We start from the raw sequence: 227622 nt of genomic DNA, 5'->3' as shown, positions 1-227622 counted from the left end.
AGGTCTGGGTGGCTTTGCCTGCCTCGCATGAGCGCATCGAGCCGGAGTTTCACCACCATCCTGCGGCCGAGCTGCCAAAGGTGGAACGCGACGGCGCCCGGCTCGTGGTGATCGCAGGTGAGGCGTTCGGTGCGACGTCGCCCGTTCGCGTGTTTGCCCCCATGTTCTTCGTCGAGGCACGCCTCGAAGCCGGCGCGCGTCTCCCGATGCCCGAGCAGCACGCCGAATGGGGCGCGTATGTGGTGAAGGGTGCCGCGCGGTTTGGCGACGTGGAGCTGGGCGCCCTGGACATGGCGGTGGCGCATGACGGCGCACCCCCGGAGCTCGAAGCGAAGGAACCCTCGCTGATCATGCTGTTCGGTGGCGCGCCACTCGATGGCGAGCGACATCTGTGGTGGAATTTCGTCGCCAGCTCCCAGAATCTCATCGACGCCGCAAAGGCGGATTGGGCGGCGGGCCGGTTCCCGCTCGTTCCGGGCGATGAATACGAGCGGATTCCCTTGCCGGAGTGAGCGGGAGGTCGACGTGGAACGTTTCGCCAGCTTTCGCGAGTTCTATCCGTACTACCTTGGCGAGCACGCCGACCCGCGTTGCAGGCGATTGCATTTCGTCGGCAGCTGGGTCGTGCTCTTCGCGATCGCCATGCTCGTCTCGACCGGACAGTTTCTGTGGCTCGTGCTTGCGTTGGTGGGCGGCTATGGCTTTGCCTGGGTCGGTCACTTCGTCTTCGAGAAGAATCGGCCGGCGACGTTTCGCTATCCCGTTTACAGCCTGATGGGCGATTGGGTGATGTTCGCCGACATCCTGCGTGGTCGGGTGTCGCTGCGCTAGGGATGCTCCGAACAAGTTTGCGCTTGTGAGAACTTGTTCAGAGCATCCCTGGGTCGCCGGCCGTCTGGCTCACGCCACTTCCGCCGTTGCGAGTGCGCGCTCCGCGTCCCTCCTGGAACGGCGCGTCGCGCTCCACGCGTCCAGTTGCAGCTCGCTTCGTGCGGTCCGGCACACACTGATCAGGCGCTCGACATCATCGTCGCTCATGCCTGCGTTGAGAGTGAGGCGTAGGAGTGATCGATTGACCGTCGTTGCGGGTGCGCTGAATACGGACCCGAACACGCCGTGCCGTTCCATCACGTCGCGCACGTGCCCGGTCAGGATTTCCTGGCCAGCTTCGAACGCCACGATCTGTTCGGTACCGTCGCCGATCGGATAACCAAGCGTCGTGAGTTCCTCGCGCACGTAGCGCGTGACCTGGCGCAGGCGCTGCCGCCGCCAACCCTCGGTCTGGATGACCCGATGCGACGCCGACAGCCCAGCCAACTCGTGCGGCAGCAACGAGGAACTGAAGATCGCGGGCAAGGCTTCGCAGCCGAAGTAGTCCTTGAAGCGGGTCGTGCACGCGATGAAGCCTGCCCGTGAGCAGTACGCCTTGGCCAGGCTGGCCGTGATGAAATGCACGCGGTCGTTGAGGCCCATGCTGGCCACCAGCCCCTCCCCACGCGAACCGTGCGTACCGAGCGAGTGGGACTCGTCCACCACGAGCACGCAGCCTTGCGCCTGGGCGATGTCCGCGATGTCGACCAGCGGGGCCACGCTTCCGTTGGTGCTGTACACGGCATCGACGACGATCACTCCGGGGCCGTTGCGCAGTACCTGGCGCTCCAGGTGCGCCGGGTCGTTGTGCAGCACCGACACGGCCTTTGCCCCCGCGCTGCGGATGCCCTCCCACAGCGAGGCGTGCGCCAGCACGTCGATGTACACGGGCACGCGTTCAGCCGCGATGGATTGGATCAAGCCCACGTTGGCGGCGAAGCCCGATTGCGCGAGGATGCCGTCCTCGCTGCCGACCGCGCGTGCCAGCTCCGCTTCCACACGGTGCAACGGCTGCCCGTCGTCTTGCTGGAAGAGAGCGGACATCATCATGCCGAGGCCCCCTTCCGCGAGGGCGTCACGCTGGGCCTCCACGATCTCCGGGTGCCCCGCGATGGCGAGATAGTCGTTGCTTTGGAGCATGAGGGCGTCGGGTCCCGGCTGCCGCCCGCGCAAAATGTGACGGCCACCCCAATCGATGGCGATGCGTTCGTTGTGAAATCGATCGACCCTGCGTGCAACGAAATCCGGAAGTGCCGGCGCCTTGGCGATCGGGTGGAGGATGGAAACGTTTTCCATGGGATTCTCTCTCTGGTTGAGGGCGGGCGAAGTCCATACCTGCCACCAGAAAGCGAACAGGCACGCGCCGGCCTCGCCCAGGCAGGCGCGAAATCACAGGAAGAGGCGTTTACCGGAAGCCCTGTGAAGGGCGCCGCGCCTCAGGCCATTACCAGAGAGACGTATGACGGACCGTAGGGTCCGAACGAGACGATTTCCAGACGACCGACCGCGCTGCGTGGCGACGGTCGGAAAGGTGCTGCTGCCGTTGGCGCGGGAGGCGCCGGTCGTCTAGAGGAACCGCGAACGGCTGTCCGCGGCGAGGCTCAGGTCCTGTTCGCGCAGCCATGCACGGTACGACTTGACGTGTTGCAGGCGGAAGCGCTGCACCTCGTCGATCAGTGCGTAGTAGTACCACTGTTCGCCCGACACCGCCGTAGCGGGATGCAATTGCGATTCCGGATCGATCACGCCCTTGTGATAGAACCCGTCGCGCGAATTGAACCAGGGCAGGGCGGAACCGCGCTTCAACGCTTCGAGAACGGCGGTTGGCGCACCGAGATCTGCCGCAATTTCATAGTGCGTGCGCAGGTCTTCGTCGGTCTGGACCAGCAGGAACCGCCCGATGCCCCAGGCGTCGACCAGCAGAAGACCAGTAGGGTTGCAGTGCACGTAGCATTCCACCGGCTGGAAGGTGGCCGTGACCCCTTGCAGCACCTCGCGGAAGGCAGGATCGCGAAGGAAGCGGAAGTTGCCCAGGGCGAGGGTTTCCGCCACGAAGGCGCTGGCGCGCTCGAAGTAGCGATGCTGCAGCTCGGCGATGGCGGTCTGCAGCTTTTCGATCGCCGCAGGGTCGTTCTTGCGGATGAAACGATCGATCACGCCGGAGTTGAAGGCGTCGATGGCCGTCGCGTCATCGGCGCGGCCCGTGAGAAGAATCTTGCCAATATGCGGATTCGGCAAGCGCTTGCAGAAGGTGATGCCGTCCATTTCGGGCATCGCCTGATCCACCACGACCACCGAGATCTCCGCGAAGCGCTCCGGGTCGTATACGACGCGGTGGATGGAATCAATGTCCAGCGCGACCAGTTCCTGGGTCTCGGAGGGGCGGTCCTTCCAGCGATACAGCCAGCCGCCGCCGGGCACGGGACGGCTACCGTTGTTGCCCAGCGTGGCCAGCGCACTGCGCGGCGAACTGAAGGTGCGCACGCGCATCATCGGGTCGAGCAGCAGCGGCACGACCTCCAGGTACTCCTCGTGGTCGTCGACGAGTACGGTCGTGGTCGGGAAATGGAAGGGCTGGATATCGCCCTGAGAGTTCAACGTCATCACTGCCGGTCCCCGGTCTCCGGATGCGGGAAGGAGAGGGTGAACTCGGTGAATTCGCCCAGATTGGTACGGCATGCGATGCCACCGCCCATATGCTCCATCGCCGCGTGACAAAAAGCGAGCCCTATGCCGAGGCCAGTGACCGTGCCGGCCCCCGCGCTGTCGCTTCCATAGGAATAGAAACGGTTGAAGATGCGCGGGACGACGTCGGGCGGGATGCCGGGGCCGGTGTCGTAGATGCGGATGCGGTTGGCGATTTCGTCGGGTTCGATGAAGATTTGGATCTCACCCTTGCCGGCCCGGTCGGTATGGAACAGAGCGTTGCGCAGGAGATTGAACACCACGTGGACGACCAGTGCCTCTTCGCCCAGCAAGGTGAAGTCGCCCGTGGGTGAGAGGGTGATGCGGTCGCGCTCGGCCCGGGAGCCGTAGGGGAACCGTCGAAGCGCCTGCTCGACGCACTCGCGCGCCCCCAGCGTCGTCAGGGGTACCTCGCCGATCGGTCGTGCCGAAAGCAGGAGCATGTCGATGATGGTGTTCGCGTAGGTCACCTCGCGCTCCATCACGCCGATGCTGCGCTCCAGCGCATGCAGGTTCTGTGCTCGCATGTCCGGCACGGGAAGCCCCTCGCGCTCGGCCAGACGATGACTGCGAATGAGGTCGGGCATGAACCGCGCTACCGCCCGCGCGGCGATACGCAACGAGCCCAGGGGGGTGCGCAGCTCGTGGGCGATGTTGTTCGACGCAGCCGTCAGGGCATCGATGCGCGACTGTTCCGCCATGTTCGCCGAGACCGTGCAGGTGGCCCCGCCGACCATCGCGAACAGCAGGAGCGGGATGTATTCCAGCATCGTCCGCGTCTGCAGGTGGGCTTCCGGGGACAGGGCGAACACGAGTCCTGCGAGCATGCTGCCGATGGTGAAGACCACGAGGAAGCTCGCGATATCGAACAGCATCATGAGCAGCATGACGCAGGCAAGGTGCGTCATCAGCCATGCCGGCGTGGCGTTGCGCAGGGTCATGTAGCCGACGAAGAACGGCATCGCCACCGTCATGGCGAAATACCAATAGGTGGGCAGGTGCGCGCGCAGGCTGCGCGGCCACCAAGGCAGCAGGGCGAGCGGAATGAAGGTGGCGCTGCACAGCAGCCGCATCGGCAGGTTTTCGTAGGGCTGCGGGAAGAGGTAGGCCCAGACCGGGTAATACACGGCCAGGCAGAAGCTGCCCACCACCCCGATCGCGACCATCTTCGGCTGCGAATAGCGCGTGCGCAGGAACATCGTGTTTTCGAAGCGCGACATTACCCGTAGCAGCCAGAGCCGCAGGCGGAGGGCAGCGCTGGTTCGAGCCGGTTTGTCCGGGCTGGTGGACATGGGCGATAACGTGGACGTGAAAAGGTCGGAAGACACGCGGAGGCCCGGGTGTGCGGATGCCGCCAGCATAGCCCACGGTCGCGTTCCGTCGATATGAGACAATCGGCGGACCCTTTTCCTCCAGAGCATTCCGTGAGCACGGCACAGGCCGAACGTTTCGCCGGTATCGAACGCCTCTATGGGCGTGGCAGCCTGGACCGCCTCGGCGAGGCCCATGTCTGCGTCATCGGGGTCGGTGGCGTCGGTTCGTGGGCCGCTGAGGCCCTCGCTCGCAGCGGCATTGGCCGCCTGACCCTGATCGACGGGGACGATGTCTGCCTGTCCAACACCAATCGCCAGTTGCACGCGCTGGACGGCCAGTACGGCAAGCCCAAGGTCGGTGTCATCGCCGAGCGTGCCCATGCGATCAATCCCAGCTTGAGGCTCGAAGCCGTGGAGCGGTTCCTCACGCCCTCCACGCTCGACGAGCTGCTCGATCGCCACTACGACGTGGTGATCGACGCCTGCGATGCGCTCAAGGTGAAGCTCGAGACCATCGTCTGGTGCCGGCGGCGCAAGCTACCGCTGGTGACCGTGGGTGCGGCGGGCGGGCGCACCGACCCCACGCAGATCCGCGTTCGCGACCTGTCGCGCACCGAGCACGACGCCATGCTTAGCATGATCCGGAAGAAGCTCCGCCAGGAGCACGGTTTTCCCCGAAATCCGGATCGGTTCTTCGGCGTGTCCGCGGTGTACTCGCTGCAGAACGTGCGCTACCCGCAGGCAGACGGCAGTGTCTGCGGCGTGCGGCCGCCGGGCAGCGATGCCTTGAAACTCGATTGCGGTGGCGGTCTCGGCGCGGCTACGCACGTCACGGGTGCCTTTGCCTTCGCTGCCGTGGGCAAGGCGCTGGAAAAACTGACGGCGGCCAGTGCCAAGCGCTGAGTCAGAGCACCTGCGCGACGAGCCGCAACGCCTTTTCCAGCCGCGCGGGGTCCTCTTCGGCACCTAGCGCAAGGCGAATGCCCGCGGGTTGGCGATCGGCAGACACGAATCCGCGCGATGCGGCGATGCGTACGCCGTGCGCGAGCAGGCGTTCCTCCACCGCGACCGGATCGGCGAAAGGCAGCCAGGCATGCAGGCTCGATGCGTGGGTTACCAGCTCGGGACCAAGGATGCGACGTGCCGTCGCGTTGCGCTCGGCCATCGTCAGGGCCAGGGTTTCCAACAGCGCATCTGCCGTGCCGTCGTCCATCCAGCGGCTGACGACGGACGGCCAGAGGGTAGGTATGCCGTCATGTTCGCGCTGCATCGTGACGGCGGTGAGCGCGCAGGTCGGCGCATCGGGATGCAGCAGCCAGCCGACCCGGAGTCCCGGCCCGAGGATCTTGCCCACACCGCCCGCGTGCAAGGTGCGCTCGGGCGCCAGCACCGCAAACGGCGGCACGGCATCGCGGCCATGCCAGGCGAGCGGACCGTACACGTCGCCTTCGATCAGGGTGAGTCCGAGCGCTTCCGCCACGGCAGCGATGTCCATGCGCCGGGACAACGGCATCGTCGCGGTCGTGGGGTTGTGCAGCGTGGGCTGGACGTAGACGACGGTGGCACCGTTGCGCTCCGCTGCCAGGGCAAGCGCATCGGGGCGCATGCCCTGGCCGTCCATGCCCACGTCCACGCAGCGCAGCCCCATGGCATCGGCGAGCGCACGCACGCCCTGGTAGGTATGGTCTTCCACAAGCAGCACGCCGTTCGGCGCGCGCGCTTGCAGGAGCGCCAGGCGCAACGCTTGTCGGGCGCCGAGCGTCAATGCGATGCGTGACGGGTCGACCGCGCCGTGGCCGCCAACGCGCCGCAGCCAGCCAGCGATGGATCGGCGCACTGCCAACGCGCCTGCCGGATCGGGGTAGCCGAGGTCTTCCACGGCGATAGCGGTCTTGGCAACGGCGTTTCCGAGCGCTGCGGCGACGTCGGTTCGCAGCGGCAGATTCACGGCCAGATCGTAGGGGGGCGTCATGCCGACACTGTAGGAGGGCGACGAGGCCGCTGCCAGGGCCTAGACTTCGCGCATGTGGTGCGTCTATCTCATCGAATGCCGCAACGGCGCATGGTACGCCGGGATCACCAATGATCTCGACGCGCGTTACGCAGCGCACGTGGCGGGGAAGGGCGCTCGGTACACGCGTGCGAACCCGCCAGTCAGGCTGCTCGGTGCGCGCCCTTTCGCCGACCGTTCGGCCGCTTCGCGGGCGGAGTACGAGGTAAAGCGCCTGCCGAAAGCCAGGAAACTCGCCTGGCTGCTTTCTAACGACGACGCCTAGGGCGTGTTCCTAAGGCAGGCTGTAGTCGAGGTCGTAATGGTGCGTGCCGTCCTTGGCGATGTCGATCGACAGGCGGCCTGCGATGCCTTGCAACTGCCCTGTGCCGGAATCGGGAACGATGCCGATCGTGAGCTCACGGCCCGCGGAGGACATCACACCCCGGTGCACTAGGGCGAAGCTGCCTATCCGGCCACCGAGGGTGCCGGTGAAGCGCTCGACAGCGACATAGGCGGCGGAACCGGTCGTGCCGCTGCTGGATGCGGTGAGCATCGTGCCCTTGGAGGTGCCCTCCCACTCACCGTGGAACACCTTGGCGAGCGCCATCGAACCGAGCACGGAACCCTCGCCCTCGTCGGGCGCCCCAGCAGGTGTGATGGACACGTCGAACGTACCGTGTGCGTGGTGATCGGACATTGGGGTACCCCTATGCGTTGGACTGACTTAGGATGAATGCGACACGCACGCTCCGATGCCATGAATGCAGGATTCCTTCCGATCGGAGCCTCATGGCGAAAGGGAGTTCGATGAACGACAGAGGCCATGCCATGGGATCCCGCCTGCACACAAAGGTTACCGCGGACTGGCATCGCTGGCTCGCCGAGGCCGTCGCCGCGGGATACGCCGCGCCCGACCTGCTGACGACGATGAAGGAGAACGGCTTCGACGAGCGCGCCTCGCGCGATGCTATCGCCGACGCGCTGTTCGGCAGCCCGTCGCCGCCGTCGAACGCGCCGGAACCAAGTACCTTCCGCAGCCACCTGCGTGCCGGCCATGTGCTCGATGCGGGAGATCGCCAGGTCAGAGTGTTGGTTCGCGTGGCACGCCCCACGATCGCCGTGCTGGATGGCGTGCTCGATCCGTCCGAGTGCGAGGCCTTGCGCGCGCTCGCCACCACCCGCCTGGCGCGGTCCCAGGTGGTCAACCCGGGCACGGGTGTCGGTGTGGTGCAGGATATCCGCACCAGCGAGGGCGCCAACTTCGGCCGCGGCGAGACGCCACTGATTGCGCGGATCGACGCACGTGCCGCGGCGATCATGAACCTGGATCAGGAACACGGCGAAGGGCTGCAAGCCATGCGCTACGGCCCGGCCGCCGAGTATCTTCCGCATTTCGACTACTTCCCGCCGGACGACCCCGGTAGTCAGGCGCATCTTCGCAACGGCGGTCAGCGGGTCTCCACGTTGATCATGTATCTCAACGACGTGGATGCGGGCGGCGAGACCATCTTTCCGCGGATCGACTTCAGCTACGTACCCCGGCAAGGGCAGGCGCTGTATTTCGAGTACAACGCGCCGGACGGTTCGCTCGATCTGCTCTCGCTGCACGGTGGTGCACCCGTGCTCTCGGGAGAGAAGTGGATCCTCACCAAGTGGATGCGCGAGCGACCGTTCCCCGGCTGAATGCATGCGCGCCCTGGCGTGGCGGGGAAACGTGACCTTTGGCCTATATCGGCGCGCCGCCACGTCAACGCACTCTCATCGGCATCAAGGGGAGGATGCACCGATGCGCCGCAAGGCAGCCAGAATCGTTCGTTTCGTCGCGGCCAGCACGCTGCTTTTTGCGTATGGCAGCTCGGCGCAGGTAGCGTCGCCGCCGCCCTCGGTACCGGCCGCCGCGTCCTCCGCGGCAGCCCCTTCCACGACAGCACCTACCGCGGCAGCCGGCGAGATTCCCTTCGCCTCGCCGCGTGCGGCCTTCGTGCGCACACCCAGCGCGCCGACGGCATGGGGCGGCCCGCGTAGCGGCAGCGAAGCCACGCTGTCCGACCGCGTGGTGTCCTATCGGATCCAGGCGCGCCTTGACCCGGCCAAGCACACGGTGGACGGCCAGCAACAACTGACCTGGCGCAATCGCAGCGACCGGCCGGTGTCGGCCGTGTTTCTCCATCTCTATCTCAACGCGTTCGAAAGCGAGGGCAGTACGTTCTTCAGCGAGCGCCGCGTGCTCGCATCGCAAGGCGGCTCGCGCGGCATCGCCGAAGTGAAGAAGGGCGAGTGGGGCTACATCGACCTGGGCAACGTGGAGCAGGACGGCGCTGCGTTGAAGTGGCACTACGTGCATCCCGACGGCGGCCCCGCGACTGACCACACCGTGGTGCGCGTGGACCTGGCGCAGCCGGTGCCCGCGGGTGGCAGCGTCACCCTGGACATGAATTTTCACAGCCAGTTGCCGCGCGTCATCGAGCGCACGGGCTATGTGGGCTCGTTCCACCTCGTGGGGCAATGGTTTCCGAAGATCGGCGTGCTGGAACTGCCGGGTGAGCGCGGGGCGACGGAACCGCGCTGGAACGTGCATGAGTTCCACTTCAACAGCGAGTTCTACGCGGACTTCGGCGAGTTCGACGTCCGCATCACCGCACCGCACGACTATGTCATCGGTGCCGTCGGCGAACAGCAGGGCGAGCCGGCGCCGGAAGGCAACGAGCTGACCTGGCACTTCGTGCAGGCCGATGTGCATGACTTCGCCTGGATGGCCGCACCCGGATATCAGTCGATCGACGGCGAGTACACCGGTCCCGGCAGCCCTCGGGTCAAGGTACGCGTAATCTATCCCGCCGAGTACGCGGCAAGCGCCAAGCCGGTGTTGAAGGCATCGATCGATTCGCTGGCCTATTTCTCCTCGACGCTTGGTCCTTATCCGTACAAGACGCTCACTGCCGTGGTGCCGCCGTTCAACGCGGCCGAAGCGGGCGGCATGGAGTATCCAACCTTCTTCACCGCGGACAGCTACCGCGACGTTGAGCCGAAGACGACGAACGAGTACCTCCTGGACTTCGTCACCATCCACGAATTCGGTCACGGTTACTTCTATGGCCTGCTGGCCTCGAACGAATTCGAGGAACCGATGCTCGATGAGGGTCTGAACGAGTACTGGGACGATCGCATGCTGCGCGAGCGCAAGCAGGTGCTCTATCTGACCACGCCGTTCTGGAAATTTTTCGGCGTGGAGCCGCCGATGCCGTCCTTCATGCTCGAACGCATGACCGCTCGCCTGCGCAAGCCGTCGGACCCGCTCGGCGAAAACTCATGGGATCGCCTTTCGAGCGCCGACTACGCCACCGTGTACTCGCGAACGGCCACGGCGATGCACGATCTGGAAGAACGCCTCGGCAAGGACGTGATGGAGAAAGCCTTCCGTCATTACTATGACCTGTGGCATTTCCGTCATCCGTCCATCGCCGACCTTCAGGCAGCCGTGGCCGAATCCTCGGGCAAGCCGGAGATCGTGGCGCAGGTATTCGATCAATACGTATATGGCACCGCGCGCATCGACGACAGCGTGACCGACATCGTCAGCGAGGAAGTGCTGCCGCTGGCGGGCGTGTCGATGAAAGACGGTCGTCGGACAGAGGTGTCGTCCGACGACAACGACAAGGCCGTGGAAAAGCAGCGCGAAGCGTGGAAAAAAGCCCATCCAGATGCGGCGCCCGGCACAGGGCCATTCCCGTGGAAAACGACGGTCACGGTCTGGCGCGATGGCGCGTCGGTCCCGCAGACCCTCAAGGTGTCCTTCATGGACGGCTCGGTGGAAACCGTTCGCTGGAACGACGATCGTCGCTGGGCGCGCTTCGCCTTCACCAAGCCGGTGAAGGGGGCCTCCGCGGAGCTCGACCCCGACCGCAAGATCTACCTCGATGCCAACAAGCTCGACGACAGCCGTACCGTGGAAGCCAACCACGCTGCCTCGAAGCGCTGGACCGCCGACTTGGCCGCCGTGCTGCAAGGCCTCTTTTCGGTTCTGGGGACGCTATGAACGCTCATCAACGACGCTCGCCTTTCGCTGCACTCGGCACGGCCGCCGTGGGAGCGCTCCAGTGGCGACTCATGCTCCTGTGGATCGTTGTGACGCTGTTGCCGACTCTTGTTGTCGCCTTGCCCCTGTGGGGCCTGCTCGACAACCTGCTCGGGCACAGCGTGCATGCCGACTCGTGGGCGGCGCATTTCGACGGGCTCATGTTCGCCGACGTGATGGCAGCGTTGCGCGGCGGGAAGGGCTGGATCGGCATGGCCTTTGTCGCGGGCGTGCTGGTCACCCTGCTGACGGCACCGTTCCTGGCCGCCATGGTGGTCGCGAGCGGGCGGGCGCAGCGGGCCCTCGGTTTCGGCGGCCTGCTGCAAGGCGGCGCGGCTGAGTACGGGCGAATGCTTCGGCTCTCGATCCTTTCACTGATTCCCTATGGCATCTTCATCGCGCTCACGCATGGCGTGTCGTCCTTCGCGGATGACAAGGTCGACGCCGCTTTGAGTGTCGTACGTGCGGATACCTACCAGCATGCCGCGCTGGCCGTAACGTTGCTGATCTTCGTGATAGCCCAGGCGATCGTCGAATCGGCGCGTGCGCAATTCATGGCGGACAGCAGTCTTCGTTCCGCCTTCCGCGCCCTCGGCCGCGGTACTGTCGCTGCGCTGAGGCGACCGTTCGCCACGCTGTTCGTCTATGGCGTGATCACCCTGGTGGGCATGGTCCTGGCCGTGGCGATTGCGTCATGGCGCGGGCATACGACAGCCGTGGGCAGCGGCTGGCTGGCCGGCTTTCTGATCGTGCAGCTAGGGGTGGTTGTGCTGGCGTGGATGCGCACGGCGCGCCTGTTGGCGCTGGCGGGTTTGGTGGCGGTGAATCCGCGTCGGCGTCGCACCGACTTCGCCCCGGCGCTCTAGCGCCTGGCGAACGCGCGCCGGTCAACCGGCGCGGCGGACTTCGCGGTGCGGCGGGTAGTACGCGAACAGGTGTGTCGCGCCGCCGAGAAAATCGATGTTGTCGATGTGCTCGCCGCCAAGCCGCTCCGCGACGTGGTCGGACGCTTCGTTGCCAATGCGCACCATGCTGATCACGCGCTGCGCGTGCAGCTGGTTCCAGGCGAAATCGAGGATCGCTTCGCCGGCTTCGGTGGCATACCCGTGGTGGCGGTGTTCCGGCTTCAACATCCAACCGAGTTCCAGGTCGGGCCAGCCTTCGGGTTTCATCAGGCCGGCGCGGCCGATGAATTCGCCGGTGTCCTTCAGTTCGATGGCCCACATGCCGCAGCCACGCAGCGCCCAATGGCCCAGCAGCATCGCCATGGAACGCCACGCGTTCATCCGGTCGAGCGGTTGGCCGTCGCCGATCCAGCGCGTGCTCTCGGCGTCCGCGAGCATGGCCGCGTAATCGTCGAAGTGGCGTTCGGTGAGGGCTGTGAGCCGCAGGCGCGGCGTTTCCAGGACGGGAATGTCTGCAATTGCCATCGAAGTGACCAGGTGTCAGCCGAGCAGGCGGGCCAGGGCGCGGGTGCTTTGCGCGAGGCTCTCATGCCAGGACAAGCCGGTTATTTTCTCACCAGTCGCCGCGTCTTGGAAGCTCTCGTCCTGCCCAGGGGCGAGGAGATGACGGTAATCCACCGTAATTTCAGTGCCTTGCGGGAGGTCTTTCGCGGCGAAGATGAAGCCGAGGTGCCAGAGGCCGGTGGGCTCGAAGCTGTGGTTCACGTAGCACTCGTCCGGCCACTCCGGGGAGACCGTGTAGCGGTCCTCGAACCAGCGGGCGGCTGAGTACAGGTTGGCGGCGAGGGCGGGGGTGGCCTGGATCTCGTCCCAGCCATGCGTGCGATCGATCTGGTCGGGCGCCGTTACGACGCGCCCGGCGGCCACGAACTCGTCCACGAACAAGCCCTTGCCGGCCCCAGGAATGCCCGAAGCGGCGATGCGGTAACGCGGCAGGATCATTGCGACATCAAGCCCCTGTGACGTACGGGAGGGCGAGTGCCGACCCGACATGGGGCGCGAGTGTAGCGCGTTCGGCGGCCGGTGGCGGATCGCCGGGGCCGAACGCGCTAGGGGATCAATAACGGTGCGAGCGATCAGTCCTCGTCGTCACCGGCGCGGGGGCGCGCGGGCTTGGGCGCCTTGGCCTTCTTAGCCGTCTTGCCGCCGTCGACCTGGATCGCGTCGCGGTTGCGGTCCACCAGCGATGCGCCGATGCCTTTGACCTGCGCCAGCTGGTCGGCGTTTTCGAACGCGCCGTTCGCCTCGCGCCACGCGACGATCGCCTGTGCCTTCACGAGGCCCACGCCGTCGAGCGACTCCGCGAGCGCGGCGGCGTCCGCCGTGTTGATGTTCACCGGCGTCGAAGCGAGAGCGAGCGGCGAGAGCAGCAGCCCGGCCAGGGCAATGAGATAGCGTTTCAAGAGCGTCTCCTTTGGGGATGCGTCGAATGACGCCGGATCACTCTGCGGGTCCGCGGGTTGTCCGCGAACCGGCGCGCCGAGGGAAAGCACGTGCGACACCGCCGTGACGGCGCAACCGGCGGGGACCACATCGAAAGGGGCGTCGCTGTCGTCGCTGCTACAATCGGCCTTTGACCCGACGAGCCTTTTCCTCATGGATACCTCCCGCATCTCTTCCTTCGTCAGCGGCCTCTGGGACGCGGAAATCGTGCCGCAACTGGTCGAATACATCCGCATCCCGAACAAGTCGCCGATGTTCGACGCGCAGTGGCGGGAGCACGGTTACATGGATCAGGCCGTGGCGTTGATGGCGTCGTGGGCGCGCTCGAAACTCGGCGCCTTCGAAGGCGCGGCACTGGAAGTGGTGCAACTGGAAGGTCGCACGCCACTCATCTACATCGACATTCCCGCGCAGGGCGTGCAGGGGAAGGGCACCGACGAGACCGTGGTGCTTTACGGACACCTCGACAAGCAGCCGGAAATGTCCGGCTGGGCCGATGACCTCGGCCCGTGGACGCCCGTCATCAAGGGCGACAAGCTCTACGGCCGCGGCGGCGCGGACGACGGTTACGCCATCTTCGGCTCGCTCGCTGCGTTGCTCGCCCTTCGCGAACAGGGCGTGCCGCATGCGCGTTGCGTGATTCTCATCGAAGCGTGCGAGGAGTCCGGTAGCTACGACCTTCCGTACTACGTGGATCATCTGGCCGATCGCATCGGGCATCCGGCGCTCGTCGTTTGCCTCGATTCCGGCTGCGGCAACTACGATCAACTCTGGCTCACCACGTCCCTACGCGGCATGACCGGCGGCAATCTCACCGTGCAGGTGCTGGAAGAGGGCGTGCATTCGGGCGACGCCTCGGGCGTGGTGCCCTCCAGCTTCCGCATTCTTCGCGACCTCCTGAGCCGTCTCGAAGATCCGCACACCGGCACCATCGTGCCGAAGGAACTGTACGTCGACATTCCGGCGCAGCGCGTCGATCAGGCGCGTCGCTCCGCGGAGGTGCTGGGCACCGCTGTCTACGACAAGTTTCCGTTCGTCGAAGGCATGCAGCCGGTGACCGACGATCTCACCGAACTGGTGCTCAACCGGACCTGGCGCCCGCAGTTGGCCGTGACCGGCGTCGGCGGCATGCCGCCCCTGGACAGCGCGGGCAATGTCCTGCGCCCTCGTACATCGGTGAAGCTCAGCCTGCGCGTGCCGCCGACCCTGTCGGGCGCGGAAGCGGGCCGCTTCCTCAAGGAATTGCTTGAGAAGGATCCGCCGTACGGCGCAAAGGTCACGTTCGATCTCGAGAAGGACGGCAGCGGCTGGAACGCGCCGGCGCTGTCGCCGTGGCTGGAGCAGGCCGTTGCCGAAGCCTCGCAGCACTACTTCGGCGCACCGGCCGCCTACATGGGCGAAGGCGGCAGCATTCCGTTCATGGGCATGCTCGGCGAGAAGTTCCCGCGGGCGCAGTTCCTCATCACGGGCGTGCTCGGCCCGCATTCCAACGCGCACGGCCCGAACGAGTTCCTGCACATCCCCACCGGTAAGCGGGTGAGCATGGTCGTGGCTGATGTCGTCGCTCGGCACTTCCAGGAAGCGTCGAAGGCATGAGCGACGCCCCGGGCACGCTAGCGGGTCGCTTCGCCATCGTGCAGGCGTCGGTTGCCGATGCTTGCCTGCGTGCGGGGCGCGATCCTTCCGAGGTTGCTCTGCTGCCGGTAAGCAAGACTTTCGGTGCCGACACCGTCCGTGAAGCTATCGGCCTGGGCTGGCGACGCTTCGGTGAGAACAAGGTGCAGGAGATCCAGGCAAAAGCCGCGGCACTCGCCGACGAAGACGTGTCGTGGGTCGTCATCGGCCACCTGCAGACCAACAAGGCCAAGGCGGTCGCCGCCTTGGCCAGCGAGGTTCAGTCGCTCGATCGCCTGGACCTCGCCGTCGCTCTGGACAAGGCCTTGCAGGCGCAAGGCCGCAGCCTGGACGTGCTGGTACAGGTCAAGACCTCGCCCGAGGAAACCAAGCACGGACTGGCGCCCGACGACCTGCTTTCGTTCCTGGATCAACTGAAGGCGTTCCCCTCGCTGCGCCTCCGCGGGCTGATGACGCTGGCTGAGGCGTCCGAGGACGAAAGCCGCGTACGGGCCTGTTTCCAGCGCCTGTATCGCCTGCGTGACACCGCCCGCCAGGCTGGCCATTCGGCCGATCGTCTGTCCATGGGCATGAGTGGCGACTTTGCACTGGCGATTGCCGAGGGAAGTACCGAGGTGCGCATAGGCAGTGCGATCTTCGGGGCACGTTCGTACAAGGCGTGATGCCTTTCATTCGCTCCGAACAACGTCATCGGCCCTCACATTCGTGAAGGCAAGTGCCTAAGGTTGTTCATGTTTTCGGCCTCCAGCCCGCAGTTTCCTACGACTTCTATGAATGTTTCCTAGGAATGGCCGTTTTTAACTTTATGCCAACAACAAGGGTGACTCGGTTTGGTAACTTCACCCCTCGTTCACGGTCGTCTCACCTTCACGGCGGCTTAACTCCACGATGAATAGGCCTTTCCGCTCATGTATTTAAAGCGACTGACCGCTCTCGCGTTAGCCACTTGCTGTACCGCCGCCGTAACACCCGCTTTTGCCGATACGATCCAGGCTCCACAAGGTCTCGACCAGTCCGCCACGCTTCTCCTCACCGATCTTCCGGTGTTCGCGCCCGCCACGGCGCTGGCCCAATCAGCGGTTCCCGACGCCACCTCGCTGATCGCCGCTCCGAAGGCCGCTTCGAACGCCCCGCTCACGGCCGACACCGACGCCGACGCGGATGACGACGACAGCCTCGTCGCCGCCGCCACCGACAAACTCGCTGGTCACGTTGATGGCCATGCCCGCGAGGCGCTTCTCGCCTTCGCCATGAAGCTCCGTGACATCCGCTATCACCGCGGCGGCCGGGCTCCCTCCACCGGTTTCGATTGCAGCGGCTTCGTCCGCTACGTGTTCATGCACAGCATCGGCCTCGACCTTCCGACCAACTCGGCCAGCCAGTTCCTCGCAGGCCTCAAGGTCAAGCGCAACGAAATGAAGACGGGCGATCTGGTCTTCTTCCGCACCCGCGGTAAGGCCGTCTCGCACGTCGGCATCTACATCGACAACGGCCAGTTCATCCATTCGCCGTCGGCCGGCAAGACCGTACGCGTCGATAGCCTCAACGAGGCCTACTGGGCCAAGCACTTCGTGGGTGCCAAGCGCCCCGAAGGTATCGCCAAGATCTGACGGGCACCCTTCAACGTATATTTCCGAAACGGCATGCTCCGGCATGCCGTTTTTTTTGGTTTCCCGTGGGAGCCGCTATAGCGGCGAGAAACCAACGAAGCGGTGTAGCGACGAGGCAAGCTCCCATCGCCAGCAGGCTGGCTCCCACCGGCAAGATTCCCTCGCCGCCATGGTGGCTCCTACGAGAGCGCTGAGGCGGCTCCCGCAAGGGGCCGATTTGTCACGGTATCCGGGCGCGAGGGGCGCAGCCATAAGCCACACACGGCCGCGCAGCGGCCTCTCTACCCAAGCGACGGTGAAGCCGATGCGCCGAGAGCGGCGGCCGATGGCGTTTCCCTCAAAGCTCCTAGCGCTACACCGCTGGCGAAGCCGAGCGACGAGCGGCTTAGCCCCAGCCCGATCTCACCCGCGAAAGAACGGGTAGGGCGCGAGGAAGATGAGCCAAATCATCACCACAATGCCTGCGTACTTCAGCACCCGAAAGAGCTTCGGATTCGCCTTCTTGAAACGCCGCGTGCGCTCACGCCCACGCTGATTGAGCGCGAACATGCGATTGACGAAACCGACCTGCTCCTTGCCATCGTCGCTGTTCGGCGAGGCCGTGATCGACCCCATGAACGCGCCCACGCGCTTGTTGATCGCCGTCATGAGACCGCTCTTCAGCGGGCGCTCCACGTCCGCGAAGAGGATGACGCGCGTCTGGTCCGTGCGATTCTCCGCCCAATGCACATAGGTCTCGTCGAATACGACGTCCTTGCCGTCGCGCCAGGCATGCATCTCGCCGTCGACGAAGATGCGACAGTCGTCGGAGTTGGGCGTGATCAGGCCCAGGTGATAGCGCAACGAGCCAGCAAACGGATCGCGATGCGGGTTGAGTTTGCTGCCCGGCGGCAGCAACGCGAACATCGCCGCCTTCACGCTCGGGATCGCATTCAGCAGCTTCACAGTCTCCGGGCAGAGCGCTTCCGCAGACGCCAGCGGTTCGCCGTACCACTTCAGATAGAAGCGCTTCCAGCCTTGCTTGAAGAAGGAGTTGAACGAGGCATCGTTATGCTTCTCGGCCGAGCGGATAAATCCCTCGTCGAAGAGATGCAGGGCTTCTTCGCGGATTTTCTGCCAGTTGTTCTGCAGCAGGTCGAGCTGCGGAAACCCGCGGCGGTCGAGAATAGGGCGCGCCGGTACAGCGGAAAACGCGTACATCAACAAGTTGTACGGCGCGAAGATCGCCGAATGATCCACCAACTGGCGATCGAAGCGGAGGCGCGAGCGGCCGCGGAGGTGCACCAGCAACACGCACAGCGTGAACAGGATCAGCACATACAGAACGATGAAGCGAGGTCCGAGGAAATTCATGGAAGGGACTCGATGGGAACCTTTCGATGGCCGCACCCGCGCGCGGCCGTATCAACGGCCATAGGATACTCCTGGCCCACCGAGCCGGCACACCCGAGGCCGCTGTCCTCGCCAGCGGCCGACGATGTCCCAGGGCGCGGGCGGTGCGCCCGCGCCCCTTTGTTTACAGCGGTTACAGCGCTTCCGACGCGAAATCCGCCAGGCGCGACCGTTCGCCGCGCTTCAGCGTGATGTGTCCCGAATGCGCCCACATCTTGAAGCGGTCCACCGCATAGGTGAGGCCCGAGGTGGTCTCCGTGAGATACGGCGTGTCGATCTGTTCCACGTTGCCCAGGCAGATGATCTTCGTGCCTGGTCCGGCGCGGGTGATCAGGGTCTTCATCTGCTTGGGTGTGAGGTTCTGCGCTTCGTCGATGATGAGGTAGCGACTCAGGAACGTGCGCCCGCGCATGAAGTTCAGCGAACGGATCTTGACCCGCGATGCCAGCAGATCGTTGGTGGCCTGACGCCCCCACGAGCCGCCTTCCTCGGGATTGGCGAGCACTTCGAGGTTATCGGTCAGCGCGCCCATCCAAGGCGTCATTTTTTCCTCTTCCGTGCCCGGCAGGAAGCCGATGTCTTCGCCGACCGGCACGGTGGCGCGGGTCATGATGATCTCGCGGTAGCGCTGCTGGTCCATCACCTGGGCCAGGCCGGCGGCGAGCGCGAGCAGCGTCTTGCCCGTGCCCGCGGTGCCCAGCAGGGTCACGAAGTCGACGTCCGGATCCATCAGCAGGTTCAGGGCGAAATTCTGCTCGCGGTTGCGCGCGGCGATGCCCCATACGCTGTGGGCCGCATGCGTGTGGTCGTCGAGCAGAACGAGCCGGGCCTTGCGCGCATCTTCGTCGCCGAAGATTTGCAGCACGCGCAGTTCCACGTCGTTTTCGCCCGGCATGTACAGGCACTGGTTCGGGTACCACTGCTCGTCCTCGTGGACGTTCACCTCGTAGAACGTCCGACCGCGCTCGTTCCAGGAACGAAGCTCCGGATGCCGGCTCCAGAAGTCTTCCGGCAGCGCGTCCGACCCCGTGAAGAGCAGGGCGAAATCGTCCAGCGCGCGGTCGTTCTCGTAGTCTTCGGCGGTGATGCCGTAGATGGACGCCTTGATCCGGAGGTTGATGTCCTTGGTGACGAGGATCACCGGACGGTCCGGATGCTGGTCACGCAGGTCGATGACCGATGCCAGGATCTGGTTGTCGGCCTTGCCGTTACCGTGGCTTGCGCGCTGCTGGAAGAACAGGCGACCTACCGCGCCACGCTTGAGCTTGACGCCTTGGGGGTTGCTGAGTTCCAGGCCGTCGCGAAGGCCCTGGCCGCCACCGCGCTCGATCAGTTCGTTGATGAATCGGCTGACCTGGCGGCCGTTGCGCGAGACTTCCGAGCCACCTTTCTTCTTTTCGTCCAGTTCCTCCAGCACCGTCATCGGTATGAAGACGTCGTGCTCCTCGAAGCGGAACAACGACGTCGGATCGTGCAGCAGCACGTTGGTGTCGAGGGCGTAGATGCGCTTGCTTCCGGTCATGCGGAAGTGACCTCATGCGGAGGTTGCGGAACCCGGTCGCGCGGCGACGACCGGGAGGAGGGTGCCGCTTGACGCGGTAGCCGTCACGCGGCGGGGACACTCTCTAATACGGCCTGCGCGTGGCCGGGGATCTTGATGCCGCGCCATTCCGCGGCGAGCTTGCCGCGGGGATCGATCAGGAAGGTGCTGCGCACGACGCCCAGGTAGCGCTTTCCGTAGAGCACCTTCTCGTGGATGACATCGAACGCGCGGCACCAGGTTTCGTCGGCGTCGGAGACCAGAGGAAAGGGCAGCTCATGCTTTGTCGCGAAGTTGGCGTGCGAACGGACGGAGTCGCGGGACACGCCGACGACTTCGGCGTTACGCGCCTTGAACGCGGGGTAGAGATCGCGGAAATCGCGGGCCTCGTTGGTGCAGCCCGGCGTGTTGTCCTTGGGGTAGAAAAAGACGACGACCCACTGGCCCTGGAGCGAAGCCAGGGACAGCGTGGAGCCGTCGCCAAGCGTGCCTTCGAGTTTCGGTAGCTTCATGCTCTTGCCGGTCATGCGTACGTCCGCTGCTCCTCGCGGTTTTAGAACTTGACGGGATCCATGATGGCGTCGAGGTTGAGGCCATCGCACAGTTCGAGGAAATCGTCGCGCAGCGCGGCGATATGCGTTTCCGCGGGAATGCCGATCGTGATCTGCGCCTGGAACATCTCCGCGCCGGTCTGCATCGCCTGATAGCGCATCGACGAGAGTTGTTCGACGCTGATGTCCCGGCGCGAGAAGAACTCGATGATCTTCACCAGAATGCCCGGGCGATCCGCAGCGATCACCTCCACCAGATAAGGCAGCAGGTGCGCGGTGGGTTCGCGTGGCGTCGTGCGGTAGTGGACGATCTGCAGTTCTTCATCGCGACCGAGCTTGCCGAGCGACGTCTCCAGCTTCGCCACCGCATCCCATGCGCCGACGGCCAAAAGCATCACAGAGGTGTCGTTGCCGATGGTGGAAACTCGCGCGTCAGCGAGATTGCAGCCGGAGTCGGCGATCCGCTTGGCCAGCGCGAGGATCGGCGCGCGATGCGCCGGCGACAGCGTCGAAATGAGAAGTTGGTTATCGGTGGCGGCGTTGCGTGCTGCAGAACGATTCAAGGCGGGACTACCCATGGCGCATCCCGCGGGGCGCGGGACCAACGCTTTGGGGGCAGCTTACTTGGCCCCGTCGCACGCTAGCAAGACACGGCACGTCCGCCGGACGGGATGGGGCCGAATGGACTAGCCCGAAACGCCCCGGTAACATGCGAAGCGTTGATTGCACAACGGGTTTCACCTTGGATATCTCAGGCAGCATCACCGCGCTGGCGACGCCTTTCGCCGCCGACGGTTCCCTCGATCTGGACGCGTTCGGCCGGTTGCTGGACCAGCAACTGGAAGGCGGGACGCAGGCCGTCGTGGTGGCCGGCTCGACCGGCGAGTCGCACTTCCTGGAACATGACGAATACGACCGCCTGCTGGCGTTCGCGGTGCAGCGCGTCGGCGGGCGTGTTCCGGTCGTCGCCGGTACCGGCGAGGCGGGCACCGCAAAAACCATCGCCACCACGCGCCGCGCGGCTGCGCTGGGCGCAGATGCCGCGCTGGTCGTCGCGCCGTTCTATGTGCGCCCCACGCAGGAGGGCCTGCGCCGGCATTTTCTCGCTGTGGCCGATCAAGGTGGCCTGCCTGTCATTCTGTACAACGTGCCTCCGCGCACGGGCTGCGACATCTCTCCGGAGACCCTGGCTGTGCTGCGCGACCACCCCGGCATCATCGGCGTGAAGGAAGCCCGTGGCGACGCCGAGCGCATCCGCGCCGTCGCGGAACTTATCCGGCCGGATTTCGTCTACCTGAGCGGCGACGACGGTTCGGCTCCCGAGGCCATGCTGGCTGGCGCCGCGGGGACCATCTCGGTTGTGGCCAACCTGGTACCGAAGGCTTTTCGCGAGTTGTGCGACGCCGCCCGTTCGGGCGACGCGCAGCGCACGCGGCAGGCTGCGGAACGGCTGGCCCCGCTCATCGATGCCTTGAATTGCGCGCCGAATCCGATCCCGGTCAAGGCTGGCCTGGCCGCCCTGGGGCTCGGTTCCGCGGCTCCGCGGCTGCCCCTGGTCGAGCTGGAATCTGGCCCGGCGCTGGCGAGGCTGCACGAAACCCTCGCGGCTCTGGCACCATTGGCGTCTGCCGCCTGACGCTCACCTTCCCAACGGAACCCAAAGTTCATGAAGAAAACCTCGTACGCGCTGGTCGTCCCGGCACTGCTCCTGTCCGTCCTGGTCGTTTCCGGTTGCGGCGCGTTCCGCTCCACGAAGGAATGGCAGAAGGCCCAGCAGGAAGCTCCCCTGGAAATCCCGCCGGGCTTGGATACGCCCTCGACCAGCGCCGCCCTTGTGATTCCGGACGTGGGCGCCGGCGCCGACGCCAACGGGAACGCTTCGGCGGCGCCCGTCTCCGACGGTTTCGTGCTGACCGATGCCCCCGACGCTGCCTACCGCCGCATAGGTGAGCTGCTGAGCGTGGGCGACCTGGGCAAGGTCGTCGGCCACGACGACACTGCGCACAGCTATCAGATCGCTGTGAATCGCGGTAAGCCGGAAGGCCGCCCGGGCCTGTTTCGTCGCATGTTCGGTGGCGGCAAGAACGCCGATCAGGATGCGAAGGACGCTCCGTCGTCGCAGGGTGGCGCGCACAGTGTCGTGCTGTCCGTCATGCCGAGCGGCACCGGCAGCGAAGTTCGCGCGCAGGGCGATGCCGATGGCGTCCGTCGTGTCGTGGACGCGCTGAAGTCGCGGATGGGCAGCAAGTAACGCGATCTATCAATTGAGCATCACGCCCACGTAGATCGTGGGATGGCGAGATGCGACAAAGGCGGCCCTCGAAAGAGGGCCGCCTTTTTTGTCGTTGCGCTGCGCGATGAGGCGACCGGCTCGGGTGCGCACTAGAGCTTGACCGGGGCGAAACCACGCCGAGGGGTGCATCCGAGAGAAAGTCTTCGTGCATTGGATGCCTCGGCAGCTTGTGCCGGATATCGCCTGCGGTCGCCTACGACCGAGGGTCGATATCGGGCCGCTTCGCCCGGTGCCAGACTGCGGTTCACCGGAGATTGCATGCGGCTTACATGGAGGTAGGCGATGGACACGAGGATTGCTCGCTCGTTTCGGATCGTATCCCTTGCGACAGCGGTCGCCCTCTTTGCGGCATGTGCAGGCCACGAGGCTCGCCATTCAGGCGGAGTGACGGCGTTCCCTTCGGGGGGCGAGGTGGTAACGAACATGCTGGCGCGTTTCAGCAGCCTAAACATCCAGTGTGGAGGGGGCACCAAACCCAGGCTGACGTGCAGTGGCGTGTATATGCGTGCCACGAAGCGCGGAGAGGACTTTCATGTCTGGAATCCCAACCCGGAATCGCAAAATAAGAACTCGGTGTCGTTTTCCTGGCTGAACAAGTCAGGCTCTTTCGGTGGCCTCGTGTTCGGCTATGACAACGGGTTCACCCTCCTGCCCCCCGATCAGGCCTGGGAAGCAGGCTTCGACCCGATCAGTGCGCTCTGCCTTTTCCCCTATGACGCAGCGACATGGAATCGCAGCGACGATGGATGCGGTGCGTATCCGGGTATCCCTGACAGCGGACCTTGTCAGGCACAGGGCATTACCGAGGCCGATCAGTGGATCGCCCGCTACCGAGATCATGGCATGTACGGGCATCAGTGCAGTTTCGATACCCATCTGGTGTGGCCCGTCTATCAGGGATGGGAAGTCAGGTCCAAACTGCCAGACTTGCATAAGCTACACAACGAGGTCATGTTGCGCGCGTGGCGAAAGGATGATCCTGGCCTGCCGCTGGAATCCTTTTTCTATATCGGCGGAAGCGCGAAAGGGCGCGGTGAGGCCATGGCGAATCAGAGAGATTTCAAAGCGGTGATAGGGCGTTGGGTGCCGGTCGTCCAGATTGTTCTGCCGCAGAGTGAAGGGAGCGACGCGTACTTCCGCTACTTACCCGAAGACCAGGCGGTGCCGGAGACGCGGACCGCCTCAATACCTTCCGCCATGCACTGAGCATGTGCATGCTGGTGATGCGGTGCCGATGTAGATTGAGCGATCGTTTATTTGCAGGCCAACACAGGGAGGTGTTGGATGAAAGCTCGACTCATGCGTGCATGGCGCTCCCTTGGCGTCGCTGTCGCCGTCGTTCTTCTCGCGGCGTGTGCGGGGCAGGGGTATCGTTCGCATGGCCCGTACGGTTTTGCCTCCGGTGCGGACGTGGCGCGGCATCTCAAAGAGCGCTACGACGAAACCTTTGCCTCTTGCACGAAATACCCAGGGGATCCTGACCCGAAGCCCGTACTGCTTTGCTCCGGAATTCTGATGAGGGCGACCCAGCGCGGGCCCGGTTTCTATGTCTGGAATCCGAATCCTGCTTCGCCGATAAAAAAGGGCGTGTCGTTCTCCTGGCTTCGACGTGACGCGGGCTTAAGTAATCTGGTCTTTAACTACAAGAACGGCTTCATCATCCTGCCGCACTACTACGCCGATTCGCCTTCGGATGGCTTTACGCAGCTCTTTGTCCTTTGTGCGTATCCGTACGACGCCGCGACGGTGGGAAGGGCCACCGGAAAGTTGGACGGGTGCGGTGTGTACTCCGGCATCCCTGACAGTGGACCCTGCCAGGAGCAGAACATCCAGGGGGAGCCTGCCTGGACAGCGAAGTTCGGCAACCGGGGTTTTTACGGAAACCAGTGCGGGTTTGGGTTGCTTCCCGGCACCGCCAATGCGCACCTGGCGTTCCAGGCTATCGGGCAGATCCGGCTGAAACTGGGCAACTTTGGCTTGCAGAACGAGATCATGATCGGAGTCTGGCCACAGAATGATCCGAAGATTCCCCTCGAAGCATTTTTCTATCTCTCTGGGTCTGCGGATGGATTGAACCAGGCAAGGGCGAACCAGAGCGAGTTCGTGACATTGACGAGGCGTTGGGTTCCGGTCATTCAGGTGACCCTTCCGGGCGGTCCGGGCGGTCCGGCTTCGTTTCTGTTCCGAACCGCCGATCAAGCGGTCCCAGAGCCCAGCCGGCCACCCCGGCAGCGGCGTCATGCGTGACCTTGCTGCAAGCCATCACTAAGGAAGGCCAGATCCATCACCAGGAGCTCGGTCCCATGGTTAAAGGACAATCCCTGCGACGGCTCGCCATTGTCATGACGGCGGCCGCGTGGCTGTCGATTGGCGGCAGCGCGCTTTCCGATTCCCGAGACGCGCATCGCGACCACGATGCGGAAGGTATCGCCGTGGCCGCAACCATCCAGGCGCGTTACGACGACGAGCGGACAACCACGTGTGCGGGGTCCGACACTGCGCCCTCGTTCCTTTGTTCGGGCGTGATCCTGCGTAGCACGGTGTATCCGTCCACGGGTCACGTCTGGGATCCGAAGGGTGCGGCGAACCCGAAGCCCGGAGGCATATCGTTTTCCTGGATGCGCCGCGATGCCCAGTTCAACAAGGTGGCGCATCGTTATGCGCAAGGCTTCCTGTTGGTGCCGGTGCTGAAATACGGCGACAGGCCGTTTCGGAACATGGAAGTGCTGTGCGCATTTCCTATCGATGCGGCATCGGACGAGCGTGTCAATCGCGGGTGCGGAGCCCATCGCGATTACCCGACGCAGAGCAGGCCATGTCAGATGCAAGGCATTGTCACCGCGCCGTCGTGGGTGGCTCACTACAACGTCGTCTCGGACAAGTTCGAGCGGCGCAACCATCAGTGCGGCTTTACGGTGGTATCGGGTACGACCGGTTCGTCGGCGATCTTCGAGGCTGTCCTCGCTGCCATGCGCGCGATCAAGGATGAGTCGTTCGGCGAACAGAACGAACTGGTCATCGAGGAATGGGGCTTTGGCGAGGGGACGCGACTGCCCATCGAAGCGTTCTTCTACGTGGCAGGGCACGACGGCCCGATCGGCGCCATGGCCTATCAGCGCGACTTCTACGTCACGACGGGGCGCTGGGTGCCGGTGATACGCCTGACGATGGCGCGAAAGCCCGGCGATCGGGCGACGTTCGTCTACCGGCCGGAAGACCAGGCCATTCCTTGATCGATCGATACGTTCGCAGCCGCGGTGCTGGCAGGATCGGGATGTATCGGAGCGTTTGGGCTCAGCGCTGCAGCAGCTTGAGCTTGTCCGGTTTGCCTTCCCATTCCTTGGCGTCGGGCAGGCCGTCCTTGCGCTCGGTAATCACCGGCCAGTCCTTCGACAGATCGGCATTGAGCGCAACGAACGCCTCCTGACCCGCGGGAACGTCGTCCTCGGGGTAGATGGCGTTGATCGGGCATTCCGGCTCGCAAAGCGTGCAGTCGATGCACTCGTCCGGATTGATCACCAGGAAGTTCGGACCTTCATGGAAGGCGTCCACCGGGCAGACTTCGACGCAGTCCGTGTACTTGCACTTGATGCAGTTATCGGTGACGACAAAGGTCATGCGATGGGTTCGATGCCGGATAAAGTGGCGCTCCCTACGAGGTTCGAACTCGTGTTCCCGCCTTGAGAGGGCGGTGTCCTAGACCACTAGACGAAGGGAGCGGGTCGTACTGAGAGTACGAAGCGCGCTAGTATATCCAAATTCGTGCAGGCGGCAATGGGTTTCCGGGCCGCTCGTGGAATTGAGTCTAATTCGTTACATTTGACCCATTCATCCCGACACCGCTTGCCGGTGGGGGGCAGCCACTTGAACGGACGCCAGAGCGTCCGCCAGGACTTCGACCGCTTGAATCCCGATACCAGGAGTGACGTTCCGCCGGTAATGCGCATTATCCCGCGTGAACAGCATTCCATTTCCCGCAAGAACATCAGCAAGGCCGCGCTGCGCGTGCTTTATCGCCTGCACGACGCGGGTTTTGCCGCGTATCTCGTCGGCGGGGCGGTACGCGACCTGCTGCTGGGCGGGCATCCGAAGGACTTCGACGTCGCCACCGACGCCACGCCCGACGAGGTCAAGGGGCTGTTCCGCAATTGCCGCCTGATTGGTCGGCGCTTCCGGCTGGCTCATGTGGTGTTCGGCCCGGAGATCATCGAGGTCGCCACCTTCCGCGGCACGGGGGAGGAAGGCGGCGAGGGCGACCGCCACATCGTCGACGGGCGCATCGTCCGGGACAATATATGGGGCACGATCGAGGAGGATGCGGTTCGCCGCGACTTCCGTGTCAATGCCCTCTACTACGACATCTCCGATTTCAGCGTGCGCGACTACGTCGGCGGCATGCGCGACCTCGAAGACCGCAGCATGCGCCTGATCGGCGATCCCGAGCAGCGTTACCGCGAGGACCCGGTACGCATGCTTCGCGCGGCTCGCCTGGCGGCCAAGCTGGGCTTCACGATCGATCCCGCGACGGCGGCGCCTTTCGCCACCCTTGGGCACCTGCTGGGCGAAGCGGCCCCGGCACGCCTGTTCGACGAGTCGCTGAAGCTGTTCCTTGGCGGTCATGGCCTCAAGAGCTTCAAGATGCTCGAGGCCTGCGGTCTGCTCAAGTTCCTCTTTCCCGCCACCGCGCGTGCGCTCGAACGCGGCGACAACGCCTTGCGCGCGCTCGTGGAACAGGGCCTCGCCAATACCGATGCGCGCATCGCCGAGGGCAAGTCCGTCACGCCGGCCTTCCTGTACGCGGTGCTCCTGTGGGGCGAGGTTCGCGATCAGGCGCAGGGATGGATCGCCCAGGGCTACGACGCCAACGAGGCCTGGCAGCGCGCGGCGGTCCACGTGGTGGGCGAGCAGTGCCAGCGAGTCGCGATTCCGCGTCGTTTCACCTTCACGATGGAAGAAATCTGGGCGCTGCAGCCGCGTTTCGAGCAGATCCACCGCAAGCGTGTTTTCCGCTTGATGTCGCATCCCCGGTTCCGCGCTGCGTTCGACTTCCTGCTGCTGCGTGCGCACGAATCGCCGGGCATGCGCGAACTGGGCGAGTGGTGGGCGCATGCCCAGCAGTTGCCGCCCGAGATGCTCGCCGCCGCGCTGGGCGGCGGCGGGGTTCCCGCGCACGAAGCGACCGCCCCGGCTGCCGCAGTGCGCAAGCGTCGGCGTCGGCGCAAGCCTGCCGGGCGCGGCAAGGGCGATTCGGGCGGCGCGTGAGCGTTCGCGCCTTCATCGGCCTGGGGGGCAATCTCGGCGAGACCCGGCTGATCCTCGATGCAGCGATCGCTCGACTCGGCGAGCACTCGGGTATCCGGATCACGGGGCGCTCGCGGTTCTACCGCACGCCGCCCTGGGGCCCGGTGCCACAACCGGATTTCGTCAATGCGGCGATCCGGATCGAGACCGACCTCGCGCCGCACGCTCTGCTCGACGTACTGCTGGGCACCGAACGTGCCTTCGGCCGCGTGCGCGATGGCGAGCGTTGGGGGCCCCGTGTGCTCGATCTCGACCTGCTTTCCTACGGCGACGTCACGCTGCACGACGACCGCCTGCACGTGCCTCATCCGCGCATGGCCGAGCGCGCCTTCGTGCTGTTGCCTCTGGCGGATATCGACGAGGGATATGTCGTTGCCGGACAAGGCTCCGTGTCGGCGTTGCTGGAAACGCTTGGTACGCAGGGCTGCGAACCGCTTCCTTAGGCTCCCGCCACCGGCGTAGCATCGCTCCGACGCCAGGAAGGCGAGTGCAAGGAAGCGCATGGACGCAGCGGATCGCAAGACCCTTTTTGTGCAGATTCCCGCTTACCGGGATGCCGAACTGTTGCCCACGCTGGTCGATATGATCGAACGGGCGAGCAGCCCGCAGCGACTGCGCGTAAGCGTTTGCTGGCAGCACGATACCTTCGACGATCCCACGCGTTTCATGGATGGTGGCTTCAGCGTGACCCGCGACGTCTTCAAGGGACGTCTGCGGCATACGCTGCGTCGGCGGGGCGCAACGATCCAACTGTTCGACTACGCCATGGACGAATCGCGTGGCTGTGGTTGGGCACGGGCGATGGCCCAGCAAGGGTTCTGCGATGAGGATTATTCCCTGCAGCTCGATTCTCATCACCGCTTCGCCCGGCACTGGGATCGTGACCTGATCGAGATGCTCGAAGACCTGCGTTGTCCGGCCTATCCGCGCCCCGTGCTGGTCGGGCATCCGCCGGCCTATGTACCGGGCGAGCGTATGCCGGAACGCTGCGAGGAAAGCCATCAGATGGATTTCGTCGCCTTTGGTGGGCTTTGCGTCGTTCGCACCCGATCCACTCCCATCCACCCGCCAGCGACCCGGCCGGTGCGCGCGCGATTCTTCAGCGGCGGTTTCGCGTTTGCCGATGGCAGCATCGTGCGCGACGTGCCGGCCGATCCCGATCACTACTTCAATACCGAAGAGATCACGCTTGCCGTGCGTGCCTATACGCACGGCTACGACCTGTTTCATCCCCACCGTCACGTGCTCTGGCATTACTACGGACGCGAGGGTGCGCCGAAAGTCTGGGAGGACCAGTCACTGGCGCGCGCTCGCGGTGAAACCGCCCTGGACGGCGGTCAACTGGGTGTGCGCGCCATGGCCGCCGTGGAAGCGGCCTTCGGCATGGGCGAAAAGCCGCCTGTGCCCGTGCCGTGGCTGGGCACCCGGCGCACGCTCGCCCAGTACGAACGATACGCCGGTCTCTGCTTCGCCCGGCGCGCCGCGACCCCGGAAACGCTTGCCCGTCTCGCGCCGAGCGACGCGGACCAGGGGCTGGATGAAGCGGCCTGGGAGGCGCGCCTGCGCGCCGCGCCGTGGATTCCTTGAGATAGCGGCCGGGTAGGCGGACAATCCGTCTTTCTACCCATGAGGCGACAAGAGCGTGTACGTCGAAAAAACGAGTGCGCCGGCGCGCAAGCCGGTGACCGTGCCGGGCCTGAAAGCAATGAAAGCGGAAGGCCGGAAGATCGTGATGCTCACCGCCTACGATGCGAGTTTCGCCGCCCAACTGGATGCCGCCGGTGTCGACGTGGCGCTGGTGGGCGATTCGCTGGGCATGGTGGTGCAGGGCCGGTCGAGCACCTTGCCCGTGACGGTCGATGCCATGGTCTACCACACCGCCGCCGTGGCGCGAGGTCTGTCGTCCGCGCTGCTGGTGGCCGATCTCCCGTTCATGAGCGACCGCGACGTCCCGACCGCCATGGACGCCGCGACCCGCCTCGTTGCCGAGGGCGGCGCGGCGATGGTCAAGATCGAAGGCGCCGGGCGTATCTGCGAAGTGATCGCTGCGCTGGCCGAGCGCGACATTCCGGTCTGCGCGCATCTGGGCCTCACGCCGCAGTCCGTGAACAAGTTCGGCGGCTACAAGGTGCAGGGCAAGACCGAGCAAGCGGCTGCCGCGCTGCTGGCCGACGCCAAGGCGGTCGAGGCCGCCGGGGCGGATCTGCTCGTGCTCGAATGCGTGCCGGCCGCGCTGGCCGCGCGCATCACGGCCGAATTGTCCATTCCGACCATCGGCATCGGTGCAGGCGTGGATTGCGACGGCCAGGTGCTGGTGGTGTACGACCTGCTGGGCCTTACCCCGGGCAAGCGACCCCGTTTTTCCAAGGATTTCCTCGCTGGACGCGATTCCATCCAGGGCGCCATCGGCGCCTATGTTGCCGACGTGCGCGAAAAGCGCTTCCCCAGCGTCGAGCACAGCTTTACCTGAGGACATTCCAATGCAGACCGTGACCGATGCCGCCGCGCTGCGCGCCGCCATCAGGGGCTGGCGTACCGCCGGGCAGACCGTCGGCTTCGTACCGACCATGGGCAATCTCCACGCCGGCCACCATTCGTTGCTGAAACTGGCGCGTGCTCGCGCCGATCGCGTGGTCGCGAGCGTGTTCGTCAATCCTACCCAGTTCGGTCCGGGCGAGGATTTCGAGCGTTACCCGCGTACGCTGGCCCAAGATCAGGCAGGGCTCGCCGAAGCGGGCTGCGACATCCTCTTCGCTCCGGACGTCAGCACCATGTATCCGTTCGGTGCCGCGGCCAGCGTAAGCATCCATGTGCCGGTCATCACCGAGACACTGGAAGGCGCCCACCGACCGGGTCATTTCGATGGCGTGGCGACTGTGGTCGCCAAGCTCTTCAGCCTCGTCCAACCCGATCTCGCCGTGTTCGGCCAGAAGGATTTCCAGCAGTTGAAGGTGATCGAGCGGATGGTCCGCGACCTGTCGCTGCCGGTGAAGGTGATGTCCGCACCGACCCTGCGCGATGAGGACGGTCTGGCGATGAGCTCCCGCAACCAGTACCTGTCGACGGCTGAACGTGCCCGTGCGCCACAGATCCACGCCACGCTGGTCCAGATGCGCGAGCTGTTCCGTCAGGGGCATGCCTGGCAGGCCCTGGAGCAGGCCGCCCGGGCCCGCCTGGAGCGGGCCGGCTTCGTGCCGGATTACGTGGCGATCCGCCGGGCCGACGACCTGGCCGAGCCTGGCGAGGAGGATCGCGAGGGTCTGATCGCCTTGGTAGCCGCCCGACTGGGAGGCACCCGGCTCATCGACAACCTCTCGTTCGACTGAATCCCTTCACGGTCCGGGACTTGCGTTTCCGGGCCGTCTCCCCCATAAAGCGCACCGACAGAGGCAGCCCTCACGACGGACGGGCCACCCTCCGTTAGAATGGGCGTTTTTTTGCAACAACACCCCAGAGACCGCCATGCACCTCAACATGCTCAAGTGCAAGATCCACCGCGCCACGGTGACTCACGCCGAGCTGAACTACGAAGGGTCGATCGCCATCGACGGCATCCTGCTGGACGCCGCAGGTATTCGCGAATACGAACAGATCCACGCTTGGGACATCAGCAATGGCGAGCGCTTCGTGACCTACGCACTGCGCGCGGAAGAGGGCTCGGGCATCATCTCGGTGAATGGCAGTGCGGCCCGCCGTGTGTCGACCGGCGACCTGATCATCATTGCCGCTTTCGTCGGCCTGTCCGAAGCGGAGCTGGCCAAGTACCAGCCCGACCTCGTGTACGTCGATTCGAACAACATCATCACGCACACGAATCACGCGATTCCGAAGCAGGCGGCGTAAGTCGGCGGGCTGGGCCCTGCCTGTGAGTCGGCCGCTGCGCGGCCTGTAAATCGCGCTACGCGCAGTGAACAGTAAGCAGAGCGCGCGACGATCAGCTCTTACTTACGGTTCACAGGCCGCGCAACGGCCGACTTACAGGCGGCCCGTGGCCGCCGACTCCCGGAACATACAATCCGCTTACGCTGCACTGCGGTAAGATTCCGTCTTCCCTCCGTTGCAGCCAAGTGGAAGCCATGGAATCAAAGCACGTCCCGTTGCCCTCGTTCGAGGAACACGCCTCCCGTCTCGCCAAGACGCACCTCCGTGACCTCGTTCAAGACGAGGCCCGCGGAGAGCGCCTGCGCCGCCGCATGGGGCCCATCCTTCTCGACGTCTCTCGCCAGAAGCTCGACGTGGCCGCGCTGGATGCGGTTGGCGAGTACATCGAAAGCACCGGCTGGAAAGCCGCGCGCGATGCAATGTTCGAAGGCAAGCACATCAACACCTCGGAAGACCGCGCCGTGCTGCATACCGCACTTCGCGGTGGCGCATCGCGGCATCCTGCGGCACCGGCCGACGTTCGCAAGGACGTTGCGGACGCGCTCGACAAGATGGAAGCCCTCGTCAATGCCGTGCACAAGGGCGAAGGCCATTCGGTCGGCCTGATCGACGGCGTCACCGACGTGGTGAACATCGGCATCGGTGGATCCGACCTGGGCCCGCGCCTGGCCGTCCACGCGCTGGAACAGTTCCACGTGAAGGGCATTAGCAGCCACTTCCTCACGAACGTCGACGGTCAGGCCGCGACCGACCTGATGAAGAAGCTCGATCCCGCGCACACGCTGGTCATCCTCGTCTCCAAGAGCTTCAACACGCAGGAAACCCTGCTCAACGGTGGCGTTTTCCGTAACTGGATCCTCAAGGCCAACGACGGCGACGAAAAGAAGACCGCCAGGCATTTCATCGCAGTCAGCTCCAACGTCGAGGCGGTGCAGAAGTGGGGCGCGTCGCAGGTGCTCCCGATGTGGGACTACGTCGGCGGACGCTTCTCGCTGTGGTCCGCCGTGGGCGCCTCGATCGCATTCTCCATCGGCATGCAGGGCTTCCGCGAGCTTCTCGCCGGCGCTGCCGAGGCCGACGATCATTTCCGTACTGCGGCGTGGCAGGACAACCTTCCGGTGCTCCTCGCCATTGCGGAAGTCTGGAACCGCAACATCCTGGGCCGCAACAGCCGCGCGGTCGTGCCGTATGTCGATTCGCTGGCCGATCTTCCTTCCTACCTCCAGCAACTGGAGATGGAGAGCCTGGGCAAGCACGTGCATCCGGACGACGGCAGCGAGGTGCAGCAGCCCACGGTTCCCGTGGTGTGGGGCAGCATCGGCACCAATGCCCAGCACGCGTATTTCCAGGCGTTGCATCAGGGCACCGATACCGTGCCGCTGGAATTCATTGGCCTGGTGAAGCCGGCGCATCCGCTGCGCGAGAACCACGATGTGCTGCTATCGAACCTGCTTGCACAAGCCGCCGCGCTCTCGCTGGGCAAGACCTTCGACGAGGCGCTCGCCGAGGCGAAGACGGGTACCGAGGCCGAGCGCCGCGCACTGGCAGCACAGCGCACCTTCAAGGGCGATCGCCCGAGCACGGTGTTCATGCTCGACGCACTTACGCCGCACTCGTTGGGTGCATTGATCGCGTTGTATGAGCACAAGGTGTTCCTGTTGGGGCACCTGTGGGGCATCAACGCGTTCGACCAGTGGGGCGTGGAGTTGGGCAAGGTCATCGCGAAACAGATTTACCCGTCGCTGGCCAACGACAAGGACCCGGGCGACCTCGCTCAATTCGACGGCGCCACGCGCGCCTTGATAGGCGCCATTCGGGCGCGCCGCTGATCCACGAGAAACCCGGCTTCGGCCGGGTTTTTCTTTTTCCCTGCCGAAAAGGAAGCAGCAGCGCTTACAGCCGATGGCGTATCGCCCGGCCATTTCGTCTGCTGCACAATCGAGTTGGATTTTTCCCACGGATAGGGAAGACGGATCATGGAACGACATCGTTCCGCTCGTTCGCGATTGTCGCCTTGTCTTTGCTCGCGGGCTGCGCGCTGCAACGCACGCCGTCCATTGTGATAGCGCCCCCAACCGAATCGGGACCTAATGACGCAGCATCTGCAGGAGCGTTCGGTCAGAACGCCTTCTTTCAACACGCGCAGCGTTGGATGTCGGTGACTCGCTGGGCGCCGGTCAGTTAACCGTCGGGGTTCGCGACGCGCACCTGCGCCCCGGTCGATCAGGAAATCCAACCGAGCCGCAAACGCCGAGGCCAATCAAACGAAGTTTTCATCCGCATTGAGTGCGGACATTTCCAGGGACGGGGGTGCATATGAATACGCGATGGACGAGGCCGTTGGCCGCGCTGGCGTTTGTATGGGTGAGTTGCTTTCCCGATGCGCAGTCGACGGGATTTCAACAAGCGGATGTCGTGTCGCCGGCCTTGACCAAAGATTACTCGGGAAAGAAGGTGGCGGAGAACTTGCAGACACGCTTCAAGGACACTCGATACGATTGCGGGAAGAACAAGGCCGGGCACCCGCATCCCGCGTTCCTGTGTTCCGGCATCCTCATGCGTTCCACGAGTTCGTCGCCAAAGTATTTCTCCTGGACTCCGAGCCCTGACACGGCCGCGTGGGGCGTGTCGTTCTCGTGGCTGCGCCAGGATTCCAATTTCCCGGAGAACTATCCTTCGGCCAACGGGTTTATCGTCTATCCATGGTTTGACTACCCGTCGGGGAAAGGGTATGTCCAACTCATGGTGCGATGCATCTTCCCCCAGGACGCCTGGACGGGAGCGCCGGATCGGTGTGTCACCGATCGTACGATCCCCGTTGAGGGCAGGCCGAAATCCACAACGCAGAAAATCTGCCAGGACCAGGGCATCTATTCGGACAAGACGTGGATGGCGAAATTCACCAACGACGAGAACCAGTGTGCCTTCGGTGTCGAGGACTGGCGACAGACGAACACGGCCGAGGCATGGCAGCAGGCTGTGGACGTCCGCAAAAAGATGAATATCTTCGTGCGCAACGAGGTCGTCGTGACGGCATGGCCTAAGGATGTCGGCGCGCATATGCCCGTGGAAGCCTTCTTCTACCGGGACAATTGCTTCTACACGGATAAAGACTGCGGCAAAGTAACACCTGTCGCGGACCGGCTCTCGCGCAGCGACGCCATCCGCAAGCGTATAGGGGCCGCCAAGAGCGATCAGGAGGCTTTCGCGAAAGAGGCGAACCGCTGGGTGCCGATCATTCACTGGACGCCCGCAACTGAGATCGGCGGCCCAGCCACCTTCGAGTACATCAAGGACGATCAGGCCGTTCTGCAACCGCCGGACCCGCCGACACCGTGAGCGCTCAGACTTCCAAGGTCGCCAGATCGCCCTTGTCTTCCAGCCACTGCTTGCGGTCGCCCGCGCGCTTCTTCGCCAGGAGCATGTCCATCAGCTTCTGCGTGCCGTCGTCGGTGTCGACCGTGAGCTGCACGAGGCGGCGTGTGTCGGGATGGATGGTGGATTCGCGCAACTGCGCGGGATTCATCTCGCCGAGGCCTTTGAAACGGGTGACGCTGACGGCGCCCTTCATCTTCTCGCGCTCCACCTTTTCGAGCATGAGGCGCTTTTCTTCCTCGTCGAGGCAATAGAACACCTGCTTGCCCACGTCGACGCGGAACAGCGGCGGCATCGCCACGAACACGTGGCCCTCGCGGACGAGCGACGGGAAGTGGCGCAGGAACAGCGCGGAGAGCAGGGTGGCGATGTGCAGGCCATCCGAATCCGCGTCGGCGAGAATGACGACCTTGCCGTAGCGCAGGCCGGAGAGGTCGTCCTTGCCGGGGTCGCAGCCAATGGCGACGGCGAGGTCGTGCACTTCCTGCGATGCCAGCACGGCTCCGGATTCGACTTCCCACGTGTTGAGGATCTTGCCGCGCAGCGGGAGGATCGCCTGGAAGTCCTTGTCGCGTGCCTGCTTCGCCGAGCCACCGGCGGAATCGCCCTCGACCAGGAACAGCTCGGTGCGGGTCAGGTCGGTGGCAGCGCAGTCGGCCAGCTTGCCGGGCAGGGCAGGGCCTTGGGTGATCTTCTTGCGAACGACCTGCTTCGCGGCCTTCAAACGCGCGCTTGCGCGCTCGATCGCGAGCTGGGCGATCTTCTCGCCCAGGTCCACGTGCTGGTTGAGCCACAGGCTGAAAGCATCGTGCACCACGCCTTCGACGATGCCGGCGGCCTGGCGCGACGAGAGGCGCTCCTTCGTCTGCCCGGCGAACTGCGCGTCCTGCAGCTTGACGCTGAGCACGAAGGCGAGGCGCTCCCAGACGTCTTCGGGCGCCAGCTTCACGCCGCGCGGAAGCAGGTTGCGCAGGTCGCAGAATTCACGGATGGCGTTGGTCAGGCCGGAACGCAGACCGTTGACGTGCGTGCCGCCCTGCGCCGTGGGGATGAGGTTGACGTAGCTTTCCTGGACCAGTTCACCTTCGGGCAACCAGGCCAGGGCGACGTCGAGCGCGTCGGTATCGCGCGCGAAATGCTTCACGAACAGGTCCGACGGCAACGCCTCGGCGCCTTGCAGTTCGCCGCGGAGATAGTCGGACAGGCCGTCCTCGTAGTACCACTCGCTGGTCTCGCCGCCTTCCTCGGTCAAGCGCACGGTCAGGCCCGCGCAGAGCACCGCCTTGGCGCGCAGCAGATGCTTGAGCTTGGAGACGAGGATCTTCGGCGTATCGAAATACTTCGGGTCCGGCCAGAAGCGCAGCGTGGTGCCGGTCTTCTTCTTCGGCACGCTACCGATGACTTCCAGGTCGCTGGCGCGATCGCCATGCGCGAAGGCCATGCGGTATTCCTGGCCGTCGCGGCGGATCGTGACGTCGACGCGCGTGGAGAGCGCGTTGACCACGGACACGCCCACACCGTGCAAGCCGCCCGAGAAGGCGTAGTTCTTGTTGGAGAACTTGCCGCCCGCATGCAGGCGCGTGAGGATCAGCTCGACGCCGGGCACCTTCTCTTCCGGATGGATGTCCACCGGCATGCCGCGGCCATCGTCGCTCACTTCCACCGAGCCGTCGTTGAAGACGGTGACCTCGATCGTCTTGGCGTGACCGGCCAGCGCCTCGTCCACGGAGTTGTCGATGACTTCCTGGGCCAGATGGTTCGGCCGCGAGGTGTCGGTATACATGCCGGGGCGGCGCTTGACCGGGTCAAGGCCGCTGAGGACTTCGATGTCTGAGGCGTTGTAGCGAGTGTTCATCGGATGCGTTGCTCGTTCGTAGCCGGGCAGGATGGGGCGAGGGGCAAGGGCGGTCAAGTTTGCCTGGCCCCCATGTCACGCGGTGAGATCGGCCGGCACGAAATTGTGGGAGCCGCCATGGCGGCGAGAAGCCTACGAAGCGAGGGCAGGAGCCACCCTGGTGGCGAAGTCAGAGCATGGTGGGAGCCACCCTGGTGGCGAAAAGCCAACGGAGCGGTGTAGCGGCAAGGCAAGCTTCCATCGCCAGCAGGCTGGCTCCCACCGGCAAGCAGTCGCCACCTGCAATTTCCCTCGCTGCATGGCGGCTTTCGCCGCTGCGGCGCGTTTCAAGGGGATCACAGCGGCGCGCAGTGCCATTCGAGCCATTCGCGATCGGCGCCGTCGAGCAGTGGGGAAAGGGCGGCCCGCACCGTGGCGTGGTAGTCGTCCAGCCATGCGCGCTCGGACGGTTCCAGCAGGCGCGGTTCCAACGTGCGCCGATCGAACGGACACAGCGTCAGGGTCTCGAACGCGTAGAACTCGCCGAACTCGGTGCTGTCGGCCTGGGTCACCACGGCGAGGTTCTCGTGGCGGATGCCGTGACGGCCCGGTTTGTACAGTCCCGGCTCGATCGACGTGATCATGCCGGTTTCCAACGGCACCAGTGCGCCGCCCGCGACGGGTGGACGGATGCTATGCGGTCCCTCGTGTACGTTGAGGAAGTAGCCCACGCCATGGCCGGTGCCGTGGCCGAAATCCATACCGGCGGCCCACAGCGGCGCCCGTGCCAGGGCGTCCAGTTGCGGGCCGCTGGCACCTTTGGGGAAGCGAGCGCGGGACAGCGCGATCATGCCCTTCAGCACGAGAGTGGAGTCACGCCGCTGTTCGTCCGTCACCGGGCCCAGAGCCAGCATCCGCGTAATGTCGGTGGTGCCGCCCAGGTACTGGCCGCCCGAATCCACCAGCAGCAGCCCTTTCGCAGCGAGCGCGCTGAAGCCCGCTTCGGTGGCCCGGTAGTGCGGCAGCGCGCCGTTCGCTTCGTAGCCGGCGATGGTCGAAAAGCTTTCGCCCACGAACCCGGTCTGTGCCGCACGCGCCTCGCGGACGATGGTGTCCACGTCCAGTTCGGTCAGTGGCTCACCGGCGGCGAGGCCGGTCTCGATGCGGCGGAAGGCGCGCACGAGCGCGGCGCCATCGCGCCGCATCGCATCGCGGATGTGGTCCAGTTCTTCCGGGGTCTTACGCGCTTTCTGCGCCGTGGACGGATTCGCCGCCCGAACATGCTTGACGCTGGCCGGCACGCCTTCCAGCAGCGCGACGACGACGCGGGCCGGGTCGTATAGGAGCGTGGCCTCGTCCGGCAGAGCGGCGATCGCGGACGCGGCGGTGGCGTAGTCGGCCAGCGAGATGCCATCGGCCGCCAGCGCGGCTTTCACGTCGGCAGCTACCTTGGCCGCGTCGACGAACAAGGTGGCACCCGCATCGCCGATCAGCAGGTGTGCCAGGAACACCGGGTTGTACTCGACGTCGGCACCACGCAGGTTCGTTAGCCAGGCGATGTCGTCGAGGCTCGACAGCAGGTGATGCGTGGCGCCGGCCTTGCGCATCGCCGTGCGCACGTGGCGCAGCTTGTCCGCCCGCTCGACGGTGGCGAACGGGGCGCCGTGCGCGAACACGGGCGCCGACGGGCGGGCAGGGCGGTCGTCCCAGGCAGCGCCCGGCAGGTCGAGGTCGGTGCGCAGCGTGGCGCCGACGGCTTCCAGCTTTTTAGCGAGGTTCTCGGCGCCGGCCACCGAGAGGCTGTCGCCTGCCACGGCCACCATGTCGCCGGTCTCCAGGTGCTCGGCGAGCCAGGCCACGTGCTCTGGCGTGTGCGCCACGTTCAGCTTCATCAGCGGCAGGCCGCTTCCCGCCAGTTCGGCCTCGGCCTGGGAGAAATAGCGGGAGTCGGTCCAGAGGCCGCCCCCGGTCGCGGTGACGACCAGCGTGCCGGCCGACCCGGTGAAACCGGAATAGCGCTCGCGGGCCTGCCAGCGCGGCGGCAGGTACTCCGAAAGATGCGGGTCGGCCGAGGGGACGACGACGGCGGCGACACCTTCGCGGGCCATGGCGGCGCGAAGCGATTGGAGACGGGAGGCGATCGGGGATGCGTTCATCGCCCCATGGTAGCGAGAGAAACGCCGGTGGGAAGCGCGCGGGCGGCTGACTGGGCACCAGATCGAGCCGGCGAGCGCCCCGCGACGCATCGCCGCTGGCGGTATCGTTCAGGTGCCACTCGCGAGCGGCGCGCCGCTTAGGTAAAATACAAATTTCCAGCACTGGCTGCTCGCATGACTCCCCTGATTTTCGTGACCGGCGGTGTGGTGTCTTCCCTCGGGAAAGGCATCGCGGCGGCGTCGCTCGCCTCCATTCTCGAGGCGCGCGGTCTTTCCGTGACCATGATGAAGCTCGATCCTTACATCAACGTGGATCCGGGCACCATGAGTCCCTTCCAGCACGGTGAGGTCTATGTCACCGACGATGGCGCGGAGACGGACCTCGACCTGGGCCACTATGAGCGCTTCGTCCGCACGCGCCTGACCGGCAAGAACTCCATCACGGCCGGCAAGATCTACGAGTCGGTGATCCGCAAGGAGCGCCGCGGCGATTACCTCGGCGCCACCGTGCAGGTCATTCCGCACATCACCGACGAGATCAAGCACTCGATCCACGAAGCCACACGCGGCTTCGACGTGGCGCTGGTGGAAATCGGCGGCACCGTCGGCGACATCGAGTCGCTGCCGTTCCTGGAGGCCATCCGCCAGTTGCGCATCGAGCATGGTCCGGAGAAGTGCATGTTCGTGCACCTCACCCTGGTGCCGTATATCAAGGCGGCGGGCGAGATCAAGACCAAGCCGACCCAGCACTCGGTGAAGGAGCTGCGCTCGATCGGTATCCAGCCCGACGTGCTGCTCTGCCGCTGCGAAGAACCGCTGCCGGACGGCGAGCGTCACAAGATCGCGCTCTTCACCAACGTGCCGAAGAACGCCGTCATCAGCACGATCGACGTCGACATCATCTACAAGCTGCCCATGTGGTTGCACGAGCAGGGCCTCGACGAACTGGTCATCAAGCGTCTCGGCCTCGATGCCGGCCCGGCCGACCTGTCCAGTTGGGAGCGCACGGTGGAAGCCGTGGAGCACCCGCGTGACGAGATCACCGTTGCGATCGTCGGCAAGTACGTGGAGCACAAGGACGCCTATAAGTCGCTGGGCGAGGCGCTGCGCCACGGCGGCATCAAGCAATCCACGCGGGTCAACCTGCGCTGGGTCGATTCCGAAGACGTCGAGGCGCGTGGCGCCCGCACCGTGCTCGGCGACGCCGACGCGATCCTCGTACCGGGCGGCTTCGGCAAGCGCGGTTTCGAAGGCAAGATCCTCGCCGCGCAGTTCGCTCGCGAGGCGGGCGTGCCGTACTTCGGCATCTGCTACGGCATGCATGCCGCGGTGGTCGAGTTCGCGCGCAACACCGCGGGCCTGACTCAGGCCGATTCCAGCGAGAACGATCGCAACACGCCGGACCCCGTCATCGCGCTCATCACCGAGTGGACCACGGCCAGCGGCGAGACCGAAGTACGCACCGAGCGCTCCGACCTCGGCGGCACCATGCGTCTCGGCGCGCAGGAGTGCCGTCTCAAGGCCGGTACGCTCGCTCGCGAACTCTATGGCGAAGACGTGGTGCGCGAGCGCCATCGTCATCGCTACGAGTTCAACAATCGCTATCGCCAGTCGTTCGAGGATCTTGGCCTCGTGATCTCGGGCAAGTCGATGGACGACCTGCTGGTGGAGATCGTCGAGTTGCCGCGCCAGGTCCATCCGTGGTTCCTCGGTTGCCAGGCGCATCCGGAATTCACCTCCACGCCGCGCGAAGGGCATCCGCTGTTCATCGGATTCGTCCGTGCCGCGCGCGAATACAAGGCCGTCCGCGACGGCGAAAAACTGGCCGTCCGTTCCGAGGAGTCTGCCGCATGAAGCTTTGTGGTTTCGAAGCCGGTCTCGACCAGCCCCTGTTCGTGATTGCCGGCCCCTGCGTCATCGAGTCGATGCAACTGCAGCTCGACGTGGCCGGTAAGTTGAAGGAAATCACCGATCGGTTGGGCATCCACTTCATCTTCAAGTCGAGCTTCGACAAGGCCAACCGTTCGTCCGGGTCGAGCTTTCGCGGCCCGGGCCTGGAAGAAGGCCTCAAGGTGCTCGATGCGGTGAAGAAGCAGATCGGCGTGCCGGTCCTCACCGACGTGCACGAATACACGCCGATGAACGAAGTGGCGGCTGTTGTCGACGTTCTGCAGACGCCGGCCTTTCTCGCCCGACAGACCGACTTCATCCAGAACGTGGCGCGCGCCGGCAAGCCGGTGAACATCAAGAAGGGCCAGTTCCTCGCGCCGTGGGACATGAAGAACGTGGTGCAGAAGGCGTTCGACGTGGGCAACCACGACATCATGGTCTGCGAGCGCGGTGTCAGTTTCGGCTACAACAATCTGGTGTCGGACATGCGTTCGCTCGCCGTGATGCGTGAAACCGGTTGCCCGGTGGTCTTCGACGCCACCCACTCGGTGCAGTTGCCGGGCGGGCAGGGCACCAGCTCCGGCGGCCAGCGCGAATTCGTTCCCGTGCTGGCCCGCGCGGCAGTGGCCGTCGGCATCGCCGGGCTGTTCGCCGAAACCCACCCCGATCCGTCCAAGGCGCTGAGCGACGGCCCGAACGCCTGGCCGCTCGACCAGATGGAAGAGTTGCTCGAGACCCTGATGGAACTCGACCAGGCCGTAAAGCGTCGCGGGTTCGCCCATCACGCTTGATCGCTCCCGCGGGACGGTATGATTGACGGGATCCGGCGCCCTTCGCGCCGGCACCCAACGGTGGAGCCGCGAGGCTCCCGGGGAGACGGGCCGGATGACAGATGACAACGGGATCGACGACGTCGGCGCGTCGCGTCAACGTGCGGCACGCATGCCGCAGTCCGGTCACGGTATCGCGTCGTTCGCCATCGCCCTGGTCTCCGGCGCCGCGGTCTTCACGGGCATCGCCTTTTCCGCCCTGCTCGTCAGTGCCGGGGAAGCGGGGCAAAACCTCCTCGTCTTCGGGCTCATCGGCCTCGTGCTCTGTTTCTTTCTGGCGCTGTCGCTCGCTGGGTTGATCCTCGGCTTCATCGCCGTGCGCCGCCAGGACCGCCGTCGCACCTTCGGTGCGATCGGGCTCGGGCTCAATGCATTCATCCTCGTCGGTACCGCCGGTCTCGTGCTGGTCGGTACCTTCTTCAGTCATTCCAACTCGTAACGGGAAGCGCATGACCACGTCCATCACCACCATTCACGCCCGCGAAATCCTCGATTCCCGCGGCAATCCCACCCTCGAAGCCGAGGTCACCCTGGCCGACGGTTCGTTCGGCCGTGCCGCCGTACCCAGCGGCGCCTCCACGGGCACGCGCGAGGCGGTCGAGCTGCGCGACGGCGACAAGAGCCGCTACGGCGGCAAGGGCGTGAAGAACGCGGTGGCGAACGTCAACGCCACCATCGCCAAGGCACTCGACGGCTTCGACGCCGCCGACCAGAAGGGGCTCGATGCGAAGCTGATCGCCCTCGACGGCACCGACAACAAGGGCAAGCTCGGCGCCAACGCGCTGCTTGGCGTGTCCATGGCCGCGGCCCATGCCGTCGCAGCGTCGCGCAAGCAGCCGTTGTGGCAGTACCTGATGGTGGATGGTGGCGGTTCGCTGCCGGTGCCGATGATGAACATCATCAACGGCGGCGCGCATGCCGACAACAACGTCGACGTGCAGGAGTTCATGGTGCTGCCGGTGGGCGCGCCGAGCTTCGCCGAGGCGCTGCGTTACGGTGCGGAGATATTCCACGCGCTGAAGTCGGTGCTGAAAGGCCGCGGCCTCAACACGGCGGTGGGTGACGAAGGCGGTTTCGCCCCGAACCTCAAGTCCAACGTCGAAGCGCTCGACACGATCCTGGAAGCGGTGAACAAGGCAGGCTACAAGGTCGGCAGCGACATCCTGCTCGGCCTCGACGTCGCCAGCTCCGAGTTCTTCAAGGACGGCAAGTACGATCTCGAAGGCGAGGGCAAGGTGTTCACGCCGGAGCAATGGGTGGACACGCTGGCCTCGTGGTCGAAGCAGTACCCCATCGTCACGATCGAGGACGGCATGGCTGAAGGCGACTGGGCCGGCTGGGCACATCTCACCAAGGCCATCGGCGAAGGCATCCAGCTCGTCGGCGACGACCTGTTCGTGACCAACCCGAAGATCTTCGCCGAAGGCATCGAAAAGAAGATCGCCAACGCCATCCTGATCAAGGTCAACCAGATCGGCACGCTGTCCGAGACGCTGGAAGCCATTGCCATGGCGGATCGCGCGAAGTACGCGGCTATCGTCTCGCATCGCTCCGGTGAAACCGAAGACACCACGATCTCCGACATCGCCGTAGCGACCACCGCGACGCAGATCAAGACCGGTTCGCTGTGCCGCACCGATCGCGTGGCCAAGTACAACCAGCTTCTGCGCATCGAAGAAGCGCTGGGTGCCAAGGCCCGCTACGCCGGCCGTAACGCATTCCCCAGCCTTTCGAAGCTGCCCGGCTGAGTCGTGCCTTGAGCAACGCGGCACTCCTGCGCTGGATCGGCCTGATCCTCGTCATCGTCCTCATCGCGCTGCAGCTCAAGCTGTGGGTTGGCGGTGGGGGCATGGCCGAGGTCGATTCGCTGCGCGAGTCGGTCAAGAAACAGGCCGATGAAAACGCGTTGCTGCAGAAGCGCAATCAGGCCCTGGCGGCGGACGTCGAGGATCTGAAGCACGGCGAGCAGGCGACGGAAGCGCGTGCGCGCCAGGAACTGGGTCTCGTCAAGCCGGGCGAGACGTTCTACCAGGTGGTGGAGCCGGGGGCCGCGACCAGCGTGCCGCCGCCTCCGCCGCCCGTCGCTCCCGGCGGCCAGTGATGGATGCGCTGTGGTGCGTGTTGCCGGCGGCTGGCAAGGGCGTCCGGGCGGGCGGCGATCGGCCGAAGCAATACCAGCTGATCGACGGCCGGCCGATGCTCGATCACACGCTTGAACGGCTGTCCGCGCATCCGCGCATTGCCGGTTTCATGGTGGTGATCGCGGCGGACGACCGGCATTTTGGTGCCATGGATTCGATCGGCGGTAAGCCGCTCAAGACCGCCATAGGCGGCGGCGAGCGTAGCGACTCCGTGCTCGCCGGACTGATGGCCTTGCCGGCTTCCGTCGGAGACAACGACTTCGTGCTGGTGCATGACGCGGCGCGGCCGTGCGTGCGACTCGACGACATCACCCGCCTGATCGAACGTGCTGGCCCCGTTGGCGGCGGTCTGCTGGGTGCGCCTTTGCGGGATACGCTCAAGCGTGCCGATGCCGAGTGTCACAGCGTCGCCACGGAACCGCGCGAAGGTCGCTGGCGGGCGTTTACGCCGCAGATGTTCCGCCGGAGTGACCTGATGCGTGCACTTCGTCTTGCCGCGGAGGCCGGTATCGTACCGGGCGACGAGGCGATGGCGATGGAACGGGCAGGCGCATCGCCGCTGCTGGTGGAAGGATCGGAAGACAACATCAAGGTGACGACGCCCGCGGATTTCGCGTTGGCAGAGTTCCTGCTCAGGAGGACACGGTAGTGCGCATCGGCCAGGGATTCGACGTTCACGCTTTCGGCGAAGGCGACCACGTAATGCTGGGAGGCGTGCGCGTGCCGCACGCCAAGGGCGTGCTCGCTCACTCGGACGGCGACGTGGTGCTGCATGCGTTGTGCGATGCCTTGCTTGGCGCGCTGGCGCTGGGCGACATCGGTAAGCATTTCCCGCCGTCCGACGAGACCTGGCGCGGGGCGGACAGCCGCCAGTTCGTTCGCGCCGTCGCAGCGATGCTCGCCGAGCGCGGCTATGTGCTCGGCAATGCGGATATCACGGTGATCTGCGAAGCGCCGAAGGTCGGCCCGCATGCGCAGGCCATCCGTGAGGTGATTGCCACGGACCTCGGCGTTGAGCTTGACCGCATCAGCGTCAAGGCCACCACGACCGAGACGCTCGGCTTCACCGGGCGTCGCGAAGGTATCGCCGCGCTCGCCACGGTGCTGGTCGTGCACCCATGAGCGAGATCGAAGCGCGCGCTTCTACGCCCCGCCTGCACGACAGGCTGGAGACGATCACGGATCTGTTGCGTCGTCGCGAAGGCCTGCTTGCCTTCGCGGGCGCCGCGCCTGAGACCGACGATGCCGCGCTGAATGCCGCCGACGCAGAACTCCAGGCGCGTCTCGACGAGCTGCACCCGGCGGACCTCGCCGACGTGCTCGAATCCTTGCCATTGCAGGACCGCCTCGCCGTCTGGCAGCGCGTGCGTTCCGATCGCGACGGCGACATTCTTCTCGAGGTATCCGACTCCGTTCGCGAATCGCTGATCGCGGACATGGACGATCGCGAGATTCTCGCCGCCGTCGAGCCGCTCGACGCCGACGAACTCGCCGACCTCGTCGACGATCTGCCGACCGAGGTGCTGCCTGAGTTGATGGCGAGCCTCGACGCGCAGGAGCGCGAGCGCGTGCAGGCGGCCATGTCCTACGAGGACGACCAGGTCGGCGCGCTGATGGACTTCGACATGGTCACCATCCGCGAGGACATCAGCCTCGAGGTGGTGTTGCGCTACCTGCGCCGCTTTGACGAATTGCCCGCGCAGACCGACAAGTTGTTCGTCGTCAACGCCGATAACGTGCTGACCGGTGTCCTTCCGTTGCATTGGCTGCTGGTGAACTCGCCGGAGAAGATGGTCCGCGAGATCATGGCGCCGGACGTAAACACGTTCCATCCCGAAGACGACGCGTACGACGTGGCGCAGGCCTTCGAGCGCTACGACCTCGTTACCGCACCGGTCGTCGATGCGCACCAGCGTTTGATCGGCCGCATCGCCGTCGATGCCATGCTCGACTTCATCCGCGAGGAGAGCGAGACCGAGGCGCTGTCACGCGGCGGTCTGCGCGAGGAAGAGGACATCTTCGCCTCCGTGTGGAAATCCGTGCGCAACCGCTGGGCGTGGCTCGCGATCAATCTGGTCACGGCGTTCATTGCGTCGCGCGTGATCGGTCTCTTCGAGCATTCGATCGAGAAGCTGGTGGCGCTTGCGACACTGATGCCGATCGTCGCCGGCATCGGCGGCAACTCGGGCAACCAGACCATCACCATGATCGTGCGTGCCATGGCGCTGGAACAGATCGGCGTGGCGCAGGTGAAACGGCTCTGGCGCAAGGAATTGGGCGTGGCGCTGGTCAACGGCATCGTCTGGGGCGGTGCCATCGGTATCGTGGCGTGGATGCTCTACGGCAGCGCGTCGCTCGGGCTCGTGATGACCGCGGCGATGACCTTGAACCTTCTCCTCGCGGCGTTCATGGGCGTCGCCATTCCCATGCTGATGACCAAGATGGGGCGCGATCCGGCCCTGGGCTCCAGCGTGCTCATCACGGCGATGACCGACAGCGGCGGCTTCTTCATCTTCCTCGGCCTGGCCACGGTCTTCCTGCTTTAGAGACACCCTGAGTACCCCCATGACCGACAACGAACTCCCTTTCGCCTTTGGCGAGCCTCCGCTGCGCGCGCGCCTGCGTACTCAGCCCGAAGACTTCTTCGTGGAGGAGATCCTCGGCTACGAGGCCGACGGCGCAGGCGAGCACGCCTTTCTGCGCGTGGAAAAGCGCGGAGCGAACACCGACTGGGTGGCGCGCGAGCTGGCGAAGTTCGCCGGTACGGCTCCGATGAACGTCGGTTACGCCGGCATGAAGGATCGCCACGCGGTCACCCGCCAGGTGTTCACGGTGCAGTTGCCTGGGCGGGCCGATCCCGACTGGTCCGCGTTCCCGCATGCCGACGTGCGCGTGGAATCCCTCGGCCGGCATTCGCGCAAGATCAAGCGCGGCGCGCTGCGTGGCAATCGTTTCGTGCTCGTCTTGCGCGAACTCGACGGCGATCGCGCGGCGGCGGAAACGCGTCTGCGCCAGATCGCCGAACATGGTGTGCCGAACTACTTCGGCGAACAGCGCTTCGGATTGGGTGGCAACAACGTCGCGCAGGCAAGGGCGATGTTCGGTGGCCGTCGCGTCGATCGCGACAAGCGTTCGATCCTGCTTTCGGCCGCGCGCTCGCACATCTTCAACGGCGTGCTGGCCGAGCGCGTTATCTCGGGCACGTGGAATGCGCCGATGGATGGCGAGATCTGGTCGCTGGAAGGCTCGCGTTCCTGGTTCGGCCCCGAGCCGTTCACCGATACGCTGGCTGAGCGCTTGGCCCGTTTCGATATTCATCCGTCCGGCCCGCTGTGGGGGCGCGGCGAAACGCCCGCCGCCGACGCCGCGGGCGACTTGGAACGCGCCGTGGCCGCGCGCGACGAGGATCTTGCCAAGGGCCTCGCCGATGCGCGCATGGATCAGGAGCGCCGCGCGCTGCGCCTGCAACCGCGCGAGTTCACCTGGCGATGGCTCGACGGCGACGCGCTGGAGGTTTCCTTCGGCCTGCCAGCCGGCGCATACGCCACCACGGTCATCCGCGAACTGGCTACAACGTGATGCGCCGCGGGGCCGCCCTGTAGGAGCCGCTATAGCGGCGAGGGGAGTGTGCCTCACCGCTTCATCGCTTCGTAGGCTTCTCGCCGCCATGGCGGCTCCCACAATGCGATGTACCTCGCGGCTTCACTGCTTCGTTGGCTTCTCGCCGCTATAGCGGCTCCCACAAAGGTGCCGAGGCATCACGCCTTCAGCAGCACCACTACCGCGCCGGTGCCGCCTTGCATGGGGCGTGCGGACGCGAACGCCACCACGTCGTCGCGGCGGCGCAGGAGGCGATCGGTAAGTCCTTTCAACACCGGGCCGCCCGCTTTGGAGCGGAGTCCCTTGCCGTGGATGATGCGCACGCAGCGCACGCCATCGTGGCGGCATTCGGCGAGAAACTCCGCGATGGTGAGTTGGGCCGCGGCGGCGTTCATCTGGTGCAGGTCGACATCGGCCTGGATGCTGAACTGGCCGCGCTTGAGCTGCTTCAAGAGTTTTGGCGGGTAGCCGTCGCGCAGGTACGAGAGTTCTTCGCCCACCTCCAGATCGGCAGGGTCGTAGTCGAAGACCAGCAACTCACCGGGCACGGCCGCCTCGTCGGCATCGCGCATGTGCGGATGCGGTTCGGGGCGTGGCTTCTCCGGCACCGTTTCCGTGACGAGCATGGGGCGCACGTCGCCGATGGCCTCGCGAAAGAGACGGCTATCGTCCTCGTTGACCTTGGGCGGGCGTCGCGTCATGCCACCATCCTACGGGATGCCTTGCTGGATGTGGCGGCTTACGTGTGGCTGGTTGTGGGGCGTGTCCGGGTTCCGTGAATCCCGCTGCCCGGTCCGGTAGACTTGGCCGGTCGGGCGGCTCAATGACGATGGGGCCGCCGCACCCGATTTTCGATCTGGATCAGCATGCAAGTTCTGGTTAGCAACGACGACGGCGTGGAGGCTCCTGGCATCCAGGTGCTGGCCGAGCGCCTCGCCGAATTCGGCACGGTGACGGTCGTGGCACCGGACCGTGACCGTTCGGGCGCGAGCAACTCCCTCACTCTCGATTCGCCGATCCGGGTGAAGCGCCTCGATCCGAGCACGTACCGGGTCGCTGGCACGCCGACCGACTGCGTGCATCTGGCGCTGTCCGGTCTGCTGGCGCATGAGACCGACATCGTCGTTTCCGGCATCAACAACTGCGCCAACCTCGGCGACGACGTTATCTACTCCGGTACGGTCTCCGCCGCGATGGAAGGCCGCTTCCTCGGTCTGCCCGCGATAGCCGTGTCGCTCGTCACGCGCGACGACAGCGGTCGGCATTTCGACACCGCCGCGCATGCCGTGCTCATGCTGATGCGCCGCCTCATCGTCGATCCGCTGCCCGCCGACACCATTCTCAACGTGAACGTGCCGGATCTGCCTTGGGAGCGCGTGCGCGGTTTCGAAGTCACTCGCCTGGGCAAGCGCCACCGCTCGGCGCCCGCCGTTCGCGCACTGGACCCGCGCGGCCGCGAAATGTGGTGGATCGGCCCGCCGGGCGAGATCGACGACGACGGCCCCGGTACCGATTTCGATGCCGTGCGCCGCGGCTATGTTTCCGTGACGCCGATTCACACCGACCTCACACGCGTGCAGGCGCTGGAAAAGGTCAGCGGCTGGATGTTGCCGCTCTCGGCGGCAATGAATGGCGAGGAGGCGGCCTGACATGGTGAACATGCATGCGCTTCCGCCATCCGCTTTGCGCGGCGAGGGCATGACCTCGCAACGGGCGCGCGATCGGCTTGTGGCGAAGCTTGCAGAGGAGGGCATTCGCGACGAGCGCGTGCTCGAAGTGATCCGCCAGTTGCCGCGCCATCACTTCATCGACCAGGCGCTGCACTCGCGTGCCTACGAGAACACCGCGCTCCCGATCGGGCACGGACAGACCATTTCGCAGCCTTACATCGTGGCGCGGATGACCGAGGCGCTGATCGAGCATGGGGTGCCCGAGCGTGTCCTGGAAGTCGGTACCGGCTCGGGTTACCAGGCCGCGGTGCTCGCAGGCGTGGTGCCCACGGTCTACACCGTGGAGCGCATCGAAGAACTGCTGCGTCAGGCACGCCGTCGCTTCCGTCAGCTAGGCATCGAAAACCTGCGCTCGCGGCACGACGACGGCAAGCTCGGCTGGGAATCCGATGCCCCGTTCGACGGCATCATCCTTACGGCTGCCGGCGATCGCATTCCGACCCGGCTGCTGGATCAACTCAAGCCCGGCGGTGTTCTCGTTGCGCCAGTGGGCAGTCCGAGCCAGCAGGTGCTGGTGCGCCTGCGCAAGGACGAGCAGGGTGCGGTAACCCGCGAGGATCTCTGCGCGGTGAGCTTCGTGCCCTTGCTTGGCGGCATCGGCTGATGCCGCTGCACGTCTAGTCAACTCATCAAGGAAACCCGCCGCATGCGGATGTTCGCTTCGCTCTACGAGCGCGCCATCGTCTGGGCACGCCACCGTCACGCGGTCCGCTACCTGGCCGGGCTTTCCTTCGTGGAAGCCTTCATCTTCCCGGTCATGCCGGAGGTCATGCTGGCGCCGATGATGCTGGCGGAGCCGCGCAAGGCGTTCCGTTTCGCCAACTGGAGCCTGCTGTTCTCGTTGCTCGGTTCGCTGGTGGGCTATGCGCTGGGTCACTTCGCCTACGAGGCGCTGAAGCCGCTGCTCGAATCGCTGCACCTGCTGGCACCCATCCAGAAGGGCGTGGAGAACCTGCGCCAGGACATGCAGGCGCATTCGCTGGGCCTGTACATCGTGCTGGCGATGGCGGCGCTGCAGCCCGTGGTGCCGATGAAGTTCGTGACCTGGGCCTCGGGCATCGTCGGCGTGCCGTTCCTGCCGTTCCTCCTGTGCATGCTGATCGGCCGCGGCAAGCGGGTGTGGCTGCTTGCCTTGCTGATTCGAATCTTCGGTGAACGCGCGGAGCAGATGCTGCGTAAACACATCGAGTGGATAGGTTGGGCTGTTATCGTAGCGCTCGTCCTGCTTGCCGCCTGGTGGTTCTTGTTGCGATGAGTGACCGTGAAGGGAGATCCGCGATGCTCACGATCCGTCCGCTTGCCCTGATTGCCGTCGTGGCGGCTGCGGGTGTGCTTGCTGGATGCGACCTCACCCGTAGCTCGGTCGTCGTGACGCGCAGTCCGGGGAGCACATACACGACCACGCGCGCACCTTCGCCGCCGCCACCGCCCGGTGGCAGCTATCGGGTCACGAAGGGCGACACGCTCTACAGCATTGCGTTCCGCAACAAGGTGGACTTCCGCGACCTCGCGAGCTGGAACGGCATTGCCTCGCCCTACACGATCTGGCCGGGTCAGGATTTGCGCCTGTCGCCGCCGGGCCGCGATACGAAGGCCGCGCCTGCCACGACGCAGGTCGCACCAGTGGTCGCCGCTGCGGCGCCTGTGTCACCTGCCACGCATCCGGCCCCCTCGCCGGTCGTGCCGGTGAAGGAGCCTGCGTCGACCCCGTCACCGTCGACCGTGGCCATGGCGCCGGCCCCCGCGACGACGACCAATACCCCGGTCGTGGTGGCCGGCAAGCCGGGCGAGTCGCTCGTGCCGCCGCCTCCCGCGCCCAGCGCGCCGGCCACACAGCCGCCCGCACCGGTCGAAAACCCGCCGGCTTCGACGCCGATCGTCGCCAGTGGCGCCACCCGCAGTGCGGGCGGCATCACCTGGCGCTGGCCGGCAGACGGCGCGCTGCTCAAGAAGTTCTCATCGAGCGACGCCATTCCCGGCATCGAGGTAGGCGGCAAGGCGGGCGATCCCGTGCGCGCGGCCGCCGACGGCGTCGTCGTGTACAGCGGCAATGGCCTGGTGGGCTATGGCGAACTCGTCATCATCAAGCACAGCGACAGTTTCCTGTCGGCTTATGGCCACAACCGCAAGCGTCTGGTGAAGGAAGGCGAGAAGGTGAAGGCAGGGCAGACGGTGGCCGAGATGGGTTCCACGGGCGCGACCCGGGACGAGCTGCAATTCCAGATTCGCCGCGACGGCAATCCGGTCGATCCGTTGCAGTATCTGCCGTCGAAGTGATGCTGCGCGCCTAGGGCGCGCGTGACTCGCGGGCGCGGCGCACGTCGAACGCCTGCAGGTGCGCGAATGCCACCTCCAGCAGAGGCGCGGCAATACCGGCATCGCGCGCCCGCCTCAGCATGTCGCCGATGATGTGATCGGATTCGATCCGTTGCCCTGACTCGAGGTCGCGCAGCATGGACGCCGTGAGCGGCGAATCCTGCTGGGTCAGCGTTTTCCAGGCGAAGGCGCGTGCGTTGTCCGGCACCGCGTGCCCTGACGCCCGTGCGATGGCGAGGCATTCCTCATAAGTGCGTTCGATAAGCACGCGTCCGTCGTCTGTCGCGACGATGTCGCCGACGCTGGCCCGGAACAGACACGTGGTGGCCGCAAGCGTGGTGAGAAACGAGAACTTCGCCCAGAGATCCCGTTGGATATCGCTGGAATGCGTGTGGTCGAGTTTGGCGGCCGCGAACACGTCGGCGATGGCAGCGCAGCGGTCGTCGTGGAGTTGGCCGTCGCGTTCGCCGAACGTAACCGACGCGCCGTTGCCGAAGTGGATGATCTCGCCATGCGGCCCCTTCGCCGCACTGATGACGCACAGGCCGCCCAGCACGCGATCGGGACCGAAGCGTTTGTCGAGCACGGGGTAATGCGCCAGCCCATTGAGGATGGGCAGGATCACGGTGGTGTCGCCCACGGCGGGATCGATCGCTTCCATCGCGGCGTGCAGGTCATAGGCCTTGCATGACAGCAGCACGAGGTCGAACGCACCCGTCTCGGACACGGTGTCCGCTGTGACGTGCTTGACCTGCACCGTCGCATCGCCGAGGGGGCTCAGGATGACCAGTCCCTTGTCGTCCAGCACCTTGGCGCGCTCGGGGCGAACCAGAAAGGTGACGTCCAGGCCCGCCTGGGCCATCCGGCCGCCGAAGTAGCCGCCTGTGCCGCCGGCACCGAGAACGAGAATGCGCATGGATGCCCTCAGGGCAGGATGAACGCCGCCACGACGCGCCGGCCTTCCCCAGCCAGCAACGTATAAGTACGTGCCGCGGCACCGTTGGTCATGGCTTCGATGCCGATCCCACGGCGAAGAAAGGCCGCCATGACCTCGGCGGGCGGAAAGACCTGGCGCTGGCCGGTACCGAGCAGAACCAGCTCGGGCGCCAGCGCGACAATCGTCTCGATGTCGGCAAGGCCGAGCTGGGTCGCATCGGTAACGCCCCAGTCCTCCACCACCTTCTCGGGGGTCAGCAGGAGACTCTTGTGGAAGTCGCGATCGACGATGGTGATGGTGTCGGCGCCGACGCGGCGCACGAAGAGGTACTCACCGGGATGTTCGAACGAGAGTTCCATGGGGTTTACCGGGGCAGGGCGAGCTTCGGATCCTGCTCGTTACGGCGGAAGAGGACGACCACGTGGCCGATCTCCTGCACGGTTTCGGCGCCGGTCTGGCCCGTGAGAAAGGCGATCTGTTCCTGGCGCTCGTCCTTGTCGCCCCCGGAAAGCTTCACCTTGACCAGTTCGTGGATATCCAGGGCCTGGCCCAGTTCCTTGGCGACAGCCTCGGTGGCGCCCTTGTTGCCCAGAAGGATCACAGGGCGGAGGTCGTGGGCGAGGCTGCGCAGGTAGCGGCGCTGTGTAGGGGAAAGCGACATTGCGTTCAGGTTCGATGTGCGGCGGATAGGCGGCAAAGGGTATCATGCGTGGCCCTAACACTTCTCCCGCCGGTCGGACTCCGATGTCACGCAGCAAGAGCAGTTCCCGCTGGCTTCGGGAGCATTTCGACGACGTTTACGTCAAGCGTGCCCAGGCAGAGGGGCTGCGCTCCCGCGCGGTCTTCAAGCTCGAAGAGCTGATCGACCGCGACCGCCTGATCAAGCCGGGCATGACCATCGTCGATCTCGGCGCCGCGCCTGGCGGCTGGTCGCAGCTCGCCCGTCAGCGGCTCGGCGACACCGGCAAGGTCATCGCTCTCGACATTCTGCCCATGGCCGGGCTGGCCGGCGTGGATTTCATGCAGGGCGATTTCCGCGAGGAATCGGTGTTGCACGAGCTCGAGGCCAAGCTGGACGGTCAGAAAGTCGATCTTGTCCTGTCCGATATGGCCCCCAATATGTCCGGTGTGGCACTCGCCGACCAGATTCGCGCCATGGACCTTTGCGACCTCGCCCGGCAGTTCAGTCTCGATTGGCTGAAACCTGGGGGATCGTTCCTGGTAAAACTGTTCCAGGGCGCGGGATTCGACGAGTACCTCAAGAACTTGCGCGCGGACTTCAGTCGCGTGACGATGCGTAAACCGAAGGCCTCCCGCGCGCGTTCGCGAGAGGTCTATGCTCTGGCGACCGGCCTCAAGTCCGCGTCCCGGCAACCTGGCGAGAACCGCGCATGAATGAGATGGCAAAAAACCTGTTGCTCTGGCTGATCATCGCGGTGGTCTTGCTAACCGTGTTCCAGACCTTCAACCCGCACGCCGGGTCGTCGCAGGACATGTCCTACACGACCTTCGCGCAACAGGTGGACAACGGCAACGTCGCGAGCAGCACGATCACCTCGACGGCTCCCCCGACCATTACCGGCAAGCTGAAAGACGGCAGCGCCTACCGCACCGTGGTGCCGGTGGTTGGCCTGTCGACCAGCGACCTCGTGAAGCAGATGCGCGACAAGGGCGTCGAGCTCCGCCAGGAGCCCGCGGACAACGGCTTCTCGCTGCTCGGTCTGCTCTTCAACTGGCTGCCCATCATCATCTTCGTGGCCGTGTTGATCTGGTTCATGCGCCAGATGCAGGCAGGCTCCGGTGGTCGTGGTGCCATGAGCTTCGGGCGCTCGCGCGCCAAGCTGCAGGGCGAAGACCAGGTCAAGGTCAACTTCAGCGACGTCGCCGGTTGCGACGAAGCCAAGGAGGAAGTCGGCGAACTCGTCGAGTTCCTTCGTGATCCGGGCAAATTCCAGAAGTTGGGCGGCAAGATTCCGCGCGGCGTGCTGATGGTGGGTCCGCCCGGTACCGGCAAGACGCTGCTCGCCAAGGCGATTGCGGGCGAAGCCAAGGTGCCGTTCTTCTCGATCTCGGGTTCCGACTTCGTCGAAATGTTCGTCGGCGTCGGTGCCAGCCGCGTACGCGACATGTTCGAGCAAGCGAAGAAGCACGCCCCCTGCATCATCTTCATCGACGAAATCGACGCCGTCGGTCGCCATCGCGGCGCCGGCATGGGTGGCGGTCACGATGAGCGCGAGCAGACCCTGAACCAGTTGCTGGTGGAAATGGATGGCTTCGAGGGTACCGAGGGCATCATCGTCATTGCCGCCACCAACCGTCCGGACGTGCTCGACCCGGCGCTGCTGCGCCCGGGCCGCTTCGACCGCCAGGTGGTCGTAGGCCTGCCTGACGTCAAGGGTCGTGAGCAGATCCTCAAGGTGCACATGCGCAAGGTGCCTACGTCCTCGGACGTGGACGCCATGACCATCGCACGCGGCACACCGGGGTTCTCCGGTGCCGACCTCGCGAACCTCGTGAACGAGGCCGCGTTGTTCGCCGCGCGCGAGAACGCACGCGAAGTGCGCATGAGCCACATGGACCGCGCGCGCGACAAGATCCTCATGGGTGCCGAGCGCCGCTCCATGGCGATGAACGACGAAGAGAAGCGCCTGACCGCGTACCACGAAGCGGGCCACGCCATCATCGGCCGCCTCGTGCCGGAACACGATCCGGTCTACAAGGTCACCATCATCCCGCGCGGTCGCGCGCTGGGCGTGACGATGTACCTGCCGGAAGGCGACCGCTACAGCATGAACAAGGTGGCGATCGAATCGCAGCTCTGCTCGCTGTACGGCGGCCGTGTGGCGGAAGAGATCATCTTCGGTCACGACAAGGTCACCACCGGAGCCTCCAACGACATCGAGCGCGCTACGAAGATGGCGCGCAACATGGCGACGAAATGGGGTCTGTCCGACGAGCTCGGTCCGGTCACGTACGGCGAGGAAGAAGACGAGGTCTTCATCGGTCGCTCCGTTACGCAGCACAAGAGCGTCTCGAACGAGACCGCACGCAAGATCGACGAAGTGGTGCGCACCATCCTCGATCGCGCCTATGCGCGCAGCAAGGAACTGCTCACCACGAATATCGACAAGCTGCACGTGATGGCCGAGGCGCTGCTGCAGTACGAGACGATCGATGCACGCCAGATCGACGACATCATGAATGGTCGCGAGCCGGGTCCGCCGGCCGACTGGCAGAAGCCGGGTCCGACGCCGCCTCCGCCGCCGCGTGGCGACGCGGGCTCCGCACCGGACAAGGTCGGCAAGCCAGCGACGCAGCTTTAAGAGGGAAGGGCGGCCATGTGCCGCCCTTTTCTTTGTCCGCAAAGCCTCGGTGAAATCGCTGCACGCGTTCGCGTTCGGACGGCTATTTACCGTCGTGTTACCGATTCGCGAAAAAAAAGATGCAAAAAGTGTTGACGCACACGTCGGATATCTGAATAATTCCGCTTCTCGACACGGCGGCAACGCTTCACGGCGAAAGTCACCGAGTCAAAGGTTTAAAGTGTGCGCCCGTAGCTCAGTTGGATAGAGTACCAGGCTACGAACTTGGTGGTCGGGAGTTCGAATCTCTCCGGGCGCACCATCTTTAAGCAAGACCGATGCGCTAGCGCAAAGGTCGCGGTAGTTGAAAGTGTGGTGTGTTCATACGGATTGACGGGCTTGGCTTTGACCCGTAACATTTGAAAGCTTCACCCCAGCAGTATCGGGATGGTGCTTAAAGTTTCGGGGTATAGCTCAGTCTGGTAGAGCGCCAGCTTTGGGAGCTGGATGTCGGGGGTTCGAATCCCTCTGCCCCGACCAGTTGGCGTTCTACGTACAGTGCCTGCGCCTGTAGCTCAACCGGATAGAGCATCGGCCTTCTAAGCCGACGGTTGCAGGTTCGATTCCTGTCGGGCGCGCCAGATGGTGTTTTATGGTGGGCGTAGCTCAGCTGGTTAGAGTACCGGATTGTGATTCCGGATGTCGTGGGTTCGAGTCCCATCGTCCACCCCACTTACAACGCAAGTTTCAAACGGGCCGTTAGCTCAGTTGGTAGAGCAGTTGACTCTTAATCAATTGGTCGTAAGTTCGAATCTTACACGGCCCACCAATTCGAAAGGCCCGGAGAAATCCGGGTCTTTTTTTGTTTCGGATAAGGGAATTTGCATGTCGGCGTAAGGTCGGAGTGCACCGAATGCAAACGCGATTCTGGACCCCGTTCACCCCTGCGCCCTAGAATGACGACGCGCGAGAGTGGCGGAATTGGTAGACGCACCAGATTTAGGTTCTGACGCCGCAAGGCGTGCGGGTTCGAGTCCCGCCTCTCGCACCATCGTTCTAAGACGCCAACGTCATTGACGTTACGGCGTGCGCGTCTCACGCACGCGGCTCCGTCCGCCGCGCAACGATCGTACTCACCACGGCGAGCGCCACCGTAATGGCGAAGTTCGCAGCGAACGCAGCTGTCGCCGACACGTCGAGCAACACGCCGAACAACGACCCGCCGATGGCGAGCGTCGTCGCTACCATGAGCGATTCGCACAACTGCAGCGCGGAGCTGTTTGCGCCTTGCTCATGCTCGCTGGACATCGACAGGGCGAGCACGGCGACCGTGCCGTAGAGCATCCCCATGCCGAGCCCGGTGAGAAGCCAGCCCGCGACGGAAGCTGCGACCGGCATCCACGGGAAGGTGCTCATCGCGGCAGCGATCGAGCCGAACACCATCAAGACGGTGCCCCGGCGTAGCAGCGTCTGCCGCGAGACCTTCGCGTAGTGACCCTGATACCACGATCCCGAAAACCAGCCGATGGCGCCGACGCTGATCGCCAGACCGGCCCACATCGGTGACAGGTCATGCTCGCGGGAGAAGGCCAGCGGCAGGAAGGCCTCAGTGCCGAAGAAGGCGGAAGCGGCTACGCCGCGTAGCGCGACCACGGCCGGAAGGCCGCGCGCGGCGCGTAGCGTGCCGGGGGGCAACAGTCGCCTGCCGCAGACGAAGAGAAGAACCAGCGCCGGCACCAGCAGGGCGGCTACCGTCCAGCCGTGCTCCTGGCCGGCGACGAACAGCAGGCAGGCACCGAGCGACGCTCCGATGGCGTTGCCCATGCGGCTTGCCGTGCCCGATGCATGGCGATCCGTGGGGCCGAGGTTATGCATCGCACCGCGCAGGCCCGCGGCAGCGGGAATCGCCAGCAGTGGCACGGCGAGAAATACCCAGCGCCAGCCGAAATGCTCGACGACGAAACCGCTGAGCGCCGGGCCGATGAGAGCAGGTACCACCCACCCGGCGGAGAACGCCGCGAAGACTTTCGGGCGCAGCGCTTCGGGATAAAGCCGACCCACGATCACATACAGCGCCGGAGACAGGCAGCCGGCGCCCAGGCCCTGAACGAGCCGGCCCAGGAGGAGGGTAGGCATGTCGCGGGCAAATCCGGCGAGCAGCAGGCCGACCACGAAACCGGCAAGACCCGTCCACATGGCCGGGGCTGGACCGCGTCGATCGCTCCATCGGCCAGATAGCGCCATGCCGATGACGCTCGTGGCGAGCACGCCACCAAAGGCGAGCGCATAGGCCTTGAGACCGTTCAGCTCGCGCGCCACGGTCGGCATGGCGGTGGTGACTGCCAATGCCTCGAAGGCGATCAAGGAAATGAGGGCGACCATGCCCAGGGTGGCGGCCCGGTAGGGCGGCGCGAGAATCCCCTCGGCCCGGGATGTGGCGGGAGAGGCAAGGAGGTTGGGGTCGGATGTTCCCACGTTCATTCGTGTTCCTGGCGGGGCGGGGAGTGTCGCACGCTTGCGCGGGCGGTCAGGGCGATGCAGGATGCAACCTCAACCATTATTTAGGTCAAGCGATGCGGGAACTGACCGTGGGAGAAGCGGCGAAACGCTCGGGCCTCGCCGTGTCGGCGCTGCACTTCTACGAACGCAAGGGGCTCATCCGCAGCCTGCGTACGGCAGGCAACCAGCGCCGCTACGGAGCCGACGTGCTGCGGCGCCTCGCCATCATCCGGGTAGCCCAGCGGGTGGGTATGCCGCTGGAGGCGGTCCGTCGGGCCTTCGATACGCTGCCGCACGAACGCACCCCCACGCGCGAGGAGTGGGCGCAGATGTCCGCGGCGTGGCGCGACGAGCTGGAGGCGCGGATTGACCAATTGCTCAATCTCAAGGATCGGCTGACCGACTGCATTGGCTGCGGCTGCCTCTCTCTGACGGCCTGCAGCCTCGCCAATCCGGGCGACTCCCTGGCTGCGGAGGGAGCCGGCCCGAGGCGTTGGAGCGCCGGCTGAGGCAGGTTGCGGCGGCAGGAGGCCAAAACGTAGAATGGGCAGTCATTTGCGGGGTTTTTCGCCGCTGGGGAACAGGTCGCGGCGACCGGCCCGGTTTCGCGGTGGATCCCTTGGTTTCGGTTACGGCGACGGATGTTCGCCATCGCGCCACGTCCGTGGTGGTTTCAGGAGAGGTCATGCAGGTTTCGGTTGAGAATGTCGGCAAGCTCGGGCGCAAGCTCACAGTGAAGTTCCCGGCTGAGCGTCTGGAGACGCAGGTCAGCGAGCGCATCGCGGAAATGGGTCGCACGGTGCGTTTGAAGGGCTTCCGTCCCGGCAAGGTCCCGGCCAACGTGATCAAGCAGCGCTTCGGCGCGCAGGTCCGTGGCGAGGCGCTGTCGGAGCTCATCGGCAGCACGCTGCGCGACGCGTTCCAGCAGGAGAAGCTGCAGCCGATCGCCAACCCGTCGGTCGACACCACGGGCAACGCCGAAAACGGCGAGATCGCCTACACGGCCACCTTCGAAGTCATGCCGGAATTCCCGGCCATCGACGTCGCCTCGATCGAGATCGCCCGGCCGAAGGCCGAGGTGAAGGACGCCGACATCGACAAGATGATCGAGACCCTGCGCACCCAGCGTCGCAGCTTCGATGACGTGTCGCGTGCCTCGAAGGACGGCGATTTCGTGATGTTCGAATACGCCGCCGAAGCCGGCGACTACCGCTTCCCGGCCGAAGGCCTGGAGCGTGCTGGCAGCGTGCTCGGCTCCGGCACCCTGTTCAAGGCGCTCGACGAGGCCCTGACCGGCCGTAGCGCGGGCGAGGATCTGGTCCAGGACGTCGCCTTCCCGGCCGACTTCCGCAACCCCGATCTGGCCGGCAAGACCGCCAAGGTCACCTTCAAGATCGTGAAGGTGCAGGAGCCCAACCTGCCGACCGTGGACGCCGAGTTCGTGAAGATGTTCGGCGTCGCCGACGGCGACATCGAGACCTTCCGCAAGGAAGTCCGTGCCAACCTCGAGCGCGAGCTCAAGGCGACGCTCATGGCTCGCCTCAAGGCCGAAGTGGCCGAGAAGCTCGCCGCGGCCTACCCGGACCTCGATGTGCCGGAGCTGATGGCCAACGCCGAAGCCCGCAGTCTCGCCTCCGGTAACCTGCCGCGCGGCCAGGAGCCGAGCCCGCAGATGGTGGAAGAAGCCCTGCCGTTCGCCCGCAAGCGCGTCACCGCGGCGCTGCTCATGGGCGAAATCGCCCGCAAGAACGAGCTGCGCCTGGACCGCAAGCGCATGAACGAGATGCTGGCCGCCATCGCCTCCACGTACGAGGAGCCGGAAAAGGTCATTGAACTGTATAACGGTGACCCCCAACTGATGTCGGGACTGCAGAACCGCGTCATGGAAGATCAGGTGGCCGAGTGGGTGGCGGACAACGCCAAGACCACCGACCAGGAACTGAGCTTCGACGAGGTAATGCGGCCGATCGGCGCCTAAGCGCCGATCCATCGCAACAACCGGGCCCCATACGAAGGAGAGACCGCATGTCCATGGCTCCGATCCAGAACCTCAACTTGGTGCCCATCGTCGTCGAACAGACCTCTCGCGGAGAGCGTTCGTACGATATCTACTCGCGCCTGCTCAAGGAGCGCGTGATCTTCGCGGTCGGCCCGGTCGACGATTACATGGCCAATGTCATCGTCGCGCAGCTCCTGTTCCTTGAATCCGAAAACCCGGACAAGGACATCAGCCTGTACATCAACAGCCCGGGTGGCTCCGTTACCGCGGGCATGGCGATCTACGACACGATGCAGTTCGTGAAGCCGGACGTCAGCACGATGTGCATCGGCCAGGCCGCTTCGATGGGCGCGCTGCTGCTGGCCGCCGGTGCGGCGGGCAAGCGCTACTCGCTGCCGCACTCGCGCATCATGATCCACCAGCCGTGGGCGGGTGGTATCTCCGGCCAGGCCACGGACATCGAGATCCACGCGCGTGAAATCCTCACGATGCGTGAGCGCCTCAACGCGATCCTCGCCCACCACAGCGGCAAGACGGTGGAAGAGATCGCTCGCGACACCGAGCGCGATCGCTTCATGAGCGGCGCGGAAGCGCAGGCTTATGGCCTGATCGATTCGGTGCTCGACAAGCGCACGGTCGAGACTGTCCGTTCAGCTTGATTGTACTTTTCGCTTGTGAAAACCAGCACTCCGCCCCCGATTCCCGGGGCGGAGTGCTGTGCTATTCTCAAAGCGCACCTGGATTCTCAGTAGGGCCCAAAGCATGAGCGACGAGCGGCAGAGCCGTTCCAACGACGGCGGCAAGATTCTTTACTGCTCTTTCTGCGGCAAGAGCCAGCACGAAGTGCGCAAGCTGATCGCTGGCCCCAGCGTATTCATCTGCGATGAATGCGTCGAGCTGTGCAACGACATCATCCGCGAGGAATTGGAAGAGAAGGCGGCCTCTGGCCGGACCCAACTCCCCAAGCCGCGCGAGATCATGGAAGCGCTCGACCAGTACGTGGTCGGCCAGACGCGCGCCAAGAAGGCGCTGTCCGTCGCGGTCTACAACCACTACAAGCGTATGGAGTCGCGTCAGAAGAACGACGAGGTCGAGCTCGGCAAGTCGAACATCCTCCTGATCGGTCCGACCGGTTCGGGCAAGACGCTGCTGGCCGAAACGCTGGCGCGGCTGCTCAACGTGCCGTTCACCATCGCGGACGCCACCACGCTGACCGAAGCGGGCTATGTGGGTGAGGACGTCGAGAACATCATCCAGAAGCTCCTGCAGAAGTGCGACTACGACGTCGAGAAGGCGCAGAGCGGCATCGTCTACATCGACGAAATCGACAAGATCTCTCGCAAGAGCGAGAACCCGTCGATCACCCGCGACGTGTCCGGCGAAGGCGTGCAGCAGGCCCTGCTCAAGCTCATCGAAGGCACGCTTGCCTCGGTGCCGCCGCAGGGTGGTCGAAAGCATCCGCAGCAGGAGTTCCTGCAGGTCGACACGCGAAACATTCTCTTCATCTGCGGCGGCGCGTTCGCCGGCCTGGAGAAGGTGATTCAGCAGCGTTCCGAAACCACCGGCATCGGCTTCGGCGCCGAGGTTCGCTCCAAGGAGCGCACCGAGAACGTCGGCAAGATGCTTTCGGAAGTGGAGCCGGCGGACCTGGTTCGTTTCGGTCTGATTCCGGAATTCGTCGGTCGTCTGCCGGTCGTTGCCACGCTCGATGAGCTCGATGAGGCCGCGCTGGTACAGATCCTCACCGAGCCGAAGAACGCCGTCACCAAGCAGTTCCGCAAGCTGTTCGACATGGAAGGCGCGGAGTTGGAATTCCGCCCCGAGGCGTTGTCCGCCATTGCCCGTCGCGCGCTCAAGCGCAAGACCGGCGCACGCGGCCTCCGTACTATCCTCGAACAGGTGCTGCTCGACACGATGTTCGAACTGCCCTCGCTGGAGCACGTCAGCAAGGTCGTGGTCGATGACGCCGTGATCGACGGTCAGGCTGAGCCGTATCTGATCTACCGCGGCAACCTGCAGCAGCAGCGGATCGCGGGCGAGGGCGGCGACGCCGCCTGATTGCGTCCCGCAAGAGCGACTCCGGCGGCCCCGGCGTCTCATGACGCCGGGGCCGTTTTTTCTTGTGGGGATGCGCTCTTGATCGGTCCTTCGCGAACCACCACTTGACGTGTATGGCGGCTCCGGCGCAGTGTCGAGTCGCGCCCCATCCATCCGAGGGAAACCCCAAGCACATGGCGAAGAATCGCAGCCAAACCCCGATCGGATCCGAGCTGGACCTGTTGCCGGTCCTGCCTCTGCGAGACGTCGTCGTCTATCCGCACATGGTCATTCCGCTGTTCGTGGGGCGCGACAAGTCCATGCGCGCGCTGGAGCGGGCCATGGAAGGCGAGCGGCAGATCCTGCTCGTGGCGCAGAAGAGCCCCGACATCGACGATCCCACCATTGCCGACCTGCATAACGTGGGCACGCTGGCGGGTGTCCTGCAGTTGCTGAAGTTGCCCGATGGCACCGTGAAGGTGCTGGTCGAGGGGCAGTCGCGCGTGCAGGTCGACGCTTTCGAAGACGAAGCCGGCATGATGAGCGGCCGCGCACGCGTCATCGAACCGATCTACAGTAACAACGAACGCGAGCTGGACGTCGTGTCGCGCTCGCTCGTCTCGCTGTTCGAACAGCTGGTGAAGCAGAGCCGCAAGCTCCCGCCGGAAATCCTCGCCACGCTCTCGGGCATCGACGATCCGTCGCGGCTTGCCGACTCCATCGCCGCGCATCTTTCCGTGCGTATGGCGGACAAGCAGCGCGTGCTCGAAACCGCTGACGTCGGTCAGCGTCTCGAACTGCTGATCGGCCTCGTCGATGGCGAAATGGATCTCCAGCAGGTCGAGAAGCGCATCCGCGGTCGCGTCAAGTCGCAGATGGAGAAGAGCCAGCGCGAGTACTACCTCAACGAGCAGATGAAGGCCATCCAGAAGGAACTGGGTGAGGGTGAGGAAGGCGCGAACGAGATCGAGGAACTGCAGAAGAAGATCGATGCGGCCGGCATGCCCAAGGCCGTGCTCGCAAAGGCGCGCCAGGAATTCAACAAGCTCAAGCAGATGTCGCCGATGTCCGCGGAAGCGACGGTCGTGCGCAACTACCTCGACTGGGTCGTCGGTGTGCCCTGGAAAAAGCGCAGCAAGGTTCGTAAGGATCTCGCGCTGGCCCAGGAAACCCTCGACGCCGATCACTTTGGCCTGGAGAAGGTCAAGGAGCGCATTCTCGAATACCTCGCGGTCCAGCAGCGAGTGAACACGATGAAGGGTCCGATTCTGTGCCTCGTCGGTCCGCCTGGCGTGGGCAAGACGTCGCTCGGCCAGTCGATCGCGAAGGCGACCAATCGCAAGTTCGTCCGCATGAGCCTGGGCGGCGTCCGTGACGAAGCCGAAATCCGCGGTCATCGCCGTACCTACATCGGTTCGATGCCGGGCCGTATCGTGCAGAACCTTAACAAGGTCGGCACGAAGAACCCGCTGTTCGTGCTCGACGAGATCGACAAGATGTCGATGGACTTCCGCGGCGACCCGTCGTCCGCGTTGCTCGAGGTGCTCGATCCGGAGCAGAACAACGCGTTCAACGATCACTATCTCGAAGTGGATCTCGATCTCTCCGAGGTGATGTGGATCGCCACGGCGAACTCGCTGAACATTCCGGGGCCGCTGCTCGATCGCATGGAAGTCATTCGCATCCCCGGTTACACCGAGGACGAGAAGCTCAACATCGCGCAGAAGTACCTGCTGCCGAAGCAACTCAAGGCCAATGGCCTGAAGGCGGAAGAGCTGGCGATCGCGGAGGATGCGCTGCGTGACATCGTGCGCTACTACACGCGTGAATCCGGTGTGCGCAATCTCGAGCGCGAAATCTCGAAGATCTGCCGCAAGGTGGTGAAGGAGATCGCTCTCGGTACCGTGCCCGCACACGCGAAGGCGAAGGTTGCCAAGACGGCGCGCAAGGGTAAGGCGCTCGCGCCCGATCACGTTCGCGTCGATGGCGGCAATCTCGATCATTACCTCGGCGTACGCCGCTTCGACTTCGGTCGTGCGGAGCAGCAGAACGAGGTGGGTCTGGTCACCGGTCTCGCATGGACGCAGGTGGGCGGCGATCTGCTGAGCATCGAGGCATCGGTGGTGCCGGGTAAAGGCAGGCTGGTGCATACGGGCCAGTTGGGCGATGTGATGAAGGAATCGATCCAGGCGGCGCTCAGCGTCGTGCGCGCACGCGCAGCGGGCCTGGGTATCGAGCCGGACTTCCACGAGAAGCTCGACATCCACATCCACGTGCCCGAAGGCGCCACGCCGAAGGACGGTCCGAGCGCGGGTATCGCGATGTGCACGGCGCTCGTCTCCGCGCTCACCAAGGTGCCGGTGCGCTCCGAGGTGGCGATGACGGGTGAGATCACGCTGCGTGGTCGCGTGCTGCCGATCGGTGGTCTCAAGGAGAAACTGCTTGCGGCGCATCGCGGCGGCATCACTACGGTCATCATTCCGGAAGAAAACCGGAAAGATCTCGTGGACCTGCCGGAGAACATCACCAGCTCGCTCGACATCCACGCGGTGAAGTGGATCGACGAAGTGCTGGACCTCGCTCTCGAACGCCCGCTGGGCCCGAAGGCGGCGACCGATGGCGGCAGTGTCGTCGAGGTGCCGAAGGGGCAGGGCAAGCGCAAGGGCAAGGCCTCGCCGTCGCTCACGCACTGATCGTTCATCGTTCAACCACACGAACAAGGGCGCACTTGTGTGCGCCCTTTTCGTTTTCGTCGTCCTGTCACGGAGCATTCGCGATAATGCTTTTTCGGCATTCGTGCAAGCCTCCGAAGTCCATGCTTCAAGCTGAAAGCCTTGGTATTGCTTGTATTGCGATGGTTGGGGGGCACTGGTATAAAGGCCACACCGCCATCGCCCGCGCCGCAAGGGCGCCCTGGATCGCGGGGTTGCCTTGTTGTCCCCGGGCGGCATCAGCAGCCCGAAGTCTTCTCGTGAAGGATCGCCGTCCGGCGATTCGAATTACCTTTGAAGGGAGTTACGTAATGAACAAATCCGAGCTCATCGACGCCATCGCCGAAAAGGCCGAACTGTCGAAGGCCGACGCTGGCCGCGCTCTGCAGGGCCTCATCGAAGCGGTGAAGGATGCCCTCAAGAAGGGTGACGACGTCGCCGTCGTCGGCTTCGGTACGTTCAAGGTGCGCAGCCGCGCTGCCCGTACCGGCCGCAACCCGCGTACGAACGAAGAGATCAAGATCCCGGCGTCCAAGGTTCCGGCTTTCACGGCTGGCAAGGCGCTCAAGGATCACGTAAACTAACTGGTCTTACCGTAGGGGTGCTTAGCTCAGCGGTAGAGCGTCGCCTTTACACGGCGCTGGTCGGGGGTTCGATCCCCTCAGCACCCACCAACGGAAAGTGGAGTGGTAGTTCAGTCGGTTAGAATGCTGGCCTGTCACGCCGGAGGTCGCGGGTTCGAGTCCCGTCCACTCCGCCATTGGTCCGCAAAGGCGCCCGCGTGGCGCCTTTGCTTTGTCTAACGCCGGTAAGGAGTTTTACCGGCGCAACCCTGCGAGTCGCATCATGCTGCAAGCCCTGCGTAACAAGATCCACGGCTGGCCCGCCGCCATCGTGCTCGGCGTCTGCGTTTTCGCCGTCGCGTTCTTCGGCATCGAGTCGTACTTCGTATCGCGCGTCGATACGTACGTTGCGAAGGTGGGAGATCACGAGATCTCGCAGCAGGATTGGCAGCAACGCTTGAACGAATTGCGCCAGCAGGCCGCGCAGGATCCGCGTTCGCCGTTCACGGCCGCAGACCTCGAAAAGCCTGAGCTCAAGCAGCGCGTACTCGACGGCATGATCAGCCAGCAGTTGCTCCTGCAGGCGAACAGCGATCTGGGTCTCACCGTTTCCGATGCCAGCGTGCGTGCCGCCATCGGTGGCGATCCTGGCTTCCAGGTCAATGGGCAGTTCAGCCCGGAGGCCTACCGCGCCATCCTCTCGATGCAGGGCATGAGCCCCGCCATGTACGAGGCCAAGGTGCGCGCGTCGCTTGCCACGCAGCTCATTCCGAGCGCGATTTCCAACACCACGCTGGTGAGCGATGCCGACGTGGATACGTTCTTTCGCCTGCGCCTGCAGCAGCGCGACCTGCGGTTCGTAGAACTCCCGCGCCCGTCGCTCACCGATGCGAACGTGTCCGACGCGGACATCGATGCGTTCTACAAGTCGCACATCGCCGACTACACCACGCCCGAGCAGGTCTCGGTGCAGTACCTCGAAGTGAAGCAGTCGGACCTCAAGCTCGGCGAGCCGACCGACGCGCAGCTTCACGAGTTCTACGACAAGTTCAAGCAGCGCTACGCGCAGCCGGAGCAGCGCGAGGCTTCGCACATCCTCATCAACGTGCCGAAGAACGCCACGCCCGAGCAGCAGAAGGCTGCGCTCGACAAGGCCAAGAAGATCGCGGCGGAAGCCACGCCCGAGAACTTCGCCAAGCTCGCCGCCGAGAATTCGGACGACCTGGGTTCCAAGCGCGGTGGCGGCGATCTCGGCTGGCTGGAGAAAGGCGTGGCGAACCCGGCGTTCGATACCGCGCTGTTCGGCATGAAAAAGGGCGAAATCACCAAGGAACCCGTGCTGTCGCCGGAAGAGGGTTATCACATCATCTGGCTGCGCGATGCCCGCGAAGGCGACGCGAAGCCGTTCGACGAAGTGCGCAGCCAGCTCGCTGCCGATTGGGCGAAGAACGAAGGCGAGCGCCTGTACAACGAGCGCGCCGGTCAGCTCGGCGATCTTGCCGAACGTAACCCGGGCTCGCTCGAACCGGCTGCGAAGGAGCTTGGTCTCGAGATCAAGACCTCGCCGCTGTTCAGTCGTGACGGTGGTGCCGGCATTCCGGACGATCCGAAGTTCGTGCAGGCCGCGTTCGCCGACGACGTGCTTAACCAGGGAAACAACTCTTCGCTGGTTCAGATCGGCAAGGGCGATGCCGTGGTCATGCACCTCGCCAAACACAATCCGGCCGCGCCGAAGGCGCTGGCAGACGTCAAGGACAGCGTGCGCCAGCGCATCCTCGACGAGCGCGTGGATGCGCTGGCGAAGAAGCAGGCCGACGAACTCGTCGCGCAGCTCGCCAAGGGTGGTGACATCGCCAGCCTGACGAAGGCGCCGGTACGCAGCCTCACGGGTCTGGACCGCAACAAGATCGGCGCCATCACTGACGTCCCGCCGGCCATCCTGCAGCAGGCATTCACGCTGCCGCATCCGGTCGCCAACAAGCCGTCGTGGGCGACCGTGCCGACCGGCAACGGCACCTACGCGCTGGTGTCGGTGGACAAGGTCGTGGAAGGCGATCCGTCGAAGGTCGAGAAGGCTCAGCGCGACGCGCTGCGTGGCCAGATGATGGACGCCATGGCCCAGGCCGCCGCGCTCGAATACATCGACTCGTTGAAGGCTCGCGCGGACATCAAGATCGCGCAGGACCGCATGTAAGACCGTCTCGCTCGCAAAGGAACGACCCGTGATCATCCAGCCCAAGGTCCGTGGCTTCATCTGCACCACCGCTCATCCGGTGGGTTGCGCGAAGAACGTCGAAGAACAGATTGCCATCACGCGCGCCAGCGGCGCGTTTGCGGATGGCCCGAAGCGCGTGCTGGTGATCGGCGCGTCTACCGGCTACGGTCTGGCGTCACGCATCACCGCGGCGTTCGGCCACGGTGCTGCCACGCTCGGCGTGTTCTTCGAGAAGCCGTCCAGCGAAGCGAAGACGGGTACGGCAGGTTGGTACAACTCGGCGGCGTTCGATCGTCTTGCGCGCGAGCAGGGGCTGTTCAGCCGCTCGATCAACGGCGACGCGTTCGCCGACGAGACGCGCGCGAAGGCTATCGACATCATCCGCAATGAGATGGGCGGCAAGGTCGATCTCGTCGTCTATTCGCTGGCGTCGCCGGTGCGCAAGCTGCCGAAGACCGGCGAAGTCGTGCGTTCCGCGCTGAAGACCATCGGCGAGACGTTCACCGCGTCCTCCGTCGATACGAACAAGGACGCCGTGGTCATGGCCACGGTGGAGCCGGCGACGGAGCAGGAAATCAAGGACACCGTCACCGTCATGGGTGGCGAAGATTGGGCCCTGTGGATCGATGCGTTGTCCGAGGCGGGCGTGCTGGCAGACAACGCCACCACCATCGCGTACAGCTACGTCGGTACCGAGATCACCTGGCCGATCTACTGGCATGGCACGCTGGGCCAGGCCAAGCAGCACCTCGATCGTACAGCGAAGGAGCTGCGCGAGCGCCATGCGGCGAACGGTCTGCGCTCCTATGTCGGCGTGATGAAGTCGGTGGTCACCCAGGCCAGCTCCGCGATCCCGGTGATTCCGCTCTACGTGTCGATGGTTTTCAAGATCATGAAGGCCAAGGGCATCCACGAAGGCACGATCGAGCAGATCAACCGCCTGTTCCACGATCGCCTCTATCGCGCTGACGGCGCGGTACCCGAGACCGACGCCGAAGGCCGCCTGCGCCTCGACGACTGGGAGCTGCGCGAGGACGTACAGAGCGAATGCAAGGCGCTGTGGCCGAACGTCACCACCGAGAACCTTTGGGAAGTGACCGACTACGCGGGCTACAAGCACGACTTCATCAAGCTGTTCGGCTTCGAAGCGAACGGCGTGAACTACGAAGCGGACATCAGCCCGGACGTCCAATGGGACGTCGTGCAGCTTTGAGGCGACTCAGCGCGACGCCGTCAGCTTGAGAACCTGCCCAGGCTTCACCGCCTGGGTCTGCAGGTCGTTCCACTTCATCAATTGCTCGACGCTCACCTGATGACGGCGAGCGATCGACCACAACGATTCCCCGTTGTTGACCTTGTGGATGACGACTTTCGTGTCGTCTGCCTTCGTCTTGCTCGTCACCGGTGCCTTCGCGACATCGGCAGCCTTCGTGCGCGAAGGCGTCTTGCCGCTCTTGGCCGACTTAGCGGTCTTGCCGCGCTTGCCGGTCTTGGTCGGGACGTCGGCGTCTGCCTCGTCCACATCCGCATCTGCGACGTCAGCCACCGGATCGACAGGCCCCAGGCGATACTGATCGGCGGCCGACTTCGGTAACAGCAGGCTCGAACTGACGGTGCCCTTGGTGGTGCGATACGCAGGATTGAAATCGCGCAGGTCGTTCATCGACAGGCCCGACTGCTTCGCGGCTTGCGCGAGCGATTGCGGCCCCGAGACGGTCACGACCTGCAAGGTGTTTTCCCGATCCTGCCGCGGCAGGCTGACATTGAAGCGGGCGGGATCGCGCACGATGCACGCCATCGCCATCAGCTTCACCAGGTGTTCCTTCGTGCCGGCCTTCATGGGCACATCGGGCAGGCCGTCGTCGCCGCTGGGGCCGCCGTGCTTGTCGATGGTCTTCTTCAGCCCGAACTCGCCCGCGTTGTAGGCCACGTCGACCAGGCGCCAGTCGCCGAGGTCGTCGTAGTAGCGGCGCATCATGTTCATCACCGACTCGGTGGACTTGGTGATGTCCAGGCGCTCGTCGTAATTCTTGTCCACACGCAGGCCGAGCGTGCGCGCGGTCTGCGGCATGATCTGCCACATGCCGGCAGGGCGATTCTTGCCGCCCGGCACGTGCCGATATTGGCTTTCCACCCAGGGCAGCAGGGCGAACTCGCCTGCCACGCTGTGCTTCATCGCCGACTTGTGCGCGTAGACGATGAGCGGCAATACCTCGTTCACCTGCTGCTCGAAGCGATTCGGTTGCCGGGTATACATGCGAGCCCAGGCCAGAACCTGCGGGTCGGCTTCGCAGCCCGGCATGGCGAAGCTGTCGCGCATGTCGGCCCAGAAGTCCGCCGGCTGGTCGGGGCGCATCAGCTTCGGTGCCATCGCCACGTCCTCCACCGGCGCCACGGGCGCGACGGTGGGGGCTGCCGCCTGCGGTACCGGCTTCGGCACGCTGCCGGCACACGCCGTCAGAAACAAAGGAATGAGTGCAGGAAGCAGGCGGCGAGCGGGCAGGTTCATGCGGCGAATGTGTCCTTGGCCTTGCGCAGCGCGGCGAAGCGCGCGATGCGTGCGGCCTGATCGTGTCCTTGAAGATCGGCCCATTGAGCGACCGATGGGCTGTCCACGCGTAGGAAGGGATTGGTGGCGTATTCGTCGGCGAGGCGCGAGGGCACGCTGGGTGCTCCCGCTGCGCGCAGCTCGGCCACTTCGTCCCGGCGGCGCAGCAGGGCGTCGTTGTCGGGTTCCACGCTCAGCGCAAAGCGGATGTTGGACGTCGTGTACTCGTGCGCACAGCAGACCAGGGTGTCCGGCGGCAGGTCGGCAAATCGGTCCAGTGACGCGAGCATCTGCTCTGGCGTGCCTTCGAAGAGGCGACCGCAGCCGACGCTGAACAAGGTGTCGCCGCAGAACAGGAAGCCCTCGCCGTAATAAGCAATGTGCGAGGAGGTGTGCCCGGGCACACCGATGACCTTGAAGCTCGCGCGTGGCGCGTCCAGGGTGAATGTGTCGCCGTCGCCGACGATCTGGTTTTTCGGCTGGATGCGCGGATCGGCTGAGGCATAGACCTCGACGTCGTGGCGGCTCACCAGCTCGGACACGCCGCCGACGTGGTCGTTATGGTGGTGGGTCAGCAGAATCGCCGTCAGCCGCCAGCCGCGCTCGGCCAGCGCGGCTTCGACAGGGGCGGCTTCACCGGGATCCACGACGAAGGCATTGCCCTCGTCGTCGGCGACCAGCCAGATGTAGTTGTCGCTCAAGGCCGCGACGGGGACCCAATGCATCGGGCGAACTCCGTGACGTCGATGGGGCGCGAACACCCGTGGAATGGCCGCCGGGAAAGTGTGAAGACCGGGCGGGGCGCGCCGGACTATATCAGCCGGTTCTGGGCTGCTCGTTAGCTAGTCGTTAACGGTGCACCCCCCGTTCAACCCCACTACACTCGGCGGGCATGCCTCATTTCGCGCCCGACATTTACACCACGCCCCAGGTCGGCAAGCTGCTGGCGGATGAGGCGCGGGTGTTGGCGCCCTTGCTGTCTCGCTGTACGGGAGACCATGGCCTGCACCTCACGACCTCGTCCCCGGCCGAGCCACCGGCCATCCCGTTGCTCGGCCACTGGGCCACGGTGAGGGTGGCGGGCAAGGCGTTGGGCGGCGATGTGATCGCCAGCGGGCTGGAACCGCTCCCGTTCGTCGACGAGGCTTTCGGTGTGGTGCTGCTACGCCATGCGCTGGAAACCACATCGCGCCAGGACAACCTGCTGGACGAGGCGATCCGCGTGCTGGCGCCGGGCGGTATGCTGGCCATCACGGGCATCCACCCCGTGGGCCTGTGGTCGCCCTGGGTGGCGCGGCAGAGCCGGGGCCCGCGTCCGCGACTGACCTGGCCCTGGTGGTGGAGCCAGCGCCTCGTGCGCGACGAGTTCGATCTGTCGGTGCCGCGCCGCGTCGGCAGCGCCTGGCCGCGCACGGGCGGCACCGCGACCGGCGAATCCCTGTTCGGCGGCGGCTATCTGCTGGTGGCGCGCAAAAAACGCCCGGCAGCGGTACCCTTGCGCCCCCGCGCCGCGGTGGTGCCGTCGCCTATACCCGGCACGCTCGCCTCCGGCGCCCGCCGCAATGCCCGCGAAACTCTCTAGACGTACCCATGACCGATACCGTTGAAGCCTTTACCGATGGCGCCTGCCTGGGCAACCCTGGACCGGGTGGCTGGGCCGCGCTGCTGCGCGCCAAGGGCGTCGAAAAAATGATCGCCGGTGGCGAGCCCGATACCACCAACAACCGCATGGAAATGATGGCGGCCATCTCCGCCCTCGAAGCCTTGAACCGGCGCTGCAACGTGCACCTCATGACCGATTCCAAGTACGTGATGCAAGGCGTGCAGGAATGGGTGCCGAAGTGGCGCATGAACGGTTGGAAGACAGCGGACAAGAAGCCGGTCAAGAATCAGGATCTGTGGATACGGCTCGATGCCGCCGCCGCCGCGCACACCGTGACCTGGGAATGGGTGAAGGGTCACAACGGCCACGTGGAAAACGAGCGCGTGGACGTCGCCGCGCGTGACCAGGCCCTCGCGTACAAGGCAAAGGGGAGGGTGGCATGAGGCAGATCGTCCTCGATACGGAGACCACGGGTCTCGAGGCACACCTCGGCCATCGCCTGATCGAAATCGGTGCGGTGGAGATGATCGAGCGGCGCCCGACCGGTCGTACCTTCCACACGTATCTCAATCCCGAGCGTGCCATCGACGAAGGTGCGCGCGCCGTCACCGGCATCGAAGACGCGTTCCTGCTCGACAAACCGTTCTTCCGCGACAAGGTGGACGAGTTCCTCGAGTTCATTCGCGGTGCCGAACTCATCATCCACAACGCGGCATTCGACGTCGGCTTCCTCGATGCCGAACTGAAGATGGCAGGCCCGCAATACGGCCGCATTGCCGATCACGCCACCGTGCTCGACACGTTGCTGATGGCGCGCGCGATGTATCCGGGGCAGCGCAACAGCCTCGACGCGCTATGCAAGCGCCTGGGCGTGGACAACGCACACCGCGATCTGCACGGTGGCCTGCTCGATGCGCAGTTGCTGGCGGACGTCTATATCGCGATGACGTCGGGCCAGGTGGCTCTCGATTTCGCCTTCGATGCCGGTGCCGATGATCGCAACGCGAACGTGCTGGGCGACATCGTCATCACGCGGCGGCCGATCGTGCTGCGCGCCTCGAACGACGAACTCGAACGACACGCGCAACGTCTGGCTGCCATCGACAAGTCGGCAGGCGGGCAGAGCATCTGGCGAAAGCTGACGGCGGATGACGCCCGCGCTGCGGACGGCGAGATGGTGCGCTGAAACTCAGGCGGCGACGCGCAACAGGATCGCCGTGATGTTGTCGCGCGCGCTGCCAGCGAGTGCTTCCAGCAGCAGGTGATCCACGCACTCCTGCGCCGCGATGTCGCTGCGCGCGACGATCTCGCCGATGCGGTTGTCGTCCACCTCATCGGTCAAACCATCGGTACACAGCAGCAGACGCGCACCCGGTGCGAGTTCGCCACGAGCCAGACCGATGTGCAGTTGATCCGGCGCGGTGATTCCCAGCGCCTGGGTGAGCACGCTGCGCTGCGGATGGATGCGCGCCTGCGCTTCGGTCAGTTCGCCAGCCTCGACCAGCGCCTCGACGATGGAGTGGTCGTGCGAGAGCCGTTGCAGCGCACCGTCCCAACGATAGATCCGGCTGTCGCCGACCCAGGCCGCTTCGTAGCGGCGACCGGTCATGCGTACGGCGGCGATGGTCGTGCCCATAGGCCGCGCAGCTGCCTGACCGCTCGAACGGGCGATCAATGCCTCGTTGACCCGCTGCACCGCATCGACCAGCGACTGACCGGCGGTGACCTGAGCCACCACGCCATCGCGCGCTGTGGCCGACGCCACCTCGCCATGGCGATGCCCACCCATGCCGTCCACGACCAGGAACAACCCCAGGCCGGCATCGGCATAGTAGGTATCCTCGTTGCGCGTACGGCGAAGTCCCGTATGCGTGCCGTGTCCGAACTCGATCATGGTGGCCTTGCGAAACGCTGGAAGAGGGCGCCGTGGCGCCCGTGGCTCGGGCAGGATGCCCCATCGAAAGCCTGTTGTCACGGCACAGAAGACCCACTATCATTGCGGGCCCGGCAAGGCTAACCCCTCGCCGTCGACCGTTCCCGGAGAGGTGGCAGAGTGGTCGAATGTACCTGACTCGAAATCAGGCGTACGTGTAAGCGTACCGAGGGTTCGAATCCCTCCCTCTCCGCCAGTTTGCAAATGAGCCCGCTAACGCGGGCTTTTTTGTGCTCGGACAGGCGGTGAACTCCAAAAGCTAGTGATCCGAGAAAGACGGATGTCTAGCCACTAGGTGTAAAGTGGCGCCCACTTTGCCTCCTGTGGTTGTCACCTGACCGCAGGAGAACCAACGTCCTGCTGCATTTGCTCCTGCTGAAGCCCTTGCTGCAGCGACTGTGTCTGTTGCTGAGCGGCGTGATTCTGCAAATTCAAAGCCGTTTCCCGGCTGCTTTGCTCAAGCGGCGTCTGGATGGCCTGCATCACGTTGACTTCGGCGTGTTGTTTGAACGGTGACTGGAGATCTCCTTGCACTGCCCATCCCTTGCTCGCGTCGTCGCTCAGAACGACATGATCGATGCGGTTCAAGCCCGCTGCCGTGGCGGCTGACGTCAGGGAGCCCGCAAAGTTCTGTGTGTGCACCCCGGGCGTGCGGCCCTGGCTTTCATCAATGCGCGCTACGCAGGTATGTGCCTGCTCATAGATTCCATGAGCTGGGTGACGGGCATCAAGTAACGTCGGAACTGCTTGGTTATGTGCTTTTGCTTGATCTAGCGCTGCCACGGTCGCCGGACCAACTACGCCATCGGCTTTCAGGCCGTGAGCGGTCTGAAACGCCTCGACGGCTTCCTTCGTTTTCGGCCCGAAGTGCTGGTCGGCATGGATGGTGCTGCCGTCTTTTGCGGTAAAACCAAGAGCGGCAAGGTCGGCCTGCAGTTTACCGACGGCTGCACCCTTGTCGTTCTCGCGCAAAACCTCGGCGTGGCTGCCGCCATGTTCGTGCGCTTTCTCGCCGGTCGCCAACGCAATGCCGGCGCGCATGGTTGGGCCATTGGCTACGTTGATGATGGCGCGGGCGTAGTTCGGACCGGTTGCGTAGTGCGCCTTTTCCAGTGCCTCAGCCTCTTTTTCGAGGTTGCCCTTCACACCTTTGTCGAACAGTCCAGCCTTTGCATAGCGTGGTTGGTCTTCGAGGAATTTCTGACGGTCGCGGAGCGCGTCCTCGTACGAATCGTAGACGCGAAACTTCTCCTTGGACATGTACATCTTCTTGTTTTCGTCATATTCCGGAACGGTGAACTCCTTGGTCTTACCGTGCCAGGATGCATCCGCCTTGACGTTGAACAGGTTGTTCGTGCCTGGGAGTACCTTCTGTCCCCAGCCCGTTTCCTGCGCAGTCTGCGCCAGGATGAGTTCAAGAGATGTACCCGATTCGTCGGCGACCTTCTTGGCCGCGGGATAAATGTCGGCAATGAATTGCTGGGACGGGTTAGTCATCTCAATGGCCTCGCTTGCCGGCAGGAGACGGCGAAGCCGTAAACGGCGTCTCCTCCGCACGGTCGGGCAGCATCGTCCAGGTGCCGGTGACGACGGGCTGTCCGTTCTTTAATTCGAAATGGGATGCGTCCTTGTCCACCGACAAGGAAACCCTGCCGTGGACGCCGGGAGCGACAACGGGGGCGACGGATAGGAGGCGCCCGGTGGTCATGTCGAACGACGCCACGTCGACGAAGGTCTGGGCGGAGGACGCATCGGACGCCGTATCGGACTGGATGAGGGCCTGCACCTGCTTGCCATTCACCAGGCAGTGGGTGGCCTGGTTCTGGTACCAGCCCTTGGCAAGCGGGACCGGTGTTGCCCAACGGACCTTCTGGGTTTTTGCATCCTCAACCGCGACCCAAGCCCTTGCGTTCATTCCATCGGCGTCAGTGGCATTGCCGACGACGCACTGAAGACCGGAGGCCACATCGGCTTTTGCATTGACGTCGAAATGCGGCGGCAAGTTCGCGGCAAGGCTCGTATGGGCATAGCCGAACGTCAGGGCCAGGATGGCGGTAGCGAAAGGCCGACGGCGATGAATAAACGAAATGCGATGCGATGTGGGCATGGGAACTCCTTAGGGGACGCCGACGGGCCGATGTAGCGAAGCATCGTAGGCCACGACGCAGAGATTACCGTACCCAATCCACGGCGTTTCCTGAACATCGTCACGTCCGTGAGGGCATGGCGACGGGTCTCTGCCGACACTAGTGGAGCCCCCAGCCCGTGGGGAACCACCGCGCCGGCCCGGATCAACGACACTGCAGCTCAAGGAACGCCGAAGCCTCGTTCTGCGCCTCGGCTAGCTCGCTCACCGAAAGCTTCCCGGTGAGCGCAGCTTGCTCGCCAGATGCGATCAGTCCGACATACAACTCCAGCAGCTCGCGCTGGAGAACGTAGGCAGCGCGCAGGTCTTGCGCGAAGAGGGGGCCGCCTTTCAATCGTTGCCGGTATAGCGCAGCGATGGCGTCGACGTGGCATCGGTTCGCCAGGGAGTAGAGATGCTGTGCGGCACGTTGCTTGTCGTCCGTAGGCATGGAAGGGCGATGGGTATGTGTGGCATCGGGTGTCGAGAACGCAGTGCGTGTCGTAGCGAACACGAACATCGCCGCTTCATTGCCCTGGTCGGCGGCACGCATGAGCCATGAGCCGGCCTCTTTGACCTCATCGTCCGAGACGCCTCCGCAATAGGTGAACGCGAGGTCGGTCAATGGGTGCTCGCGCAGCGCGCGGCATTTCGCCAGACCTGCGTGGATGGCAGCCGAGGCGTTACCGTCTCCGGCTTCGGCATGCTCTTTCAGCTGGGAAAGCGCGATGTGCAAGGGACCTTCGGGCGCGGGAGGTTCGCGGTGGTGGGAGGCCTTTGTGTAGACAACGGGCGCCCTTACGGACGGTATTTGCTCGGGAAACGCGCCACCCGACGCGGTCGCCATCACCAGTAACGGAAGGATCGATGCCATGCCTAGCCCCTGCAAAAGGGCCTCATGATCGACGCGCGTTGGCACCCTGCGCTGTCGGCGACGTCGTCAATCCGGGCGAGCGCAGAAGGGCGCTTGGCGCCAGATGTGAGGATCGCCGTGACATCTTCGCGACGGTACGCAAAGGCCGGCGGGTCGAGCCTTTCCAGCGTGCCTCGTACGGGCACATCCGCCATTGGAGAAGCCATGACAACGCCGAACGTCAACGACGACCCTAAACACCGCGTGCAATCCGGCGATCGCAACAACAACTATGTCGCTGACAAGGATCGCCCCATTCACAAGGAACGCGACAAGAAAATCGAAGAGGGTGAGAAGAAAATGGACGACCTGAGCAAGCGCGACGAAGGCGTGCGATAGCACGCCTTCCCATCCTTAAAGCAGAACCTCCGCGCGAAGCGCCAGCGAGTGCCCGTCATCGCGTCCGATCATATTCCCGCTGCGGTTATTCGTTTCCCAACGGATGTAATTGAACATCAGACGCGACCAGTCGTTGAGGTACCAATTGAGTGCCATCGTGGCGCTTCGGCCGGTGCCGCCTCCGGGTGCGTCCGCGAAGTCGTAGTGATCGATGCGGCCGGCCACTTCGAAGGCGCCCGTGCCGCCGGACGATACGGGGTTGGCGACCTTCACGGCTTTCCAGCTTCCCGAGCGGCTGGAGAATCCGGGCGCTTCGCCAGTAATCATCCAGCCGGCCGCGACGCTCGTGCCTTGACGGTGGACGCGCCCGTTGTGCCGCGTATGGATGGTGCGCTTGCCGTGCTCTGCGATTGCCCAGGTACTGCGATGTACGCCGCCGAGTTCTAAGCCGGTGCCTCTGTTATGCGTTGGATCGACCACAGGGCCAGCGCTCACCATCAGCAGCTTGTTGAATGCGGTAAGCGGCATGGCGGTGTCGATGGAAGACACGCCGCCACCAAGACTTTCGTAGTAGTGCCATCCGCCCACGTGCACAAAGCCGTCCTTGGTCTTCCACGGGTTGACGTGCGCGCGCGTGAGATAGGTCACCGTCTCCGAATACTTGCCCGACGTGCCCGTCTTGGGGGCGTTGCCCGTGACGGATAGCGTGTAGTGCCAGCGGTCGCCGTACACGCGCACCTGCGTGCCCATGCCGAAGTAGCTGACGAACGGCCGCGCCACCGCGACGGCGGCGTTGCGCAGCAGGAACGGCACGCGGGCGAGATCGGACGATCCCTCGGTGCCCAGATCCTTGAGGAAGTTGCCCAAATAGAACGTCGCCTCGTTGCCGGCCACGGTGGTGTTATAGCTGAGGTAGGCGGGCTGCAGGGCGACGCTGTCATTGGCGAACTCCGCTTCGATGCGATAGCCCAGCGCGCCGATGGCACCTTCGCCACCGAGGCGGAGATTCGCGACCTCGGAGCCATGGAGGTTCCGTGTCGCGTGACTCGATCCGTGCGTGCGACTGAAATCCATGAGCAGCCGACCATGCGGCTTGAAGGTGCGTTGGCCGTCATCGCTGGCAAAGGTCGGCGCGGCGTCGCTGCGCTTCCAGCGCACGTTGCCGGCGAGGTCCTGGGACGCCTTCTTTGCGGGCGCGGAAGGTGACGGCGCAGCGGCCGCGGTCATGCCGCTATCCGAACGTGGGGCGCCGTTGGCTGACATCGACTTTTCCAGCTGTGCAAGCCGCGAGGTCAGTTCATCGATCTTCGCAGCCTGCTGTTCGATACGCGTCAGCAATTCAGCCGTTGGCGGATCGTCCGTCGCGAAACAGACCGGGGAGGCGCTGGCGAGTAGCGTCGCGGCAAGCGTGGCGCGGGGGCGGGATGTCCTTGTCGTCATGCAGTCCGTCTCGTCGTGGTCAGGGCGTGGCGTTGCCGTGGTTGAGGCTCGTGCCGTTGCCGGTTTGCGCGCCGTCGGTGCGGCCGGCGAGCGTCGCCGCAAGCGTTCCGCGATCGAGTGCGCCTTCCCAGCAAGCCACCACGATCGTCGCCACGGCATTGCCGATGAAGTTGGTCAGCGAACGGCATTCGCTCATGAAGCGGTCGATGCCGAGGATCAATGCCATGCCTGCCACGGGAAGCGAAGGCACCACCGAGAGCGTCGCCGCCAGGGTCACGAATCCGGCACCGGTGACGCCGGCCGCACCCTTGGAACTCACCATCGCCACCAGCAGAAGCGCGATCTGCTCGCCGAGCGACAACGGCGTGTTCGTGGCCTGCGCGATGAACAGCGCGGCGAGCGTCATGTAGATGTTGGTGCCGTCGAGATTGAACGAGTAGCCCGTGGGCACCACGAGACCGACCACGGACTTGTCGCAGCCCGCGCGTTCCATCTTCTCCATCAGCGAGGGTAGTGCTGCCTCCGACGAGGATGTGCCAAGCACCAGCAGCAGCTCCGACTTGAGGTAACGCAGCAGGCGGAAGATGGAAAACCCGGCGATGCGCGCCATGGTGCCGAGTACCACCACCACGAACAGCAGCGAGGTGAGATAGAAGGTGGCGACCAGATAGAGCAGGTTAGACAACGAACCGATGCCGTAACGGCCGATGGTGAAGGCGATGGCGCCGAAGGCGCCGATCGGCGCGGCCTTCATCAGCAGGTGGACCAGGCGGAACACAGGCGTGGTCAGTGCATCGAAGAAGTCCACCACGGGGCGCGCGCGCTCGCCTGCGAGGGTCAGCGAAATGCCGAACAACACGGCGAACAGCAGCACCTGCAGGATGTTGCCGGAGGTGAACGCGCCGACGACCGTATCGGGAATGATGTCGAGCAGGAAGCCCGTCAGCGTCATATCGTGCGCCTTGGAGGCGTAGCTGGCGATCTCCTTCGTGGAAAGCGTGGCGGCATCCACGTCCAATCCGGCGCCGGGCTGCACGACATTGGCGACGATGAGTCCCACCACCAGTGCCAGGGTGGAGAAGACGAGGAAATAGGCCATCGCCTTGAACACCACGCGACCCACCGCGTTGAGGTGGGGCATGCCGGCGATGCCGGTGACCACGGTGAGAAAGATCACCGGCGCGATGACCATCTTCACCAGCTTGATGAAGGCGTCACCGAGCGGCTTCAGCGATTCGGCGAAGGCGGGCGAGTAGTGGCCCAGCAGCGCGCCGAGCGCGATGGCGGCCAGTACCTGCACGTAGGTCTGGCGATAGAAGGGCGTCGAGGTTTCGGGGCGTGGGGAGGGCATGGCGGCACGTGGTGGTCGCCTCGAAGGCGGTGCCGTGTTGTAGCCCGCGACGCCTCCCTGGCCCATAACACATTCCGGCTAGAGGCCCATGGGGCTGTGCGACCATTGGCAGCCTGATGACGCGATTCTTCCGTATTCCCAAGCTCGCCCTGATCGCCGTGCTGGCGGCGACCATGCTCGCCACCTCGGCCGGGGCCGGCTGGTGGGCCTGGCATCGCGAACTGGCGGATATCGCGCATGCCTCGGCAGACCGTCTGCATCTGCGCGCGTCGGCGGTACGGCGCCTGATCGATCGCTTCACGGTCCTGCCTGACGTGCTGGCGCTGGACCCCGAGTTGCGCGGGGCGCTACGTGGCCCCTTGTCCCCGAGCACCGTCGCGGCGCTGAACGAGAAGCTGGCGCAGGCCAATGGCGCCGTGCACTCGTCCACGCTGACGCTGCTGGATCGCGAGGGCCGCGCGGTCGCGGCGAACAACTGGGACACGCCGGGTAGCAACGTCGGCCTCGATTACCGTTTTCGTCCCTATTTCCACAACGCCATGCGCGACGGTCGCGCCACGTTCTACGCCTTGGGCGTATCGACCCGCGTGCCCGGGTACTTCATCGCGCGTGCCGTCGACGACGAGATGGGACAGCATCTGGGCGTGGTCGTGGTGAAGATCACGCTCGACGAGGTACGCGAGGACTGGGCGCTCAGCGACGATACCGTCGCCCTCGCCGACGAGCACGGCGTCGTGTTCCTCGCCAACAGCGACGGTTGGCTCTATCGCGCACTGCGGCCACTGGCACCGCAGGACGTGGCCGCCATCGACACCACGCGGCAATACGGCAACCGTCCGCTGACGCCGGTCGCGCGACGCGTGCTTGGCACGGTGGGTGACGGTGCACTGCGCGTCACGGTGGACTCGCCGGCGGTACCGCACGAAGTCGTCTGGCGCAGCATGCCTCTGCCACGGCAGGGTTGGACCCTGCACTTGCTCGCCGATGCGCGGCCGGCATGGGACGCCGGGCGAAACGCCGCGCTCGTCGTGCTGGCCGGATGGTTGCCACTGATTCTTTTTGGCCTGTTCATTCAGCAGCGTATCGGTCTCGCGCGCCTGCGGCAGCGCAGCCGCGAGGAACTCGAACGCATGGTGGCGCACCATGCCGCCGCACTGCGTACCGCGCAGGACAGCGTCGTCGCTGCGGCACACGAGGCAAGCCAGGGCGGGCACAGCAATCTCGATCACCTTCCGCAAGGGGTCAGCGTCATCGACGGCGAACTGCGTCTGGTGGCCTGGAATTCCCGCTACCGCGAGATCTTCGGCTTTCCCGACGAACTGCTGAAGGTAGGGCAGCCCATCGAGGCGCTGTTTCGCTTCAATGCGCGTCGCGGTCTGTTGGGGCCGGGCGACGTCGAGGAGGCCATCCAGCGACGTCTCGATTACCTGCGTGCCGGCAGCCCGCACATGTACGAGCGCGAACGACCGGACGGCACCATCCTGGAAATTCGCGGCAATCCCTTGCCGGGTGGCGGGTTTGTCACGAGCTATGCCGACATCACGGCCTACAAAGCGGCTGCGCGTGAACTGCGCACCTTGGCGAGCACCCTCGAACAGCGCGTGGATGAGCGAACCCGCGATCTGCACGAGGCGAAGGCCGAAGCCGAGCGCGCGAGTCGCTCGAAGACCCGCTTCGTCGCCGCGGCCGTGCATGACTTGCTGCAACCGTTGAACGCCGCGCGCATGTTCATCGGAGCGCTGGCGGATGGCGCGCTGGCGCACGCGGAACGCCAACTGGTCGAACAGATCCGCTCGGCGCTGGATACGCAGGACGACATGCTCGCGAGCCTGCTCGATGTGTCGCGCCTGGAAGGCGGCGCGGTCGAAGCGCGTTTCAGTGCGGTGTTGCTCGGGCCGATGCTTGCGGAACTGGGGCGGCAGTTTGCCGTCCTCGGCAAGGCGCGCGGGCTGGACGTCCGCCAGGTCGAAACGACCGTGGTGGTGCGCAGCGATCCCTTGCTGCTGCGTCGCGTGCTGCAGAACTTTTTGTCGAATGCCGTGCATTACACGCCACGCGGGCGCGTGCTCATCGGCGTGCGGCGCCAGCACGGGCAGGCCAGGGTCGAGGTCTGGGACACCGGTATAGGCATTCCCGAGACCAAGACGCGGGCGATCTTCGACGAGTTCCTGCGCCTCGACAACGGTGTGGATCGCGAGCGCCGCGGCGCGGGGCTGGGCCTGTCGATCGTGGACCGGATCGCCCGTCTGCTCGGCGCGCCGGTAACGGTACGCTCTTGGCCTGGGCGGGGCAGTGTGTTCTCGATCACCTTGCCGCTCGCCCTCGAAGGCATCGGGCACGCTGACTCCGCCGACTACGGGGTGGACGATTCACCATTTCGCGGCAAGCGCGTGCTGCTTATCGATGGCGATGCGGCGGCGCGGCGGGTGACGTCTGCGTTGCTGTCGTCGTGGGGCTGCGACGTGGTCACCGTCGGCAGCGCCGAAGCCGCATTGCGCCATGCCGAGACCGACGAGGCTCCGGCCATCCTGTTGCAGGAAGATCCACTCGACGGTGCGAGCGGCGACGAACTGCGCGCGGCGCTGATCGCCCGCTGGGGACGCTCGCCACCGACGGTGTTGCTGTCGGTCGCGCCGTCCGCCGCGGCCATCGAACATGCGCGTGGCCTCGGGCTGCGCTATCTCATCAAGCCACTGGCCCCGGCGCGCCTGCGTGCGGTCATGAGTCGTCTGCTGATGACGTCCGACTAGCCAGGGTGCGAACCGTCGACGCCTTCGTCGACGTCGAGCGATTTCACCAGCACCGCGGCCTGCGTACGTGAGCGGCATTCGAGCTTGGACAGCACGGCGGTGACGTGAATCTTCACCGTGTTCTCCGCGAGCCCGAGTTCGGCCGCGATCTGTTTGTTGAGCAGCCCCTCGGCCATCAGCATGAGCACACGAAACTGCGCCGGCGTGAGCCGTGACAGACGTGCCGCCAGGCGAGCGTCCTCGTCGCTGCGTTCAGCACGGGCGGCCGTGAAGGCCGTGCCGCCGGCCATCACCTGGGCGACGGCTTCGCGCAACGCTTCGGCCGATGCGGACTTGGACACGAAACCTGCCGCGCCGAACTGTTGGGCGCGTCGTACGTTGCGTGGGTGGTCGTTGGATGTGACGACCAGCACGGGAATGTCCGGGTGTTCCCCGCGCAGCCACAGTAACGACGAGAACCCCATCGCCCCGGGCATGGTCAGGTCGAGCAGGACCAGATCGATTGGGTGGCCCTCGGCGAGCACCGCCTCCATCGCACTGTGGCTGGCCGCTTCCCGTGCCGTGCCGCCGCGCAGGGGCTCGGCGAGCGCATGCAGCAAGGCGGCGCGGAACATGGGGTGGTCGTCGGCGATCAGCAGGTTCAAGGCCATTGCGCCATTCTAGGGCCCACGCGATGCATTCGCTCCGGTTTCTTGCTCTCCCGTTCACATCCTGTGCGCTTCGTCTTTATCGGCTGCCCGCGATGGTGGTGGACTTGAGGAGAGACGAAATGAAGAAGGCCTTTGGTGCCGTCAAGCAAACGGTCGTATCGGCGGTTGACGGATTCAGCGACGACGAACTGATGACCCGCGCGGCGGCGCTGTCCTTCTACGCCGCGCTGTCGTTCGCGCCGTTGCTGCTTCTGCTGGTGTGGGTCGTCTCGATGCTGCATCCGGCCTGGCAGGACGAACTGTCCAAGGCGCTCGCGGGTGTCGTGGGCGACCGCGCTGCGGAGGCCCTGAACGGCGTGATCGCCAGCGCCAAGTCGCATCCTCGGCTGGGCGATCTGGCCGGCGTGATCGGCATTGGCGTGACGCTCTTCGGTGCATCTGCAGTATTCGCACAGTTGCAGGGCACCCTCGACCGCGTGTGGCGGGTGAAGGCCAAGCCGGGTGAGGCGGTGGGCGCATGGCTGCGTGCCCGCGCTAGGGCGTTCGCGCTGCTGGGCGGTATTGCCTTCATGTTGATCGTGTCGTTCGTCGTCAGTGCGGTCATCCACGCACTGTTCCGCGACGATGCGACGGTCTGGAGCGTCGCCGAATACGTCGTGTCGGTGCTGGTGTTCATCGCCGCCTTCGGTGCCATGTACAAGGTCCTACCGGACGCGCTGATCGACTGGAGCGAGGCGCTCATCGGTGCGGTGCTTACTACGGTGCTGTTCCTGGCGGGCAAGTACGCCATCGGCCTTTACATCCAATACTCGAACGTCGGCGGTGCGTACGGTCCGGCGGGAGCCTTCATCGTGCTGCTGACATGGACGTACTACTCATCGATCATCGTCCTCCTGGGTGCGGAGTTGACCCGGGGCGTGGCGGAAGCGCGCGGCAAGCCGATCCGCCCGAGCGAGCACGCGGTCAAGATCGAGGCCGCACCCGCGGAGCTGCCGCCGGAAGAGCCTCGGAAAAGTGCGTCCAGCCACGTAGGGCATCTGTAGTATGGTGACTCACAGTGGCGCGATCCCCGCCGCCACGGGGTGGTGAGCATGCTCCAGAAGGTCTCGCCGGAGCTTCCCGAAGAACCGGTCATGCGCGAGGTGCTCGACGGGCGCCGCCGTGGCTTCGCCGGTTTGCTGCCGTTCGCCGGGCCCGCCATGGTCGTATCGGTGGCATACATCGACCCTGGCAACTTCGCTACGAACATCCAGGCCGGCGCACGCTACGGGTACGCCTTGCTGTGGGTGGTGGTGCTCGCGAACCTCGTGGCGATGCTGTTCCAGAGCCTGTCTGCGCGGCTGGGTATCGTCACCGGATTCAACCTTGCCCAGCTATGCCGCGCCCATCTGCCCAGGCCGCTGGTCTACGTGATGTGGGTGGTGAGCGAACTCGCGGCCATGGCGACCGACCTCGCGGAATTTCTTGGTGGGGCGATCGGCCTCGCGCTGCTCTTTCACATGCCGCTGCTGGTCGGCATGGGTATCACCGCGGTGGTCACGTACGCCTTGCTGCTGCTGGAAGGCAAAGGCTATCGACGCCTCGAACTCACCATCGGTGCGCTGGTGGGCGTGGTGGGTTTGTCGTACCTCGCCGAGCTGTTCATTGCGCCCGTCGGTTGGGCATCGCTCGGTCAGCAGATCTTCGTGCCCCGTCTGCCGGATAGCGCCGCCATCGCGATCGCTGTCGGCATCATCGGTGCGACGGTCATGCCGCATGCCTTGTTCCTGCACTCGGGGCTGACCGAGCGGCGAGCGCGTCCGAAGACCCGCGACGAGCGTCAGCGGATCATCCGCCTGTCCAACCTCGAGGTGATTCTTGCGCTGTCCTTAGCGGGCCTCATCAACCTGGCGATGGTCGTCATGGCGGCCGGTGCGTTTCATGGAAGCCATCCGGATGTGGCGAAGATCGAGACGGCCTACCAGACCCTGGTGCCGTTGCTGGGCGGCGCCGCGGCGACCATCTTCCTCGTTTCGCTGATCGCCTCGGGCTTTTCCAGCTCCGTGGTCGGCACGATGGCGGGGCAGATGATCATGCAGGGCTTCGTCGAGTTCCACATCCCCCTGTGGCTGCGCCGATCGGTCACGATGCTGCCGAGCTTTGCCGTGGTGCTGATGGGCGTGGATGCTACGCGTGCCCTGGTACTGAGCCAGGTGGCGCTGAGCATCGCGTTGCCGTTCCCGATGATCGCTCTGGTCTGGTTCACCAGCCGGAGCGAACTGATGGGCCCGTTCCGCAACCGCCCCGCGGTGAGCATCGCTGCTGTCGCAGCCGCCCTGGTGGTGCTGGGGCTCAACATGGTCTTGCTGCTGGACGCGTTCGGCCTGATTTCGTTGGAGGCTTAGCGCGACGCCAGCCGCACGGCAAAGCTGGTAACCTCCGCCGCCTGACCGACCGGAGATCGACCATGAGCCTCATTCAGACCCCCGTTTCTTACGGCGAACTCATCGACAAGATGACGATCCTCCAGATCAAGCTGCAGGAAATCACGGATGAGGCCAAGCTTGCCAACGTGCGCAACGAGCTCGAATTGCTCGATGCCACCTGGAAGAACGACAAGGCCTCCGAAACCGATATCGCCGACGAGACGGCGCGGCTGCTCGCGGTGAACAAGCGCCTTTGGGATATCGAGGACCGCATCCGCCTGAAGGAAAAGGCACAGGCATTCGATAACGACTTCATCCAACTCGCGCGCTCGGTGTACTTCGAGAACGACGAGCGCGCGGCGATCAAGCGCGAGATCAACCTGAAACTGGGCTCCACGCTGGTCGAAGAGAAGTCGTACCAGGATTACCGCGCGCCGCAGGCCTGATCGTCGGCAGCGGCGCCGCGGTGGCGGTGCTGCTGTCGGTCAGCCGGCCAGGTGAAGGGCGAGGTGCGCCGCGCAGGCTTCGAAGCGCTCGATCATCTCGTCCACCCGCACCAGATCCATCACGCCGGGCTTCTCGATCTTCGTTCCCCAGGGAATCTCGGACGCGGGCTTGCCGAGGAACTTGCGGGCCGCTTCGTCGTATTTGTCCACACACCAGCGGCGGTCGGAGTATGGACCGGACCGGTGCGGATTGCTCGCCGCATGCAGGCCCAGCACCTTCACGCCGGCCGCGTTAGCCATGTGCATCGGGCCGGAGTCGGGCGTGAGGATCATGGCGCTGCGCGCCAGCAACGCCATGAAGCGCTTGAGCGTGTCCTTTCCGGTCAGGTCGATCGGCTTCTGGCGTACGGCCGCGAGTATCGCGTCGGCAAGGGCGCGTTCGCCCTCGGAAGGACCGCCGACCAGCGCCACGCGCATACCGCGCGCCGTCGCGTGATCGATCACGGCCGCGTAGCGCTCCACGCGCCAGTTGCGCACGGTATGGCTCGACATCGGGCTGACCAGCAAGGTCGGCGTCTCGCCCTGCAATTGCTCCGCGGCCCACGCGTGCGCCTCGTCAGGCACGGGAATGTTCCAGCGTACGGCCGTCTGTTTCAGGCCCAACGGTTCGATGAAGCTCGCCATCGCATCCAGTACGTGCTCGCCGCTGCGCGCTTCGATGCGCTCGTTGACGAACAGGCCGTGTAGATCCTTCGAGCGCGCCTTGTCGTAGCCGATCCGCCGATCCGCCTTGACCGCGAGGCTCAGCAGGTTCGAACGCAGCGCCACCTGCATATGCAGTAGGGCATCGAAGCGGCGACCCGCGAGCGCATCGCGCACGGCCTTCATACCTGCACGTCCCGCGGCCTTGTCGAAGGTCACGAATTCCACGCCGGGAAGGTCGCCGACGAGGCGGCGTTCGAGCTTGCCGACGATCCAAGTGAGCCGCGTTTCCGGCGCCTTTTCCTGCAAGGTGCGGATAAGCGGAACAACATGGGTCACGTCGCCGATAGCCGAAGTGCGCAGGATGCAGAGGCTGGAATCTCCCGGCGGGAGGGGGTGGCTTGTTAGACTGGGCACGATCGGGTTACCGGATGGGTGGCCGCGGAAGGCGGCCGGCAAATGACAGAGCAACGAGTGGAGGAGGGTGCGGGCGGAACGATTCTGTTCGACGCGGCCCGTGTACCTCAAGTCGACGCCAATTGGTTCTTGCCCCAGTACTGGCGCGAGCGCGATGCCTTGCGCTCGCAGCCGGGCGGTCGCGGCGGCGTGGCGATCATCGACACGCCGGCCGGCGAGGCCGTGCTTCGCCATTATCGCCGCGGCGGCATGGTCGCGCGCCTGCTGGGCGACCGTTATCTCTTCACGGGCGCGCGGCGTACCCGCAGCGCACGTGAATTCCGCCTGCTGGCCGAGCTGTGCCGGCGCGGCTTGCCCGTGCCGGCACCCCTGGCGTCGCGCTTCGTGCGCCATGGCCTGCGCTATTCGGCCGATCTCATCACCGCGCGCATTCCCAGCGCCGCCACGCTGGCCGAGCGCCTGGCCGATGGCGCGTTCAATGCGGTACTCGCGCGGCGGGTGGGCGAGCTGGTGGCGCGCTTTCACCGTGAAGGCGCGTGGCATGCCGATCTCAACGCGCATAACGTGCTGGTCAACGATAGCGGTCTGTACCTGATCGATTTCGATCGTGGTCGGCTGCGCACGCCCGCGGCGCGCTGGCGCCAGGCGAATCTGGCTCGCCTGAAGCGTTCGCTGATAAAGCTCGGCGCACGCGATGCCGCTGGCGACACCTTCGATGCGGAGTGGTGGCCGGCCCTGATGGAGCAGTACGAACGGAGCCTGCACGCATGAGCTGGGATCTGCGTTTCCTCGGCACCGGTGCCGCGCATGCCGTGGCGCTGGGTTCCTCCGCCGTGGTGCTGGAGCGCGACGGGTGCCCGCTGCTGCTGGTGGACTGCGGCCCCGATACCCTCGATCGATACACAGACACCTACGGTGCGCCACCCTCCGCGCTGTACATCACGCATACGCACATGGATCACGTCGCCGGCATGGAGCGGCTGTTCTTCCGGCTGTGGTTCGACGACGCACTGCGTGGGCGCACCAAGGTCTTTTTGCACGCGGGACTGCTGCCGTGGTTACAGGGCAGGGTGGCGGACTATCCCGGCGCGCTCGCCGAAGGCGGCGTCAATTACTGGGAGGCGTTCCGGCTCGTGCCGTGCACGCGCGGTTTCTGGCATGAAGACCTCTGGTTCGACGTGTTTCCCACGCGGCACCACGTGCAGGGCACGTCCTATGGTCTCGCCTTGCGCGGCAGCTTCGTCTTCACCGGCGACACGCGTCCCGTGCCCGAGGCGCTGGCCCTGCATGCCGTCAACGGGGAGCAGATCGCGCACGATTGCGGGCTGATCGGCAATCCGTCGCATACCGGCGTGGACGACCTGGAACGCGAATACCCGGCCGGGCTGCGCGAACGCATGACGCTTTACCACTACGGCAGCGCCGAGGACGGTGAGGCACTGGTCGCGCGTGGTTACCGTATCGCGCGCCCGGGAGACCGCGTCGCACTGCCGGAACCGAAGCCTCCGCGGCCCACCGCCGGCTGACGAAGCCGGTCTCGCGCCAGTCGCGACGCTTGTTTCACCTCGCCCGTCCCGTTATCCTTCCGCTTCTTTGCCGGACAGGATGCCGGGGAAGAGGAAGTACCAGTGCGGAGAGGTGTCCGAGTGGTTTAAGGAGCACGCCTGGAAAGTGTGTATACGTTAATAGCGTATCGCGGGTTCGAATCCCGCCCTCTCCGCCAGTTGCAAGATTGTGGTCATCCCGACGCTGCGGCTCCGTTTAACGAAGCCTCGACGTGGGGGCGGGATTTGAACCCGCGCGGTTCGACGAATTTGTATGGAACAAATTCGGTCGGCCGCAGGCCGACCCCGGAGGGGCGAGGGCAGGAAAGCCCGAGCAATCCCGCCCGGCGTGAACAAGTTAGGTAACCTGCTTTTCGCGATGCGAAGCGAGCAGTAAACAACGTTTTATGGTGACCCTGTCGGTCCCCCCGCGACGATAGTCCGTAAACTCCGCCAGGTCCGGAAGGAAGCAACGGTAGCGGACGATTCGGGTGCCGGGGTGTGGCTGGCAGGGTCATCGCCTTTTCGGGGCGTGCTTTCGCGACCCTTCGCTCCTTGGCACAATCGGCGGACAGACCCGGCCCTCAGCGACGAATGATGGGGTGACCTCTGGAAGGGCCGCCTGGATGCCCGCATCTCTTGGACAGAGAGCCCTTCTTCCCGGCGCGACGCAGACACCTTGGCGACCTTTGCGGGCGCCATGGCGCTTACGATAACGGGCCGGGGTTTCCTGGCCGTTCCAAGGTACAACGCATGTCCTATCAGGTCCTCGCACGCAAGTGGCGCCCGCGCAAGTTCGCAGAGCTCGTGGGCCAGGAACACGTGGTTCGAGCGCTCACCAATGCGCTCGACTCCGGGCGCATGCACCATGCCTATCTGTTCACTGGTACCCGTGGCGTCGGCAAGACCACCATCGCGCGCATCTTCGCCAAGTCGCTCAATTGCGAGCGTGGCGAATCGGCCGATCCGTGTGGCGAGTGCGCGGTCTGCACGGCGGTGGATGCCGGCCGTTTCGTCGACCTGCTCGAGATCGACGCGGCCAGCAACACCGGTGTGGACGACGTGCGGGAAGTGATCGAGAACGCGCAGTACGCACCATCGCGCGGGCGGTTCAAGGTCTACCTCGTCGACGAGGTGCATATGCTCTCCAAGCCGGCGTTCAATGCGCTGCTGAAGACGCTGGAAGAACCGCCGCCGCACGTGAAATTCCTGCTCGCGACCACCGACCCGCAGAAGCTGCCGGTGACGGTGCTTTCGCGTTGCCTCAAGTTCAATCTGAAGCGTCTGCTGCCCGAGCAGATCTCCGGGCAGATGCGGCACATTCTCGCGGCCGAAGGTATCGAGTACGAAGACGACGCCATCGGTGAACTTGCCCACGGCGCCGACGGCTCGCTGCGCGATGGCTTATCGCTGCTCGATCAGGCCATCGCCTATGGCGGTGGTACGCTGCGCGCGGCCGACGTGCGCGCCATGCTTGGTAGCGTGGAGCGCGGGCAGGTGCTCGGCGTGCTTGAAGCACTGGCGACCGGCGACGGTGCGGCGCTCATGGCGGAAGCCGATCGCATCGCTTCGTTCTCGCCCGACTTTGCCGGTGTGCTAGACGATCTCGCCACCGTGTTGCACCGTGTCCAGTTGCTCCAACTGGTGCCGGGTTATCGCGGCGAGGAAAGCGACGAAGGTCTCGCGTCCCTCGCCGAACGCTTGAGCCCCGAAGACGTGCAGTTGTACTACCAGATCGCCACCAACGGCCGCCGCGAACTGCCCATGGCGCCTGATGCGCGTATCGGCTTCGAGATGGTGCTGTTGCGCATGCACGCGTTCCGTCCCGCGGATGCAGCGCAGGGCACATCGGCCGTGCGTGAAAGCGCGCCGACGCCATCCGCTGCGCCGCGTGCCCGCCCGGCACCGCCGGTACCCGCTGCTGCGCCGGCTCCTCGCGCACCACCTGCGCCAGCGGCACCGGCGCCCGTGGCTGCGCCGACGCCCGCCCCGGCCCCGGCACCCGCCCCGCAGCGTCCCATCGCCATCGGTGCCGACGGCCTGCCCGATTGGCACGACATCGTCGAGCGAGCGAACCTGCGCGGCCCCATCGGGCAGCTGGCGCAGAACTGCTCGCTGCGTGAGATCGACGGCGAGAGCATGGTGCTCGCACTCACGCCCTCGCACATGCATCTGGCCGTGGAGCCCTTGACCAGCCAGATGGAAGAAAAGGTATCGCACGCCCTCGGGCGTCGCGTGCGTTTCCGCTTCGTTGCCGATCGCGGCAATCTCGGCACACCAGCGGAACGTCGCGCGCAGGCGCTCAGCGATGCGCAAGCCCATGCGGAGGCCTCGATGGAGACCGATCCGCTCGTACAGACGCTCAAGCGCGAATTCGACGCGCGCGTCATCCCGCAATCGATCAAACCCGTGGAGCCAGGAACGTGAAAGGTCAAATCGGTCAGCTCATGCAGCAGGCGCAGCGCATGCAGGACGAAATGAAGCGCGCGCAGGAAGAACTCGCCAAGGCGGAAATTACCGGCAGCGCCGGTGGCGGTCTGGTCACGGTCACCATGTCCGGCGGGCACGAAGTGCGTTCGGTGCATATCGATCGTCAGGCGTTCGCGGACGATCCGGAAATGGCCGAGGATCTCGTCGCCGCCGCCATCAACGACGCCGTCAACAAGATCGCCGAACTCAGCCGTAGCCGGCTGGGCGGCGTCACCGCCGGGCTCAATCTGCCGCCTGGCTTCAAGATGCCGTTCTGACGGAACGCCGCCCTCACCATGAGTAACGGCTCCCGCCTTCTTGGCGAACTGATCGACGCCCTGCGCTGCCTGCCGGGCGTCGGTGCGAAGAGCGCCCAGCGCATGGCCTTCCATCTGCTCGAGCGAGAGCGGCAGGGTGGCTTGCGTCTGGCCTCCGCGCTGGAATCCGCCATGCGCGACGTGGGCAACTGCACCCGCTGCCGCAACTTCAGCGAGACGCCGGTGTGCAGCCTCTGCGCCAGCACCAGCCGCGACGGCCACGTGCTCTGCGTCGTGGAGTCGCCGTCGGATCTCGCCGCGATCGAACAGGCTACGGGATACCGCGGCCACTACTTCGTACTGCTTGGCCGCCTCTCGCCGCTCGATGGTCTGGGCCCCGACGAACTGGGCCTGCCGCTCCTGGCGGAACGCCTGGGCGAGGGTGACGTGGAAGAAATGATCATCGCCACCAATCCCACCGTCGAAGGCGAAGCCACCGCGCATTACATCGGCCAGCTCGCCCGCGCCGCCGGCATCCGCGCTACGCGCCTCGCGCACGGCGTGCCGCTGGGCGGAGAACTGGAATTCGTCGACCGCGGCACGCTGGCGCATGCCTTCGGCAGCCGCCAATCCCTCTAGGACTCCGATGACCGACACCATCTTTTCCAAGATCGTCCGCCGTGAGATTCCCGCCGATGTGGTCTACGAAGACACCGAGGTGCTGGGTTTCCGCGACCTGAATCCGCAGGCGCCGGTGCATGTTTTGTTCATTCCGAAGCGACCGATCGCCACCCTGGACGATGCCGTTCCCGATGACGCGGAACTCCTCGGCAAATTGCTGCTCGCCGCTGCCGCTTATGCCCGTGCCGAAGGCTTCGAAAAGGACGGTTACCGCACCGTCATCAACACGCGCGATCACGGCGGCCAGACGGTGTTTCACATCCATGTACACCTTCTTGCTGGCCGCCAGATGAGTTGGCCTCCGGGCTGATTGTGAGGCCGAAACCATGTGGCTGTGAGGTGTGTTTCCTCGCCGCCATGGCGGCTCCTACAACGGTAGGGGCCGCAGACCTGTGGGAACCGCTATAGCGGCGAGAGGCCAACGAAGCGATGTAGCGGTGAGCAAAAAAAAAGCGCCCCTCGAACGAGGGGCGCTTTTGTTAGAACACCAGCATCGAAGTGCCGGATTTCCTTTACTTGCCCCGGGGCGGGGGCGGCGCGTGATAGACGGGCCGTGGCACCACGATCGTGCGCGGGCGGTACCAGAACGGGTCGCCCCACGGGCCGTAACCGTACGGACCCCAGCCCGGGCCCCAGAACGGGTCGTAGAAGCCTGGCGGGTAGCGGTTTACCGGTACGCGCTTGGGCCACAGGTAGACCACGTCCGCTTCCACGCGCGGGTAGGCATAGTCGAAATCGCCGACCTTCTGCGTGACGGCGCCGCGAAGGGTGCCGGTCACGGTGATTTCGCGACCTCGGGTAAAGACCTCCGGATCGTAGAAACCGTCACGGCAGGCCACGAAGCGGCCTTGGCTTTCGGTCTTGCCGGCGGTCGGCCGTGCTTCGCTGTCGAGCGGTTCGGACAAGACGAAGAAGCAGGTCTGCTGCGGACCTGGCTCCGTCTTGATGATCTCGCCGCCCCAGCGGACCTTGGCGCCCGGCGCGCCGCCCTGCTGGGCGCCCGCCGTGGATACATCGTTGAACTGGCCCTGCAGCGGCTGAGGCACGGTGGCGCAGGCGCCTAGTGCGAGGGTCGCCGCGGCGATGGCCAGCGGTTTGTACATCGACATGTCACGTCTCCTGGAGATACCGGGCATGGCCGGAGCCATGCGTCATTTGACCACGCCGCGCGTCTTTAATTCCTTCACTGCGCGTCCGAATTCAGTGACGAGTTCAGGCGGCGGTTCGTCATGCCCGTAGCGCAAACGCAAGTAAAGCTCGCTCAACCTTTCCAAGGCATTTCTTTGTCCGGGCAGCGCGCGGGCGGCACGGGCGAAGAAATGCTTCGGACCTTCGCCGCTGCGCCGCACCACGCCCGTCCGGGCCAGCTTCCGTTGCAGACGACGCATCCATGCGTCCAGTGCGTCGCCTTCGCGCCGCTGGAACAGCGCCCAGGCCAATGCGCCCGCCACCAGCAAGGCACAACCGATCGCAAAGACCAGCGCCAGGTCGGTGACCTCGGCATGGGCGATGCCGAACGGTTGCAGCAATCCTTGCTGACGGAGTGCATCGAAGCCGATAACGCCGCGGTTCCACCATTGGTTGACCACGTCCCAGCGGTCGCGCAGGTTGCGCAGCCAGGGCATGTCGAACAGACCGTCGCCGCCGCCGTGTCCGGCATTGGCCGCGCTGGCGCCCAAGTGCACGCGCTCCGGCCGCACCGCTGCGGTGGGATCGAAACGTACCCATCCGCGACCTTCGAGCCATACCTCTGACCATGCATGCGCGTCGGAGCGTCGCACCAGCAGGTATTTGCCCGTGGTGTTCCAGTAGCCGCCCTGATAGCCGGTAACCACACGGGCGGGCAGGCCGGCCGCACGCATGAGGAACGTGAAGGCGGACGCGTAGTGCTCGCAATAACCTTCGCGCGTGCCGAACAGGAAGTCGTCGATGCGGTCGCGGCCGAGCGGCGCGGGGGCGAGGGTGTAGGAGAAGTCGCCGTGAAACATCGAAAGCGCGGCGCGAATCACGGCCGACGGGTCGCCGGCATGTTGTTGCGACCAGGACGCGGCGAGCGCGCGCGCGCGCAGGCCGACGCCCATGGGCAATTGCAGATTGTCGCGCCGCACGCCGTCGTCGAGCGTAGGCTCGAAACGGTAGCTGGTGGCCGCCAGTGCCGAGAAGGTCATCACCTCGTCGATGCGCTTGTTCGCCAGTACCGTATGGTCCGGCCGCAGCACGGTATCGTTCGGCGCCATCGTCGCCAGGTCGAGCATGGGCACCACGCGGTCGTGCGTGGGCTCCAAGGACGCCTGGTAGCTCACGCGCTTGCCGTAGTCGGCGGTCGATGGCGGGCGCCGGGTGCTGCGCGAGCCGGGACTCCAGCCTTCGCCATCGAACCACTGCATCGTATAAGCGCGGAAATAACGTGCCTCGTTCGGCGGCGGCGGTCCGTCGAAGGTCAGACGCATGGCCGGCGTGTCGTCGGTCATGAGGTCGAGCATGGTGCCGGGGGAGAGGCGGTTCGACAGCCCGGTCATCGCCTGGCCGCTTTGTGGCGTGCCCCATAGCGGCGTGCTCAGCCGAGGAATGAACAGGAACGCGAACAAGGACAACGGCACGGCCGCGAGCAGCGCCAGCAGTATCGGCACGAAGCCTCGCTTCCACGACGTGGCCTGCGGATCGACCGCTTCCAGAGAGCGCAGCGTCGCCAGCGCGGGAACGATACCCAGGCTGACGAAGAGGCTGGCGACCAAGCCTTGATCGAACAGCAATGCGCTCATGAGCGCGAAGCAGGCGAAGGCGACACCCACCCGCGCATCGCGGCGATGTTCGCTTTCTAGCAGCTTGAGCACGAGCAGACCAACGGCGAATGCGCTGCCGGGCTCGCGTCCGAACAGCGTGCCGTTCTGGACGATCACCGCGCCGAGCAGCAAGCCGACCAGCGGCAGCTTGATCCAGAGCGGCGGCTTGCGGTGACCGAGGCGGCGCTGGCGCCAGCGTGCCGCTAGCACGACCGCCAGCGCACCCGTGAGCCAGAGGGGCAGATGGCTCGCATGCACCAGCAGTACGAAACCCATGGTGAGGCACAGCAGGTCGAATGTGCGGGGGGCCAGCACGGCCTCAACCGGACGATCGCGCAACGACGGGCGAACGCCGGTCATGGGCGTACCGCCAACGCGGTCATGCAGCGGTGATAGTGCTCGTCGCCTTGGGCCACGTCGAAATACCCGTCGGGCAAGCGGAGGCTCCAGCGGCGACCGGTCTCTCGCGCCTCATCGATCCAGCGTGCGAGCCGCGCGATGCGCGACTCGTCGTCCAGACCATGCATGCCGTCCCAATCGAGCCGCCAATCTTCCTGCGGTGCCGGTTGCTCCAGATCCTTTACGAGCAGACCGTGATGACGCGCGCTGAGCTTCCAGGCGATCTGTCGGCGCGGATCGCCCGGGCGGTATTCGCGCAGGGCGGCCAGTTCGTCGCCGGGGCGCGGGCGGCCGCGGTCCGCATCCCCCTGCGGTTCGAACGGATCCGGCCCGAAGGCTTCGGGACGCGGATAGACGAGCACGGCGCGGTCCGGGTGCAGCCAGCTCCATGCGCGGAAAAGACCCAGTGGCCAGCGGCTGTGCAGACGCATGCGCGGCAGGGGCAGCCAGCCGCGGAAGTCGGTAGGCAGATCGAACTCCACCGTGACGGTGCCGCCAGCAGGAACGACGAACACATGCTCGCGCTCGCCGACGTCGAGTCGTACCGCCATGCGCTCGCGCTGGCTGGCGCTGACGTCGAGCGCCACGTGGATCGGTTCGCCAGCGCGCGCGGTACCGGCGCGCAGGCCGCCGATGGTGAGTCCGTTGAGCACGCGAAACGCCACGAGCATGCTGCCCGCCGTGGCGGCACCCAACTGGCAGGTGAGCATCAGGGCCGCGTTGTTCGCATAGTTCAACGAGCCCACCAGCATGACCGCCAACAGCACCGAGAAACCCACGCCGAAACCGGTCGGCACGATATAGATGCGCCGCCGGTGCAGATGGATCGGCAGCGGTTCGCGCTGGCGCAGGCGCGTCAACGAAGGCAGTCGCCGCTCCGCCCAGGCGATGAGCCGCGTTGCCTGCGCCCGCATCAGGGCACCGGCGTCTCGGCAAGGATCGCCCGCGCGATCGCCTCGCGCTGGCTGCCGCGTGCGGGTACCAGGCGATGCGCGGCCGCAGGAACGAATACCGTTTGCAGGTCTTCCGGAATGACGTAATCGCGACCGCTGAGCAGGGCCCACGCACGCGATGCACTGAGCAGCGCAAGGCCGGCGCGCGGCGACAAGCCGACGCGCACCTCGCCGTGCTTGCGGCTGGCGGCGAGCAGCGCTTGCAGATAGTCGAGCAGGGCACCGCTCGTGCGAACGGCCTGGGCCGCGGCATGCAACTGGTCGATGGCTGCAATGTCGAGCCGAGGCGTGAGCGTCGCCATCATGTCGCGGCGATCCTCGCCGGTCAGCAGCGCGCGTTCGGCCGCGGGATCGGGGTAGTCGAGGCTCAGCCGGAGCATGAAGCGATCGAGCTGCGAGTCGGGCAGGGGAAACGTGCCCGCAAGATCCAGCGGGTTCTGCGTGGCGACGACGAAGAACGGCTTGGGCAATGCGCGCGTGACCCCGTCCACCGTGGTCTGGCCTTCGGCCATGGCCTCGAGCAGGGCGCTTTGCGACTTCGGTGTCGCGCGGTTGATCTCGTCGGCGAGAAGCAGGCTGGTGAAGATCGGGCCGGGATGGAAGCGGAACTCCCCGGTCTCGCGCTCGTACACGCTGACCCCGATAATGTCCGATGGCAGCAGGTCACTGGTGAACTGAATGCGCTGGAATTCGAGATCGAAAGTGGCCGCCAGCGCGTGGGCGAGGGTGGTCTTGCCGACGCCCGGTACGTCCTCCAGTAGGAGGTGTCCGCCTGCGATGAGGCAGGTAAAGGCCAGTTTCACCTGGCGTGGCTTACCCAGCAGCACACCGTTGACCTGGGCAAGCGCTGCATCGAGGCGATGCCGGAGCATTTCATCGTGGAGTGGATTCGTCGCAGACATGATCGATGCACCTGCCCCCTGGCCTGCCGATGAGTGAGCGTTCGAGTGTAGCCGTGCCTGCGCGATCCTGGCGAGGCGTCTTCTTCGGCGTGTTCGTCGTGTCCCTCGCGATCAAGCTCGTGATAGCTCGCACGTTGTCGCCTTTCGGTGACGAGGCGTTCTATTGGCAGGAGAGCCTTTCGCCCGCCTGGGGCTATAGCGATCTGCCGCCGCTGACCGCATGGCTGATCGCGTTGTCCGAGCGCTGCGTCGGCCACGGCCTGCTGGCCATGCGCCTGCCGTTCCTGGTCATCGGTGCACTGATCCCGTGGCAAGTCGGTGCCATCGCCAGGCGTTACGGCGGCGAGGTCGAACGCTGGCAGGCGGCCACGTTCGCGTCGCTCCTGCCGCTCGTCGGCAGCCTCGGCGTGCTGGCGCTGCCCGACGTGCCACTGACCTTCGCGATTCTGCTTGCCACGCAGGGACTGCTTGCGGCGCTGGACCGCGATCGCCTGTGCGATTGGGCGCTGCTGGGCACGGGCCTCGCGATCGCGTGGGCTACGCATTACCGCGCGGCGATGCCCATGCTGGCCGGCCTCGTGTTCCTGCTCGTCATGCCTCGCGGGCGTCTGCAATGGCGTCGACCGGGGCTCTGGCTGGCGATGGGTATCGCTGCGCTCGGCTTGCTGCCGATCGTGCTCTACAACGTCTCCGCCGGTGGCGCAGGCGTGGCGTTCCAACTGGTCGATCGCAATCCGTGGCAGTTTCATGCCGATGCGCTCGTGCAGCCGCTCGAACAGGCCATTGCCTGCACGCCGATCGCCTGGGTCGTGCTGCTGTGGGCGCTGTGGCGCGCATGGCGCGAGAAGGCGCAGCCACCCTTCGATGCAGTGGCTGCCATCGCCGGCACGTTCGTCGTGGGCTATTTCGCGCTTGGGCTGTTCGCCGACGACATCCGTTTCCGCGCGCACTGGCCGCTGCCAGGCTACGTGCTGCTCTGCGCGATCGTGCCGCATCTGCTGCCCAGTGCGGGACGTACGTGGCGGCGCATCGTTATGGGTGGTTTCGCGTTGGGCGGGGTGGGCCTAGCCACCGGCTTCGCCTATCTCGGTCTCGCCGCATCCGCGCACGGCGCGACCGTACTCAGCGACCTGAAGGCCTTCCCATCGCTCTTCACGGGCTGGCGCGAAAGCGCGGCGGCGGTACGGATGGCAGCCGGACCGGAGGATATCCTCGTTGCCGACAACTTCATGCTCGCGGCGGAACTGCGCTTCGAACTCGGTGGTTCGCGCGTGGTGTATTCGCTCGACAGTCCCTTGAATGTGAAACATGGTCGCGCCGCGCAGCTCGCGGCGTGGGGGCTCGACGAAGCGGGGCTCACGACGCATGCAGGCCAACGCGTGCTGCTGGTCGTGGACGAGACCGCGCTGCGCGAGCGTGAGGTCAAGGCATGGCTGGGTTCGGTCTGCGCGCGCGTGGGCGTGAGCCAACCGCTCGCGCGCGTGGAGGCTTTCGACGGGCGTCGTCGTTTTGCACTTTACGAGGCAACCGCCAGGAGCCATCGTGGCCCGATGGGAAATCCGGATGATTGCGTGGTCTGGACGAACGCCTATCGCACCATCCAGGCCCTCGACGCAGGCGCGCGCTGAGGCTCAGGGCAGCACGACGCCCGCCTGGCGCAGCAGGCGGGCCGTAGCGATGAGCGGGAGCCCGATCAACGCCGTCGGGTCTTCGTTGTCGATCCGCTCGAACAGCGCGATGCCGAGACCTTCGCACTTGAAGCTGCCCGCGCAGTCCAGCGGGCGTTCGCGTTCCACATAGCGCGTGATGTCTTCGGTGGAAAGCTCGCGGAAGCGCACCCGCGTCTCGTCCACATGCGTCGTTGCGTCGCCACGCAGGTCGACCACACAGACCGCGGTATGGAAGACCACCTCGCGCCCGGAACTGACGGCGAGCTGCTTGTGCGCCGCATGTACGGTCACGGGCTTGTCGAGCACCGTGCCCTCGAGATCGGCGACCTGGTCGGAACCGATCACCACGGCGCCGGGTCGCGTTGCCGCGACCGCACGTGCCTTCGCTTCGGCAAGCCGCGCGGCCCGCACAGCCGGTGCCTCGCGCTCGATAGCGAACTCGTCGGTGCCGGGCGCCGCCTGTTCGAAGTGCTCGAGCAGGCGGCGGAGCAGGGCGGCCCGGTAATGCGAGGTGGAAGCGAGAATGATGGTGGCCTGCGGTGACACGGTCAGAATTCCTTGTGGATGTGTTCGCGTACGGCGGTATCCAGCGCGGCTTGGGCGTCATCCAACGCGCGCAAGCGGGGTTCGAGCTGATGCCGCGCACGGACCAGGGCGTTTACTGCCTCATCCAGCTCACGCTGACTGGCATCCGGCGCGCGGTCGCGAATCCACAGCCGTTGCTGGAGCAGGGCGCGCAATCCCGAATCGACGGCCTGCTGGGCCTCCACCTCGCCCGTGGCGGGAAGGTCTGGGCTGACCGACATGACGGCGTGGGCCCGCTGCAGGCGGTCGCGGCAGTCCTTGAGATCGGTCTCGAGCCGATCGGCGTTGTCCATGAGATCCTGCAGCGCCCCGTGGCGTCGCCGTGACCGCTGGTGGCGGAGCAGCCACGCGCACAACACGACGGCTATGCAAGCCACCGCGGCAAGTCCATAATATGCAAAGGAAAACACCTGGCCTCTTCTCCGTCGTGGGCAGGTCGCCGCACCCCGGCCCTGTGCCTGCGAGTCTGCCCGAAAGTCGGCGCCCCGCGCAAAATGACCGCATCGGTGCCTTCACATGCCTAACCGGTTGACTTCAAGGGTGTTGATGCCTACCATTTCCCGATTATGTCCGTGACATTGCCATCGTCCGTGGACGCTTGGCGCGAGGTTCGTGCGCGGCGTTCGTTCCAGGGTCAACTCCCCGTGTCGGCGTTCTCGCGCCTGGGCGAGGTGATTGCGTCCACCGAAGGTGACGTAACCTACGCTCTGGATTTCGGTCGCGACGAATTCGGTATTGCCTATGTCGCTGTGCGCGCGAAGGCCGACCTGACGCTGATTTGCCAGCGTTCGCTCGAACCCTTCCAGATGCCGGTGGAAGTCGATGCCCGTCTCGGATTGATCGTCGAGGAAAGCGAAGAAGCGTCGCTGCCTCCCGGGTACGAAGCCTTGCTGGTCGAACAGGACGGCAAGCTCGATCCGGTCGCGACGATCGAGGATGAACTGCTGTTGGCGCTGCCCCTGGTTCCGGTCAATCCGGACTACGAGTTGCCCGACGACGTGAAAGGATCCGACGAGGAAGACACCGCCTCGCAGGAAAAGTCTGAAAACCCGTTCGCGGCACTCCGCGGACTCATAAAGTAATTTCGCTGGAGATTTGTCATGGCCGTTGCCAAGAGCCGCAAGACCCCGTCCACCCGCGGCATGCGTCGTTCGCACGATGCGCTGAAGACCGTGCAGCTGTCGACCGACCCGACGAGCGGCGAAGTCCACCTGCGTCACCACGTGACGAAGGACGGCTTCTACCGTGGCAAGAAGGTCATCGACACCCGCGGTGCGGTCGAAGTCGAAGACTGATCTCCCTCCCATAGGGACGATCACGACGCAGGCGGCGCGGTAACGCGCCGCTTTGCGTTTGTGGCCTCCCATGATTACGGCCCCGGGCCGGTTCACGCCGTCCGGGTGAATCCTCCCTAGCATGGGGATACGGTTCTGAAATACGCCCGCATCATTGGCACCGGCAGCGCGCTTCCCGAGAAAGTGCTGACGAACGCCGACCTCGAAAAGATCGTCGAAACCAGCGACGAATGGATCCGTACCCGCACGGGCATCACCGAACGCCACATCGCGGCGGAAGGTGAAACCACTGGCGATCTCGCGTTTCTCGCTGCGCAGCGCGCGCTGGAAGCGGCGGGTGTCAAAGCGACCGACATCGACCTCATCGTGCTTGGCACGACCACGCCCGATCTCATCTTTCCGTCCACCGCCTGTCTCGTGCAGCACCGCCTGGGTGCCAACGGCTGCGCGGCCTTCGACGTCAACGCCGCCTGCTCGGGCTTCGTCTACGCGCTCGGCGTCGCCAACGCGTTCATGCGCAGCGGACAGTCGAAGAAGGCGCTGGTGATCGGTGCCGAGACGCTCACGCGCATGGTCGACTGGACCGAGCGCGAGAGCTGCGTGCTGTTTGGCGACGGCGCCGGTGCCGTCGTGCTCGAAGCCTCCGACGAACCCGGCATCTACACCACGCGCATGCGCGCCGATGGCGGCTTCAAGCATCTGTTGTTCAATCCGGTGGGTGTGTCGGTGGGCTTCTCCGACGCCCCCAACCACGGCGTGCGCATCAGCATGCTTGGCCGCGAAGTATTCAAGGTCGCGGTGAAGACGCTCGACGCGCTGGTGGGCGAGACGCTCGAGGACGCCGGCATGACGGAAGACCAGATCGACTGGCTGATTCCGCATCAGGCGAACCTGCGCATCATCGAGGCAACGGCCAAGCGGCTGAACATGTCGATGGATCGGGTCATCGTCACGGTGGACAAGCACGCCAATACCTCGTCCGGCTCGGTGCCGCTGGCGCTCGACTATGCCGTGCGTTCGGGCAAGGTCCAGCGCGGGCAGAACCTGTTGCTGGAAGCCTTCGGCGGCGGTTTTACCTGGGCCTCGGCGCTGCTGCGCTACTAATTAATAAAAATGTGTGGGAGCCGCTATAGCGGCGAGAAGCCCACGGAGCAGTGAAGCGGCGAGGTAAAGTCCCCTCGCCGCTATAGCGGCTCCCACAGTTGCTCCGCCGCGCTACTGATTGCCTTGTCAGGTGGGAGCCAGCCTGCTGGCGATGGGTGCTCGCGGCAAGCACCCATCGCCAGCAGGCTGGCTCCCACCTCGGCACCTCGGCACCACCGGCACCACCGGCCACCGGCCACCGGCACCACCGGCGCCACCGGCGCCTCGGCACTAACGGCACTACCGGCATCACCCAGATCACCGGCACCACACGCCTGCGAATGGTGCATTAGCCCCCGGCTTGCTGGCACCATGCGCGGTTTGAAGTACCGGAATCGCCACGCATGACCTCAACCAGCGCTTCGCTTGCCTTCGTTTTTCCCGGTCAGGGTTCGCAGTCCGTCGGGATGCTCGCCGAATTGGCTGCCGTCCATTCGGAGGTGCGCGCTACCTTCGACGAAGCCTCGGAAGGGGCGGGTATCGATCTGTGGGACATCAGCCAGAACGGGCCCGAGGAAAAGCTCAACAGCACGGAAAACACGCAGCCCGCCCTTTTGGCGGCGAGCGTAGCCGTTTGGCGCGTGTGGACGAAGCAGGGCGGTCGCGTGCCGGCCCGGTTGTCGGGCCATAGCCTTGGCGAATACAGCGCGCTGGTCGCTGCGGGCGCCCTGTCGCTGAAGGATGCCGCCGGACTGGTTGCCGAGCGTGGGCGCCTCATGCAGGCGGCCGTGCCTCCTGGCGTCGGCGCCATGGCCGCGATCCTCGGCGGTGACGATGCACAGATCGCCCAGGTCTGCGAAGAGGTTGCGCAGGGCCAGGTCGTGGCGCCTGCCAACTACAACTCGCCCGGCCAGTTGGTTATCGCCGGTCATGCCGAAGCGGTGGATCGCGCGCTCGCACGCCTTGCCGAACTCGGTGTGAAGAAGGCCGTGAAGCTGGCCGTGTCCGTGCCCTCCCATTCCATGTTGATGCGTGACGCCGCGGACGCGCTCGGTGAGCGCATGGCCGCCATCGCCTGGCACCTGCCGACGATTCCCGTCGTGCAGAATGCCGACGCCAAGGTGCACGACTCGGTGGATGCGATTCGTGGTGCCTTGCAGCGTCAGCTCTACCTGCCGGTCCGCTGGACGGAATGCGTGCAAGTGCTCGCTGCCGACGGCATCACCCAGGCGCTCGAGTGCGGCCCGGGCAAGGTGCTCGCTGGCCTTATCAAGCGTATCGACAAGTCCATCGAGGCGAAGGCGATCGGTACGCCTGCCGAACTCGATGCTGCGTTGCAGGCCTGATTCCCCGCTCCCTCGCAAGGAACTCCCATGACTCATCCCCTGAAGGGCGAGATTGCCCTCGTCACCGGCGCAAGCCGGGGTATCGGCGCCGCCATCGCTGACAAGCTTGCCGCACTGGGCGCCACCGTGTTCGGTACCGCCACCAGCCAGGCCGGTGCCGATGCCATCGGCGAGCGTCTCGCCGCGCATGGCGGTCACGGCCGCGTGCTGGACGTGACGGACGCGTCGATGATCGAGGCTCTGGTCGACGACATCGCCAAACAAACGGGCGCCGTTTCCATTCTCGTGAATAATGCTGGCATCACGCGCGACCAGCTCTTGATGCGCATGAAGGAAGACGATTGGAGCGCCATCATGGAGACCAATCTCACCTCCGTGTTCCGTACGTCGAAGGCGGTGATGCGCGGCATGATAAAAGCGCGCAAGGGTCGCATCGTCAGCATCGCCTCGGTGGTCGGCGTCACCGGCAATCCGGGGCAGGCCAATTACGCGGCTGCCAAGGCCGGCATCATCGCGTTCTCGAAGTCGCTGGCCCGCGAGATCGGTTCCCGTGGCATCACCGTGAATGTGGTCGCCCCCGGATTCATCGATACCGACATGACCCGCGCTCTGCCCGAAGAGCAGCGTGCCGCGCTCCTGTCGGGCATTGCGCTGGGCCATCTGGGCGAAGCGAACGACATCGCCGAGGCCGTGGCTTTCCTGGCGTCCCCGGCGGCCAAATACATCACCGGCGAGACCCTGCACGTGAACGGCGGCATGTACATGCCCTGATCGGGACGGCCCCGGCGGCACGCTGGCAGTCGCCACCGGCCCGATTTTGAGAGACAATCGTCATTTCGCGCCCGGCTTTAAGAAAAACCGGGCGTCATCAACGTGGCGGTGTGTGTTGGCGGGCTCCGGTCTCAGCCACTACAATGCCGCCGGAATTTTCCCTCGGGAGGTAAAGGCAACATGAGCACCATCGAAGAACGCGTCAAGAAGATCGTCGTGGAACAGCTGGGCGTCAAGGAAGAGGAAGTCACCACCAACGCGTCGTTCGTTGACGATCTGGGCGCCGATTCGCTGGACACGGTCGAACTCGTGATGGCTCTCGAGGAAGAGTTCGAGTGCGAGATCCCGGACGAGGAAGCCGAGAAGATCACGACGGTCCAGCAGGCGATCGATTACGTCAAGGCCCACGTCAAGGCCTGATCGAGCGACTGGTTGTCGATCGGAGGCGCCGCCTCCCGTCGATCTCCGAGCGACACGGAAGCTGCGCCGTCATGGCGCAGTTTTTGTTTGCGTCTAACGCAACCTGCGCCCGCGTATGGTTGCGCGGAACAAGTGAAGGATGAGAACGCATGACTAAGCGACGTGTGGTAGTGACCGGCATGGGCATTGTCTCCCCGGTCGGCAACGATCTCGCCACCGCCTGGAAGAACGTCGTCGACGGCAACAGCGGCATCGGCCCTGTTACCGCTTTCGACGCCACCGCGTACGCCACGCGCATCGCCGGTGAGGTTCGTGACTTCGATCCGGTCGACGCCTATTTCGCCGGCACCGACACGCCGGATGACGAGCGTCGCTCCATCGCGAAGGACTTCAAGCGGATGGACCCGTTCATCCACTACGGCATCGTCGCGGGTACCCATGCGTTCCGGGCGTCCGGACTGGTGGTGACCGAGGAAAACGCGGGACGTATCGGCGTCGCCGCGGGCGCCGGCATCGGTGGTCTGCACACCATCGAGGCGACGGCGATCGAGTTGGCCGAGAAGGGGCCGCGCAAGGTGTCGCCGTTCTACGTGCCGAGTTCGATCATCAACATGGTCGCCGGCAACCTGTCGATTTATCACGGGATGAAGGGCCCGAACATCGCCCTCGTCTCGGCATGCACGACGGCGGCGCACAACATCGGCATGGCCATGCGCCTCATCCAGTACGGCGATGCCGACGCCATGCTCGCCGGCGGTGCCGAGTTCGCCACCACGCCGACGGCCATGGCGGGCTTCTGCTCGGCCAAGGCGATGTCCACGCGCAACGACGATCCCATTCATGCCAGCCGTCCGTGGGACGTGGGCCGCGACGGCTTCCTGCTCTCCAACGGCGCCGGCATGCTGATGCTCGAGGAATACGAATTCGCCAAGGCGCGCGGTGCCAACATCCTTGCCGAGATCGTCGGCTTCGGCATGAGCGGCGACGCGTACCACATCACCGCGCCGAGCGGCGATGGTGCGGAACTGGCCATGCGCAACGCGCTGCACGACGCCGGTTTGAACGCGTCCGACGTGCAGTACGTGAATGCGCACGGCACGTCCACGCCGGTGGGCGATCTCGGCGAAGCCAAGGCCATTCGCAGCGTGTTCGGCGACCATGCCACGCGCAAGGGCAGCTTCGCCGTCAGTTCGACCAAGTCCGTGACGGGTCATCTGCTCGGTGCGGCGGGCGGCGTGGAAGCGATCTTCTCGATCCTCGCGCTGCGCGACGGCATCATGCCGCCGACCATGAACCTGGAAGAGGTCGATCCGGAAGTAGCGGCCCTCGGCATGGATCTCGTGCCGAACAAGGCGGAAGAGGCGAAGATCGACGTCGTGTTCTCCAACTCGTTCGGTTTTGGCGGCACGAACGGCACGCTCGCTTTCCGTCGCGTCTGACGCGTTGGCCTTCGTCACGCGAACCCTGGCAGGCCGGCGCGATCTTCTCGCGCCGGCCGCGTCGTATCCGGATCGCTATGCCGCGCTGCTCGCCAGCACCGTCAACGGTACGCCGCAGAGCCGGTTCGACATCCTCTTCGCCGCTGGCGACGCGTCGCTCACGCTCTCGGCCGATGGCCTGACGCGCGACGAGAACAGCGTCTTACAGTCGGGTAGTTTCCTTGACGCGTTGGATCGCGCGTGGTCTTCGCGGCGCAAGGCTCGCGTGGCAGACGGCTTGCCTTTCCACGGCGGCTGGATCGTCTACCTTTCCTACGAACTTGTCGGGCAGATCGAGCCGAGTCTGCGTCTTCCCGTCGCGACGGGCAGTGCGCCCATGGCGTTCGCGCTGCGTGCGCCCGCGGCCGCCATCGTGGATCACCTGGAACAGCGCACCGTTCTCGTTGCCGAGGCGGGAGCGGAGCACTGGCTCGATGTGCTGGCTGCCGACCTCGACGCGTCGATGGCGGTGACGCCGCTCGCCGTGCCGTTGACGGTGGACGAAGACGAGCCGGCACGTTTCATCGAAGGCGTGCATCGTGTGCACGAGCATCTGCGCGCGGGTGACGTGTTCCAGGTGAACCTCTCGCGCCGCTGGACGGCGCGCTTCGCGGAGGCGCCGACGCCCGCTCAACTCATGCTGGCGCTTCGTGTGGCCAACCCGGCGCCGTTCGCCGGTCTTATCCAGCAGCCCGGCTGGGCGGTCGTCAGCTCGTCGCCGGAACGACTCGTGGCGTCGCGCGAGGGCATGCTGCAAACGCGTCCGATTGCTGGCACGCGGCCGCGCGTCGCGGGTGACGACGATGCGGCGCGCATTCGCGAACTCACCGCACACCCGAAGGAGCGGGCCGAGCACGTGATGCTGATCGACCTCGAGCGTAACGACCTCGGCCGGGTCTGCGTGCCGGGCACGGTGGAAGTCGATGAACTCATGGTCGTGGAGAGCTATGCCCACGTTCACCACATCGTTTCCAACGTGCGCGGACGCATGCGCGACGACGTGACGCCGGGGCAGGTCATTGCTGCGACCTTCCCGGGTGGCACGATCACCGGATGCCCGAAGGTGCGTTGCATGGAGATCATTGGCGCGCTGGAGGGCGAGGCGCGCGGTGCGTATACCGGTGCGCTCGGTTATCTCGACGACAGCGGCGACATGGACCTCAACATCCTCATTCGCAGTTTTGCCGTCGAAGGCAACGCGGTGTCCCTGCGCGCGGGGGCCGGCATCGTCACCGACTCCGTACCGGAGCGAGAACTGGACGAAACCCGCGCGAAGGCACGCGGTTTGCTGCGCGTGTTCGGCGTGGCATGAGCATCACGCGCACCTCGGTCGACTTCGTCGATGCGGATCGGGTGTCCGTTGCGGATCGTGGATTCACCTACGGCGACGGACTGTTCGAGACGCTGCGGATGGTCGGCGGGCGCGCGCCGTTGTGGTCGCGTCATGCGCAACGTCTTGCGGAGGGCTGTGCGCGATTGCGCATATCGCCGCCGGACATGGCCGCGATCCATGCAGAAGTGCTGCGCCTGGCCAACGGACTCGACGATGCCGTTGCTCGCGTGACCGTCACCCGCGGCGTCGGCGCGCGTGGCTACGCATTTTCTGACGACGCGCGCCCGACGGTCGCCGTGACGGTGTCGTCCCTCGTGCTCGATGCGAGCGCTTATGCCGAGGGAATCGTCGTTCGGCAATGTGCCATGCGACTCGCGGTGCAGCCCGCGCTGGCGGGCATGAAGCACCTGAATCGCCTCGAACAGGTGCTGGCCCGCGCCGAATGGAACACGCCGGACATCGCCGAGGGCCTGATGCTCGATATGGAGGGTCATGTCGTCTGTGCCACGGCGGCGAATCTCTTCGCCGTGGTCGCCGGCCGACTGGTCACGCCGTCGGTGGTTGGTTGCGGGGTGGCAGGCGTCGCCCGGGCCGAAGTGGGCGCCGTGCGCGAGGTTGCCGAGGTGCGCCTTTCGCTGGCAACGCTTGTCGAGGCCGACGAGGTCTTCCTCACGTCTGCCGTTCGCGGCATTCTCCCGGTTCGGGTTTTCGCGACCCGCTCGTGGCAGCCCGGCCCCGTCGCCCGTGCCCTCCAGGCGCATTGGGCTGAGATCGGACTGCCGTTGCCCACTGGTTCCAAGGATTCCGATCGATGAAAGTGCGCGGCATCGCCCTCTGGCGTGTCATCTTGCTGGTGCTGTTGCTTGCGGCGATCGCGGCGGGTTCCTGGCTGTGGTTCGACTGGGCGCGTTTCGCCCGGTCACCGCTGACAGTCGCTGGCACCGCGCAGAGCATTGACGTGGTGCGCGGCGCGTCCTTCAAGGACATCGTGCGCGACCTGCGCAACCGCAAAGCCTCGCAGGCCTCGCCGCTTTACTGGCGCCTGCTCGTGATGCAGATGCATGCCTCCGGTCGCCTGCACGCCGGCGAGTACGCGCTGCGCCCGGGCATGTCGCCGCGCGATCTCATCGCCGACATGGCCGCCGGCAAGGTCATGCAGCGCAACTTCACCATCGTGGACGGCTGGACGGTCGCCGATCTGCGCCGCGCGCTCGCCGCGGTAGACACGCTCACCCACGATACGGCGGATCTCGACGACGCCGCGCTGATGAAGCGCATGGGCGCCGAGGACGAGCACCCCGAAGGTCGCTTTCTGCCCGAGACCTATGCGTACGTGAAGGGCGATCCCGATTCAACCATTCTGAAGCGTGCGTATGTCGCGATGTCGCGCACGCTCGACGAGGCCTGGAAGAACCGCGCACCGGACCTGCCGCTCGCCACACCGTACGAGGCGCTGATCCTCGCGTCGATCGTGGAGAAGGAGACGGGCAGGGCGGACGAGCGTCCGCGCATCGCGGGCGTGTTCGTGCGTCGCCTGCAACAGCACATTCTTCTGCAGACCGACCCCACGGTGATCTACGGCATGGGTGCCGCCTATGCGGGCAACATCCACAAGAGCGATCTGACCGCCGACACGCCCTACAATACGTACACGCGCGCGGGCCTGCCGCCGACGCCGATCGCATTGCCTGGGCGCGCCGCGATCGAGGCGGCGCTGCATCCGGCAGCGGGCAGCGAGCTTTACTTCGTCGCCCGCGGTGACGGGAGCCACGTCTTCTCGTCCACCCTCGAAGAACACAACCGGGCCGTGGCCTGCTATCAGTTGAAGCGATGCAAGTGACCGACTCCCAGCGTGGCCGTTTCATCTCCCTCGAAGGCGGCGAAGGTGCCGGCAAGAGCACGTTGCTGCGCGGCCTGGAGGCGCACCTTCGCGCGCAGGGCGTGGATCTCGTGGTCACCCGCGAGCCGGGTGGTACGGCGGTAGGGGAGGCCGTGCGCGGCGTCGTGCTCGACGCGGCCAACAACGAACTGTGCGCGGAGTCGGAACTGTTGCTGATGTTCGCCTCGCGCGCGCAGTTGGTGCGCCAGGTCATCGAGCCCGCGCTGGCGGCCGGTGAGTGGGTGCTCTGCGATCGCTTCACCGACGCCAGCTACGCGTATCAGGGCGGCGGCCGTGGGCAGCCCGCCGAGCGCATTGCCGAACTGGAACGCTGGGCCGCAGCGGGCCTCAAGCCGGATGTCACGCTGCTGCTGGACCTGCCGGTCAGTACCGGGCGCGCGCGCGCCGCCGGGCGTGGCGAGGCCGATCGCATCGAAGTGGAAGGCGATGCCTTTTTCGAGCGCGTGCGCGGCATGTATCGCGCGCGCGCGGCGGCCGAACCCGCACGCTTCCGGCTGCTCGACGCCAGTGCCACGCCGGAGGATGTGCTGGGTCAGGCGATCGCGAGCCTCGCGCATCTTTTTGCGGGACACGCGCCATGACGCTGCGTCCGTGGCACGCCGATGCATGGGCGCGCCTGCAGGCGCGGCGTGAGCGCGACGCGCTGCCTCACGCCTTGCTGCTGGCCGGCCCGGCCGGGCTGGGCAAGCGCGATTTCCTCGCCGCCTTCGTCAAGGGGCTGCTCTGCCAGCGCCCCGTGGATGGCGTGGCCTGCGGCACCTGCCGTAGCTGCGAGCTCGTCGCAGCCGGCACACATCCGGACCTTATCGGTCTGTCGTTCGGCCTGCGCAAGGACGGCGTCACCCGCAGCGAGATCGTGGTGGACCAGATTCGCGACCTGTCGCAGCGCCTGTCGATGGCGAGCCAGTTCGGCGGTTGGCAGGTCGTCACCATCGACCCGGCGGACGCGATGAACGCGGCGGCAGCCAACGCCTTGTTGAAGACGCTCGAAGAGCCGACGCCCGCCACGCTGCTGGTCCTGCTGGCCGATGAGCCGGCGAGGCTGCCGGCGACCATTCGCAGCCGCTGCCAGCGCATCGATTTCCTGCCGCCCTCGCGCGCGGTGGCCCTGGACTGGCTGCGCGCCCAAGGCGTGACCGATGCGCCGGCTGCGCTCGACGCCGCGGGCGGCAATCCGGGTATGGCCCGTACCTGGGCGACCGACGGGGCGCTGAAGCAGCGCGGCGAGGTTCGCCACGACCTCAAGGCCTTGGCGGCGGGGCGGGGCGACGCGATGGAAGTGGTCAAGCGCTGGCAAGCCGCCGACCCGGCCCGTTATCTCTGGTTCGCTGCGCAGACCGCGGCCGATGAACTGCGGGCCCGCGCCTCGGGTCAGGCCCTCCCGCTGGACAGCCAGCTCGACGACGAGGGGCTGGACGGCTGGTACGCCAGGGCCAACCGCGCCCGCGACGCCTTGCGGGGACCGCTGCGCACGGACCTCGTTCTGCTGGAACTGCTTGCGGCGTGGCGTTGACGCATTTTTATCGCGCTATCGGTCTTAATCGAGTCGACGTCTCGATCTCCTAAGGAATCCACCGTGTCCCGCCATCCCGTCATCGACAGCAGCACCCGGCTGCTGGTCGTTGCGCCGCACCCCGACGACGAATCGCTCGCAGCCGGCATGTTGATCCAGCGCACGCTGGCCGCCGGTGGACGCGTCGACGTGCTCCTGCTCACGGATGGCGACGACAACCCGTGGCCGCAGCGCTGGCTGGAACGCCGCCTTGTTATCGATGCCGCTGCGCGCGCGCGCTGGGGCGCGCGTCGTCGGGGCGAGGTCGCCGCGGCCCTGGCCCGGCTGGGTGTCGGCCCCGACCATCTGCACGCACTGGGCTGGCACGACATGCAGGTGACCGATGCCCTGCGTCGGCGCCACGCCTCGGCGTTGGAGGCGTTCCGCCGCGTGCTGGAACGCACGCGACCCAATCTGGCGGTGATTCCCGACCTGGGCGACACGCACCCGGATCACGGCTCCGCGCATGTCCTCGCGCGCCTGGCGCTGGCCGCGGTGGGCTCCACGGCGGACGTGCTGACCTACATGGTCCACGGCATCGAGCGGTCCGCACAGGAGGACCTCCTCGTGCCGGACGCCGACCCCGAGCGGCAGGCCACGAAGTGCGAGGCCGTGCTGGAGCACCACACGCAGATGGCCTTGAGCCGCACGCGGATGCTCCGGATCGCCTCGCGCCCCGAACGCTTCGACCGTCCCCCGCTCGCTCCCGGGCAGGGCGTCCTTCGCCTGCCGTGGCGGCCGGGTCCGTTCGCTCGCTCGCGGGTGCGACTCGTCCTGGCGGATGGGCGTGGCGTGGCCGAGTGGCTTTGGCGCAAGGCGCCGGTCGAGCGGGCCGGCGACGACTGGTTGCTGCCGTTGCGCGATGCGCCGGGCCCCGCCTTCGTGAAGCTCACGGCCGACCTTTCCACCCCGTGGATCTACGACCGCTACGGGTGGGCCGGGCAGGAACCCGAGCCTGTCGGGCTTGTCGCACGGCCCGTGGGCTAGCTAGGATGCAATCTACCCAGGGAATCCGACGTCCATGACCGCCATCAGCTCATCGCCGCGACAGGGCATCCTTTCGCTGAAGATCAAGGACGTGAACTCCCTGTACATCTCGTACATGCCCTACCTGAAGACCGGCGGGCTGTTCGCGCCCACCGCGCAGCGCTACAGCCTGGGCGACGAAGTGGCGCTGCTGGTCACCCTCATCGACGAGAACGAGCGCGTCTCCGTGGCCGGCAAAGTGGTCTGGATCACGCCCGTGGGGGCCCAGGGCAACCGCACCGCCGGCGTCGGCGTGCAATTCAACGAATCGCCCGAGAGCGAAGCGGCGCGTCAGCGCATCGAGGGCCTGTTGGCCGGCACGCTGTCGTCGGAACGACCGACCCAGACCATGTGACCGTCGGACGCATCCGGCGTCGATCGTGAGCCGACGAGGCGACAAAGCCGCCGATTGCACCATGAGGATGCAGTTTTTCCCTCATTAAGGCTTGTCGTCATACCTGCACGCACTGGTACAATAGTTCGGTTCCCCAACGTGAGATTGTGGATATCCGGAGTCGTTGGCGTGCCTGCCGCGCCGACACGGGTCGGGCCGTTTGGATCGATTCGAAAAAAGCTTCGGCGACACTAGCCGGACCGCTCGTCCCCGCCGACGGTCACTGATGCGCCCAGCGAGGCGCGGAGGTACGCAGCATCGTGCTTGCCCAATACTGGCCCGTCCTGTTGTTCATCGCCGTCGCCATCGGCCTTGGCATCGTCCTCCTGGCGATCGGCATGCTTGCCGGTCCGAAGCGTCCCGACGCGGACAAGCTCGCACCGTACGAGTGCGGCTTCGAAGCCTTCGAGGATGCGCGCATGAAATTCGACGTGCGCTACTACCTCATCGCGATCCTCTTCATCATCTTCGACCTCGAAATCGCCTTCCTTTTCCCGTGGGCGGTGGTCTTCGCCAAGATCGGTGCCATCGCGCTGATCGAGATGGCGCTGTTCCTCGCGCTGCTCGTGGTCGGTTTCGCTTACGTCTGGAAGAAGGGAGCGCTCGAATGGGAGTGATGACCAGCATCGACCGGGTGATGCACAACCCGGAACCGCTCAACCTCGTCGACGACATCCTTCGTCCGAACGGCGATGCCCCGGTCGTCAACCGCGGTTTCGGCGTCACCAGCATCGACGCGCTGATGAACTGGGCACGCACCGGTTCCATGTGGCCGATGACCTTCGGTCTGGCCTGCTGCGCCGTGGAAATGATGCATGCGGGTGCGGCGCGCCTGGACCTCGATCGTTACGGCGTGATCTTCCGTCCCAGCCCGCGTCAGTCGGACGTCATGATCGTGGCCGGCACGCTGGTCAACAAGATGGCCCCGGCGCTGCGCAAGGTCTACGACCAGATGCCCGACCCGAAGTGGGTCATTTCGATGGGCTCGTGCGCCAACGGCGGCGGCTATTACCACTATTCCTATTCGGTCGTGCGCGGGTGCGATCGCATCGTTCCGGTCGACATCTATGTGCCGGGTTGCCCGCCGACGGCCGAAGCGCTGATCCACGGCATCCTGCAGTTGCAGAAGAAGATCCGCCGCACTCACACGATCGCGCGCTAACAGGGCCAGGGCATCATGAGCGTTACTAACGAGACCTCGCTGGTCGAACGGCTCGCCGCGCGCTTCGGCGACATGCTGAGCGTGAAGGTCGAGCGCAACGAAGTCACCGCCGAGGTGGCTTCGGGCGACCTTATTTCCGTTGCTACCGCCTTGCGCGATGAAGCCGGCTTCCGCTTCGGCACCATCATCGACGTCTGCGGTATCGATTACCTCGGTTACGGCAAGACCGAGTGGGACACCGACACGGCGCACGGCGAGAGCTTCTCGCGCGGCGTGGAAGGCCAGGCCGTGGGCCGCTTCACGTGGGAAGAGCGTCCGCGCCTCGTCGAGCAGCAGCGCCGCTTCGCCGCGGTGATCCACTTGCTGTCGATCGAACTGAATCAGCGCATCCGCCTGCGCGTTCCGTGCGAAGACGACACGTTTCCGGTCGTACCGTCCATCACGCCGATCTGGCCGGGCGCCGACTGGTTCGAGCGCGAGGCCTTCGATCTCTTCGGCATCATCTTCGACGGCCATCCCGACCTGCGCCGCATCCTCACGGATTACGGTTTCGTCGGCCATCCGTTCCGCAAGGATTTCCCGCTGATCGGCAACGTCGAGGTCCGCTACGACCCCGAGCAGAAGCGTGTGGTGTACGAACCGGTATCGATCGAGCCTCGCGTGCTGGTGCCTCGCACGATCCGCAACGACGCCGACCTCGATCAGGCCAGGGCGGAATCCGCCGACCACTGGCGGGAGAATTAAGCCGTGGAAGAAATTCGCAATTACACGATGAACTTCGGCCCGCAGCATCCTGCTGCGCACGGCGTGCTGCGCCTCGTGCTGGAGATGGACGGTGAAACCATCGTCCGCGCCGATCCGCACGTGGGTCTGCTGCACCGTGGTACGGAAAAGCTGGCCGAGTCGAAGCCGTTCAACCAGTCCATCGGCTACATGGATCGTCTCGACTACGTGTCGATGATGTGCAACGAGCACGCCTATGTGCGCGCCATCGAGAACCTGCTCGGTATCGAGGCGCCCATCCGTGCGCAGTACATCCGCACCATGTTCGACGAGATCACGCGCATCCTGAACCACCTCATGTGGGTGGGTTCGAACGCGCTCGATCTTGGCGCCATGGCCGTCTTCCTCTACGCGTTCCGTGAGCGCGAGGAATTGATGGACGTGTACGAGGCGGTGTCGGGCGCGCGCATGCACGCCACGTACTACCGCCCGGGTGGCGTGTACCGCGATCTGCCGGAGCAGATGTCGAAGTACCGCGAGTCGCCCTGGCACAAGGGTGGTGACCTGAAGCGCCTCAACGCCTGGCGCGAAGGCTCGATGCTGGACTACCTCACGGAGTTCACCAACGACTTCCCGGCGCGCGTGGACGAATACGAAGCGCTGCTCACCAACAACCGCATCTGGAAGCAGCGTACCGTCGGCATCGGCGTCGTTTCGCCGGAGCAGGCGCAGGCCTGGGGCATGACCGGCGCCATGCTGCGCGGTTCGGGTATCGCCTGGGATCTGCGCAAGAAGCAGCCGTACGCCATGTACGACAAGATGGACTTCGACATTCCGGTCGGCGTCAACGGCGACTGCTACGACCGTTACCTCGTGCGCATCGAAGAAATGCGCCAGTCCAATCGCATCATCCAGCAGTGCGTGGCATGGCTGAAGGCCAACCCGGGCCCGGTGATGGCGCGCAATTACAAGGTCGTGCCCCCCAGTCGTGAAGAGATGAAGAACGACATGGAAGCCCTGATTCACCACTTCAAGCTCTTTACCGAAGGCTACGGCGTGCCCCCGGGCGAAACCTATGCCGCGGTGGAAGCGCCGAAGGGTGAATTTGGCTGCTATCTCGTGTCCGACGGTGCGAACAAGCCGTTCCGCGTGCATCTGCGTGCACCGGGCTTCGCGCACCTGTCCTCGATCGACGCCATCGTGAGGGGCCACATGCTCGCCGACGTCGTCGCGATGATCGGCACCTACGATCTCGTCTTCGGCGAAGTCGACCGCTAAGTCGACGGAGTGAACTGAATCATGAAAGCCACCGGTCATTTCGAGCAGGTCAAGGACGTCGATCCTCTCGTCGTGCTCAACGATCACACCCGCGCCCACATCGACCACTGGGTCTCGAAGTTCCCGCCGGATCGCAAGCGCTCGGCGCTGATCCAGTCGCTGATGGGCGCGCAGGAACAGAACCAGGGTTACCTCACGGACGAACTGATCACGGCGGTCGCCAAGTATCTCGACCTGCCCGCGATCTGGGCCTACGAGGTCGCGAGCTTCTACTCGATGTTCGAGACGTCGCCCGTCGGACGCAACAACGTTGCCATCTGCACCAACATTTCCTGCTGGCTGAACGGTGCCGAGGGCATCGTGCGCCATTGCGAGAAGAAGCTCGGCATCCGCACCGGCGAAAGCACGGCGGACGGTCGCATCTATCTCAAGCAGGAAGAGGAATGCCTCGCTGCGTGCGCAGGCGCGCCGATGATGGTCGTCAACGGTCATTACCACGAGAAGCTGACGACCGAATCGGTCGACGCGATCCTCGACGGTCTGAAGTGAGGTAAGGGCAATGGCTAGCACCACTGGTCCGGTTGGACCCGCACCGCAGGAACACCAGGTCGTCTACACGACCCTGCATTTCGAGAAGCCCTGGGCGCTCGAGAGCTACGAGAAAGTGGATGGCTACAAGGCGTGGCGCAAGATTCTCGCCGAGAAGCCCGATCCGGCCGCGCTGATCGAAGAGATCAAGAAGAGCTCGCTGCGCGGTCGCGGCGGCGCCGGCTTCCCCACGGGTTTGAAGTGGTCGTTCATGCCGCGCAATGCGCCGGGGCAGAAGTACATCCTGTGCAACTCGGACGAATCCGAGCCGGGTACCTGCAAGGATCGCGACATCCTGCGCTTCAACCCGCACGCGGTGATCGAAGGTCTGGCCATCGCCTGCTATTGCACGGGCTCGACGGTCGCCTACAACTACCTGCGCGGCGAGTTCCACCACGAGCCGTTCGAGCACATCGAAGAAGCCCTGAAGGAAGCCTATGCGGCTGGCCTGCTCGGCAAGGACATCGGTGGCTCCGGCATCGACGTGGACATCTACAACGCCCTCGGCGCGGGTGCTTACATCTGCGGTGAGGAAACCGCGTTGATGGAGTCGCTCGAAGGCAAGAAGGGCCAGCCTCGCTTCAAGCCGCCGTTCCCGGCGGGCTTCGGTCTGTACGGCCGTCCGACCACCATCAACAACACCGAGACCTATGCCTCGGTGCCGGCCATCCTGCGCAACGGCGCGGAGTGGTTCCTCAACATCGGCAAGCCGAACAACGGCGGCCCGAAGATCTTCTCGGTCTCGGGTCACGTCAACAATCCCGGCAACTTCGAGATCAAGCTCGGCACGTCGTTTGCCGACCTGCTGCAGCTGGCCGGTGGCGTGCGCAACGGCAACAAGCTGAAGGCGGTCATCCCCGGCGGCTCCTCGATGAAGGTGTTGCCGGCCGACAAGATCATGGAATGCACCATGGATTACGACTCGCTGCAGAAGGCAGGTTCGGGTCTGGGTTCCGGTGCCGTGATCGTGATGGACGAGACCACCTGCATGGTGCGTGCCTGCCATCGCATCTCGCGCTTCTACAAGGCGGAATCGTGCGGCCAGTGCACCCCGTGCCGCGAAGGCACCGGCTGGATGTATCGCGTGCTGTCGCGCATCGTCGAGGGGCAGGGCACGCAGGATGACCTGCACCGCCTGAAGGCCGTCGCCGGTCAGATCGAAGGACACACCATCTGCGCGTTCGGCGAAGCCGCCGCGTGGCCGGTGCAGGGTTTCCTGTACCACTTCTGGCACGAATTCGAATACTACGTGCAGCACGGCCGTTCCATCGTGGACGGTCCCGCTGGCACGGTCACCACTGGAGTCGCTGCATGAGTGCGCAGCCCGTAGCCAATGCCGCGCCGGATCTCGTCAACATCGAGATCGACGGCGTTCCGGTGCAGGTAGCCAAGGGGTCGATGATCATCCAGGCGGCCGATGCCGTCGGTATTCCCATCCCGCGCTTCTGCTACCACCGCAAGCTCCCGATCGCCGCCAACTGCCGCATGTGCCTGGTGGAAATCGAGAAGATGCCGAAGCCGGCACCGGCATGCGCCACGCCGGTCGGCGAGGGCATGAAGGTCTTCACGCGTTCCGACAAGGCATTGAAGTCGCAGCGCAACGTGATGGAATTCCTGCTCATCAACCATCCGCTCGACTGCCCGATCTGCGATCAGGGCGGCGAGTGCGAACTGCAGGACGTGTCGCTCGGTTACGGCCGCTCGGTGTCGCGCTTCAACGAGCGCAAGCGCACCGTGGCCGACGAGAATCTGGGGCCGCTGGTCGCGACCGAGATGACCCGCTGCATCCAGTGCACGCGCTGCGTGCGCTTCACCAGCGAAATCGCGGGTACCTACGAACTCGGCGGCATGAGCCGCGGCGAGAACCTGGAGATCGGTACCTACATCGGCAAGACGATCGAGAGCGAACTGTCGGGCAACATCATCGACGTCTGCCCGGTCGGCGCGCTGACCAACAAGCCGTTCCAGTTCCAGGCCCGCGCGTGGGAGCTGATTGCGCGTCCGTCCATCGGTTACCACGATGCGCTCGGTTCCAACCTGTGGCTGCACACCCGCCGCGGCGAAGTGCTGCGCACGGTGCCGCGCGACAACGAAACGATCAATGAGTGCTGGCTGTCCGACCGTGACCGCTACAGCCATCAGGGCCTGTACGCCGCCGATCGCGTGAAGACCCCGATGGTCAAGCGCAATGGTCAGTGGGCTGCCACCACCTGGGATGACGCCCTTTCGGTCGCCCGCGAGGCGCTGAAGAGCGTTGCCGGTTCCGATCTCGGCTTCCTGGTTCACGGCGCCACCTCGAACGAGGAAGGCGAGCTGCTCGTTCGCCTCGCACGCGGCCTCGGCAGCGCGCACGTCGATCACCGTCTGCGTCAGCTCGACTTCGCCGACAATGCGTTTGCCAAGCCGTTCGCTTCGACCATCGCGTCGTTCCAGACGGTGAAGAGCGCGCTGCTGGTCGGTTCGGACCTGCGCCACGAAGTCCCGTTGCTCAATCACCGCCTCCGTCAGGCCGTGAAGAAGGGCGCGAAGGTCTACGCCGTCAATCCGGCGCACTTCAACTTCAATTACCCGCTTGCCGGTGAATCCGTCGCTGCGCCGCACGCGCTGGTGAACGAACTGCTGGTGCTGGCGAAGGCCGCCAGCGAAGGCGGTGCGTCGGTACCGGATACGCTCGCGGGCGCCTTTGCCGGTGTCGAGACCACGGACGATCACCGCGCCGCCTTCAAGGCGCTGTCTTCCGACGGTTCGGTGGTGGTGTTCGGTCAGGCCGCGGCGACCCATCCGGAAGCCTCCTGGCTGCGTGCCATCGCGCGCTTCATCGCGCAGGCCTCCGGTGCTGCCTTCAACGAGATCCCGGTCGGCGCCAACGCACTGGGCCTCTCCGCCGTCGGCGTGCTGCCGAGCGCGGGTGGCCTCGACGCGCGCGGCATGCTGGCACAGCCGCGCAAGGGCTACGTGCTCTACAACGTGGAGCCGCCGCACGATTTCGCCGACGGTGGTCTGGCGTTGCAGGCGATGCACTCGGCGCAGACCGTCGTGGCCTTTGCGGCCTACGCGAGCGACGCGTTGAAGGACTCGGCGGATGTGATCCTGCCGATCGGTCTTACGCCGGAAATCGATGCCACGCTCGTCAACGTCGAGGGCAATGCCCAGGCCGTCGTTGCCGGTGCGAAGGCACCGGGCGAAGCGCGTCCGGGTTGGAAGGTGCTGCGTGCCCTGGGTGGTTCGCTCGGCCTGCCGGGCTTCGAGTTCGACGATCTCGTCGGCCTCCGCGAAGGCATCACGGAGCGTGCGGCCGACAGTCGTCAGCAGCTCGGTTCGCGTGCGTCGGGTGTGTCCTTCTCCCGCCTCGCCACGCTGCCGATCTATCGTGCCGACGCCGTGCTTCGTCGCGCCGGCGCCTTGAACGCGCATCCGCTGAACCGCGCGCCGGCCATCCGCATCAATGCGGACGACGCCGGCAAGCTGGGTCTCGTCGAGGGCGGCAACGCCCGCATCGGCGACGCCGTGCTGCCGGTGGCGATCGATGCCGCCGTGCCGACGGGTGCGGCGTGGATCGAGGCTGCGCATTCCGAAACCGCCATGCTGCCTCCGTACGGCGCGGCCATCACTCTGAGCAAGGCATAAACCATGGGTCAGCAACTCTGGGACCACCTGTTGATGCCCGTGCTGTTCATCGTGGCGATCGTGCTGCCACTGATCATCGCGGTGGCCATGTTCGTGTACTGGGAACGCAAGGTCATCGGTTGGATGCACGTGCGCATGGGGCCGAACAAGATCGGTCCTCTCGGTCTGCTTCAGGCCTTCGCGGACGTCGTGAAGCTCCTGCTGAAGGAAGTGATCCTTCCGACCAACGCGAACAAGTTCCTCTATTACCTCGCACCGATGCTGGCCCTCGTGCCGGCGCTGGCGGCTTGGGCGGTGGTCCCGTTCGGTCCGGAAACCGTGCTCGCCAACCTCAATGCGGGCGTGCTCTACCTGCTCGCGATGACCTCGATGGGTGTGTACGGCATCATCCTCGCCGGCTGGTCGTCCAACTCGCGCTACGCGATGCTGGGTGCCATGCGCGCTGCGGCTCAGGTCATTTCGTACGAGCTGGCCATGGGCATGTCCATCGTGTGCGTGCTCGTGCTGACCGGTAGCCTGAACCTCACGGCCATCGTCAATGCGCAGAGCGGCAATTTCTTCGACTGGTTCTGGTTGCCGCTGCTGCCCGTCTTCGTCATCTACTTCGTCTCGGGCGTGGCTGAAACCAACCGCGCACCGTTCGACGTGGCGGAAGGCGAGTCGGAAATCGTGGCGGGCTTCCACGTCGAATACTCGGGCTCCGCATTCGCGATCTTCTTCCTCGCCGAATACGCCAACATGATCCTTGTGAGCTTCCTCACTTCGATCCTGTTCATGGGCGGCTGGCTGTCGCCGTTCCCGGAGTCCTGGGGCCTTGTCGGTCACGGCGGCTTCCACTGGCTGTTCATCAAGGCATTCCTCTTCGCCTTCCTGTTCCTGTGGTTCCGCGCCAGCTTCCCGCGCTACCGCTACGACCAGATCATGCGTCTCGGCTGGAAGGTCTTCATTCCCATCACGATCGTGTGGGTCCTCGTCGCCGGCTGCATGAAGTACTTCGGCTGGGTCCACATCGGTACGGGAGCCTAAAGAGTCATGTCCCGCGTAACCCACTATTTCAAGAGCCTTCTGCTCATCGAACTGTTCCAGGGCATGGCGCTGACCATGCGCTACATGTTCAAGCCGAAGTACACGATGCGCTACCCGATGGAGCACATCCCCAAGTCGAACCGCTTCCGCGGTCTGCATGCGCTTCGCCGTTATGCCAACGGCGAGGAACGCTGCATCGCGTGCAAGCTGTGCGAGGCGGTGTGCCCCGCGCTGGCGATCACGATCGACTCGGCACCGCGTCCGGAAGACGGCCAGCGTCGTACCACGCGCTACGACATCGACCTGTTCAAGTGCATCTTCTGCGGCTTCTGCGAAGAGAGCTGCCCTGTCGATTCGATCGTCGAGACGCACGTGCACGAGTACCACTTCGAGCACCGTGGCGAGAACGTGGTGACCAAGGGCCAGTTGCTGGCCATCGGTGACCGCTTCGAGCAGGACATCGCTGCCGCCCGCGCTCAGGACGCGGCTTACCGCTGAGCGCCCGGAGACCTATGCGATGAATAACGACCTGCTTCAACTCATCTGTTTCTACCTCTTCGGTGGCGTGGCCGTGATTGGCGCGCTTATGGTCATCACCGTAAAGAACTCGGTTCACGCCGTGCTCTCGCTGGTGCTGACCTTCTTCAGCATGGCCTGCGTCTGGCTGCTGGCGGAGGCCGAGTTCCTTGCCATCGCCCTCGTCGTGGTCTATGTCGGCGCGGTGATGGTGCTGTTCCTGTTCGTGGTCATGATGCTCGACATCAAGCAGGAGGCGGTCCGCGAGGGCTTCATCCGCTACCTGCCGGTGGGCATCGTCGTGGCCGTGGTTATGCTGGTGGAAATGCTGGCCATGATCGGCGTCCGCGCCATGCACGCTCACACGCTCGGCCCGAATCCGGCCGGTGATTCCAACGTCGCCTGGCTCGGCCAGGCGCTGTACACGGAATTCCTGCTGCCGTTCGAGATCGCCGCGCTCATCCTTACCGTGGGTATCGTCGCCGCCGTGGCCTTGACGCTCCGTCATCGTCCGGGCGTGCGCTACCAGACCGCCGCGCAGCAGGTGGCCGTCAACGCCGCCGACCGCGTCCGCGTGGTCAAGGTGGCCAGCGAGAAGATGGCTTCCGTCAGCCCGGCCCCGGTCGTCGTGCCGCCGCAGGAGAACGCTCCGTGATCACGCTTTCCCATTTCATCGTCCTCGGCGCGATCCTGTTCTGCATCGCCGTCGCCGGCCTGTTCATCAACCGCAAGAACGTGATCGTGCTGCTCATGGCGATCGAGTTGATGCTTCTGGCGGTGAACACCAACTTCGTGGCCTTCTCGCGCTTCTTCGGCGACGTGGGCGGCCAGGTGTTCGTGTTCTTCATTCTCACCGTGGCCGCGGCGGAATCCGCCATCGGCCTGGCGATCCTGGTCCTGCTGTTCCGCAATCGCAGCACGATCAACGTCGCCGAAATCGACAGCATGAAGGGTTGATCCGATGAGTCTCTCGCTTTCAATCCTGCTGACGATCGCCCTCGCACCGCTGGTGGGTTCGATCCTGGCCGGCCTGTTCGGCAAGGTGATCGGCCGGGCAGGGGCGCACACCGCGACCATCCTCGGCGTGGCGATCGCCTGCGGCCTGTCGTTCTACGTGCTTTACCAGCTGGTCTGGGGCGGCGCGCAGAACTTCAACCAGGACATCTACACCTGGTTCGAGATCGGCCGCTTCCACGCCTCCGTGGGCTTCATGGTCGATCGCCTCACTGCCATGATGATGGTGGTGGTGACCTTCGTGTCGCTGCTGGTGCATCTGTACACCATCGGCTACATGTCGGATGACCCGGGCTACCAGCGCTTCTTCAGCTACATCTCCCTGTTCACCTTCTCGATGTTGATGCTCGTCATGAGCAACAACTTCATGCAGCTGTTCTTCGGCTGGGAAGCGGTGGGCCTGGTGTCGTACCTGCTGATCGGCTTCTGGTACAAGCGCCCGACGGCGATCTTCGCCAACCTCAAGGCGTTCCTGGTCAACCGCGTGGGCGACTTCGGTTTCCTGCTCGGTATCTCGGCGATCCTGTACTTCCTCGGCACGCTCGACTATCAGACGGCGTTCGACCACGCGCCGGAGCTGGTCGGCAAGACCCTGCAGATCACCCAGAACCACGCGTGGGATGCCGCAACGGTCATCGGCGTCCTGCTTTTCATCGGTGCCATGGGTAAGTCCGCCCAGGTTCCGCTGCACGTGTGGTTGCCGGACTCGATGGAAGGTCCGACCCCGATCTCGGCACTGATCCATGCGGCGACGATGGTCACGGCCGGCATCTTCATGGTCGCGCGCATGTCGCCGATCTTCGAACTGACGGATGCGGCGCTGTCGTTCATCCTCGTGATCGGTTCGACTACCGCGCTGTTCACCGGCCTTATCGGCATCGTGCAGAACGACATCAAGCGCGTCATCGCGTACTCGACGCTCTCGCAGCTCGGCTACATGACGGTGGCGCTCGGCGTCTCCGCCTATAGCGGCGCCGTGTTCCACCTGATGACCCATGCCTTCTTCAAGGCGCTGCTGTTCCTCGGCGCGGGATCGGTCATCATCGGCATGCATCACGAGCAGGACATGCGCCACATGGGCGGCCTGCGCAAGTACATGCCGGTCACCTGGATCACGATGTGGATCGGTTCGCTCGCGCTCGCCGGTACGCCGTTCTTCTCGGGCTTCTATTCGAAGGACGCGATCATCGAAGCCGTCGGCGAATCGCATCGCTGGGGTGCCGGCTACGCGCACTTCTGCGTGCTGGCGGGCGTGTTCGTCACCTCGCTGTACAGCTTCCGCCTCCTCTACATGACCTTCCATGGCAAGGAGCGCTTCACGGTGGAGCACAAGGCGCATGGTCACGGCCATGACGCGCACGCCGACCACCATGACGACGACCACGGCCACGGTAAGCCGGGCGTGCTGGCGCACGCGCCGCACGAGTCGCCCTGGGTGGTGACCGTGCCGTTGGTGCTGCTGGCGATTCCGTCGGTGCTGATCGGCTTCTTCACCGTCGGTCCGATGCTGTTCGGCGACTGGTTCGGCAAGGCCATCCACGTCAACGAAGTGAACGACGTGCTTGCCGAAGTCGGCCACGAGTTCCACGGCGCCCTCGGCATGGCTCTGCACGGCTTCACCGCGGCACCGTTCTGGCTGGCGCTGGCGGGCTTCGTCGTCGCCACCTACGTGTACCTCTTCAACCCGTCCGTTGCCGACAAGGCGAAGAACGCGCTGAAGCCGGTGTACGAGCTGCTCAACCACAAGTACTGGATCGATGAACTCTACTTCGCGGTGTTCGCGAAGGGCGGGGTGAAGCTGGGCGAGGGTCTGTCGAAGGTGGGCGATACCGCCATCATCGACGGCGCCGTCGTCAACGGCTCGGCCCACCTGGTGCAGCGCATCGCCGGTGGCGCACGCCGCCTGCAGTCCGGATTCCTCTTCCACTACGCGTTCGCCATGATCCTCGGTCTTATCCTGCTCCTCGGCGGGTATTGGCTGATCGGGCAATAAGGGAAACGAGCTCTATGTCGAATCACTTGCTCAGCCTGCTGATCTGGCTCCCGGTCGTCGGCGCCATCCCGGTGCTGTTGGCCGGCAATGGCCGGCCCGGCGCCGCCCGATGGATCTCGCTGCTGGTGGCGGTTGCCACCTTCGCGGCCAGCCTCGCTCTCCTGCCGGCCTACGACGCCAGCACCGGTACGCTCCAGTTGACCGAATCCATGAGCTGGATTCCGTCGCTGGGGATCAACTACTCGCTGGCCGTCGACGGCATTTCCGTCGCCCTGATCATCCTCACCACGTTCGTCCAGATCCTCGTGATCGTGGGCGCGTGGGAAGTGGTGCAGAACAAGCCGCACCAGTACATGGCGGCCATGCTGATTCTCGAAGGCATGATGATCGGCGTGTTCTGCGCCACGGACGCGTTGCTGTTCTACGTGTTCTTCGAGGCGATGCTGATCCCGATGTTCATCCTCATCGGTATCTGGGGTGGACCGCGCCGTGTCTACGCCACGCTGAAGTTCTTCATCTACACGTTCTTCGGCTCGATCTTCATGCTGATCGGCCTGATCTACCTGTATCACAAGACCGGCGGCAGCTTCGCGATGTCGGACATGGCGAACGTGCACCTCACGCTGACCGAGCAGAGCTGGCTGTTCTTCGCCTTCCTGCTGGGCTTCGCGATCAAGGTGCCGATGGTGCCGGTGCATACCTGGCTGCCGGACGCCCACGTCGAAGCGCCCACCGGCGGTTCGGTGGTGCTGGCGGCGGTCATGCTGAAGATCGGTGGCTACGGCTTCCTTCGCTTCAGCCTGCCGATCACGCCGGATGCGTCGCATCAGTTCGCCTGGCTGGTGATCGTGCTCAGCTTGATCGCGGTCTGCTACATCGGCTACATCGCGCTGGTCCAGCAGGACATGAAGAAGCTGGTGGCGTACTCGTCCATCGCGCACATGGGTTTCGTGACCCTGGGCATCTTCATCGCCTTCCTGCTGGTGCGTGAGACCAACAATCCCGACGCCGCCCGCCTGGGCATGCAGGGTGCGATGGTGCAGATGATCTCGCACGGCTTCATTTCGGGCGCCATGTTCAGCTGCATCGGTGTGCTCTACGACCGCATGCATACGCGCCAGATCAAGGACTACGGCGGCGTCATCAACGTGATGCCGATCTTCGCCCCGTTCTACGTCCTGTTCGCCATGGCCAACAGCGGCCTGCCGGGTACCAGCGGTTTCGTCGGCGAGTTCATGGTCATCCTGGCCTCGTTCAGCGCCAACCCGTGGATCGCACTGTTCGCCGCGTTCACGCTCATCATCGGTGCTGCCTACACGCTGTGGATGGTGAAGCGCGTGCTGTGGGGTGACATCAAGAACAAGCACGTGGCGGAGCTGACGGACGTCAACGGTCGCGAGATCTTCATGCTGAGCGCGTTCGCCGCCGGTGTGCTGGTCCTCGGCATCTGGCCGGAGCCGCTGGTCCACCTGATGGATGCGTCGGTCGCTCGTATTGTCGAGCAACTGGCCATCACCAAAGTCTGAGCGGGAACTATCCATGCCGAGTATCAACGACATCCTGATCCTGCTCCCCGAGGTCTACCTCGTGGTCGCGGCTTGCGTGCTGCTCCTTCTGGATGCGTACCTCAAGCCCGGCCAGAAGGGCGCGGTCCATTGGCTCTCCATCCTCGTGCTGCTGGTCGGCGCTTTCCTGGTCGTGGACGGCCAGCCGGCGTCGTCCGTCACAGCGTTCAGCGGCATGTTCGTCCGCGACGGCGTGTCCGAGGTGCTGAAGCTGTTCTCGCTGCTGATTACCGCGGTGATCTTCGTCTACGCCCGGCCGTACCTCAAGGAACGGGCGATCCCGTTCGGCGAGTTCTACACGCTGACGATCTTCGCCACGGTCGGCATCATGTTTCTGGTTGCCGCGGGTAGCCTGGTCACGGTGTACCTGGGCCTCGAACTGCTGACCCTGTCGTCGTATGCGCTCGTGGCGTTGAACCGTGATTCGCGTCTGTCCTCCGAAGCCGCGATCAAGTACTTCGTCCTGGGCGCCCTGGCGTCGGGCATGCTGCTCTACGGCATGTCCATGATCTATGGCGCCACGCACAGCCTCGACCTGCATACGATCCACGCCGCGATCGTCGGTACCGAGTGGAAGACCCTGATGCTGTTCGGGCTGGTCTTCCTGATCGTGGGCATCGGCTTCAAGCTGGGCGCCGCGCCGTTCCACATGTGGATTCCGGACGTCTACCAGGGCTCGCCGACCGCCGTCACTGTGTTCATCGGTTCCGCGCAGAAGCTGGCCGCGTTCGGCATGGCCTATCGTCTGCTCTCGACCGGCATGGGCGACGTCGCGGGCGGTGCGTCGGGTCTGGCCCCGCAGTGGCAGCTGATGCTCGCCGTACTGGCCGTGCTGTCGCTGGCGATCGGTAACCTCGTCGCCATCGTGCAGACCAACCTCAAGCGCCTGCTGGCCTACTCGACCATCTCGCACATGGGTTACCTGCTGCTCGGCCTGGTCAACGCCGGTCCGGAAGGCTACTCGGCGTCGATGTTCTACGCCGTGAGCTACGCGCTCACCAGCGCAGCGGCGTTCGGCATGATTCTCGTGCTGTCGCGCTCGGGCTTCGAGTGCGAGGAGATCGACGATCTGCGCGGCCTCAACCAGCGTTCGCCGTGGTTCGCCTTCATGATGCTGCTGGTGATGTTCTCGCTCGCTGGCGTGCCGCCGCTGTTCGGCTTCTTCGGCAAGCTGCTGGTCCTCAAGGCCGCGATCGATGCCGGCATGATCTGGCTGGCTGTGGTTGGTGCCGTGTTCGCCATCGTCGGCCTGTACTACTACCTGCGCGTGGTCAAGGTGATGTACTTCGACCAGCCCGCCGAAGGCACGGACGTCCGCGCCACGGCCGATGCGCCGGCACGCTGGGTGTTGTCCATCAACGCACTCGCACTGCTGGTCCTCGGCTTCACCTGGGCGCCGCTGCTCGCCTGGTGCCAGAAAGCATTCGCGAGCTGATCGTCACGAGCCATGTGTGTTTGAAAAAGCGCCTGCCTTGCAGGCGCTTTTTTTTGGTTCTTCGCGAAACGATGAGTCACCAACGAAGCAAAGGTGGGAGCCACTCTAGTGGCGAAAAGCCAACGAAGCGGTGTAGCCGCGAGGCAAATCCCCATCGCCAGCAGGCTGGCTCCCACCGGCAACTTCCCATTGCCCAGATCGCCCAACCTCAAGGCAAGTTTTTCCTCGCCGCCATGGCGGCTCCTACAACAGCAAGGCGGTAGGAGCCGCTACAGCGGCGAGAAGCCAACGAAGCGATGAAGCCGAAACCCATGCCGCGGCTGTGGGAGCCGCCATGGCGGCGAGAAGCCAACGAAGCGATGAAGCCGAAACCCACATCGTCCAGCTCGAAAGCCTGCGTTATCCTGCCCGCATGTCGTCTCGTCCTCCTCGTTTCCCTGTCTCTCGTACGCGCCGTCCATCGGGACCGGTCCATGGGCTGGCGCGTGTGCTGTCGAAGCGCGGGATCTGTTCGCGCAGCCAGGGCGAGAAGTTCGTGCGCGAGGGCAGGGTACGTGTCGATGGGCGTCTCGTGCGCGACCCGGAGTTTCCTATCGCCGGGCATGAGCGCATCGAACTGGACGATGCCACGACGGAAGCGGCTTCGTTGGTGTACATCGCCATGAACAAGCCGCGTGGCATCGTGGTTTCAGCTTCGGACGAACGCGGACGCGACACGGTGTATTCGCTTATCGACGGTGCTGGCCTGCCTTGGCTCGGACCCGTGGGCCGACTCGACAAGGCCAGCGAAGGTTTGCTGCTGATGTCGAACGACACGGTGTGGGCAGCGGGCATCACCGACCCGGTGACCCATGTGTCCAAGACCTATCACGTGCAGGTGGTGGGGCATCCCGACGAAGCGACGCTGGCCGCCATGCTCGAAGGCGTGACGGACGAGGGCGCTCTGTTGCGCGCGCAGGCGGTCGAAGTGCTCCGCCGTGGCGAGCGTACGGCGTGGCTCGACGTGACGTTGGACGAAGGGCGCAATCGCCACATTCGCCGTCTGCTTGCCGCCTTGGGTTTCGAGGTGCAGCGGCTCGTCCGCGTTTCCATCGGCGACCTGACGCTCGGTGAGCTGGCAAAAGGCCAGTGGCGCCACCTCAGCGCCGACGAAGTGGCGCAGCTGCGTCGGCGCTGAGGCGCGCCGACGCTTCGATCCCAGGCATGTGTGATGAGCGGCGTCGCAGCGCGACACCGCTCGTGACGATCAGCCCTTCAACACACCGAGCTGTTTCCCCACCTTCGTAAACGCGGCGATCGCGCGATCCAGATGCTCGCGCGTATGCGCCGCACTCATCTGCGTGCGGATGCGCGCCTTGCCCTGCGGTACCACGGGGAAGAAGAAGCCAGTGACGTAGATGCCTTCGTCGAGCAGCGCCGAGGCCATGGCCTGGGCCTGCTTGGCGTCGTAGATCATCACCGGCACGATCGGGTGCTGACCCGGACGGATGTCGAAGCCGGCTTCGGTCATCTTCTCGCGGAAGTAGCGGGTGTTCTCTTTGACCCGTTCACGCAGGTCGCCCGCGGCGGCCAGCATCTCGAACACCTTGCTTCCGGCGGCGACGACGTGCGGCGGAAGCGAGTTGGAGAACAGGTAAGGGCGCGACCGCTGGCGCAGCAGTTCGATCACTTCCTTGCGGCCGGTGGTGAAGCCACCCAGTGCGCCGCCAAGCGCCTTGCCGAGCGTGCCGGTGAAGATGTCGATCTTGTCCATCACGCCGTGCAGCTCGGCAGAGCCGCGGCCGTTGTCGCCGAGAAAGCCGGTGCAGTGGCATTCGTCGATATGCACCAATGCGCCGTACTTGCGTGCCAGAGCGGTGATCTCGTCGAGCGGTGCGACGAAGCCGTCCATGGAGAACGCGCCATCGGTGGTGATGAGCTTGGTGCGCGCACCGGCGGCATCGGCGGCCTGCAACTGCGCTTCGAGATCGGCCATGTCGCAGTTGGCGTAGCGGAACCGCTTGGCCTTGCACAGGCGGATGCCGTCGATGATCGACGCGTGGTTGAGCGCGTCCGAGATGATGGCGTCCTCTTCGCCGAGCAGTGGCTCGAAGAGCCCACCGTTCGCGTCGAAGCAGGCGGCATAGAGGATGGTGTCCTCGGTACCGAAGAAGTCGGCGATCTGACGTTCCAGCGTCTTGTGCAGGTCCTGGGTACCGCAGATGAAGCGGACGCTCGCCATGCCGAAGCCGTGCGTGTCGAGCGCGTCCTTGGCCGCCTGGATGACCTCGGGGTGATCGGCGAGGCCGAGGTAGTTGTTCGCGCAGAAGTTCAGGACCTTGCGCCCGTCCTCCAGTTCGATCTCGGCCGACTGCGGCGAGACGATGATGCGCTCGGACTTGAACAGGCCCTGTTCGCGGATGGATTCGAGTTCGCTGGCGAAGCGGTTCTGACCGGGGTATGACATGGCGTGGGTTCCGGGACGGGGAATCCGCCGATTGTGAGGCCTACGGCCGAGGGATAAAACCTGGCGTGCGTGTCAGTGAAGTCCGAAATCCACCCGCGTGGTGCGGCCCCCGTCGTCGATCCCCTTGGCGTCGGTCTTTGGCGCCACCACGAAAACCCGCTTGTCGTCGACCTTGCCCTGGAGCCACTGCCGCACGGCGTTGGCACGGCGCTCGGCGAGATGGCGCAGGGCGTCCGCGTCGACGGGCATGTTCGTCTCCATGAGGTCGCGCATGACCTCCGGCGGCTGCGACTTGGTCAGGCCGATCAGGTTCTTCGGTTTCGGGAACGACGCGTGGCGGTAGGCGCGCTCGAGGTACTTTTCCTGTTCCTCGGCCGTGGGTGGCGTGGTGTCGTCGCCCTTGTCGTTCGCCCGCTCCTGGTCCACCAGGTCGTCCACCATGACCCGGCGCAGGCCGGACTCGTCCTTGTCCGGATCCACCCGGCCCACGATGTCGAGGCTGATGGACGGCTTGTCCGTGAGGACCTTCACGATCTGGGCCAGCTTGTCCTGCGCGGCGGCGTCCAGCACGGCAGAGCCTGGCGCGAACTCCACGTAGCCCAGGTCTTCCCGGCTGCCTCCGATCGAGGCGAGCAGCCGGAACGGCGAGGTCACCGCTTTGACGATAAGGTTGCCGATGGCACGCCAGACGAGTCCTCCCACACTGAACTGGGGATCGTCCAATGAGCCGGAGACCGGAATGCGAACGTCGATCCGGCCTTGGGAATCCTTGAGCAGCGCCACGGCGAGCTTCACCGGCAGATGGCTGATGCCCGGGCCCTCGATGCGGTCGCCGAAGGTGAGCTGGTCGATGAAGATGTGGTTGTCGGCGGTCAGCTTGCGCTGGTCGAGCAGATAATGGACGTCTACGTTCAGCCGCCCCTTGGTGATCGGGTAGCCGGCGTACTTGCCGGAGTAGGGCGACAGATTGGCGAGTTGAATGCCTTCCGCGGTGGCCTTGATGTCGAGGAAGGCCACGGGCGTGAGCGGGTTGATCGTGCCGGTGATGTCCACGGGCGCGTTTTCGTCGAGCTGCCCGCGCAAGGTCAGCTCGGCCGGCGGGCCGCCGGCCGTACCGAAGGCGCCGATCTTGCCGGTCAACTGCGTCACGTCGGCCGTGTAGTTCGGCTTGATGAAGTTGTCCGTGTAGTTCAACCGTCCCTTCGTGAGGCTGATCTGGCCAATGCGGATATCCGCAGCAGGCGCGATCGGGGCCTCCGTTACGGTCGCCTTCGCCGGCGCTGGCTCGGCCTGGGCTTGCGTGACCGACACGGCGCCAGGCGCTTCGGGGCTGGCGACCACGTCCTGCAGGTTCAACCGACCATTGGCGTTGACGATGACCCGCGCATAGAAATCGTCGAGCGCAATGCCTTCGATGGCGACGTGCGGCGCGCCTGCGCCCAACTGCACTGCGAGGCCGGAAGCACTGAGCGACGCCCAACGGACGAAGTCCTCGTTGGTGAGCTTGTCGAGCACGCGCACCCGGCCGAGCGTGGCCTGACCACGGTAGGCGACCTCGGGTGTGCCGTTGCCACGGGCACTGTAACGCACCTGACCATCGAGGCTGAGCAAGCCGCTGCCGACGCGCACGTTGAGCGGTACGGTCGCCAGCGATTGCAGCGGCGCCACGTCCAGTCGCGTGGCCTTCACGGTCAGCTTCGCATCGAGGGACTGGGGCGTTATCTGCCCATCGACGGCGAGGGTTCCCTTGCCGATCGCACCATCGAAGGCAATCGTGATCGGTCGGCGCATGTCGTCCGATAAGCCGTCGATGGCGAGCGACGTGGCGCGCAAAGTCACCGGATCGCGGGTGTCGTGTGTCTTCGCATCGCGCCAGGCGAGCGAGCCCTGACTGAGTCCTACGTGCCCGATGCTCCAGCGCCATGCCGTAGAAGGCGATGCCTTGGCCGAGGGCGCGGGAGAGGGTGTGACGATGCTCGCCAGATCGAGGCTGCCATTGGCGAGACGCTTTACGTCGAGAGCGAGCCCGTCGAGCGTGAGCTGATCGAGGCGCGCTTCGCTGCTACCGAGGTCGAGCAAGGCGATGGACGCCGCCATGGAGGTCCAGGTCACCGGCGACGCGCGGCCGTTGCGTGGAACGAGGCGAAAGCCATCGAGTCGCGCCTTTGCGGCGGTCATCCGCACGGCGACCGCGTCGTGCCAATCGAGGGCGAGCGTGCCGTCGGCATCGATGCTGCCGCCATCGACGTCTGCGTCGAGCAGCGGGGGAGCCAGTGGCATGAGCTTGGCGAGCGACACACGGTTCAGCGACAGCGCGCCCGTGTAGTGCTGTGCGGCGAGGTCGAGCTTGCCTCGCGTAGCGACGTCACCATCGGCCATGCGTGCGGCCGCGTCCAGCGTCGCGATCGGCGCAGTGACTGTGCTGAGTCCGCGCAAGCTGCCGTGAAGATCGTCGAGCACGAGATGCGCCGGCGATGGTGCCGCGAGATCGGCGTATTCGACATGCGCGTTTTGCCAGCGCAGCGTGTCGATGCGTACGTCGGTCGGGCGCGCGTTCGGTGCGGATTGTGCGCCTGGTCCGGCGGACGACGGCCCAACGAGTGTATCGATATTGCTGCGGCCACCCGGCAAGCGTGCATAGCGCAGTCCCAAACGATCAAGTGACACGGTGGCGAGTCGATAGCGCGCGGTAAGCGGTTCGAGTGCCGTCAGTTCGGCATCGCCGTGGCCGAGCGCCAGCAGCGTGGTGCCGCTGTTGTCATTGACTTGCAGATCGTCCACCGCAAGCCGCCCGCTGAGGGTCACCCGCGGCGCGTCGTTCGTCATCGCAAAGCGCAGGTCGAGCATGCCGGACAGCTTGCCGCTGGGTACGGTGACCGGCAGCGGTGTGGGCACGAAGCCGAGATAACGCGGCAGGTCGAGGTGATCGAGACGGAAGCTCACCAGCGATTCCCGGCTGCTGGCGAAGGGCTTGGTCTGACCTTGCACGCGCAGCGGACTGCCATCCACGTTCATGGCGAGCAGCGGCTGGACGAAGATGTCCGTGTCACTGGGGAGGCTCGCGATAAAGGGCACACCCAGTTCGATGTGGTCGACGCGGTGGGTGGCGTTCAATACGCGATCGTCGAAGTCCACCTGCCCATCGTGGATGGCGATGTTGGACACGGCGAAACGCGCGGGCCCGGTGTCGGGTTCACCTGGCTTCGCCGCGAAGCGGTCGAGCAGGTCCGAAATGTTGAAGCGCTGCGGTGCATCCCGGCGAAGGCGGATATGCGGCCCTTGCAGCGTCACGGCATCGAGAATGGGTGCCGCACGGAAGAGCGATGCCCACGAGGCGTCGGCGACGAGCCGATCGACGTCGACGAAGGCGCTCTTGCCGTCGCGCTCGCCGATGTGCAGGCGGTCGATGCGGAGCGCAAGCGTGAACGGATTCAGGTGCACCTGCCCGATCGTGACGGGGCGACCGAGTGCTGCGCTGGCGCGTGAGGCGAGCTGCGAACGGATGAGCGGTGGTGCGGCGAAGAATCCGAGCAACCCGAAGAGGACGATGGCGATCAGAAAGCCCGCCGCGATGCGCCGGGCCCGATGCGATCGATACACCGCCAGCGCACGTTCGCGCTGTCTCCCCCAGTGAACCCTTGCCTTCGCCTTCAGCGTTTCCATACCGCCGCTCCCGCACACGTGAGCCCCCGACGCAGTGTACCCGTCGGGGATAGCGGGAGGACGGTCAGACGATGCGGATTACGTCACGTCCAGGAGCAGACGACCTTGCCGCACTGGCCGGCGTCCATGAGATCGAAGCCGCGCTGGAAATCGTCGATGGCGATCTGGTGGGTGAGCACCTTCTGCAGCGGGAAGCCGGTCAGGACCATCTGGGTCATCTTGTACCAGGTCTCGTACATGCGCCGACCGTAGATGCCCTGCAGGGTGAGACCCTTGAAGATCACCTTGTCCCAGTCGATGCCCGCACCGCGCGGCATGATGCCGAGCATGGCGATCTTGCCGCCGTGGTACATGCATTCGAGCATGTCGCCGAAGGCGCGCGGATTGCCGCTCATCTCCAGGCCCACGTCGAAGCCTTCGATGTGCAGATCCTTCACCACGTCTTTCAGCGACTGGTTGGCGACGTTGACCACGCGCGTGGCGCCCATGTCCGCCGCGAGCTTGAGGCGGTAGTCGTTGACGTCGGTCACGACCACGTTGCGCGCGCCGACATGCTTTGCGATGCCGGCGGCGATGATGCCGATCGGGCCAGCGCCGGTGATGAGCACGTCCTCGCCGATGAGGTCGAACTCCAGGGCGCAGTGCGCAGCGTTGCCGTAGGGATCGAAGAACGCCGCCAGTTCGGACGGGATCTGGTCCGGGATCGGCCAGAGGTTCGACGCGGGCATGGTCATGTATTCCGCGAACGCGCCATTGCGGTTCACGCCGATGCCGATGGTGTTCGGGCACAGATGCTGGCGACCCGCACGGCAGTTGCGGCAATGGCCGCAGACGATGTGGCCTTCCGCCGAGACGCGATCGCCGATCTTGTAGCCGGTAACGCCTGGGCCGATGTCGGCCACGCGGCCGACGAATTCATGGCCGATGGTCAGGCCGGGCTTGATCGTGCGCTGGGACCATTCGTCCCACTTGTAGATGTGCAGGTCGGTGCCGCAGATGGCGGTCTTCTCGACCTTGATCAGGACTTCGTTCGGGCCGACCTGCGGCACCGGCACTTCTTCCATCCAGATGCCTTGCTCGGGCTTGCGCTTGACCAGCGCCTTCATCGTCTGCTGCATGGGGTCTCGGGTTCCGTGCGGGGAAGGCCCGCGGCGCGGACCCAAACCGTCATTATATGCCGTGGCAGCTGCCGCCCGTGGTGCATCGCGGCATTGCCAGCGGCACAGAACCCCCTCTATGGTCGGCGCGCACCGCACGATCCAGAAGGGGTAACCGAACGATGCGAATTCGCACCATGATGCTGGGCGCCGCCGTGGCGCTGGCGCTGGACGCCAAGGCCGACGAGGGGATGTGGCTGCCGTCGCAGCTCCCTCAGATTGCGAAGAATCTCAAAGAGGCGGGGTTCCGGGGCGACCCGGCCGCCCTGGCCGATCTCACCCGGGCGCCGCTCAATGCGGTGGTCCGCATCGGTGGGGGCACCGGTTCCTTCGTGTCTCCCGATGGTCTGGTGGTCACCAATCACCACGTGGCCTTCGGTGTCATCCAGTACAACTCGCGGCCGGACCGCGACCTGATCACGAACGGCTATGTCGCGCCCGACCGTGCGGGGGAGCTGCCTGCCAATCCGGACTATCGGTTGCGCGTGACGGTCGGCTTCGACAAGGTCACGGATCGCGTGCTTGCCGCGGCGAAGGGCAAGGAAGGGCGGGCTTACTACGACGCGGTGGACGCCGTGAGCAAGTCGATGGTCGCGGAGTGCGAGAAAGAAGAGGGCATCCGTTGCAGCGTCGCCAACATGTTCTATGGGCGCGACTTCTATCTCGTGAAGCAACTGGAACTGCGCGACATCCGCCTGGTGTATGCGCCGCCCCGCGCGATCGGCAACTACGGCGACGAGGTCGACAATTTCGTCTGGCCGCGCCATGCGGGCGATTTCACCATTCTGCGTGCCTACGTCGGCCCGGACGGGAAGCCCGCCGATTATTCGAAGGACAACAAGCCCTATCACCCGCCCTCACATCTGTCGCTTGCGACCGACGGCGTCGCGGAAGGCGATTTCGTGATGCTGGCCGGCTATCCGGGCATCACCTATCGCCATCGCACCGCCGCCGAGTTCGCGGATCAGGTGGAATGGCGCCTGCCCACGGCCGTGGCGGTGTTGAAGGCGTTGCAGGATGTCATCGAGACCCAGGGCAAGACCGACAAGGACGCCGGCATTCGCTATGCCTCGCAGTTGCAGACCTTGAAGAACGGCATCAAGCGCTTCACTGGCGAACTGGAAGGCCTGCGTCGCAGCGATGCCGTCACCGTTCGCCGTGAGGACGAAGCGGCGATGCTCGCCTGGTTGAAGAAGCGTCCGGAGGGCGCCGCGTTGCAACCCGAGATCGACCAGGTCATGGCGGTGATTGCCAAGGGCAAGGACGTGCGCGAGCGCGACTTCCTGGTGGGCCTGCTCTCGTCGCAGACGCAACTGCTGCGCGGCGCGCTGTCGCTTGATCGTCTCGCGGTCGAACGACCGAAGGCGGACGCCGATCGCGAGGCTGGCTATCAGAAGCGCGACGAGGAGCTGATCGCGAGCCAGCTCAAGCAGATCCAGCGTCGCTACGATCCGCGCGTGGAGAAGGCGCTGCTCACGTCGGTGCTGTCGCGCTACCAGGCCTTGCCGGATGCGCAGCGGCTGCCGGAACTCGACACGCTTTTCGGACGTACGCCCGCCGAGCTGGTCAAGGCGCTCGACCGGATCTATGCGGACACGAACCTGGGCGACGAGGCCGAACGCACGCGCCTGTTCGCGGCCACGCCGGCTGAGATCGACGGCAGCCACGATGCATTGCTCGTCGCGGCGCGGACACTTCGCCCCGCGCTGCTTCGCATCGACGACGAACGCAAGACGCGTGAAGGCGATCTGCTTCGCCTGCGCCCGGCGTACATGCAGGCCCTCATCGCGTATCGCGAAGCGCAGGGCAAGGCCGTATACCCCGATGCAAACTCCACGTTGCGCGTGAGCTATGGCAAGGTCATGCCGCTGATCGCTCGCGATGCGGTGGCCTATGCGCCCATGACCACGGTTGCCGGCATCGTCGAGAAGAACACCGGCAAGGAGCCGTTCGATGCGCCGAAGCCGTTGCTCGACGCGATTCGCAAGGGTGACTTCGCGGGTTACGCCGATCCTGCGACGGGCGCCATGCCGGTGGACTTCCTGAGCAATCTCGACACTACGGGTGGCAACTCCGGTTCGCCGGTGCTCAATGCGAAAGGCCAGATGGTCGGCCTGAACTTCGACAGCAACTGGGAAGCCGTGAGCGCGAGCTGGATGTACGACCCACGCTACAAGCGCGCGATCCATGTGGACATGCGCTACATGCGCTGGCTGATCGACAAGGTGTACCCGTCGCCTGCGTTGTTGCGCGAGCTGGGCGTGCCGGCGAAGTAACGCACCGAAGCGCATGGACGGCGTTGCGCCGTCCATGCGCGGTTATCCACACCGTGTGTGGATACCGACGGCATAACCATGTGGACAAGTCCGAATGCGCGTTGCGTGGCGCGCACTTGCGTTGCGCTGGTCAATTACGCGCCACTGCCTCGATACGCGTGCCACGATATCCACAGCGTGTGTGGATACGCACTGCATAAGCATGTGGACAACTCCGTTTCACCCTTGCGTGGCACGTACTTGCATTGCGTTGGTCACGCCGTGACCACACCGGTACGACTCATCCGCTGCGCGCGATATCCACAGCGAATGTGGATACGCACTGCATAAGCATGTGGACAACTTCGTTTCGCCCTTGCGTGGCGCGCACTTGCATCGTCTTGGTCATGTCGTGACCACGTCGTGCCACCGATACGGGCGCGCGATATCCACAGCGAATGTGGATACCCGCTGCATAAGCATGTGGACAACTTCACTTGCGCCTTGCGTGGCAGGCACTTGCGTTTTGCTGCTTACGGTTTGATCACCGTTGGTCGCAGCTGCGTTAACCTCGCAGGATGCCTGCCGACGTTCGCCCCCTCTCCATCTTTCTCATGGGCCCCACTGCCTCGGGGAAGACCGCGCTCGCCTGTGCCCTCGCGGATCGCTTCCCGGTGGAACTGATCAGCGTCGATTCGGCGCTTGTGTACCGTGGCCTGGACATCGGGTCGGCCAAGCCGGATGCGGCGACGCTGGCGCGTTATCCCCATGCGCTGATCGACATTCGCGATCCGGCGCAGCCGTATTCGGCAGCCGACTTCCGCGAGGATGCGCTGGCGGCGATGGAGACGATCCGAGAGCGGGGTAACGTGCCGTTGCTGGTCGGCGGCACGGGTCTGTATTTTCGGGCGCTCCAGCGCGGCCTGTCCGATCTGCCGGAGGCCGATCCCGCCTTGCGGCAAACCCTGGCCGCGGAGGCGGCGAGCATCGGGTGGGCGGCCATGCATGCACGCATGGCCGCCCGCGATCCCGTCGCAGGTGCACGAATCCGGCCGGGCGACGCCCAAAGGATCCAGCGCGCCCTCGAGGTCATGCTTCTCACCGGACGCCCCCTCACCGAACTCCAGCAGACGGGGACGACGCAGCGCTTTCCGTGGAGGGTGCTGAAGCTGGCGCTCCTTCCGGACGACCGCTCGCTGCTCCACGAGCGCATCGCACGGCGTTTCGACGAGATGCTGGCGGCGGGTTTCCTCGACGAGGTTCGCCAGCTGAAGCGGCGCGCCGACCTCCATGCCGACCTGCCGGCGATCCGCGCGGTGGGCTATCGGCAGGCCTGGGAGTACCTCGAGGGGGAGGGCGACGCCACGACATTCCGGAACCGTGCTATCTATGCCACTCGTCAGCTCGCGAAACGCCAGGTCACCTGGCTACGCAGCGAGTATGACGCCCGCACGTTCGACCCGGATCGGGGGGATCCGACGCCCGAGGTGGCCCGCGCGGTGGCGCAGTTCGTGGGAATGCCAAGACCGTGACGGTTAACGCTTCCTGCGGGCATTTAAAAGCAGTTAAGATTCAAAGCACTTGGGCCGGGGCGCCATTGGCGTTTTTTACCCGGACCCGTACGAGAGGCGTAGGGGAGAAGAAGAATGTCCAAAGGGCAGTCGTTGCAGGATCCGTTTCTGAATGCGCTTCGTCGCGAGCGCGTGCCGGTCGCCATCTATCTGGTGAACGGCATCAAGTTGCAGGGCACGATCGAGTCGTTCGACCAGTTCGTGGTGCTGCTGCGCAACCAGGTGAGCCAGATGGTCTACAAGCACGCCATCTCCACCGTGGTTCCCAGCCGGAACGTCCGGGTCGGCGGCCATGAAAACCATGCCGACGCCGGGTCGGGCGACGGCGAGGGTTGAGGGGACCGCAGCGGAATCCCATGTAGGATGGAGTGCGCGCACGCCGAGGCGGCGCGCACTCTTTCTTCATACCCGTGAGGCATCCCGCTAAGTGTTCGATAGACAAAAGAAAGGCGATCGCGCCGTGCTGGTGTTGCCGCATTCCCGCGGCGAAGGCGATGCGGTCCGCCGGGGCGAGGAATTCGCCGAGCTGGTGACATCTGCCGGCGCGGAGATCCTGGCCAGCATTCCCGCGCGCGTGGAAGCGCCCAATCCGCGGTTCTACATCGGCAGCGGCAAGGCCGACGAAGTCGCCGAAGCGGTCCGCGCCCTGGAGGCCGACCTGGTCCTCGTCGACCATGTGCTCAGCCCCGTGCAGGAACGCAACCTCGAAAAGCACCTCAAGGCCCGCGTGGTCGATCGAGCCGGGCTCATCCTGGACATCTTCGCCCAGCGCGCCCGGTCCCACGAAGGCAAGCTCGAAGTCGAACTGGCCCAGTTGAAGCACCTCGCCACGCGGCTCGTGCGGGGCTGGACCCATCTTGACGCGCAGCGCGGCGGTGCCATCGGTAACCGCGGCCCCGGCGAGACGCAGCTCGAAACCGACCGCCGCCTGCTTGCCGAGCGGGTGAAGATGCTGACCAAACGCCTCGAAAAGGTGCAGGTCCAGCGCGATCAGCAGCGTCGTGCGCGCCTGCGCAATACCGTGCCGCGTGTGGCGCTGGTGGGTTACACCAACGCCGGCAAGTCGACCTTGTTCAACGCGCTGACTGCGGGCGCCGTGTATGCGGCTGACCAGTTGTTCGCGACGCTGGACCCGACCGTGCGCAAGATCGATGGTCTGTCCTGCGGTCCTGCCGTGATCGCCGATACCGTCGGCTTCATCCGCGAGCTGCCGCACGATCTCGTGGCGGCGTTTCGCGCGACCCTGGCCGAGGCCCGCGATGCGGATCTACTCATTCATGTGAGCGACGCCGCCGACGAGGAACGTGAACTGCTGGCCCGCGTGGTGAACTCGGTACTCGAGGAAATCGGCGCGGGCGACGTCCCGCAGCTCTCCGTGATGAACAAGGTCGATCTCGTCGAGACCGAACCCCGCGTGGACCGCGGCGACGACGGCAAACCGCGGCAGGTCTGGCTCTCGGCGGCGACCGGCGCCGGACTCGATGGTCTGCGGGTGGCGCTGGGCGAACTGCTCGGCGGCGAACGCATCCGAGCCGGGCTTGAGCTTCCTCTCAGTGCGGGACGCCTGCATGCGCGGCTGAAGGCCGCTGGCGCGATCGCCGCCGAGCAGGTCGACGAGCTTGGTTGGCACCTCGACATCGACGCCCCGCGCTCCGTGCTGGCGCCCCTGGTAGGCGATGACGCCCATTCGGGTTCGCTGCGCGAGCTGATCGGCCAGGACCAGGCCGACCACTGAGCGAGCATTCGATCGCAGCCATCTGGTAGAATTCACGTCGTTTGCGCGCCGGAATGGCCGCGGCGACGGGTGTTCGCGCTCCCGACGTCTTTGTCCCGCCGCGGCGGGTCCACCCCAAGGCTTGCCAGCCACCCACCCTCCGGTCCCCGAAGGAGACTGTCGCCCATGGCTTGGAACGAACCCGGCAACGGCCAGAAGGACCCCTGGAATCGCAACCGGTCGAACGGGCGCAAACCCGATCTCGACGGCGCGATCAAGAGCATCAAGGCCCGGCTCGGGAAATTCGGCGCAGGCAGCGGTGGCGTGTTCACCATCGTGCTCGTGTTCGCGGTGGCCTGGTTGCTGGTCTCCAGCTACACGGTGATCGATGCGCGCCAGGTCGGCGTGGTGCTGCGCTTCGGCCAGTTCTCGCGCATCCTGCCGCCCGGCTTCCACCTCAAGGCGCCGAGCCCGGTGGAAACCGTGACCAAGGTCGAAACGACCCAGGTGCGTTCGGTGTCCGACAACGTGTCGATGCTCACCCGCGACGAGAACATCATCGCCATCGACTTCAACGTGCAGTACCAGGTGTCCGACGCGCGGAAGTTCCTGTATTCCAATGCCGATCGCGACGAGAACACCATCCATAACGCCGCCGAAGCCGCCGTCCGCTCCGTCGTCGGCGCGAACATCATGGACAACATCCTGACCACGCCGGGCGTGGACACGCCCGCGCCGGCGCAGGCACCCGTGGCGGGTGTAGCGCCGGCCGCCAAGGAAACCCTGCAGCAGCAGACGCGCGACATCCTCCAGGCCACGCTCGACAAGTACAACGCAGGCATCCTCGTCACGGGTGTCAGCTTCCAGAACGTCTCGCCGCCGAAGGAAGTGAAGGACGCCTTCGACGACGTCAATGCCGCGCGCGAAGACAAGCAGAGCGAAGAAAACAAGGCGCGTGCCTACGAAAGCCAGGTCGTGCCTGTGGCGCGTGGCGACGCCGCGCGCATCGCTGCCGAGGCCGAGGCGGATCGCGTCGAGCGTATTGCGCGCGCCAACGGCGAGGCGGAGCGCTTCAACCTCCTGCTCAAGGAATACCGCGCCGCGCCGGAGGTCACCCGTCGCCGACTCTGGCTCGAAACCGTCGAGGAAGTGATGGCCGGCAATCCGAAGGTCATCGATGGCAGCAACGGCAAGAACATCGTGCAGTTGCCGGTGGAAGCCAATGGCGCCGTGCGCAACGTGCCCGGTGTGGGAACGGTCATTCAGTCCGCCACCACCGACGCCGCCAATCCGAACCAGCCGCAGGGGAGCGCCCAGTGAAGATCGTTTCCGGCCTCATCGTCGTCGCGCTCGTCCTGCTCGGCTTCAACAGCGTCTTCGTGGTCAAGGAAGGCGAGAACGCGCTGCTCCTGCAATTCGGCCGTATCGTTCGTGCCGATTACCAGCCGGGTCTGCACTTCAAGATTCCGGTCGTGCAGCAGGTGATGCGTTTCGATAACCGCATCCTCAGCCTCGATGCCGAACCCGAGCGCTACTTCACGCTCGAAAAGAAGAGCGTCAACGTCGACTTCTACGTGAAGTGGCGCATTGCCGACAACGCGGCGTTCTACCGTGCCACATCCGGCGAGCAGGTCCAGGCCACACAGCGCCTGACGCCGATCGTGAAGGATGCCCTGCGCTACGAGTTCAACGCGCGCCCGCTGGAAGACCTCATCGCCGGTGGCCGTAAGGACATCACCGAGCGCGTGCGCCAGCAGACCGATGCGGTGGCTCGCAAGAATCTCGGCATCGCCATCGTCGACGTGCGGATCAAGCGCATCGACCTTCCCGACGAAGTGAGCGGATCGGTCTACAAGCGCATGCGCGCCGAGCGCCTGCAACTCGCCAACGAACTGCGCTACACCGGCCAGGAGAGCGCCGAAACCATTCGCGCCGATGCCGATCGCCAGAAGCAGGTACTGCTGGCCGACGCCAACCGTGATGCCACCAAGGTGCGCGGCGACGGCGACGCCCAGGCGGCAGCGATCTACGCGCAGGCCTATGGGCAGGATCCCGAGTTCTTCGCCTTCTATCGCAGCCTTGCGGCCTATCGCAAGGCGTTCGCGGACGGCAAGGGAACCTTCGTGTTGAAGCCCGATTCCGAATTCCTGCGCTACCTCAACGACGGCCCCGGCCGCCAGCGCTGAACCCGATCCACATCGCCCGCCAGGGCAACCGCAACGAAGAGAACCATCACATGGGCAAGTCAGTCGTCATTCTCGGCGCGCAATGGGGCGACGAGGGCAAGGGCAAGATCGTCGACCTCCTCACCGAGCGCGTGGGCGCGGTCGCGCGCTTCCAGGGTGGCCATAACGCCGGCCACACGCTGGTGATCAAGGGCAAGAAGACGGTCCTCCACCTGATCCCGTCGGGCATCCTGCGCGACGACGCGCTCTGCCTGATCGGCAACGGCGTCGTGCTGTCGCCGGCTGCGCTGATGAGCGAGATCGCCGAACTCGAAGGGCAGGGCGTCGACGTGCGTCCGCGCCTCAAGATCTCGCCGGCCACGCCGCTGATCATGCCGTACCACATCGCCGTCGATAAGGCGCGCGAAGTCGCCTCGGGCGCCAAGGCCATCGGCACCACCGGCCGCGGTATCGGCCCGGCGTATGAGGACAAGGTCGCGCGTCGCTCGATCCGCGTGGCCGACCTCATGTATCCGCACGAACTGCCGGAGAAGGTGAAGGCCGCCGTCGAGTATCACAACTTCGTGCTGACCCAGTGGCTCAAGGCCGAGCCGGTCGATTACCAGACCGTGCTGGATGAGGCGCTGACCTGGGGCGAGTATCTGCGTCCGATGGTGGACGACGTGGCGACGATCCTGCACGACGTCCGTCGCGATGGCGGCAACATTCTTTATGAAGGCGCGCAGGGCGCGTTGCTCGACATCGATCACGGCACGTACCCGTACGTCACCTCGTCGAACACCACCGTGGGCGGTGCGCTTGCCGGTACGGGCGTGGGCGCGCGCGACATCGACTACGTGCTCGGCATCTGCAAGGCCTACGCTACGCGCGTCGGCGGTGGTCCGTTCCCGACCGAACTCAACGACGACATGGGCGAACTGCTGCGCAAGAAGGGCAACGAGTTCGGTGCCAGCACCGGTCGTCCGCGTCGCTGCGGCTGGATCGACCTCGTGGCGCTGAAGCGTGCGGTGCAGATCAACGGCATCGACGGCCTCGCCATCACCAAGCTCGACGTGCTCGACGGGCTCGAGTCGATCAAGGTCTGCATCGCGTACGAATACCGCGGCAAGCGCCGCGAGCTCGCTCCGCTGGATGCCGACGGTTGGGCAGAGTGCAAGCCGGTATACCTGGAATTCCCGGGCTGGGAGGAATCCACCGCGGGCATCCGCGACTGGAACAAGCTGCCGCCTGCGGCGCGCGCCTATCTGCGCGCGGTGGAAGAACTGTCCGGCTGCAAGCTGGCGCTCGTTGCCACCGGTGCCGACCGCGACGACACGATCATCCTGGACGACCCGTTCGGCGACGACGGCAGCTGCTGATCGTCAACGCGTGAGACGACTCGCCGCCTCGGTGTGACGCAAGGTCACGCCGAGGCGGTTCTCGTTTGTTCCGGCGAAGGTTTCACCGTTATCGATATTGCCGCCGGTGTGCTCGGCATACTCGCGTGCATCCCTTCCAGTGCATGCAGATCGAGTTCCGACACGGGAATGGGCCGGTGGGCCTCGCTGAAGGCCACGTCTCCGAGCCGCCAGCCCGCGCGGCAGGTCACCGCACCCCAGAAGCGACGCAACGCCGCCCAGTGCAGGCCGACGAGGCCCTTGTCGTTGTCCGCATCCACCATCGGATCGCCCACGCCGGTCGGGCGGATGGGTTCGCCATGCAGTGCCGTGCCGAACAGCGTGTCCCAGATCGCAAAGACCTGCCCGTAGTTGCAGTCGTGCAGCGTCGGACGGTCGGGATCGACACGCATGTGGTGCAGGCGATGAAACACGGGCGACACCAGCACGCGGTCGAGCACCGGTCCGAAGCGCACCCGCACGTTGGCGTGCGAGAAGTTCTGCACCAGTTCGCCGAGCAGCATCAGCCAGGCGAATTCGGTCGGCGCCACGCCGATGAACAGGCCCACCGCCGCCAGCACCATCGATTGCAGGAAGCCGTCCACGAGGCTGCCGCGATCGTTGGTCCAGCAGCTCATCTGCCGCGTGCTGTGATGCATGCTGTGCAACGCCCACCACCACGGCAAGGCGTGCTGCAGGCGATGCATCCAGTAATACACGAGGTCGTAGATGGCGTAATAGACCAGGAACAGCAACAGCGGATGGCCGTTCAAGCCGGGAATCCACAGCGCGATGCCCGATGCCGTGGTCGTGCCATCGTCATCGCCGCCGAACAGATGGCTGATCGGTGTCAGTACGAGGTAGCTGAACATCGGAAAGATGCCCAGCAGCATCATCAGCGTGTATTGCCAATCCACGCGCGTCAGCCGTCGATCGGTCCAGCGTTCCGCCGGCATCAACGACTCCAGCGGACGGAACAGGCAGGCGATGATCAGCACCTGCAGGATCGAAATGAGGATGGCCTCGGCGATCTCGCGAGGATCCCCCGCCAGGCCCGTCAGATGCAGCAGCCCGAGAAACGGAACGATCGCGTGTGCGCTCGTCCAATCGACAAGGTGGGCCCAACCCGGGAACATGCCTTCTACCTTCGCCAGGGTCGCCATGCGTGCGACCGGTCGCACCATTAAGCGTCGCGCCTCTTTCGTCGGGCTTTCCGGCGTGCCAATCTCCGCCCCCTCGTACGCAAAGAAGCTGGCATGACCCGCACACTCGCCGAATGGCTCGCTTACCAGGAAAGCACGCATCCGCGCGACATCGCCCTGGGCCTCGATCGCGTCCGCGCGGTGTGGGAAGCCATGGGCGCGCCGCGACCGGCCCCCATCGTGCTCACCGTCGGCGGTACGAACGGCAAGGGTTCCACCGTGGCGCTGCTGGAAGGCATGTTGCGCGCCGCCGGCTACCGTACCGGCTGCTATACCTCGCCACACCTGCTTCGCTACAACGAGCGCATTCGCATCGACGGTAACGACGTCTCCGACGAGGCGCTGGTGGCTTCCTTCGAACGGATCGAGGCCGCGCGCGGGGCCATCCCGCAGACGTATTTCGAATTCGGCACGCTGGCCGCGATCGATCTCATCGCCCGTGCGTCGGTCGACGTGGCCATCCTCGAGGTGGGGCTCGGCGGTCGGCTCGATGCGGTGAATATCGTCGATGCGGACGTCGCGGTCGTGACCACCGTGGACCTGGACCACCAGGACTGGCTGGGCAACGATCGCGACAGCATCGGGCGCGAGAAGGCGGGTATCGCGAGAAGCGGTCGTCCCGTGATTGTCGGCGAGCTGGCGCCGCCGCAGGGCCTGCTCGACGCGCTGCGTGGCATAGGGGCCGACGTCGTCCGGGCAGGCGAAGCGTTCTGGGCGCAGTCCGCGAACGCATTTGCGACGGGGGAGTGGTCGTGGATCCACCGCGACGGCACCGCGATCACGCTTCCGTTACCCGCGCTCGCCGCTCCCGTGCAGCTCGCCAATGCCGCCACGGCGCTCGCCGCGATCCATGCCCTCGGCACGCGGGTGGACGTGTCGCCTTCGGCGCTGCGTACTGCGCTGCTGGACGTGCGCGTTTCAGGCCGCCTGCAACGCATCGGAGACCATCCGCTCACCCTCGTCGATGTCGGCCACAACCCGCAGGCTGCACGCGCCCTGGCGGCATGGCTCGACGCGCAGCCTTCGTCGGGCCGCGTGCTGGCTGTCTATGGCGCCCTGGCGGACAAGGACGTCGCGGGCGTGGTCGAGGCCATGGGGGCCCGGATCGACCGCTGGTTCATCGCGGGCCTGGATCGAGACACGCCGCGGGGCCTCGCAGCGGACGCCCTCGCGGCGACGCTTGCCGCCGTGCTGCCAGCCGCGCCCGCCTCGACGTATGCGGACGTTTGCGCGGCCTGGGCGGCGGCGCGTGAGGCAGCTGGCGAAAACGACACGGTGCTGCTGTTCGGTTCGTTCTTCGTGGCTGCGGCTGCCCTGTCCCGAGCCATGTGAACGCCGCCTCGCGCCATCCTCCGGGGCAGGCCCATTGCCGGTTATAATCGCTGCGATTCGCATAGCGCCGGTCGTATGGAGCCTTCCTTGAAAACACGCCTGCTGGGTGCCGCCGTCCTGATCGCGCTGGCGGTCTTGTTCCTTCCGATGATGTTCCCCAGCACGCCGCCGAAGACCGATGCCGACCAGACGGTCAGCCTCGCCATTCCGCCGGCACCGGATCGCGAACTGCAGTCACGCACGCTGGACGTCGCCCCCGCCGGCACGCCGCCCGCGAGCGGCGTGGCCGCCGGAAGCACGCCCGCCACGCCGCCTGCGACGCCAGCCTCGGCGCCGACCGCCGTCGTCACGCCGGGCAACGGTAATCGCCTGGCTTCGGTGGAGATCGCGACCCGCAAGCCGGCCGACGCCTTGCCGGAAGACTTCGCCACGCCCGCTGCGGCCGGCAAACCCGCCACGATGACGGCGCCCAAGCCTGCCGCCAAGCCGGCGCCGGCCACCGCGCCCGCCGCGACGCCTCCCGCTCCCGCGCTGCCGGCAGGTACCGCTGCGCGCGGCAGCTACAGCATCAACCTCAGTGCCTACGCCGATCACGCCAAGGCCGACGCCCTGGTTCAGAAGGTGAAGGCGCTGGGCTATCCGGTCAGCACGGCCGCCACCACGCAGGCCGGCAAGTCGCTCACCCGAGTCACCGCTGGCCCGTTCGAGACGCGTGCGGCAGCCGAAGCGGCCCGGTTGAAGATCGTCGCCGCGGTGCCGGGTGCGCCGGCCAGCCTGTCGTCCAAGCCGGAGACGCAGACCGCCGACGTGGCGCCCGCGCCGCGTCCGGCGACCGCCCCGGCGGCGACGCCTGCCGCCAGCCCCGCGGTGCCTGCCGCAGCCCCCCGCGCAGGCGGTTTCGCCGTGCAGGTCGCGGCCGTCAGCAGCGAGGCCGATGCCACGCGCTTGCGCGACAAGCTGCGCGCCGCGGGCATTCCGGGTTACGTGGATAGCGTCGCCGCGGGCAGCGGCAAGCTCTGGCGCGTGCGCGCCGGTCCGCAGACGCAGCGCGACGACGCGGTGCGCCTCAAGGACCAGATCAAGGCCAAGGTTGGTCTCGACGGCGTCGTCGTCACGGCGCCGTAACGGCCGCCACCGCTCGCGCAGCCGGAGTAGCACGTGAACTGGGCCGATTACGTCATCCTCGCCGTACTGTTTCTCTCGGTCTTGATCGGCCTCGCACGCGGCCTCATTTCCGAAGTGCTTTCGCTGGTGATCTGGGTGGCGGCGTTCTGGATCGCGTGGTTGTTCGGCCCGGTCGTGGCGACCTACCTCGAAGGCAGTGTATCGCTGCCGACGGCGCGCATGGCCATCGGCTACGGTCTTTGCTTCATCACCGTGCTGCTGGTCGGTGCGGTGTTTCGGTTCGTTATTTCGCGCCTGGTGTCGAGCACCGGCATGGGCGGCATGGATCGCCTGTTCGGCATGTTGTTCGGTCTGGCGCGCGGCGTGCTCATCGTGAGTGGCGTGGTGTTCCTGCTGAACTTCACGCCCTTGCCGAACGAGCCGTTGTGGCGGGAATCCGCCATGCTGCCGCAGTTCGCCGCTCCCGCGGCGTGGCTGGGTCAGCAGGTGCCATCGAACGTGCGCAGTTACATGCACCCGCCCGAGGCGCTGCGAAACATGAAGATGCCTGATGTGTCATTGCCCAGTCGGGACGATTTGATGAAACTGCGCGACCTGGCGACCCCCGCGCAGCCCTCGCAACATCCGAATGCTCACCCTGCCGCCGCGTCCACGGCGGCCCCTTTGTAGAAGGCAACACCCATGTGCGGAATCATCGGCATCGTCGGTACCACGGAAGTGGCATCGGCCCTGTATGACGGCCTGACCGTCCTGCAACATCGTGGGCAGGACGCCGCTGGCATCGCCACCGTGGACGGCGCCCGTCTGCGCCTGCACAAGGGCAATGGCCTGGTCCGCGACGTCTTCAACTCGGCGGGCGTGAGCAAGCTGCGTGGGCGCATCGGTATCGGTCACTGCCGCTATCCCACGGCAGGCTCCGAAGGTACGGAAGAAGCGCAGCCCTTCTACGTCAACTCGCCCTACGGCATTGCCTTTGCCCACAACGGCAATCTCGTGAATACCGAGGCCCTGCGCAAGGCGATGTTCGAGGACGATCGCCGCCACATCGACACCGACTCCGACTCCGAAGTGCTGCTCAACGTGCTCGCGCACGAACTGCAGGTGGACGATCGCGGCGATCTCACGCCCGAGCATGTGTTCAAGGCCATATCGCGCGTGCATGCGCGCGCCCGCGGCGGCTACGCATGCATCGCGCTCGTGCTCGGCTACGGCTTGATCGCCTTCCGTGATCCCAATGGCATTCGTCCGCTGGTGCTCGGTGAGCGCGTGACGCCGGAAGGCCGCGAGTACGCCGTCGCCTCCGAGTCGGTGGCCCTTGACGTCCTGGGCTTCAAACGCGTGCGCGATATCGAGCCGGGCGAGGCAGTCATCATCACCGACGGTGGCGAGCTGCATGCGCAGCGCTGCGCGGAAGGCGCCGTGCATGCGCCGTGCATCTTCGAATACGTTTATCTCGCGCGTCCTGATTCGATGATCGAAGACGTCTCGGTGTACAAGGCGCGCCTGCGCATGGGCGAAAAGCTGGCCGAGAAGATCCTGCGCGAGCGCGGCCCCGATCATGGCATCGACGCCGTGATTCCCATTCCCGACACGTCGCGCACTGCTGCCAGTTCGCTGGCCCAGGCATTGGGCGTGCCGATGCGCGAGGGTCTCGTCAAGAATCGCTACATCGGCCGTACCTTCATCATGCCGGGGCAGGGCGAGCGGGTGAAATCCGTGCGCCGCAAGCTCAACGCCATCGATCTCGAGTTCCGCAAGAAGAACGTGCTGCTGGTGGACGATTCCATCGTTCGCGGCACCACATCGAAGCAGATCATCCAGATGGCTCGCGACGCGGGTGCGAAGAACGTGTACTTCGCCTCGGCGGCGCCGCCGGTGCGCTTCCCCAACATCTACGGCATCGATATGCCTGCCGCCTCGGAGCTGATCGCGGCCGGCCGTACGGTGGAAGAAGTGGAGAAGGCGCTCGGCGCGGATTGGCTGATCTACCAGGATCTGGACGATCTGATCTGGGCCGTGGCCGACGGCAACGAAGACCTCACGAAGTTCGATACGTCGTGCTTCTCGGGCGAGTACGTGACCGGCGTGGAAGCGGCCTTCCTCGAACAGCAGGAAGCGATGCGCTCCGACGCAGCGAAGAACGAACGCCGCAGCGCGTAGCCACCTGGGCGGCACGCCAAGCGTGCCGCCACACTGCATGAACGACCTGCACGCCGCCGCCCACCGTTGCCTCCAGGCCACCGATCCGGCCGAGAAGGTGCGTCTGACCTTTGAGGCATGGTCCGCGCTGGAGGCCGGTGCGCTCGCGCCCGATGCGTCGTCCGCAACACCTGCGCCGATCGGGCCGCCTGGACGTCCGTCGCGTCCACGTCTCGTGCCCGCGCGGCAGCTGGCTCAGCGCGGGCTCGGCACGGCCGAAGGCCGCGCCGCGCTCGTGCATGCCATCGCGCACATCGAGTTCAACGCCATCGACCTCGCTTGGGATGCGGTCTATCGTTTTCGCGGCAAGCCTGACGCCTACTATCGCGACTGGGCGTCGTGCGCCAACGATGAGGCGCGGCATTTCACGATGTTGACGGGTCGGCTCGCCGAGCTTGGCCATGCCTATGGCGATTTCGACGCGCACAACGGTCTGTGGGAAATGGCGGAAAAGACGGCACACAGCGACACCGCGCGCATGGCGCTCGTGCCTCGCGTACTCGAAGCGCGCGGGCTCGACGTTACGCCCGGCATGATGGAACGCCTGCGCCACCAGGGCGACGATCGCACGGTCGCGGTCCTCGACGTGATCCTGCGCGAAGAGGTGGCTCACGTGGCGGCGGGCACGCGTTGGTTTCACTGGTGCTGCGCACGCGACGGCATCGAACCGGAAGCGACGTTCGCGCAATTGCTGACCGATTACATGAACGGATCGCTGCGCGGCCCGTTCAATCTCGACGCGCGCCGCGAGGCGGGATTCTCCGAGTCGGAACTGGTCTGGTTGCGGACGCTCGGCTGAGGTGTCGAACAACGGCTCCGGCTTGCCTATGGGAACCGCCATGGCAGCGAGGGACGGCGCCTCACGCTACACCGCCTCGTAGGCTTCTCGCCGCTATAGTGGCTCCAACATGAGTTCCGCAAAGGTGGGAGCCAGCCTGCTGGCGAAAAGCCGACGTAGCGGAGTAGCGGCGAGGCAGGTTGCGATCGCCATCAGGATGGCTCCCACCGCACGCTTTCCCTCGCCGCCATGGCGGCTCCTACAAGGACATCGGCAACGTCAGGCCGCGTAGTTCCACCGATGGCCCATCGATGCGCAATACCGAACCATGGTCATACCAGTCACCGAGCACGATGCGCTGGGCGGGCTGCCCGTCGAGCGCGAAATCGTGGACGGCAGGGCGATGCGTGTGGCCGTGGACGAGCCGCCGCACGCCAGCAGCACGCATGGCGTCTTCGACGGCGCCCTGGTTCACGTCCATGATCGTCTCGTCGGTCTGACCCGTGCGCGACTTGCTGTCGCTGCGCGCCTTGGCGGCGAACGCGCGGCGGGCCTCCAGTGGCATGGCGAGAATCTGCGCCTTCCATGCTTCCGTGCGCACCTGCGCGCGCACGGCCTGGTATTCGACGTCGTCCGTGCAGAGCACGTCGCCGTGCATCAGCAGGGTGGGCGCGCCTTCGATCTCATGCACCGTACCGTCATCGAGCAGCGTCATACCGGCGCGCTCAGCGAAGGCTTCGCCGAGCAGGAAGTCGCGGTTGCCGACCATGAAGTACACCGGCACACCGGCGTCGCGCAGCGCGCGCGTCGCGGCAGCGATGCGCGCGGGCAGTGGGGCGTCGTCGTCGTCCCCGATCCACGCTTCGACCAAGTCGCCGAGGATGTAGAACGCGTTGGCCGATCTCGCCTCCGGCGAGGCAAGAAAGCGTTCGAACAGATCGGTGATGTCGGGCCGGGCGTCGTCGAGGTGCAGATCCGCGATGAACAGCGTGGTCATGCGGGCTTCTTCGCGGACTCGGTTTTCTTGTCGGTCTTCTTCGGCGGCCCGCTGTTCTTGGCGGGTTCCGCAGCACCCTTCGCCGGTGCGGTAGCCGGAGATGCGGCCTTTTCTTCGCCCACGACGCTGGCAGATTCGATGATGACGAGCGGATTGGGCACGTCGCCCACGAACGGACCCTGGGCACGTGTCGGCAACGCCGCGATCTTGTCGATGGTATCCATCCCCGACACGACCCGGCCGAACACGGCAAAGCCCCAGGTCAGGCTGCTCTGGTTGCTGACGTAGTCGAGCCGGCGATTGTCGACGAGGTTCACGAAGAACTGCGAGGTCCCGGAGTTCGGGTCGGTGCCGCGCGCCACGGCGACGGTGCCACGCAGGTTCGACAGGCCGTTGTCGGCTTCGCTGGGAATGGCAGCGCGGGTGCGGCGCTGGGTGAGGTCGCGGCTGTAGAGACCGCCCTGGACCATGTAGCCGTTGACCACGCGATGGAACACCGTGCCGTCGTAGAAGCCGTCGCGCACGTACTGGAGGAAATTGGCGACGCTCTTGGGCGCCTTTTCCGGAAACAGCTCCAGCGTGAAGTCGCCCTGGCTGGTGTGCATGTTGACCCGCGGGTGCTCCACCGAAGACGAAGGCGGTGCCGTTGGCTTGGTCGGCTGCTGCGCCATCGCGGCGGCGGGCAGGGCGAGGAGGGCGCTGGCGATTACGGCTCTGAGCATGGGTGACCGGTCGTGACGGTGAATCGATCTCGCCATGATACCCCCCTTTGCCCACCGGTCGTCGTCAGCCCTTCACTCGGTGACGATCTCCAGTTCCAGGCCCAGCTCGGCCAGTGGCTCGCGTTCCTGATCGAGGTCGGCCTCCGTCAGCGGATGCTGGTCGAGCCAGTCCGCGGGCAGGGACAGCCGCAGGCGCTGGCGCGTGGCCACCGCGCGGATGCGCGGCAGCGCCTCAGCACGGCGCGCGCGACGGAACAGCACGCCCAGCCGCAGGATGGCGATGATGTGCCTTGCCAGGACGCGATAGCGCACGGGCAACGCCGAGATCACCGACTTCTCGGGCTTGCGCCGGTGCGATTCGACGATGGCCGCCAGCAGTTGCTGTTCCTGCCGCGAGAAACCGGCGAGGTCGGCGTGACGCAGGATGTACGCGCCATGGCGCTGATGCTGGCTGTGCGCGATGGCGAGACCGAGTTCGTGCACGCGCGCGGCCCAGGAGAGCCACTCGCGCGCGTCGTCGTCCAGCTTCCAGACCTTGGCCAACTGGTCGAAGATCGACAGCGCCGTGGTTTCCACGCGCCGCGCCTGTGCGCGATCGACGCCGTAGCGGCTGGCGAGAGAATCGATGCTCGCCATGCGCGGATCGGTACCAGCCGAACGACCGATGAGATCCCAGAGCAGGCCTTCGCGCATCGAGCTTTCCGACACGCGCATGCGCTCGATGCCGAGCGCCTCGAAGGCGGCTTCGAAGATGGCGACGCCGCCGGCAAAGACTTCCGCGCGATCCTCGGCCAAGCCGGGCAATTTCAGGGCACCCGAAGCGCCTTGTTCGATCAATGCCTCGCGCACTGCCGCCAGCGCATCCGGCGTGATGCCGTCGTCGGACAGCTTCATCGCGCGCACCACGGAACCGATGGACTTGGCGGTGCCGGAAGACCCGTAGGCATCGGCCCAACCGGCTTCGCGGTAATCCTCGGAGAATTGCTGCAGCAGCACGCCGATCTCGCGGCGGGCACGCAGCCAGCGTTTGCGGGTGATCTTTCCGCCCGGGAAGAAGCGCATCGTGGACGCGATACAACCGACCTGCACGCTCTCGGTGAGGATCGGCGCGGTGCCGCGCCCGATGATGAATTCGGTACTGCCGCCGCCGATGTCGATCACCAGGCGGGGATCGCGCGACGCCGGAAGATCGTGCGAAGCGCCAAGAAAGATGAGGCGACCTTCTTCGCGACCGGAGACGATTTCCACCGGATGGCCCAAGGCGGCCTCGGCAGCCGACAGGAACGCATGCGGCGATGCGAGCCGGCGCACGGTATTGGTCGCCACCGCGCGAACATGCAGCGCGGGAATGCCCGCGATGCGCTGGCCGAAGCGGGCCAGGCTGGCGAGGGCTGCAGAACGATGGGTGGCGTCTAGCGTGCCATCGGGGCGCAGGCCAACCGCCATGCGTACGGGATCGCGCAGGCGGTCGATGACGCGCGGTTCGCCGTGTTCGTAGCGCGCAACCACCATGTGGAAGCTGTTGGAGCCGAGGTCCACGGCGGCGAGCAGTTCGCCTTCGTTGATCTGGGATTTAGCGGTCGGTGCCATCGGCGAATTCTGGCATGGCTGGATGGGTGAGGGTAGGCGCGCTTTTGTGGGAGCCGCTATAGCGGCGAGGGAAACTTGCCTCACCGCTTCATCTTCGCGTGCCTGGAGTGGTTCGGCTACACCGCTTCATGGGCTTCTCGCCGCCATGGCGGCTCCTAGAAGACTGCGACTCAGGAAGGACCTGAGACGGGACGAGACTTCGGCAACGCCGAAAGCACGAACAAGACGATGCAAAGGAAGCCGAACACCCAGTAATCGGTGGGCGCCGGTCCCCACCAGTGGCGATGCCACGGCACGTTTTCCGGAGTGAACCGGGCGAGGCCGAACGCGGGATTGAGCACGAACCAGAGGCCGTCCTCGGCCACCCAGAACAGCATCACGCAGGCCAGGACACGAACCTGCGCACGCCAGCTCCAGAAGCCCCGGAAGACCATGGGGAAATGAAACGCTAGCGCGATGAACGGAAAGACCCAGGCGTGATAGCCCGTCATCGGACGGCCACCCCAAAGCAGGTCGAGCAGCCAGTGATGCTCGATGCGCCAGGTCGGCAGGCTCGTGGCCCATCCGTGCGACCCCTCGATCTCGATTTCGACGTGGGCGAAGAAAAAGGCGAGCAGGAGGGTATACAGGGCGGTCGACACGACGGCGGCGACACGACGACGCGGCGAATGACTCATGCACCGTCCAGATGCGCGAGCACGGTATCGATCACGTCACGGGCGGCATGCGGCCGGCCGATCGCCCGCGCATTCGCCGCCATGGCGGCGAGCCGTGCGGGCTGCGCACGCAGTTCGCTCACGCGCCACGCCAGCGCCACGGCATCGATCGCCTTCCACGCGGCGCCTTGTTCCAGCAGGTAGTCGGCGTTGCGTTCTTCCTGGCCGGGAATGGGCGCGTTCACGATCATCGGCAGGCCCATCGCGAGGCATTCGGACGTCGTGAGGCCGCCGGGTTTGGTAATGACCAGATCGCAGCACGCCATCAGCCGATCCACGTGAGCGGTGAAACCGTGCGGGAACAGCCGGCCGGGGAAGCGCGTGGCGGCGAGCGCACGCAGGCGTTCGAGCGCAGCGGCGTTGCGGCCAGCCAGCACGACGAGTTGGAACCCTTCGCCGGTGGCGAGCAGCTTTTCGGCCAACACATCGAGCGCGCCGACGCCTGCGCCGCCACCCATGACCAGATAGGTCGGTTGGGCGGGGTCCAGACCGAACGTCGCGGCGAGCGCACGTCGGTCGTGCGTCTCGGCAAACGCAGGCATCACAGGGATACCCGTCGTGTGCACGCGGGAAGCGGGCAGCCCCACGGTACGCATGCGGTGCGCGATCTCCGGGCTCGCCGCGAAGTAACCGGTCATTTCGGGAATGACCCACATCCGATGCAGATCGAAATCGGTCACCTGCAACCAGACGGGCGTGCTGATGCGCCCCTTGCGGATCTGGCGCATGAGCATTTCGGCGGGCAGGAAATGCGTGCAGACGATCGCATCCGGCTGGAACTGTGCGATGGCGGCACGCAGCCGTCGCGTATGCAGCCGCTCGATGGTGCGGCGCATGCGCTGGGTCACGGCTTCGGGCCGGGTGTCGTCGGTGATCCGGTAGAGCATGCCCCACAACTGCGGATGCCGCGTGATGAGGCGCAGATAGAAGTCGGCATAGACGCGCCGGAAGCTCGAGGGCACATAGTCCATCACGTCGAGATGCCGAACCTCGATGTCGGCACCTTGCGCGGCGAGCGCACTCACCGTCGCATCGAGTGCCTCCGCCGCGCGCACATGCCCCGCGCCGGCCGACACAGACAGCAGGAGAATCCGCCGCGTCATCCGCTGTAGGCCACGAGCAGCGCCTGCTGCGCGTTGTGCGGTGCCTCGCCCTTGGCAGGGTGGCTGCGCGTATAGCGTCCGTCGCTGCGCAGAAGCCAGGCCTGCGTGTTGTCGCGGAGGTAGTTGTCCAGGGTTTCGTCGTAAACGCGCTTCGCCAGGGCGGGATCGAGGATCGGCACGCCGATCTCGATACGGCGCATGAGGTTGCGTTCCATCCAATCGGCACTGGCGCAGTACAGTTCCGGTTCGCCGTCGTTGCCGAACCAGTAGACGCGGCTGTGCTCGAGGAAACGTCCGACGATGGAGCGCACGCGGATGTTCTCGGAGATCCCGGGGATGCCGGGGCGCAACGTGCATGCGCCGCGGATGATGAGGTCGATCTGGACGCCCGCCATCGAGGCACGATACAGCGCCTCCACCACGTGGGCCTCATTCAGTGCGTTGAGCTTGGCGACGATGCGCCCGGGGCGGCCGTTGCGCGCATGCTCGGTTTCCCGCTCGATCTTGCCCATCACGCTGGAGTAGAGCGTGAACGGCGAATGCAGAAGACGCTTGAGCTGGATCATCGGGCCCAGCCCCGAGAGTTGCTGGAACACCTTGTGGATGTCCTCGCCGATCTCGGGATCGGCCGTCATCAGTCCGATGTCGGTATAGCCGCGGCTGTTGCCTTGGTGATAGTTGCCGGTGGACAGGTGCACGTAGCGGCGCAGTCCGCCGTTCTCGCGGCGAACGATCAACAGCATCTTGGCGTGCGTCTTGTAGCCCACCACGCCATAGACCACCTGCACGCCGGCTTCCTGCAATCGGTTTGCAAGCCCGATGTTCGCTTCCTCGTCGAAGCGCGCACGCAGCTCGACGACCACGGTCACGTCCTTGCCGTTGCGCGCTGCCTCGACCAGGATGTCGACCAGTGGCGAATCCTTGCCCGCACGATACAGGGTTTGTTTGATCGCCAGCACACCGGGATCCTGCGACGCCCGGCGCAGCAGATCCACCACGGAAACGAACGATTCGTAAGGATGGTGCAACAGCACGTCGCGCGTTCCCAGCACGTCGAACTCGTTCGTGCCTTTCTCGAAGACGGGCGGCAGGCGTGGCGTGAAACGCGGGAACTTGAGTTCGGGCCGATCGAGCTGATCGTAGATGACGCCCGCCCGGATGATGTTCACCGGGCCCTCGCAGCGATAGACGTCCGTTTCCTCGAGTTGGAAGTTCGCGATCAACATCTCCGTGATCGCGCGCGGACAGTCCTCGCCCACCTCAAGGCGCACCGGGCGCGCATAGCCACGGCCCGCCAGCTCTTCGCTCAAGGCGCGGGCCAGGTTCTCCACGTCGGCTTCCTCGACGGTCAGCTCGCTGTTGCGCGTGACGCGGAACTGGTACGCCGCGCATACCTGGAAGCCGGGGAAGATCTCGTCGGCGAAGGCCTGGAGCACTTCGGCGAGGAAGACGAAGTCGCCTTCGCCGCCGGACACTTCGGCAGGCAGGTGGATGATGCGCGGCAGCGAACGCGGTGCGCGGACCAGCGCCATGTGGCCTTCGCGACCGAAGGCGTCGCGGCCCTTCAGCACCACGGCCAGGTTCAGCGTCTTGTTGAGGATGCGCGGGAACGGATGGGCGGGATCGAGACCGAGCGGCGATAGCACCGGCATGATCTCGTTCTGGAAATACCCTTGCAGCCAGCGGCGCTGCTTGTCGCTCCAGTCGTCACGCGTCAGGAAGCGGATGTCCTCCTCGGCCAGCGCGGGAAGCAGTTCGTTGCGCCAGATGGCGAACAACTCGGAGAACAGCTCCAGCGCGCGTTCGCGGATGCGCGTGAGGATCTCGGTGGACGAAAGACCATCGGCGCCCGGTATGGCCGCGCCCAGCGCATGCTTGTGCTTGAGCACCGCCACGCGCACCTCGAAGTATTCGTCGAGATTGTTGCTGACGATGGTCAGGTAGCGCAGCCGCTCAAGCACCGGAACATCGGGATCGCGTGCCTGCGCCAGTACGCGGAAGTTGAATTCCAGCGCGGCCAGTTCACGGTTGATGTAGAGCTCGGGGGCACCGAGGTCGATAGGCTGGATCATGCGTTCCGGGGGTCCGTTCATGGCGCGATGGTGGCTCATCCGTGATCATGCCGAAAAGCGGCGATGCAGCAACCTGTGCTGCATCGGCTGGCGCGGCGCGGCGGCTGTCAAGGATGCAGCCCGGCCACTTCCTGCACCCGCGTGCCGTCGAGCAAGCGCTCGCTGCTGAAAATGCAGGCAAAGGTGGAGCCCTTGCCCGGTTCGCTTTCGATGGAAAGACGCGCCTGATGCAGGTTGAGCACGTGCTTTACGATCGACAGGCCCAGGCCCGTACCGCCCGAGTCGCGCGAGCGGCTGGACGAAACGCGGTAGAAGCGCTCGGTCAGGCGAGCGATGTGCGCAGCGGGGATGCCGAAGCCGGAATCCTGCACGGAGAACTGCGCGCCATCCTCGGCTTCGGTCCAGCGGATGGCGATGCGTCCACCCGTCGGTGTGTAGCGAACGGCGTTGCTCACGAGGTTGGAGAAGGCGCTGTGCAGGTCCTTCGGCGAGCCGAGCAGGTCGTAGGAAGTGGCGATGTCGAGCGAGACGGTGTGCCGGCCCTGGCTGAGCGCCTCGGCTTCCTTGCGCAGGCTGGCCAGCAGCGGTGCCATCTGTACTTGCTCGTCGGCCACGTGCTCCTGCGTTTCGAGACGCGACAGCGTCAGGAGGTCTTCCACGATCTGGCCCATGCGCTTTGACTGCGCGCGCATCTCGTCGAGTACGGGCGCGAGCTCGGGCACGTCTTCGGGATCGAGCAGTTCGAGGTAGCCGTGGATCACCGTCAGCGGTGTGCGCAGTTCATGCGACACGTTGGCGACGAAGTCGCGACGGATCTGCTCCAGCCGCGTGAGATGGCTGGTATCGCGCGCCAGAAGCAGCCGCTGCCGACTGCCGAAGGGCAGCAGCGTGGCCGTGACGTGGCGATTGGGATGGCCCGGGGCCGTCACATCGTTCAGCGGTTCGCGGGCCCCATCGGCCAGCCAGTCCGCGAGTTCCGTGTTGCGAAACAGGTCGGCTAGCGTCCGCCCGCGATCCCGCGGCCGCTTCAGGCCCAGGAGTTCTTCCGCGGCATGGTTGAACCAGCGCACGTGCAGCGAGTGGTCGAGCAGGACCACGGCGTCGGGAAGGGTCCCGGCCGCACTGCGCAGGTCGCGCAGGCGGGATGCGATTCGGCGGGTGCGAGTCATCAGACGGTCATGCTCAGGGTGGGGCGTGGCGGACGATTGCAACATTGGCCCCGACTTGTGACGGAACAGCGACAGCAGGACGACGATTTCCGCCAGCGCGACGATCGTCACGCCAAGCCAAGGCGTGCCGGCGAGCGCACCCACGCCGCCGCCTGCCAGGAGCAGTGCGGCGCACGCGGCGGGCAACCGCCAGGTGGAAAGAAAACGATCAGGCATGGACACGGCCGGTAACGGTCTGGTGAGTCGCACCATAGCGCGGCTGGCCCGCCGATACCTACTGGCCCGCCAATAACTAGGTGTTGGACGAGAACCGGTAGCCCGCGCCACGAACGGTCTGCACCATGTCGTCGAGCTTCCATGGCTCCAGCGTCTTACGCAGGCGTCGGATGTGCACGTCCACAGTCCGCTCTTCGACGTAGACGCTGCCGCCCCAGACATGGTCGAGCAGCTGGGCGCGCGAGTAGACCCGCTCGGGGTGGGTCATGAAGAAGAACAGCAGGCGATATTCGGTGGGACCGATAGGCACCGCCTCTTCGCCCGCGAACACGCGGTGCGCCGGGCCGTCGATACGCAGGCCGCCGAGTTCGACCACGCCGGAGCCGTCGTCGCCCTGGCTGCGGCGAAGCACGGCCTTGATGCGGGCGATCAGTTCGCGGGTGGAGAACGGCTTGATGACGTAGTCGTCGACGCCGGCCTCCAGGCCGTTGACGCGATCCATCTCCTCGCCGCGCGCGGTGAGCATGATGATGGGGATCTCGCGCGAGAGTTCCTCGCGGCGCAGGCGACGGGCCAGTTCGAGCCCGCTGGTGCCCGGAAGCATCCAGTCGAGCAGGATCAGGTCCGGCACGCGCTCGGAGATGGCCATTTGCGCGGCACGGGCGTCGGCGGCGTGCGCCGCGTCCATACCCGCCTTGCGAAGCGCGAAGGCGACCATGTCGCGAATCGAAGCTTCGTCTTCCACGATGAGAATGCGTTTGTGCACGCTGGGACCGCTCGGATGGCCTGTGACCGTCATATTGCAGCCCTGCCGTGTTACACGGCAATGACAATCGTCACAATGGCGTGCCGGAAGCCCGTGTCCGGGCCCGATTACTGGCTTCGGCCGTCCGGATTGTCGTCGGTCGTGATGCGGCGCTTGCGCAGTTCCATCAGCAGCGGGGTCAGGTCGCTGATGCGGGCCTGGATGCGCGAGCGCTGGTAATAATCGAGATCGTCGCGCTTGAGCAGCCGGCGCAGTTGCTCCATCGCGTCGAACGGGCGGCCGGAGAGATACGCGCTGTCCGCGTAGGCTTCCGCGGCACGGACCGAATCGCCCGAGCGCTCGCTGGCGCGGGCGAAAGTGCGGAAGATTTCCGGGTCGTCGCTGTCGTCGAGCATGGGGCGCAGCATCGTGGCCGCGGTGCGGGCATCCTCCGCCCGGCCGCTGTTGGCGAGGGCCTTGGCATAGCCCAGCGCCACCGCACGATTGCGCGGCGAGTTGTCGTGCAGGGCCTTGTAGATGGCCATGGCGTCGCCGTGCCGGCCAGCGTCCTCGTAGGCATCCGCCAAAGCAAGGCGGACCACGACGTTCCCCGGCTGGCTCGCCAGGAGCGGCTGGAGCTGATCCACCGCCTGTGCGCCGTGGCCGGTGCGGATGAGGGTCAGGGCGTATCCGTAGCGGTTGGCTGCGGTGTCGAAATCCTTGCGCTTGAGATTGGTGGCGTAATAGGTCGCCAGGCGCTGGGCGTCGCCCGAGAGCACCCGCACCCGCTCGCGCATCAGGGCATAGGTGTCGCCGACGCTGTCTTTCGCCACCTTGCCGGTCGTGCCGACCAGGGCGGTGGGATCCTTCACGAACAGGACGGGCGCGGTGCTTTTCTCCCAGGTGGCCTTGTCGATCGTGGAGAGGCGCGGCTTGTTCGCCTGACGTTCTTCGAGCACGCGGGCCCGCGCCTTGGCATCGCTGATGCGCGCCAGGGTCACCGGGTGGGTCTGGAGCAGGGCGGGCAGGGCTTCCTCGCCTTCGCCCACGCGCATGGTGTCCTGCATGCGGCCGAAGAAGTCGGCCATGGCGTCCGGATCGTAGCCGGCGTTGGCGAGGGTCTGGATGCCCACGCGGTCGGCTTCGATTTCGTCTTTTCGTGTGAAATTGATCTGCCGCTGGAGCAGCAGGCCCTGACCGCCCATCAGCACCGCGGGGGCGGCATCGCCCGCACCGCCGCCCGCGCCAGCGGCAATGGCGCCGAGCAGCACCAGGGCCATCAGCGGGGCGTTCTTCTTCGAGTCTTCGAAGGCCCGGTACAGGTGGTTCTGGGTGATGTGGCCGATTTCGTGGGCGATCACGCCCGCCAGCTCGCTTTCGCTTTCCGTGATGTTGATCAGGCCGGCATTGACGCCGATGTAGCCACCGGGTGCGGCGAACGCGTTGATCTGGGTGTCGCGGACGATGAAGAAGGAAAAATGGTCCTTCGGACGGTCGCTGGCGGCGACCAGACGGTAGCCCAGGTCGTTGATGTACTGGTCGAGCAGGGCGTCGTCGACCGTCAGATCGAGCGCGTGCATCTGGCGCAGCATCATCGCGCCGTACTCGTCCGCTTCGCGCGGGCTGATCAAGGCATTGGCGGAACTGCCCAGGTCTGGCAGGCGAATGGCGTCCTGGGCCCCGGCGACCAGGGTCGCGAGGGTGGCGGCGGCGAGGACGGCGAGACGGGGGAGGGACGGGCGCATAGGTCGAAGGACGATACCATCACCAAATGAAGAGATGCCTTCCACGCGGAACGCGTTGGGATGGCTTCGACCGCGAACACGGAGCGGGGTTCGTCACCTCCTTGTAAAATTCGCTTTCGGCCGTCATCTTCCCGCCATTCGGCCTCTCCGAGATCTCCGCCATGTCCACACCCGACATCACCATCTATTCCACCGCCGTCTGCCCTTACTGCGTCGCTGCCAAGAACCTCCTGAAGGCCAAGGGCCTGGCTTGGAACGAGGTGCGCATCGACACCGATCCGACCCAGCGCGACGTCATGCTGGAGAAGAGCGGTGGCCGCCGCACCGTGCCGCAGATCTTCATCAACGGCACCCACGTGGGCGGCTTCGACGACCTCGCCGCGGCCGACCGCAGCGGGCGTCTTGCCGAGATCCTCGAGGCGACGCACTGATGGCCGGCGATCGCGTGGAGGAGTTCACCGCATTCCGCAAGCGGATGAACGAGCGCATCCTGAGCGAGGACAACCAGGTCGTGAAGCGCTTCTTCGCGCTCGACACGCAGACCTACCGTCCCGGCGCGCTGGACGTAAAGACGAAGGAAATGCTGGGCCTGGTGGCCTCCATGGTGCTCCGCTGCGACGATTGCATCAGCTACCACGTGGCCCAGTGCAAGGAAGCGGGCGTGCAGCGCGACGAGTTCTTCGAGGTGTTCAGCGTCGGGCTCGTGGTGGGCGGATCGATCGTGATCCCGCACCTGCGCCGCGCCGTGGACTTCCTCGATTCGCTGGAAGCCGACGCCCCGGCCGACGCTGCCGCGTGCGCGGATCATCCCGCCGCGTGACCCGCCCGCGCCGCTGCAGTGGCGCAAACCTTGAAGGAAGCGGGCCGGATCGCCGATAATTGGGCGATTTTCTTCCCCTCGCGTGTCTTTCGGCGCGCACCGCGTCCCGCTTCCCTTCAGGAGTTTTTCCCATGAGCAAGACCATTGCCGTGATCCCCGGCGACGGCATCGGCCCCGAGATCATGGACGCAACGATCCGCGTTCTCGACGCGCTCGACTGCGGCCTTACCTACGACTACGTGGATGCGGGGGTGGTGGCGCTCGAAAAGCACGGCGACCTGCTTCCCCAGGCCACGCTCGACGCCATCGAGAAGCACAAGGTGGCCTTGAAGGGCCCGCTGACCACGCCGATCGGCGGTGGCTTCACTTCGATCAACGTCACGCTGCGCCGCAAGTTCGATCTCTACGCCAACGTCCGCCCGGCAATCAGCTTCCCGGGTACCAAGGCGCGCTACGAGAACATCGACATCATCACGGTGCGCGAGAACACCATGGGCGCGTACATGGCCGAAGGCCAGACGCGCGAGGGTGAGGGCGAGAACGAGGTGGCCGTCTCGGTCATCCGCAACACTCGCCCGGGCATGGAGCGCATCTGCCGCTACGGTTTCGAAATGGCGCGCAAGAAGGGCCGCAAGAAGGTCACGGCCGTGCACAAGGCCAACATCATGAAGACCTCGTCGGGCCTGTTCCTCGACGTGGCGCGTGAAGTCGCCAAGGACTACGTCGACCTCGAATTCAGCGAGATGATCGTCGACAACGCCTGCATGCAGCTGGTGATGAACCCGTACCAGTTCGACGTGATCGTTACCACCAACCTGTTCGGCGACATCCTTTCCGACCTCTGCGCCGGTCTCGTCGGCGGTCTCGGCCTCGCGCCGGGCGCCAACATCGGCAAGGACGCGGCCATCTTCGAAGCCGTGCACGGTTCCGCACCGGACATCGCCGGTCAGAAGAAGGCCAATCCCTGCGCGCTGCTGCTTGCCGCTGCCGACATGCTCGACCACCTCGACATGGTGGCGAAGGCGACCCGTCTGCGCAGCGCCATCCGCGATGTGATGGACGCCCGCGACCGCACCACGCCCGACGTCGGTGGCACCGGCACCACCGACACGTTCGGTGACGCCATTGTCGAGCGAATCCGCACGACGGCCTGATCCCTCGTTGCAAACGATATGTGAATAATTTTTTCCACGTATCGTCACAAAAGTGCTTGCAAGAATCTGGCCACGTCCATATACTTGCTGACTCTGATGCGGGGTGGAGCAGTCTGGCAGCTCGTCGGGCTCATAACCCGAAGGTCGCAGGTTCGAATCCTGCCCCCGCTACCAGTTTCAACTTTAACGGCGCGATCTCTCGTAGATCGCGCCGTTTCTTTTTGGGTGCTTGCCTGACGCCGGGCTTGGTCGCCCAACGTTCGGCACTGTCTGCCGGACCCGCGCCCCTCTAGCTTTGGCACTACCAAGACAAGGAGCGATACATGAGAGCGATCGGGAACATCATCTGGTTCGTATTCGGTGGGTTGGTCATGGGCCTCGGCTGGTGGTTGGCGGGGCTGGTGGCACTCGTCACCATCGTCGGCATTCCCTGGGCGCGCTCGTGCTTCGTCATCGGCCAGTTCGCGTTCTTTCCATTCGGCAAGGAAGCGATCGATCGCCGTGAGCTTTCAGGGCGGGGCGACATCGGCACCAGTCCGCTGGGCACGATTGGCAACATCGTCTGGTTCGTGTTCGCCGGGATCTGGCTGGCGATTGGGCACGTGTGTTCCGCCATCGCGTGCTGCGTGACGATCATCGGCATTCCGTTCGGCGTGCAGCATCTGAAGCTGGCGGGTATTGCGCTGGCGCCGATCGGGAAGACGATCGTCAGCACCGACGTCGCCTCCGCATCGCGGCGGATGAATGCGGAAGCCGCGGTGCTGAGGTCGCGCGGGATCGCCTGACGCGGACGCTTACTGCGTCGCGGTGCCGAAAACGGGGTCTTTCAGCCCGGCGATCGCATGCGAGCCGCCGGGCTGCATCTCCAGCACGACCACGTCGTTGCGACCTTTGCGCAACCACGACGCCGGCACATAAAGGGTCTGCTGCGGGCCAATGTTCCAGAAGCGGCCGAGATGGTGGCCGTTGATCCACACGTTGCCCTTGTGCCAGCCGCGCATGTCGAGAAAGGTGCCGGCAACGTGGGCGATCGTGAAACTGCCGCGCCAGAAAGCCGGGTCATTCGGTGTGGCGTCAGCTTTGAAGACCAGGCCGGAGAGATCGTCGAGGGGCAGGGGATAGACCGTCCATCCGGTGAGGTCCATGCCATCGACCTGCACCGCGGACGTGATCCCCTTGTTGTCGTCTTCCATGCCCGGGCCGATATTGATGCGGCCCATGTTCTCTACCAGCAGATCGAGCGTGCTGCCCGCGGGAAGATCGACCGGCATCGCGTGTTCCTGCTTCACGCGATCCAACGTGCCCAGTGGACGGCCATCCGCAAGCACGGTGGCGTAGTCGTGCACATCGCTGACGTCTAGTGTCCCCTTGGTATCGGCGTCCAGGCGCTTGCGATAAAGGATCAGTCCGTAGTTCTGCCCGAACGCTTCCATGCCGTGCGGCACGAGGCTGGTCTGCGGTTTGGACAGCGACGGGAGCGCATCGAGCAGCGATACGGCTTCGTGCAACTCGAAGCGCGGTATCGCCATGGTCGGCGAGGACGTCGGCGGTTCGGGGAGTCGTTCGCTTTTGGGCAGATGCGCTTGAATCACCTTGCGCAGCGCCGTGTATTTCGGCGTGAGTCGGCCCGCCTCGTCGATGGGCGAGTCGTAGTCGTAGCTCGTGGTGACAGGCAGGTACTTGGCGTCGTCGTTGTTCGCGCCGTTCATCCAACCGAAGTTCGTGCCGCCGTCGATCATGTACAGGTTGAACGAGATGCCGCGATCGAGCATCCAGCCGACGGCGCCGGTGACTTCCTCGGTGCTGCGCGTCTTGTGCGGCTCGCTCCAACGGTCGTACCAGCCGCTCCAGTACTCGCCGGCCATCTTCGGCATGTCCTGCATCATCGGCGCCGAGCGCAGGAAGGCGCGCTCGGTCTTCTTCGCGTCACCGGTGAAGTTGATGACGGAGACGAGACCGGGCAGGGCGCCGCGGCTCATCCAGGTCGGTCCGGGGCCGTTCGACATGAACAGAGGGACGTCGAAGCCGGCGTCGATCATCTGCTTGCGGATCGCTTCCATGTAGTCGCGATCGTTGCCGACGTAACCGTACTCGTTCTCCACCTGCATCATCAGGATGGGGCCGCCGCGCGTGCTGAGCAGTGGCGCCAGTTCCTGACCGAGGCGCTTGAACCATGCGGCGCTGGCGGCCAGGAAGCGCGGGTCGTATGAACGCGCTCGAAGGCCCGGCGTACGTAGCAGCCATGCCGGGAAACCACCAAATTCCCATTCCGCACAGACGAACGGGCCGGGCCTCACGATGACGTTGAGGCCTTCTTCCTGCGCCGTTCGCACGAAGGCGGCGATGTCGTTGTTACCGCTGAAATCGAACTTGCCCGGTTCGGGCTCGCTGACATTCCAGAAGGCATAGGTGGTGATGGTATTGAGTCCCATGGCGCGCGCCTTGCGCAGGCGATCGCGCCAGTCCGCGCGCGGGATGCGCGGGTAGTGCATCTCCCCCGAACGAATCACGTAGGGCTTGCCGTCGAGGAGAAATTGATCCCCCTGGATCGCGAAGTGCGGTGGCGTGGCAGCGAATGCCGGCGCGGAGAAGAGGGCGGCTGACGCAGCCATGCAGGTCGACAGGAGCACGCTCAGGCGATTCACGGCAGCCTCCACTTGGGGTAGCCACCGAAGGTACAGAGCCCGGCGTGACTGTCGCAAGCCGATTGCGTCACACGATGGAAGGCCGCCCTGCCGCGTTCTGGCAGCCGATAAACGCAAGATCGATCAGGCATCCGCGCAGCGCTCCCGTTAGGCTCTCGTCCCATGACCGACCCGACCTCACAACGTTTCCGCCGCGTGCTCGACCACATCGACCGCCACCTCGACGGCGACCTCTCGCTCCATGCCTTGGCCGACGTGGCGGCCTATTCGCGCCATCATTTCCATCGCCGCTTTGCCGCATTGACCGGCGTGCCCGTGCACCGCTACGTGCAGCTCACGCGTTTCAAGCGCGCTGCGTGGCAGGCCGCGTTTCGATCGGACGTCTCCCTGCTGGAGATCGCACTGGATGCCGGTTACGACAGCGCGGAAGCGTTTTCCCGTGCCTTCCGACAACGTCTAGGGCAATCGCCCTCGGCGTTTCGCGAGGCGCCCGACTGGCGCGTCTGGGCGATCGCCTGGCGCGAACTCGACGACGTAAGGAGATTCCACATGCCCGAGACACACCGGATGGACGACGTGCGCATCGTCGATTTTCCCGCGACCGCGGTGGCCCGCCTTTCCCATGTGGGGCCACCGGAACGTGTAGGCGAATCGATCCGTCGATTCATTGCATGGCGCAAGGCGCATGGTCTCTCGCCTGCAAAGAGCGCCACTTGGAATGTGCTCTACAACGATCCGGATACCACGCCGCCGGAGGACTATCGCATCGACCTCTGCGTGTCGTGCATCGAGCCACCGGGCGAGGGTGAGGGTGAGGGTGTGGATGCCGCGCTATTGGAAGGCGGTCGCTGCGCGGTGCTTCGGCATAAGGGATCGGATGCGTTGCTCGGCGACGCCATTCGGTTTCTTTATGGTGACTGGTTGTCGGTCAGCGGCGAGGAGCCTCGCGATGCGCCGTTGTTTCTGCAGCGCATCGCGTTTTTCCCCGATGTGCCCGAGCACGAAGCGATCACCGATATCTTCCTGCCGCTCTCGCCGCAGCGCTGAGTCTGATGCGCGCGCAACAACTTGCGAACCCTTCGCCATCCATCCAGGGGTGATTCCGCGCGCGATCACCAATCGGTTGAGAAAGGATTGTGCGCTTTTGCGGCATACGTCGCAGATCGTGGGGTTGCTCGCGCCGCGTTTAACTTCGATGAAAGCCTGACGAAAGCACGCCCATTGCTTCCTCGATGAACAGGGGGAGCAAAGAGGCGTAACGATGGGGCATCGTAATTTCCTGCGACATCAACGGCCGAGCATCGCTCGGACGGAGGGAACGCGTTTCCTTACGTTGCGCTTGAAGTGTCAGCGCTTCCGCTTCGGCGGCGGCAATCCACGGGCTAATGGAAGGATCAATCATGAAGATCGATGCTTTTGCTTCAGGGATCACTCGCAAGACGGTACTGACCGCGGCCATCGCACTGGCGATGTCGTCGCTCTCCGCACACGCGGCGGACGCCTGGGTGTCCACACATACCCAGGCGGCCATGCTTCCCGTCGCAGCAACGCAGGCACTTGCCACGTCGTCCACGGCAGCCACGCCGACGGCGTCAGGCTATGCGTTGAATATGACAGGTTCGCCACACATCGATGCCGCCGCGGTCACGGCAATGCCGGCCGATCATCCCCTGCATGTCGCGGTCAGTCTGAAACTGCGCAATCCCGACCAGTTGCAGGCTTTCCTTGCTGCCGTTACGACGCCGGGCAACCCGCTCTACGGCAAGTTCCTCACCCCTGAGCAGTTCAGCGCGCGCTTCGGGCCCACTCAGGCACAGGTCGACGCGGTCGTCGCGCATCTGCAGCAGGCGGGCTTCACCAACATCGACGTAGCGCCGAACCGCATGCTTGTCTCCGCAGACGGCAACGCAGGTGCTGCGGTTAACGGTTTCCATACGTCCATCAAGCGCTTCAACGCCAATGGGCGCGAGTTCTTTGCCAACGACGCGCCGGCCCTCGTGCCTGCCGCATTGGGCGATTCCGTCAACGCCGTGCTCGGCTTGCAGAACGTGTCGGTGAAACATCCGCTGCATCACGTGTACAAGCCGGAGGACGTCACCGTGCCCGGCCCCGCCAGCAGTACGCAGGCCGCGTCCGCGGTCGCTGCGCACCATCCGCAGGACTTCGCGGCGATCTATGGCGGCAGCAGCGTACCGACCGCGAGCAACACCGCAGTCGGCATCATCACCTGGGGTTCGATCACGCAGACGGTGACCGACCTCAACAGTTTCACTGCCAGCGCAGGCCTGCCGACGGTGAACTCCACCATTACCAAGGTCGGCAGCGGTACGTTCGCCAACGACCCCGACTCGAACGGCGAGTGGTCGCTGGACAGTCAGGATATCGTCGGTATCGCTGGCGCCGTGAAGCAACTGATCTTCTACACCTCGGCCAATGGTGACTCCAGCTCCAGCGGCATCACCAACGCGGGCATCACGGCGACCTTCAACCGTGCCGTGACGGACAACGTGGCGAAGCTCATCAACGTGTCGCTGGGCGAAGACGAAACGGCTGCCGAGCAGTCGGGTACGCAGGCTGCCGACGACGCGATCTTCCAGCAGGCCGTGGCACAGGGTCAGACCTTCTCGGTAGCTGCCGGCGACGCGGGCGTCTATCAGTGGTCGTCCGATCCGACCTCCGGGTCGCCGGGCTACGTCGCCAACTCGGCGGGCACGGTGAAGATCGATCTCACGCATTACTCCGTGAGCGAGCCTGCCAGTTCGCCGTACGTGATCCAGGTGGGCGGCACGCAGCTCTCCACCAGCGGCACGTCGTGGACGGGTGAGACGGTATGGAACGAAGGCCTGTCCGCGATCGCCCCCAGCCAGGGTGACAACAACCAGCGCCTGTGGGCGACCGGCGGTGGCACCAGCCTCTACGAGACGGCGCCGTCGTGGCAGTCGTCAGTCACCAGCTCGACGAAGCGTGTCGGTCCCGACGTTGCGTTCGACGCGGCCTCGTCGTCCGGTGCGCTGATCGTCGTCAATGGCACCACTGAGCAGGTGGGTGGTACCAGCCTCGCATCGCCTCTGTTCGTGGGTGCCTTCGCGCGCATCGAATCGGCGGCAAACAACGCCATCGGTTTCCCGGCGTCGAAGTTCTACCAGGCGTTCCCGACGCAGACCTCGCTGCTGCATGACGTGACGTCGGGCAATAACGGCTACCAGAACCACGGCTATACGGCGACGACCGGCTTCGACGAGGCGACCGGCTTCGGCAGCTTCGACATCGGCAAGCTCAACACTTACGCCCAGGCGAACTGGGTCAGCGGGGGCGGTGGCGGCGGTACGAACGCTGCGCCGGTGGCGAACTTCAGCGTCGTCACCAGTGGCCTCACGGCCACCTTCACCGACAGTTCGTCCGACAGCGACGGCAGCATCGCCTCGCGCTCGTGGAACTTTGGCGACGGTGCAACGTCCACGGCCACCAATCCCAGCCATACGTACACGTCTGCCGGTACCTATAGCGTCAGCGAAACGGTGACCGACAACGCGGGTGCCACCAACACGAAGACCTCGTCGGTGACGGTGAGCTCGTCCGGCGGTGGCGGCGGCAACGTGCTGCAGAACGGCGTAGCCGTCACCGGACTGTCGGCCGCGAAGAACGGAAAGCTCTACTACACCGTGGCGGTTCCCTCCGGCGCGACCAACCTGAAGATCGCGATCTCAGGTGGCACCGGTGACGCCGACCTGTATGTGAAGTTCGGCGCGCAGCCGACCACGTCCAGCTACGACTGCCGGCCGTATGTCACGGGTAACACCGAGAGCTGCACGGCATCGTCGCCGCAGACGGGTACCTACTACGTGATGCTCAACGGCTACAGCGCGTTCTCCGGTGTGACCTTGAAGGCCACCTGGACGAACTGAAAACTGGGGTGCGTAGGGAAAGGGCCGGCTCGCGAAGCCGGCCCTTTTTGTCTTGGGACGGGGGCGGGCAGTGGCGCGTTGTCGAGAAGTCGGGCAGGTTCACCTTCGGCTGAACGTGTCATAGGCAAGAACGCCCACAGCGGTATAGGCTCTTCGCATGAGCCGCACGCTGCTGGCACTCATGGTCCCCGAGGCCGAACCTCTCGTCGGCGACCTCCGCGCGCGCCTAGATCCTGCAGCGAAAAAGGGCCTCGGTGCGCACATCACCCTGGTCTACCCCTTTCTCGACACCGAACACATCACGCCGGCCATCGAGGAGCGCTTGCGCACGGTCGCGGCGGTGCGTCAGCCTTTGTCATTCCATCTGGACTCGGTACGCACCTTCCCGTCGACGGTGTGGCTCGCACCGTCCCCCGTGGAGGCGATCGCCTCGCTGGCCGCGGCGCTTCGCCTCGCGTTCCCCGAATCGCCCCGCCGGGACCGCGAATTTCCTGACTACGTGCCGCATGTTTCCGTGGCGCGCGACGTGCGCCGTGATCGAGACGCGATCGTTGCCACCGTGCAAGAGCGTTTGCATGCCCACGGCCCTGTGTCGTGCGTGGTGCGGCAGGTGCATGCGATGGAGCGCGGCCCTGATGGCTGGAAGACGCGGCTCATCGCGGAACTGGGTCGCTGCGGGAGGCCGCCCTAAGGGAGGCCGGAGCTGTCGAAGAGACGTCGGTGATCCCCATGGTCGTACCACTGAATGACGGAGCCCGGAACGAGCGAGCGAATGTCCACGTTGGCCGCCTCGAACAGCGCCCAGGTATCGAGCAGGGCCCGGGTGAGGCGAGCAGCGCCGGGATCGTCGGGCGCGTTGTGCCTGGCCCAGTCGAGGGTCTCGACGATGCGCAACGACCAGTCATGCAGCAGATCGGCGCGGGCCATGAGGTGATCCCGCAGCCACGGGCGCAGGCCATCGTGCAGCGGAAGGCCGTCCCCGTCGGCCAGTTCGCTCAGGAGAAGGCGCACCCGGTCGTAGGCACCGCGATACCACTCGGTGTGCCCGCCGGCCGTGGCGGGTACGACCAGCGGCGCCATGGCCCGGTCGTCGCGAAAGGCGTCGATGAGTGTCCGCTCGATGCGCCGCGCCTTCGCGACTCGCTCGGTATCCACGAGCAGGCCGCGGTCGAGATCGAAGAATGTGTAAAAACGGCGATGGAGGGTGCTGAAGCGGGCAAACGGATCGCGCGAGAAGCCCAGTTTGAGCAGATCCTCGTCCAGGCATGGCAATACATAGACGAAGGCCCGGCCTCGGCTGGCGAAGCGGGGGTAGGGTGTGTCGTCGGACATGCGGAAAGTATCCGCGACGCCTGTCTCAGGCATGTGGACGGACCCACGCCGCGCGGTCACGGGTTAGCCCGGGCAGCGCAATGGGATCAGCTTCCGCCTTGCGCGAACGAAGAAAAACGCGATAGAATCCGTGAATCTTAAGTGGCGTTCACCACGGTCTCGGCCGATGCAGCGCACTTCAGGAACTTTCTTTTTACAAGAAAGCCTCCTCGTGAGGCTTTTTTGTTGGGCGCACGGAGGCGTTCTGCGGCACTTTGTGAGCGCCATCAAGGCATTGCGCGTGACCGTTGGAGGAAAGTGTCGGGATACATCGGCGACGAAAGGAATGGGCCGTTCGCGCCCTTTTTTTGTTTCTGGCGACCGGAAAAATCGCAGGTAACGTGGATACCAACGCACTTTCACAACGATTCTCCGCCATCGTGGCCGATCTCGGTCTCGAGGTACTGGGTATCGAGTTTCTCCCGTCCGGCGGGCAAAGCACCTTGCGCGTCTATCTCGACGTGCAGGGTGGCGAGCGCGAGGTCACGGTCGACGACTGCGAAGCCGCGAGCCGTGAGTTCTCGGCGTTCCTGGACGTTGAAGACCCGATCCCGGGCAACTATGTACTGGAAGTCTCCTCTCCCGGTATCGACCGCCCCCTGTTCACGGCGGAGCAGTTCGCTCGCGTGCATGGCCAGGAGGTCAAGGTGCTGCTGAAGGCCCCGATCGAAGGGCGCCGACGCCTCAAGGGCAACGTCGTCGAAGTCGACGGCGAGCGCATCGTGGTCGAGGGCGAGGCAGGCAGATTCGAATTCGAGCATGCGGACGTCGAAAGCGCCCGCGTGGTTCCCGACTGGGTGGCCCTCGGCTATGCGCCGCAGCCGAAGCCCACGCTGGGCGGAAAGAAACCCAAATAACGTAACGATGGGATGCCGCGGGGCATCCTTACGGGAGTAGCGGCAATGAGCAAAGAACTTTTGCTGGTAGTCGACGCGGTCGCCAATGAAAAGGGCGTGCCGCGCGAAGTCATTTTCGAAGCCATGGAAGCGGCGCTGGCCTCGGCCGCCAAGAAGCGCTACCCCGATGAGGATCCCGATATCCGGGTCGAGATCGACCGCAACAGCGGCGACTACGAGACCTTCCGTCGCTGGGAAATCATTGCCGACGACGGCGAGATGGAGGATCCGTCCTACCAGATCCGCCTGATGGACGCGCAGGACGAAGCCGGCGAAGACGAAGTCGCCGAGGTTGGCGGCTGGATCGAACACCAGATCGAGAACGCCGAGTTCGGCCGCATCGCGGCGCAGGCGGCGAAGCAGGTGATCGTGCAGCGCGTTCGCGAAGCCGAGCGCCAGCAGGTGGTCGATGCGTTCCGCGATCGCGTGGGCGAGCTGGTGACCGGCATCGTCAAGCGCGTGGAGCGCGGCAACGTATACCTCGACCTCGGCAGCAACGCCGAAGCCTTCATTCCCCGCGACAAGACGATTCCCCGCGAATCGGCTCGCGTGGGCGACCGCGTGCGCGGTTACCTCTACGAAGTGAAATCGGAAATCCGCGGTCCGCAGCTGTTCGTTTCGCGCAGCGCCCCGGAATTCATGATCGAGCTGTTCAAGCTCGAAGTGCCTGAAGTCGGCCAGGGTCTGGTCGAGATCAAGGGCTGCGCCCGCGATCCGGGCGACCGCGCAAAGATCGCAGTGGTTGCCCACGACAGCCGCACCGATCCCATCGGTGCCTGCATCGGCATGCGCGGTTCGCGCGTGCAGGCGGTGTCGAACGAGCTCAACGGCGAGCGCGTCGACATCATCCTGTGGCACGAGAATCAGGCGCAGTACGTCATCAATGCGATGGCGCCGGCCGAGGTGCAGTCGATCATCATGGATGAAGAAAAGCACTCCATGGACATCGCGGTCGCCGAGGACAAGCTGTCCCAGGCCATCGGCCGCGGCGGCCAGAACGTGCGTCTCGCCAGCAAGCTCACCGGCTGGCAGCTCAACGTCATGACCCAGGATCAGGTTACGGCCAAGACCGAAGCCGAGCAGCAGGCGGCGCTCAACCTGTTCATGGAGCGACTGGAAGTCGATCAGGAAATCGCCGGCATCCTCGTTCAGGAAGGTTTCTCGTCCGTCGAGGAAATCGCCTATGTGCCCAGCGCCGAGCTGCTGGCCATCGAAGGCTTCGACGAGGACATCGTCGAGGAACTTCGTGCCCGCGCTCGCGACTCGCTGCTCACCGAGGCCCTGGCGGTCGAGGAAGGCATCGACGAGAACGGCCCTTCCGCCGAGTTGCTGGAGCTGGACGGCATGGACGAGCCCACTGCCTTCGCGCTGGCGGAGCGCAACGTGAAGACCCTCGACGACCTGGGCGACCTCGCCGTCGACGAACTGATCGATATCGAAGGCATGACGGAGGAACGCGCCTCGCAGCTCATCATGGCTGCGCGCGCTCCGATGATCGCCCGACTGGAGAAGGGTGGCTAAGCGCGAGTCCGGAAGCGCCCTGGAAGGGCGCCTTGTGGGAAGCCGCGAGGTTTCCACCCAGGGATGGAGGCAGCCGTACGGGTCATCGACGGCACGTAAGGTTACGCGCGGGAACGGCGGAGAATAAAGAACGATGTCGGACGTCACTATCAAACAATTGGCCCAGGTCCTGGAAATGCCAGTCGAGAAGCTCCTTGGGCAGCTCGATCAGGCCGGGATGAAATTCAACAATGCGGATCAGGTGATCAGCAGCACCGAAAAGGTGAAGCTGCTCGGTTTCCTGCGTCGCACGCATGGCAAGAACGAGGCCGCACCCGAAGCGGACGACTCGGCCCCGCGCCAGATCACCCTGAAGCGCCGCACCGTCGGCGAACTCAAGGTGAACTCGGGCACGGGCCGTGGCGCCGGTCCGGCCAAGACCGTGAACGTTGAGGTGCGCGCCAAGCGCACCTACGTGAAGCGCAGCGCCATCGCCGAAGACGCATCGCATGACAGCGAACGCGAGGAGGCCGCGCGCAAGCTCGCCGAATCGCAGGCGCAGCGCGAGCACGAGGAAACGCAACGTCGCGAGGAAGCCGAGCGTCGCCAGCAAGCTGAAGAAGCTCGCCAGCACGCCGAAGCCGAGGCTCGCCGCCAAGAGGAGGCCGCCGCCGAGGCGCGCCGCCAGGCGGAAGAGGCCGCGGCCGAACGCGCGCGCGTCGAAGAAGTGCGTGCCGAGGCTCCGGCTGCCGCCGCGCCTGAGGCTCAGGCTCCGGCCGCAGCCGGCGACGATGGCATCGGCCACCAGACCGCCAAGCTCGATACGCGTTCGCTGGGCATGATCCTGCCCCGCATCCACGAGCCGCGTAAGCGCGAGCGCGTGGTGTCCAAGCCCGCTCCGGCGCCCGCCCCGGCACCGGCTCCGGCGCCCGCCCCCGTGGCGGCCACGCCGACGGCGCGTCCCGCTCCGTCGGCAGCGCGCCCGGCCCCGGGCTCCGCACCGTCGTCGACGAACGACGCCCGCGGTGCAGCTCGTCCGAAGCACGGTGGTGGCGGCTCGCCCGGTGGTCGCGGTGGCGATCGCGAGCCGGGTGGCAAGCGCTTCGCTGCTGGCGAACTGCACCTGTCCGATGCCGATCGCGCGCGCCGTTCCAGCGGCAATCGTCGCGGCGGCAAGGTCAAGGGTCGCTCCGACATGCAGCGCGGCACGTCCGCTCCGACCGGTCCGCACGGCTTTACGCGTCCCACCGCTGCGGTGGTTCGCGATGTCGTCATCGGCGACAACAACCTCGTCACCGAGCTGGCCCAGAAGATGGCCGTAAAGGGCGCCGAGGTGGTGAAGGCGCTGTTCAAGATGGGCGTCATGGCGACCATCAACCAGACCATCGACCACGACACGGCTGCCCTCGTGGTGGAAGAACTCGGCCACAACCCGGTTCGCGCCACCGACAACGATGCCGAAGCCGCGCTGGCCTCGCATACCCAGAACGTGGAGCTGGAAGGCGATAAGGTCACGCGCCCGCCGGTCGTCACGATCATGGGTCATGTCGATCACGGCAAGACCTCGCTGCTCGACTACATCCGCCGTACCAAGGTTGCCTCGGGCGAAGCGGGTGGCATCACGCAGCACATCGGCGCGTACCACGTCGAAACCAGCCGTGGCGTGATCACCTTCCTCGACACCCCGGGCCACGCGGCATTCACCTCGATGCGTGCCCGCGGTGCGCAGTCCACGGACATCGTGGTGCTCGTGGTGGCGGCCGACGACGGCGTCATGCCGCAGACCCAGGAAGCCGTGAAGCATGCGCGCGCCGCCAAGGTGCCGCTGATCGTCGCGGTCAACAAGATGGACAAGTCCGACGCCAATCCGGACAACGTGAAGCAGGGCCTCGCGAACCTCGAGGTCATCCCGGAAGACTGGGGCGGCGACACGCAGTTCGTGCCCGTGTCGGCAAAGACCGGCGACGGCGTGGAAGCGCTGCTCGACGCGATCTCGATCCAGGCCGAAGTCATGGAACTCAAGGCCGTGGCCGATGGCCGCGCGTCGGGTGTCGTGATCGAATCCAGCCTCGACCGCGGTCGCGGTCCGGTCGCGACGGTGCTGGTGCAGCAGGGCACGCTGAAGAAGGGCGACTTCGTCGTCTGCGGCATCGAATACGGCCGCATGCGCGCGCTGGTCGACGAGACCGGCAAGCAGGTCAACGAAGCCGGTCCGTCGATTCCGGTGCAGGTGCTGGGTCTGTCCGGCGTGCCGGAGTCGGGTGACGACTTCGTGGCCGTCGAGGACGAGCGCCTGGCACGCCAGGTGGCTGCGGAGCGTCAGCAGAAGCGCCGCGAGAACCGCCTGGTCAGCAAGTCGAACCGCCTGGAAGACATCATGGCCCAGATGGGTCAGGGCGAAGGTCAGCAGACCCTCAACATCCTGGTCAAGGCCGACGTCCAGGGTTCGGTGGAAGCGCTGCGCGATTCGCTCACCCAGATCGGCAACGACCTGGTGAAGGTCAACGTGATCTCGTCCGGCGTGGGCGGCATCACCGAGTCGGAAGCTACGTTGGCAGCGGCCTCGAAGGCGCTGATCATCGGCTTCAACGTCCGTGCCGATGCCTCGGCGCGCAAGGTGATCGACACCAACGGGCTGGACGTCCGTTACTTCTCGATCATCTACGACGTCATCGATCAGGTGAAGCAGGCAGCGTCCGGTCTCCTTGGCGTGGAAATCCGCGAAGAGATCATCGGTATCGCGCAGGTCCGCGATGTGTTTCGTTCCTCGAAGTTCGGTGCGGTGGCGGGTTGCATGGTCACCGAAGGCGTGGTCAAGCGCTCCAAGCCGATTCGCGTGCTCCGCGACAACGTGGTGGTGTTCCAGGGCGAACTGGAATCGCTGCGTCGCTTCAAGGAACTGGTGGACGAAGTCCGCAACGGCATGGAATGCGGTATCGCCGTGAAGCAGTACAACGACGTGAAGGTTGGCGATCAGATCGAGTGCTTCGAGCGCATCGAAGTGGCAAGAACGCTGTAAGAGCGGGGGATGGGAGGTGGGAAGTGGGGGCGCATGGATGTGCCACGAGGTATCCGGTAGACCTTCGAGGCGTTGCCGGTTCCTCTGGCGCACAAATTCGCGCCCCCGCTTTCCATCCCCATCCCCTTTCTTGCCTCACGCCCCATGTAAAGAGGACCTCTCATGCCTTCCCGCGACTTCAAACGCACCGACCGCGTATCCGCTGAGCTTCGCCGCGAGATCGGCTTGCTCGTGCATGCCGCTGTGCGCGACCACGCGCTTCCCTCGGTCAGCGTGTCCGACGTGGAAACCACCAAGGATCTGGACTGGGCCACGGTGTGGGTCACCGCGCTGATGCCGGAACAGGCCGTGGAGGCGCTCAAGGCTCTCAAGGAACTGGCGCCGGAATTCCGCCGGGCGCTGTCGCGCTCGATGCGCCTGCGCCGCGTGCCCGAGCTCAAGTTCAAGTACGACGAGTCGGTAGACCAGGGCGAGCGCATCGAGCGCCTTCTGCGCGAGAACCCTGTCCCGCCGGCCGACGAAGAGCAGTAACGCACTTCCCCTGTGGTCGCCGTCGCGCCAGCAGGAGCCGCTTCGTTGTAGGAGCCGCCATGGCGGCTCCCCGATGTTTTCTTAATCTATGCGTCGAACCTTCCGCGACATCCACGGCATCCTCCTCCTCGATAAGCCGCTGGGCCTGAGTTCCAACCAGGCCCTGCAGACGGCGCGTCGTCTCGTGGGCGCTGCCAAGGGTGGTCACACGGGTAGCCTCGATCCGCTGGCCACCGGCCTGTTGCCGCTGTGCTTCGGCGAGGCGACCAAGCTGGCTGGCTGGTTGCTCGGTTCGCGCAAGGCCTACGAGGCCGAAGTCCGCCTCGGTGCCACGACCACCACGGCCGATCTCGAAGGCGAGGTGGTCGAGACGCGCCCCGTGCCGGCGCTCGATCCGGCCGCCATCGAGGCTGCCCTGGCGCCTCTGCGTGGGCGCATCGTGCAGGTGCCTCCAGCCTATTCGGCGATCAAGCAGGACGGCGTGCCGCTTTATGTGAAGGCGCGCCGCGGCGAGACGGTGGACGTGCCGTCGCGTGAGGTCGAGGTCCATCGACTCGATGTGCTCGAGCGCACGACCGACACGATCCGTCTTCACGTCGAGTGCGGCTCGGGTACCTACGTGCGTAGCCTGGCCGTGGACCTGGGCGCCAACCTGGGCTGCGGCGCCCACCTCACGGCGCTGCGCCGGCTCTGGGTCGAGCCGTTCATGGCGCCCGCCATGATCACCCTCGATCAGCTGAGGGTGGCTGCGGAGGCGGGCCCCGACCCGCTGGACGCGTGTCTGCTGCCCGTCGAGGCCGGCCTGGCGCACGTGCCCCGGGTCGATCTCGACCCCGAGGGCACGCGGGTACTGGGCTTCGGGCAGCCGGTGCCGCTGGGGGAGGGTGCAGCGCCAGGCCGCTGCGGCGTCTGGGGCGCCGATGGCCGTCTCATGGCCCTCGGCGACGTGGACGGGGCAGGGGTGCTGCGGGTGCTCAGGGGCCTCAACCTGCCGTCCGTCTGAGCGGGCTTGTTGACGCTACGTGCAGGACGTTACAATTACGTGCTCGTTTAACAGCTTTCATTCAAAAGCGAGGCTTGCGCAACTTCATCGGAGCCCGTTGAGGTTGCGCAAGTCTCGCATCCGCTTTTAAGGAATCGATACACATGTCGCTCACCGTCGAACAGACCAGCCAGATCATCAAAGACTACGGCCGTAAGGAAAATGACACCGGCTCGACCGAAGTCCAGGTCGCCCTGCTGTCCGCCAACATCACCGCGCTGCAGGAGCACTTCGCAGCCCACAAGCAGGACCACCACTCGCGTCGCGGCCTGCTGCAGATGGTCAACAAGCGCAAGTCGCTGCTGGCCTACCTCAAGAAGAGCGATCTCGCTCGCTACCAGTCCCTGATCGAACGCCTCGGCCTGCGCCGCTAAACCACCGGAACAGGACGAGGAGAGATCGAAGTGGCGAAAGTAACCAAGTCATTCCAGTACGGTAGTCACGAAGTCACACTGGAGACGGGCGAAATCGCCCGGCAGGCCTCCGGTGCGGTCATGGTCAGCATGGGCGGCACCGTCGTCCTGGTGACGGTCGTCGCGGCGCCGAAGGCACGCGAAGGCCAGGACTTCTTCCCGCTCACGGTCGACTACATGGAGAAGTTCTACTCCGCGGGTCGCATCCCGGGTGGCTTCTTCAAGCGCGAAGGCCGCCCGACCGAGAAGGAAACGCTCACCTCGCGTCTCATCGATCGTCCGCTCCGTCCGCTCTTCCCGGAAGAGTTCCGCAACGAGATCCAGGTCATCGCGCAGGTCGTGTCGCTGAATCCCGAAGTGGACGGCGACATCCCGGCGCTGATCGGTGCCTCGGCCGCCATGACGCTCGCCGGCGTGCCCTTCAAGGGTCCGATTGGTGCCGCCCGCGTCGGTTATGCCAACGGCCAGTACGTCCTCAACCCGACCGCCACGCAGCTCAAGACCTCGGACCTCGACCTCGTCGTCGCCGGTACCGCCAAGGCTGTGCTGATGGTGGAATCGGAAGCCAAGCTGCTCAGCGAAGACGTCATGCTCGGCGCGGTGGTCTTCGGCCACCAGCAGATGCAGGCTGCCATCGACACGATCAACGCCTTCGTCGCCGAAGCCGGCGCCAAGTCGTTCAAGTGGGAAGCTCCGGCCGCCAAGTCGGCGCTGTACGACGCGGTCAAGGCCGCCGTCGGCACGCGTTTCGCCGAGGCCTTCCAGATCCGCGACAAGCTCGCCCGTCGCGATGTCATCTCCGCGCTGAAGACCGAGGTCAAGGCCTCGCTTGCCGCGCAGGCGGAAGCCAATGGCTGGACCGATGGCGACATCGGTGCTGCCTTCGGTGAAGTCGAGTACCGCACGCTGCGCGACGGTGTGCTGTCCACCAAGGTCCGTATCGACGGCCGTCAGCTCGACGACATCCGCCCGATCTCGGTGCGCGTCGGCGTCCTGCCGCGCACGCACGGCTCGGCGCTGTTCACCCGCGGCGAGACGCAGGCTCTGGTCGTCGCCACGCTCGGCACCACGCGCGACTCGCAGATCATCGATGCGCCGGAAGGCGAGTGGAAGGACACGTTCCTGTTCCATTACAACTTCCCTCCGTTCTCGGTGGGCGAGACCGGCCGCGTCGGCAGCCCGAAGCGTCGTGAAATCGGCCATGGCCGTCTCGCCAAGCGCGGCGTGCAGGCCGTCAAGCCGACGATCGAGGAATTCCCGTACGTCGTCCGCGTCGTCTCGGAAATCACCGAGTCGAATGGTTCGTCGTCGATGGCCTCGGTCTGTGGTTCGTCGCTCGCCATGATGGACGCCGGCGTGCCGCTCAAGGCGCCGGTGGCCGGTATCGCCATGGGCCTGGTGAAGGAAGGCGACGACTTCGTCGTGCTCTCCGACATCCTGGGTGACGAAGACCATCTCGGCGATATGGACTTCAAGGTGGCCGGTACCGCCGATGGCGTGTCCGCGCTGCAGATGGACATCAAGATCGAAGGCATCACCGAAGAGATCATGCGCACCGCACTGGCCCAGGCCAAGCGTGGTCGCGTGCACATCCTCGGCGAAATGGCCAAGGTCATGAGCACGGCTCGCTCGGAAATGAGCGAGTTCGCGCCGCGCCTGCTCACGATCAAGATCCATCCGGACAAGATCCGCGAAGTGATCGGCAAGGGTGGCGCCACCATCCGTTCGATCACCGAAGAGACCGGCACCACGATCGACATCACCGACGACGGCAATGTCGTGATCGCCTCGGTCAACCGCGAAGCCGCCGAAGCCGCGCGCAAGCGCATCGAGCAGATCGTTTCGGACGTCGAGCCGGGCCGCATCTACGAGGGCAAGGTCGCCAAGCTGATGGACTTCGGCGCATTCGTCACCATCATGCCGGGCAAGGACGGCCTCGTGCACGTCTCGCAGATCTCCAGCGAGCGCGTCGAGAAGGTCTCGGACAAGCTGAAGGAAGGCGACATCGTCAAGGTCAAGGTGCTCGAAGTCGATAAGCAGGGCCGCATTCGCCTGTCGATGAAGGCCGTGACGGAAGAAGAAAACGCCGCGGGCTGATTAAGCTCCAAAGCGTACGAAGAAACCCGGCATCGCAAGATGTCGGGTTTTTTTGTGCCTCCCAACACTGAGGTTCCACTGGCTTGTCCGCCCGCAGACGCCGGTCCTAACGGCATTTACCTTGTCGGTTGTAAACGTTTACATTCGGGAATGTTTCCGTACCTGGAGAACGCGTTGGCCGCTCGATCCCAAGTCTCTTCCTGTTGTCGTGCGCTGTGCGCTGGGTTGTTTGCTACTCAGGCCGCATTCGCGCATTCCGCATCGATGCCCGAAATGGCAGCAGTTGCTCCTTCAAACGCTGCGCTGGCCTCGCCCGAGATCGAACGCAAGGTCGATGCGTTGCTGGCGCGGATGACCTTGTCGGAGAAGATCGGCCAGTTGGTGCAGTACGGTGCATCGGGTGGTGCCGACGCCGTCGATACCGACGCGGTCGCGGTCAATCCGGAGACGCGCACGCATGTCGACGTGATGGCCTTGGCGCGAAAGGGCGAACTGGGATCGATGCTCAACGTGACCGGTGCGGCGAAGACGCGACGCTTTCAGGAGGCCGCTTTGCGCAGTCGGCTCGGCATTCCCTTGCTGTTCGGTGCCGACATCATCCACGGCTATCGCACGATCTATCCCGTGCCGCTCGGCCTTGCTGCGACCTGGGATCCGCCGCTGGTCGAGGCGCTTTCGCACATGTCTGCCGCGGAAGCCACGACAGCCGGCGTTAAGTGGTTCTACTCGCCGATGGTCGATATCTCGCGCGACGCTCGCTGGGGCCGTTCCACCGAAGGGGCGGGCGAGGATGCCTATCTCGGCTCGGCGATGGCACGCGCCTATGTGCATGGTTACCAGGGCAAGAACCTGGCCGATCCACAGAGCGTGGCGGCATCGGTAAAACATTTTGCCGCCTATGGCGCCGCTGAGGCGGGCCGCGAATACAACACGACCGACATGTCGGACATCCGCCTGCGTCAGGTGTATCTGCCGCCGTATCGCGCGGCGGTCGAAGCGGGCGCCGTCACGATGATGAGCGCCTTCAATGCATTGAACGGCGTGCCTGCCACGGCCAATGCGTATCTGATGACGGACATCCTGCGCAAGGAATGGAGCTTCAACGGTTTCGTGGTGAGCGACTTCACCGCCGTCATGGAGCTCACCCAGCATGGCGTGGCGCTGGACGCCGCCACGGCGACGCGCAAGGCGCTGCAGGCGGGCGTGGAAGTGGACATGATGAGCCATTACTACGACACCCAGATTCCGACGCTGCTGAAGGAAGGCGCCTTGTCCATGGCGACCGTGGACGAAGCTGTGCGACGCGTGCTTCGCGTGAAGTTCGCCCTTGGGCTGTTCGATCGTCCCTATCCGAGCGGTGACGAGGTGACCAAGGCCGTGGAAGCGAATCGGCCGCTGGTTCGTCGTGCCGCGGCCGAGTCATTCGTGTTGCTGAAGAATGGCGGCAGCGGGACGCCACCGGCGCTGCCGCTCGACGCCCACGTGCGCACACTCGCACTCATCGGCCCCTTGGCCGATGCTGCCGGCGAGATGCAGGGTGCATGGGGTGGGGCACAGCAATTCACTGACGTAGTGACGCTGCGCCATGGCCTGGAGAAGCGCATGCGGGAACGCGGCGGCAGGCTGCTGTACGCGGAAGGCACGGAGGTGGAGACGGACTCGGCGGCGGGCTTCGCCGAAGCGCTCAAGGCGGCGGGCGAGGCCGACGTGGTGGTGATGGCCATGGGTGAGTCCTCGCGCATGAGCGGGGAGGCCGGGTCGCGCGCGTATCTCGATCTCCCGGGCAACCAGCAGCAGTTGCTTGCGCAAGTGGTCGCCACCGGAAAGCCCGTGGTGTTGCTGGTGTTCTCCGGCCGTCCTCTCGTGCTCGACTGGGCCGACCAGCACGTGGCTTCGATCATGGAAACCTGGTTCCCCGGCACCGAAGCGGGCAACGCCGTGGCGGACGTGTTGTTCGGCGACGTGGCGCCGAGCGGCAAGCTGCCCATGAGCTTTCCGCGCGCGGTCGGTTAGGAGCCGCTTTACTACAACCAGTTTCCAACGGGCCGGCCGCCGGGCGATGCCGACCTCAGCAAGCCGCCGTCGCGCCATACCGCTTTCATCTCGCGCTACATCGACGTGCCGAACGACGCGCTTTACGCCTTCGGGCACGGGCTGTCGTATACCACGTTCGGCTATTCGGACGTGCGCGTATCCCGCAGCAGCATTCCCCTGGCTGAGGCGAATCGCGCGGACGCGAAGGACCTGGTCAGCGTGAGCGCCACGGTGACAAATACCGGGCAACGTTCGGGAACGGAGGTCGTGCAGCTTTACTTGCGCAACCTCGGCGCGAGCGTGGAGCAGCCGGTGCGCAGTCTGCAAGGTTTCGAGCGGGTCTCGTTGCGTCCCGGCGAATCCCGCCGTGTGACTTTTACCCTCGGCTTCCCCGAGATCGCATTCTGGAATGCGCGCAGTCAGGAAGTGGTCGAGCCCACGCACTACACCGTCTGGGTGGGTGGCAGCTCCCGGGCAACGGCACAGGCGTCGTTCGACATCGCGCCCTGATCAGGGGCGCACCCGTCGGTTGGGTGCCGTACCATAGCGTCATGGCAGACGAACCCACCGATTTCATCACGCAATACCAGGCCTTCGTCCGGCAGGGCGTCGAGGCGTGGGCGAAACAGTTCGACCCGAAGGCCGAGCCGGCCGATATCCCTTCGCCGGACATCGTAGGCCGCCTGTTTACCGGTCTCAGCGGCTTCGGCGACTGGCTGCGTTCCGCCACGGGCGGTGCGACGCCGCCCGGCCCGTTCCCTGGCGGCATGCCGCCGTTCGGCTATGCGCCGCCAGCGGGCGCATCAGGTATGGGCGCGAACGCCGCGTTCGACGATTGGGCGCGCGGTGCGAAGGACATGCTGTCCATGCCGGCGTTCGGCCTCACGCGAGAACAGCAGGAAGAACAGCAGGCACTGTTCCTCGCGTGGATCGATTACACCGAGCACTACCAGCGTTATCAGTCGCTATTGCAAGGCGTCCACGAGCGCGCGGCCGCCACGTTGCGCGAACAGGCGCCGCCCGCCGATCCGGAGTCGATGCGCTCGCTCTACGATCGCTGGGTGAACCTCGCCGAGGAGAGCTACGCGGAAGCGGCGCTATCGGACGAGTTCCGCGACGTCTATGCGGCACTGGTGAATGCGCAGATGCGTCTCAAGCTGCTTCAGCAGCGGCAACTGGAGCGTGCCGCCACGCAGGCGGGCCTGCCCACGCGGCGCGAGTTCGACAGCCTCGCCGAGCGCCTGCAGATGGCACGCCGCGAGCTTCGCCGCATGCAGGGTTTGGCCGCCGAAGTAGAAGCATTGAAGGCCGAGGTCGCCACGCTCCGCGGGAAACCGAAGAAGGGCAAGACGCGATGAACGGATCACCGTTTCTCATCGATCCCGAACGCGCGCAAGCCGAAGTCGAAGCGTTCCGGCGCAAGCTCGAAGCGGGCATGGAGACGCTCAAGCACGTGGGCCCGATCGAGCTTGGCACCACGCCGCGCGAAGCGGTCTACCGCGAAGACAAGCTCACCCTGTGGCACTTCAAGGGCGAGAAACCGCCTACCGCGAAGACGCCGCTGCTGATCTGCTATGCGCTGGTCAATACGCCGTGGATGATCGACCTGCAGGACGATCGCTCGATGGTGCGCAACCTTCTGGCACAGGGCGAGGACGTCTATCTGATCGATTGGGGTTATCCCGATGGTGCGGACCGCTGGCTGACGCTGGAGGACTATATCGATGGCTACCTCGATCGCTGCGTGGACGTGGTGCGCCAGCGCCACGCCGTCGATGCGCTGAACCTGCTCGGCATCTGCCAGGGCGGCGTGTTCTCACTCTGCTACGCCGCGCTGCATCCGCATAAAGTGCGCAACCTGGTGACGATGGTGACGCCGGTCGATTTCCACACGCCGGACAACATGCTTTCGCATTGGGCACGTCACGTGGACATCGACCTGTTCGTCGATGCCGTGGGCAACGTGCCCGCGGACGTCATGAACTTCGCGTACCTCACCTTGAAGCCGCTGCGCCTCAACCAGCAAAAGTACGTCGGGCTGGTGGATATCCTCGACAACCCGAAGGAAGTGGAGAACTTCCTGCGCATGGAGAAGTGGATCTTCGATTCGCCCGATCAGGCCGGCGAAGCCTTTCGTGAATTCGCCCGCGATTTCTTTCAGAAGAACCTGCTGATCAAGGGCGAAGCACGCATCGGCGAACGTACCGTGGATCTGAAAGCGGTCACCCAGCCCGTGCTCAATATCTACGCCGAGCAGGACCATCTGGTGCCACCCGCGGCGTCGACGCCGCTGGGCGACGTCATCGGTAGCAGCGACTACACCGCGCTTGCGTTCCCGGGCGGTCACATCGGTATCTACGTGTCCGGGCGTGCGCAGAAGCTGGTGCCCCCGGCCATACATGCGTGGCTCGCCGAGCGATGACGGTACGCCTGGCGAAAATCGTCATGGCGCTTTCGTTGGCCGGTTTCGCCTTGCTGGTGGCCTTCGGCAACCTCGTCGACTACGGTTCCAACTTCGCGTTCGTACGCCACGTGCTGTCGATGGACACCACGTTCCCCGACAACGCCCTGATGGGTCGTGCGATTACCCGTCCCGTCCTTTGGCATGCCGGGTACGCTCTCATCATCGCGGCTGAGGCCGTCACCGGGCTGCTGCTGGTCGTGGGGGCGGCTTCGCTTTGGCGTGCCCGCTACGCAAGCGCGATGGCCTTCCAGGCGGCTAAACGCTGGGTAGTGGCCGGATGCACGCTCGGTTTCGTGCTGTGGTTCTTTGGCTTCATGGCGGTCGGCGGTGAATGGTTCGCCATGTGGCAGTCGAAGGTGTGGAACGGGCAGGAGGCCGCGTTTCGTTTCTACATGGCATTGCTGGGCGTCCTGGTGTTCGTCAACCAGCCGGATACCGAGCTGGCCTGACCGCGCGATCCCGGCGCGGGCAGCGGCCGGCATGCGATAATCGCCCGATGAACGCGACCACGTCCCACGACTCCATCCGCGCCGTGCAATGGCATGGCGACCGCCTTCGTCTTCTCGACCAGCGCCGCCTGCCGGCGGAAGAGACCTGGTTCGATTGCACCACTTACCAAGACGTCACCCAGGCCATTCGTGATCTCGCCGTGCGCGGCGCGCCGGCCATCGGTATCGCGGCGGCGTGGGGCGTGGTCCTGGCGGCCAAGGCGGGCGACGATCTGCCGACCGCGATGTCGACGCTGCGTGCCGCGCGTCCTACGGCGGTCAATTTGATGTGGGCGCTGGATCGCATGAACCTGCGTTCGCTCGAGGGCGCCGACGCCGAAGCGCTCGAGCGCGAGGCGCAGGCTATCCAGGACGAAGACCTTGCTGCCAACAGGCATATGGGTGAGTTGGGCGCGGCATTGATCGAGCCCGGTTCGCACGTGCTTACGCACTGCAATACCGGCTCGCTCGCTACCGCGGGCTATGGCACCGCGTTGGGCGTCATCCGCGCGGGCGTCGCGTCGGGCCATATCGAGCAGGTCTACGCGGGCGAGACGCGACCCTGGCAGCAGGGCGCGCGCCTCACCATGTGGGAGCTGGTGCGCGATGGCATTCCCGCGCGCCTCATCGCCGATTCCGCCGCATCGCACCTGATGAAGGACGGCAAGGTGAAGTGGGTCATCGTGGGCGCCGACCGCATCGCGGCCAATGGCGACACGGCCAACAAGATCGGCACGTACCAGCTCGCCATCGCGGCTCGCCACCATGGGGTGAAGTTCATGGTGGTCGCACCGTCCACGACCGTGGACATGGCGACGGCCACCGGTGCGGACATCGAGATCGAGCTGCGCGATGCCGCCGAACTGCTTTCGATGTCCGGCACGCGCACCGTGATCGAAGGCGCGGACGCGTGGAATCCGGTGTTCGACGTGACGCCCGCCGAGCTGATCGACGCCATCGTCACCGAACGTGGCGTGATTCTTAAGCCCGACGAGGAGCAGATGCGGATTCTGTTCCCGTGACGCGACTGCGTCGCGAGGTCGCGCTGTTCGCGATCGGCGGCGTGCTCGGTCTCGTCGTCGACGCGGGCATCGTGCAGGCCCTCGTGGGGCTCGCCGGCTGGAACGTCTACACAGCTCGCATCGTGTCGTTCCTGAGCGCCGCCACCGTCACGTGGTGGTGGAACCGCACGCACACCTTTGCGCACCGGGATTCCGGCCGTGGCCGCCACGCGGAATGGTTGCATTGGATGGCGCTGATGGCCCTCGGCGCGGTCATCAACAACACGGTCTACGTGCTCGTCTTGAAGCTGTTTCCGGGGCTCCATGAATGGCCCGCCGTGGCCGTCGCCGCCGGTTCGGCAGCGGGCGCCGTCGCGAATTTCGTGCTCGCCCGCACGATGCTTTTTCGCAGGTCGGAAACACCCGTCTAACTCGTTGAATTTGCGATCTTTTTAGCTGTCTTTTCCCCGCCTGTTGTGCTACCATCGACGGGTTGAGCCGGGGGCGTCTCGCGCATGCGAAACGCAATGACCGGCGGGGGCATTCACGCACATCCAGGAAGCCGATTGATGGCAGAACTCGCCAAAGAAGTCATCCGCGTCAACATCGAAGACGAGATGCGTCAGAGCTATCTCGACTACGCGATGAGCGTCATCGTCGGCCGTGCGCTGCCCGATGTCCGCGACGGCCTCAAGCCGGTACATCGCCGTGTATTGTTCGCGATGAACGAACTGGGTAACGCCTGGAACAAACCGTACAAGAAGTCGGCCCGCGTGGTCGGTGACGTGATCGGTAAATACCATCCGCACGGCGATGCGTCGGTCTACGACACCATCGTCCGCATGGCCCAGCCGTTCTCGCTGCGCTACATGCTGGTGGACGGCCAGGGCAACTTCGGTTCGGTGGACGGCGACAATGCCGCCGCCATGCGTTACACCGAGGTGCGCATGGCGCGCCTCACCCACGAATTGATGGCGGACATCGACAAGGAAACCGTCGATTTCGGCCCGAACTACGACGAAAGCGAGCACGAACCGCTGGTGCTTCCCACCCGCGTGCCGACCTTGCTCGTCAACGGTTCGGCGGGTATCGCCGTGGGCATGGCGACCAACATTCCGCCGCACAACATGATCGAGGTCATCAACGCCACGCTTGCGCTCATCGAAGAGCCGTCGCTCGGCATCGATGAACTCATGACCCATATCCCGGGTCCCGATTTCCCCACCGCCGGCATCATCAACGGTTCGTCGGGCATCGTTGAGGCCTATCGCACGGGCCGCGGTCGCATCCTCGTACGCGCACGGGCGGAGATCGAAACGGAAGCCAACGGCCGCGAGACGATCATCGTCCACGAGCTGCCGTACCAGGTGAACAAGGCGCGTCTCATCGAGAAGATCGCCGAGCTGGTCAAGGAAAAGAAGCTCGAAGGCATCAGCGAGCTGCGCGATGAGTCCGACAAGGACGGCATGCGCGTGGTCATCGAGATCCGCCGCGACGCCATGGCCGACGTGGTGTTGAACAACCTGTTCCAGCAGACGCAGTTGCAGGTCACCTTCGGCATCAACATGGTGGCCTTGCTCGACGGCCAGCCGAAGCTGCTGAACCTCAAGGACATCCTCGAGGCATTCATCCGCCATCGCCGCGAGGTGGTCACCCGTCGCACCATCTTCGAGCTGCGCAAGGCACGCCAACGCGCTCATATCCTCGAAGGCCTCACGGTAGCGCTTGCGAACATCGACGAGATGATCGAGCTGATCCGTACGTCCAATTCGTCGGCCGAGGCGCGCGAGCGCATGGTCGCGCGCCGCTGGGAGCCGGGTCTGGTCAAGGCGCTGCTTGCGGCGACCGGTGCTGCCTCGTCGCGTCCGGAAGACATGGACCCGCGTGATGGCCTGCGCGATGACGGCTACCAGCTGTCCGAAGCCCAGGCCACCGAAATCCTGCAGATGCGCCTGCATCGCCTGACCGGCCTGGAGCAGGAAAAACTCTCCGACGAATACCGCGAGATCCTCGACACGATCCGCGGCCTCATCGAGATCCTCGAGAACCCGGAGCGTCTGCTCGAAGTGATTCGCGAGGAGCTGGAGCAGATCCGCACCGACTACGGCGATGCGCGTCGTACCGAGATCCAGCATTCGCAGGAAGACCTCGACGTCCTCGACCTCATCGCACCGGAAGACGTGGTGGTCACGCTGTCGCACACCGGCTACATCAAGCGTCAGCCGGCCAGCCTTTACCGCGCGCAGCGACGCGGCGGCAAGGGTCGCTCGGCCTCGGCTTTGAAGGACGAAGACGTCGTGCAGCAGTTGTGGGTGGTGAACACCCACGACACGCTGCTCACCTTCACCAGCACCGGTCGCGTCTACTGGCTCAAGGTCTACCAGATGCCGGAGGCCGGTCCGGGCGCTCGCGGCAAGCCCATCGTGAACCTGCTGCCGCTGGGCGAGGGCGAAAAGGTGCAGGCCTTGCTGCCCGTGCGTGACTACGATCCCACCTGCTTCGTGTTCTTCGCCACGCGCCGCGGTACGGTCAAGAAAACCCCGCTGACCGAGTTCGCGTTCCAATTGCAGCGAGGCAAGGCCGCCATCAACCTCGACGAGGGCGATGCGTTGGTCGACGTCGCCATGACCGATGGCGAAAGCGACGTGCTGCTCTTTGCGTCGAACGGCAAGTCGGTGCGCTTCGACGAAGGCAGTGTGCGTTCGATGGGACGTACCGCCACGGGCGTGCGCGGCATGCGTCTTGCCGAGGATGCCGAGGTGGTGTCGCTCATCGTTGCCGCGGGTGAAGGCGACATCCTCACCGCAACGGCGCGTGGTTACGGCAAGCGCACCGCGCTGGACGAGTTCCCGAAGAAGGGACGCGGCACGCAGGGCGTCATCGCCATCCAGTGCTCCGAACGCAACGGCAACCTCGTCGCCGCCACGCAGGTCACGGATGAACAGCAGCTCATGCTGATCTCCGACCAGGGCACGCTGGTGCGTACGCGCGTCTCCGAGGTGTCGCAGTTGAGCCGCAACACCCAGGGCGTCACGCTCATCAAGTTGCCCAAGGAAGAGACGCTCATCGGTGTGGTGCGTCTTGCCGCCGAGGAAGAACTCGAAGGGGAGGGTGAAACGCTCGATGGCGAGGTCGCAGCAGACCTGCCGCCGATCGAAAGCGGCCCCGTCGACGAGCCCGAGAGCGAAGGCCAGGCCGACGCGTAACGAAAAACCCCGCGATCAAACGCGGGGTTTTTTTTGTGCCTATCGTTTTGAGTTCAGCGCGCTGCGCGTCTCACTCGTCGATAGCCTTCAGCATGGCTTCGGCCGACGAGACGCGGAACTCGCCGGGGGCTTCGATGTGGATCGCCTTCACGACGCCATCTTCTGCATAGAGCGCGAAGCGCTTCGCGCGGATGCCCATGCCGTTCTTGGTCCCATCGAGTTCGAGGCCGAGCGCCTTGGCGAAGGTGGCATTGCCATCGGCCAGCATCAGCAAATCGGGCGGCACGCCTTGCGCCTCGCCCCAGGCGTGCATCACGAACGCGTCGTTCACCGACATGCAGGCGACCTTGACCCCGCGCTCGCGGAAGTCTTCCATGTGCTGGATGAAACCCGGCAGATGCTTGTTCGAGCAGGTCGGCGTGAAGGCCCCCGGCACGGCGAACAGCACCACCTTGCCCTGGCCCAGTACGTCGAGGCTGGAAATGGTCTGGATGCCGTCCTTGAACAGGTTGAGCGAACCATCCGGTATGCGCTCGCCAATGGCGATGGTCATGGCGTTGCCTCTTTCTCGGGGAAAACGCGAGTGTACGTGAAGGGTGTGGAGCTGAAGGCAAGGCAACCTGATACCCCGACCACTTGAATCGGACAAGGGCGTTCATATCTTGGATACCAGGCGGCCACGGGGCCGAAAAATTCTTGGGAGTCAAAGAGATGAGCCAGCTTCGTCAGGTGTCGTTTCGTCGTGCGCCGGTGTTCGGTGGCGACGTCCGCAACGTGTTCGAACACTTCTTCGGCAATGACATTCCGGCACCGGCTGCCGTGAATGCGTGGGCGCCGCGCGTGGATATCCGGGAGGAGGCGGGGCGTTTCCTGATCCTCGCCGACGTGCCGGGCGTCGAGCTGTCCGACATCGAAATCCAGATGGAAAAGAACGTGCTGACGCTCAAGGGCGAGCGGAAGACGTTCACCAGCGAGGCGGAGGGCAAGTTCAGCCGCGTCGAGCGCTCGGTGGGCACTTTCAAGCGGAGCTTTACGCTGCCGGAAAGCGCCGATGCCGACGGCATCACCGCATCGGGTGGCAATGGGGTGCTGGAAATCGCCATCCCGAAGAAGGCCGAAAGCGCACCACGTCGCATCACCATTAACGCTGCGGGCTAAAACGGCCTAAGCTTGCAGGTCTGGCCCGCGGTGGACGTGTCTACCGCGGGCGTTTCATTTGGGTATTCGACACAAGCCCGGGAGAGCCTGTGGAGTTCAAGGATTATTACGAGACATTAGGGGTCAAGCCCGACGCGACCGACGCCGAGATCAAGGCGGCGTATCGCAAGCTTGCCCGCAAGTATCATCCGGACAAGAACAAGGATCCGGGGGCGGAAGAGAAGTTCAAGGCGGTCAACGAGGCGAACGAAGCACTCAAAGACCCCGAGAAGCGCCGCGCCTACGACCAGTTCCGCGCTGGCGGTTACCGCCAGGGTGAGCAATTTCGCCCGCCGCCGGGCTGGGGCCAACAAGGCAACGGGTTCGATTTCGGCGATCTGGGTGGCCGCGGCGGCGGCGACTTCAGCGACTTCTTCGAGAGCCTGTTCGGTGGTGGCGACGGTCGGAGCCGTCAAAAACGGCACACCCAGCAAGGGCAGGCGCAGCGCGGCCGCGACATCCAGGCCAAGATCGAAATCGACATCCAGACGGCCTACAACGGCGGCAAGACACGTGTGACGCTGAACGATCCACCGGACGGCGAGCGCGTGTTGGAGGTCAAGATCCCCGCTGGCATTACGGCAGGCCAGACGATTCGTCTGGCCGGGCAGGGGCGTCCGGGTGCCGGCGGCGGGCCGGCGGGCGACCTGCTGCTTGAGATCGGCATCCGCGACGACGCGCGCTTCCGACTGGACGGCCGGACGGTGACCCTCGTGCTGCCTATCACGCCCTGGGAAGCCGCGCTCGGTGCCACGGTGCCGGTGCCGACGCTCGGCGGTCATGTGGACCTGCGCATACCGGCGGGCTCGCAGTCGGGGCGCAAGCTGCGCCTCAAGGGCCGTGGGTTGCCCGGGACCGAACCCGGCGACCAGATCGTGGTGCTCGATATCCGCGTGCCTGTACCTGAAACCCATGAGGAGCAGGCGGCCTACGCGGAATTCAGGGATGCGTTCGCGGATTTCGATCCGCGGCGACGCTGAGTCATCGGGGCCGGCGTTGCCGTATCGCGGCGGCGCCGGCCTGACACTCGCAGCGCCCAAGGCGCCGTGGCGGGTCAGCCCGGCAGGTGTTCTTTCAAGGCGGCGACCAGTTCCTCTTCCTTGATCGGCTTCACGACATAAGCCTTCGCGCCTTGGCGCAGACCCCATACCTTGTCCGTGTCCTGGTCCTTGGTAGTCACCAGGATGATCGGGATGTGCTTGGTGGTGTCTTCCTTGCTGATGGTGCGGGTGGCCTGGAACCCATTGAGGTTGGGCATCACCACGTCCATCAGGATGAGATCGGGAATCTCACGCTTCGCCACCTCGACGCCTTGCGCGCCGTCCTCGGCGGTGATGGCCTCGTGGCCCAGCTTCTCGACGATGCGCTTGATACCCAGAAGCTGCGACGGCGAATCGTCGACGATCAGGATGCGAGCCATTCACTTTCCCCCGGGTCGATGCCCGATGTGTTCTTGCTGATGACACCGACCATCCCGGCAGGCGTCTCGGATCCGCGGTGACGAAAATACGTCGCGCGTGGTGCCTTTGGCGAGGGGCCATTCTACCGGGCACCGCGCATGGATCAATGGTGGCACGTCAGACATGTCTCAATGCAAGCGTCAGCCGGCGATACGGACCACGGTGCGGCCGAAGGATCCGCCAGCCAGCATGGTCTCGAAAACGCTCGCTACCTCATGGAGTGCGATCTCTCGCGTGCAGATAACGTCGAGGTGGCGTGGTTTCCATGCGCCGGCAAGTCGCTTCCAGACTTCATCGCGCACGTCGCGGGCGGTGCCGGCAGAAGCGATACCTAGCACGCTCACGCCGCGGATGATGAAGGGCATGACCGTCGTGGACAGCGCAGGGCTGCCGGCGAGGCCGCAGATGGCCGCATTGCCGTAAGGGGCGATCGACGGGAGGAAGCCGGCCAGCGTCGCGCCGCCGACATTGTCGAGAAGACCGCCGTAGCGGGCGGATTCCATCGGCTTGCCACTGAAGGCAAGTTCGTGGCGATCGAGGCACTGCGCAGCACCGATGCGTCGCAGGAACTCGAACCGCTCCGGCTTGCCGCTGATCGCATGCACCTCATAGCCCGCGCCGCTGAAGATGTCGATGCCGAGCATACCGACGCCGCCTGTGGCACCGGTGATGGCGATAGGCCCCAGGGCGGGCGTTTGGCGGTTCTCGGTCATCCGCAGAAGCGCCAGCGCGGCAGTGAAGCCGGCGGTGCCGATGATCATGGCCTCGCGCGTGGTAAGCGTGCGTGGAAGCGCCACCGTCCATGCGGCAGGAAGACGGACGTATTCGCTGTACCCGCCGTCGCGCGTTTCGGAGAGTCCGCTGCCGGTGGCGAGCACCTTGTCGCCTTCCTTGAAGGCCGGGTCGGTGGAGGCGACCACGGTGCCCGCGACGTCGATGCCGCCGTTCAAGGGGAACTGGCGAAGGATCTTCCCCTTCCCAGTGCCGGCGAGGGCGTCCTTGTAGTTGACGGACGACCATTCGACGCGCACCAGCACCTCGCCGGGGCTGAGCGCGTCGATGGACATCGTCTCGATACCGGCGTGGTACCCGGCATCGTCCTGACGGATGCGGAAGGCGCGGAAATCGGTCATGGCGGTGGCCCCGTTTATCGTTCGACCTGGCTGTCGATCGAGGTGGACGTGATCCACTTCGGCGTATAGGTGGATTCGTATTGCCGCATCCACGTGAACAGCGCATCGATCTCGCTGCCGAACCACACCTGGTCGCGCTGGATCGGCTTGACGAAGCCCTCGCTCACCATGTGGTCCATGCTCGCAGCCAGGCTGCGATAGAACCCGCGCACGTCGAGGAAGGCGCACGGGTAGCTGTGCAGACCGAGCTGAGCCCAGGTCAGCATCTCGAACATTTCGTCCATCGTGCCGAAGCCGCCGGGCAGGGCGACGAAGGCATCCGAGATCTCATACATGCGCGTCTTACGTTCGTGCATGGTCTCGACGACCTGCAGTTCCGACAGCCCTGTATGCGCGACTTCCTTCTCCACGAGCTGGCGCGGAATGACACCGACGACGCGACCGCCCGCAGCGAGCGCCGCATCGGCCACCGTACCCATCAGCCCGACCTTGCCGCCGCCGTAGACGAGGGTGATGCCTTCCTGCGCCAGCCGCGTGCCGAACGCCCACGCCGCTTCGGTGTATTCCGGATGTGCGCCGCTGCTCGAACCGCAGTAGACGCAAAGGGATTGGATCTCACGCATGGTGCGGTGTCCCGTCTGGTGTGCCGCGTGCCCTTGTGGGAGCAGTCGCTAGATACCTGTAGGAGCCGCCACGGCGGCGAGAGGAACCCGACTCACCGCTTCATGGCTTCGTTGGCTTCTCGCCGCTATAGCGGCTCCTACAGGTCCGATCGGCAACCGGGGGCGATCAGTTGCCCTTGTGGATGGCGCGCTTGTCGACCGCAAGGGCCGCTTCGTGTACCACTTCGGACAGCGCCGGGTGGGCGTGCACGATGCGGGCGAGGTCTTCCGACGAGCCCTTGAACTCCATCGCCACGACGCACTCGTGGATCAGCTCGGACACGACCGGGCCGACCATGTGCACGCCGAGGATGCGATCAGTCTCGGCGTGGGCGATCATCTTCACCTGGCCGATGCCTTCGTTCATGGCGACGGCGCGGCCGTTCGCGGCGAACGGGAAGGCGCCGGTCTTGTACGGCACGCCTTCTTCCTTGAGCTGCTCCTCGGTCTTGCCGACCCAGGCGATTTCCGGCTCGGTATAGATGACCCAGGGCACGGTGTCGAGGTTGACGTGGCCCGGCTTGCCGGCGATCAGCTCGGCCACCATCACGCCTTCTTCGGAGCCCTTGTGCGCGAGCATCGGGCCGCGCACGGCATCGCCCACGGCCCACACGCCGTCCACGCCGGTGTGGTTGTGTTCGTCCACCACGATGCGGCCGCGCTCGTCGAGCTTCACGCCCGTGTCGTCGGCCAGCAGGCCAGTGGTGTAAGCGCGACGGCCCACGGCCACCAGCAGCTTGTCCACGATCAGCGACTGGGCGTTGCCGTCCTTGTCGGTATAACCGACGTGGACTTCGTCACCCTTGACCTCGGCCGAGGTGACCTTGGCGTTGACCTTGATGTCCAGGCCCTGCTTGGCGAACTCGCGGGCGGCCATCTTGGCGATGTCCTGGTCGGCAACGGCCAGGAACTTCGGCAGGGCTTCCAGCACCGTGACATCGGCGCCGAGGCGCTTCCACACGCTGCCGAGTTCCAGGCCGATCACGCCGGCGCCGATCACGCCAAGGCGCTTCGGGACCTCGGTGAGATCGAGCGCGCCGGTGTTGTCGATGATGTGCTTGCCGTCGAACTTCGCGAACGGCAGCTCGATCGGCACGGAGCCCGAGGCGAGGATGACGTTGGTGGCCGAGATGGTCTGCACGTTGCCGTCGTTGCCGGTGACTTCGACCTGGTTGCCCTTCAGCAGCTTGCCCTTGCCGAAGAACGACGTGATCTTGTTCGCCTTGAACAGCATCGTCACGCCGCCGGTGAACTGCTTGACGATCTTGTCCTTGCGGCCGATGAAGGTGCCGATGTCGATCTTCGGATTCTCGGCGGTGATGCCGTGATCCTTGAAGTTGTGGGTGAGGTTGTGGAACTGCTTGGAGGAATCCAGCAGCGCCTTGGAGGGGATGCAACCCACGTTGAGGCAGGTACCGCCGAGGGCGGCCTTGCCGTCCTTGCCGACGAAGGCGTCGACCACGGCGGTCTTCAGGCCCAACTGCGCGGCGCGGATCGCGGCCACATAGCCCGCCGGGCCCGCACCGATGACGATGACGTCGAACTTGTCGCTCATTGCTCTTGCTCCGGATGTCACTGCGGTAGTCGTTACCGCCCTATATGGGGGTCCGAACGTGAAAACGGGAGTCTTTCGACTCCCGCCTTCACATTGCGGCTCAACCGGCCATCAGAGGCCGAGCAGCATCCGCTGCGGGTTTTCCAGTTGGTTCTTGATGTCGACCAGGAACAGCACGGCGTCGCGGCCGTCGATGATGCGGTGGTCGTACGACAGCGCGATGTACATCATCGGCGCGGCCACCACCTGGCCGTTCTCCACGACCGGGCGCTCCTTGATCGTGTGCATGCCGAGGATGGCGCTCTGCGGCGGGTTCACGATCGGGGTGGACAGCAGCGAGCCGAAGGTGCCGCCGTTGGTGATGGTGAACGTGCCGCCCTGGAGGTCGTCCAGGCCGAGCTTGCCGTCACGCGCCTTCTTGGCGTAACCGATGATGCCCTTCTCGACGTCCGCGAACGACATGTCCTGCACGTCGCGCAGCACCGGCGTGACCAGGCCCTTGTCGGTGGACACGGCGATCGAGATGTCCTGGTAGCCGTGATAGATGATGTCGCTGCCATCGACCGAGGCATTGATGACCGGATAGCGCTTCAGGGCTTCCGTCGCCGCCTTCACGAAGAAGCTCATGAAGCCCAGCTTCACGCCGTTGGCCTTTTCGAACTGCTCGCCCAGCGCCTTGCGCAGCTTCACCACCTCGGCGAGGTTGACCTCGTTGAACGAGGTGAGCATGGCGATCGAGTTCTTCGACTGCATCAGGCGCTCGGCGATGCGAGTGCGGATGCGGGTCATCGGCACGCGCTCTTCCGGACGGCTGCCCGGGGTCGGCTTCGCGGCCGGAGCGGCGGCGGCCGGGGCCGGCGCGGAGCCGCCCTTGCCGGCGTTGACCAGGTCTTCCTTCGTCACGCGGCCGTCGCGGCCGGTGCCGGCGACCTTGGACGGATCGATGTTTTCTTCCACGGCGACGCGGCGGCCGGCCGGCGACAGTTCGTCGACGCCCTTCGGCGCAGCGGCGGCTTCGGTCTTCTCGGCCTTCGGCGCCTCGGCGGCGGCCGGGGCGGGCGCAGGAGCGGCGGCAGCAGCGCCTTCCTCGATCACCGCAATGACCTGGTTGCTGGTAACGGTGGCGCCTTCCTCGAACTTGATTTCCTTCAGCACGCCGTCGACCGGCGCCGGGACTTCGAGGACGACCTTGTCGGTCTCGAGGTCGAGCAGGTTCTCGTCGCGCTTGACTGCATCACCGGCCTTCTTGTGCCAGGTGGCGATGAGCGCGTCGGAGACCGACTCGGGCAGGACCGGGACTTTGACTTCGATGGACATGCTTGTCTTACTCCGCTGCGTGATCGGTGCCGACCGGCGCGACGAGCGCCTGTTCGACGAGCGCCGTCTGTTCGGCGACATGAGTGTTGAGGTGACCCGCGGCCGGTGCCGGCGAACGAGCGCGTCCTGCATAGGACAGGCTGTGCTTCGGTCCCACGCAGGCCTGCAGGTGGTGACGGATCTGGAACCAGGCACCCTGGTTCATCGGTTCTTCCTGGCACCACACCACTTCCTTCGCGGAAGGGTACTTTTCCAGTTCGGCCGTGACTTCCGGGCGTGGGAACGGGTAGAGCTGCTCGACGCGGACGATGGCGACGTCGGTCAACTGGCGCTTCTCGGCGTCTTCCAGCAGGTCGTAGTAGACCTTGCCCGAGCAAAGCACGACGCGCTTGACCTTCTTGGCCTGCAGATCGCGATGCTCGCCGATTACCAGCTGGAAGCGGCCGTTCGCCAGTTCGTCCAGCGAGGACACCGCGAGCTTGTGACGCAGCAGCGACTTGGGCGTCATCACGATCAGCGGCTTGCGCACCGGGCGCACCTGCTGGCGGCGGATCATGTGGAACGCCTGCGCCGGGGTGGTGGGCACGCAGACCTGCATGTTGTCGAGCGCGCAGAGCTGCAGGAAGCGCTCGAGGCGGGCGGAGGAGTGCTCCGGACCCTGGCCTTCATAGCCGTGGGGCAGGAACAGTGCGAGGCCGCAGAGGCGGTCCCACTTGGCTTCGCCGGAGCTGATGAACTGGTCGATCACGACCTGCGCGCCGTTGGCGAAGTCGCCGAACTGGCCTTCCCAGATGGTGAGTTGGTCGGGCGCCGTGGTGGCTTCGCCGTACTCGAAGGCCATCACGGCTTCTTCGGACAGCAGCGAGTCGATGACTTCGACGCGCGCGTCAGCGCGGACCTTGGACAACGGCATGTACGTGTCGTCGGAGCTCTGGTCGTGCAGCACGGCGTGGCGATGGAAGAAGGTGCCGCGACCGGCGTCCTGACCCACCACGCGCAGGTCGTAGCCTTCGGCGATCAGCGTGCCGTAGGCGAGGTTTTCGGCGAAGCCCCAGTCGCCCGGCAACTCCCCCGCAGCCATCTTGCGGCGGTCTTCGTAGATCTTGGCGACGCGCGGATGCAGGGTCACGTTGGACGGCACGTCAAGGATGACGTCGAGCACCTTGCCCATCTGCTCGCGCGAGACGGCGGTGCTGACTTCCATGGACAGGCTGTTCTTCTGGAAGCGACTCCAGTCCACCGGAATGTCGCGGGTCGGCTGAGGATCGATCGCGATCAGGGGCTCGCCCTTTTCCAGCCGTGCGCGGTAATCGTCGAGCATCTTCTGGCCGTCGTCGGCGCCGATGGTCGATTCCTTCACCAGCCGCTGCGCATACAGGTCGCGCGTAGTGGGGCGCTTACGAATGATCTGGTACATCAGCGGCTGCGTGGCCGCCGGCTCGTCGGCCTCGTTGTGGCCGTGGCGGCGATAGCAGACGAGGTCGATCACCACGTCCTTCTTGAAGCGCTTGCGGAACTCGTAGGCAAGGCGGGTGACCTGGATCACCGCTTCCGGGTCGTCGCCGTTCACGTGGAACACCGGCGCGTTGACCATCTTCGCGAGATCGGTGCAGTACAGCGTGGAGCGGGCGTCCTCGCGCTTGGAGGTGGTGAAACCGACTTGGTTGTTCACCACCAGATGCAGCGTGCCGCCGATGGCGAAGCCGCGCGCCTGCGACATCTGCATCAGTTCCATGTTGACGCCCTGGCCCGCGAAGGCGGCGTCACCGTGGATGAGCATGGCGATGGACTTCTCGCGCGCCGTGTCGCGGCGACGCGACTGGCGCGCATGCACCGAGCCGGCCACCACGGGGTTGACGATTTCCAGGTGCGAGGGGTTGAAGGCCAGGGCCACGTGCACGCCGCCGTTCGGCGTCTTGACGTCGGCCGAGAAGCCCATGTGGTACTTCACGTCGCCGGAGTGGATCGGGCTGTCGTCGTGCTCGAACTTGCCTTCGAACTCGTTGAAGAGCTGCGACGGCGCCTTGCCGAGAATGTTCACCAGCACGTTGAGGCGGCCGCGGTGGGCCATGCCGATCACGATTTCCTTGACGCCGTTGTCGCCCGCGGCGCGAACCACGTCGTCCACCATCGGGATCAGGCTGTCGCCGCCCTCGAGCGAGAAACGCTTCTGGCCGACGTACTTGGTGTGCAGGTAGCGCTCCAGGCCCTCGGCGGCGGTCAGCGCCTCGAGCACGCGCACCTTCTCGGGTTTCTGCAGGCCCGGCGAGCCGCCGGCCTGTTCGAGGCGCGAGTGGATCCATGCGCGCTGGTCGTGGTCGGCGATGTACATGAACTCGGCACCCACGGTGCCGGTGTAGATCTGCTTCAGCTTGGCGAGCAGATCGCGAAGCTTCATGCGGTGGCCGCCACCGGCAAAGCTGCCGGCGTCGAACTCGGTGTCGAGGTCGGCATCGGACAGGCCGTGGAAGGCGAGGCCCAGGTCCGGGGTGTCGATGTCGGGGACGGTCAGGCCGAGGGGATCGAGCTGGGCGGCGATGTGACCGCGCGACCGGTAGGCCGTGAGCAGGCGGAGCACACCGGCCTGCTTCTGCGCGTAGGCGTTGTCGACCGGACCGGCCGAGACCGCTGCGCTACGACGCTGCTTCTGCGCCGCCTCGATACGGGCGATGGCGCCGGAGTGGGGGACGTCGCCGGCCTCACGGCCCTTCAGCGACTTGAAATAGCCATCCCATTCCGCCGGAACGGCGCTCGGGTCGGCCAGCCAGGCTTCGTAGACTTGCTCCACGTAGTCGGCGTTGCCGCCGGCGAGTTGGGAGGATTCGAAGAACTCGCGGATCAGGTTTGCGCTCACGTCACCACCGGCACACGAAAAGGACGGGCCGCCGCTCGGCATGTGGGGACCGCCCGCGGCAAAGAATCCGTTAATTATAGCCTCGTGCTGCTGCGCCGCGCCAACCTATTCGGCGCCGCGCCGACGGGCTCCGTGGGCGAGTGGTCTTATCTGCGCGTTGGGCTTTGTCCGCGCAAGAACGCGGCCGGCATGGGCGGCGAAACAAGAGGTCTCGCCGCAGGGAAGAGAGGTCGGTCCCTGGCCGTGGCCTGAACGTACCGCCACCGGCGTGACGGGGTGAGGGGGAGCCAGCGCTGATTTCTAGCTTAAGTCAGGATAACGCGGACGAGCTGGGTCATGACCGTGTGGCCGACATTCGGCTCCCACAAGATGACCTGATCACTGAGAAGGAGCGTTTTCCGCTCTTGCCCTTGAACGAAAGAGGAGGAAAGGAAAGGGGAGTTTGGATTTAGCACCGGCCGGGCCACAATCATCCCGCCCCCGTGCCCAAACGTCGTGTCCAGCGATCCATGGCGATCAAGTCTAGCCATGTACAGAAACGAGTCCAATCCGTCTTGCCAGGGACCGTGGAGAATGATTTTGTCGTCCTGCGTGGCAAGCGTGAAGATGACGCCATCGAAAACGAACATTTTGCCGTCGTTGAACTCGTCGTCCAGCGAGCCATCCGCGCGTATTCTTGCGATCCATCCAAATGACCGATGTGCGGTGTAGAGCGGACCGCCGACCACTACGGAGTCGTCGCGGTCAGACAGTGCAATGGCATTGGCGCGCATGCCGGAGTAATCGGGATGGCGGAGCATTACGTATCCTTTGCTGCCAAATGATGTGTCGACACCACCGTCCGCGTTCAGCCGTGCCAGAACGGCGTGCCCGCTTTTGGCGGAGTCTCCAGCAAGAAAGAGTTTATCGTCCTTAAGAACGGCGATCTTCAGGAAAGCCACGTGCTTAGGTAGACCGGAGACCATCCCACCTTTTCCGAATTCCGTATCCAGTTGCCCTTGACGGGTCAGCCTGACCACCCGCGGCTCCTCGTCCCATACGAAATAGTCGATGAGGACGAATAACGCCACGACGATCCGGTCGTCGGGCTGGATGGCGAAGTCGTAGAAGGTGTTGGCGTCGAGCTTTTCCTTGAAATGAATCAACGCGATACCAGCATTGCCGAACGATGTGTCGAGGTCGCCTTCCGACGTCATGCGCACAACGATTGGGGTTCCTGCGCCCGGGGAGAGCAGCATGCCGCCGATGATGAGGCTTCCATCCGACTGCACTCCCGCCTTGAGAACCTCGACTCTCCCGCTGAGGGACAGGTCCACAATCTTTCCCTCAGGGGGAAAGGATTCGTCTGGCGCGCCATCTTCCAGCAATCGCTGGACTTTGATCCTCGCCATCCCTGTCCGTTGGGGTTCTGTCAGGATCCAATGTTTGCCGTTGCCCGTCGGGAACCCCACACCGCGCGCAGCCTCCGTCAGAAACCCATTGTTCGCGAACGATGTATCGAGATCTCCTGGCCTCGCGGCCTTGTGCGAGGCCTTCGCTTCAATGTCAGGCATGAGCAGATCCTCCCATCCCGCCATTCTTTCAGAGAATTTTCCCCATCGTCCGGGAGAGAGCTTGATGTCGCCGGGGCGAAGCATGTCGATGATCTCGCGCATGGGAATCCTCCTTGATGAATCGTGTGATGCACGCTATGGCGCGGTTCCTTGCACCGGAATAAAGCCTTCGTTGTCATCGCGTCTATTGCGCTTCCCGGTCCGGCGGGTTGCAACGCGATATATGGGCTAGGACAGTGTTGGATGGATCGGTGAGCGGTTCTCGGCAGCGTGAATGCGAACCGACATGCTGAAGCCGGGCCGCCCACCGTGGTTCATCAAAGGATGATGCGGAGCAGTTGAGTGTCGATGTCCTCATCAAACACGTTGACGTTGCTGACGAGCAGTTTCCTTTGTTCCTGTCCTGCACTCTCAATGTGGATGTTGGCGTATCGAGAGGAAAATCCGATTTGCACAGGTCGTTCATAGATCACGGAGCCGTCGTCGCCGAATGTCGGATCGGGTAGACCATCAGGTCTGATCCTGCCTACGATCAAGCGCGAAGGCAGCCTTGGGCGCGAGGTGCCTTCGAAAACGATCCTGTCGTCCTGCGTTGCGATCGCATCGACCCAATCGTTGGTGAAGAATAAGATCCGACCGCGGTTGAACCGCGGGTCGAGGTGACCGCTCGAAAGGATGCGTGCTATGAAGCCACCAGCTACTCCCTCGTGGGAGTCCGCCTGGCCGCCGACCACTACGGAGCCGTCACTTTTTTGGAATTCCGCAGCCGCGACGGCTCCCAAACGTCGGTAGAGCGGGTGGCTTAGTCGGACGATACCCTCCTGGCCAAACGTTCGGTCGACTCTGCCATCTGCGTGTAAGCGCATCACAACGGCGTCTTCGTCAGTTGCTGACAATCCGTGCAATAACAGTTTCTTGTTACTGAGGACTAAAGTTCCGAACATATACACTTGCGCGGGCAGGTCGTAAGCGACTCCAAATTTTGCAAAATCGACATCTAGGGCGCCGTCTGCGTTCAACCTGATGATTCGTGGGAAACTCTTCACTTGCCAAGATGCCATCGCCGTGACGATGATCTTGTCATCGGGCTGCACAGCAATGTGGTACAGGGAGGTCAGCAAGGGGTTCCCTGATAATTGGATCAACTTGATGCCCTCGTCGCCGAACGAGAGGTCGAGTTCTCCTTCCTTGTTGATGCGCGCAACAAATACGGCCCGTTCGTCCGGTTCTTCCGTGAAATAGATGTATCCTGCGACGATAATGTTCCCGCTTGACTGTAATACCGCATCCGTTAGTTGAGTGTGGTCGGCGGATGGATGCAGATCTACGATCTTTCCTTCGAGGGCGAAGTCAGGATCCGGCGACCCGTAGCTCAAGAGACGAATCACATGCAATCGCGGGCCCTTGCCCATCAGGTTTAACTTAGAAACCACCCAGTATCTCCCGTCTCCGGTCGGTAATCCGATGCCGATGGAGGGGCGGGTCACCACTCCTTTGTCCCCAAATGACGTATCCAGGTCGCCTGGCTTTACGTCATCAATGACGTCTCCTGGCTCCGCCTGCTGTGCAAGCAGGTCTTCCGGGCGGATGAACCGTTCAGGAAATTGTTTGCTCTCGCCGAAGAATGGGTTGATGTCGCCGGGGCGAAGCATGTCGATGATCTCGCGCATGGGAATCCTCCTTGATGAATGCGTGCGAGGCACGCTCTGGCACGGCACAGTTCCCTGCGCCGGAATAAAGCTCTTTGCGATGGTCAGATGCTACAACCGTCCTACTCCCGCAGCGCGGACTCAACAGTGTCCACCGGCGGACGCGCCTCTTCAGTAAGCAAGAAGCGGACACGTTGGATCAATCTCTTAGGCTGCTTGTCGTATATCAAGCAGACACTGCTGACGAAGAGTGTCTTATTTTCCTCTCCGTGAATGGTGACGTGGTGATGCGCCGAATCACCTCTTGGAGCGTCTACATAAGATGGCGCAACTACGACTCCTTCGTTGCCGAAGGTAGTATCCGTCGCGCGATTCATGAGCGATGGTTCGGTAGATGAAACGTCTCGTCGATACGTCCAACCTTAACCTCCTCAGCGCCCTCGTTTTCGTTCATATGAACCAAAATGAAGCGGACAAGCTGGGTCTCGACTACGACCCCTCTGAAGAAGGTCTTGGATGCCCTGGAGTAGGTTCTGGTGAACCTTGTGGTCACGTCACTGACGAACAGCGTCGTCTCCTGACCGCGCACTTGAACGAAGGCATGGGACCTAAACACGTCATCTGAGGCATCGACGGGTGGCGGTACTACAACTATCCCTCCGCTGCCGAACGTCGTATCCAGCGATCCATCGCGATTGATGCGCTTGACGTACATTCGTGAAATATCAGGCTCCACGGTCGTCAGTCCGTGGACGACCAATTGGCCGGTCTGCACTGAAATCGTGGAAATTTGATCGTCGAAGAGCAAAAGCTTGCCGCTGTTGAATTCATAGTCTGGATGTCCACTGGGCAGGACTTTTGCTATCCAATAGCCCGAGTGCTCTTCCGTATTGATCCTTCCTCCCACTGCAATTGAATCGTCGTCATCGATGGCGAGGCATGTGATATCCATGGCAGCACCATCTGGTGCTTGCCATCTGACTATTCCTCCGGCACCGAATGTCTGGTCGTAGTTGCCATGCGTGGTCATGCGAACCAGAACAGCATCCGCATCCTGAGGTCCACCAAGCACCAGGTTGCCGGCTCTGTCGGCCGCCAGCCTGAGCATAGCCATTTCGGAAGGGTCAAGAACGACACCGCCGTCCCCGAAGCTCTCGTCCAGCCTCCCTTCGGCAGTCAGTCGGACTACCCGGGTATCCACTGTCGAGTTGATGGGGCCGGAAGCCAATACCGCCAACACAATCTTGTCGTCGGCCTGAATGGTAAGGTCCCGTACCCCGATTATCGGTGCGTTCTCGTCGAGTTCGATCAGCTTGATTCCGCCATCACCGAACGACGTATCCAACGTCCCATCCGGATGGATAGACGTAACGAACGATGCCTCGGGAGTGGCCTGTTCCAATTCACCGGCAATGATGATCTTTCCGTTTGACTGTAATGCCGCCGTGATTATGTCGATATTGCCTTCGGGATGAACGGTCACGATTTTCCCGTCCAGAGGGAAGTCTGGGTCTGGCGACCCATCCTCGAGGACTCGCTTGATTCGTATCGTTCCTGTGGTGTTCGTTCTAAGATTTGACAGGATCCAGTATTTTCCGTCATGGGTCGGTAGCGCCATGCCAAGGGATGCGTCGACCAGGCGACCGCTGTCACCGAACGAAACATCGATGTCTCCGGGTTTCATGACGACGTCTGTCGCGTCATCCATTTCGGTGCGTAGTCGAATCACGTCTTCGACTTTTTTGAAGCCTTCCGTGATTTTTTTGAGTCGGTCTGCAAGCGGATGGTTCGTTGTGTCGTTCATCGCGGTCATCCTTGAGATAAGGGGCCAGACGGGCCGGGATCACGGCAGGCTTTTTTCTGCGCACCCGTTCCATGTCTTGTGCGGTCAGCATCCTTCGCGGGGACGAGCGGCCCGGTAAACGCTTGTTGGCGAAGTGACGGGTGTCGCTGGGGCGAAGCACCTCTGTGCTCTCGCATGGGAAATCTTCCTTGACAAGCGTGCGCGACGAACTCTAAGCGGCAAGCTCCGTGTGCCGTAATAAGCCATTCGTTGTAATCGCGCCGCTTTCGCTGCACGGATCCGGCCGCTGCGAAGCGAAGTGTCCGAGGGGAGCGTCGGACCCGATCAGATACCCAGCGGTCGTATCTGCCAGGCGGCCTCGGCCCGTTCCCACACGTCGTCGAAATAGGCGGTCAAACGAGCGGTCTCGCCGGGCTCGCCGAGCGAACCGCGGGCTTCGTAGCGCGTGGCCACCGGCCGGAACAGAAAGCCGCTGATCTGATCGACGACGAAGGCCGATCCGTAGCGGAGCTGGGCGTCCTCGGTCGGAACGCGCAGCATGATCGCGGTGGGCAGGCGCTGGGCGAGGGCGATCAGACGATGCCCCTCGCGATGGGCGCGCTCGGCGTCATGGGTCAGTACGCGGATCTGCGCCTGCCGGCCACTGGTGGCGATGCGGCGCAACTCGGTCAGGGCCTCGTCGTCATCCAGCACGCCGGACTCGATGATCGGTAGATAAAGAGATACGCGGTGGCGGGCCTGGGCGAGCAGACGCACATGCGCGGCGCCGAGCGCCGCCTTGTCATCCGCTACCAGGCTCGCCGGGTCGTTCACCGGCGGCGGGCCTTGCGCACGGCGAGCTGCCCGTCGTTGAGCAGCGCCAGTAGTACGGCCTTCTCCGGCCCGGGCGGCGTGCGGTCGAAGCTCAGTTCGCGTTCGCCCGATAACCGCTCGGCGAGCGCCGCCGGGCATTCGTAGGCCTGGCCGCTGACGTACAGCGTGGCTTCCTTACGGCCTTTTACCCAGGCCACGCGGGCGTAGGGGTGGCGCATGAGGGTGGCGCCGCTCGCCAGCGCCTTGTCGAAGGCGGCCTCGGTGAGAGCCTTCGGGGGCGCGGCCGCCACCTGGGCATTGCGGTACCGGGTGATGAAGCGACCGAACCAGTCGGCGAGCAGGTCGCGGTCGAGGGTTGCCGCGAATGGCAGCGCCTGGCGAAGACGATTCAGCGCCGCCGTGTCGATTTCCCCAGCCCGTTTGGCGGGGGTGAGGTCGGGATCGGTGTAGCGCAGTTCATCGGGCATCCGCTCGGCGAGGAAATCGGCCAGATCACCGGTCAGTTCGGCCTGGGAGGGCGCGCGCATACCGACGGAAATCGTCATGCAGTTGCCGATGGCGACGCCGTCGTGAGGGACGCCGGGGGGCAGATAGAGCATGTCACCCGGTTCAAGAAGCCATTCGTGGGTCGGCTCGAACACCTTCAACTGCTTCAGCTCGACGTCCTCGCGGAAATCGAGCGGCGCATCGGGGTCGTCACTGATCGCCCAGTGCCGCTCGCCGATGCCCTGGAGCAGAAAGACGTCGTACTGGTCCACGTGCGCGCCCACACCGCCACCGTCCTCGGCATAGGAAATCATGATGTCGTCGAGACGCCAGCTCGGAAGGAAGGTGAAGGGCTCAAGCAATGCAGCCACGTCGGCGTCCCACTTGTCGACGTCCTGCACCAGCAGCGTCCAGTCGCGCTTCGGCGTCTTACCGAACTCGGCCTCGGCGAACGGGCCGTTCTTGACCGTCCAGCGATCGCGCTTCTCGTCATGGATGATGAGGCGTGCCAAGGCACCTTCCTCGCACGCGAGGCCGGCGAGGTCGTTCGGTTCTATCGGCGCCTGGAAATCGGGGAACGCGTTGCGGATGAGCAGTGGGCGTTTCTGCCAGTAATCGCGCAGGAACTGCGCCGCGCTCATGCCGAGCGGCTGGTTGGCGTTGCCGCGCACCTCGATCGGGAGCGGCTTGCGGGTGGGGGTCATGGCCATGTGTGCTCAGACCTTGCGCGCAAGATCGGCGGCGAGGCCGATATACGAAGCGGGTGTCAGCTCGGCCAGTGCCTTCTTCGCCTCGGCGGGCAGATCCAGACCGGCAATGAAGCTGCGCATGGAATCCTTCGTGATGCCCTGACCGCGCGTGAGTGCCTTCAACTGCTCATACGGCTCCGGCAGGCCGAAGCGACGCATGACGGTCTGTACGGCTTCGGCAAGCACTTCCCAACTCGCGTCCAGATCGGCAGCGATCCGCTCGGCATTGACGTTGAGCTTGCCAAGACCCTTCTGCAGCGATTCCAGCGCGACCAGCGTATGGCCGAAGGCGGTGCCCAGGGCGCGCAGCACGGTGGAGTCGGTGAGATCGCGCTGCCAGCGGCTGATCGGCAGCTTCTCGGCGAAATGGCCGAGCAGGGCATTCGCAAGACCGAAATTGCCTTCGGCGTTCTCGAAGTCGATCGGATTGACCTTGTGCGGCATGGTGGACGAGCCGACTTCGCCGGCCTTCAACGCCTGGCGGAAGTAGCCGAGCGAGATGTAGCCCCAGATGTCGCGCGAGAGGTCGATCAGGATGATGTTGATCCGGCGCAGCACGTCTGCGAATTCCGCGATGCCGTCGTGCGGCTCGATCTGCGTGGTATAGGGATTGAAGACGAGCCCGAGCCCCTCGACGAAGCGCGATGCCAGTGCCGGCCAATCCACATCCGGATAGGCGATCACGTGTGCGTTGTAGTTGCCCACGGCACCATTGATCTTGCCCGGGATTTCGATTGCCACGAGCTGGCGCCGCTGGCGCTCCAGTCGGGCGACCACGTTGGCGATCTCCTTGCCCATGGTGCTCGGCGACGCCGTCTGCCCATGCGTGCGCGAGAGCAGCGAAAGACCCGCATGATCGTGGGCGAGCGCGCGCAGCGTTGCCATCGCCTGATCGATCGCCGGCAGCAGTACGGCCTCACGTGCATCGCGGAGCATAAGAGAGTAGGCGAGGTTGTTGATGTCCTCGCTGGTGCAGGCGAAATGCACGAATTCCTTGGCCTGGGATAGCGCCGGATCGTTGCCGATCTTTTCCTTGATGAAGTACTCGACGGCCTTGACGTCGTGATTCGTGGTCGCTTCGATGGCCTTGATGCGCTCGCCGTCCTCGGCCGAAAAGTCGTTCGCGATAGCGAGCAGGCGATCGGCCGCGTCGCTCGGGAATGCCGGCAGTTCCACGATGCCCGGATGGGCACCCAGGGCCAGCAGCCAGTGGATTTCCACGTGCACGCGCCGGTGCATCAGGCCGAATTCGCTGAAGATCGGGCGCAGCGGCGCCGCCTTGGCAGCGTAGCGACCGTCCAGCGGCGAAAGAGCGGTGAGCGTGGCGTGGGACATGCGGGGTGTTCCTGAAGGCGGCGGGGCAGCCATCGATTATATGCCAGCCGCCGCAGTCGGCGGACCGCTACGGCGCCCCTGGGCGGCGCCGACACATTCCAGGCCCGCTGGCTGCGCTTTGTCGCGCCTTGGGGTGCCTGCGCGGTCGGGCCCGCGTCATTAAAGTGCGCGCCAGTCTCAAGGAAGTTCACCCTCATGAAAGGATTTTCCCTCAAGCCCCGGCTCCTGGCTGCCATGGTCGTGGCCGCGCTATCGGCCGGGACAGTGCATGCGCATACGACGGGCGCGTATCACCAGGACAAGACTCGCCCTGGCCTCGCTGACGGAGCGAATGCCGTGCCGGCGCCAGGAACACCGTTGGCGCTTCAAGGAACCACGGTAGCTTTCACTACGAAGGAGGATGCGCGCGCTTACTGGATCATGACCACCAAGGTACAGGCGCTGCCCGTGCCGGATGCCCGTATGGTCGCCAAGGCCTTGCTCAAGAAGCGCCTGGGCGTAGACGGCGATGCCTACGTGGTCGCGCATTTCGCGTCGCCTCAGGACTGGGCGCAGGGGCGGCCCGACAACACCATGCTGCTGACCGATGCGCTGATGGAGGCGTTTCCGGCGCACGACCGACATACGAGGTTTGCCGAATGGGCGGATGCGGTGGGCAGTGTGAGTTCGGGTGGCCAGGCGAGTCCCGGGCTGCTTGGCTTCATTGAAGGAGCGAGCCAGTGGCGCAGTGCCAGGCAGTGCTTTTCCAGTCTCGGTAGCTATCTGTGGAGCCGCAGCGGACCGGGCTACCTCTACAACCTGTTTTTCGCCAAAGGCAACATGGTGGAGACGGTACGCGAGGACGCCCGTCCTCTGGATGAGGCCTTTGGGGTGTTCGCCGTCGCCAAGGGATTCACCGGGCATAGCGACTTCGCCTTGTCGCGGATCGTCCGCTTGTTCGAAGCGGACGACGCTTTTTCGGAGCTTCCGTACGTGCGCAAGCTTCGCGCCGAGATGGACGCCTATTGGGTGACCAGCGGGAAAGACTGGCCTGTCATGGCCCGCTATCGTTTCGTCGAGCAGGCCCGCGAGGCGCGCAGAACGGGAAAACTCTCCAAGGAAGCCTATGCGCAGGTGATGCGAGAGGGTGCGCCGCGCGTGCCTCTCGATGGAACGATCACGCTCGCGCAGCTCCGCGATGGACAACGGGAGCTAGGTGGAAGAGCCGTGCGTCGTCTGGACATCAACGGATATTTCGCCACGGACATGCTCCGTTTCGTGGCGGCAGATGGAAGCGAAATCCTCTACATGCCAGGTGCCACCGAGCCCTTCGTATCGTTCGTCAACGAGGGAGCACTGCGTCGATGGGTCCTTACCCAGACACGGGATTCGCGGAAGCTGGATGCGCTGCTCTCACGATTCTCGCGTTACGACAGACAGGACGGAACGTTCTGGACAGGCGTCGAGCACGGGCTCGATAACATCGCGAAAGGCCTATGGAAACCCGATGCGAGCGCCATCGACCACGCCGATGGCGTGGTCGATGGCGATGTCTTCGCGGACATGCGGATGCAGGTAGAAAAGCACATGCGTGACGACGCGCGCGTGGTTGCCAGCACGGCATGGGAAGGCTGGCGCACCACGCTCAATCGCACGGCGACGGTGCTCGGTCCCTTAGGCTACGTGCCATCGTTGGCCATTCCCATCCAGTTGGGCACGGGTCTTGTCGGACTTGAGACGGGGCTCGACCAAGGATTCCGCGGACGGACGAACGACACGCGAAAGCGCGGCCTCGGGCACGCTGTCATGGCGGTCGTTACCAACGTGGCGCTCGGAGCGGGTTTTGCCAGTTCCCGGCAGGGCATTGGTGCCGAAGCGCCCGCACGTTCTCTTCCACCAGGGCAGAGGACCGGCAATATCGGTTACTTGGTCGGGCCGCCGACGTCGCTGCGGGCACCGCCCGCCCGTCTCGCCATTGAACCCCCTATCCGACTTGATCCGTTGCCCACGAGTAGCCGGTGGGCACCGAGCGGCCTTCAGGCCGAGGTGCGCGAGGACGGCTATGTGGTTCTGGCCGTGCCCGAGAACAGCGCCGATCGAATCGCCGCGATCATCGATCTGAAAAAGAACGCGATCAAGGATCTTCATGGCCAACTGAGAGATGTCGAAACGCCTACGACCACGCGTAATGCGCGCGGCTTCATGGTATCGACCGATCGGGCGCTGGTGTTTCGCGTGGACTCACGCTCGCCGATGAGCCTGCTGAACAACGGTGGTTTCGGACCCTCGCGGGAGTTCTTCGACGTGGATCCCATGCTGGATGACATCGCAACGATCGGTAGCCGCTCCCTGCGGGGCAGCAACCTGGTCTTCAAGCGCTGGCCCGAGGCTTCGGTGAACGCGCATCTCGGGGATTTCCATCAGTACGTGATCTGGACGCATGGACGTGAGGTCGCTGCGGTAGCCGATAACGACATGCCCTGGGCGGATAAGGCGCTCGAAGAAGTTCACTTCCCCGCGGACATTCCTGCCAGCGACATCTACCTCATCGACTCCACGAATCCGGCCTATGCCAAGGCCATCAGCGAGATCGTCGAATCCGACCACGTTGCCACCCCTTACGGCGTCCCGATTGAGGCCTTCACCGAGTATCTGGCCGGCCGACTGGACATTCATGCGCCGAACCGCTTTTCCGAGCAGCGGCTATAGCAGTCGGTGGACCGCTACAGACCGCCAAGATGAGCCTACGCATTATTGGCTTTCGGCCCGCGCTGTGACGGGCGATCCGGAGCATGCGCGGTTGGGCAGGGCCCACTAAAGTGCGCGCCAGTCTCAAGGAAGGTCACCATCATGAAAGGATTTCCGTTCGGCTCCCGTCTTCTGGCGGGGCTTGTCGTAGCCGCGCTATCGGCGAGCACAGCTCAGGCGTATACGACGATCACCTACTACGCCGACGAGGATCATCCGAGCGCGGACGACCACGACGATGTCGGGCACACGCCAGGAACGCCGCTGGCGCTTCCGGATTCGGCGCTCGGCTTCCGCATGCAGGCGGATGCGCGCGCTTACTGGGAGATGGCCTCCAAGGCCCATGCGTTGCCGATACCGGACGCCCGTAGCGTCGCCAAGGCACTCCTTCTTCAACGACTGGGCGTGGACGGCGACGCGTACGTGGTCGCGCATTTCGCCACGTCCCAGGACTGGGCACAGGGGAAGCCCGACCACACCATGCCGCTCACCGACGCACTCATGGAGGCGTTTCCGGAGCACGACCGGCATTCGACCTTCGCGGCATGGGCGGACACCGTGGGCGGCGTGATGACAGGTGGGCAGGCCAGCCCGGGCCCGCTCGCTTTCATCGAGCAGGCCCGTCACTGCCGCAGCGTGCGACAGTGTTTTTCAAGCATCGGCGGTTATCTTTGGAGCCACACCGGGCCGGGTTACATCTACAAGCTGCTCTTCGCCAGAGGCAATGTGGTGGAGACAGTACGCGAGGATGCCCGTTCGCTGGACGAGGCCTTTGGTGTGTTTGCCGTCGGCAAGGGGTTCGCTGGGCCGAGCGACCTCGTTCTGTCCCAGGTTATCCGCGCCTTCGAGGCGGATGGCGTGTTCTCCGAACTGCCCTACGTCCGCAAGCTTCATGCCGACATGGACGCCTATTGGGCGGCAAATCGAGACGAATGGCCGGTTCTGGCCCGGTATCGTTTCGTCCAGCAGGCCCGTGAGGCACGTGTAAAGGGAAAGCTTACCCAGGAAGCCTATGCGCAGGTCATGCGCGAGGGTGCGCCACGCGTGCCTCTCGAAGGAGCGATCACGCTTGCGCAGCTCCGTGACGGGAGCCGGGCAACGGGCGGGCGAGCGGTGCGCCGGCTGGATATCAATGGATACTTCGCTACTGACCTTCTGCGCTTCGTCGCCTCGGATGGAAGCGAAGTTCTCTATTTGCCGGGGGCTGCCGAGCCCTTCCTGGAATTCGCCAACGAGGAGAAGCTGCGTCAATGGGTGCTGGCCCAGACGGAGGACGCACGGAAACTGGATGCGCTGCTCTCGCGCTTCTCTCGCTACGACCGCCAGGACGGCACGTTCTGGACCGGCGTTGAGCATGGGCTGGAAAACATCGCAAAAGGCCAGTGGAAAGCGGATGCCAGCGCGATCGACCATGCCGATGCGGTAATGGCGGGCGACGTTTTTGTGGATCTGTGCGCGCAGGTCGACAACCGCATGCGCGAGGATGCCCGCGTTCTCGCCAGTACCGCTTGGGAGGGATGGCGCACGACGCTCAATCGCACGGCGGCTTTGCTAGGCCCTATCGGCTATCTGCCTCCGCTGGCCATTCCCGTTCAGTTGGGGACGGGTCTCGTGAGCCTGGGCACCGGACTCGACGAAGGATTCCGTGGAAGGACGAGCGAAGCAAGAAAACGTGGTCTTGGTCAGGCTGCCATGACGTTCGTGACCAACGTGCCGCTAGGCGTCGCGTATGCGAGCGTCGGCAAGGCAGGTGAAGGTCAGGCGCCGGCACGTTTCGTTCCACCTCGTCGGGTAAACGGCAAAATCGGGTACCTGATGGGGCCGCCGAAAGCACCGATGATGCCTGAGGAAGCCCATCCGCAGTTCGATCCGCTGCCTACGAGCAGCGTTTGGACGCAGCCCGGTCCGCATGCCGAAGTACGCAGCGGCGGCTATGTGGTTATGGTCGTGCCGGAGAACAGTGTCGACCGGGTGTCCGCCGTCATCGATCTGAAAAAGAGAACGATCGACGAACTGCATCGCCAGCTGAGTGATGTCGAAGAGCCTGCGACCACAGGTAATGGGCATGGCTTTCTGGTATCGACGGACCGGTCCTTGGCGTTTCGTGTGGACTCCCGTTCTCCTATGACTCTGGTGGAAAACGGTGGGTTCGGGCCGTCCCGGGAGTTCTTCGATGTGGATCCCATGCTGGATGGGCTGGCAACGATCGGCAGTCGTTCGCTGCGAGGCAGCGACGTGGTCTTCAAGTACTGGCCGCAGGCTTCCACGAACGAGCATTCCGGAGACTACCATCAGTACGTGGTCTGGACACGCGGACGAGAGGTCGCCGACGTGGCTGAAAACGAAATAGTAGGGGCCGACCATGCGCTCGAAGAAGTCCATTTCGCCGCGGACATTCCTGCCAGCGACATCTACATCATCGACTCCATGAATCCTGACTATGCCAAGGCCATCAGCGAGATCGTCGAGTCCGACCACGTTGCCACCCCTTACGGCGTCCCCATTGAGGCCTTCACCGAGTATCTGGCCGGCCGATTGGACATTCATGCACCGAACCGCTTTTCCGAGCAGCGGTTATAGCCGATCCCTGTAAAAGCACGGTGGATGGACTTACCTTAGGGAGACCCCTGAGCCTCGACCGGAGTTTTCGCATGAGCAAGTTCCGCACCGAACGTGACAGCATGGGCGAGCTGAAGGTGCCCGCCAAGGCGCTTTACGGCGCGCAGACCCAGCGCGCGGTGGACAACTTTCCGGTCTCGGGCCTCACCATGCCTCGCGAGTTCATCCGCGCGCTGGGCCTGATCAAGTCGGCCGCGGCCGAGGCCAACGTGAAACTCGGGCATCTGGACAAGGCGTCGGCCAGGGCCATCCGCGAGGCCGCTGCGCGGGTGGCCGCAGGGGAAGTCGACGAGCACTTTCCCATCGACGTCTTCCAGACCGGCTCCGGCACCAGTTCCAACATGAACGCGAACGAGGTGATCGCTCACCTCGCCGAAGCCGCGGGACGCAAGGTACACCCGAACGATCACGTCAACGCGGGGCAGAGTTCGAACGACGTCATTCCCACGGCGATCCTCGTCAGTGCCACCCTGGCGACCAGTGAGCGACTTCTGCCGGCTCTGAAGCACCTGCGCAAGACCATCGACGCACGTGCGAAGGAACTCAAGAAGGTGGTGAAGACCGGTCGTACGCATCTGATGGACGCCATGCCGATCACCTTCGGCCAGGAGCTGTCCGGCTGGTCGGCGCAGATCGCGGACGCCGAGGAGCGGATCGGCGACACGCTCAAGCGCACGCGTCGCCTTCCGCAAGGCGGCAGCGCCGTCGGCACGGGCATCAACGCCGATCCGAAGTTCGGCCCCGCCGTGGCGACGGAACTGTCGAGGCTGACGGGCGTGAAGTTCGAATCCGCTGCCAACTATTTCGCCGGCATGGCGGCACAGGACGCGCCGGTGGAGCTGTCCGGCCAGTTGCGCACGCTGTCGGTGGCGGTGATGAAGATCGCCAACGATCTGCGTTGGATGAATTCCGGTCCGCTTGCCGGGCTTGGCGAAATCGAGTTGCCTGCGCTGCAGCCGGGCTCGTCGATCATGCCGGGCAAGGTGAACCCCGTGATTCCCGAGGCCGCCGCCATGGTGGCCGCGCAAGTGATCGGCAACGACGCCACGATCGCCATCGCCGGGCAGTCGGGTAATTTCCAGCTCAATGTCATGCTGCCGGTGATCGCGTACAACCTGCTGCAATCGATCGAGATCCTCGCCAACGTGACGACGTTGCTGGCCGATAAGGCCATCGCGGGGTTCAATGTCAACGAGGAACATATCCGCGAGGCCCTCGACAAGAATCCCATTCTGGTCACGGCACTCAATCCCGTGATCGGCTACGAGAAGGGCGCGGCAACCGCCAAGCAGGCGTACAAGGAAAAGCGCCCGATCATGGATGTGGCGCTGGAAACCACCGGCTTGTCGAAGGCGGAACTGACGAAGTTGCTCGATCCCGCCGCGTTGACCAAGGGTGGCATCCAAGGCGGTGGAGGCGGTGGCGGCTGAGTTCGAGACCTCAGCGCTTCTCCGAGCAGAACTGCGGCTTGTCGTACGGATCGTATCCATTCCAGCAGAGTGGAAATCCCACCTTGCCGAGGATGTCGTCGAGCAGATAGGCGTAAAGAGACTCCCCCAGCGAGCTGTTGCTCATCAGCAGCACACAGGTCTTCGAACGCTCGAGACACACGAACAGGTTGTTGGTGCCGTCGTCGTGGCCTTCCTTGAAGAACACCGGGCCGCGCGGCGACTCGAACCTTCCGACGCCCAGGGCATAACCGAGCGAGATCGCATCGTAGGCCGTCGTATCGGGCTGGCCGATGGTCGGAAACTGCCGCACGGAGTGGATCTTCACCACCGGCGTCAGCCACGTGCGATAAGTGGCCGGCTTCAACCCGGCGCCGCGCGACATGGCTGCGACGAGTCGCGCGTAGTCGGCGATCGTCGTATCTATGGAGCCCGCAGCGCGGACCGATTCCCGTTGCTTGTGCCCCAGCGGCTTGCCGTTCTCGTCGTAACCGATGGCAAGGTTGTCGGCGAAGTCGTCGCGCCAGGTCATGCTGGTACGGGTCATGCCGAAGGGTTCGAACAGCCGCTGCTTCATGAGCGTGGCGACGTCGATGCCCTTGCCGTTCTCCAGCACGAACTGCAACAGGTTGATGCCTTCGCCGGAATAGCCGAACTTCGTGCCCGGGTCGAAATAGAAGGCTAGCTTGCCGTTGGGATCGAAGTCTTTGCCCGGTGGCCAGAAGCGGAAATTGGGGAAGCCGGAGCGATGGCTGAGCAGGATCGATGGGGTGAGTTTCCGCCAGCGCTCGTCACCTGCGAGGTCGGCGTACTTCGGGTATTCCGGCAGCGGACGGGGCAGGTCGTTCGCGATGCTGCCGTTGAGATCGAGCTTGCCTTGCTCGACGAGCGACATCGTGGCGTAGGCGAAAGCGGCCTTGGTCAGCGACGCGGCATACATCACGGTGTCGGTCGTGAGCGGCAGGTTCTTCTCGACGTCGCGCTGCCCATAGGCTTTGACCGAGGTCACCTTGCCGTCCTCGATGATCGCGACGGCCAGTCCGGGTACTTTCGCTTCCTGCATCAGGAAGGCGATGCGCGTGTCCAATGCTGCACCACGAAGTGGCGCTTGTTCGGCCCCGTGTGCCGCGGTGAACGTCAGTGCTATGAGGGAAAACACGGTGAACACGAGCGACTTGCGCATGGCACTTTCCCCATGAAAAGACGGCTCCCGAAGGAGCCGTCGTGTGACTTGGATCAGCTGTCGTCGCGCCAGCGGCGGAACCATATGGCGCCGGCGATCATCGCGGCACCGGCTGCGGCACCTATCCAGAGCGTCGGGCTGGCGAGGGCACTGTAGTTGTAGACCAGGCCCAGGCTATCCACCATCGCGGCAGGATTGTTGCGGTCGAGCCCCTCGAGCGTCGATGCATGGCTGATCCAGCCACCCGGGATGAGGCTGCCGAGCAGGCGACCGACCACGTTGGCCCAGAACCACTGGCTCGACAGTCCCGCCATACCCATGAGACCGAACCAGGAGACGATCACGCCGGCACCGACGGGCAGGGCAATCGCCCAGAGGAACGGCTTGCTGCGGGCCCAGGAGGAGCAAAGCATCAGCCAGCCGACGGTGGGCAGCGCCCAGATCGCATACAACGGGAGCAGCAGGATCAGGTTGAGCACGACGCGGAACGGATGCGCTTCCGCGAGCAGACTCCACACGCCCAGGCCGTGCATGGAGGCGACGGTGCCGATCAGGACGCTGAGCACGAGGCCGACGACCACGCCGACCACCACCGCGATGCCGGGAGCGAGCACCAGCGCGCTGAAGACCTTCGACAATACGGTGGAGGTATCCGACAGCGGCAGCGACTTCCAGAACAGCACGCTGCGGTCGCGACGCTCCTCGCAGAGCGTGCCGAGGCAGTAGAAGAACACCACGATCGCGGACACGCACAGGATGATGCCAGCGATGGCGTAGAGCATGATGTCGAGCCCTGCGCCTGCGTTGTGCAGGTCTTCCGGACTCATCGAGCCCTGGAAGTGCATGTCGCCGTTGTATTTGAACCCGCCCCAGTTCGTGCGGCGTCCGAAGACCTCGCCGAGAATGAGGCCCATGGTGTTGAGCACCAGGAACACGATGCCGGTCACGATGGGCGCCCAGAAGAACGCACCCTTGTATTCCCAGAACTCGCGCTTGACCAGCCAATAGAAGGTTTTCATGCGTAGGTTCCCTTCATGGTGGCGACGAACAGGTCGCCGATCGACGGCCGCCTCACTTCACCCAGTTGCTCGAGTTGCGGACGGCTGACGTTGTCGAAGATGAAGATGCTCTTGCCGAACACCTGGCGCTCGTCCAACGGTTTCAGTTCCCGTGCCGCGGGGGCCTGTTCGGCGCTGACCAGCACTTCGGCGAATCGCTCGCCAAGGCTGTCCATGTCCGTGTCGAGCACGATCTTGCCGTTACGAATGAACATCAGGTCAGTGAGGATGTGTTCGATCTCCTCGACCTGGTGCGTGGTGACCAGGATGGTTTTTTCCTCGTCGAAATAGTCTTCCAGAAGGCTCTGGTAGAACTGCTTGCGGTAGAGGATGTCCAGGCCCAGCGTCGGCTCGTCCAGCACCAGCAGCTTCGCGTCGATCGACATCACGAGGGCGAGGTGCAACTGCACGATCATTCCCTTGGAAAGCTGCTTCACTTTCTGCCCGCGTTGCAGCTTCGTGCGTGCCAGGAAGGCCTCGCACTTGGCGCGGTCGAAGCGCGGATGCGTGTTGGCCACGAAGTCGATAGCGTCGCCCACCTTCAGCCAGCGGGGCAGTACCGCCACGTCGGCAATGAAACAGACCTGTTCCATCAGCTTGCCGCGGTCCTTGCGCGGGTCCAGGCCGAGCACGTTCAACTGCCCGTCGAAAGTGGTCAGGCCGAGGATGGCCTTGAGTGCCGTCGTCTTGCCTGCGCCATTGGGGCCGATCAGGCCGACGATGCGGCCGGCGCCGATCTGAAAGCTGGCGCCGTCGAGGGCCAGCGACGACTTGTAGAGCTTGGTCAGGCCAGTGGCAGTGACGACCGCAGTCATGACGCATCCTCCTTCGAACCCGGGGCCTCACGCATCAGGGTTTTCAGATCGAGGCCCATGCGCTGGAGGCGGGCGAACAGAGCCGGCCATTCCTCGCGCAGGAAGCGCTCCCTCTCACTCTTGAGCAGCGCTTCACGCGCGCCATCGATCACGAACATGCCAAGCCCCCTCCGTTTCTCAACCAGTTGTTCGTCGACCAGCTCCTGATACGCCTTGGATACGGTCAGCGGGTTGATCTGAAAATCCCCCGCGACCTGGCGTACCGACGGCAGCGGATCGCCTTCGTTCAAGGCGCCATCCAGGATCATCGCCACCACGCGTTCGCGGAGCTGGCGGTAGATCGGGACGCTGTCGTTCCAGGTGATGGACATGTAGGTCATTCCTTCGCCGTTTGGCGCAGTGCGTTACCGAACGAATAGTAGGGCATGGCCAGTTGCGCGCCGATCAGCGCAGCGGCCCGATCCTCCGCGCTGCGCTTGAGCGCATCCGCGGCGGAATCCAAGGTGGCCTCGCTCGTCAGCATGGCCTCGCGCACGTCGGCGTCGGTGGGCCTTACTTCGAGGGAGGGCAGGTCGACGACACGCGTGCCGTTGACGAAGTGGGGTGCAGCGATCATCGCTGCAGCGCGGTCATCGAAGGAGCGCAGGGCGAACACGCTCGTGCCGGCAATCAAAAGGGAAGCGGTCAGTGCGATGAGGTTCGGCGCTTTCATGGGACGACTCCGATGACGTGCTGCGCGGTGGTTAGAGGGAGGCGACGTGTTCGCCCGCGTCGGCATAGACGACGATCGGGGCGAGGTTGGTGACCTTGGTGCCGTTGATCTCGGCGAGCGGGGCGGCGGTGGTCGAGGTACTGCTGAAGACGCCCAGGGCGGCGGCAGCGATGACGACGGAGGCGGCGAGGGCGATGTAGTTCGGGCTTTTCATGGTGTTTGCTCCTGTGGTGCTGTGGGTGACCGGTGTTGTAGTGAACTATAACACCAGAAAATGACCTGTCAACGAGAAATTCGGGAATTTCTATATGACTTATGGCCTATGCCGTGCCGGGGTGTGCTGGTGCGGCGCGTCGGCGTGGCACCCGTTCTGATGCCGGAATGGCGCCAAAGGTTTAGCTCTTGTGGGAGCCGCCATGGCGGCGAGACAAGATTGCCTTGAGGCAGGGGCTGAGAGGTTCTAGCGTCGCCGCTCCGTTGGCTTCTCGCCGCCATGGCGGCTCCCACAGAGAATCCGAGCTTGCCGGTGGGAGCCAGCCTGCTGGCGATAGGAGCTTGCCTCGCCGCTACATTGCTTCGTTGGCTTTTCGCCAGCAGGCTGGCTCCCACCTGTGCTTTGGTTTATTACAGCTCGCGGCTCATTCGGTTGGACGGCGACCCAACAAAAAGGCCGGCCCCTCGGGGCCGGCCTTCAGCGGATGACGATGACCGCTACGCTTACAGCTCGGCGCGGAACTCGATGCCCACCACGCGCGGATCATTGACGAACGCGGTGCGGTTGTTGAAGTCGATGCCGCCGGTGATCACCTTCTTGTTGGTGATGTTGCGGCCGTACAGGGCGACCTCACGCTTGCCGAAATCCCAGTTGTAGCCGACGCGAATACCGCCTTCGAGGAACGGCTTGCTGCGGAACTCCTGCGAGTCGTACAGGAAGAAGTTGACCTCGCTGCGGTAGTTCCAGTCGGTGTAGACGAAGAACTCGCCGCTCTCGCCGTACGGGATGCCGTAACGTGCCGTCCAGGTACCGATCCATTTCGGGGCATTGGGCAGGGTGTTGCCGTCGATCAGCGCGTTGCCCGTGGCGTCGAGCGGATCGAGCACCGTGCAGCCGCCGCCGCACGGCGCGACGGCGAGGTTACGGTCCTTCAGCTCGGTGTGGTTATAGCTGCCGCCGGCGGTCATGTAGAAGTTCGGCGTCAGGTAGGCTTCGAGGTCGAACTCGGCGCCGTAGCCTTCGGTCTTCTTCGCATTGATGAGCTGCGTGACGTTGGTGGCGCCGCCCACGGCCGTGAGCTGCTGGTTGTGCATGTTGTACTTGTAGATGTCGGCGTTGAAGCGGACCTTGTTGTCGTCCGTGGTCGACTTGAAGCCGATTTCGTACGACGTGATCGTCTCCGGCTTCGCCGTGGAGATGCTGTTGGCGAAGTTGATGCGGCCCTGCACGCTCGGCGCGCGGAAGCCGTTGGCGATGCGCGCGTAGACGTTCGAATTCTTCGACAACTGCCATGTGCCGGTCAGATCGCCGCTCCAGCGGGCGTCGGTCGGATCTGAAGTGAGCGGGCCGACGGGGCCGGTGAAACCGAGGAAGCGCTCGGCCTTGAAGTCGCGCTTGTCATGCGACCAGCGGGCACCGGCGCGCACGTCGAAGTCGTCGGTGAACTGGTAGTCGGCCGAGCCGAACACCGCCCATGCCTTCGTACGCTGGCTCTGGTCTACCCAGCCGTTGAGCACGTGGTTGTTGAGCGTGTCGTACGAGAAGTTGGTGATCGCGATGTCTTCGTCGAAGTAGTACGTCCCGACCTGCCACTTCAGGCGTTCGGCACTGTCGTTGGACAGGCGGAATTCCTGAGTGATCTGGCGATCCTTCGGCAGTGCGTCGGCGGTCTCGGAATAGAACGGGGTCACGCGGTTGGTGTAGCTCGGCTTCGCGGGCGTGCCGGACGCGTCGTAACCGCCGTCGACATCGCCGAGGCTGTAGGTCGTGGCGCGTTCCAGGCCGGTGATCGACGCGAAGTTGAGATCGCCGAAGTGCCAGTTCAGGTGCAGGTTGCTGCCCCAGGTGAACAGGTGCTGCTTGTTGCGGCCGTCCTGCGACACGGAATCACGATCGAAGCCCGGCACGAGCTGATCGCTTCCCAGGGTGATCGCGTTGGCGCGGTTGACCATCGCGCTGCCGTCCAGCCAGCGGCCATGTACGTTGATGAGCGCGTCGAAGTCGTCCGATGCCTTGTACAGCGCCTGCAGGCGCACGGCGCGGTCGTTGTAGCCGCCCAGGTCGTCCTTCTTGCCGGTGTAGTCGTTGTCGATCCAGCCGTCGCGGTGCTGGGCCAGTGCGGACACGCGGCCGGACCAGTTGCTGGCGAGCTTGCCGCCGATCGCGGCTTCGGCGTTGGCCGTGCCGTAGGAACCGTAGGAAACGCGGGCGTAGCCCTCGGTTTCCTGCGTCGGCTTGCGCGACTCGAACTTGATCACACCGGCAGGGGAGTTGCGTCCGAACAGCGTGCCCTGCGGGCCGCGCAGTACTTCGACCTGCTCAAGATCGAACAGCGGGAAGCCCTTGAGGATCGGGTTCTCCTGGACGATGTCGTCGTAGACCATCGACACCGGCTGCGACGCATTGAGGTCGAAGTCGCTGTTGCCCAGGCCGCGGATGTAGAAGCGCGGAAACTCGCGCCCATACGACGTCTCGGCATACACGCTCGGCGCGCGTGAGGCGAGCTGCAGCACGCCGTCGCCGGCCTGGCCGAATGCCTCGAGCTTCTCGGCCGTCACCACGGTCATCGAGATGGGCACCTTCTGCAGGTCTTCGGTGCGCTTTTCCGCGGTCACGTTGATGGTCTGCAGCGTGGCGGTCTTGGCCGGTGCATTGGACGCGGGCGTGGGCGTGGCGTCTTGAGCGAGGGTCGTGCCAGAGGCGAGTGCCGTGGCGATGGACAGCGCGATGACGAGACGTCGCGGCGTGCGCGAGCTTGCGAGAGACATGGTTTGGTTCCGCCTGGGGTGTCCTGGGTGAGAGTGCCTCGCCAACTGCGGTGAACACCGATCCCCTGGCGAGGGCGCGTCTGCCGCGAATTATCCACTGTGACGACGTCATGACGAAAGTGTTGCGCTGCGGCAACACGTTCTGCGTGACGGCGTTCACGCGTGTCACGGAAGTGACATGCAGCGAGGCTAACGTGCGCCCGTCTTCGGCGATCTGGCGCTTTGTCTGCAATTGATGACCTGATCGCCGACGTTTGAGGTTTTTCTCAAATTATTCGGAGCACGTAGCGCAATGAAAAAACTACCCCTGGCGGCCGCCTTCTGGACGATGTGTGGCGCTGCGGCGGCCGAAGGTTCGCCGCAGGCGGCCATCGAACTGTATGTGGACACGACCACACGGCAGATATTTGCGGAGCCGGGTCCGGGCAGGCAGCGTCTGGGCAAGTTCGTGCAGGCAAGCGAAGAGGCAGCGCCTGCCATGAGTACGGCCAGCGCGCAGGCCGAGAGCAAGCCCGTGGCAGCGAGTCCCACGACGGTCGCCGCCGCTCCCAAATCCGCGTCGTCCAAGGCGTGGTACGAGAAAATCGGCATCCGTGGCTACGTGCAGATGCGCTACAACCAGGAGCTGTCCGGCAGCGCAGACGCTTTGAAATCACCGGGCGACCGTTTTATCGGCCCGGAGCAGGGTTTCGGCATTCGTCGCGCCCGCGTCGTCATCAGCGGTGACGTGTCCGACCGCATGTCGATCTACATCCAGCCCGATCTTGCCAGTACACCGTCGGGGTCCAGCACCACGCACTTTGCCCAGCTGCGCGATGCCTACGCCGATCTCTGGCTCAATGACGAGAAGACCTGGCGCATCCGCGCCGGCCAGTCGAAGATCCCGTACGGCTGGGAAGACCTGCAATCGAGTCAGAACCGGCTCGCGCCGGACCGCGCCGATGCCTTGAATTCCGGCGTGCGTGATGAGCGGGACCTGGGCGTGATTGCCTATTGGTCCCCCGCGGTCGCGAAGGAACGATTCGCCTACCTGCAGAAATCGGGTCTGAAAGGCTCGGGCGATTACGGCGTGGTCGGTTTCGGCGTCTACAACGGGCAGGGCGCGAATCGCCCGGACCGCAACGACCAGTTGCACAGCGTGATCCACTTCTCCTATCCGTTCAAATTCGCCAACGGTCAATATCTCGAGGTTGGCGCGGATGCGTATGCCGGCCGATACAAGGTGAGTACCGGATCGGCCACGGTAGGAGGCGTGATGTTCACGCCTTCCGTGGATGCACCCGTGGCCGGTTCCACCGACCGCCGCGTCGCCGCGCATGTGGTGTATTACCCCCAGCCGTTCGGTTTCCAGGCGGAATGGACGGTAGGTAAGGGCCCCGAACTGGACATCGCCCGCCGCGTCATTCGCACCAAGTCGCTTCGCGGCGGCTATGCGCAGGTGATGTACAAGTTCGACGGCGGGTACGGTTCGCTCATGCCGTACGCAAAGTGGCAGACGTACCGTGGTGCGTCGAAGTTCGACACCGATGCGCCACGTATGCTGGTCGACGAACTCGAAGCCGGCGTGGAATGGCAGCCGTCCAGTGCGGTGGAGCTGGCCGTGGCTTGGGCCAACATGCACCGTACCGATGTCACGGCCGCACCGTACCGACGCGTCAAGGGTCAGTTGTTGCGGGTGCAGTTGCAGGTCAACTACTGAGGCATCAGTGGCAGCCACAAGGTATTAGGTGGGAGCCACGAGGCATTAGGTGGGAGCCAGCCTGCTGGCGATCTGGGCATATCGCGAGCCCGTATCGCCAGCAGGCTGGCTCACACCGGGAGCGAGAGCCGGACGGCCAGTTCTCACCGAGGTTGCGGCCCGCAGGCTGGCTCCGAACTCTCGCCCTTACCTCGTCTTCTTCGAGCCTGCCGCCAGCGACTTCTCGCGTGCGGCCTTGAACTCGCTGCCGTCCTTCCATTTGGGCCAGGTGTCGTTGTCGGCCAGTTTCTCGCCGAGCGCGTAGAACGCCTTGACGTTCTGGATCACGCCATCGAAGTTCCAGCGCATGTCGTAGACGTCGGTCGGCTGGTGGTAGCGGTTCTTTGTGTAGTCTTCTTCCGCCGCGAGGCCCGCGGCCTTGCCGCCCTGGACCATGTCGATACCGCCACCTGCGGACAGTGCAGGGACACCGGCTTTGGCAAAGTTGAAGTGATCCGAGCGGAAATAGTGGCCCTTCTCCGGAGACGCATCGCCGCTCACCACACGACCGTCGGCTTTCAAAACATCGGCGAACAGGTCTTCCAGGTCGCTCTGGCCCAGGCCCACCACTTCCATGTCATGCGTGGGACCGTTAATGCCCAGGGCATCCATGTTGATGTCGGCCACGGTTTTGGCGAGCGGGAAGGGCGGGTGCGTCACGTAGTACTTCGAACCGAGCAGGCCCGATTCCTCCATTGTCACCGCGGCGAAGATCACCGATCGCTTCGGTTTCTCCTGGGCGAACTTGCCGGCAATTTCCAGCATGGCCGCAATACCGGTGCCGTTGTCGATGGCGCCGTTGTAGATCTGGTGGCCTTTCAGTGACGGGTCGTGGCCGAGGTGATCCCAGTGCGCGGAGTAGACGATCGCTTCGTCGGGCTTTTCGCTGCCCTTGACCATGCCGATGACGTTGTTGCTCAGCGAATGCGTAATCGTGCTCTGCAAGTGAATGGAAGCCTTGGCGTCGAGCGGTACCGCCTTGAAGCCGCGCACATCGGCCTGCTTCGCCAACTCGTCGAAGTTCTTTCCCGCCTTGGCGAAAAGTCGCTGCGCCGCTTCATGCGTAAGCCAGCCTGCGACGGGGAGTCGCGGTGCCGGGTCTTCGCTCTCGGGTAGATCGAGGCGCGGCATGGTCCAGCCGCTGCGCACCACGTTCCAGCCGTAGGCGGCCGGTTCGGTCTGATGCACGATGAATGCGGCAGCTGCACCCTGGCGCGCAGCTTCCTCGTACTTGTACGTCCAGCGGCCGTAGTAAGTCATTTCGCGCCCCTTGAACAGCGACGCATCGTTGCCATTCCAGCCGGGATCGTTGACGAGGATCACCAGCGTCTTTCCCTTCACGTCGATACCGTCGAAATCGTTCCAACCGGCCTCGGGCGCATCGACGCCGTAACCGACGAAAACGATGTCGGAGTCTTTCAGATCCACGTCCGCTTTGGCCTGGAGCGTGCCGGCGACCATATCGCTGCCGAAGGGGAAATGCTCGGTGCCGCCGCCTTCCGCAACGTCCAGCGCGAGCGTGTCCTGTCCATTCAACGCCGTGGACACGGCGGGGACTGTCTGGATCCACTCGCCCTTGTTTCCGGGCTCCAGACCCATGCGCTTGAACTGTTCGATGATGTAGTTGGTGGTCAGGCGTTCGCCCAGGGTGCCCGGCTTGCGGCCATCGTATTCGTCCGAGGAAATCACTCGCAGGTGCGCGGCAAAGTCGGCTGCGGTGATATCCGGGGTGAACTCGTGATGCTCGTTGGCTACCGCGGGCAGGGGCGGCGGCGGTGCGGTCGAGGGGCCCGCCGGAGTGGCGGGGGGCGCCGCGGCGGTCTTGTCTTCGTCGTGGGACTGGCAGGCGGCCAGCGTGAGGGCGGTGAGGCAGGCGAGAACGAGGCGTCGCATCGGCTGGGCTATCCCTTCATTTGGCTGAACTGGCCGAGTGTAGCCGCAGCGTGGGGTAGCTGGCGCGTCGCCAAAGCATCAGTCTTGCCAAAGCGGCCCCTCGCGCACCATGGGTTATGTGCCGATTCGGCAAATTCACAAAGTGCTGGCATTTGCTCCGATACATCGTAAGTTATGCCCAACCGGCGGCTTTTTCGCCGGGAAAAGGCAAGGCAAGGGGCAGGACATCAGGAAGCGCGGGGAGCACCCGCGGAGGACGCGGGGGAACGCATGAACGTGGGGAATGGCCGGATCGTGAGAGGGGGCGTGCCTGGCATGAGGGTTCCGCAACGGAAGCCGCTTTTGCCGGTGTGGGCGACGAGAACCAACAGCGGGGAGGAAACCCTATGAGCCGACCCTCCGATATGCAGGGTCTGGAAGATTTTGACCTCGTGACGTTGGGCGCGACGCTCGGCGTATGCGAAGTCGACCTTCTGACCTTGAGCCCGGTACGACCACGCGCCGCCATTGCGTCGACGACTCACGACGGCGTGACGTATCTTTCCGCGCATATCGATTTCGACGTTCGCGGTTCGCTCACGGTGCCGGAAGACGCCTGCATGCTGGTTTACCTGCATGAAGCAGGCGAGCGCAGTTGGTGCCAGGGGATCGGCGTCGAAGCGGACATGGCGGTCACCTTGCTGCGTGGTACGCCCACCGATTTCATGTTCGAGCGCGGCACCCGGCTGACGCTGGTGGTGGCGCCGTACGCGCGATTCCGTTCTCGCTTTCTGGCGTCCGACCATGCCGACGTCGACATGGCGGCGCAGCGCTTGCGGCTTTTCTCGGTGCGCTCGGAACATCTGCGACGCGCCTATCGGCAGATCGCGGCGCGCGTCGCGTCGGGCGATGCCGCGATGGGGCCAATCGAGGATCTGCTCGACGAGCACATTCGCGTGGCGCTCGCGTCGTCTCCGGAAGAACGGCCGGTCGCGTCACGTGGTCGTCGTGCGCATTACCAGGTGGTGCGCCGCGCCGAGCGTTTCATGCGGGCAAACCTGCGCCGTGACATCTATTCGCAGGAGCTCTGCCAGGCGGCAGGCGCCAGCGAACGGGGCTTGCGCTACGCATTCGACGACATGCTCGGCATTCCGCCGAATCGTTATCTCGCCATGCTTCGCCTGTGCACCGCGCATCGCAGCCTTGTGATGGCGGAAGCCGGCCGGCGTTCGGTGAAGTCGGTGGCGCTCAGTTGCGGCATGTGGGATCTCTCGCGCTTTGCCGAGAAATATCGCAGCGTATTCGGCGAACAACCGCGGGAGACACTCACGCGGCACAACCTGTCGGAAGACATGGCCCCCACGAACGAATACGAGGAATGGTAGGACGCTCCCGTAATCGTCGGCGTTGAGTTGCAAGGCGTAGGGGCCGCTAGCATGCATGCGGCGATGCGTCGCGCGCTTGTGCGGAAGGCAACTGCGGGTTGCCTTCCCGCATGGCTAGCGGTATTGGTAGGCAATTCTCATCGTGCCTGCCATGCCTAAACGACTCGATATCCGCCTCCTCGCTCCTTCCGGATACCCGGACGACCGCGCAGCTTTCGAGCGAGGCGTAGAACGCTTGCGCGCCGCCGGACACCGCGTGCATGGAGAAGAAGTGCTCGACCGCGTCATGTTGCGGTTCGCCGGCAGCGACGCAGAGCGTGCTGCAGACATCAATCGCTTCGCCGATGCGTCCGAGCCATTGCCGGACATGGCGATGGTGGTCTGTGGCGGTTACGGCGCCATCGTGCTACTCGAACACATCGACTTCGACGGCCTTGCGCGCCGCTTCGAGAACGAATCCTGCGTATTCGTGGGTCATGGCGATTTCACCGCCATCCAGTGCGCGCTGTATGCGCGCAGCGGCATCCTGTCGCTGCATGGTCCCATGCTGGTGCGCGATTTCGGCGGCCCCTACCTGCGCGAGGACATGTGGCGACATTTCTGGCAAACCGTCTTGTCGCCCAGCACCGACGTGAGCTGGGCATGCGGTGACGATGCGTGCGTTCGCGTGGAAGGCACGCTGTGGGGGGGCAATCTCTCGGCGCTGTGCAGCCTCGTCGGCACGTCGTACCTGCCTAAGCTCGACGACGGCATTCTATACATCGAGGAAAGCGGAGAG

General features: G+C 64.9%; 205 protein-coding genes, 12 tRNA genes, 1 other RNA gene and 1 pseudogene (2 of these 219 only partly in view). 144 read left to right on the top strand and 75 right to left on the bottom strand.

What is annotated here, in order from left to right; all coding sequences use genetic code 11:
* Positions 1 to 512, top strand: partial view of a pirin family protein gene (locus BT115_RS05300; protein WP_072321445.1) — the 3' portion only. 355 nt of this gene lie to the left of the window's left edge; 512 of the gene's 867 nt are visible here — the last part of the coding sequence; the start codon falls outside the window, past its left edge; it ends in the stop codon at positions 510 to 512.
* A gap of 13 nt (positions 513 to 525) precedes the next feature.
* Positions 526 to 831, top strand: a complete 306-nt coding sequence (locus BT115_RS05295) for a DUF962 domain-containing protein (RefSeq protein ID WP_218184718.1) — start codon at positions 526 to 528, stop codon at positions 829 to 831.
* A gap of 69 nt (positions 832 to 900) precedes the next feature.
* Here the strand turns inward: BT115_RS05295 and cqsA are convergent, their stop codons facing one another.
* The 3 genes from cqsA to BT115_RS05280 form a co-directional block, all read right to left on the bottom strand.
* Complete coding sequence (cqsA, locus tag BT115_RS05290) at positions 901 to 2166, bottom strand: alpha-hydroxyketone-type quorum-sensing autoinducer synthase (RefSeq protein ID WP_072321443.1); 1266 nt, start codon at positions 2164 to 2166, stop codon at positions 901 to 903.
* Between the two features lie 270 nt (positions 2167 to 2436).
* Positions 2437 to 3474: a response regulator gene (locus BT115_RS05285; protein ID WP_072321442.1), complete on the bottom strand. Its 1038-nt coding sequence runs from the start codon at positions 3472 to 3474 to the stop codon at positions 2437 to 2439.
* Entirely contained in the window at positions 3474 to 4775 is a 1302-nt protein-coding gene (locus tag BT115_RS05280) for a sensor histidine kinase (protein ID WP_177257382.1), read from the bottom strand. The genes BT115_RS05285 and BT115_RS05280 overlap by 1 nt, the downstream gene beginning before the upstream one ends.
* Positions 4776 to 4940: 165 nt before the next feature.
* On the opposite strand from BT115_RS05280, the gene BT115_RS05275 reads away from it, so the two are divergent.
* The gene (locus tag BT115_RS05275) at positions 4941 to 5771 is read left to right on the top strand and encodes a tRNA threonylcarbamoyladenosine dehydratase (protein ID WP_072321441.1); all 831 of its coding nucleotides are present in this window, start codon (positions 4941 to 4943) and stop codon (positions 5769 to 5771) included.
* Position 5772: 1 nt separating this feature from the next.
* On the opposite strand, the gene BT115_RS05270 is transcribed toward BT115_RS05275, so the two are convergent.
* On the bottom strand, positions 5773 to 6840 hold the full coding sequence (locus BT115_RS05270; protein WP_072321440.1) for an aminotransferase-like domain-containing protein: 1068 nt from the start codon (positions 6838 to 6840) through the stop codon (positions 5773 to 5775).
* Between the two features lie 52 nt (positions 6841 to 6892).
* Between BT115_RS05270 and BT115_RS05265 the strand changes: the two genes are divergently transcribed.
* Entirely contained in the window at positions 6893 to 7144 is a 252-nt protein-coding gene (locus BT115_RS05265) for a GIY-YIG nuclease family protein (RefSeq protein WP_072321439.1), read from the top strand.
* Between the two features lie 9 nt (positions 7145 to 7153).
* On the opposite strand, the gene BT115_RS05260 is transcribed toward BT115_RS05265, so the two are convergent.
* On the bottom strand, positions 7154 to 7558 hold the full coding sequence (locus BT115_RS05260; protein ID WP_072321438.1) for a DUF3224 domain-containing protein: 405 nt from the start codon (positions 7556 to 7558) through the stop codon (positions 7154 to 7156).
* A 110-nt stretch (positions 7559 to 7668) separates the two neighbouring features.
* Between BT115_RS05260 and BT115_RS05255 the strand changes: the two genes are divergently transcribed.
* The 3 genes from BT115_RS05255 (at position 7669) to BT115_RS05245 (ending at position 11802) form a co-directional block, all read left to right on the top strand.
* A complete protein-coding gene (locus BT115_RS05255) occupies positions 7669 to 8544 on the top strand; it encodes a 2OG-Fe(II) oxygenase (RefSeq protein ID WP_072321437.1) in 876 nt (291 codons plus the stop codon).
* 103 nt (positions 8545 to 8647) lie between these two features.
* Positions 8648 to 10897, top strand: coding sequence for a M1 family metallopeptidase (locus BT115_RS05250; RefSeq protein WP_072321436.1), 2250 nt, complete (start codon positions 8648 to 8650; stop codon positions 10895 to 10897).
* Complete coding sequence (locus BT115_RS05245; RefSeq protein ID WP_072321435.1) at positions 10894 to 11802, top strand: hypothetical protein; 909 nt, start codon at positions 10894 to 10896, stop codon at positions 11800 to 11802. The genes BT115_RS05250 and BT115_RS05245 overlap by 4 nt, the downstream gene beginning before the upstream one ends.
* 21 nt (positions 11803 to 11823) lie before the next feature.
* Here the strand turns inward: BT115_RS05245 and BT115_RS05240 are convergent, their stop codons facing one another.
* From BT115_RS05240 to BT115_RS18850, 3 genes are all read right to left on the bottom strand, one after another.
* Complete coding sequence (locus BT115_RS05240) at positions 11824 to 12360, bottom strand: GNAT family N-acetyltransferase (RefSeq protein ID WP_072322266.1); 537 nt, start codon at positions 12358 to 12360, stop codon at positions 11824 to 11826.
* A gap of 21 nt (positions 12361 to 12381) precedes the next feature.
* Positions 12382 to 12843, bottom strand: coding sequence for an SET domain-containing protein-lysine N-methyltransferase (locus BT115_RS05235; protein WP_072321434.1), 462 nt, complete (start codon positions 12841 to 12843; stop codon positions 12382 to 12384).
* Positions 12844 to 12977: 134 nt separating this feature from the next.
* Entirely contained in the window at positions 12978 to 13304 is a 327-nt protein-coding gene (locus tag BT115_RS18850; RefSeq protein WP_072321433.1) for a ComEA family DNA-binding protein, read from the bottom strand.
* 193 nt (positions 13305 to 13497) lie between these two features.
* Here BT115_RS18850 and BT115_RS05225 point away from each other — a divergent pair, with 193 nt between their 5' ends.
* From BT115_RS05225 to BT115_RS05215, 3 genes are all read left to right on the top strand, one after another.
* Complete coding sequence (locus tag BT115_RS05225) at positions 13498 to 14940, top strand: M20 family metallopeptidase (protein WP_072321432.1); 1443 nt, start codon at positions 13498 to 13500, stop codon at positions 14938 to 14940.
* Positions 14937 to 15641, top strand: coding sequence for a YggS family pyridoxal phosphate-dependent enzyme (locus BT115_RS05220; protein WP_072321431.1), 705 nt, complete (start codon positions 14937 to 14939; stop codon positions 15639 to 15641). Before BT115_RS05225 ends, BT115_RS05220 begins: the two co-directional genes overlap by 4 nt.
* 246 nt (positions 15642 to 15887) lie before the next feature.
* Positions 15888 to 16589 carry a C40 family peptidase gene (locus tag BT115_RS05215; protein ID WP_072321430.1) on the top strand — a complete coding sequence of 234 codons (702 nt, stop codon included), beginning with the start codon at positions 15888 to 15890 and terminating at the stop codon, positions 16587 to 16589.
* Positions 16590 to 16991: 402 nt separating this feature from the next.
* Here the strand turns inward: BT115_RS05215 and BT115_RS05210 are convergent, their stop codons facing one another.
* The 4 genes from BT115_RS05210 to BT115_RS05195 all read right to left on the bottom strand — a co-directional run bounded on the left by BT115_RS05210 (position 16992) and on the right by BT115_RS05195 (position 20650).
* On the bottom strand, positions 16992 to 17918 hold the full coding sequence (locus BT115_RS05210) for an aspartyl/asparaginyl beta-hydroxylase domain-containing protein (RefSeq protein ID WP_304441865.1): 927 nt from the start codon (positions 17916 to 17918) through the stop codon (positions 16992 to 16994).
* A 196-nt stretch (positions 17919 to 18114) separates the two neighbouring features.
* On the bottom strand, positions 18115 to 19503 hold the full coding sequence (locus tag BT115_RS05205; protein ID WP_072321428.1) for a PhoH family protein: 1389 nt from the start codon (positions 19501 to 19503) through the stop codon (positions 18115 to 18117).
* Between the two features lie 83 nt (positions 19504 to 19586).
* A complete protein-coding gene (locus BT115_RS05200) occupies positions 19587 to 20048 on the bottom strand; it encodes a peroxiredoxin (protein WP_072321427.1) in 462 nt (153 codons plus the stop codon).
* Positions 20049 to 20074: 26 nt separating this feature from the next.
* On the bottom strand, positions 20075 to 20650 hold the full coding sequence (locus tag BT115_RS05195; RefSeq protein WP_072321426.1) for a glycine cleavage system protein R: 576 nt from the start codon (positions 20648 to 20650) through the stop codon (positions 20075 to 20077).
* A gap of 164 nt (positions 20651 to 20814) precedes the next feature.
* On the opposite strand from BT115_RS05195, the gene dapA reads away from it, so the two are divergent.
* The 5 genes from dapA (at position 20815) to BT115_RS05170 (ending at position 25598) form a co-directional block, all read left to right on the top strand.
* Complete coding sequence (gene dapA / locus BT115_RS05190) at positions 20815 to 21708, top strand: 4-hydroxy-tetrahydrodipicolinate synthase (protein ID WP_072321425.1); 894 nt, start codon at positions 20815 to 20817, stop codon at positions 21706 to 21708.
* A gap of 30 nt (positions 21709 to 21738) precedes the next feature.
* A complete protein-coding gene (locus BT115_RS05185) occupies positions 21739 to 22323 on the top strand; it encodes a hypothetical protein (RefSeq protein WP_072321424.1) in 585 nt (194 codons plus the stop codon).
* Positions 22324 to 22866: 543 nt separating this feature from the next.
* The gene (locus BT115_RS05180; RefSeq protein WP_143144461.1) at positions 22867 to 23571 is read left to right on the top strand and encodes a hypothetical protein; all 705 of its coding nucleotides are present in this window, start codon (positions 22867 to 22869) and stop codon (positions 23569 to 23571) included.
* A gap of 78 nt (positions 23572 to 23649) precedes the next feature.
* Positions 23650 to 24612: a hypothetical protein gene (locus BT115_RS05175; protein WP_143144460.1), complete on the top strand. Its 963-nt coding sequence runs from the start codon at positions 23650 to 23652 to the stop codon at positions 24610 to 24612.
* Positions 24613 to 24668: 56 nt separating this feature from the next.
* Positions 24669 to 25598, top strand: a complete 930-nt coding sequence (locus BT115_RS05170; protein WP_143144459.1) for an HvnC protein — start codon at positions 24669 to 24671, stop codon at positions 25596 to 25598.
* A 61-nt stretch (positions 25599 to 25659) separates the two neighbouring features.
* On the opposite strand, the gene fdxA is transcribed toward BT115_RS05170, so the two are convergent.
* A complete protein-coding gene (gene fdxA, locus BT115_RS05165; protein ID WP_072321420.1) occupies positions 25660 to 25983 on the bottom strand; it encodes a ferredoxin FdxA in 324 nt (107 codons plus the stop codon).
* A 25-nt stretch (positions 25984 to 26008) separates the two neighbouring features.
* Positions 26009 to 26084 (bottom strand) — tRNA-Glu (locus BT115_RS05160).
* Positions 26085 to 26268: 184 nt separating this feature from the next.
* On the opposite strand from BT115_RS05160, the gene pcnB reads away from it, so the two are divergent.
* The 7 genes from pcnB to pgi all read left to right on the top strand — a co-directional run bounded on the left by pcnB (position 26269) and on the right by pgi (position 33377).
* Entirely contained in the window at positions 26269 to 27627 is a 1359-nt protein-coding gene (pcnB, locus tag BT115_RS05155) for a polynucleotide adenylyltransferase PcnB (protein ID WP_072322265.1), read from the top strand.
* Positions 27624 to 28109, top strand: coding sequence for a 2-amino-4-hydroxy-6-hydroxymethyldihydropteridine diphosphokinase (folK, locus tag BT115_RS05150; protein ID WP_072321419.1), 486 nt, complete (start codon positions 27624 to 27626; stop codon positions 28107 to 28109). Before pcnB ends, folK begins: the two co-directional genes overlap by 4 nt.
* Before the next feature lie 58 nt (positions 28110 to 28167).
* Positions 28168 to 29253, top strand: a complete 1086-nt coding sequence (locus tag BT115_RS05145) for a GlcNAc-transferase family protein (protein WP_072321418.1) — start codon at positions 28168 to 28170, stop codon at positions 29251 to 29253.
* A 55-nt stretch (positions 29254 to 29308) separates the two neighbouring features.
* Positions 29309 to 30136, top strand: a complete 828-nt coding sequence (gene panB, locus BT115_RS05140) for a 3-methyl-2-oxobutanoate hydroxymethyltransferase (protein WP_072321417.1) — start codon at positions 29309 to 29311, stop codon at positions 30134 to 30136.
* Between the two features lie 10 nt (positions 30137 to 30146).
* On the top strand, positions 30147 to 30992 hold the full coding sequence (panC, locus tag BT115_RS05135) for a pantoate--beta-alanine ligase (RefSeq protein WP_072321416.1): 846 nt from the start codon (positions 30147 to 30149) through the stop codon (positions 30990 to 30992).
* 136 nt (positions 30993 to 31128) lie between these two features.
* The gene (gene panD, locus BT115_RS05130) at positions 31129 to 31509 is read left to right on the top strand and encodes an aspartate 1-decarboxylase (protein WP_072321415.1); all 381 of its coding nucleotides are present in this window, start codon (positions 31129 to 31131) and stop codon (positions 31507 to 31509) included.
* A gap of 233 nt (positions 31510 to 31742) precedes the next feature.
* The gene (pgi, locus tag BT115_RS05125) at positions 31743 to 33377 is read left to right on the top strand and encodes a glucose-6-phosphate isomerase (protein WP_072321414.1); all 1635 of its coding nucleotides are present in this window, start codon (positions 31743 to 31745) and stop codon (positions 33375 to 33377) included.
* Here pgi and BT115_RS18375 read toward each other — a convergent pair.
* The gene (locus tag BT115_RS18375) at positions 33323 to 33526 is read right to left on the bottom strand and encodes a hypothetical protein (protein ID WP_143144458.1); all 204 of its coding nucleotides are present in this window, start codon (positions 33524 to 33526) and stop codon (positions 33323 to 33325) included. The genes pgi and BT115_RS18375 overlap by 55 nt on opposite strands.
* A gap of 362 nt (positions 33527 to 33888) precedes the next feature.
* On the opposite strand from BT115_RS18375, the gene BT115_RS05120 reads away from it, so the two are divergent.
* A complete protein-coding gene (locus BT115_RS05120) occupies positions 33889 to 34887 on the top strand; it encodes a hypothetical protein (protein ID WP_072321413.1) in 999 nt (332 codons plus the stop codon).
* Between the two features lie 4 nt (positions 34888 to 34891).
* On the opposite strand, the gene parE is transcribed toward BT115_RS05120, so the two are convergent.
* Together parE and BT115_RS05110 are read right to left on the bottom strand one after the other, a co-directional pair.
* Positions 34892 to 36778 carry a DNA topoisomerase IV subunit B gene (parE, locus tag BT115_RS05115; protein ID WP_072321412.1) on the bottom strand — a complete coding sequence of 629 codons (1887 nt, stop codon included), beginning with the start codon at positions 36776 to 36778 and terminating at the stop codon, positions 34892 to 34894.
* 335 nt (positions 36779 to 37113) lie between these two features.
* Complete coding sequence (locus BT115_RS05110; RefSeq protein ID WP_072321411.1) at positions 37114 to 38913, bottom strand: aminopeptidase P family protein; 1800 nt, start codon at positions 38911 to 38913, stop codon at positions 37114 to 37116.
* A gap of 174 nt (positions 38914 to 39087) precedes the next feature.
* Between BT115_RS05110 and BT115_RS05105 the strand changes: the two genes are divergently transcribed.
* From BT115_RS05105 to truD, 9 genes are all read left to right on the top strand, one after another.
* Positions 39088 to 40767: a CTP synthase gene (locus tag BT115_RS05105; protein WP_072321410.1), complete on the top strand. Its 1680-nt coding sequence runs from the start codon at positions 39088 to 39090 to the stop codon at positions 40765 to 40767.
* On the top strand, positions 40764 to 41594 hold the full coding sequence (gene kdsA, locus BT115_RS05100) for a 3-deoxy-8-phosphooctulonate synthase (protein WP_072321409.1): 831 nt from the start codon (positions 40764 to 40766) through the stop codon (positions 41592 to 41594). The genes BT115_RS05105 and kdsA overlap by 4 nt, the downstream gene beginning before the upstream one ends.
* A 94-nt stretch (positions 41595 to 41688) precedes the next feature.
* Positions 41689 to 42072, top strand: coding sequence for a DUF6142 family protein (locus tag BT115_RS05095; RefSeq protein ID WP_072321408.1), 384 nt, complete (start codon positions 41689 to 41691; stop codon positions 42070 to 42072).
* A gap of 10 nt (positions 42073 to 42082) precedes the next feature.
* Positions 42083 to 43381 (top strand): phosphopyruvate hydratase, encoded by a 1299-nt coding sequence (gene eno, locus BT115_RS05090; RefSeq protein ID WP_072321407.1) that lies wholly within the window; start codon positions 42083 to 42085, stop codon positions 43379 to 43381.
* An 8-nt stretch (positions 43382 to 43389) separates the two neighbouring features.
* The gene (ftsB, locus tag BT115_RS05085; RefSeq protein ID WP_072321406.1) at positions 43390 to 43734 is read left to right on the top strand and encodes a cell division protein FtsB; all 345 of its coding nucleotides are present in this window, start codon (positions 43390 to 43392) and stop codon (positions 43732 to 43734) included.
* Entirely contained in the window at positions 43734 to 44423 is a 690-nt protein-coding gene (gene ispD / locus BT115_RS05080) for a 2-C-methyl-D-erythritol 4-phosphate cytidylyltransferase (protein WP_072321405.1), read from the top strand. The genes ftsB and ispD overlap by 1 nt, the downstream gene beginning before the upstream one ends.
* A complete protein-coding gene (gene ispF, locus BT115_RS05075) occupies positions 44423 to 44896 on the top strand; it encodes a 2-C-methyl-D-erythritol 2,4-cyclodiphosphate synthase (protein WP_072321404.1) in 474 nt (157 codons plus the stop codon). Before ispD ends, ispF begins: the two co-directional genes overlap by 1 nt.
* Entirely contained in the window at positions 44893 to 46320 is a 1428-nt protein-coding gene (gene mgtE, locus BT115_RS05070; protein WP_072321403.1) for a magnesium transporter, read from the top strand. The genes ispF and mgtE overlap by 4 nt, the downstream gene beginning before the upstream one ends.
* A 19-nt stretch (positions 46321 to 46339) precedes the next feature.
* Complete coding sequence (truD, locus tag BT115_RS05065; protein WP_072321402.1) at positions 46340 to 47353, top strand: tRNA pseudouridine(13) synthase TruD; 1014 nt, start codon at positions 46340 to 46342, stop codon at positions 47351 to 47353.
* A 179-nt stretch (positions 47354 to 47532) separates the two neighbouring features.
* Here truD and BT115_RS05060 read toward each other — a convergent pair whose 3' ends face one another.
* Positions 47533 to 48075, bottom strand: coding sequence for a Smr/MutS family protein (locus BT115_RS05060; protein ID WP_072321401.1), 543 nt, complete (start codon positions 48073 to 48075; stop codon positions 47533 to 47535).
* A 165-nt stretch (positions 48076 to 48240) separates the two neighbouring features.
* On the opposite strand from BT115_RS05060, the gene surE reads away from it, so the two are divergent.
* From surE to BT115_RS05040, 4 genes are read left to right on the top strand one after another with little or no spacing between them, the layout of a single operon-like run.
* Positions 48241 to 49023, top strand: coding sequence for a 5'/3'-nucleotidase SurE (surE, locus tag BT115_RS05055; protein WP_072321400.1), 783 nt, complete (start codon positions 48241 to 48243; stop codon positions 49021 to 49023).
* Position 49024: 1 nt separating this feature from the next.
* Positions 49025 to 49708, top strand: a complete 684-nt coding sequence (locus tag BT115_RS05050) for a protein-L-isoaspartate(D-aspartate) O-methyltransferase (RefSeq protein ID WP_177257380.1) — start codon at positions 49025 to 49027, stop codon at positions 49706 to 49708.
* A gap of 42 nt (positions 49709 to 49750) precedes the next feature.
* Positions 49751 to 50359 (top strand): YqaA family protein, encoded by a 609-nt coding sequence (locus BT115_RS05045; protein WP_072321399.1) that lies wholly within the window; start codon positions 49751 to 49753, stop codon positions 50357 to 50359.
* Positions 50360 to 50382: 23 nt separating this feature from the next.
* Entirely contained in the window at positions 50383 to 51381 is a 999-nt protein-coding gene (locus BT115_RS05040) for a peptidoglycan DD-metalloendopeptidase family protein (RefSeq protein WP_072321398.1), read from the top strand.
* Positions 51382 to 51391: 10 nt separating this feature from the next.
* Here BT115_RS05040 and panE read toward each other — a convergent pair whose 3' ends face one another.
* The 3 genes from panE to BT115_RS05025 are packed head-to-tail and all read right to left on the bottom strand — an operon-like array spanning position 51392 to position 53018.
* Positions 51392 to 52336 carry a 2-dehydropantoate 2-reductase gene (panE, locus tag BT115_RS05035; RefSeq protein WP_072321397.1) on the bottom strand — a complete coding sequence of 315 codons (945 nt, stop codon included), beginning with the start codon at positions 52334 to 52336 and terminating at the stop codon, positions 51392 to 51394.
* Between the two features lie 8 nt (positions 52337 to 52344).
* Positions 52345 to 52716 carry an Mth938-like domain-containing protein gene (locus tag BT115_RS05030; RefSeq protein WP_072321396.1) on the bottom strand — a complete coding sequence of 124 codons (372 nt, stop codon included), beginning with the start codon at positions 52714 to 52716 and terminating at the stop codon, positions 52345 to 52347.
* A 5-nt stretch (positions 52717 to 52721) separates the two neighbouring features.
* Positions 52722 to 53018 (bottom strand): YhbY family RNA-binding protein, encoded by a 297-nt coding sequence (locus tag BT115_RS05025; protein ID WP_072321395.1) that lies wholly within the window; start codon positions 53016 to 53018, stop codon positions 52722 to 52724.
* 83 nt (positions 53019 to 53101) lie between these two features.
* Between BT115_RS05025 and rlmE the strand changes: the two genes are divergently transcribed.
* The 8 genes from rlmE to BT115_RS04985 all read left to right on the top strand — a co-directional run bounded on the left by rlmE (position 53102) and on the right by BT115_RS04985 (position 56710).
* The gene (gene rlmE / locus BT115_RS05020; RefSeq protein WP_072321394.1) at positions 53102 to 53752 is read left to right on the top strand and encodes a 23S rRNA (uridine(2552)-2'-O)-methyltransferase RlmE; all 651 of its coding nucleotides are present in this window, start codon (positions 53102 to 53104) and stop codon (positions 53750 to 53752) included.
* Positions 53749 to 55680, top strand: coding sequence for an ATP-dependent zinc metalloprotease FtsH (ftsH, locus tag BT115_RS05015; protein ID WP_177257379.1), 1932 nt, complete (start codon positions 53749 to 53751; stop codon positions 55678 to 55680). Before rlmE ends, ftsH begins: the two co-directional genes overlap by 4 nt.
* A gap of 224 nt (positions 55681 to 55904) precedes the next feature.
* Positions 55905 to 55981: transfer RNA gene (locus BT115_RS05010), tRNA-Arg, on the top strand.
* 141 nt (positions 55982 to 56122) lie between these two features.
* Positions 56123 to 56199 (top strand) — tRNA-Pro (locus BT115_RS05005).
* A gap of 24 nt (positions 56200 to 56223) precedes the next feature.
* Positions 56224 to 56300: transfer RNA gene (locus BT115_RS05000), tRNA-Arg, on the top strand.
* A gap of 14 nt (positions 56301 to 56314) precedes the next feature.
* Positions 56315 to 56391: transfer RNA gene (locus BT115_RS04995), tRNA-His, on the top strand.
* 21 nt (positions 56392 to 56412) lie between these two features.
* Positions 56413 to 56488, top strand: a tRNA-Lys gene (locus BT115_RS04990).
* A gap of 137 nt (positions 56489 to 56625) precedes the next feature.
* A tRNA-Leu gene (locus BT115_RS04985) sits at positions 56626 to 56710 on the top strand.
* Between the two features lie 44 nt (positions 56711 to 56754).
* Here the strand turns inward: BT115_RS04985 and BT115_RS04980 are convergent.
* A complete protein-coding gene (locus tag BT115_RS04980) occupies positions 56755 to 58140 on the bottom strand; it encodes an MFS transporter (RefSeq protein ID WP_072321393.1) in 1386 nt (461 codons plus the stop codon).
* A 92-nt stretch (positions 58141 to 58232) separates the two neighbouring features.
* Here BT115_RS04980 and soxR point away from each other — a divergent pair, with 92 nt between their 5' ends.
* The 10 genes from soxR (at position 58233) to fabV (ending at position 68896) form a co-directional block, all read left to right on the top strand.
* On the top strand, positions 58233 to 58667 hold the full coding sequence (gene soxR, locus BT115_RS04975; RefSeq protein ID WP_072321392.1) for a redox-sensitive transcriptional activator SoxR: 435 nt from the start codon (positions 58233 to 58235) through the stop codon (positions 58665 to 58667).
* A gap of 176 nt (positions 58668 to 58843) precedes the next feature.
* Entirely contained in the window at positions 58844 to 60136 is a 1293-nt protein-coding gene (gene tig / locus BT115_RS04970) for a trigger factor (RefSeq protein ID WP_072321391.1), read from the top strand.
* 47 nt (positions 60137 to 60183) lie between these two features.
* Positions 60184 to 60816 (top strand): ATP-dependent Clp endopeptidase proteolytic subunit ClpP, encoded by a 633-nt coding sequence (gene clpP / locus BT115_RS04965; RefSeq protein WP_072321390.1) that lies wholly within the window; start codon positions 60184 to 60186, stop codon positions 60814 to 60816.
* A 103-nt stretch (positions 60817 to 60919) separates the two neighbouring features.
* Positions 60920 to 62215 (top strand): ATP-dependent Clp protease ATP-binding subunit ClpX, encoded by a 1296-nt coding sequence (clpX, locus tag BT115_RS04960; RefSeq protein WP_072321389.1) that lies wholly within the window; start codon positions 60920 to 60922, stop codon positions 62213 to 62215.
* 173 nt (positions 62216 to 62388) lie between these two features.
* Positions 62389 to 64887, top strand: a complete 2499-nt coding sequence (gene lon / locus BT115_RS04955) for an endopeptidase La (RefSeq protein WP_072321388.1) — start codon at positions 62389 to 62391, stop codon at positions 64885 to 64887.
* A 329-nt stretch (positions 64888 to 65216) separates the two neighbouring features.
* Positions 65217 to 65489, top strand: a complete 273-nt coding sequence (locus BT115_RS04950; RefSeq protein WP_072321387.1) for an HU family DNA-binding protein — start codon at positions 65217 to 65219, stop codon at positions 65487 to 65489.
* 15 nt (positions 65490 to 65504) lie between these two features.
* Positions 65505 to 65579: transfer RNA gene (locus BT115_RS04945), tRNA-Val, on the top strand.
* 9 nt (positions 65580 to 65588) lie between these two features.
* Positions 65589 to 65665, top strand: a tRNA-Asp gene (locus BT115_RS04940).
* 86 nt (positions 65666 to 65751) lie between these two features.
* Positions 65752 to 67662 (top strand): SurA N-terminal domain-containing protein, encoded by a 1911-nt coding sequence (locus tag BT115_RS04935; protein ID WP_072321386.1) that lies wholly within the window; start codon positions 65752 to 65754, stop codon positions 67660 to 67662.
* A 28-nt stretch (positions 67663 to 67690) separates the two neighbouring features.
* Positions 67691 to 68896: an enoyl-ACP reductase FabV gene (gene fabV / locus BT115_RS04930; protein ID WP_072321385.1), complete on the top strand. Its 1206-nt coding sequence runs from the start codon at positions 67691 to 67693 to the stop codon at positions 68894 to 68896.
* A gap of 6 nt (positions 68897 to 68902) precedes the next feature.
* Here the strand turns inward: fabV and BT115_RS04925 are convergent, their stop codons facing one another.
* Together BT115_RS04925 and gloB are read right to left on the bottom strand one after the other, a co-directional pair.
* Positions 68903 to 70192 carry a transglycosylase SLT domain-containing protein gene (locus BT115_RS04925; RefSeq protein WP_177257378.1) on the bottom strand — a complete coding sequence of 430 codons (1290 nt, stop codon included), beginning with the start codon at positions 70190 to 70192 and terminating at the stop codon, positions 68903 to 68905.
* Positions 70189 to 70956, bottom strand: a complete 768-nt coding sequence (gloB, locus tag BT115_RS04920; protein ID WP_072321384.1) for a hydroxyacylglutathione hydrolase — start codon at positions 70954 to 70956, stop codon at positions 70189 to 70191. The genes BT115_RS04925 and gloB overlap by 4 nt, the downstream gene beginning before the upstream one ends.
* A 167-nt stretch (positions 70957 to 71123) precedes the next feature.
* On the opposite strand from gloB, the gene BT115_RS04915 reads away from it, so the two are divergent.
* Genes BT115_RS04915 through dnaQ form a run of 3 tightly spaced genes read left to right on the top strand, consistent with a single transcriptional unit; the run spans position 71124 to position 73020 of the window.
* On the top strand, positions 71124 to 71813 hold the full coding sequence (locus BT115_RS04915) for a methyltransferase domain-containing protein (protein ID WP_072321383.1): 690 nt from the start codon (positions 71124 to 71126) through the stop codon (positions 71811 to 71813).
* An 8-nt stretch (positions 71814 to 71821) separates the two neighbouring features.
* Positions 71822 to 72277 (top strand): ribonuclease HI, encoded by a 456-nt coding sequence (gene rnhA, locus BT115_RS04910; protein WP_072321382.1) that lies wholly within the window; start codon positions 71822 to 71824, stop codon positions 72275 to 72277.
* Positions 72274 to 73020 carry a DNA polymerase III subunit epsilon gene (gene dnaQ, locus BT115_RS04905; RefSeq protein ID WP_072321381.1) on the top strand — a complete coding sequence of 249 codons (747 nt, stop codon included), beginning with the start codon at positions 72274 to 72276 and terminating at the stop codon, positions 73018 to 73020. The genes rnhA and dnaQ overlap by 4 nt, the downstream gene beginning before the upstream one ends.
* A gap of 3 nt (positions 73021 to 73023) precedes the next feature.
* On the opposite strand, the gene BT115_RS04900 is transcribed toward dnaQ, so the two are convergent.
* Complete coding sequence (locus BT115_RS04900) at positions 73024 to 73728, bottom strand: PP2C family protein-serine/threonine phosphatase (protein WP_072321380.1); 705 nt, start codon at positions 73726 to 73728, stop codon at positions 73024 to 73026.
* A gap of 145 nt (positions 73729 to 73873) precedes the next feature.
* Here BT115_RS04900 and BT115_RS04895 point away from each other — a divergent pair.
* A tRNA-Ser gene (locus BT115_RS04895) sits at positions 73874 to 73963 on the top strand.
* Between the two features lie 134 nt (positions 73964 to 74097).
* Here BT115_RS04895 and BT115_RS04890 read toward each other — a convergent pair.
* The 3 genes from BT115_RS04890 to BT115_RS04880 form a co-directional block, all read right to left on the bottom strand.
* Positions 74098 to 75264: an XVIPCD domain-containing protein gene (locus tag BT115_RS04890; protein ID WP_072321379.1), complete on the bottom strand. Its 1167-nt coding sequence runs from the start codon at positions 75262 to 75264 to the stop codon at positions 74098 to 74100.
* Between the two features lies 1 nt (position 75265).
* The gene (locus BT115_RS04885) at positions 75266 to 75874 is read right to left on the bottom strand and encodes a hypothetical protein (protein ID WP_072321378.1); all 609 of its coding nucleotides are present in this window, start codon (positions 75872 to 75874) and stop codon (positions 75266 to 75268) included.
* 184 nt (positions 75875 to 76058) lie between these two features.
* A complete protein-coding gene (locus tag BT115_RS04880; protein WP_072321377.1) occupies positions 76059 to 76766 on the bottom strand; it encodes a hypothetical protein in 708 nt (235 codons plus the stop codon).
* A gap of 24 nt (positions 76767 to 76790) precedes the next feature.
* Between BT115_RS04880 and BT115_RS18370 the strand changes: the two genes are divergently transcribed.
* Positions 76791 to 77144 (top strand): hypothetical protein, encoded by a 354-nt coding sequence (locus BT115_RS18370; RefSeq protein WP_143144457.1) that lies wholly within the window; start codon positions 76791 to 76793, stop codon positions 77142 to 77144.
* A gap of 15 nt (positions 77145 to 77159) precedes the next feature.
* On the opposite strand, the gene BT115_RS04870 is transcribed toward BT115_RS18370, so the two are convergent.
* Positions 77160 to 78584 carry an OprO/OprP family phosphate-selective porin gene (locus BT115_RS04870; RefSeq protein WP_072321375.1) on the bottom strand — a complete coding sequence of 475 codons (1425 nt, stop codon included), beginning with the start codon at positions 78582 to 78584 and terminating at the stop codon, positions 77160 to 77162.
* 109 nt (positions 78585 to 78693) lie between these two features.
* Positions 78694 to 79935: pseudogene (locus tag BT115_RS04865) on the bottom strand (dicarboxylate/amino acid:cation symporter); the annotation flags it as partial.
* A 116-nt stretch (positions 79936 to 80051) separates the two neighbouring features.
* Here BT115_RS04865 and BT115_RS04860 point away from each other — a divergent pair.
* On the top strand, positions 80052 to 82685 hold the full coding sequence (locus BT115_RS04860) for a hybrid sensor histidine kinase/response regulator (RefSeq protein ID WP_072321374.1): 2634 nt from the start codon (positions 80052 to 80054) through the stop codon (positions 82683 to 82685).
* On the opposite strand, the gene BT115_RS04855 is transcribed toward BT115_RS04860, so the two are convergent.
* Positions 82682 to 83335, bottom strand: coding sequence for a response regulator (locus tag BT115_RS04855; RefSeq protein WP_072321373.1), 654 nt, complete (start codon positions 83333 to 83335; stop codon positions 82682 to 82684). The two genes, BT115_RS04860 and BT115_RS04855, sit on opposite strands and share 4 nt — an antisense overlap.
* Before the next feature lie 119 nt (positions 83336 to 83454).
* Here BT115_RS04855 and BT115_RS04850 point away from each other — a divergent pair, with 119 nt between their 5' ends.
* From BT115_RS04850 to BT115_RS04840, 3 genes are all read left to right on the top strand, one after another.
* Positions 83455 to 84378, top strand: coding sequence for a YihY/virulence factor BrkB family protein (locus BT115_RS04850; protein ID WP_072321372.1), 924 nt, complete (start codon positions 83455 to 83457; stop codon positions 84376 to 84378).
* A gap of 48 nt (positions 84379 to 84426) precedes the next feature.
* The gene (locus BT115_RS04845) at positions 84427 to 85719 is read left to right on the top strand and encodes an Nramp family divalent metal transporter (protein ID WP_072321371.1); all 1293 of its coding nucleotides are present in this window, start codon (positions 84427 to 84429) and stop codon (positions 85717 to 85719) included.
* Positions 85720 to 85781: 62 nt separating this feature from the next.
* On the top strand, positions 85782 to 86186 hold the full coding sequence (locus BT115_RS04840) for a DUF6165 family protein (protein ID WP_072321370.1): 405 nt from the start codon (positions 85782 to 85784) through the stop codon (positions 86184 to 86186).
* 39 nt (positions 86187 to 86225) lie between these two features.
* Here BT115_RS04840 and BT115_RS04835 read toward each other — a convergent pair whose 3' ends face one another.
* Complete coding sequence (locus BT115_RS04835; RefSeq protein ID WP_255369385.1) at positions 86226 to 87236, bottom strand: glycosyltransferase family 9 protein; 1011 nt, start codon at positions 87234 to 87236, stop codon at positions 86226 to 86228.
* A gap of 111 nt (positions 87237 to 87347) precedes the next feature.
* Here BT115_RS04835 and BT115_RS04830 point away from each other — a divergent pair, with 111 nt between their 5' ends.
* The 8 genes from BT115_RS04830 (at position 87348) to BT115_RS04795 (ending at position 92566) form a co-directional block, all read left to right on the top strand.
* Positions 87348 to 88076 carry a 3-deoxy-D-manno-octulosonic acid kinase gene (locus tag BT115_RS04830; RefSeq protein WP_072321369.1) on the top strand — a complete coding sequence of 243 codons (729 nt, stop codon included), beginning with the start codon at positions 87348 to 87350 and terminating at the stop codon, positions 88074 to 88076.
* A complete protein-coding gene (locus tag BT115_RS04825; protein ID WP_072321368.1) occupies positions 88073 to 88831 on the top strand; it encodes an MBL fold metallo-hydrolase in 759 nt (252 codons plus the stop codon). Before BT115_RS04830 ends, BT115_RS04825 begins: the two co-directional genes overlap by 4 nt.
* 106 nt (positions 88832 to 88937) lie before the next feature.
* Positions 88938 to 89028 (top strand) — tRNA-Ser (locus BT115_RS04820).
* Between the two features lie 238 nt (positions 89029 to 89266).
* An RNA gene (gene ffs, locus BT115_RS04815) (signal recognition particle sRNA small type) lies at positions 89267 to 89363 on the top strand.
* A 239-nt stretch (positions 89364 to 89602) separates the two neighbouring features.
* Positions 89603 to 91276, top strand: a complete 1674-nt coding sequence (dnaX, locus tag BT115_RS04810; RefSeq protein ID WP_072321367.1) for a DNA polymerase III subunit gamma/tau — start codon at positions 89603 to 89605, stop codon at positions 91274 to 91276.
* The gene (locus BT115_RS04805) at positions 91273 to 91596 is read left to right on the top strand and encodes a YbaB/EbfC family nucleoid-associated protein (RefSeq protein WP_072321366.1); all 324 of its coding nucleotides are present in this window, start codon (positions 91273 to 91275) and stop codon (positions 91594 to 91596) included. Before dnaX ends, BT115_RS04805 begins: the two co-directional genes overlap by 4 nt.
* An 18-nt stretch (positions 91597 to 91614) precedes the next feature.
* Positions 91615 to 92214 (top strand): recombination mediator RecR, encoded by a 600-nt coding sequence (gene recR / locus BT115_RS04800; RefSeq protein ID WP_072321365.1) that lies wholly within the window; start codon positions 91615 to 91617, stop codon positions 92212 to 92214.
* Positions 92215 to 92221: 7 nt separating this feature from the next.
* Complete coding sequence (locus BT115_RS04795; RefSeq protein WP_072321364.1) at positions 92222 to 92566, top strand: histidine triad nucleotide-binding protein; 345 nt, start codon at positions 92222 to 92224, stop codon at positions 92564 to 92566.
* A 202-nt stretch (positions 92567 to 92768) separates the two neighbouring features.
* On the opposite strand, the gene BT115_RS04790 is transcribed toward BT115_RS04795, so the two are convergent.
* Genes BT115_RS04790 through BT115_RS04775 form a run of 4 tightly spaced genes read right to left on the bottom strand, consistent with a single transcriptional unit; the run spans position 92769 to position 97263 of the window.
* Entirely contained in the window at positions 92769 to 93365 is a 597-nt protein-coding gene (locus BT115_RS04790; RefSeq protein ID WP_072321363.1) for a Slp family lipoprotein, read from the bottom strand.
* A gap of 42 nt (positions 93366 to 93407) precedes the next feature.
* The gene (locus BT115_RS04785) at positions 93408 to 95399 is read right to left on the bottom strand and encodes a transglutaminase TgpA family protein (RefSeq protein WP_072321362.1); all 1992 of its coding nucleotides are present in this window, start codon (positions 95397 to 95399) and stop codon (positions 93408 to 93410) included.
* Positions 95396 to 96352: a DUF58 domain-containing protein gene (locus BT115_RS04780; RefSeq protein WP_072321361.1), complete on the bottom strand. Its 957-nt coding sequence runs from the start codon at positions 96350 to 96352 to the stop codon at positions 95396 to 95398. Before BT115_RS04780 ends, BT115_RS04785 begins: the two co-directional genes overlap by 4 nt.
* Entirely contained in the window at positions 96352 to 97263 is a 912-nt protein-coding gene (locus BT115_RS04775) for an AAA family ATPase (RefSeq protein WP_255369384.1), read from the bottom strand. The genes BT115_RS04780 and BT115_RS04775 overlap by 1 nt, the downstream gene beginning before the upstream one ends.
* 83 nt (positions 97264 to 97346) lie before the next feature.
* Between BT115_RS04775 and BT115_RS04770 the strand changes: the two genes are divergently transcribed.
* Positions 97347 to 98921, top strand: coding sequence for an ArnT family glycosyltransferase (locus BT115_RS04770; protein ID WP_177257377.1), 1575 nt, complete (start codon positions 97347 to 97349; stop codon positions 98919 to 98921).
* A 3-nt stretch (positions 98922 to 98924) separates the two neighbouring features.
* Here the strand turns inward: BT115_RS04770 and BT115_RS04765 are convergent, their stop codons facing one another.
* Complete coding sequence (locus BT115_RS04765) at positions 98925 to 99509, bottom strand: Maf family protein (protein WP_072321358.1); 585 nt, start codon at positions 99507 to 99509, stop codon at positions 98925 to 98927.
* A gap of 2 nt (positions 99510 to 99511) precedes the next feature.
* A complete protein-coding gene (locus tag BT115_RS04760; RefSeq protein ID WP_255369355.1) occupies positions 99512 to 99841 on the bottom strand; it encodes a hypothetical protein in 330 nt (109 codons plus the stop codon).
* Between the two features lie 273 nt (positions 99842 to 100114).
* On the opposite strand from BT115_RS04760, the gene BT115_RS04755 reads away from it, so the two are divergent.
* The 29 genes from BT115_RS04755 (at position 100115) to BT115_RS04615 (ending at position 128250) form a co-directional block, all read left to right on the top strand.
* Complete coding sequence (locus tag BT115_RS04755; protein ID WP_072321356.1) at positions 100115 to 100630, top strand: YceD family protein; 516 nt, start codon at positions 100115 to 100117, stop codon at positions 100628 to 100630.
* An 18-nt stretch (positions 100631 to 100648) separates the two neighbouring features.
* Positions 100649 to 100843, top strand: coding sequence for a 50S ribosomal protein L32 (rpmF, locus tag BT115_RS04750; protein WP_072321355.1), 195 nt, complete (start codon positions 100649 to 100651; stop codon positions 100841 to 100843).
* Between the two features lie 135 nt (positions 100844 to 100978).
* Complete coding sequence (locus BT115_RS04745) at positions 100979 to 101947, top strand: beta-ketoacyl-ACP synthase III (RefSeq protein WP_072321354.1); 969 nt, start codon at positions 100979 to 100981, stop codon at positions 101945 to 101947.
* Positions 101948 to 102330: 383 nt separating this feature from the next.
* Complete coding sequence (fabD, locus tag BT115_RS04740; RefSeq protein ID WP_072321353.1) at positions 102331 to 103272, top strand: ACP S-malonyltransferase; 942 nt, start codon at positions 102331 to 102333, stop codon at positions 103270 to 103272.
* A gap of 27 nt (positions 103273 to 103299) precedes the next feature.
* Entirely contained in the window at positions 103300 to 104043 is a 744-nt protein-coding gene (fabG, locus tag BT115_RS04735) for a 3-oxoacyl-ACP reductase FabG (RefSeq protein ID WP_072321352.1), read from the top strand.
* Positions 104044 to 104223: 180 nt separating this feature from the next.
* The gene (gene acpP, locus BT115_RS04730) at positions 104224 to 104463 is read left to right on the top strand and encodes an acyl carrier protein (RefSeq protein ID WP_072321351.1); all 240 of its coding nucleotides are present in this window, start codon (positions 104224 to 104226) and stop codon (positions 104461 to 104463) included.
* Positions 104464 to 104612: 149 nt separating this feature from the next.
* Positions 104613 to 105902: a beta-ketoacyl-ACP synthase II gene (gene fabF, locus BT115_RS04725; RefSeq protein WP_072321350.1), complete on the top strand. Its 1290-nt coding sequence runs from the start codon at positions 104613 to 104615 to the stop codon at positions 105900 to 105902.
* Positions 105903 to 105906: 4 nt separating this feature from the next.
* Positions 105907 to 107253: an aminodeoxychorismate synthase component I gene (locus tag BT115_RS04720; RefSeq protein ID WP_072321349.1), complete on the top strand. Its 1347-nt coding sequence runs from the start codon at positions 105907 to 105909 to the stop codon at positions 107251 to 107253.
* Positions 107250 to 108089 carry an aminodeoxychorismate lyase gene (gene pabC / locus BT115_RS04715; RefSeq protein ID WP_072321348.1) on the top strand — a complete coding sequence of 280 codons (840 nt, stop codon included), beginning with the start codon at positions 107250 to 107252 and terminating at the stop codon, positions 108087 to 108089. The genes BT115_RS04720 and pabC overlap by 4 nt, the downstream gene beginning before the upstream one ends.
* Positions 108086 to 109114 (top strand): endolytic transglycosylase MltG, encoded by a 1029-nt coding sequence (gene mltG, locus BT115_RS04710; protein WP_072321347.1) that lies wholly within the window; start codon positions 108086 to 108088, stop codon positions 109112 to 109114. Before pabC ends, mltG begins: the two co-directional genes overlap by 4 nt.
* A complete protein-coding gene (gene tmk / locus BT115_RS04705; protein WP_072321346.1) occupies positions 109105 to 109755 on the top strand; it encodes a dTMP kinase in 651 nt (216 codons plus the stop codon). Before mltG ends, tmk begins: the two co-directional genes overlap by 10 nt.
* Positions 109752 to 110687, top strand: coding sequence for a DNA polymerase III subunit delta' (holB, locus tag BT115_RS04700; protein WP_072321345.1), 936 nt, complete (start codon positions 109752 to 109754; stop codon positions 110685 to 110687). The genes tmk and holB overlap by 4 nt, the downstream gene beginning before the upstream one ends.
* 63 nt (positions 110688 to 110750) lie before the next feature.
* Positions 110751 to 111713 carry a PIG-L deacetylase family protein gene (locus BT115_RS04695; protein WP_143144456.1) on the top strand — a complete coding sequence of 321 codons (963 nt, stop codon included), beginning with the start codon at positions 110751 to 110753 and terminating at the stop codon, positions 111711 to 111713.
* 34 nt (positions 111714 to 111747) lie between these two features.
* The gene (locus BT115_RS04690; protein ID WP_072321343.1) at positions 111748 to 112107 is read left to right on the top strand and encodes a PilZ domain-containing protein; all 360 of its coding nucleotides are present in this window, start codon (positions 111748 to 111750) and stop codon (positions 112105 to 112107) included.
* A gap of 299 nt (positions 112108 to 112406) precedes the next feature.
* A complete protein-coding gene (locus tag BT115_RS04685) occupies positions 112407 to 112763 on the top strand; it encodes an NADH-quinone oxidoreductase subunit A (RefSeq protein ID WP_072321342.1) in 357 nt (118 codons plus the stop codon).
* Positions 112754 to 113308: a NuoB/complex I 20 kDa subunit family protein gene (locus BT115_RS04680; RefSeq protein WP_072321341.1), complete on the top strand. Its 555-nt coding sequence runs from the start codon at positions 112754 to 112756 to the stop codon at positions 113306 to 113308. Before BT115_RS04685 ends, BT115_RS04680 begins: the two co-directional genes overlap by 10 nt.
* A 15-nt stretch (positions 113309 to 113323) precedes the next feature.
* Entirely contained in the window at positions 113324 to 114052 is a 729-nt protein-coding gene (locus BT115_RS04675) for an NADH-quinone oxidoreductase subunit C (RefSeq protein ID WP_072321340.1), read from the top strand.
* A 27-nt stretch (positions 114053 to 114079) separates the two neighbouring features.
* Complete coding sequence (locus BT115_RS04670; RefSeq protein ID WP_255369383.1) at positions 114080 to 115309, top strand: NADH-quinone oxidoreductase subunit D; 1230 nt, start codon at positions 114080 to 114082, stop codon at positions 115307 to 115309.
* Positions 115310 to 115330: 21 nt separating this feature from the next.
* Positions 115331 to 115858: an NADH-quinone oxidoreductase subunit NuoE gene (gene nuoE / locus BT115_RS04665; protein WP_072321338.1), complete on the top strand. Its 528-nt coding sequence runs from the start codon at positions 115331 to 115333 to the stop codon at positions 115856 to 115858.
* A gap of 10 nt (positions 115859 to 115868) precedes the next feature.
* Positions 115869 to 117212 carry an NADH-quinone oxidoreductase subunit NuoF gene (nuoF, locus tag BT115_RS04660; protein WP_072321337.1) on the top strand — a complete coding sequence of 448 codons (1344 nt, stop codon included), beginning with the start codon at positions 115869 to 115871 and terminating at the stop codon, positions 117210 to 117212.
* Positions 117209 to 119524 carry an NADH-quinone oxidoreductase subunit NuoG gene (gene nuoG, locus BT115_RS04655; protein ID WP_072321336.1) on the top strand — a complete coding sequence of 772 codons (2316 nt, stop codon included), beginning with the start codon at positions 117209 to 117211 and terminating at the stop codon, positions 119522 to 119524. The genes nuoF and nuoG overlap by 4 nt, the downstream gene beginning before the upstream one ends.
* A 3-nt stretch (positions 119525 to 119527) precedes the next feature.
* The gene (gene nuoH / locus BT115_RS04650) at positions 119528 to 120550 is read left to right on the top strand and encodes an NADH-quinone oxidoreductase subunit NuoH (RefSeq protein ID WP_072321335.1); all 1023 of its coding nucleotides are present in this window, start codon (positions 119528 to 119530) and stop codon (positions 120548 to 120550) included.
* Between the two features lie 6 nt (positions 120551 to 120556).
* A complete protein-coding gene (gene nuoI, locus BT115_RS04645; protein ID WP_072321334.1) occupies positions 120557 to 121048 on the top strand; it encodes an NADH-quinone oxidoreductase subunit NuoI in 492 nt (163 codons plus the stop codon).
* A 19-nt stretch (positions 121049 to 121067) separates the two neighbouring features.
* Positions 121068 to 121721, top strand: a complete 654-nt coding sequence (locus tag BT115_RS04640; RefSeq protein WP_072321333.1) for an NADH-quinone oxidoreductase subunit J — start codon at positions 121068 to 121070, stop codon at positions 121719 to 121721.
* The gene (gene nuoK / locus BT115_RS04635; RefSeq protein ID WP_072321332.1) at positions 121718 to 122023 is read left to right on the top strand and encodes an NADH-quinone oxidoreductase subunit NuoK; all 306 of its coding nucleotides are present in this window, start codon (positions 121718 to 121720) and stop codon (positions 122021 to 122023) included. Before BT115_RS04640 ends, nuoK begins: the two co-directional genes overlap by 4 nt.
* 4 nt (positions 122024 to 122027) lie before the next feature.
* Positions 122028 to 124073, top strand: a complete 2046-nt coding sequence (gene nuoL, locus BT115_RS04630; RefSeq protein ID WP_072321331.1) for an NADH-quinone oxidoreductase subunit L — start codon at positions 122028 to 122030, stop codon at positions 124071 to 124073.
* 14 nt (positions 124074 to 124087) lie between these two features.
* Positions 124088 to 125599: an NADH-quinone oxidoreductase subunit M gene (locus BT115_RS04625; RefSeq protein WP_072321330.1), complete on the top strand. Its 1512-nt coding sequence runs from the start codon at positions 124088 to 124090 to the stop codon at positions 125597 to 125599.
* A gap of 13 nt (positions 125600 to 125612) precedes the next feature.
* The gene (gene nuoN / locus BT115_RS04620; protein ID WP_072321329.1) at positions 125613 to 127073 is read left to right on the top strand and encodes an NADH-quinone oxidoreductase subunit NuoN; all 1461 of its coding nucleotides are present in this window, start codon (positions 125613 to 125615) and stop codon (positions 127071 to 127073) included.
* A 412-nt stretch (positions 127074 to 127485) separates the two neighbouring features.
* Positions 127486 to 128250, top strand: coding sequence for a pseudouridine synthase (locus tag BT115_RS04615; protein WP_083527375.1), 765 nt, complete (start codon positions 127486 to 127488; stop codon positions 128248 to 128250).
* A gap of 69 nt (positions 128251 to 128319) precedes the next feature.
* Here the strand turns inward: BT115_RS04615 and kbl are convergent, their stop codons facing one another.
* The 3 genes from kbl to tdh all read right to left on the bottom strand — a co-directional run bounded on the left by kbl (position 128320) and on the right by tdh (position 134300).
* Complete coding sequence (gene kbl / locus BT115_RS04610; RefSeq protein WP_072321328.1) at positions 128320 to 129519, bottom strand: glycine C-acetyltransferase; 1200 nt, start codon at positions 129517 to 129519, stop codon at positions 128320 to 128322.
* A gap of 72 nt (positions 129520 to 129591) precedes the next feature.
* On the bottom strand, positions 129592 to 133182 hold the full coding sequence (locus tag BT115_RS04605; protein ID WP_072321327.1) for a DUF748 domain-containing protein: 3591 nt from the start codon (positions 133180 to 133182) through the stop codon (positions 129592 to 129594).
* A gap of 83 nt (positions 133183 to 133265) precedes the next feature.
* Positions 133266 to 134300, bottom strand: coding sequence for an L-threonine 3-dehydrogenase (gene tdh / locus BT115_RS04600; protein WP_177257376.1), 1035 nt, complete (start codon positions 134298 to 134300; stop codon positions 133266 to 133268).
* A gap of 161 nt (positions 134301 to 134461) precedes the next feature.
* Between tdh and BT115_RS04595 the strand changes: the two genes are divergently transcribed.
* From BT115_RS04595 to BT115_RS04565, 7 genes are all read left to right on the top strand, one after another.
* Positions 134462 to 136615, top strand: coding sequence for a S46 family peptidase (locus BT115_RS04595; RefSeq protein WP_083527310.1), 2154 nt, complete (start codon positions 134462 to 134464; stop codon positions 136613 to 136615).
* Positions 136616 to 137172: 557 nt separating this feature from the next.
* Positions 137173 to 138126, top strand: coding sequence for a tRNA (adenosine(37)-N6)-dimethylallyltransferase MiaA (gene miaA, locus BT115_RS04590; RefSeq protein ID WP_072321326.1), 954 nt, complete (start codon positions 137173 to 137175; stop codon positions 138124 to 138126).
* Positions 138127 to 138240: 114 nt separating this feature from the next.
* Positions 138241 to 138501, top strand: a complete 261-nt coding sequence (gene hfq / locus BT115_RS04585; RefSeq protein ID WP_072321325.1) for an RNA chaperone Hfq — start codon at positions 138241 to 138243, stop codon at positions 138499 to 138501.
* 91 nt (positions 138502 to 138592) lie between these two features.
* The gene (gene hflX / locus BT115_RS04580) at positions 138593 to 139900 is read left to right on the top strand and encodes a ribosome rescue GTPase HflX (protein ID WP_072321324.1); all 1308 of its coding nucleotides are present in this window, start codon (positions 138593 to 138595) and stop codon (positions 139898 to 139900) included.
* Between the two features lie 165 nt (positions 139901 to 140065).
* Positions 140066 to 141199, top strand: a complete 1134-nt coding sequence (gene hflK, locus BT115_RS04575; protein ID WP_072321323.1) for an FtsH protease activity modulator HflK — start codon at positions 140066 to 140068, stop codon at positions 141197 to 141199.
* Positions 141196 to 142065, top strand: a complete 870-nt coding sequence (gene hflC, locus BT115_RS04570; RefSeq protein WP_072321322.1) for a protease modulator HflC — start codon at positions 141196 to 141198, stop codon at positions 142063 to 142065. Before hflK ends, hflC begins: the two co-directional genes overlap by 4 nt.
* 50 nt (positions 142066 to 142115) lie before the next feature.
* A complete protein-coding gene (locus BT115_RS04565) occupies positions 142116 to 143423 on the top strand; it encodes an adenylosuccinate synthase (RefSeq protein ID WP_072321321.1) in 1308 nt (435 codons plus the stop codon).
* Between the two features lie 44 nt (positions 143424 to 143467).
* On the opposite strand, the gene BT115_RS04560 is transcribed toward BT115_RS04565, so the two are convergent.
* Positions 143468 to 144625: a sterol desaturase family protein gene (locus BT115_RS04560; protein WP_255369354.1), complete on the bottom strand. Its 1158-nt coding sequence runs from the start codon at positions 144623 to 144625 to the stop codon at positions 143468 to 143470.
* Positions 144626 to 144697: 72 nt separating this feature from the next.
* Between BT115_RS04560 and folC the strand changes: the two genes are divergently transcribed.
* From folC to BT115_RS04535, 5 genes are all read left to right on the top strand, one after another.
* On the top strand, positions 144698 to 145975 hold the full coding sequence (folC, locus tag BT115_RS04555) for a bifunctional tetrahydrofolate synthase/dihydrofolate synthase (RefSeq protein ID WP_072321320.1): 1278 nt from the start codon (positions 144698 to 144700) through the stop codon (positions 145973 to 145975).
* 87 nt (positions 145976 to 146062) lie between these two features.
* Positions 146063 to 147100, top strand: a complete 1038-nt coding sequence (locus tag BT115_RS04550; protein WP_072321319.1) for an SPOR domain-containing protein — start codon at positions 146063 to 146065, stop codon at positions 147098 to 147100.
* A gap of 33 nt (positions 147101 to 147133) precedes the next feature.
* On the top strand, positions 147134 to 147769 hold the full coding sequence (locus tag BT115_RS04545) for a CvpA family protein (protein ID WP_072321318.1): 636 nt from the start codon (positions 147134 to 147136) through the stop codon (positions 147767 to 147769).
* 12 nt (positions 147770 to 147781) lie between these two features.
* Complete coding sequence (purF, locus tag BT115_RS04540; protein ID WP_072321317.1) at positions 147782 to 149260, top strand: amidophosphoribosyltransferase; 1479 nt, start codon at positions 147782 to 147784, stop codon at positions 149258 to 149260.
* Positions 149261 to 149297: 37 nt separating this feature from the next.
* Positions 149298 to 150098 (top strand): ferritin-like domain-containing protein, encoded by an 801-nt coding sequence (locus BT115_RS04535; protein WP_072321316.1) that lies wholly within the window; start codon positions 149298 to 149300, stop codon positions 150096 to 150098.
* 238 nt (positions 150099 to 150336) lie between these two features.
* Here the strand turns inward: BT115_RS04535 and BT115_RS04530 are convergent, their stop codons facing one another.
* The 9 genes from BT115_RS04530 to BT115_RS04490 form a co-directional block, all read right to left on the bottom strand.
* The gene (locus tag BT115_RS04530) at positions 150337 to 151074 is read right to left on the bottom strand and encodes a UDP-2,3-diacylglucosamine diphosphatase (RefSeq protein WP_072321315.1); all 738 of its coding nucleotides are present in this window, start codon (positions 151072 to 151074) and stop codon (positions 150337 to 150339) included.
* Positions 151071 to 151796, bottom strand: a complete 726-nt coding sequence (locus tag BT115_RS04525; protein ID WP_072321314.1) for a peptidylprolyl isomerase — start codon at positions 151794 to 151796, stop codon at positions 151071 to 151073. Before BT115_RS04525 ends, BT115_RS04530 begins: the two co-directional genes overlap by 4 nt.
* 72 nt (positions 151797 to 151868) lie before the next feature.
* Positions 151869 to 153386, bottom strand: a complete 1518-nt coding sequence (locus tag BT115_RS04520; protein WP_072321313.1) for a Ppx/GppA phosphatase family protein — start codon at positions 153384 to 153386, stop codon at positions 151869 to 151871.
* Between the two features lie 170 nt (positions 153387 to 153556).
* Entirely contained in the window at positions 153557 to 154063 is a 507-nt protein-coding gene (locus BT115_RS04515) for a hypothetical protein (RefSeq protein WP_072321312.1), read from the bottom strand.
* Positions 154060 to 155205, bottom strand: a complete 1146-nt coding sequence (locus tag BT115_RS04510; protein WP_072321311.1) for an MGDG synthase family glycosyltransferase — start codon at positions 155203 to 155205, stop codon at positions 154060 to 154062. Before BT115_RS04510 ends, BT115_RS04515 begins: the two co-directional genes overlap by 4 nt.
* Positions 155202 to 157298, bottom strand: coding sequence for a polyphosphate kinase 1 (ppk1, locus tag BT115_RS04505; RefSeq protein ID WP_072322255.1), 2097 nt, complete (start codon positions 157296 to 157298; stop codon positions 155202 to 155204). The genes BT115_RS04510 and ppk1 overlap by 4 nt, the downstream gene beginning before the upstream one ends.
* Before the next feature lie 86 nt (positions 157299 to 157384).
* Complete coding sequence (phoR, locus tag BT115_RS04500) at positions 157385 to 158491, bottom strand: phosphate regulon sensor histidine kinase PhoR (RefSeq protein WP_255369382.1); 1107 nt, start codon at positions 158489 to 158491, stop codon at positions 157385 to 157387.
* 247 nt (positions 158492 to 158738) lie between these two features.
* A complete protein-coding gene (gene phoB, locus BT115_RS04495; RefSeq protein ID WP_072322254.1) occupies positions 158739 to 159428 on the bottom strand; it encodes a phosphate regulon transcriptional regulator PhoB in 690 nt (229 codons plus the stop codon).
* Positions 159429 to 159535: 107 nt separating this feature from the next.
* Positions 159536 to 161152 carry a M48 family metalloprotease gene (locus tag BT115_RS04490; RefSeq protein ID WP_072321309.1) on the bottom strand — a complete coding sequence of 539 codons (1617 nt, stop codon included), beginning with the start codon at positions 161150 to 161152 and terminating at the stop codon, positions 159536 to 159538.
* 161 nt (positions 161153 to 161313) lie between these two features.
* Between BT115_RS04490 and grxC the strand changes: the two genes are divergently transcribed.
* The 5 genes from grxC (at position 161314) to BT115_RS04465 (ending at position 163911) form a co-directional block, all read left to right on the top strand.
* Entirely contained in the window at positions 161314 to 161583 is a 270-nt protein-coding gene (gene grxC / locus BT115_RS04485) for a glutaredoxin 3 (RefSeq protein ID WP_072321308.1), read from the top strand.
* Positions 161583 to 161972, top strand: coding sequence for a carboxymuconolactone decarboxylase family protein (locus tag BT115_RS04480; protein ID WP_072321307.1), 390 nt, complete (start codon positions 161583 to 161585; stop codon positions 161970 to 161972). Before grxC ends, BT115_RS04480 begins: the two co-directional genes overlap by 1 nt.
* A 131-nt stretch (positions 161973 to 162103) precedes the next feature.
* Positions 162104 to 163126: an isocitrate dehydrogenase gene (locus BT115_RS04475; protein WP_072321306.1), complete on the top strand. Its 1023-nt coding sequence runs from the start codon at positions 162104 to 162106 to the stop codon at positions 163124 to 163126.
* A gap of 97 nt (positions 163127 to 163223) precedes the next feature.
* A tRNA-Met gene (locus tag BT115_RS04470) sits at positions 163224 to 163300 on the top strand.
* Positions 163301 to 163449: 149 nt separating this feature from the next.
* Positions 163450 to 163911: a YccF domain-containing protein gene (locus BT115_RS04465; protein ID WP_072321305.1), complete on the top strand. Its 462-nt coding sequence runs from the start codon at positions 163450 to 163452 to the stop codon at positions 163909 to 163911.
* 9 nt (positions 163912 to 163920) lie between these two features.
* Here the strand turns inward: BT115_RS04465 and BT115_RS04460 are convergent, their stop codons facing one another.
* Positions 163921 to 165771: a glycoside hydrolase family 35 protein gene (locus tag BT115_RS04460; RefSeq protein WP_083527308.1), complete on the bottom strand. Its 1851-nt coding sequence runs from the start codon at positions 165769 to 165771 to the stop codon at positions 163921 to 163923.
* A gap of 162 nt (positions 165772 to 165933) precedes the next feature.
* On the opposite strand from BT115_RS04460, the gene BT115_RS04455 reads away from it, so the two are divergent.
* The gene (locus BT115_RS04455) at positions 165934 to 166818 is read left to right on the top strand and encodes an AraC family transcriptional regulator (RefSeq protein ID WP_072321304.1); all 885 of its coding nucleotides are present in this window, start codon (positions 165934 to 165936) and stop codon (positions 166816 to 166818) included.
* A gap of 139 nt (positions 166819 to 166957) precedes the next feature.
* Here BT115_RS04455 and BT115_RS04450 read toward each other — a convergent pair whose 3' ends face one another.
* Positions 166958 to 167173, bottom strand: coding sequence for a hypothetical protein (locus BT115_RS04450; protein ID WP_072321303.1), 216 nt, complete (start codon positions 167171 to 167173; stop codon positions 166958 to 166960).
* Between BT115_RS04450 and BT115_RS04445 the strand changes: the two genes are divergently transcribed.
* A complete protein-coding gene (locus BT115_RS04445; protein WP_072321302.1) occupies positions 167172 to 169676 on the top strand; it encodes a protease pro-enzyme activation domain-containing protein in 2505 nt (834 codons plus the stop codon). The two genes, BT115_RS04450 and BT115_RS04445, sit on opposite strands and share 2 nt — an antisense overlap.
* Positions 169677 to 169833: 157 nt before the next feature.
* The gene (locus tag BT115_RS04440) at positions 169834 to 170367 is read left to right on the top strand and encodes a 2'-5' RNA ligase family protein (protein ID WP_072321301.1); all 534 of its coding nucleotides are present in this window, start codon (positions 169834 to 169836) and stop codon (positions 170365 to 170367) included.
* Here BT115_RS04440 and BT115_RS04435 read toward each other — a convergent pair.
* Positions 170364 to 171008, bottom strand: coding sequence for a GIY-YIG nuclease family protein (locus BT115_RS04435; protein WP_072321300.1), 645 nt, complete (start codon positions 171006 to 171008; stop codon positions 170364 to 170366). The genes BT115_RS04440 and BT115_RS04435 overlap by 4 nt on opposite strands.
* A gap of 380 nt (positions 171009 to 171388) precedes the next feature.
* Between BT115_RS04435 and rimP the strand changes: the two genes are divergently transcribed.
* From rimP to gyrA, 15 genes are all read left to right on the top strand, one after another.
* Positions 171389 to 171904, top strand: coding sequence for a ribosome maturation factor RimP (gene rimP / locus BT115_RS04430; RefSeq protein ID WP_072322252.1), 516 nt, complete (start codon positions 171389 to 171391; stop codon positions 171902 to 171904).
* Positions 171905 to 171949: 45 nt separating this feature from the next.
* Positions 171950 to 173464, top strand: a complete 1515-nt coding sequence (gene nusA, locus BT115_RS04425; protein WP_072321299.1) for a transcription termination factor NusA — start codon at positions 171950 to 171952, stop codon at positions 173462 to 173464.
* 133 nt (positions 173465 to 173597) lie between these two features.
* Positions 173598 to 176462: a translation initiation factor IF-2 gene (gene infB / locus BT115_RS04420; protein WP_072321298.1), complete on the top strand. Its 2865-nt coding sequence runs from the start codon at positions 173598 to 173600 to the stop codon at positions 176460 to 176462.
* Positions 176463 to 176624: 162 nt separating this feature from the next.
* The gene (rbfA, locus tag BT115_RS04415; RefSeq protein ID WP_072321297.1) at positions 176625 to 176993 is read left to right on the top strand and encodes a 30S ribosome-binding factor RbfA; all 369 of its coding nucleotides are present in this window, start codon (positions 176625 to 176627) and stop codon (positions 176991 to 176993) included.
* Positions 176994 to 177081: 88 nt separating this feature from the next.
* Positions 177082 to 177996: a tRNA pseudouridine(55) synthase TruB gene (gene truB, locus BT115_RS04410; protein WP_072321296.1), complete on the top strand. Its 915-nt coding sequence runs from the start codon at positions 177082 to 177084 to the stop codon at positions 177994 to 177996.
* A 143-nt stretch (positions 177997 to 178139) separates the two neighbouring features.
* Positions 178140 to 178409, top strand: a complete 270-nt coding sequence (gene rpsO / locus BT115_RS04405; RefSeq protein ID WP_072321295.1) for a 30S ribosomal protein S15 — start codon at positions 178140 to 178142, stop codon at positions 178407 to 178409.
* A gap of 30 nt (positions 178410 to 178439) precedes the next feature.
* Positions 178440 to 180545: a polyribonucleotide nucleotidyltransferase gene (gene pnp, locus BT115_RS04400; protein ID WP_072321294.1), complete on the top strand. Its 2106-nt coding sequence runs from the start codon at positions 178440 to 178442 to the stop codon at positions 180543 to 180545.
* 273 nt (positions 180546 to 180818) lie between these two features.
* Positions 180819 to 182558, top strand: a complete 1740-nt coding sequence (locus BT115_RS04395) for a glycoside hydrolase family 3 N-terminal domain-containing protein (RefSeq protein ID WP_218184717.1) — start codon at positions 180819 to 180821, stop codon at positions 182556 to 182558.
* A gap of 105 nt (positions 182559 to 182663) precedes the next feature.
* On the top strand, positions 182664 to 183089 hold the full coding sequence (locus BT115_RS18750) for a fibronectin type III-like domain-contianing protein (RefSeq protein ID WP_218184716.1): 426 nt from the start codon (positions 182664 to 182666) through the stop codon (positions 183087 to 183089).
* A gap of 41 nt (positions 183090 to 183130) precedes the next feature.
* On the top strand, positions 183131 to 183937 hold the full coding sequence (locus BT115_RS04390) for a poly(R)-hydroxyalkanoic acid synthase subunit PhaE (RefSeq protein ID WP_072321293.1): 807 nt from the start codon (positions 183131 to 183133) through the stop codon (positions 183935 to 183937).
* Positions 183934 to 185001 carry a class III poly(R)-hydroxyalkanoic acid synthase subunit PhaC gene (locus tag BT115_RS04385; RefSeq protein WP_072321292.1) on the top strand — a complete coding sequence of 356 codons (1068 nt, stop codon included), beginning with the start codon at positions 183934 to 183936 and terminating at the stop codon, positions 184999 to 185001. The genes BT115_RS04390 and BT115_RS04385 overlap by 4 nt, the downstream gene beginning before the upstream one ends.
* Positions 184998 to 185492, top strand: a complete 495-nt coding sequence (locus BT115_RS04380; protein ID WP_072321291.1) for a DUF2165 family protein — start codon at positions 184998 to 185000, stop codon at positions 185490 to 185492. The genes BT115_RS04385 and BT115_RS04380 overlap by 4 nt, the downstream gene beginning before the upstream one ends.
* A gap of 47 nt (positions 185493 to 185539) precedes the next feature.
* Complete coding sequence (mtnA, locus tag BT115_RS04375) at positions 185540 to 186553, top strand: S-methyl-5-thioribose-1-phosphate isomerase (protein WP_072321290.1); 1014 nt, start codon at positions 185540 to 185542, stop codon at positions 186551 to 186553.
* On the top strand, positions 186550 to 186963 hold the full coding sequence (locus BT115_RS04370; RefSeq protein ID WP_083527307.1) for a GtrA family protein: 414 nt from the start codon (positions 186550 to 186552) through the stop codon (positions 186961 to 186963). Before mtnA ends, BT115_RS04370 begins: the two co-directional genes overlap by 4 nt.
* A gap of 138 nt (positions 186964 to 187101) precedes the next feature.
* Positions 187102 to 189738 (top strand): DNA gyrase subunit A, encoded by a 2637-nt coding sequence (gyrA, locus tag BT115_RS04365; RefSeq protein WP_072321289.1) that lies wholly within the window; start codon positions 187102 to 187104, stop codon positions 189736 to 189738.
* A 70-nt stretch (positions 189739 to 189808) separates the two neighbouring features.
* Here gyrA and BT115_RS04360 read toward each other — a convergent pair whose 3' ends face one another.
* The gene (locus BT115_RS04360; protein WP_072321288.1) at positions 189809 to 190291 is read right to left on the bottom strand and encodes a peroxiredoxin; all 483 of its coding nucleotides are present in this window, start codon (positions 190289 to 190291) and stop codon (positions 189809 to 189811) included.
* A gap of 158 nt (positions 190292 to 190449) precedes the next feature.
* Between BT115_RS04360 and BT115_RS04355 the strand changes: the two genes are divergently transcribed.
* On the top strand, positions 190450 to 190896 hold the full coding sequence (locus tag BT115_RS04355; RefSeq protein WP_072321287.1) for an Hsp20/alpha crystallin family protein: 447 nt from the start codon (positions 190450 to 190452) through the stop codon (positions 190894 to 190896).
* An 89-nt stretch (positions 190897 to 190985) separates the two neighbouring features.
* Complete coding sequence (locus tag BT115_RS04350; RefSeq protein ID WP_072321286.1) at positions 190986 to 191915, top strand: DnaJ C-terminal domain-containing protein; 930 nt, start codon at positions 190986 to 190988, stop codon at positions 191913 to 191915.
* Between the two features lie 74 nt (positions 191916 to 191989).
* On the opposite strand, the gene pilH is transcribed toward BT115_RS04350, so the two are convergent.
* The 12 genes from pilH to purB form a co-directional block, all read right to left on the bottom strand.
* Positions 191990 to 192355 (bottom strand): twitching motility response regulator PilH, encoded by a 366-nt coding sequence (gene pilH, locus BT115_RS04345; RefSeq protein ID WP_072321285.1) that lies wholly within the window; start codon positions 192353 to 192355, stop codon positions 191990 to 191992.
* Between the two features lie 180 nt (positions 192356 to 192535).
* Positions 192536 to 193528 carry an acrylyl-CoA reductase family protein gene (locus BT115_RS04340; RefSeq protein WP_072321284.1) on the bottom strand — a complete coding sequence of 331 codons (993 nt, stop codon included), beginning with the start codon at positions 193526 to 193528 and terminating at the stop codon, positions 192536 to 192538.
* 14 nt (positions 193529 to 193542) lie between these two features.
* Complete coding sequence (locus BT115_RS04335; RefSeq protein ID WP_072321283.1) at positions 193543 to 194151, bottom strand: LOG family protein; 609 nt, start codon at positions 194149 to 194151, stop codon at positions 193543 to 193545.
* A 166-nt stretch (positions 194152 to 194317) separates the two neighbouring features.
* Positions 194318 to 195745 carry a dihydrolipoyl dehydrogenase gene (gene lpdA / locus BT115_RS04330; RefSeq protein WP_072321282.1) on the bottom strand — a complete coding sequence of 476 codons (1428 nt, stop codon included), beginning with the start codon at positions 195743 to 195745 and terminating at the stop codon, positions 194318 to 194320.
* Positions 195746 to 195856: 111 nt separating this feature from the next.
* On the bottom strand, positions 195857 to 197062 hold the full coding sequence (odhB, locus tag BT115_RS04325) for a 2-oxoglutarate dehydrogenase complex dihydrolipoyllysine-residue succinyltransferase (protein WP_072321281.1): 1206 nt from the start codon (positions 197060 to 197062) through the stop codon (positions 195857 to 195859).
* Positions 197063 to 197069: 7 nt separating this feature from the next.
* Complete coding sequence (locus BT115_RS04320) at positions 197070 to 199916, bottom strand: 2-oxoglutarate dehydrogenase E1 component (RefSeq protein WP_072322250.1); 2847 nt, start codon at positions 199914 to 199916, stop codon at positions 197070 to 197072.
* A 305-nt stretch (positions 199917 to 200221) separates the two neighbouring features.
* Positions 200222 to 201571 (bottom strand): hypothetical protein, encoded by a 1350-nt coding sequence (locus tag BT115_RS04315; RefSeq protein WP_072321280.1) that lies wholly within the window; start codon positions 201569 to 201571, stop codon positions 200222 to 200224.
* Between the two features lie 215 nt (positions 201572 to 201786).
* Positions 201787 to 203139: a hypothetical protein gene (locus tag BT115_RS04310; protein WP_072321279.1), complete on the bottom strand. Its 1353-nt coding sequence runs from the start codon at positions 203137 to 203139 to the stop codon at positions 201787 to 201789.
* 352 nt (positions 203140 to 203491) lie between these two features.
* On the bottom strand, positions 203492 to 204922 hold the full coding sequence (locus tag BT115_RS04305) for a delta-60 repeat domain-containing protein (RefSeq protein ID WP_072321278.1): 1431 nt from the start codon (positions 204920 to 204922) through the stop codon (positions 203492 to 203494).
* 324 nt (positions 204923 to 205246) lie between these two features.
* Positions 205247 to 205735, bottom strand: a complete 489-nt coding sequence (locus tag BT115_RS04300; protein WP_072321277.1) for a DUF7931 domain-containing protein — start codon at positions 205733 to 205735, stop codon at positions 205247 to 205249.
* A complete protein-coding gene (locus tag BT115_RS04295) occupies positions 205732 to 206925 on the bottom strand; it encodes a cupin domain-containing protein (RefSeq protein WP_072322249.1) in 1194 nt (397 codons plus the stop codon). The genes BT115_RS04300 and BT115_RS04295 overlap by 4 nt, the downstream gene beginning before the upstream one ends.
* Before the next feature lie 12 nt (positions 206926 to 206937).
* On the bottom strand, positions 206938 to 208305 hold the full coding sequence (purB, locus tag BT115_RS04290; RefSeq protein ID WP_072321276.1) for an adenylosuccinate lyase: 1368 nt from the start codon (positions 208303 to 208305) through the stop codon (positions 206938 to 206940).
* A gap of 195 nt (positions 208306 to 208500) precedes the next feature.
* Between purB and BT115_RS04285 the strand changes: the two genes are divergently transcribed.
* The 3 genes from BT115_RS04285 (at position 208501) to BT115_RS04275 (ending at position 215081) form a co-directional block, all read left to right on the top strand.
* A complete protein-coding gene (locus tag BT115_RS04285; RefSeq protein ID WP_072321275.1) occupies positions 208501 to 210993 on the top strand; it encodes a dermonecrotic toxin domain-containing protein in 2493 nt (830 codons plus the stop codon).
* A gap of 141 nt (positions 210994 to 211134) precedes the next feature.
* Positions 211135 to 213612, top strand: coding sequence for a dermonecrotic toxin domain-containing protein (locus tag BT115_RS04280; RefSeq protein WP_072321274.1), 2478 nt, complete (start codon positions 211135 to 211137; stop codon positions 213610 to 213612).
* 71 nt (positions 213613 to 213683) lie between these two features.
* On the top strand, positions 213684 to 215081 hold the full coding sequence (locus tag BT115_RS04275) for a class II fumarate hydratase (RefSeq protein WP_072321273.1): 1398 nt from the start codon (positions 213684 to 213686) through the stop codon (positions 215079 to 215081).
* A gap of 10 nt (positions 215082 to 215091) precedes the next feature.
* Here BT115_RS04275 and BT115_RS04270 read toward each other — a convergent pair whose 3' ends face one another.
* The 7 genes from BT115_RS04270 to BT115_RS04240 form a co-directional block, all read right to left on the bottom strand.
* A complete protein-coding gene (locus BT115_RS04270; RefSeq protein ID WP_072321272.1) occupies positions 215092 to 216282 on the bottom strand; it encodes a serine hydrolase domain-containing protein in 1191 nt (396 codons plus the stop codon).
* A 53-nt stretch (positions 216283 to 216335) separates the two neighbouring features.
* Positions 216336 to 217301, bottom strand: coding sequence for a hypothetical protein (locus tag BT115_RS04265; protein WP_072321271.1), 966 nt, complete (start codon positions 217299 to 217301; stop codon positions 216336 to 216338).
* Positions 217298 to 218155, bottom strand: a complete 858-nt coding sequence (locus tag BT115_RS04260) for an ABC transporter ATP-binding protein (protein WP_072321270.1) — start codon at positions 218153 to 218155, stop codon at positions 217298 to 217300. Before BT115_RS04260 ends, BT115_RS04265 begins: the two co-directional genes overlap by 4 nt.
* Positions 218152 to 218526 carry a GntR family transcriptional regulator gene (locus BT115_RS04255; protein WP_072321269.1) on the bottom strand — a complete coding sequence of 125 codons (375 nt, stop codon included), beginning with the start codon at positions 218524 to 218526 and terminating at the stop codon, positions 218152 to 218154. Before BT115_RS04255 ends, BT115_RS04260 begins: the two co-directional genes overlap by 4 nt.
* Before the next feature lie 5 nt (positions 218527 to 218531).
* On the bottom strand, positions 218532 to 218867 hold the full coding sequence (locus tag BT115_RS04250) for a hypothetical protein (protein WP_072321268.1): 336 nt from the start codon (positions 218865 to 218867) through the stop codon (positions 218532 to 218534).
* A 31-nt stretch (positions 218868 to 218898) separates the two neighbouring features.
* Complete coding sequence (locus BT115_RS04245) at positions 218899 to 219081, bottom strand: hypothetical protein (protein ID WP_072321267.1); 183 nt, start codon at positions 219079 to 219081, stop codon at positions 218899 to 218901.
* A 503-nt stretch (positions 219082 to 219584) separates the two neighbouring features.
* Positions 219585 to 221849, bottom strand: coding sequence for a TonB-dependent receptor (locus BT115_RS04240; RefSeq protein WP_072321266.1), 2265 nt, complete (start codon positions 221847 to 221849; stop codon positions 219585 to 219587).
* Between the two features lie 292 nt (positions 221850 to 222141).
* On the opposite strand from BT115_RS04240, the gene BT115_RS04235 reads away from it, so the two are divergent.
* Positions 222142 to 223548: a porin gene (locus tag BT115_RS04235; RefSeq protein WP_072321265.1), complete on the top strand. Its 1407-nt coding sequence runs from the start codon at positions 222142 to 222144 to the stop codon at positions 223546 to 223548.
* A gap of 186 nt (positions 223549 to 223734) precedes the next feature.
* Here BT115_RS04235 and BT115_RS04230 read toward each other — a convergent pair whose 3' ends face one another.
* Positions 223735 to 225480 (bottom strand): M28 family metallopeptidase, encoded by a 1746-nt coding sequence (locus BT115_RS04230; protein WP_083527304.1) that lies wholly within the window; start codon positions 225478 to 225480, stop codon positions 223735 to 223737.
* A gap of 386 nt (positions 225481 to 225866) precedes the next feature.
* Here BT115_RS04230 and BT115_RS04225 point away from each other — a divergent pair, with 386 nt between their 5' ends.
* Complete coding sequence (locus tag BT115_RS04225) at positions 225867 to 226844, top strand: helix-turn-helix domain-containing protein (protein ID WP_072321264.1); 978 nt, start codon at positions 225867 to 225869, stop codon at positions 226842 to 226844.
* A gap of 151 nt (positions 226845 to 226995) precedes the next feature.
* On the top strand, positions 226996 to 227622 hold the 5' portion of the coding sequence (locus BT115_RS04220; RefSeq protein WP_072321263.1) for an LD-carboxypeptidase. It continues 303 nt past the right edge of the window; only the first 627 of its 930 coding nucleotides appear in the window; its start codon is at positions 226996 to 226998; its stop codon lies beyond the right edge, outside the window.

The organism is Luteibacter sp. UNCMF366Tsu5.1 (genome assembly GCF_900119235.1).
Taxonomy (GTDB): domain Bacteria; phylum Pseudomonadota; class Gammaproteobacteria; order Xanthomonadales; family Rhodanobacteraceae; genus Luteibacter; species Luteibacter flocculans.
The sequence above is the reverse complement of the archived record's forward strand: the minus strand, read 5'-3'. Positions and strand labels throughout refer to the sequence as shown.

What these genes read in the sequence shown, in the direction of transcription:
- cqsA (WP_072321443.1), bottom strand. Translation starts at nt 2,166, where the DNA reads ATGGAAAACGTTTCCATCCTCCACCCGATCGCCAAGGCGCCGGCACTT.
- BT115_RS05285 (WP_072321442.1), bottom strand. Translation starts at nt 3,474, where the DNA reads ATGACGTTGAACTCTCAGGGCGATATCCAGCCCTTCCATTTCCCGACC.
- BT115_RS05280 (WP_177257382.1), bottom strand. Translation starts at nt 4,775, where the DNA reads ATGTCGCGCTTCGAAAACACGATGTTCCTGCGCACGCGCTATTCGCAG.
- BT115_RS05275 (WP_072321441.1), top strand. Translation starts at nt 4,941, where the DNA reads ATGAGACAATCGGCGGACCCTTTTCCTCCAGAGCATTCCGTGAGCACG.
- BT115_RS05270 (WP_072321440.1), bottom strand. Translation starts at nt 6,840, where the DNA reads ATGACGCCCCCCTACGATCTGGCCGTGAATCTGCCGCTGCGAACCGAC.
- BT115_RS05265 (WP_072321439.1), top strand. Translation starts at nt 6,893, where the DNA reads ATGTGGTGCGTCTATCTCATCGAATGCCGCAACGGCGCATGGTACGCC.
- BT115_RS05260 (WP_072321438.1), bottom strand. Translation starts at nt 7,558, where the DNA reads ATGTCCGATCACCACGCACACGGTACGTTCGACGTGTCCATCACACCT.
- BT115_RS05255 (WP_072321437.1), top strand. Translation starts at nt 7,669, where the DNA reads ATGAACGACAGAGGCCATGCCATGGGATCCCGCCTGCACACAAAGGTT.
- BT115_RS05250 (WP_072321436.1), top strand. Translation starts at nt 8,648, where the DNA reads ATGCGCCGCAAGGCAGCCAGAATCGTTCGTTTCGTCGCGGCCAGCACG.
- BT115_RS05245 (WP_072321435.1), top strand. Translation starts at nt 10,894, where the DNA reads ATGAACGCTCATCAACGACGCTCGCCTTTCGCTGCACTCGGCACGGCC.
- BT115_RS05235 (WP_072321434.1), bottom strand. Translation starts at nt 12,843, where the DNA reads ATGATCCTGCCGCGTTACCGCATCGCCGCTTCGGGCATTCCTGGGGCC.
- BT115_RS05225 (WP_072321432.1), top strand. Translation starts at nt 13,498, where the DNA reads ATGGATACCTCCCGCATCTCTTCCTTCGTCAGCGGCCTCTGGGACGCG.
- BT115_RS05220 (WP_072321431.1), top strand. Translation starts at nt 14,937, where the DNA reads ATGAGCGACGCCCCGGGCACGCTAGCGGGTCGCTTCGCCATCGTGCAG.
- BT115_RS05215 (WP_072321430.1), top strand. Translation starts at nt 15,888, where the DNA reads ATGTATTTAAAGCGACTGACCGCTCTCGCGTTAGCCACTTGCTGTACC.
- BT115_RS05205 (WP_072321428.1), bottom strand. Translation starts at nt 19,503, where the DNA reads ATGACCGGAAGCAAGCGCATCTACGCCCTCGACACCAACGTGCTGCTG.
- BT115_RS05200 (WP_072321427.1), bottom strand. Translation starts at nt 20,048, where the DNA reads ATGACCGGCAAGAGCATGAAGCTACCGAAACTCGAAGGCACGCTTGGC.
- BT115_RS05195 (WP_072321426.1), bottom strand. Translation starts at nt 20,650, where the DNA reads ATGGGTAGTCCCGCCTTGAATCGTTCTGCAGCACGCAACGCCGCCACC.
- BT115_RS05185 (WP_072321424.1), top strand. Translation starts at nt 21,739, where the DNA reads ATGAAGAAAACCTCGTACGCGCTGGTCGTCCCGGCACTGCTCCTGTCC.
- BT115_RS05180 (WP_143144461.1), top strand. Translation starts at nt 22,867, where the DNA reads ATGCGTGCCACGAAGCGCGGAGAGGACTTTCATGTCTGGAATCCCAAC.
- BT115_RS05175 (WP_143144460.1), top strand. Translation starts at nt 23,650, where the DNA reads ATGAAAGCTCGACTCATGCGTGCATGGCGCTCCCTTGGCGTCGCTGTC.
- BT115_RS05170 (WP_143144459.1), top strand. Translation starts at nt 24,669, where the DNA reads ATGGTTAAAGGACAATCCCTGCGACGGCTCGCCATTGTCATGACGGCG.
- fdxA (WP_072321420.1), bottom strand. Translation starts at nt 25,983, where the DNA reads ATGACCTTTGTCGTCACCGATAACTGCATCAAGTGCAAGTACACGGAC.
- BT115_RS05145 (WP_072321418.1), top strand. Translation starts at nt 28,168, where the DNA reads ATGGACGCAGCGGATCGCAAGACCCTTTTTGTGCAGATTCCCGCTTAC.
- panC (WP_072321416.1), top strand. Translation starts at nt 30,147, where the DNA reads ATGCAGACCGTGACCGATGCCGCCGCGCTGCGCGCCGCCATCAGGGGC.
- panD (WP_072321415.1), top strand. Translation starts at nt 31,129, where the DNA reads ATGCACCTCAACATGCTCAAGTGCAAGATCCACCGCGCCACGGTGACT.
- pgi (WP_072321414.1), top strand. Translation starts at nt 31,743, where the DNA reads ATGGAATCAAAGCACGTCCCGTTGCCCTCGTTCGAGGAACACGCCTCC.
- BT115_RS18375 (WP_143144458.1), bottom strand. Translation starts at nt 33,526, where the DNA reads ATGATCCGTCTTCCCTATCCGTGGGAAAAATCCAACTCGATTGTGCAG.
- parE (WP_072321412.1), bottom strand. Translation starts at nt 36,778, where the DNA reads ATGAACACTCGCTACAACGCCTCAGACATCGAAGTCCTCAGCGGCCTT.
- BT115_RS05110 (WP_072321411.1), bottom strand. Translation starts at nt 38,913, where the DNA reads ATGAACGCATCCCCGATCGCCTCCCGTCTCCAATCGCTTCGCGCCGCC.
- BT115_RS05105 (WP_072321410.1), top strand. Translation starts at nt 39,088, where the DNA reads ATGACTCCCCTGATTTTCGTGACCGGCGGTGTGGTGTCTTCCCTCGGG.
- kdsA (WP_072321409.1), top strand. Translation starts at nt 40,764, where the DNA reads ATGAAGCTTTGTGGTTTCGAAGCCGGTCTCGACCAGCCCCTGTTCGTG.
- BT115_RS05095 (WP_072321408.1), top strand. Translation starts at nt 41,689, where the DNA reads ATGACAGATGACAACGGGATCGACGACGTCGGCGCGTCGCGTCAACGT.
- eno (WP_072321407.1), top strand. Translation starts at nt 42,083, where the DNA reads ATGACCACGTCCATCACCACCATTCACGCCCGCGAAATCCTCGATTCC.
- ispD (WP_072321405.1), top strand. Translation starts at nt 43,734, where the DNA reads ATGGATGCGCTGTGGTGCGTGTTGCCGGCGGCTGGCAAGGGCGTCCGG.
- mgtE (WP_072321403.1), top strand. Translation starts at nt 44,893, where the DNA reads ATGAGCGAGATCGAAGCGCGCGCTTCTACGCCCCGCCTGCACGACAGG.
- truD (WP_072321402.1), top strand. Translation starts at nt 46,340, where the DNA reads ATGACCGACAACGAACTCCCTTTCGCCTTTGGCGAGCCTCCGCTGCGC.
- BT115_RS05060 (WP_072321401.1), bottom strand. Translation starts at nt 48,075, where the DNA reads ATGACGCGACGCCCGCCCAAGGTCAACGAGGACGATAGCCGTCTCTTT.
- surE (WP_072321400.1), top strand. Translation starts at nt 48,241, where the DNA reads ATGCAAGTTCTGGTTAGCAACGACGACGGCGTGGAGGCTCCTGGCATC.
- BT115_RS05050 (WP_177257380.1), top strand. Translation starts at nt 49,025, where the DNA reads ATGGTGAACATGCATGCGCTTCCGCCATCCGCTTTGCGCGGCGAGGGC.
- BT115_RS05045 (WP_072321399.1), top strand. Translation starts at nt 49,751, where the DNA reads ATGCGGATGTTCGCTTCGCTCTACGAGCGCGCCATCGTCTGGGCACGC.
- BT115_RS05040 (WP_072321398.1), top strand. Translation starts at nt 50,383, where the DNA reads ATGCTCACGATCCGTCCGCTTGCCCTGATTGCCGTCGTGGCGGCTGCG.
- panE (WP_072321397.1), bottom strand. Translation starts at nt 52,336, where the DNA reads ATGCGCATTCTCGTTCTCGGTGCCGGCGGCACAGGCGGCTACTTCGGC.
- BT115_RS05030 (WP_072321396.1), bottom strand. Translation starts at nt 52,716, where the DNA reads ATGGAACTCTCGTTCGAACATCCCGGTGAGTACCTCTTCGTGCGCCGC.
- BT115_RS05025 (WP_072321395.1), bottom strand. Translation starts at nt 53,018, where the DNA reads ATGTCGCTTTCCCCTACACAGCGCCGCTACCTGCGCAGCCTCGCCCAC.
- rlmE (WP_072321394.1), top strand. Translation starts at nt 53,102, where the DNA reads ATGTCACGCAGCAAGAGCAGTTCCCGCTGGCTTCGGGAGCATTTCGAC.
- ftsH (WP_177257379.1), top strand. Translation starts at nt 53,749, where the DNA reads ATGAATGAGATGGCAAAAAACCTGTTGCTCTGGCTGATCATCGCGGTG.
- BT115_RS04980 (WP_072321393.1), bottom strand. Translation starts at nt 58,140, where the DNA reads ATGAACGTGGGAACATCCGACCCCAACCTCCTTGCCTCTCCCGCCACA.
- soxR (WP_072321392.1), top strand. Translation starts at nt 58,233, where the DNA reads ATGCGGGAACTGACCGTGGGAGAAGCGGCGAAACGCTCGGGCCTCGCC.
- tig (WP_072321391.1), top strand. Translation starts at nt 58,844, where the DNA reads ATGCAGGTTTCGGTTGAGAATGTCGGCAAGCTCGGGCGCAAGCTCACA.
- clpP (WP_072321390.1), top strand. Translation starts at nt 60,184, where the DNA reads ATGTCCATGGCTCCGATCCAGAACCTCAACTTGGTGCCCATCGTCGTC.
- clpX (WP_072321389.1), top strand. Translation starts at nt 60,920, where the DNA reads ATGAGCGACGAGCGGCAGAGCCGTTCCAACGACGGCGGCAAGATTCTT.
- lon (WP_072321388.1), top strand. Translation starts at nt 62,389, where the DNA reads ATGGCGAAGAATCGCAGCCAAACCCCGATCGGATCCGAGCTGGACCTG.
- BT115_RS04950 (WP_072321387.1), top strand. Translation starts at nt 65,217, where the DNA reads ATGAACAAATCCGAGCTCATCGACGCCATCGCCGAAAAGGCCGAACTG.
- BT115_RS04935 (WP_072321386.1), top strand. Translation starts at nt 65,752, where the DNA reads ATGCTGCAAGCCCTGCGTAACAAGATCCACGGCTGGCCCGCCGCCATC.
- BT115_RS04925 (WP_177257378.1), bottom strand. Translation starts at nt 70,192, where the DNA reads ATGAACCTGCCCGCTCGCCGCCTGCTTCCTGCACTCATTCCTTTGTTT.
- gloB (WP_072321384.1), bottom strand. Translation starts at nt 70,956, where the DNA reads ATGCATTGGGTCCCCGTCGCGGCCTTGAGCGACAACTACATCTGGCTG.
- BT115_RS04915 (WP_072321383.1), top strand. Translation starts at nt 71,124, where the DNA reads ATGCCTCATTTCGCGCCCGACATTTACACCACGCCCCAGGTCGGCAAG.
- rnhA (WP_072321382.1), top strand. Translation starts at nt 71,822, where the DNA reads ATGACCGATACCGTTGAAGCCTTTACCGATGGCGCCTGCCTGGGCAAC.
- dnaQ (WP_072321381.1), top strand. Translation starts at nt 72,274, where the DNA reads ATGAGGCAGATCGTCCTCGATACGGAGACCACGGGTCTCGAGGCACAC.
- BT115_RS04900 (WP_072321380.1), bottom strand. Translation starts at nt 73,728, where the DNA reads ATGATCGAGTTCGGACACGGCACGCATACGGGACTTCGCCGTACGCGC.
- BT115_RS04890 (WP_072321379.1), bottom strand. Translation starts at nt 75,264, where the DNA reads ATGACTAACCCGTCCCAGCAATTCATTGCCGACATTTATCCCGCGGCC.
- BT115_RS04885 (WP_072321378.1), bottom strand. Translation starts at nt 75,874, where the DNA reads ATGCCCACATCGCATCGCATTTCGTTTATTCATCGCCGTCGGCCTTTC.
- BT115_RS04880 (WP_072321377.1), bottom strand. Translation starts at nt 76,766, where the DNA reads ATGGCATCGATCCTTCCGTTACTGGTGATGGCGACCGCGTCGGGTGGC.
- BT115_RS18370 (WP_143144457.1), top strand. Translation starts at nt 76,791, where the DNA reads ATGATCGACGCGCGTTGGCACCCTGCGCTGTCGGCGACGTCGTCAATC.
- BT115_RS04870 (WP_072321375.1), bottom strand. Translation starts at nt 78,584, where the DNA reads ATGACGACAAGGACATCCCGCCCCCGCGCCACGCTTGCCGCGACGCTA.
- BT115_RS04860 (WP_072321374.1), top strand. Translation starts at nt 80,052, where the DNA reads ATGACGCGATTCTTCCGTATTCCCAAGCTCGCCCTGATCGCCGTGCTG.
- BT115_RS04855 (WP_072321373.1), bottom strand. Translation starts at nt 83,335, where the DNA reads ATGGCCTTGAACCTGCTGATCGCCGACGACCACCCCATGTTCCGCGCC.
- BT115_RS04850 (WP_072321372.1), top strand. Translation starts at nt 83,455, where the DNA reads ATGAAGAAGGCCTTTGGTGCCGTCAAGCAAACGGTCGTATCGGCGGTT.
- BT115_RS04845 (WP_072321371.1), top strand. Translation starts at nt 84,427, where the DNA reads ATGCTCCAGAAGGTCTCGCCGGAGCTTCCCGAAGAACCGGTCATGCGC.
- BT115_RS04840 (WP_072321370.1), top strand. Translation starts at nt 85,782, where the DNA reads ATGAGCCTCATTCAGACCCCCGTTTCTTACGGCGAACTCATCGACAAG.
- BT115_RS04830 (WP_072321369.1), top strand. Translation starts at nt 87,348, where the DNA reads ATGACAGAGCAACGAGTGGAGGAGGGTGCGGGCGGAACGATTCTGTTC.
- BT115_RS04825 (WP_072321368.1), top strand. Translation starts at nt 88,073, where the DNA reads ATGAGCTGGGATCTGCGTTTCCTCGGCACCGGTGCCGCGCATGCCGTG.
- dnaX (WP_072321367.1), top strand. Translation starts at nt 89,603, where the DNA reads ATGTCCTATCAGGTCCTCGCACGCAAGTGGCGCCCGCGCAAGTTCGCA.
- recR (WP_072321365.1), top strand. Translation starts at nt 91,615, where the DNA reads ATGAGTAACGGCTCCCGCCTTCTTGGCGAACTGATCGACGCCCTGCGC.
- BT115_RS04795 (WP_072321364.1), top strand. Translation starts at nt 92,222, where the DNA reads ATGACCGACACCATCTTTTCCAAGATCGTCCGCCGTGAGATTCCCGCC.
- BT115_RS04790 (WP_072321363.1), bottom strand. Translation starts at nt 93,365, where the DNA reads ATGTCGATGTACAAACCGCTGGCCATCGCCGCGGCGACCCTCGCACTA.
- BT115_RS04785 (WP_072321362.1), bottom strand. Translation starts at nt 95,399, where the DNA reads ATGACCGGCGTTCGCCCGTCGTTGCGCGATCGTCCGGTTGAGGCCGTG.
- BT115_RS04780 (WP_072321361.1), bottom strand. Translation starts at nt 96,352, where the DNA reads ATGCGGGCGCAGGCAACGCGGCTCATCGCCTGGGCGGAGCGGCGACTG.
- BT115_RS04775 (WP_255369384.1), bottom strand. Translation starts at nt 97,263, where the DNA reads ATGCTCCGGCATCGCCTCGATGCAGCGCTTGCCCAGGTCAACGGTGTG.
- BT115_RS04760 (WP_255369355.1), bottom strand. Translation starts at nt 99,841, where the DNA reads ATGGACAACGCCGATCGGCTCGAGACCGATCTCAAGGACTGCCGCGAC.
- BT115_RS04755 (WP_072321356.1), top strand. Translation starts at nt 100,115, where the DNA reads ATGTCCGTGACATTGCCATCGTCCGTGGACGCTTGGCGCGAGGTTCGT.
- rpmF (WP_072321355.1), top strand. Translation starts at nt 100,649, where the DNA reads ATGGCCGTTGCCAAGAGCCGCAAGACCCCGTCCACCCGCGGCATGCGT.
- fabD (WP_072321353.1), top strand. Translation starts at nt 102,331, where the DNA reads ATGACCTCAACCAGCGCTTCGCTTGCCTTCGTTTTTCCCGGTCAGGGT.
- fabG (WP_072321352.1), top strand. Translation starts at nt 103,300, where the DNA reads ATGACTCATCCCCTGAAGGGCGAGATTGCCCTCGTCACCGGCGCAAGC.
- acpP (WP_072321351.1), top strand. Translation starts at nt 104,224, where the DNA reads ATGAGCACCATCGAAGAACGCGTCAAGAAGATCGTCGTGGAACAGCTG.
- fabF (WP_072321350.1), top strand. Translation starts at nt 104,613, where the DNA reads ATGACTAAGCGACGTGTGGTAGTGACCGGCATGGGCATTGTCTCCCCG.
- pabC (WP_072321348.1), top strand. Translation starts at nt 107,250, where the DNA reads ATGAGCATCACGCGCACCTCGGTCGACTTCGTCGATGCGGATCGGGTG.
- mltG (WP_072321347.1), top strand. Translation starts at nt 108,086, where the DNA reads ATGAAAGTGCGCGGCATCGCCCTCTGGCGTGTCATCTTGCTGGTGCTG.
- tmk (WP_072321346.1), top strand. Translation starts at nt 109,105, where the DNA reads ATGCAAGTGACCGACTCCCAGCGTGGCCGTTTCATCTCCCTCGAAGGC.
- holB (WP_072321345.1), top strand. Translation starts at nt 109,752, where the DNA reads ATGACGCTGCGTCCGTGGCACGCCGATGCATGGGCGCGCCTGCAGGCG.
- BT115_RS04690 (WP_072321343.1), top strand. Translation starts at nt 111,748, where the DNA reads ATGACCGCCATCAGCTCATCGCCGCGACAGGGCATCCTTTCGCTGAAG.
- BT115_RS04680 (WP_072321341.1), top strand. Translation starts at nt 112,754, where the DNA reads ATGGGAGTGATGACCAGCATCGACCGGGTGATGCACAACCCGGAACCG.
- BT115_RS04675 (WP_072321340.1), top strand. Translation starts at nt 113,324, where the DNA reads ATGAGCGTTACTAACGAGACCTCGCTGGTCGAACGGCTCGCCGCGCGC.
- BT115_RS04670 (WP_255369383.1), top strand. Translation starts at nt 114,080, where the DNA reads ATGAACTTCGGCCCGCAGCATCCTGCTGCGCACGGCGTGCTGCGCCTC.
- nuoE (WP_072321338.1), top strand. Translation starts at nt 115,331, where the DNA reads ATGAAAGCCACCGGTCATTTCGAGCAGGTCAAGGACGTCGATCCTCTC.
- nuoF (WP_072321337.1), top strand. Translation starts at nt 115,869, where the DNA reads ATGGCTAGCACCACTGGTCCGGTTGGACCCGCACCGCAGGAACACCAG.
- nuoG (WP_072321336.1), top strand. Translation starts at nt 117,209, where the DNA reads ATGAGTGCGCAGCCCGTAGCCAATGCCGCGCCGGATCTCGTCAACATC.
- nuoH (WP_072321335.1), top strand. Translation starts at nt 119,528, where the DNA reads ATGGGTCAGCAACTCTGGGACCACCTGTTGATGCCCGTGCTGTTCATC.
- nuoI (WP_072321334.1), top strand. Translation starts at nt 120,557, where the DNA reads ATGTCCCGCGTAACCCACTATTTCAAGAGCCTTCTGCTCATCGAACTG.
- BT115_RS04640 (WP_072321333.1), top strand. Translation starts at nt 121,068, where the DNA reads ATGAATAACGACCTGCTTCAACTCATCTGTTTCTACCTCTTCGGTGGC.
- nuoL (WP_072321331.1), top strand. Translation starts at nt 122,028, where the DNA reads ATGAGTCTCTCGCTTTCAATCCTGCTGACGATCGCCCTCGCACCGCTG.
- BT115_RS04625 (WP_072321330.1), top strand. Translation starts at nt 124,088, where the DNA reads ATGTCGAATCACTTGCTCAGCCTGCTGATCTGGCTCCCGGTCGTCGGC.
- nuoN (WP_072321329.1), top strand. Translation starts at nt 125,613, where the DNA reads ATGCCGAGTATCAACGACATCCTGATCCTGCTCCCCGAGGTCTACCTC.
- BT115_RS04615 (WP_083527375.1), top strand. Translation starts at nt 127,486, where the DNA reads ATGTCGTCTCGTCCTCCTCGTTTCCCTGTCTCTCGTACGCGCCGTCCA.
- kbl (WP_072321328.1), bottom strand. Translation starts at nt 129,519, where the DNA reads ATGTCATACCCCGGTCAGAACCGCTTCGCCAGCGAACTCGAATCCATC.
- BT115_RS04605 (WP_072321327.1), bottom strand. Translation starts at nt 133,182, where the DNA reads ATGGAAACGCTGAAGGCGAAGGCAAGGGTTCACTGGGGGAGACAGCGC.
- tdh (WP_177257376.1), bottom strand. Translation starts at nt 134,300, where the DNA reads ATGCAGCAGACGATGAAGGCGCTGGTCAAGCGCAAGCCCGAGCAAGGC.
- BT115_RS04595 (WP_083527310.1), top strand. Translation starts at nt 134,462, where the DNA reads ATGCGAATTCGCACCATGATGCTGGGCGCCGCCGTGGCGCTGGCGCTG.
- miaA (WP_072321326.1), top strand. Translation starts at nt 137,173, where the DNA reads ATGCCTGCCGACGTTCGCCCCCTCTCCATCTTTCTCATGGGCCCCACT.
- hfq (WP_072321325.1), top strand. Translation starts at nt 138,241, where the DNA reads ATGTCCAAAGGGCAGTCGTTGCAGGATCCGTTTCTGAATGCGCTTCGT.
- hflK (WP_072321323.1), top strand. Translation starts at nt 140,066, where the DNA reads ATGGCTTGGAACGAACCCGGCAACGGCCAGAAGGACCCCTGGAATCGC.
- BT115_RS04565 (WP_072321321.1), top strand. Translation starts at nt 142,116, where the DNA reads ATGGGCAAGTCAGTCGTCATTCTCGGCGCGCAATGGGGCGACGAGGGC.
- BT115_RS04560 (WP_255369354.1), bottom strand. Translation starts at nt 144,625, where the DNA reads ATGGTGCGACCGGTCGCACGCATGGCGACCCTGGCGAAGGTAGAAGGC.
- folC (WP_072321320.1), top strand. Translation starts at nt 144,698, where the DNA reads ATGACCCGCACACTCGCCGAATGGCTCGCTTACCAGGAAAGCACGCAT.
- purF (WP_072321317.1), top strand. Translation starts at nt 147,782, where the DNA reads ATGTGCGGAATCATCGGCATCGTCGGTACCACGGAAGTGGCATCGGCC.
- BT115_RS04535 (WP_072321316.1), top strand. Translation starts at nt 149,298, where the DNA reads ATGAACGACCTGCACGCCGCCGCCCACCGTTGCCTCCAGGCCACCGAT.
- BT115_RS04530 (WP_072321315.1), bottom strand. Translation starts at nt 151,074, where the DNA reads ATGACCACGCTGTTCATCGCGGATCTGCACCTCGACGACGCCCGGCCC.
- BT115_RS04525 (WP_072321314.1), bottom strand. Translation starts at nt 151,796, where the DNA reads ATGCTCAGAGCCGTAATCGCCAGCGCCCTCCTCGCCCTGCCCGCCGCC.
- BT115_RS04520 (WP_072321313.1), bottom strand. Translation starts at nt 153,386, where the DNA reads ATGGCACCGACCGCTAAATCCCAGATCAACGAAGGCGAACTGCTCGCC.
- BT115_RS04515 (WP_072321312.1), bottom strand. Translation starts at nt 154,063, where the DNA reads ATGAGTCATTCGCCGCGTCGTCGTGTCGCCGCCGTCGTGTCGACCGCC.
- BT115_RS04510 (WP_072321311.1), bottom strand. Translation starts at nt 155,205, where the DNA reads ATGACGCGGCGGATTCTCCTGCTGTCTGTGTCGGCCGGCGCGGGGCAT.
- ppk1 (WP_072322255.1), bottom strand. Translation starts at nt 157,298, where the DNA reads ATGAACGGACCCCCGGAACGCATGATCCAGCCTATCGACCTCGGTGCC.
- phoR (WP_255369382.1), bottom strand. Translation starts at nt 158,491, where the DNA reads ATGTTGCAATCGTCCGCCACGCCCCACCCTGAGCATGACCGTCTGATG.
- BT115_RS04490 (WP_072321309.1), bottom strand. Translation starts at nt 161,152, where the DNA reads ATGCGCCCGTCCCTCCCCCGTCTCGCCGTCCTCGCCGCCGCCACCCTC.
- grxC (WP_072321308.1), top strand. Translation starts at nt 161,314, where the DNA reads ATGTCCACACCCGACATCACCATCTATTCCACCGCCGTCTGCCCTTAC.
- BT115_RS04480 (WP_072321307.1), top strand. Translation starts at nt 161,583, where the DNA reads ATGGCCGGCGATCGCGTGGAGGAGTTCACCGCATTCCGCAAGCGGATG.
- BT115_RS04475 (WP_072321306.1), top strand. Translation starts at nt 162,104, where the DNA reads ATGAGCAAGACCATTGCCGTGATCCCCGGCGACGGCATCGGCCCCGAG.
- BT115_RS04465 (WP_072321305.1), top strand. Translation starts at nt 163,450, where the DNA reads ATGAGAGCGATCGGGAACATCATCTGGTTCGTATTCGGTGGGTTGGTC.
- BT115_RS04455 (WP_072321304.1), top strand. Translation starts at nt 165,934, where the DNA reads ATGACCGACCCGACCTCACAACGTTTCCGCCGCGTGCTCGACCACATC.
- BT115_RS04445 (WP_072321302.1), top strand. Translation starts at nt 167,172, where the DNA reads ATGAAGATCGATGCTTTTGCTTCAGGGATCACTCGCAAGACGGTACTG.
- BT115_RS04450 (WP_072321303.1), bottom strand. Translation starts at nt 167,173, where the DNA reads ATGATTGATCCTTCCATTAGCCCGTGGATTGCCGCCGCCGAAGCGGAA.
- BT115_RS04440 (WP_072321301.1), top strand. Translation starts at nt 169,834, where the DNA reads ATGAGCCGCACGCTGCTGGCACTCATGGTCCCCGAGGCCGAACCTCTC.
- BT115_RS04435 (WP_072321300.1), bottom strand. Translation starts at nt 171,008, where the DNA reads ATGTCCGACGACACACCCTACCCCCGCTTCGCCAGCCGAGGCCGGGCC.
- nusA (WP_072321299.1), top strand. Translation starts at nt 171,950, where the DNA reads ATGAGCAAAGAACTTTTGCTGGTAGTCGACGCGGTCGCCAATGAAAAG.
- infB (WP_072321298.1), top strand. Translation starts at nt 173,598, where the DNA reads ATGTCGGACGTCACTATCAAACAATTGGCCCAGGTCCTGGAAATGCCA.
- rbfA (WP_072321297.1), top strand. Translation starts at nt 176,625, where the DNA reads ATGCCTTCCCGCGACTTCAAACGCACCGACCGCGTATCCGCTGAGCTT.
- truB (WP_072321296.1), top strand. Translation starts at nt 177,082, where the DNA reads ATGCGTCGAACCTTCCGCGACATCCACGGCATCCTCCTCCTCGATAAG.
- rpsO (WP_072321295.1), top strand. Translation starts at nt 178,140, where the DNA reads ATGTCGCTCACCGTCGAACAGACCAGCCAGATCATCAAAGACTACGGC.
- BT115_RS04395 (WP_218184717.1), top strand. Translation starts at nt 180,819, where the DNA reads ATGGCAGCAGTTGCTCCTTCAAACGCTGCGCTGGCCTCGCCCGAGATC.
- BT115_RS04390 (WP_072321293.1), top strand. Translation starts at nt 183,131, where the DNA reads ATGGCAGACGAACCCACCGATTTCATCACGCAATACCAGGCCTTCGTC.
- BT115_RS04385 (WP_072321292.1), top strand. Translation starts at nt 183,934, where the DNA reads ATGAACGGATCACCGTTTCTCATCGATCCCGAACGCGCGCAAGCCGAA.
- BT115_RS04380 (WP_072321291.1), top strand. Translation starts at nt 184,998, where the DNA reads ATGACGGTACGCCTGGCGAAAATCGTCATGGCGCTTTCGTTGGCCGGT.
- mtnA (WP_072321290.1), top strand. Translation starts at nt 185,540, where the DNA reads ATGAACGCGACCACGTCCCACGACTCCATCCGCGCCGTGCAATGGCAT.
- gyrA (WP_072321289.1), top strand. Translation starts at nt 187,102, where the DNA reads ATGGCAGAACTCGCCAAAGAAGTCATCCGCGTCAACATCGAAGACGAG.
- BT115_RS04360 (WP_072321288.1), bottom strand. Translation starts at nt 190,291, where the DNA reads ATGACCATCGCCATTGGCGAGCGCATACCGGATGGTTCGCTCAACCTG.
- BT115_RS04355 (WP_072321287.1), top strand. Translation starts at nt 190,450, where the DNA reads ATGAGCCAGCTTCGTCAGGTGTCGTTTCGTCGTGCGCCGGTGTTCGGT.
- pilH (WP_072321285.1), bottom strand. Translation starts at nt 192,355, where the DNA reads ATGGCTCGCATCCTGATCGTCGACGATTCGCCGTCGCAGCTTCTGGGT.
- BT115_RS04340 (WP_072321284.1), bottom strand. Translation starts at nt 193,528, where the DNA reads ATGACCGATTTCCGCGCCTTCCGCATCCGTCAGGACGATGCCGGGTAC.
- BT115_RS04335 (WP_072321283.1), bottom strand. Translation starts at nt 194,151, where the DNA reads ATGCGTGAGATCCAATCCCTTTGCGTCTACTGCGGTTCGAGCAGCGGC.
- lpdA (WP_072321282.1), bottom strand. Translation starts at nt 195,745, where the DNA reads ATGAGCGACAAGTTCGACGTCATCGTCATCGGTGCGGGCCCGGCGGGC.
- odhB (WP_072321281.1), bottom strand. Translation starts at nt 197,062, where the DNA reads ATGTCCATCGAAGTCAAAGTCCCGGTCCTGCCCGAGTCGGTCTCCGAC.
- BT115_RS04315 (WP_072321280.1), bottom strand. Translation starts at nt 201,571, where the DNA reads ATGCGCGAGATCATCGACATGCTTCGCCCCGGCGACATCAAGCTCTCT.
- BT115_RS04310 (WP_072321279.1), bottom strand. Translation starts at nt 203,139, where the DNA reads ATGCGCGAGATCATCGACATGCTTCGCCCCGGCGACATCAACCCATTC.
- BT115_RS04305 (WP_072321278.1), bottom strand. Translation starts at nt 204,922, where the DNA reads ATGAACGACACAACGAACCATCCGCTTGCAGACCGACTCAAAAAAATC.
- BT115_RS04295 (WP_072322249.1), bottom strand. Translation starts at nt 206,925, where the DNA reads ATGACCCCCACCCGCAAGCCGCTCCCGATCGAGGTGCGCGGCAACGCC.
- purB (WP_072321276.1), bottom strand. Translation starts at nt 208,305, where the DNA reads ATGTCCCACGCCACGCTCACCGCTCTTTCGCCGCTGGACGGTCGCTAC.
- BT115_RS04285 (WP_072321275.1), top strand. Translation starts at nt 208,501, where the DNA reads ATGAAAGGATTTTCCCTCAAGCCCCGGCTCCTGGCTGCCATGGTCGTG.
- BT115_RS04280 (WP_072321274.1), top strand. Translation starts at nt 211,135, where the DNA reads ATGAAAGGATTTCCGTTCGGCTCCCGTCTTCTGGCGGGGCTTGTCGTA.
- BT115_RS04275 (WP_072321273.1), top strand. Translation starts at nt 213,684, where the DNA reads ATGAGCAAGTTCCGCACCGAACGTGACAGCATGGGCGAGCTGAAGGTG.
- BT115_RS04270 (WP_072321272.1), bottom strand. Translation starts at nt 216,282, where the DNA reads ATGCGCAAGTCGCTCGTGTTCACCGTGTTTTCCCTCATAGCACTGACG.
- BT115_RS04265 (WP_072321271.1), bottom strand. Translation starts at nt 217,301, where the DNA reads ATGAAAACCTTCTATTGGCTGGTCAAGCGCGAGTTCTGGGAATACAAG.
- BT115_RS04260 (WP_072321270.1), bottom strand. Translation starts at nt 218,155, where the DNA reads ATGACTGCGGTCGTCACTGCCACTGGCCTGACCAAGCTCTACAAGTCG.
- BT115_RS04255 (WP_072321269.1), bottom strand. Translation starts at nt 218,526, where the DNA reads ATGTCCATCACCTGGAACGACAGCGTCCCGATCTACCGCCAGCTCCGC.
- BT115_RS04250 (WP_072321268.1), bottom strand. Translation starts at nt 218,867, where the DNA reads ATGAAAGCGCCGAACCTCATCGCACTGACCGCTTCCCTTTTGATTGCC.
- BT115_RS04245 (WP_072321267.1), bottom strand. Translation starts at nt 219,081, where the DNA reads ATGAAAAGCCCGAACTACATCGCCCTCGCCGCCTCCGTCGTCATCGCT.
- BT115_RS04240 (WP_072321266.1), bottom strand. Translation starts at nt 221,849, where the DNA reads ATGTCTCTCGCAAGCTCGCGCACGCCGCGACGTCTCGTCATCGCGCTG.
- BT115_RS04235 (WP_072321265.1), top strand. Translation starts at nt 222,142, where the DNA reads ATGAAAAAACTACCCCTGGCGGCCGCCTTCTGGACGATGTGTGGCGCT.
- BT115_RS04230 (WP_083527304.1), bottom strand. Translation starts at nt 225,480, where the DNA reads ATGCGACGCCTCGTTCTCGCCTGCCTCACCGCCCTCACGCTGGCCGCC.
- BT115_RS04225 (WP_072321264.1), top strand. Translation starts at nt 225,867, where the DNA reads ATGAGCCGACCCTCCGATATGCAGGGTCTGGAAGATTTTGACCTCGTG.